Raw genomic sequence first — 230686 nt, forward strand, 5'->3', positions numbered from 1 at the left:
GGGTTGCGCTCGTTGCGGGACTTAACCCAACATCTCACGACACGAGCTGACGACAACCATGCACCACCTGTCACTCTGTCCCCCGAAGGGGAACGTCCTATCTCTAGGAGTGTCAGAGGATGTCAAGACCTGGTAAGGTTCTTCGCGTTGCTTCGAATTAAACCACATGCTCCACCGCTTGTGCGGGCCCCCGTCAATTCCTTTGAGTTTCAGCCTTGCGGCCGTACTCCCCAGGCGGAGTGCTTAATGCGTTAGCTGCAGCACTAAAGGGCGGAAACCCTCTAACACTTAGCACTCATCGTTTACGGCGTGGACTACCAGGGTATCTAATCCTGTTTGCTCCCCACGCTTTCGCGCCTCAGCGTCAGTTACAGACCAGAAAGCCGCCTTCGCCACTGGTGTTCCTCCACATCTCTACGCATTTCACCGCTACACGTGGAATTCCGCTTTCCTCTTCTGTACTCAAGTCCCCCAGTTTCCAATGACCCTCCACGGTTGAGCCGTGGGCTTTCACATCAGACTTAAAGGACCGCCTGCGCGCGCTTTACGCCCAATAATTCCGGACAACGCTTGCCACCTACGTATTACCGCGGCTGCTGGCACGTAGTTAGCCGTGGCTTTCTGGTTAGGTACCGTCAAGGTACCGGCAGTTACTCCGGTACTTGTTCTTCCCTAACAACAGAGCTTTACGACCCGAAGGCCTTCATCGCTCACGCGGCGTTGCTCCGTCAGACTTTCGTCCATTGCGGAAGATTCCCTACTGCTGCCTCCCGTAGGAGTCTGGGCCGTGTCTCAGTCCCAGTGTGGCCGATCACCCTCTCAGGTCGGCTACGCATCGTCGCCTTGGTGAGCCGTTACCTCACCAACTAGCTAATGCGCCGCGGGCCCATCTGTAAGTGTCAGCGTAAACCGACTTTCAACTTTCCCTCATGAGAGGAAAAGGATTATCCGGTATTAGCTCCGGTTTCCCGAAGTTATCCCAGTCTTATAGGCAGGTTGCCCACGTGTTACTCACCCGTCCGCCGCTAACCAAGAGGTGCAAGCACCTCATGGTTCGCTCGACTTGCATGTATTAGGCACGCCGCCAGCGTTCGTCCTGAGCCAGGATCAAACTCTCCAAGAAAGTTGATTAGCTCATTTTGTTACGTTGGCTTAGCTTTTATAAAAAGCTAAAAATTTGTTTGTTGACGTTCTTGTTTGTTTAGTTTTCAAAGAACAATGTTTTTGAAGCAGGTTATCAATATAACATCTCGCTTCAATCGTGTCAATTACTTTTCTAAAATATCTTTTCGAAATCGACAACAGAATTTATATTACTAAATCACATTCATTATGTCAATCTAAATTCTATTGACTGATGAAGAATCAATCTATTTTTGATTTATTCCCTCGTCAGATTTACTATATTACTATTATACTTTTGAAAAATCAATAGAATAATAAATATTATTTAAAAAAAGTTACTGTTCTTCTTACAAATGGATTTAAAAGCTGGCAAGCGTACATATTTGAAACAATATAATTGCAAATAAACGTTTCTATTTACTTCTAGCCGCACTAAAACCTCGTCTTACTATTAACATTGTTCCGCCAGCAATCAACAATAAAAGTCCACCAAGTAACAAATCTCGTTTACCAAGGAAGATTTGCGGATCATTCCAGGAAGTATCATTGAACCACTAATTGCTCTTAGTATCATCTATGTTGAAGTTGAAAACATATGGGCTAAATCAATTAAATGAAGATGGTTTGTTACCTTCTTATTCGGTTTATTGAACAGGCGATTTAGGAGCACACAAAAAATCAAAAAAGCTAAAGGTTTCCTTTCTATTATGATCCCTTTAGCTTTTTTTAAAAGATTTAAATCATTAATATCTCTCGAATATCTTCTTCCGTTAGAGTAGAAGTTCCTTTATCTTTCGAATCAATAATTTCCTCTATTAATTCTCTTTTTTTATCCTGCAGTTCATTCATTTTTTCTTCTATTGTGCCTCGCGCAACCAATTTGATGACTTGTACAATATTTGTTTGCCCCATCCTGTGAGCACGGTCCGCTGCTTGTTCCTCAACCGCTGGATTCCACCAAAGATCATAGAGGATAACAGTGTCCGCACCAGTTAAATTCAGACCTGTTCCGCCTGCTTTCAAGGAAATTAGAAAAAGGTCCCGCTCTCCTTTGTTAAATCGATTTGTGAGCTCTAGCCTATCTTCTGCTGGGGTTTGTCCATCAAGATAGAAGTAAGGCTGCCCTTGAAGCGCCATTTCCCTGCCGATTAACTGAAGCATTTTCGTGAACTGCGAAAATATCAATACTCTTCTTCCAGCCTGCCTAGATTCCTCTAAGATCGTTAGCAGCTGTTCGAATTTAGCAGAACTTCCTTTATATCCATCAACAAACAAAGATGGGTGGCAGCAGATTTGCCTAAGCCTTGTCAAACCTGCGAGGATTTTAATTTTATTTTTTCGAAGTGTGTCTTTATCCAAATGCTTTAGCGTGTCGTGTCTTAGTTTCGCTAAATAAGCTCCATAGAGTTTCTTCTGTTCTGGCAGCAGCTCCACTAAATCAACTGACTCTATCTTCTCAGGAAGCTCTGCTAGCACATCTTCCTTTAACCTTCTCAGTAAAAATGGACGCACTCTTCTCGCAATCTGCTTCCTTGTTAAGTGGCTAAAATCCCTCAGCCCTCGAAAAAGTTCAGGGAATACAACATGGAAGATCGACCAAAGCTCCTCAGATGAATTTTCAACAGGTGTACCAGTTAGAGCAAAACGGTGATCAGCCTTGATTCTCTTTACAGTTCTAGCCGTCTGCGTTATTGGGTTTTTGAACGCCTGCGCTTCATCAAAAAACACGGTATGAAAGGTTTGTTTCTCGTACCAGAGTATATCTTTTCGCAATAAAGGATATGAAGTAATCACAATATCTGAATCAGAGAGTTGTTTTTGTTTAGCTGCACGCTCTGATTTACTTCCATCAAAAATGATCGCCTCCACTCCTGGGGCAAATTTCTTGATTTCACTAAGCCAGTTATAGGTTAATGATGCTGGACAGACAATCAGTATTGGCAGCTTGTTTTTACGAACACCAGGAAGCTCTGAAAGGATATAGGTAATACTTTGAAGTGTTTTCCCCAGCCCCATATCATCTGCAAGAATCCCTCCGAATCCATAACTAGCAAGTGTTTTCAACCATTTGTAGCCCTGAACTTGATAGTCCCTTAAAATTGGCGCAACCAGTTCCGGTACCTCAAACTTCATACTGCTAGGATTTTGGATGGTATCCAAGAACTGACGGAACGAATCCTCAAGTGTAAATGTTGAGTCATCTTCAACAGAGTCAAGCAGCTTTAATCCCTGAAGTATTGGTACATTCAACCCTGCTTCAAGATCCTCCGCCTGGACAGGTGCGGCTTGTAGGAAGCGTTGGATTTCCTCAAATTCTCTTGTTTCTAACGAGAGCAGCGCCCCATTCCGCAGCCGATAGTATTTTCTTTTTTCCTCAAGTGCGGATAAAATCTCTTTTATTTGCCTTTCCGGGATTCCATCCATATCGAATTTAAATTCCAGCCAATTTGTTCGCTCTTTTATTACCTTAACCCTAATCCTTGGAATGGTATTTTCTTTAAAAATCCGGTTCCTGACTGCTGTTGTAGCATATATCTGTACTAGTTTTTGTAGCCTAGGAACAACATGATATAAAAACTCATACTCCAACTCTTCATTATGCAAGAAGTAGCCGCTGTCTGTCGTAGCAAACGAGCTTTCCTCCATTAGTTGAATGATTTGCTTTTCCTTTTCTAGGTCCCTTATTAATACGAGTCCGTTCTGCAATTCTCGAGGGATATCTAACGGGTTAATCACAATATTACCGTATTGAAACTCCAAGCCCGCTAACAGGCGACTTTTCAACCGATCCAGATAAAGTTTGGCGACTAAAGGTGTTTTCCTGTGGGTGCTCGTTAAATTCTGAGGCAGTTCAACCTTTCCGAGTCTTTTTAAACCCGGGACCACGTTTTCTAAAAAATAATCCAACTGTTCAGGCAGAATCTCAATTTGATTGGTTTTTGAAGCTTCCAACATTTCTTTAAGGTTGGCCAATCGCTTGCTGTCCGTTTCTTCAAGCCTAATGAACTTACCCTTATATAGAACAAAGTGGTAAGAATCCAATACAATAAAATGATTCATTCCTTTTATTCTGAGATGGCAGCCTCCATCCTCTCCTGATGTAAAACTAAACTGGAGAGGAAGCATTTTATCCGTGAGATGAAGACCTTCATACGTTTCCCCATCATTTTCAACTTTCACTAGTGGAGCTTTTACAAGTAAAGGTAAGAGTTGATTAAAGGATGATGGTGGTATGAGCAAAAGATTAGGGGAGAATGATTCCTCTAAGCTGTCTGCCATTGCATTCACGTATGACTTTTCATCTTGAACCACTAGGAATAACTGCTGCATTACATCATCTGTCTCTTTATTAAAACAATGAAGACTCGTATTAAAGATAAGCGTATCGGAAAGCGCACTTGGCAGCCCTGCTTTTAGATGAGTGAGAAACTGGCGGATATCTGCCACTTTTTCATGCTCAATCTTCAGTTCTATACCTAGCAGCTTTCTCCCGTTTCCAATATCCACAGGTTTACATAGAAATTCTGCTCGCAGAACCTGTCTATTCTCGAAATGGAGCTGATGTCTACTTGGCCTTTTTGGTTGATTTGTAAAAAGAGTGAGCAATCCTTCTGTCAGCGCCTGACTCGTTGAAGGATCAACCTGTTCCCCACTTCGCACTTTAGGCACTAGTCCGTTCTGTTGATGGTCATGAATAGCAAGCAATACGGCAGCAATATGCTGGCAATCGTTTTTTACAGATAGAAGTGTTGGACAGCTGCATGCCGTATGAAGGTCTCCGTTCTCTTCTTTGTTAATAGTGACAAAGAAGTCCTCGGTCCCTTTAACCGTCGCTTCACAACGATTATTACTTATATAATCAAACGATACCTTTCCCGCTCTATAAAAAGAATCCCCTCGTTTAAAGGAGACAGTTCCGCACATTTCTTTTATCTGTTTTTGACTTAACGTAATATCCAAAAGTCCTGCTCCTCTCCGAGGTTCATTTATATTTAAGGTTCTATTATGATTTATTGTTGATTTCAAGTAGGTTGAGAATTCATAGGCGGAGAATTTCCGGCTAATGTATATAGAGGAACCTTAAGAAGCAGGTATAAGCGGAGAAACTCCGGTTAACTGCTTAAAATAAGACAAAATCAAAGGATTTAGATAAAATAAGCGGAAAAACCCCGCTTATTTTTAAGGAAATATGAGTATTTCCCAATTTAAACGGAAATTCTCCGCTTATTTTCCAAACACAGTGAAATCAACATTCAGTTTTAATAGAGCCATATTTAATAATCACTTGTTCCATCACACTGGTTATCATTATATCAAATCTTTTTAGATTTATTATAGTGATTGACGATGTAAGGCACCTGGTTTATCGTTGTTTATGGATAGGGGATGAGAAAGATGGTTAGGTTATATGGGGCTTTATTTACCTTAAGTTTAATTTGGGGAACGTCCTTTTTATTTATCAAGCTCTTAGTTGAACCACTCGGAGCTTGGGGAGTCGTTTTTGGAAGATGTTTATTTGGGACAGTTATTCTTTTATTGATTGTTGCCTTTCAAAAAGACTGGAAGGGATTTAAAGGGCTGCCGATAGGAAAGATTATTCTTGTTTCACTTCTCAATAATGCGATTCCTTGGTATTTGATTGCGCTAAGTGAGACGAAAATTACTAGCAGCTATGCTTCATTGATAAATGCTACAACACCAATTTGGACACTGATTATAGGTTTTATTATCTTTCAAAATAAATTACGGTTGTTCCAGTGGTTAGGGATTGCACTAGGTTTCTTTGGAATCATCATACTGTCTGGCGTTGATGTTACGAATATTATGGACCAGTCCGTTGTTGGTTTAATCACGATGGTCGGCGCTACTCTCTGTTATGGTTTTTCAACACACCTTACGAAGAAATACTTAGTAAATGTTAGCGTTACGATGATTTCGGTTAGTACACTAACGGTTTCTGCTATTTTTAGTTTCATTATGGTACTCTTTACAGACCAATCTATTTTTACCATGATGCTTGAACCTTCTATTTTTGGGGCATTAGTTGGTCTTGGTGTATTCGGATCTGGCTTTGCCTATCTTTTGTATTACTATTGTATTCAAAAAGGAAGCCCGGAATTTGCCTCTTTAGTCACATATCTTGTGCCGATATCCGCAATGCTCTGGGGTGCGATTATTCTTAAGGAAGAGATTCATTTATCCATGATTACAGGATTTATTCTCATTCTAGGCGGAGTGTATGTTTCATCTAAAAAGCAGAAAGAAAAGAACGTTCCAATTAGTAAAACTGCTTAATAAATAAGCCTAATCCCAATGATAAGGGATTAGGCTTTTGTTTTTCACCCATACAAAAATCATTCCACGTATTCCAGAACAATTTCGTTTGTGGTAGTAAGTTCTAAGTCTTTTGGTATTTTTAGGTAAAGGATACTGGTTCCGTTAATGAAGTGGCTTGAGTCACTGAAGCCGCCCTTACCGTTGAATTGGTTGATGGGGAATGCTTGTTGAAATTGGGAGAATTCCAGTGTTAATTTTTCAGGATTTTCAAGTATTAATGTGTTTTTATCAATATTGATTTTAAGCGGTTGAAGTAAGTCTGATATAGATAAATCATTTATACCTGAACCTGTTTGATACTGGAGAGCTTCAATTTTCCCATCATTGCTTGTTTTTCTCTCAACAAAAATGGAGGTGCTAAGAAAGTCGTCATTTAGGACTGCAATATTTAACTGTTTTTCAGTATAATCAAATTTCCGAGTTTTCACGATGTATTCACTATCCACGGTTTCAATATTCCCTTTAATCGCTGCCTCATATAACTCATTGCTATCTCTTTCCAACTGATTCCCATCAACCTTTTGGTAGGTGATTTCTCCCTTTGGCAGCAATGGACTCACTCCCGTGCAGATGAGCAAAATGCTTAGATAGCCAACAAACATCCACCGTATTCGACTCCCAGAGAATAACACACTCCTGCTGCGCTTAGTCAGATTGACCAATAGAGAAGTAATTGCAATGACCATGATAACTACGATAACGATTGGCACAACTGATATCATCTATCTCACCTCCATTCGATTCGACACTAGTGCCGAACCTGTAAAAAGTAAGGCTGCCAAAAACCCTATTTTAACTATAAATAAAGCCAGAGAGGCCTCCTCAAAAATAAATTCAAAACCCTTTTGAATAATAGTTTCATTCATAGTACCTGCTCCTACAATCAATATCCCCAAAAAGGCGACCGGCAGCAAAACAGCAAATACCTTATGAAGCTGAACGAGTGTACCGAAAAAATAACCTACTGCCGAACAAACTAATATATAAAGGACCGTGGCGATTAAACCAATAATCCACTCAGACACATCCGTGGGTGTATAGAGGTATTCACTTTTCCCTAGTACATACATCAATATTCTTATTACATGACTGGATAGCAGCGCCGTTAATCCGCCAACCAGACTTATGGTCAATAAAAACAAAATATTGGATAAGTTACTCGACAATCTATTCGTAATAAACGCAAAATCATCATTTCGATAGGCTTGGGTTGTAATCAGAATGGAAGTAATGAATCCCCAGAGCATCGTGAAAACAACAACGATATCAGCAGAATAGAAGTGCACACTAATATCGAATGAATTACTGCTGGTGCCCATCATTCCAACTCCATTAAACGAAAACAAAATCCCCAATACTTGGATAAACACAAGCGACATAAACACTTGAATGTAAGACCTAAGCTTATAAGAATATTGCTTTTTTACAACCTCCTGTACACTAATCCTAGATAAAGACATCATCAATTCCCCCTTTATTTTTGCTCGTTAAATACACACAAACATCACTTGAAGAGATAGGAGTAATCGCAAGTCCTGCTGCTTTTGCCCGCTGAATTTCAGACTCAGAGCCATTCTGTTTTACCACCGCATACATTCGATCAAGACCAACGTTTTTTGAATGGATGACCTCTCGATTCTTAGTCCATTCGTTCACAGCTATGGTCGACCCCTGAACTCCAATTGCCCATTCTTTTAACTCTTCCACTGGAATATGAAGAAGTTTTGTTCCGTCCTTTAAAAGCAAAACATCTTCCAATATATCCTCAATCTCATCCAAGTGATGACTTGAGAGTAATATCGTGCGAGGACAATCAATGTAATCTTTTAGCAGCGCCCGGTAAAAATCTTTCCTTACACCTGCGTCCATCCCGGTTGTTGGTTCATCAAACATGGTTAAGGCACAGCGTGCAGATAAACCTACGATCATATTGAAGGTGCTTTTCATACCTTTTGAAAGGTTGTTATATTGCTGTGTCGGAATAAAGGAGAAGTAGTCAAAAAGGCGATCAGCAAGCTCGTGGTTCCAATTCTCATAAAAGGTAGAGGAAACATTTAATATTTCTTTTAAACTCAATGCTGTCGGAAAGTTCATTTGGTCATTTATATACATCACATTGGCTGAGACCAACAAATTGTTAAAAGGCTTTTCTGAAAAAACCTTTATTTCACCTGAAGTCTCTCTATAATAACCGGCAATAACTTTTAATAGCGTCGTTTTGCCCGCTCCATTTCTCCCTATTAAACCTGTAATCTTATTTTCTTGTAATTCAAAAGAAAGATTGTTCAGCGCTTTTACCGCACCATAAACTTTGGTTAAACTTCTGCACTCAATGATGTTCATTCCCCTGCCTCCTCTACATTTACATCTTGGATCATTTGAATTAGTTCCTCTCTGCTTACGTTCAACCGTTCTGCTTCCATCACTATTTCAAGAACTAATTTTTTTAAGGTTTGATTTTTGCGTTTGTTCAAAATAATCTGCTTCGCATGATTCGAAACAAACATACCGAGCCCGCGCTTTTTATAGAGAATATTCTCCTCAACCAGCAGTGTTAACCCCTTCGCCGCGGTTGCTGGATTGATCGTAAACATTTCTGCAAGCTGATACTGAGAATAAATTTTTTGATCACTTTCAAAATTCCCATTCAGAATTTCCCTCTCCAGCCATTCGGAAATTTGCAAATAAATCGGCTTTGTACCGTCCATATTAAGAATCAACCCTGTTCCTCCTTTCCGATATAGTACATTACTGTTGTAATGTACTATATCACCTTATTTTACAAAAAACAATATTTCTTGGATATTTTTCCAGTTTGATACCAACAAAAAAAGCCAGATTCCTCTGGCTTCACAGTTAATAGCTCTATAACACCAACCGAATTTGATTTCCCGATGGATCTCTCGTTACATAATAATCTGCTTCTTTTTCCACACTCGCACCTAGCTGTTTAAGGCGTTCCGTTGCTGATTCTCTCTCAGCAGCATTTGGAAATACAAGTGAATACCAATTAAGCCCTACACTATTCTTCGGTGGTGTTGGGACCCCAACTCCCTGCCACATATTTATGGCAATATGATGGTGATAACCTCCTGTTGATAAAAAGACTGCCTGCGGATAATGGCTGACAACCGTGAATCCCAGTCCTTTTGTGTAAAACTCTTCTGCTTTTTGCAGATCTCCCACATGGAGGTGAATATGCCCCATAATCGTTCCAGGCGGCAGCCCTGTCCATTCCGCCTCACTTTCTGCCAATAACCCGTTACCATCCAGTTCCACTGTTGCCATGTCCACCAAGCCATCTTTCCATGACCACTCGTTTGATGGACGATCTCGGTAAACTTCTATCCCGTTACCATCCGGATCCGTTATATAAAGCGCCTCACTTACATAATGATCTGCAGCACCGAGTTCATATCCTGTGCTAAGAAAATGACGTAAAAAAACAGATAAATCAGCACGGCTAGGAAGCAGTATGGCAAAGTGGTAAAGTCCTGACGTCCGTCCTTCCTTCGCTATCACATTTTCAGGCTGTTCTAACGTGACTAACGGTGTTTTTCCATTAGCAGTTAATACAGCTTTCCTATCTGCTTTCTCTAGTACCTTAAACCCCATAATGTTTTGATAAAAAGTTAGGGCATAGTCTAAATTTTTCACTTTCAAATTGACTTCGCTGCTATAGATATTTGGACTCTGATGAAAACCCTCCATACTCTAATCCCTCCGATTCACATTGCTCCTTATTATTCTTCTACTTAACAAAAGAAATTCCATACCATAAAGCTACGATAAAATTTTTCACTTTTGTTCGTCTTCACAATATTTACAGATTATTAAAAAAGTTTATCCTATCTTAACAAATCTTTACATTCCCTTAATTAACATTAGCAAAACTACTGCCTATAATCAGAATGAAAGTAACTAAATTACCAAAAAAGGGAGAATCATGATATGGATCGCCGTTTATTTTTAACGTACGTTGGAAGTAGTACCGCCGCATTAGTCGCCGCTTCATCAGGAATTGGGGCATTAACAGGGAATGCGATGACTGGAAACCACTTAATGAATGGACAGCCTAATGGTAAAGGCAAATCATTTACCTCACCTTTCAAACCAATTAACCGTACATGGGAAAACGATATGGTTCTGCCTAATGGCTACAACTATTCTATTATTGCTTCTTATGGAGATGTGATTAATTCAAAGGGTGAAAAATTCGGGGATGCAGCAGACCTAACGGTTTATTTTCCAATGGATTGCTTAAAAGGTGGAAACAATTCCGAAGAAGGCTTAATCTGGGTCAATCATGAATTCCCAGAACCCGGTAACTATATGAAGATGTTAGGAATCAATGAATCTACTTTCAAAAAAGAAAATCTAGCAAACTATCCAGAGCTTCTTAAGATGGAAAAAGAAGCAGTCGGCGGGTCGGTCATCCACGTTAAGAAAGAAAAAGATGGATGGAAACTTGTGTTAGATGATACATATAATCGCCGTGTCGATGGCAATACTCCAATTGAATTAACAGGTCCCGCACGTGGAAGCAAGTTTGTTGGCGGAGCAACAAGTGTGGTTGGTTCATTAGGAAATTGCAGCGGCGGACGTACTTTATGGAATACGGTCCTATCTTGCGAAGAAAACACAGAATACGGCGACGACTATGGCTGGCCAAATTTTGATGATAATCACTACGGCTGGGTAGTCGAGGTCGATCCATTTGATCCAAAAAGAGCTGTTCGCAAGCATACGGCCCTAGGTCGCTTTGCCCATGAAAATACAGCAATGGGCTTAACCAATGATGGCAGAGTGGTTGTCTATATGGGGGACGATAAGGGTGATGCTTGCTTCTATAAATTCATCAGCAGTAAGAAATTTAATCCTGCCAATCGGGAAGCCAACTTTAATATTTTAGAAAGCGGAACTTTATATGTGGCCAGCATGAGCCAGCAAAAATGGATTGCGCTTGACCATGCAACAAATCCAAAATTAAGTGGATTTGCGGACCAAGCGGATGTCCTAACGAATGCACGTGCAGCAGGACTTGCTGTTGGCGGTACGAAATTAGATCGTCCAGAGGATGTAGAAATTCACCCTCATGACGGATCTGTCTTTTTAGCATTAACGAACAATACAGGACACGGAAATTTCCACGGACAAATTGTCCGTTTCGTACCTGCTAACGGCGACCACGCTAGTGAAGCGTTCACGTTTGAAGTGTTTATTTCCGGCGGCCAGCAAAGCGGTATTACTTGTCCAGATAACCTTCACTTTGACAGCAAAGGCAACCTATGGGTGGTAGAGGATTACAGTGCAACGGAAACAAATCAATATGCTGCTTATAAAAACTGTGGTGTATTCATGATTCCTACAGATGGTAAGAACTATGGAGAACCACTCCAATTTGCTTCGGGACCTAAAGGCTGTGAAGTAACTGGTCCTTGGTTAACTCCAGATGAAAAAACATTATTCTTAGATGTTCAGCACCCAGATACTTGGAACCCTTACCCTGGTCAATCTTTTGGACGTTCTTGCTTAGTAGCTGTTCAAGGCGGCAGCTTTAAATAAGGTCATGCGGAAGGAGCCTATTCTTATTATGTTCGTATGTTCAAACCACGTAAAGGATGCCCTAAGGCTTATGTATGTTCCTCACATTAAATTAATTACTGAGGATGAATCCTTTCGTTGTCATCTTTGTAAGAGCAAAGCTACGTATAAGCTATTTCAATATTGTTATCAGCGTAAAAAAGCCATCTAAAGGAGGTTAGGATATTATGCTACAGAATATAGGCATTCCCGGTTTAATTCTTGTTTTAGTCATTGCATTAATCATTTTCGGACCTTCAAAATTACCGGAATTAGGACGTGCTGTGGGTTCCACCTTAAAGGAATTTAAAAAATCGACACGTGAATTGGTTTCCGATGAGGACCCTAGTAAAGTACAGCCTAAAAAAGAGGAAAAGACGATTTAACACTTATCTCGGGAAGATGCAGGCAGAATATGGTGCTTGCGTCTTCTTTTTCTAAGGAGGATTTACAATGTCTAATCATGATATGGCTTTGATTGGCCATTTTGAAGAATTACGTAAACGACTGATCATCATACTCGGGGCCTTTATGGTTTTGTTTATTTTAGCCTTTGTCTATGTTCAAGATATTTATCAATGGCTGGTTCAGGACCTTGAGGTACAACTAGCAATTTTAGGCCCAAGCGATATTTTATGGGTATATTTAATGCTAACCTGTGTGGTCGCCATTTCAGGAACGATTCCTATCGCAGCTTATCAAATTTGGCTTTTTGTTCGGCCGGCATTGAAAGATACGGAGCGAAAAGTAACATTGGCCTATATTCCTTCATTATTCCTTTTATTTATTGTTGGTATTAGTTTTGGATATTTTATCATTTTCCCGATCGTTTTTCAGTTCCTTCTCTCCATGTCGGAGGATATGTTTATGACCTTTTTTACCACAGAAAAGTATTTTACGTTTTTACTGCATATGACCTTGCCCTTTGGATTTTTATTCGAACTTCCTGTGGTAATCATGTTCTTGACGAGTCTTGGAGTATTAAATCCGTACCGATTACAAAAGATTCGTAAATACTCCTACTTCGTTCTCATTGTAACGGCAGTGTTAATTACTCCGCCGGATTTCTTATCTGATATTTTGGTAGTCATCCCGTTAATCTTTTTATATGAATGCAGTGTTTTATTATCAAAAGTGGTTTATAAGCGAAAACATAAATTAAACTTAGCAGCATAATAAATGTAAATAAGACTTTGAGGCACAGTCCCCCCAAAGTCTTTTTCCATTATAGATATGCGGCCGCTTACCAGTTCCAAACTTTATCGTAAAAATTAACGTTATCAAAGCCTTTTGAGTTATTCATCTTTTTCCTCCAAGTTTGAATGCTCAACCTTTACAGGTGATAAATAAAACGTTCTCCAGGTGCCATCATATGAAACTTTTGATTTGGATAATGATTAAGCAAGTAATCTACAAAATAAGCAGGATTGTCCCGATTATTGGGAAACAAATCATAATGAATTGGAATAACCAGGTCTGCCCCTACCGTAACTGAAAATTCCACCGCTTCACGAAAGCTCATGTTTCCAACTATTTGTCGTGAATTGCGGAAATAGTCTCCGCCATTAATTGGCAGGAATACAACATGAGGTTTGAATTCTATGATTTGTTCTATTAATTCTGGGGTGACAATCGTATCACCGCTATGAAACAGGCGAACACCATTTACTTCTAGACCATACCCTAAAAATAGATGATCCCCATGCTTATCAACTTGATAATCAGTATGTGCTGCTGGAACAGGTGTAATCTGAAATCCCTTAATACGAAGATATTCATCCGCTTTTGCTGCTACTATGTTCTTGTTGCCTGTTTCCGATTGGACCATTGATACGAGCGGTGCTGGAACAACCACCTTATTTTGTCCGACTTCTCTTAACGTCGTAAAATCTAAATGATCGTCATGTTCGTGAGTAATTAAAATCGCATCGGTGTTTTCCAGCATGCTTGGAGGAAGAACAGGTGGAAATGCCCGTTTAAATTCTGTTTCAGGATTTGCCTGTTCCATGCTATTTGATAGGTAAGGATCAATACAAATTAATCCATCTTCCTCTCTGCCTTTCATCAAGATTCCTGACTGCCCTAAATTCCAAAACGAAATAGCACCATCATGAATTCGCGTTTCATTCATTTCTTTTACTAAAGAATCTCCTTGTTTATAGACCTTTATCAACAACCATCACTTCCTTTCATTAAAAAATTGCTATCTTAACGGCGTAAAGTCTTTTACTTCTTCAAGAATTGAATCTATCGTTTGTAAAACATCCTGCTCCAATTTGATATCCACCGCTTTTACATTTTCTTCAATTTGCTCTGTCTTGCTCGCACCGATAATCGCCGAACTAATGATGTGATGACGGAGAGTCCACGCCAATGCCAACTGACTTAACGTAACCCCTAATTCAGAAGCTAAACCATTTAATTTCTGCACCACCGTTAGAACATCGTCCCGGAAATAGCTATTGATGATAAAGTTAGTTGCATCATTTGCCGCCCTGCTATTCGCTGGTTTTTCTGTATTAGGCTTATATTTACCTGTTAATATACCCTGCGCTAACGGTGAGAAAACAATTTGGCCAATCCCTTTTTCGGCCGATATTGGCAGTACTTCATCTTCAATATATCTTTCAAACATATTGTAAATAGGCTGATTGGAAATAATCGGTCTTAAGCGATACTCCTTACCGATCCCAACAGCTTTCTCAATTTGGGCAGCACTCCATTCGCTTACACCTGCATAAAGGATCTTCCCTTGCCTTATTAAATCATCAAGGGCCAGCAATGTTTCCTCCATCGGTACCTCTGGGTCATAGCGGTGACATTGATAGAGGTCAATATAATCCACGCCTAAACGTTTTAGACTGGCGTCACATTGTTCCACGATATGCTTTCTGGATAATCCACGCTCATTCGGTCCAGAACCCATCGGAAAGAATAGCTTCGTTGCTACAACGTATGAACTTCTTGGGTATTCTTTTAACGCCTCACCCAATACCTCCTCTGCCTTTCCACTTTCATAGGCATTGGCTGTATCAAAGAAGTTAATCCCAAGTTCATAGGCTTTATGAATACAATCATGTGCAGTCAGATTATTGACCGCTTTTCCATAGGTCAGCCAGCTCCCTAATCCAATCTCACTAACCTTTAATCCACTGTTTCCAAGTCTGCGGTATTTCATTTATCGTTCTCCTCCTCAGTTTTTAACTAGTAATGGCTTGCTTTTTATCAACGAGTACTTTCTTTTCCCACGCTCTGCTTTTCCATCTAAAATACATGACGATTCCTCTGAACCATTCATCTGCAATAAAGGCAATCCACACTCCTGCTAACCCTATACCAACCTGTATTCCTAGTAAATACGACACAGGAACAGCAATTCCCCACATCGACAGAATTCCCATTTTCACGGTAAAAACCGCATCACCGGTAGCACGGAGAGAGTTGACCACGATAAGGTTCAATGTTCTTCCAGGCTCCAGAATTAGACATAATAATAAAAGTGTACTTCCGACTTTAATAATTTCCGGATCATCTGTGAAAAGACCTATAAGAGATTCTCTAAAAATAGCAATAAGTATTGCTATAACAATCGTAATAATAAAACTGACTTTAAGGCTCTTTAATAATTGTTTATAGGCCCCTGCAAAATCGCCAGCTCCTACACGATAACCGATTAATATTTGTGTTCCCTGACCAACAGCTAAAGCAAATAACATAATAAAGGACATGATATTCCATGTGTAAACACGGGTAGATAAAGCTACTGCGCCGAGAAGGGCTGTAATTGCCGTCATCGCCATCTGACTCGTATTGTAACTAAGTTGTTCCCCAGCAGCAGGAATGCCTATTTTTAATATTTTTTTAATATGCGTTAATTGGAAATCGATATAATCATTCCATTCCATTCTGATCGGAAGTCGCTTATACATGAACCAAAACGCGGCGACTAATGCTGCTGCACGGCTGAAAGCAGTCGATAGTGCTACCCCTTTAACGCCCATTTCAGGAAATCCAAACCACCCATAAATGACTAAGGCGTTTCCAATTAAATGGATGATGTTCATCATGACTGACACAAACATCGCTTCCCTTGTAAAGCCATTGGACCTCAAAATGGCAGAAACAGTGACAAGCATAGCCTGCAGAAATAGGGTACCGCCGACGATCGAAAAATAATCGTATCCAATACTCGCTATATCCTTATCAAGGTGGAAAATAGATAATAACGGTCCTTTGAAAATGACAAACAATACACTGACAACCAAACCCATACCCAGATTCATCGTTAAGGAGATCGCAGATGCTTTTTTGGCGTCCTTTTTCAAACCTGCACCTAAATACTGCGAGATTAAAACCGCTGTTCCAGTCGCTGTAAAGTTAAATAGGAGAATAGCAAAAAAGACTAGTTGATTCGCTACACCTATTGCTGCGACAACATCATCAGAAATATGGGATAGCATGATGACGTCTGTACTCCCCATAATCATTTGCAGTAACATTTCAATAAATATCGGCCATGTTATGGCACGCAGAGTCATACGTCTTTCCTGTGAATCTTGTAAACTTTCCATCTTGCTGCCCGCCTTTTTTTACAGAAAAGGGTTCATATCAAGAAGCTGATATGAACCTTATCGTTCGTCAATTTTTTATTTTGGGAAACCAAAGTTTGGTGTCCAATCAAGATTCCAAGTAAATTCCTTTGCACAGGTATGGCGGTTCGGATTGTATAACGGATCGCCGACAATCTCTGTGTAGTTCTTTACATGGTAAACCAAAACACCCTTGCTTCCATCATCCGAAAGCAGTATCGTTGGGCCAGAGTCATGAGTTCGGCTTTATAGTTTTCCACTTAAATTCCTCCTGCTCCCTTAAAACAGTATCAGTTTTCTAAATTCCCAAATTTATAGACGGTTACGGAAGAATACTCTCTGTCTTTTTCTAATACCCAGGAAGGAAACTGAGGGTGATGAATCGCATCCGGTAATCCCTGAGTCTCTAAGCAAATCCCCAAGTACTTACGTGCTGGTACCCCGGCAATCTCTCCTTCCGATTTCATCATATTGCCAGAATAGACAACCACCCCTGCTTCATCTGTTTCAATGGTTAAGGTCCGTCCACTTTCGATGTCTTTTAGAATAATTTCTTCATTATGTTGTGTATTTAATAGGAATGGATGGTCATACCCAGCGCCGGCTAATCTATTTTGCGGATGGTCTGAATCCACTCCCGTTTGAATCATTCTCTCTGTTGTAAAGTCAAATGCCGTCCCTTTAACATCGAGCATTTCTCCGCTAGGAAGCAGCTCATCATTTAACTCAAGAAACTTATCGCTTTTTATCTGTAAAGTGTGATTCAATATATCTCGTTTTAAATTCCCACTTAAATTGAAATAAGAGTGATTCGTCATATTTAGCAGTGTGTCCTCATCAGACACGCCAGAATAACGTATCGATAGTTCATTTTCATTATTCAAGGTGTAAGTAACCGAAACATTTAAATTCCCTGGATAACCCTCTTCACCATTCGGACTTAAATAAGTGAATCGAACTCCAATCTCCTGTTCATTTTCGACTACTTCGCTTTTCCAAACCATTTGGTTAAACCCTTTATTTCCACCGTGGAGATGATTAATATTTTCATTTTTCGCTAGTGTGTATGTTTGCCCGTTCAGATCGAAGGAACCGGCCTTAATTCTCCCAGCGACACGGCCAATTGCAGCGCCTAGAAAATAAGGATCATTTTCATATTCCTTCAACGTATCATATCCAATAACAATATTTTCAAAGTTTCCTTCTTTATCAGGAGTAATGATTTTTGTAATAATACAGCCATAATTAATGCAGCCAACTTCTACTCCATGATTATTAACGAGAGTAAACAAAAAAACAGTTTGGTTATCTTTCCTACCAAACTCCTCTTTCAAAATCTTCATAGCGTTCAACCCTTCCTTAAGAGGATAAATAGAAAAAACGATTCCATACCTGTCCGTTAGCAAATGTAACAAAGAGGTATGGAAAAAGCGATATTAGTTACGCTTTGCCAAGCGAATTACATTCCAAGATAACTTAGGTAATACAGCAGAAACTCCGCCATTTTCGGTTCTTGCATTCCCATTAGAATGCGGGGAAACAGGTGTACCTTTCGCAGAGTTCGTTTGTTTTAAATTGCCGTCGTTTTCTAGAACAATATGCTCGACTACTTCATACCCATCAAAGTTACGGATGTCCACAGCCAGTTCTAATCCTTCTTCTAGATGACGGTTTACAGCAAAGATCGTTAATGTTTCATGCTCTTCATTGTAAACAGCTGTCGACTCTAAATATGGCACATCCGTGAAATCTTTACTGTCATACTTAGGACTTGAAATAATCGGGTTTAACGAAACACCGCGTCCATACACAGAAGTATGCATATAAGGATAAAAAATCGTTTGCTTCCACGCAGGACCATTTTCTTCTGTCATAATTGGCGCAATAACATTGACCAACTGAGCCAGACAGGCAATTTTCACACGATCCGCATGCTTTAGAAGAGTAATCAGCATACATCCAACGAGTAAAGCATCTTCAAAGTTATAGATATCTTCTAACTGAGGCGGTGCAATACCCCATGGTTCAATTTGTTTATCTGCCTCATGGCTGTGATACCAAACATTCCATTCATCAAAGCTCAGATTGATATTCTTTTTACCGCGTTTTTTCGCCTTGATATAGTCTGCAATTGATATAACCGATTTAATAAAATCATCCATTTCAAGTGACAATGCTAAATAATTTGAAATATCATTGTCACGGTTTCCGTAATACTGGTGCAGCGAGATAAACTCTACATGATCATATGTATGGTCAAGAACCGTCGCTTCCCAGTCAGCAAAGGTCGGCATTTTGCGGTGCGAGCTTCCACATGCAACAAGCTCAATTGTAGGATCAACCCACTTCATTACTTTCGCAGCTTCTTGAGCAAGGCGCCCATATTCCACTGCTGTTTTGTGACCGATTTGCCACGGACCATCCATTTCGTTACCCAGACACCAGGTTTTAATTTTGTACGGGTCCTTTACGCCATGAGAAATACGAAGATCACTATAGTAAGAACCGCCTGGATGATTGCAATATTCTACTAGATTCCTAGCAGCGTCAATACCACGGGTTCCAAGGTTCACAGCCATATTTACGTCCGCATTGACTAACTGCGCCCACTTCATGAACTCGTTAGTGCCCATTTCGTTCGTTTCTGTTGTACGCCATGCTAAATCTAACCGACGCGGACGACTTTCTACTGGACCTACCCCATCCTCCCAGTTATATCCGGAAACAAAGTTACCACCGGGATAACGTACAAGCGGAACCTGAAGCTCCTTAACCATTTCCATTACATCCTGGCGGAAACCATTCTCATCGGCTTGTGGGTGTCCTGGCTCATAAATGCCGCCATATACTGCACGTCCTAAATGTTCAATAAAAGAACCATAGATTCGGTTATCTATTTCAGAGACTTTAAAGTCTTTTTCTAAAATCATTTTTGCTTTATTATTGGCCATGTTCCCCTGTTCCCTTCTTCAATCTGATAGGTTTGCAAAAGCAACGGCTTTGTATCTAATAAACTATAATTCCTAAACAGCCTTTTCCCATTTTGGCTTCCCTGAAATTGGACAGCTTTTGTTTTTAAATTTGGCCCGATATCGGACAATACATCCGCTATGTGCGCAAGTGGTGCCATATTGAAGAGAAGGGCAGCTATCGCAAATCTTTAATCGTTCTAAGTAAATTTCGTCTGATACAATAACAGATAAATCCACTTCCGCTTCCTTCACGAGCTCCTGGATGACTTCCTCTGTTACGATCACACTTTCAACGCAGCCTTTACATAGATTTTGCTTGCGCACTGCTTACTCCCCCTCACAAATTATTCAACCGCTAATGTAACAACAGACATGGCTGGTAGTTTGATAGATAATTTATTATTTTCAACACTTACACCTGTGAACGCAGCAGGCTTTACAACCTCTGGCTGTTCGAATGTGTTATGAGCATTCATGGAGTCAGCCGTAATGATTGTTCCTGAAACCTTTGGTTCATCTCCAATTACACCACGAAGGTCTAGATCTAAGACTGCTTCTTTCTGATGGTCAATGTTACAAAAGCTAATGTGAACGATACCTTCAGTATTTTTTGAAGCAGATACGGTTACCTGCGGTAACGTATGTCCGTTATATTCATAGCTGCCAAAGTCAGAATCCACAGCAAGCAGTTCTGCATCTTGGTGAACTTTGTACATATCAAACACGTGATAAGTTGGAGTAAGAATCATCTTCTCGCCTTCCGTTAAAATCATTGCTTGCAAAACATTAACCGTTTGAGCAATATTGGTCATTTGAACACGGTCAGCGTGATTGTGGAAAATATTAAAGTGTAAACCTGCTACTAGCGCATCACGGATGGTGTTTTGCTGATATAAGAATCCTGGGTTTGTTCCAGGTTCAACATCAAACCATGTTCCCCACTCGTCGATAATCATACCGACACGCTTATCTGGATCATATTTATCCATAATCGTACTATGTTTCGTGATTAACTCATCCATACGAAAAGCTTTCTTCATCGTAACGAACCATTCGCCTTCAACGAAATCGACCGCTGATCCTTTATGACTCCAGGAATCACCAGGGACCGTGTAATAGTGAAGACTTAAACCATCCATTAACCAGTGAGCGTTCTTCATTAATACCTCTGTCCAATTGTAGTCATCCGTGTTTGCCCCGCCGGCAATTTTATAGATTTTATTGCCGCCATAGTTACGTACATACGTCTGATACTGACGATAAAGATCTGCATAATATTCAGGACGCATGTTACCACCGCATCCCCAGTTTTCGTTCCCTACACCAAAATATTTTACTTTCCACGGCTCATCTCTACCATTTTCCCGGCGCCAGTTTGCCATTGGTGATTCACCTTCAAATGTCATATATTCAACCCATTCAGACATTTCTTGAACTGTACCACTTCCCACGTTTCCGCAAATATACGGCTCACATTCTAGCAACTCACACAGTAGCAGAAATTCATGTGTTCCGAAGTGGTTGTTTTCCACAACACCACCCCAGTGTGTATTCACCATACGCTTACGGCTTTCTCTAGGTCCAACTCCATCCTTCCAGTGATATTCATCAGCAAAACAGCCGCCCGGCCAGCGAAGAACTGGAACGTTAATATTCTTTAAGGCTGCTAATACATCGTTACGGATTCCCTTCGTATTTGGGATGGAAGAATCTTCGCCTACCCAGATTCCTTCATAGATACATCTGCCTAAATGCTCTGCGAAGTGACCGTAAATATTTTTATTAATTTTTCCTTTTGTAATATCAGCATTTACAATGACATTATTTTTCAAAGAGTATTCCTCCAGTCAGTAATAAAGATAAAATTTCTCTGAAATTCAAATGGTTCCCCGGGTGCTAAAGCGCTAACCATAAGGGCTCTCATACTAGTAGCCTTTATGTCGGAATTTAACGATAGATAACGTCATTCCAGCGTAGTTCATTTATGAATGATTCTGTTTTTGTGTCGTTGTTAATGACAACCATTTCAATTCCAGCTAATTCGGCAAAATCTCTCAACTGTTCGGTTGTTACTTTGTAAGAGAAACCAGTATGGTGAGCTCCGCCTGCTTCGATCCAGTTTTCAACTGCTTGATTTAAAGTTGGCTGACACTTCCAAAGCACACGTGCAACGGGTAGATTCGGCATATCCTGTTCTGGCTGAACGGCATCTACTTCATTTACAAGAAGACGGAACCGATGTCCAAGGTCAACAATTGAAGCATTTAATGCAGAACCGCCTCTTCCATCAAATACGATTCTTGCAGGGTCTTCCTTACCGCCAATTCCTAGCGGATGAACCTCAATCTTAGGACGAGTCGCTGAAATGGTCGGACAAATTTCAAGCATATGTGCACCCAGAACCATTTCATTTCCTGGCTCAAAATGATAAGTGTAGTCTTCCATAAAGGATGTACCTTCATTACCAGCAATGATTTTCATCAAACGAACTAAGGCTGCCGTTTTCCAATCACCTTCGCCAGCGAAACCATACCCTTGTTCCATTAAGCGTTGAACAGCAAGACCAGGAAGCTGACGCATATCATGCAAATCTTCAAAAGTAGTTGTAAATGCTGTATAGCCGCCTTCCGTCAAGAATGCTTTCAAGCCAAGTTCAATTTTTGCTTGATAACGGATGCTTTCTCTAACTGGTCCATCTGTAAGACCTTCTGGAGTAATATCATATTGTTTTTCATATTCAGCCATTAACTGATCAAGTTCTTGTTCACTTACATCGTTCATACGTTGAACAAGGTCACCTACACCGTATCCATTAACTGTCCAGCCAAATTTGATTTGAGCTTCGACTTTGTCGCCTTCTGTAACCGCTACTTGGCGCATATTATCACCGAATCTTGCAACCTTTAGATTTTTACTTTCTTCAAAAGCCGCTGCCGTTCTCATCCAGCTTCCAACACGTTCTTTAACTTCTGCATTTTCCCAATGTCCTACAACCACTTTACGCTTAACTTTCAAGCGGCTGGCGATAAACCCGTGTTCACGGTCTCCGTGCGCAGCTTGGTTAAGATTCATGAAATCCATGTCGATTGAATTCCAAGGGATATCACGGTTAAATTGTGTTGCAAGATGGAGATATGGTTTTTGAAGTGATGTAAGTCCCGCAATCCACATTTTCGATGGAGAGAATGTATGCATCCATGTTATAATCCCTGCGCAATTTTCATCCGCATTCGCTTCAAGAATCAAGCGGCGAATGGCATCGGAATCCTTTACAACTGATTTAAAAACTAATTTATATGGAACCGCCGGATCATGGTCTAGACCGCTTACAATTGTTTTTGAATTTTCTTCCACCGCTCTAAGTACATCTTCTCCGTAAAGTAATTGACTTCCGGTTACAAACCAAAATTCATAGGCTTTTGTTGTTAACAAGGTAAAACCCCCCCAAAATAGTTAATAATCTTCGGTAAATCATAATCTATAAAAAAATGCTTAAAGTGTCTGATTCGATGTTTTTGTTTGGCCGTAATACGCGTTCTTCCCATGCTTTCGCAGGTAATGCTTATCTAGCAAGTGTTGTTGAATGGGGTTTATGCCAGCATTTAGCTGGAAGGTATGCAGCGCCATTTTCGCTACTTCTTCTAGCACAACGGCATTGTGCACTGCCTTATTGGCATTTTCCCCCCAACAGAACGGTGCATGGTTAAACACTAGAACTCCTGGCAAAGCAACAGGATCTAATCCTTCTTTTTCAAACGTTTCAACAATGACATTTCCTGTTTCAAGCTCATATGCACGATCAATTTCCTCTTGAGTCATCTCACGTGTACAAGGAATCTCTCCATAGTAGTAGTCTGCATGGGTTGTTCCTAGTGCAGGAATTGGACGTCCTGCCTGCGCCCAGCTTGTTGCCCACGGAGAATGGGTATGAACAACTCCGCCAATGGCTGGAAAAGCACGATAGAGTACTAGATGTGTTGGTGTATCAGATGATGGACGCAGATTTCCTTCTACAATCCGGCCTTCCAAATCTACTACTACCAAATCCTCAATCGTTAGCTCTTCATAAGGAATACCGCTTGGTTTGATGACAACAAGGTTTTGTTCACGATCAATACCGCTAACATTTCCCCAGGTAAACGTCACTAAGTTATGTTTTGGAAGCTGTAAATTCGCTTCCAAAACTTCCTTTTTTAGTCGTTCTAGCATACTGTTTCCCCCACTCTGTCCACGGAGCTAGCGCTTTTAATTTTTTTCAACGTCTTCATCACGTTATTTTCACCGCGTCCAAAATAATCATATAAGCGTGCATATTCCGTATAAAGCTGGTCATAGACAACCTTATTTTCAGATTTTGGCTGATAGACATCATCTTTGACTATGCCCATATCCTTCGCCGCTTCCGTAATGCTGTCATAACCGCCGCGTTCTTTACCTGCTGCAACCGCACCAAACATAGCAGAACCAAGCGCTGGTGTTTGAGAGGAAGCAGATATTTTAATGCTCATATTTAATACATCAGCATAAATCTGCATCATCAACGCGTTTTTCTCAGCAATACCTCCTGCCGCATACACTTCATTAACAGGAACACCATTTTCACGGAACGTTTCAACAATCATCCGGGTACCATAAGCGGTCGCTTCAATAAGCGCACGATATATTTCCTCAGGTTTTGTTAATAACGTTTGTCCTAGAAGCACGCCTGTAAGATTAGCATCTACAAGCGTTGAACGATTACCGTTCCACCAATCCAGGGCAAGGAGACCGCTTTCACCAACGTTTAACTGACTTGCTTTTTCAGTTAATAACTGGTGGATATTTACGCCTTTTTCTTTTGCTTCTTCATAGTAGCTTGCTGGTACACAGTTTTCAGTAAACCATTCAAAATGGTCACCTACACATGATTGCCCCGCTTCATAGCCCAAATATCCAGGAATGACTCCATCTTCAACCACACCGCACATACCCGGTACAATTTTTTCCTCATCACCTAGTAAAACATGACATGTAGAGGTTCCCATAATCATTAATAGTTTCCCAGGTTCCGTAATTCCTACTGCTGGGACGGCAACATGTGCATCCACATTGGCAACGGCTACGGCAGTACCCGGGTTCAATCGAGTTAACTTAGCACCTTCAACTGTGATTTCTCCAGCCTTAGAACCAATTGGAACGATATCAGTAGATAATTTATCTTCAACAACATTTTCTAAACGAGGATCGAGCGCTTTAAAAAATTCTTTAGATGGGTAGCCGTCCTGTTTATGCCACATCGCTTTATAACCTGCCGTACAACTATTGCGTTTTACTTGACCCGTTAATTGAGAGATAACCCAATCTGTTGCTTCCAAAATTTGATCTGCTGCTTTATAAATTTCAGGTGCTTCATCGAGGATTTGCCATACCTTCGGAATCATCCACTCGGAAGAAATTTTTCCGCCGTAGCGTTGTAAGAATTTTTCTCCACGTTTTTCAGCAATTTCATTCAGCCGGTTTGCTTCATCTTGTGCAGCGTGGTGCTTCCAAAGCTTGACATAGCTGTGGGGATTTTTACTATATTCAGATTTCAAGCAAAGAGGAGTCCCAGTCTGATCAACGGGCAGGACCGTACAAGCTGTAAAGTCGATTCCTAATCCGATCACATCATCCGGGGAAACTTGTGCCTTATCTAATACTTCTGGAATGGTAATCTGTAAAACTTCTAAATAGTCTGTGGGATGCTGTAAAGCCCAATCATGGTCTAATTTGGTTGTTCCATCTGGTAAAAACTCATCCATCACTCCATGTGTGTATGGTTTTACAGCTGTTGCAACCTCTTTTCCAGTCCCAACCTCAACTAAAACGGCTCTTCCTGACTGCGTACCATAGTCGACACCAATTGAATATTTAGCCACTTTTTTCCCCTGCCCTTTAGAAAGAATACGTTTACATAATCAATGAAAAATTTTTAAAGTTTAATAGAATACGATTGAGGACGTCATATCTTACTTAGGTTTATGAAATATATTTAATACAGTTATATGTTATCCGTACAACAAGTATGATTAATCTAACTAAACATACAAGTTGGTGGCTTTTTAACAACAAACAGCACTTGTACGTATAACATTTAGCTTGATTTTACCACCTATTCATATTTTTTCAAGGCATTTCACTATATATTTAGAAAATTTATTCATACAAGTTAGAAGAACAGGATCCGTTTTACGTTTTTACCTGTACAACCGTTCTTTATTTTCCCACTTATGTACGTACGTGTCCTTGGTGTATAATAGATATTGTGAGATAATCAAAGTGGTTCCTACTTTTTTATAGTCCAATATTTTATTGTTATTAATATACGCTTTATAACTGTTTATATCGAAAGTGGTGATACAGTGGCCCCAAAAACAAAGTACAATATGGTGAAAGAAAATATTATGGAATGGATCGCCAGCGGTAAGGTAAAGCCTGGTGAAAAAATATATTCAGAAAATGAACTTGTTAAAATGTTTGGTGTGAGCAGACATACGGTCCGCCAGGCAGTCGGAGATCTAGTGCATGAGGGATGGCTTTATAGGGAGCAAGGAGCCGGAACCTTTTGTTCATTTAAAAAGGAAGAAATTGAGCCAACTGTTCTGCCAGCTCAAACGAATGGTAAAAATATCGGAGTAATCACAACTTATATCTCCGACTATATTTTCCCTTCCATCATTAGAGGAATTGAATCCTACTTAACAACAAAAGGGTATTCATTAACACTTGCCTGTACGGATAACGACATTGAGAAAGAAAAACAGTGCCTGCAAACCATGTTAAGCAGGAATATCGATGGACTTATCGTCGAACCGTCAAAAAGTAGTATCTATAACCCTAATATTCATTACTATTTGGAACTTGAACAACACAATATTCCATACTTAATGATTAATCAGTACTATCCACAATTATCTCCTCCACATATCGTTGTAAATGATGAACATGGAGGCTATATTGCTACTGAACATTTAATTAAACTAGGTCATCGGAAGATTATCGGACTATTTAAATCTGATGATCTCCAAGGAGTTAACCGTATGCAGGGCTTCATCCGTGCGATCCGAGAACATGAGATTCCATTCTTCCCAGACATGGTGATCTCCTACACAACCGAGGACATGAACGATATAGTCAGGAATCATTTAAACAAATTTTATTTATCAGACGATAAGCCGACAGCGATTGTCTGTTACAATGACCAGTTAGCTTTAATGGTTGTAGATGTATTAAGAAATTTTCAAATCAGTGTACCAGATGATGTTTCAATTGTTGGTTATGATGACTCGTTCTTAGCTGAGGCTTTCGAAGTAAAGTTAACATCAGTCGCCCATCCAAAAATGAATATGGGGATCGAAGCAGCGAAACGAATTGTCGCAGCCGTGGAGGGAAAAGACAATAATCCTCAGTCCATTACTTATGAGCCTGAGTTAGTCATAAGAAATTCTACTGCTCCGTTAATTAGTGTAAATACGTTAGACATTAAAGAATAAGAGTTAATAGGAGACTTCGTTAAAGCCTTCCGCTTTAAGCAAACAAATGGATACCGCCAGCGGCAGTATCCATTTTTATTTGCACTAACTATTTTAAGCAGCAACTGTCCGCCTGAGGTGGACAGTGTCCACGAGTGGTGACAGGCACCCAAATTGGCACCGAATAATTATCACCTTTTATTCATTTAAGTATGCCCATGCATATTGGGCATAGAGTTCTGCGCCTGTGGAGAGGGCGTCTTCGTCGATGTTGAATTTGCCGTGGTGATGGGCCCATTCTGTGTCTTTTTCTGGGTTTCCACTGCCGACTAGAGCGAAGCTTCCTGGTGCTTGAGCGAGATATTCACTGAAGTCTTCGCCGCCCATGGTAGGTTTTTCGTTATAAACCACATCTTCCCCAAATGCTTCTGCAGCAACTTTTTGTACTAAGTTTGCACTATATTCATCGTTAATGACCGCTTTGGTTCCACGAATATATTCCACCTTTGCCGTTGCACCGTAAATCGCCGCTACCTGATCCGCATAGTGCTGAAGCTGTGTTTCAATATGGTCTCTCGTTTCAGGGTGGAAACAGCGTACCGTTCCTTCGATTACAGCATTTTCTGCGATTACATTAAACCTCGTACCGACGACCATTTTTCCAATCGTAAGAACGGCAGGATGCTGGGCGTCAATGGTTCTGGAAACTACAGTTTGAACATTCATGACAAAGGACGAAGCAACGATCGCAGCATCAATACATGCATGCGGCATGGCTCCATGTCCGCCTCTCCCCTTGAAGGTAACTTTAAATAAATCAGCTGAAGCAAAAGATGGTCCTGGTGTACAGGATACTTTATGAGTAGGCATCTGTGACCAGATATGGATACCAAATACGTTATCCACACCCTCCATGGCTCCTTGTGCCACCAAAGCCTTCGCTCCTTCTGCTACTTCTTCAGCCGGCTGGAACAATAAGCGTACATTACCAGGTAATTCCTCTTTTATATCATTTAGAGCTTTAGCCGCAATTAACAGCATTGATGTATGGGCATCGTGGCCGCATGCATGCATTTTTCCATCTTCCTTTGATGCATACGGTAAATCTTTGTTAAGCTCCTCTACCTGTAAAGCGTCCATGTCGCCTCTTAAAGCAACAGTTTTACCGGGCTTACCCCCTTGAATTTCTGCAACAACACCAGTAGGCATCGTTTTACGATAGGAAATTCCTAATTGGTCAAGGTACTCACAGACAAATTGAGTGGTCTTAAATTCTTCCCAAGATACTTCTGGTTCCTGATGAAGCTTTCGACGTAATTCCGTTAGTTCTTCGCTGTATGATTTAATCGCTTCTTTAATTTTTGCATGGATCATTTTTATTCCGCCTCCGTCAACTTTTTGGCTGCTTCATATAAAACCTGAACAGCATTTGCAATATCCCTTGAGTCGGACCATTCTTCCGGACAATGACTTAATCCATTTTTACTCGGAATAAACAGCATACCTACATTTGTAAAATCAGAAAAGACCATGGCGTCATGACCTGCACCGCTGTTAATCGAACATTTAGGGATACCTAACTCACTCGTCTTTCGCTTCAGTAGCGTGACAATATCCTTGTTCATCTCTTTTGGCTGTATATATAAAAGCTGCTCAACGCTTACTTCAATACCTTGCTTACTATAAAAACCCGCTATGTCTTTCACTTTTTGAATCACATTCAAAACATTTTCTTCCTTGCCTGAACGGATGTCCACCGTAAATACTGTCCTATCAGGAATGACATTCGCGCCATTCGGGAATACATTTAACCGTCCAGTAGTAACGACTGTACCTTCCCCTTCTGCTGCCGCAAGTTCTGGGAATTGAGCAATCATCTTCGCTGCAGTGACTAACGCGTCTGCTCTACGATCCATCGGGGTTGTACCTGCATGTCCCGCCTGCCCCTTGACCGTTACTTCTAATTGAGTCAGACCCACAATCGCTTCCACCACTCCAATGGGGATACCTTTTTCTTCAAGGATTGGTCCTTGTTCAATATGCAGTTCAAGGTATGCCTTCATGGTTTTAGGATCTCTTTTTTTCGGAAGTGAAGGATCAAGTCCAATTTTCTTCATGGCATCCACAGCATAAATTCCATCTTTATCTTTTAAACTATTAAAACCTTCCTCATCTAATAACCCAACCATTCCACGTGACCCCATCAGTCCACCGCCAAATCTTGACCCTTCTTCTTCAACTAGAGCAATCACTTCTAAAGGATATTTTGGTGTTAACTTGTTCTCAGCAAAGAGTGCTGCGACTTCAAGTCCTGCCACAACTCCGGCAGGACCATCATAAGAACCGCCATTTGGAACGGAGTCAAAATGGGAACCAACAAGAACACTCGGTGCATCCTTCAAAGTTCCTTCAAGCTTACCAAAAATATTACCAAATCCATCTTCCCGAACAGTTAAACCATACTCTTCCATTTTCTTCTTTATATATCGGCGTGCCTGCAAATCCTCAGGACTATATGTAAGCCGAGTAGTACCTTTACCCGGTGTAGCGGTAAAGGTACTCAATGTATCAATATGACTTTCAACCCTAGCCTGAACATGTTCTAAATTTGTTTGCAGATTTGTTTCCATTTACTCCAATCCCTTCTTACAAGAATCCTACAAAGATACCTGCTAGTATGACCGACACCATAGTAACAGTTATAAATCCTCCGACAAGCATAGGTGGCAGCATATGCCCGGTCAACATTTCTCTTTCTTTTTCATCTTCTGTTAAGGATTTTATAACCTCGTTTGTAATAATGTAATCAGCTGGAAATCCGTATAAAGCTGTCAGCGATACAGCAAAAGCCATTTCTTTACTCACTTTTAAAATCTTTCCGGCAATGAATGAGAAGATATACATCCCAATTACCCCTAATACAATGGTACCCACAAGCGGATAGAGAATTTCAAGCATCATGCTTGGTGTCGCTTGTTTTAATCCGTCAAAAATAAACAGCATAAGTGCCATAAGGGCAAATCCGAAACCATTCGCTTTTTGTAAAACCTGCTTTTCTAGGAATCCCGCACTAGTGGCAATTACCCCGAACAATAAGCAAAGAACAAATGGGCTAATTGATACTACCGGTGCTACTAGAGTGGAAGTTAGATAAGCTAGGTATGCAACCAATGAAAGTCTCAAAAACTTAAAGAAGTCTGTATTATATTTCTCTGGCATATTCTTAAATAGCTTCAACTCAGGCTTTGCAACCGCAGTAGCAGCAGCCACTTCAGCTGCAGCCTTTCCTTGTGCCTCTATCGCAAGTTTTCCATTGCGGTATTGCTGCAGAAGTCTCTTCCCTTCTTTTTTCAAAACGACGGAAGTAATCGGATACCCTGCAAAGCCCTGCATAACATAAATCACGATGGCAAAAACAGATAGCGAGGCAAGCCCGGCTTCCTTAGCTCCTTCTGACATAATCAAGGCGGATACAACTCCACCTACTAAAGGAGGAATGGCAACAACCACTGTCTGGTAACCAAAAAGCAATGTTCCAATTCCAAATAAAATAGCGATAATTCCTAAAATTCCTGATAGCGCAATGACAATCGTTTTCCATTGATTCTTCAATTCTTGAAGGGAAAGTAAAGTTCCCATATTAGTAATTAATAAGTACATCATCATGGTTGCAACAACTGGCGGTACTCCTGCCAATGCAACGATATCTTGCGGGAAGAATGTCCAATATCCAAAAAGGAACAAAACAGCACAAACGAATATAGAAGGCACCCACGCCTTTGTTCGTACTGCAACTAAATCTCCGATAAATAAAATGGCTAAAAGAATGACTAAAGCTAACATCTGTGACATATATGCCCCTACCTTCTTGGTTGTATTTACCAATCCTTCGTAATACGAAAGAAAAAAGTTATTATTAGAATAATAATATAATTATACTTTTCAGTCAATTAAAATAATTTGAAATATTATTGCAAACGTTTTCAAACTATTTTTCACCAAATAACTGATGGATTTTCTATATTAGAAAAAAATATAATTATTCTCAGAAAACAAATAACACCCCCAATCGAATGATTGAAGGTGTATTGTTGGAGTCAGTTAACGACTGGCACAAAAATTTTCTCGTATTGATAATCTCCATCTACTTCCTTAATTTTAATAACGGAGGCATTTTCTACCGGTCTGAAATTCTTCAAATCTTGTATTGGCCAATTCATCAGGAATGTTAAAAGCATATGGATAAAGGCCCCATGGGTGACAACCACAATATTTTCATAACGTCGCTGCTTTCTCACACGTTCTACTACCGTATGCATAAACATCGTCGCACGCAAATAAACATCCGCAAGTGATTCTCCATTCTGAAAGCGAAAGTAAAATTGACCAGCTGCTTTGAACTCTTTCTTTTTTTCAGAGGGACGATCAGCAAAATCATAAAGATTCCCCAGCTCCCACTCTCTTATTAACGGATTCTCGAAAAACGGAACACCTTCTGGTAAAAGCGAATGAATCGCCTTAGCGGTTTGCATTGTTCTTAAATAAGGGGAACTGTACAGAACAGTCCTTGGATTAACAATTGTTTTAAAAAATTCAGCTGTTACCTGGGCTTGCTTTTGCCCTAGTTCCGTTAAACTATGCTGTGAATCATGGGTATGTGCCATGACTGTTTTATCCACATTATGCTCAGCTTCACCGTGGCGGATGAGATAAATGTTCAACCATTTCCAACCCCTTCTACTTGTCTATTACCTCTATTCTACTTCAGCCAACTGCACCATTACCTAGTAAACGTTCGACAACATTTTACAACAAAAAAACCACAGTTCTAAGAACTGTGGTAGACATCAAACACTTTTATAAGTTATTAAGGAACGTACGTATTACGTCTGCTCCTCCAATTAAGGTTCCAAATGAACCACCAATGTTGGTAAGGATAATGACCAGCAAGACCCTCGTAAATTTATTACGCCAAAAGCCTTTAATCGAAAAAACATCTTCTGATAATGTTTCAAAGTCTGCGACACTCGGGCGTTTGATATATGCTTGTACAATCCCGGAGACCCAGCCTGCCGCCAACAATGGGTGTAAGGTGGTAATTGGTGCGGCCAAAAAGGCTGATAAAATTGCCAGTGGGTGCGCTAAGGCAGCAGCAGCACCAATGGCAGCTGTGATTCCGGTCCAAAGTATCCAGCTAATCGCTTGATCCATACCAGCGGCAGGATTAAGAAAAAAGGTAAACGCAATCAGAGCCACAATGAGCACCGGGATCGCCCAGCCGATAATTTGCGGTGTTTTCGATTTTGGTTTTGTTTTTGTTAAAGCCTGCAAGTCCTGGTCATTATGAATTTCTTTCGTTATCCCTGGAACGTGCGCTGCTCCTAAAACGGCTACTACCTTCTTACCAGGTGCTTCTTTAATCTTCTGTGCTAAGTATTGATCTCGTTCATCAATTAATGGCTTCTTTAATCGTGGAAATGCTTCTGAAATTTCAGCAAGAGACGCATTCAATGTATCTTGTGTTTTCATTTTCTCCAGTTCTTCTTCAGAAATGGACTCTTTATTGAAAATACTATAGAAAATAGAAGTTAACAGCTGCCCTTTGCCCCAAAAGCTAACATTGCTCCAAATTCGCGAAAAAGTAATTTGGATATTTCGGTCGGCTAAAACAAGTTCAGCTCCTATTTCTTTTGCTGATTCAATACCTTGGATCATTTCTTGTCCAGGTTTTGTATCAAACTGCTTAGCTAATCGGTTTTGAAACGAAGATATAGCAAGATTCATTAGAAGAAGTGTTGCCTTCTTTTCTTTAATGACCTTAAAAATATCCATTTCTCTCCATTTGCTGCCTTCCATAATCGACTTGTAGCGTTGGTCATCCAATTCGATACATACAGAATCTGGACGTTCACGATCAATAACCTCTTTCACCTGCTCTACACTTTGCTTGGAAACATGAGCGGTACCAATTAATATAATTTCTTTGCCATCCAAATCAATTCGGGTTATATTTTCTTCCGTCATAATCTACTTCCTTCATAAAAGTATACTTTTACATTTTGTCCTATCCTTATAATGAAGGACAGCCAGCAGAATTTCAACAGAAAGAATAACGACACACACATGCAAAAATAAATTATAATTTACTAGATATGGTAAATACGAGGTGATCCTTATTCAACAGTTACACATGCTGCAGCAGGTAATCGATTATATTGAAGAACATATTAAGGACCAAATAGATTCAGAGAAATTAGCTGCCATGGCAGGTTATTCCCCCTACCATTTTTATCGGATTTTTCACAAGCATACAGGTTATACCTTAATGGACTATGTCGTAAAAAGGAAACTTCAGTATGCCTTACACGAACTCGTCAATGGAAAGAAAGTTATTGAAATTGCTATGGATTATGGATTTGATACCCATGCTGGTTTTACAAAAGCCTTTAAAAAATGCTTTGGGAGTCCTCCCAGCTTATATAAAATTCATTGCCCCAAATCATTACCGCAAAAATTAGATTTGATTGCTATTCATCAAAAGAATACAGGCGGGATTGTGATGCAGCCGATGATTGTAAATCGGGAATCCTTCACAGTTGCGGGTAAAACATTCAAGGTTAATGTGGAGAATGTATCTTATACAAGAGATGCCCCTGCCATTTGGGATCAAGAGGGGTTGGCAGACGGATCCATTGAAAGATTGCTGTATCAATCACTTGCCCCTAAAAAGCATGGGGAGTACTGTATTAACTTAAGTTCTACGGCAGCAGAAGATACGTTTACCTATTTATTTGCTGTAGAATTAGACGCAGATACTTCGCTTCCGGGCGGGCTGACAACCTTGCAGCTGCCAGCAGCTACTTATGCCGTGTTCAGAACCCCTTCGGTGGAAGTGGAGAAGTTTGCTTCAGCCATCAAAGGAACATGGAAGTATATCTTGGAGGACTGGTTCCCTCAGTCCTCTTATGAAGTGGATGATACCGCATATGACTTTGAGTACTATGATGAACATTGTCATCACTGGGATTTCGAAAAAGTCTATATGGAGATTCATATACCCATAAAAGATAGATGTTAGTCCATCCTTTAGATTGTCGAGTAAGGGGATTATTCTCGGCATTTTTTTGAGTCTGACCTAGCTATATTTCATAAAATATTTTACAAGATAATTGGGTATCCTGATTACAAGATTTGTCCTAAACCTAGGTGCTTGAGGAATATCTATCTACAAGGATTTGTTTTCAATCCGGGGGATTGGGGACTACTCTTCCTGTCTATCCACAGGGATTTGTCCTCAACCCGGGGGATTGGAGACTAATCTTACTCCTATCCACAGGGATTTGTCCTCAAACTAGTGGATTGGGGACAAATCTTACCTTCTATCCACAAGGCTTTGTCCTCAATCCAGGCGCTTGAGGACTAATCTTACTTCTATCCACAGGGATTTGTCCTCAATCCGGGGGATTGGGGACGAATCTTACTTCCTATCCACAGGATTAGTCCTCAATCCGGGTTCTTGAGGACTAATCTTACTTTTATCCACAAGGATTTGTCCTCAATCGGGATTCTTAAGGACTAATCTTACTTCCTATCCACAGGGATTGTCCTCAATCTAGGGGATTGGGGACTAACCTTACCTTCTATCCACAAGGCTTTATCCTCAATCCGGGCGCTTTAAGCCATACCCAAATTAGAAAAACACTAGCATTATCAAGGTTATAAAAAAATAATGGCTGTCGAGACTTTCCTCGACAGCCTTGGGTGACATCTCACCCTCTCATACTCGTTTTTCTCATAATATTTTTATATAAAAATAGGACAGGTATTAAGATAATGGCACTAACCATGACAGCAATTTTAATTGTAAAGTTTGAAGCAATCACGCCAATCACAGGACCACCGCCAATTTGACCAATTGCATCTACTTGGCCTTTGACTGAAAAAAAGGTAGCACGTGTAGAAGAATCCGGGATGATTTTATTCAGCCAAACACTTTCTAATGGGTACATAATGCTTCTTGAAATTTGGATGATGATATAGAGAACCAACAAACCAACAGCGGCTGTAGTAAAAGCAAAACCTATTAATGCACCAATGATTAGAACGCTCCCTATAAAGAGGGCAACGTAAATATGCTTAAGCTGCTGGTGGATAGAGCTATTATCAATAAAATGAAGTGCTGCAAATGTTAAGAGAACAACAATAAATTGAACCCCTCCCATCAATAAAACTAACTGACTGTCTGATAGATGGGACAGACCCGACTGCTCAATAAAGTGGGGAAGCCACAAGCGGTCAAAGCCCTCGCTATATAAGCCAAAAAATAATGCAATTAGAAATAGGACTCTCATCAGATAATTAACTCTAGAAAAATAAAGAATTTGACTCATATTTTCCTTAATATTCTTCCAAACCGATACACTCTCCACTTTTTCAGCAGGTTTAAAATTTTCTTCCTTCATAAAGAAAACTAAAAGGATGGATAGCACGACCAGCCCAATACCGCCTAAAACGATCGGCAGGTTAAGCAGATAATACCCTGCCAGCATACTTAATGGTATGGCAAGAACTTTCCCAAGATTACCTGCCTTGGCCCCTTTGACAAATGCTGAAGAAGCGCGTTCTTCCCCTATCTCATCGGCAATCCAGGCTTGATGAGAACCACTTGTAAAGGTATAGCCAATCCCCCAGATGATTTGAGATAGAATGACTGCGGCAAAAACCGGAAACATTCCCTCTATCATAAACCCGATTCCAATTAAGAAAAAGCCAATAACGACAGATAGTTTTCTGCTTTTTAGATCGGAGAGAATTCCAGTAGGGATTTCAAATAGAAAAACAGTCGCCTCCAACACCGTCCCCACTAAAACCAACTGCAATGGATTAAGCTGAACGGTTTCTACGTGATACAACAAGTTGACGGTAAATACAAACGTAAAAAACAATTGCGAAAAGAAACAGGTGTAAATATAAACCTGATACGGATCTTTTTTCTTTAATAAACTCATCTTCTTTCCCCCTCACCTAAATCATAAAACAGGAGCCAGCTCATTTCTTTTCCTAAATTGCGATTCTCTCCTTGAATTTGTTCAACAATTCCAAATTTTATATACTTACTATGTAAAGATTTTATTATCAAGGGGGTAAGTTATTGGAATATCTATTTGAAAACGTAAAAGAAAATATATATGTATTAGCCATTTGGGATTCTAAATGGAATTCTTATAATAACTGTTATTTTATTGTACAAGAAGATGGAATCACCCTGATTGATTCTTGCAAAGAGGAGCATTCTTCTTATTTAGTTCAAGCTCTAAAACTATTGGGTAAAACACCAGAAGACGTTACTCTAGTACTAGCCACACATGGTCATGAAGATCATGTACAAGGTACAGTTCTTTTTAAAAATGCTAAGAAATATATACATCAACAAGAACGCAGCCTTATCGTGTACCCAGAACCTGATGAGTTCCATTTCGAGTTAACAGACCGTGGACTCATTCAGGAGTTTGACTACTTTTGGGTTGGCCACCATACTCCTGGCTCGCTAGCTTTCTACCATAAGCCCTCAAGAGTTCTTTTTACAGGTGATTTTCTCTGCTTTTTTGGCGACCCGCTTTCAAAGGATGGGTTAGTCTCAGTAGGAAACGATCTTAGACATGAATGGCTGGAGTTTTTACGCAAAGGAGGTGTTGCGAAAGTCCAGCTGAATGACTTTCTTCAAGGACTAAAGGCTATGAATACATTTAAAGTGGATGTTATGTGTTCTGGGCACGGCGGAGTTCTGGTTGGGGAGATTGAATCTTTTATCTCTGAATTGCTGCATGCAGGTAAGCAATTACAGGAAATTCATGTAGATAAGTAAGTGAAAGCAGCATAAGACATATCGTTTTATGCTGCTTCTTTTTCTTATTTATTCTCTTCTTCAGCTTTCCTATCCTCTTCACTTATCGGTACGCCGCCAGCTTTTATCCCCATCGATTCTCGTATCTTTATCAAGTCAGCAATTTGCGCGTTATTTAATTCATTTGCCTTTTTTAAAATATAGGAGGAGTGCATAAGGATGTTGGCATAATGTTCAAGAGATTCCATTCGGAAGTAAGCTTCCATCAGGTCTCTTCCCCATGTAAGTGCCCCATGGTTGGCCAAAAGGACAGCATTGTGCGTGTTGCAATATGGAGCAATGGAATCCGGCACTTCTTGTGTTCCAGGTAAGGCGTAAGGCGCTACTGGTACATTACCTAACAACACAATCGCCTCTGGTAAAACTGGTTTATCAAGGGGAATTCCAGCTATTGCAAATGATGTAGCAATCGGAGGATGCGCATGAACGACTGCATTGACTTCTGGGTTTTCATTGTAAACTCTTAGGTGCATTTTGACTTCGGATGAAGGTTTTAAATCTCCGGCAAGGACTTTACCTGAAAGGTCCATTTTCACCATCATGTCAGGAGTCATATAGCCTTTGCTTACTCCAGTTGGTGTTGTCCAAATTTCATTAGGACCCACTTTTACGGAGATATTTCCGTCATTTGCTGCTACATAATTTCGATTATATACCCGTCTTCCGATTTCACAGATCATTTCTTTTGCTTGATGATCAGAATAGTATTTTTTGTTATCCTGCATAAGTTAAGGCTCCTTTTTTGCAACCAGATCTACTTATTTTTTATCCATACCAATAATCTTATTTTATGGATGTTCTGTCAATTTGTTGTTTAACTTTAGGTTATAGGCGTTATGAAGGACTAATCTTAAGATTCCTTATGGAGATTTGTCCTTCATAGCCATGATGAAAGACAAATCAGAAAATTCCTCATGGGGATTAGTCCTTCATAGGCAGGATGAAGGACTAATCATAAGATTTCTCATGGAGTTTTGTCCTTCATAGCCATGATGAAAGACAAATCAGAAGATTCCTCATGGAGATTTGTCCTTCATAGCCATGATGAAAGACAAATCAGAAGATTCCTCATGGAGATTTGTCCTTCATAGCCAGGATGAAGGACTAATCAGAAAATTCCTCATGGAGATTTGTCCTTCATAGGCGTTATGAAAGACGAATCTTTAGATTGCCCATCGAGATTCGTCTTTCATAAGGAATACCGCGCCATCAGGCTATATCCATACCTACATGAACAAAAGAAAAAGCTGAGTCCAAATAAGACTCAGCTGTTCCAGCACTATTTTTTAAACATTTTCGGAAGGCTTTCGGTATATGGCGCATAAGCAATCCCATTTTCCGTAACAATCCCAGTGATTAGCGAATGGTCAGTTACATCAAAGGCTGGATTATAGGTTTGAACCCCATCCGGTGCAATCGGTTTCTCATACCATTTACTTGTAATTTCCTCAGAAGGGCGCAATTCGATGTGAATATCGTCTCCTGTTTGACACTCTAAATCAATCGTAGATAACGGTGCACAAACATAAAATGGAATATTGTAGTGTTTTGCAAGTATCGCAACACCAGATGTGCCAATTTTATTTGCCGCATCACCATTTACAGCTACACGGTCACAGCCAACAAGAACAGCCTGAATTTTGCCTTCCTTCATAACGATCGACGCCATGTTATCACAAATTAACGTCACATCTACTCCAGCTTGCTGCAGCTCCCATGCTGTTAAGCGAGCTCCTTGGAGTAATGGTCTCGTTTCATCTGCGTAGACTTTGAAGTTATAGCCTCTTTCCTGCCCTAAATACATTGGAGCTAATGCTGTACCATATTTGGCTGTTGCGATGGTTCCAGCATTACAATGCGTGAGTAATCCCCAGCCAGGCTCCAACAAGGACAATGCATGCTCTCCAATCGCTTCACAGATTTTTTCATCCTCTGCACGAATGTTTTCAGATTCCTCTTTCAGTGCCGCCTTCACTTCTGCCACACTTTTCCCTGCTTCCTGCTTAAACCGATCTTCCATCCGATTTAATGCCCAGAACAGGTTAACAGCTGTTGGCCGTGAAGTAGCTAAGTAATCCTTCACCTTCGTAAAATCTGAAAAAAGAGCTTCATAGGTTTCTGCTGTCGACTTCATCGCTCCTAAATAGGCTCCATATGCAGCAGCAATTCCGATAGCAGGTGCCCCACGGACCTTTAACTGATAAATCGCATCCCATATATCTTCCATTTCCTTTAATTCTAGGAAGTTCGTTTCGTTTGGTAAAACGGTTTGATCTAATAATACTAATGTATCATTCTCATCATCTAGTCTTACCGATTGTATGACGGTAACTGGATTTTGCATTGATTTAAGCCCCTTTCACAGATGTAAGTTCAGCAGTTTGAATCACATTGATAAAATCTGCCCCAGTTTTAATCGTTTCGCAATTTAATATGAATGTCTTTCCAGCGGTTAAACAAATTTTCTCTGCCCGGATCCTAGCTTCACTATCCTCAATGGAAGTGATATCCTTCACCTTCGCAAGCCCGATAATTCTCCGTAGTAGTTCGAGTCCCGCCACAGCTGCAGTATCTCTTAAAATACTATCCAAATAATATTCCTTAAATCCTTCATAGCTTGCTGCCCGGTCTTTTGCATTTTCGTCCCAAGCTTTGTTGAATTTAACTGTAAATAAATTTACAACATCCTTAATCGTAGTGACAAGATGATTTAAATAATCATCTCTTGTTTCCTCGTCTTCAATCGTAAACTTCCCGTTTGCATAAGCAAAAATAAGATTGGCAACTACATTCCCAATATCATAGCCGGCAGGTCCATAAAACGCGAATTCAGGGTCAATGACCTTGGTAGAATCTTCTTTTATAAAAATAGATCCAGTATGGAGATCACCATGAAGCAGCGATTGAGCATTTGTCATAAACTCAAATTTTAATTTCGCACTTTCCAATACTAATTTTTTATCATTCCAGATGTTCTCTATTACAAAATCCTTTGACCCTTCAAACACTTCATTACGAGGGCAGTCATAAAAAGGTTCAGTGTAAACCAAATCTTCTGTTATTTCACAAAGCTCAGGGTTAATGAATTGCTTTACGAGTTCTTTCTTTTCCTTATGTTCCACCACCACATCCGATGTAAGTAATAAGGTATTAACTAGAAAAGTAGAAATATGGTCAGCAAAAAGCGGGAACCTCTTATGCTTTAATAAAGCTGTTCTCATAATCTCATGATCGGATAAATCATCCATTACCGTGCAGTTCATAATTGGATCATATTTGTATACCTTTGGTACAAAACCTGGTGCTAGTTTGTATTGGAGTCCAAGTATTTCATATTCAATCCGGTTCCGATCTGGTGAAAGTTTGAATTCATCCGAGATTCGTGCCACTGGGCCCGCTTGTTTAATAATGATAGATTGATTGTTTTTACCATCTACTATTTTAAAAACATAGTTTAAGTTACCATCACCAATTTCTTTACAAGTCAATTCCGCTTCTTCTGGAAAAAGATTGATTGCTTTCGCATATTCAATCGCGTCAGCTTCTGTCATCGTGAAATATTCAACAGTAAAATCCTTCATTATGAACCCCTCCAATTATTTCTTTTTATAGTAAGTTAACGCAAGTGCGAGAGCTAGAACCGTTCCCTTAACAATGTCCATGGCATAATAAGGAACAGACATCATCACGAGACCATTTTGAAGAATTCCAATTAACACTGCTCCAACGAAGGTACCAAAGGCATTTGGTTTGCCGGCACCTAATACGGATGACCCAATAAACGCAGCAGCTACTGCGTCCATTAAATAAGGTGCACCGGAATTAATTTCCGCTGTCATAACCCGTGAAGCTAGGACAATTCCACCTATGGCCGCAAATGTCGCCGACATAAGATAGGCAGCTATTTTATATTTATTAACAGGAATCCCAGATAATCTGGCTGCTTCTTTGTTTCCGCCAATCACGTACATATAACGTCCATGTTTCGTATAATTCAGAAAAATATGCACAAGCAGAACCGCCGCAATCATGATGATAATAATCCAAGGGACTTGCCCTATTTTTGAAAAGACTTCCGGAATTGTACCTGTAGAGAATGATCCATCTGGCATAATCATATTTTGGGAAACCGTAGCCCCTTTTGTATAAGTTAAAGCAATCCCTTGTATGATAAACATTGTTGCCAAAGTCATTAGCATATCAGGAATTCTAACTTTCACAATCATAAAGGAGTTAAACGCACCTACAACAAGTGCAGCCCCAATCGCTGCTAATAGTGCCACGAAGATGTTTTGCGAAAACCATACAAACATGGAAATGACGACTGCATTGGTTAATGAAACGGTTGAACCAACGGATAAATCAAAGCCGTCAACCGATAAGGATATGGTAATCCCGATTGCAATGATCGTAACGATCGATATGGACCTAAGAATATTAACAATGTTCCCGCCATCCAAAAAGGCAGGACTCGTAATCGAAAAAATGACAATTAGCGCTAAGATTGTTATTATCGTACCGTATTTGTATAAAAAATCAAATAATTCAAATCCCTTTTTTGAGGGCTTTTTTTGCTGAACTTCTGGGTTCGCAGTGCTCACTCTATTTACCCCCTGTTGAATAAAATAATAATTCTTCTTCATTTGTTGATTTGGTATCCAGCTCTTTAGCCACTTGTCCATCATAAACCACATATACACGGTCAGTAATTCCTAAAATTTCCGAGAACTCACAAGATGCATAAATGATGGATTTTCCCCGTTTCGCTAACTGTGATATGAGCTCAAAAATATCTTTCTTTGCACCAACATCTACACCCTTTGTTGGTTCGTCAAAAATATAGACCTCTGCGTCGGCAATCAGCCATTTACCAATCGCTACTTTTTGTTGATTACCGCCTGATAGATTTTGCAACCTAGTTTCTTGTGAAGGAGTTTTGATTCCTAGACTGCCAATCATCTGACCTGCAACTTCCTTTTCTCTTTTGAAGTCAAGGAAGCTCAAAACTTTTGAAAACTTTCCTAAGCTTGCAGCAGTAAGATTGGCAGCGACGCTCTCCTGAACCAAAATACCTTCCTTTCTTCTCTCCTCTGGTACAAGTGCTAAACCTTGCTTTACTGCTTGGCTTGGGTCCTTTATTTTCACGCTTTTTCCTTTGACTTTTACTTCACCTGCGGTAACTTTTGCTGCACCAAATAATGCTTTACAAAGCTCCGATTTTCCTGCACCTACCAATCCAGCAATTCCAACAATTTCCCCTGCATTCACATGCATAGTAAAATCCTTAATCATCCCTGTATCATAAAGTCCGTTTACCTCTAAGATATGATCTCCGATTTCTCCATGGTATTTTGGGAATTGTTCTTCTAGTTTTTCCCCGAGCATATACTCTACTACTCTATTTTGGGACGTTTCAGCAATCTTCTCTTTACAAACGAATTCACCATTTTTCATTACCGTGATATCGTCGCAAACCTCAAATAACTCTGGAAGACGATGTGAAATAAAAATAATTCCGACATTTCTGCTTTTTAAATCTCTGACAATCCTGAACAGTTCCTTGGTTTCTGAGTGACTTAACGGTGCTGTCGGCTCATCCAAAATGAGAAATTTACATTGCTTAACCAATGATCGTGCGATAATGACCATTTGCTTTTCTGCTAACGTTAGTTCACTTACTAATGTCTTTGATGAAATCTTTACATGAATGCTTTCTAATATGTCCGTTGCCTTTTCGTGTATATGCTTCCAGCTAACGAATTGTTTTTTTCCCATATCATTTACGGTTTCATTTAGCATGATGTTTTCGCCAACCGACAAATACGGGATTAATGCTGTGTCGACTTCTTGATAAACAATCTGAATACCAAGCTCTTGCGCCTCCTTGGGCGAGCGAATCGTAACCTTTTTTCCATCCAAATATATTTCACCAGTATAATGATGATATGCACCTGAGAGAACCTTCATTAACGTTGATTTACCAGCCCCATTCGCACCGATAAGAGCATGAGTACTACCTGTCTCTGTCGAAAAGGATACGTCATTTAACGCTTTTACACCCGGAAATTCAATCGAAATATTTTTCATTTCTAATAATGTTGTCATGCTCAGTCCCCCCCTTTCGTTAAATCTTTTGAAAATTCAGCCTCTCCCTATCATACTATTTCTCGCTAAAGTGGTAAAACACTATGTTTATATTGGAAATTAATACTAGAAACAAAACAAAATCAGCATATTCCCTGGAACTGCTAAGGGATTCTGCTGATTTTTTATTATACTAATTTAATAATTTTTCCTGAATGTATAGATTCATAACATGCCTCAATGACACGCATATTTTGGATGGCATTTTCCCCTGTATAAGAAGGTACACCATCCTCTAAAATCACCTGTGAGATATGCTCAACTTCTTCTCGGTAGATATCGGCAACGATTCTTTCTTCCCTTGTTCCAGTTTCGGTTTGAACGATAATAAGTCCTTCTCCCTCATGATTATCTGGACGAAAAGCTCTCGGAACTTTTATTTGGCCGGCAGTTCCAATCACCTCATACTCTGCCCTAAATGCCATATCAAAGCTGCAATCAAAATGAGAATGAACACCATTTTCCATCTGCATATAGCCGAAAGCGGATGTATCTACTCGGTAATCTGGATCCATATTGGCATGAACGTGGACTTCTACCGGCTCAGCACCTGTGATATTCCGAATGGCATGAATGGCGTAACAGCCAACATCATAAAGACTTCCTCCACCCTTTTCCGGATCCGTTTTGATATTTCCTTCCCATTGGGCAAGTGAAAAGGAAAAGCTGGCCCGCATGAATTTCACTTCACCAATCTCTCCGCTTTTGATGATTTCTCTCACCCGTTCATGCTGGGGATGAAATTGGTACATAAAAGCTTCCATAAATTTAACTTTTTTCTCCCGGCAGTACTCCACCATTTCTTTTGTTTCGTCAGCCGTTAAGGAAGCTGGTTTTTCACATAAAACGTGCTTTCCGTGATTGGCCGCTTCAAGCGTCCACTTTTTATGTAGATGGTTTGGCAGCGGGATATAGACTGCATCTATCTCTGGATCTTGAAGCATATCTTCATAACTGGTGTATGACTTTGCGATATTAAATTGCGCAGCTGTTTCTTCCGCTTTACCACTGCCTGAGGCAATTCCTGCAACCACAGCATTTTGCGCTCGTTCAAACGCCGGGATTAATGATTTTTGCGCTATTTTTGCCGTACTTAAAATTCCCCATCTTACCTTTTTCATCGTTTATTCCACCCTCAACCTTCAGTTTTTAATATAACCAATTTTCTCGATGATCTCTTGACCTTGCGCACCTTGCATCCACTCCAAAAAGGGTTCAATGCCAGGCTTGGTGTTATTCTTTAATGTTATCGCATAAAGGTTTGCAGTGAAAGGATATTTTCCGCTTGCGATATTCTCAGGTGTTGGCTCGACTCCATCTATTGCAAGTAGTTTAATATTTGCATGGTCTCTCATGCCCGTAGCAAAAAAGCGGAAAGAGAATCCGATTGAATTATCGTAATTCCGGTAATCAGCAACCTGTTCGATAATCCCTCCCATTCCTTCTGGAACATCTTCCTTCAAAGGTTCCATGATTAGCGTATCACCCATAATCTTTTCGAGCAGCGTTTGACTTCCAGAATTTTCAGGTCTTTGAAAAGCAATAATCCGCTCGTTCTTTCCACCAAGTTCTAACCAACTTTTTATTTTTCCGGAATAAATGCTTTGGATCTCGGAGACATCTAAACTATCAACTTTATTTTTCGGATTGACAAAAAAGACAAATGCCTCCTTGCCAATGGGCGTCATGACTAATTCCTTCCCTTGCCTTTTAGCCATTTCCTGCTGCTCTTTTGATGGTTCTGCACCAAAGTATATGTCCACCACACCAGACAATAGTCTCTCATAGGCATAAATGGTATTTGTGAAGGAGACAATCTCTGATACGTTAGCGACATTACTGATGTTTTCGTAGACATTGTTAGCAAATGCGGAATAGACAGGAAATGCTGCTTCTGCACCATCTAATACAGGCATATCGCTAGGCTTTTTAATCTTAAAAGTAGATGGAGATTCTAGTTTAGGCAGGATATTTCCTGGATTTGTCACTTCATAAGGAGTTAAATCGGTAGAAGAATAGCCTCTGCCATACTCAAAACCATAGGACGGCAAAACTGTTTTACTCCTTTGCCACTGAACAGCCGACCCCGTACCCATCGCCACGACGAAAACTGTTAATAGAGTCAATGCTTGCTTCTTATTAAAAGCGGGGCGAGCCCTCTTTACCAAAAATGATGTGAAAATAGAAAATACAAATGCTAGTTCATAGGCTAAAGGGGCCCATAGAAATAATCTTCCCTCGCCCATTAGTATTGTCATAAAAAAAATTGGTGCCATAGCTATATGAAAAATACCATAAACTAACCATGAATCTGCTCCATAAAACCCACTGTTAATGAGCATGAAAATGCCCCAGAGTACTGCAGTATAAGCTAGCGGAAACAAGAATAGAAGGCTCCGCCCTTTTTTATCATCTGTTTTGTGCAGTGTTCTACTTGCGATACCGCCAGCAGTAAGTCCACCGATGACCAGTGGTAGAATAGTAGTCAACAAGAAGTTATTTGCTTGAATAAAAATGGTGATAAATGAAAGAACGAGTGGAACTACACCAAAATACAAAATCAGTGGAAGTATATTTTTTTTCATGGAATGCCCCCTCCTAAAAATCTCTTGTATGTATTTAGTGTAATTTTACACTTTGTTCTATTATTTTACAACACTTCCGTTAAATGGAACCCGCGTAGTCAGATTGAACAGGGGCAGAGGGGGTTCCCTTGCGCTTGTCCGAATGAGGACGTACAAAAAAGGGTTCCATTCAACTCTTCGAATGGGTAAAATAAATATTTTATTTTTATCAGAGGGACTGCCATATCCAGCTTTTGTAAAAAGGGAGGATTTATTTAAGAGAGATAGAATACTAAATTTCTAATCCTAAATTTGGAGGAAGAGCTGAGTGGTATCTAATAATCATATATCTACAAAAATTAAGCTTCGTGATCTTCAGTTACCGGAAGACTATAAACATATAGCCCAACTGTTTAACTCCATTCAACCTGGTTCTGCAACCGTTGAAGCTCTTGAGGAAGAGGATCGCCATATTCCTCAAACATCTACACTCACATTAAACGAGAATGGCCTGCTATCAGGTTTTGGGAGAATAAGAGTGTTAGCAGAAAACACAGCTGGTCAGGTCATAGGCTTTGGTTCCTCATGGAGGGCTCCATGGAGTAATCCAGGTGAACTTGCGAGTACTTTTTGCGTTCATCCAGACTATCAAAGACAAGGCGTCGGAGGATTGATTCTTTCTCATCTCGAAGATTGGGCTGCCAGTCATAAAGCTTCCGTCTTCCTTTCTGAAGTAAAGGATTGGATTCCAGGCTCCCTTCCCTTTGCACAAAAGCATGGTTTTTTACTGGATGCTCATATTTTTGAGTTAAGGTTAGACGTGAATACACTAGACGTATCCAAACTTTCAGACACTGTACATAAATTACAAAACTCCGGTATTACCTTTATTACCTTAGCTGATATAGCGGGTGAGGTGTCAGTACAGAAATTGTATGACTTATATGTAGAAACATCAAAAGACAACCCAGGGCAATCCGGAAACCTTCCTGCCTTTCCAGAGTGGCGGAAGGATGCACTCCCAGAAAATTATTCGAAAGAAAAATGGGTATTTATTGCTCTCGACGGTGATCGATTTATTGGCGTTTCCACTCTATTTAGTACGGAAGAAACGGGAGTTATGTATACGGATTATACTGGGGTGAGCCAACACTATCGCGGACGTGGAATTGCCAAAGTGCTTAAACTTCTGTCCATTCAAGAAGCCATAAGTGAAGGAGCTCATACGATGACAACGGAAACGGAAGCGGGAAATGAGGCCACGCAAAAGCTTAATAGAGGTTTAGGCTATGTACCTGGTAAAGGTCATTACCGTATTTGCAAACCATTATTATAGGAGGATATTTATCGCAAAAAAAAACGATTCTCAACATTATTTTTGAGAGTCGTCTCTAAACAAACTTACCATGTACTCTAAATCATTTTTAGTCCATTGTTTTTGAGCAAATGCTGCTACAGCGATGTATTTTCCATAAGTATCCATGAAACTTCCGATTGCTTTTTTCATATTATTACCACCTTTGAAAGATTTATATCTTCATTATCGTACATAAGGGTCATCTAAAACAAAGCGTTAGAAAACGGAAACATTTGCCATAAAAGCGATAACAAATTATATGTAAGCGTGTTTCATGCAGCTTTTTCTTATCTTTTCACTGTTTTTCATTATTAGGCATTCTGGATAATTTCTCCGTGCAGTTGACAGTAATTCAGGTAAGAAGAGCTATCTATTTTTCATTCCATTCAGCTTCTCTGCAGACCAAGTTCCGCTTGCAGGTAACCCGATGCAGCGTCAAGGCCAGCCCTTTGAACTCGCCCCAGCCTATGTTTATCTAGCATCAGATGATTCCCGATTTATGACCGGACAAACGATTCATGTTAACGGCGGACAAATTATGTCATCATAACGCCAAATGCATTAGTTCATGACTGTGGAATCACCATTTCATATAGTCTACGCTTTCGTGGTAGAGTGTTTGAGCTGCTATGCAGCTTTTTTTTATAACCTGGAGGATGGCTGAATCCATTTCGAGAATTTATGAAGTTGGAATTGCTATAACGAGGGATTACAATGTAATGAGTAGGATTTTTATAAAGGAAGTGAAAAAATGGATGTCACTACGGTTATGCAGGAACTAGAAGCGCTCGGTAAAGAACGAATTAAAAAAACGTACATAAGTAATGGTGCACATGATCCGCTTTTTGGTGTGGCTACAGGCGCAATGAAGCCGCTCGCGAAAAAGATTAAGAAAAATCAGCCTTTAGCTGAGGAGCTTTACGCCACTGGGAACTATGACGCCATGTATTTTGCCGGTATTATTGCGGACCCACATGCAATGACTGAGGAGGATTTTGAGCGTTGGATAGATCGGGCGTATTTTTATATGCTTTCAGACTATGTAGTTGCCGTAACGTTGTCTGAGGCCACTATTGCCCAAGCTGTTGCCGATAGATGGATCACAAGCGGTGAAGAACTTAAAATGTCTGCAGGCTGGAGCTGTTACTGCTGGCTTTTGGGTAATCGCCCTGACACTGAATTTAGCTCCAATAAACTAGCAGGTATGCTTGATCAGGTAGAAAAAACGATTCACGATTCTCCTGATCGAACGAAATCCGCTATGAATAATTTTATGTACACCGTTGGAATTTCCTATTTGCCGCTCCATGAAAAGGCGGTTGAAACCGCTAAGGCTGTTGGTCCAGTCGAAATCAAGCGGGACAAGAAAAAAAGCAGCATTCTGCTTGCGTCTGAGAACATTCAAAAGGAATTAGATAGAGGCAGGTTAGGTTTCAAACGCAAATATGTTAGGTGTTAGGAAATTCTAAAAACGAAAAAAAGGATAGATAGAGCATTGCTTATCATGCTCATCTATCCTTTTTGTCTTATTTGGATGAAGCTGCCCAATTAAACAGCTTTGCATATTGAAAAAACAACCCTAACAGACCGCCCACGATACTTGGGAAAAGCCATCCTAATCCATTTGTGTATAGCGGAATGAAGTTAAGAGCTGTCGTAATGGATGCTACTTCAATACCAGCAGTTGTTAAGCCATCATAGATACTAATAATACCTGCTCCAATGATCGCCCCTATATAAACAGCCCTCGACACCGGTATATAGGAATGTAATAAAGATAATAAAATCAGAACAATCGCAATCGGATAAATACTAATGAGGAGTGGGATGGAAAAAGCAATTAATTGACTTAATCCTAAATTCGCCATTGTAAAACTAAATAAACAAAGAATGGTTACAACAACAGGATAGGAAAGTCTAGGAAATCGTTGACTTAGATACTCACCACATGCTGCAACCAGACCTACAGAAGTAGTTAAACAGGCTCCCGTAATAACCAGTGCAAGAATGATGGAACCGAATGGCCCAAATAAAAATGAAGTGACAGATGAGAGAATTTCTCCGCCATTTTCCTGCATTCCAATCCCCTCAACGCTGGTCGCACCAATAAATGATAAGGATATATAGACAAAAGATAACCCAATCCCTGCAATAATCCCAGACTTAATCGTATAAGAACGAATAACAGTTGCTGTTTTTATTCCCATTTCCTGCACGCGGTTAATGACAACAACGCCAAAAACTAGAGCAGCAATGGCGTCCATCGTTAAATACCCTTCGACAAAGCCGCCAAAAAACGCTCCGTCTCTGTATTTTCCTACCGCCTCACCCATGGAACCGATCGGAGAAGCAAATCCTCTGATTGAGATTACTACTATTAATAGCAACAGTACTGGAGTAAGAACCTTTCCTACACGATCTACTAACTTTGCAGGATTAAGTGCAAGCCAATACGTGATAAGGAAAAATACAAATGTTGAAACAAATAACCCCATGCTGCTCTCGTTTGGCAGGAATGGAGCAACACCGATCTCATACGTTACCGTTCCGGTACGCGGTATTCCAAATAATGGTCCAATCGTTAAATAAATAATAACCGGAAAGACCTTAGCGAATGTAGGATGTACTCGATTGGATAAGTCATTTAAATCCCCGCCTGATCTTGCGATGGTGAAGACAGCCAATAGCGGCAGGCCAACACCCGTAACTAAAAAACCAATAATAGCTGATAAAAGAGATTCGCCCGCTTGCTGACCTAGTAATGGCGGGAAAATGATATTTCCAGCACCTAAAAATAAGGCGAACATAAAAAAGCCCAAGGCTATGATTTCTTTTAATGGTAATTTCCTTTCCATGTGAAGCTCCAATCTATCGAATAATTTTATACAGTTGATGTTTTCAGAAAAATAAAGAGTTAATTGAGTTAGGGTGTATCATATTAACTATATTAATATACAAAATATCAGGATAAACTGCAAAGAATTTTTAAAATAGTTGTTCAATTTCTTATTGGAAGTTCTTCCATAAAAAAACCAGTACTCGAATAAAGGGAAATAAAAGCAGACACCTGGTCACTTTACCAGGTGTCTGCTTTTATTTCGATAATAACGCTAAAACGGTATCCAATAGTACATTAACCCCTTTTTCACACTCATCCCATGAGGTCAGTTCTTCTTCACAATGACTTTTCCCATTAAAACTTGGAACAAAAAGCATGGCAGAGGGTACAAGGCTGGCAATAAATTGTGCATCGTGTCCTGCACCGCTGACCATTCTTTTATTACTGTATCCTAGGGACTTTGTTGATTTTTCTAATTGGTTAACGATTTCGGTATCAAACCAAACTGTATCGCGCTCCCATAATTTCGTTGTTTTTACCTCGCAGCCTTCATTTAAGCCTCGTTTTGGGAGTTCTTCAACAAATTCTTTAAACGTCGTGACAATCTTAGGATTTTTGTGCCTTGCTTCTAAGGAAAATATAACCTTATTCGGAATAACGGTATGAATACTCGGGTACACGTTTACCCTCCCGATGGTAAATACTAATTCCTCATCTAATGACCCTAATACACTTCGAATCTCATTAATCAGATTGTTAGCAGCAAAAAAAGCATCTTTTCTCATACTCATCGGCGTAGTTCCGGCGTGGTCAGATTCACCTGTTATTTCAATATCATAGCACGCCATTCCAACCACGCATTCGACAACGCCAATGGACAGTGCTTCTTTTTCAAGAATAGGACCTTGTTCAATATGCAATTCTAAGAATGCAGTCCCCTCTTTTAGCCGATTCTTTACATCCCCTTCATACCCGATCGATTTAAGTGCTTCACCAAACGTGATTCCAGTGGAATCCTTCTTTTTCAACATCATATTCTTATCAAATTTACCGGAAAGCACTCCTGACGCCATCATGGATGGCTCAAATCTTGCACCCTCTTCATTCGTAAAATTAACAAGTGTAATCGGGATTTGCGGTTTGATATTATTTTCTACCAGTGTTCGGACAACTTCTAAACCAGCTAACACTCCTAGCACTCCGTCAAATCTGCCGCCTTTTTTAACCGAATCCAAGTGGGAGCCTATCAGTATGGGCGGCTTATTCTCTGTACCTTCGAGATTGGCATACATACAGCCCATGTCATCAACCTTAACGGTTAAACCTAATTCCTCACAGCATGACCGAAAAAAATCTCTGGCCAACCGATCCTCATCTGATAGTGCCAGCCGGGTTACACCATTATTCTCAGTCTGGCCAAAGCGCGCAAATCGTTCAAGCTCATTCTTTAATCTTTCCCCATTAATTAAAAGCTTTTGCCGCTGCATGCATATCTCTCCTTTTAAATGATGGTTGGGTAGTCAGGGAGCCTTGTATTATATTTATGTGAATATTCCGTTAATATTAATTATCTAATGTCTGTTATGATACAAAATATCGACTAATTTCATTTCGTTTGTTACGTAGGAATTTCCTGCAGATAAATGTTTATATTTTTCGCTTTTGGTATAACCTATGTTCGAATATAGACTAGAAGTAAATATGGGGGTATGGTAATGTCAGAGTTAGAACCTTTAGAGTACCAAACAGGAGCACCTATACTGGATTACGATATTATTGATATTAAGAACACGGCCAATGGGTTTGAGGTCCTGCTCGATATTAATTTAGACAGCGGTTATTCATTATCAGGAACAACTCTGGAAATTACTCATGAGGATTTACAAGGTTATGATACAAATGAGATTGAAGAGGGTATTAAATATGCATTGGGTTTTTTTAATAAAGAAATCCAATAACCTTTTCAATTATGATGGAGTGGTTATATGCCAAAGGCAAAGGCAAAAAGTGGAGTAGGCAGAGGGACAGGAAAAAAGGGCTGGAATCGTTGGCAAGCAGGTGCGAAAAAAGCAAAAAGTGCGAAGCCTTATGTCAGCAAAGGGACTAAACGAGCGGCGTCTGAACAGGAATCAGATAAAACCGACTGATGTCGTTCAAGCATTTAATCAAACGTTTGATTAGTTTACCAACCGATTCAATCAAACGTTTGATTAGTTTTTTTATCCCCGTTCTATTGTGTAATGCTGATCAATTACTTCATGATCAGAAAATACACGCTCTACATAATGAATTTCTTTATCAGACATTAATAAGACCGTTGAACTCCTTGTCCCATAATTTTCACTCTTAATAAACATGGGTGATAGCATTCTCTCCCATTCTAATGTTACGCCAGTTCGAGGAAGGTTTTCATCCGGAGCTCTGTCTGCCTTTTGGAGAAGCGTTAAAAGGTCTTCAACTAAATCCGGCTTTTGATTGTTGATGATTTCCGTTAAACCAGCTTTGCCCCGTTTCACTTTCGGCCATTCAGTATTTAATAAATGGTTGCTGACACCGTATATCCCCGGCGTTATTTTCTTTAATTCCTGACCCACATTAGAATAATAGTAAAAATGATCCCCATTACCAGCAAGCAAATTGTACCCAGGGTACATGTCGTGATTTCTAGCCAGGCTCTTCATATATTCGATTATTTCTCCGTTGTGCTTGAGTGCGCCTGATACAAGCTCCCCCCGTGAACGTTTACCCTCCGTCACTTCAGTTGGATTCCGATAATTTGTTAAGGCAGCAAACTGGCCGTTTTTCGTAACGCCCATCCAAGTACCCATTTTTTCTAAATCTCTTCCAGCAAGGATTTCAGAGTCATCCTCCCAAAAGTGAGCAGGAGCAGTCGGTCTTTGATAAAATTCATCTCGATTCGCAGCAACGATCAGCTTATATTCTGGATGTACTTTATAAGCAAATAAAATTAAACACAAATGCTAATCACAACCTTCCTGAAAATGGATCTACCTGTTTATTCCATTCTATAGTATTCCACGAAAGGAATGAAGCTAAAAAAGCCCTTGACCTGAAACGCGTTTCATAGACTAGGATGTTTTTGGAAGGCTTTGCAACGCTAAGTCGGCGTAACCACAATGGGCGTAACGGCAGCGTTGCATATTACTTGAAGCTATAAAAAAAAGACATCCTTTAAAAGATGTCCTACAATGATTATTTTTTCTTAGCATGTTTCCGCATATCAAAGGCGACGGCTACGATGATGATAGCTCCTTTTACGATGAATTGAATGTATGGACTAACACCTAGGAAGGCTAATCCGTAGTTTATAACTTGGAAAATTAGAACCCCAGTGATGACTCCAGGAACAGTTCCAATCCCGCCTGATAAGGATACCCCACCTACTACACAGGCTGCAATCGCGTCTAACTCGTACATATTACCAGTATTATTGGTTGCACTGCCAACACGGCCAGCTTCTAATGTACCTGAGAATCCATATAATAAACCAGCAATCATGTAAATAATGATAATATTTTTTGCAACGTTAACGCCGGAAACCTTTGCAGCTTCAGCATTTCCACCAATTGCATACATATTTTTACCGAGTTGTGTTTTATTCCAAACAACCCAAATAATGATGGAAAATACAATTGCATATAAAATCAGGTATGGAAATTCATATTGACCTAGTTTGATTCCTTTTTGAGCAAATGTTGTAAAACCTTCACTTAATCCGCCGATTGGCTGTGCTCCATATGGAGGACGGTCAAAGTAGATTGAAGTGATTCCATACACCCCAATCATCATACCTAAGGTTGCAATAAATGGCGGTACGTGAAACTTAGAAACGATAAATCCATTTAATGTTCCGAATAGCCCAGTTACTACCATTGCAATGATAATTGGAACAAATAAAGGTAATTCCGGTAAGTTAGGATACATTTTATAGGCATAATCACCTGCTTGAAGCAAGGAAGCTGAAACTACAGCCGCAAGTCCGACCATTCTTCCAGCAGATAGGTCTGTTCCTCCTAAAATTAAAATACCTGCGATTCCAAGAGCAATAATGATCCTTGAGGATGACTGACTTAAGATATTAATTAAGTTAGTCATAGACAAAAAGTCAGGAGACGCAATCACAATCCCAATAACTAGTAGAATCAAAAATACATAGATAACATTATCGAACAGCCATTTTGTAACCGTTGATCTTTTAGTGGCCTGAGTATTCATTTTACATCTCCTCCTAATACAAAGCTGCTAATCGCATGATCTCTTCTTGAGATGTCGTCTTCGTGTCTACGATTCCAGCTGCTCTTCCATTACTCATAACTAAAATTCTGTCTGTTACCCCCAGAAGTTCAGGCATTTCAGATGAAATCATGATAATTCCTTTGCCTTCGGCAGCTAATTCATTAATTAACTGATAAATTTCAAACTTTGCCCCAACGTCTATTCCCCTTGTTGGTTCATCCAGCAATAATACTTCCGGTTTTGTGAGCAGCCAGCGGCCAATGATTACCTTCTGCTGGTTACCGCCCGAAAGACTTCCAATTGGAGTTTTTTGTGACGGTGTCTTGACCTTCATTGAATCAATCACCCATTTTGTATCATCATGAACTTTACTTTCTGATAGAAACAACCCTTTTCGATACTGAGGCAGGTTAGCAATAATGGAGTTGAAGCTAATGCTGAGTTGTGGATAAATGCCTGTTGTCCTTCTTTCTTCCGTCACTAGGGCAAAGCCATTTTTTATGGCATGCTGCGGCGAATGATTTTGAACAACTTTACCATTTAGTTCAATACTTCCTGATTTTAGTCCTCTGATTCCGAAAAGTGCTTCCATAACCTCTGTACGTTTGGAACCGACCAAACCGGCAATTCCCAATATCTCCCCTTTTCTTAACTCAAAGTTGATAGTAGAAAATGATCCATCTGTTTCGGCAGTTAAATCCTTCACTTTCAGAGTTACTTCTCCTGGTTGATTAATTTTTTCTGGAAAACGCTGTGATAAGTCACGGCCAACCATTAGCTTAATGATTTCATCCGTCGTTAATTCTTTGGCACTTTTCGTTGCAATATACTGACCGTCACGCATGATGGTCACTTCGTCAGAGATTTTTAATATTTCTTCCATCTTGTGTGAAATATAGATAATCGCTACGTTTTCACTTTGCAATTTTTTAATAATCGTAAATAAATGATTCACTTCTTTTTCTGTAAGGGAGGAAGTTGGTTCATCCATTACAATCAGTTTTGAATGATAGGATACAGCTTTCGCAATTTCCACCATCTGCATTTCTGAGACAGATAGACTGCTTACTTTGCTGCGCGGGTCAATATTGATGTCCAAACTCTTAAAAATCGCCGAGGTTTCCTCATACATCTTCTTTTCATCAATAAAGATTCCTTTTTTCGGATACCTTCCCAGCCAAATATTATCCATTACATTTTGCTGGCGAACTTGGTTTAGTTCTTGGTGGACCATTGAAACTCCGTTTTCAAGCGCTTGCTTAGAATTTGCAAACGAAACTTCTTGCCCATCCAACAGGATTTTCCCTTCATCCATTGAATATATACCGAATAAGCACTTCATTAAGGTTGATTTTCCAGCACCATTCTCACCCATTAAGGCATGTACTGACCCTGCCTTCACTTTCAGGGAAACGTTATTAAGCGCGATTACACCTGGAAATCTTTTTGTTAAGTTAATCATTTCAAGTAAATTGGCCGAACTTGCTGCTGACATACTTTACCTCCTTGCCTAACCATTTAACATGCGGTTTTATATAATGATTTTAGTTTTCATCCGTCCTGCTTCATTTGAGTGCTTAGAAACATTGCCCCGAACGAAGGAAAAGAAAATGGATCCTTTTCCTTCGTTCGAGGAGCGCCATAGGATCTATCCCCTAGGAAAAATGCAATTCAATTTTTCCCTGGACTTGGCGCTTCCCCCTCTTATGCCTATTTATAAGCGTCTTTTCCTACTTGGATATTGTTCTTTGTGATTTCTACATAAGGAACACGAACTGCTTTTTTATCGTCTAACTTCCACTCTGTTCCTTCTAATACATCCTTACCATTGGCTGCATTAGCTGCAAGTTGAACGGTTGCTGCACCCTGGTTTTTCGCATCGTTTAGGACTGTTCCAACCATTTTCCCTTTTTCAATCATTTCAAGTGCTTCTGGGATTGCATCTACACCTACAACTGGCATAAACTTATCTCCTGAGAAGTAACCTGCTTTTTCAAGAGAAGCGATGGCACCTAACGCCATTCCGTCGTTATTAGCAATAACAAATTCGATATCTTCGTTGTATTTTGCAATCCAAGCGTCCATTTTTTCAGTTGCTTTCATTGCATCCCACATACCTGTATCTAAAGCTAATTCATCTACTTCAATTCCTTTTTCCTTAACCGTATCAATAACAAACTTTGTACGAGCTTCTGCGTCAGGGTGTCCTGGCTCGCCTTTTAGGAGAACGTATTGAAGCTTGCCATCACCATTTTTATCCCATTTATCTTTATTTGCTTCCCATGCCTTAGCGATTAACTCACCTTGAATTACACCTGATTCAGATGAAGTAGTTCCGACATAATAAGCTTTTTCATAGCCCGCTAATACACTTGCATCCGGCTCTTTGTTAAAGAAGATAACTGGAATATCCTTCACTTTTGCTTTATCAATGATGGTTTGTGCTGCCTTAGGATCCACAAGGTTGATTGCCAGAGATTTTGCTCCTTTGGCAATAAGCGTATCTACTTGTTCAACCTGCTTCGCTTGGTCATTTTGAGAGTCATTCAGCATTAAATTTACTTTTCCATCTGCTGCCGTCTCCATTGCACGACGAACATAGGACATGAAGTTGTCATCGAATTTATAAATCGTTGCACCTACTGCTGGAAGGTCGCCATCCTTGCCTTTTCCAGAATCTGTTGAACTTTTTTCTGTACCGCCGCAGCCAGTTGCTAATAGAATGCTAGACGCAACTGTTAATGATAGAATTAACCCTTTTTTCTTATTAAACATGTCATCCTTCTCCTTTTGCTTTTTTTGTAAAGACTCTGGTAAACTTCGTTTACCTTTACCTTCTTGAAAGCCCTTACACATATGTTATCACCTGGAGTTTTTGTTCAATAGCTGTAACCTATAGCACTAATTTGTGAATATCTAGACTATTTTGTTGCAAGTAAAAAAGACCGATTCAGTACGAACCGGTCCTTCAAACGATAAAACTATTAACTTACTGTTTCCCTTCGAAATTCAGTTGGGGATAACCCTGTATGTTTTTTGAATACGCGGCTGAAATAATTCGGATCTTTGTACCCGACTGAATAGCAAATTTCTTTTAAACTTTTTGAAGCGTCAACCATTTCTATTTTTGCCTGCTTAATCCTTATTTCGGTTAGGTAATCAATAAAAGTCATCCCAAATCGGTCTTTAAATAATTTGCTTAAATAATAGGGACTTAGTTCCACATAGTCTGCAACTTGTTCCAGTGTAATGGAATTCGCATAATGATGTTCAATATATTCCTTTGCCTTATGGAGCATCCCCTTGGCATGACTGCTTCTCCATACTTGAATATGTTGTACGACAGACAATAAATAAGATTTGCCTTTATCAAACATATCCTTAATTTCCTTTGATTCTTTGATCTGAAAGGACCCTTCATACCTTATCCCTAAATCATGAAGCATTCTCGAAATAAGAATAAACAATTCATCAAATGATTTTTTTACCATAGAAGCTTTCATACCTTCATGATCCATAAGGTTTGCCGAAAACGAGTCAAAAATAAACATGGCTTTATTTAGGTCTCCCTGCCGCAGGGCATCCAATAGCTTTTTCTCAACTTGTAGTAAATCCGATGTTGTGGGTAACCCAATGGCCCCTTGTTTACCTCCAAATAAATACTTTCGGTGAGGTGTTTTTAAAAGCTGATTTAGTGCAGCTACGGCTTCATGGTAGGATTTATTCAACTCATGGACATTACTGTATGGAAGACCGATTCCTATTCTTAACTCTGCAAGAAAGTGACTCTTTTGGAATTGGGCGAGTAAATGGTCAGTCACTGCTTGGGCATTTATTTTAAAATGTGTTTTTTCTGTTGTTTGTTTGCATAAAAACAATACCGGTACTTGGCTTTCCGTCATAGGTCCCAATAATACTTCTTGATTTTTATGATATGATTTTAAAAGATCCTTAAGCCATAGATACCAGTTTTGCTTTTCTAGCGGCAGGAGTTCTCCCTTTTCCGACGGCGGCAACAGGGAAAGCAGCATAATATATCCAGAGGTGATCTCTACTCCTAACAGCTGACTCCATTCATCAAACGTAATATCATGAACGGGATTCAAAATGAGTGATGATACCCATTCTTTTTGGGCGATGGACACCGCACGTTCGAGGTTTTGCTTAAGGTACTGCTGTTCTTCCAACTGCTTCCGTTCCCCACTGATTTCAGAAGAAACCCGCTGTAAGCTTTCAAGAATGTCTTGTTTCCTGCTAGGTTTCAGGATATATTCTTTCACACCCTGCTGCATAACTTCCTTTGCATATTCAAACGTATTAAAGGCGGAAACCATGATAAATCGGATGTTTTGCTCGGTACGTTTAATTTCCTTGACAGCTTGCACCCCGTCAATTCCTGGCATTTTAATATCCATAAAGATAATATCAGGCTTATGTTCTCCAGCCATTTCAATTGCTTTTCTCCCGTTAGGGGCTTCGCCGATCACCGTTACGTTCTCAGAAGAGTTGTTTATTATTTTCGTCAATGCCCTCCGCTCTAGTATCTCATCATCCACAATTAGAATTTTCAACAAGCTCTTTTCCCCCTATTACCGTGTCTGGAATAGTCAGTCTAAACGTTGTGCCTTTTTTCAACTCTGATTGTATTTCAATAATGTCTTTCTGACCGTAAAAAAGCTGGAGCCTTCGAATCACATTCTTTACCCCTATACCAGTTGAATGACCTTGTTTTTTATCCGAGTCGTACTCCTCTTCTATTTCATTTCCACTCACATAATTTAGCAATTTATTTTGAGTGTTTTCATCCATACCGTCTCCGTTATCTACAATTTCCACATGAATTCTGTGATTACTTTTGTAGATATGAAGACGGATTTCTCCATTTTCCTCATACGATTCAACACCATGTATAAAAGCGTTTTCAATTATTGGCTGCAGTGTTAAACTTGGAATTTCCCGGTCTAAACAATCCTCTTCAATATCTGTGATGAATTGAATGCGGTCCCCAAACCTTGTTTGCTGTATAAAAAAGTATTCTTTAACAATGGCTACTTCATCTCGAAGGGTGGCAGCTTTATTTAAATCACCGCCTAAGTTGTATCGCAGTAAGGCAGCCACAGATTCAATCAATCTTGAGGTATGCTCCGCTTCCTCGAGGTAAGCCATCTTTGAAATCGTATTCAAAGTATTGAATAGAAAATGTGGATTAATCTGATTTTGAAGACTTCTTAACTCTAATTCTTTTAATAGTTTATCCAGTTCCGATTTCTGCTTAATTTCTTTTACATACTGCCTTAGGTTTGAACGCATTTGATTAAACGTCTCAGTTAATAACTTTAATTCATCCTTGGTGGAAATTTTAATATCCTGACCAGATAAATTACCCTTTGAAATTTGCTTGGCTGCTTGAGATAAAAGTGTAATTGGTTTTGTAATCCCGCCAGATATCCAAAGCGCAATTAAGGTACTGAGAAAAAAGGCGGCAGCAAAAAGGGAAAAGGATAATAGTTTATAATAATGATTTTGTCTTTCCATCTGATCATAAAAATTTTGATAGTCGGTAAGTTTATTATTTAAGAGAGCCAGTGTACTTTCCTGAAGGAAACCTGCTATTTTTAATACTTCATTAAGATGGTTTGAATATTCATTAATATCATCCTTATGGAAGGCTGCCACTGTGGCATCACATTCTTCAAGAAAACTCTCAATCATATGATGATAATTAATAACCGTTACATCATTAGAATTCATCTCTTTTTTAAAGAGGTTCTGGTCTCTAAGTAAACTAGACTTTTCTTTGTTATAGGCTTTTAAATAGGAATTTTCCTTATCTAGAAGATAACCCTGTAGGTTTTCTGTAATTAAATTAGTTCTTTGAGAGATTTCATTTAACAAAAGAAACCGTTCAAAACTATCATCATATTCATTGACAAGGTTTTCACTACTTTTATAAAAAAAGAACCCCACTGAAGTTAACAAAACAACCAGTACAATAAAATAAAGGAGCAGTTTTGACCGAATTCGAAACAACATTAGTATCCAGCCTCCTGCCCGCCTAGATGACTTAGAGGCATATCCGCTGCTCTTAAAATACGAGTATTTGTATGGACGATTGGAGGAACACTCTTACCTTCAATGAGACTAATCATCATTTGTATACCTCGATATCCCATTTCATATGGTTCCTGAGCAACTGTTGCTTCAATAATGCCCTTCGATATGTAATCAAGTGTTTCAGGCAGAGTATCAAATCCAATGATATAAATGGTATCGTTTTTTTTATACTTATCAACTACTTGGGCTATTCCGATCCCATCTAGAGCACTTGTCCCATAGAAAGCATTGACCTCGGGATAATCCTTCAAGATTTGGTAGGCCTTTTCAGCAGCACGAACTCTACTAATTTCTGATTCTTCAACTGTAATAATCTTTATTCCCTGTTCAGACTTCACAGCGTCCTGAAAACCCTGTACGCGCAGCTGCTGGTGATTCGCATAAAAACTTCCTGTAATAATGGCAACGTTCGCTTGCCCCTTTGTATCTTCAATCAATGCTTTACCTGCTAGATACCCAGAATAGTAATTATCTGTTCCAATATACGCAATTCGGTTGCTATTGGCAGCGTCCGTATCGATAGTTATCACAGGAACTCTCTCTACAACCTTATTGATGAGCGGGGTAAATTGCTCGTCACTTAGACCTTGAGTCATAATTCCATCTACCTTAGCGGCCATTGACATTTCAATCGTTTTTAAATGTTCGTCGATATTGGCTTGCTTCGGACCGGCATACTCCAATAAAACACCATAATCCTTTGCAGCCTCCTGAGCCCCTTTTTCAACCAGCCGCCAATAATCATTGTCCAGCTCCTCAGGCACCAACACAAAATGATACTTATAATCCTCAATGTTCCTATCTTCTTCAGGCAAATCATGAGACATAACCTTATAACCATAAAACACAGAAAATGCGCAGCCCACAAGAAAAAACAAAACCCCAAACGTATACGCCACCACCGTTAACCTGCTCATAGACAACCCCATTATCTTCACCAGTCTAGATAACTAAAATTATACGAAACATACCATTATTCGACAATGCCAAATGGTGCCTGTCACCATAAAAAGCATATTTTTACCTTTCTTTAGTATTCCATGAAAGGAATGAAGCTAAAAATCCCCTTGACCCGAAACGTGTTTCATAGAATATGATGTGTGTGCAAGGCTTTGCTACGCTAAGTCAGCGTAACCACAATAGACGTAACGGCAGCGTTGCATTTGCTTTTGGCGATAAAAAAAGATACCCCATAAAGAATAAATGATTCTTTATTGAGGTACCCACAGCTGTATAAACAGATAAAAGCAGAAATAAATAACTTTTTCAATTCACTTTTAGTGTATAGGCTTCTTCAAGAATTGATTTTAGATTTTCTCCTCTTTTTGATATAAAGGAAGTCCAAAATGTTTCTCCTATCTCTGCAAGCTGCGCAGGTGTATAGATATCATTGTCAAATTTACCCCAACAACCATCCTTTGTTAATTTGTCCCAAAAAATATAGTCTGCAAATCTTCTATTCTCTAATGGTACATCCGAACCCATAGGTTCTAGTTTTACTAAATCTGGGCATAGCCACATGGCTGTACAAACAGATAATAATCCGCCATGAATCTCATTTAATCCTTCCAATCCTGCCTCGGTTAGTGCTTCTTCCCAGGCGAAATGACGATATGCAGTGATTAGTATTATATTTTCATACTTATAATTTATATGTTTAACAAAAGCAGATTCCCAATAAGCACCACCATGTCCATTGCATAGTACAAACTTCTTAAAACCTTGTCTATTAAGGTTTGCTATTATTTCTTCTAACATTGCGGTTAAAACATTGGGACTTACAGTAACAGTGCCTTTATAACTTGCATGTTCCTCTGATGTACTAAAGGGTAATGTTGGAAGAACATATGCACCTAAAGCTTCTCCAAATGATTCAGCATACTTTTCTGCTATTAAAGTATCCAGATGCATCGGTAAATAAGGTCCGAACTGTTCTGTTGCACCAACCGAAATGATTGCTGTATCGGTACCGCTTGCTGCTATTTCTTTTGTGCTATTTTTATAGCTTAACATTCTGTCTATTTACCCCCAAAATTGTATTCAGTTTAGTATTCTCCAAGTCTTGGTGATTTCCTTCTTGTGGACTAACTGCCACGATAACACAAAAAGACTGCAGTTTATAGCTTAAATTCTAAAAAACGGGAGGCATTCCTTTCTAAAAAATAGGAATTTATGAGAGTATTCAGTTTTAATAGTAAAAAATATCTTGATTAGCGCTTTGCCTTTTGGAAAAATGGTTTTATATTGGATAAGGGTGGTTGTGTATGAATGGTCAAAAGAGATTAAGAGATTACTTCGTTAACATAGGTCGATTAGAAACTGGAAAATATAATTCAATTACGGATGTTGAAGGTGTTACTGTCGGACATGTAACTCTGAGTAATAAAGAAATGCAGACGGGCGTAACGGCCATATTACCACACCAAGGAAATCTCTTTAAAGAAAAACTTATTGCTTCAAGCCATGTAATAAACGGTTTTGGAAAAACCATGGGAACGATACAAATAAATGAGTTAGGAACGCTGGAAACTCCAATCATTTTAACAAATACCTTAAGCATTGGAACAGCTGCAGATGCATTGATTGAATATATGTTAGAGCTGAATCCTGAGATTGGACTCACAACAGGTACGGTAAATCCAATCATATGTGAGTGCAATGATATGCTCTTAAATGATGTTAGGGCTAGGTTTGTAAAAAAGGAACATATTTTTCAAGCAATCTCAAATGCTTCACCCGTTTTTAAAGAAGGAACTGTGGGAGCAGGTACAGGAATGCTGTGCTATTCATTAAAGGGCGGCATTGGAACTTCCTCACGTATGATGCAAATGGAACATGGTACTTACACAATGGGAGTTCTAGTCCTATCCAACTTTGGAATCCTAAGTGATTTAATGATAAATGGTAAACCCATTGGAAAAGAATTAAGAGATGCTATCCTGACGTCTCGTCAAGAAGAGAAAGATAAGGGTTCGATTATTATTATTGCGGCAACAGATCTCCCTGTTTCTGAAAGGCAGCTAAATCGTATTATTAAACGGTCTGTAACAGGTTTATCACGAACTGGGTCCATCATAACAACAGGAAGTGGCGAGGTCGTAATTGGCTTTTCAACAGCAACGAAAATACCTCATGAAAAAACTTCACATTGCCTTTCATTCTCTATGATTCATGAAGAAGATATGGACTTAGCTTTTAGAGCGATCGGAGAAGCAACGGAAGAGGCAGTTTTAAATTCCTTAGTTACAGCAACACATGTAGTTGGAAGAGATGGAAATGAACGGCCCGCTTTTAAAGATTTAGTAGAAGAGTTTAACATTAGCTTAACCTAACAGGGACATTAGAAAAGCTGGTGACAGCTAACCTTCTCTGTTCACGGAATAACCTTTTCTCGTAAAAATGCTAAACAAGCAGTGTAATTTCGGGCGAGAAATTCACTGCTTGTTAGCTTTTTATTAAACTGTTTTATAAGCTGCTGTCTCTTATAATCAGTTGCGTGGTGATGGTGATTTTTTTGGCTATTTTTCTGCCTTCGATTCTTTCTGCTAAGGCGTTGACGGCTGTTTCACCCATTAGTTCCGTATAGACTTTTACCGTGCTTAAGGAAGGAAAAACATATTTGGATATGCTAATATCATTCACCCCAATAATGTTCACGCGATTTGGAACAGATATCCCTTCCTCCAATAATGCTCTAAGCGCCCCTACTGCAAGAGAATCATTCGCTGCAAAAAAAGCAGTCGGCAAGTTTTCGCCATGTTCTTGAATCGCCTTTTTCATCAGCGCATGACCGTCGGCAACGGTAAATTCCCCTACGTACATATAGGCTTCATTCAACAGCCCTTTTGCTGATAAATAGGATTTGAAGGTCTTCTCTCTCGGGTCTTCAATCGCCGATGTTTTATCTTTGAATACTTCTCTGCCGCCAATAAAACCAATATGCTCATGACCTTGCTCCAAATAATGATCGATGACCTTTTTTGTAGCCTTTTTAAAATCGATCACAATGGAATCAAACTGTTCTTCATCAGGAGAAGTGTCGACAAAAACAATGTGATTAGTTATAGCGACCATGTCTTTTATTTGTTGATCACTAAATTTCCCAATGGCGATAAGACCTTGAATGTCATCCTTTTTTATATCCTCATAATTGTCTTGAAAGTATTTTGATACAGAAAAGCCCATTTGCCTGGATTGATTTTCGACACCCAAACGAATCGACATATAATATAAATCTTCTAGTTCTTCCTTTTCTGTATACCACTGTACAAGTGCAATTTTTCCTGCCTCTAGTTTTTTAGGCGGTTTCTTTTTATAAGAAAGCTGCTCTGCAACCTCAAATATCCTCTTTTTAGTTTCATCACCAACCGATAGGGTACTATCATAATTCAATACTCGGGATACCGTTGCGATTGAAACTCCTGCTAATTCTGCAATATCCTTTATCGTAGCCATAAATCAAACTCCTATTGTATTAGAAAAAAAACGATATTTCGTTACAGCCTGGTATACTTCCTCTGGGTGTAAAACGATGGATGGAAAATCAGGCTTATTTATGGCGTCAGGAAGCCCTTGCGTTTCAAGGCATACACCCAAGTGGTTCCTCGCTCGAACACCAGATATAGAGTAAGGACCTTCTAAATGATTCCCCGTATAAAGAACAACACATGGTTGATCGGTCGTAACGAACAACGTTCTTCCACTTTCTTTTTCACTTAACACCACTGTATTTTCTCCCCTTTTGGAAAAAACAAGCGGATGGTCGTAACCATTGCCAGCAAGCACATTTTGCGGGTGGGAAGATTTCATTCCTGACTGCAGCAAACGGCCATGCTTAAAATCAAAAGGCGTATTCGCAGAATGAATCATTTTTCCGGTAGGGATTAAATCTGAACCTAGCTCTAAGAAGTGCTCACTTTCCAATTGAAGAATATGCTCCGAAACATCTCTTTTTAGATTACCGCTTAAATTGAAATACGAATGGTTGGTTAAGTTAACAATTGTTTTTTGATCGGTGCGAGCCTCATAGCTGATACTCAACTCATTTTGGTTATTTAAAAGATAGGTAGCAGTCGTATCCAAAGTACCTGGATACCCTTCTTCACCATGTACACTACGATAAGAAAATTTCAAACCGACTGCATGATCAGTTTCAAACGGTTCTGTTTTCCAAATGACTGAATTAAAGCCCTTTTTACCGCCATGCAGGTGGTTAGGTTCCTCATTAGGTGTCAACTTGTATACATTTCCATCCAACTCAAACTCTGCATGATTAATTCTCCCAGCAACTCGACCAACAATAGATCCAAAATATGGAGATAAATCCACATAATCTTCAAATTGCTCGAACCCAAGCACTACGTTTTCAATCTTTCCATGGCGATCAGGGACCATTATTTTCGTTATGATACAACCATAATTCAAGCATGAAACGGACATTCCTGCATCATTAACAAGGGTATACTCCATCACGGACTCATCATTATAATGACCGAATAGGTTTTCTATAACTTTCATTTTTACCACTCCATTACTTCATATCAAAAAATATGAGTACTTCCGCTTTTTTTTCATGCTGTACGCTTTTTATGATAGTGCCAAGATAAAGCGGTTGAACCCGGCTTTTCCTTCTTCATTTCTTTTAAACACACCAGCATCTTCTAATACCTTTAAAAACTTTTTCCCTGTCTCTTCTCTCACGAGTGCTTCGACATTTGACGATGTTACAACAGATTGATAGCTCTCTTTTAAGCTTTTTGCCCATTCTAGATGATAATCAGCAACGGATTCTGTTTTTCCAAGAATGAATTTTTCAACTTCCGCAAGTTCAGCCTTTAAGCGTGCAGGTAAAACAGCCAGTCCCATTACTTCAATGAGCCCAATGTTTTCCTTCTTAATATGATGAACGTCTTGATGAGGATGAAAAATTCCAAGCGGATGTTCCTCACTTGTCCGGTTATTTCTAAGAACTAAGTCTAGTTCATAAAGACCTTGGTTTTTACGTGCAATAGGTGTGATAGTATTATGTGGTGTTTCACCAGTTTTTGCATGGATCCCAACTGATTCGTCACTGTAATGTCTCCATGCAGAAAGAATATGGTCTCCTGCTTCCACTAGTGATTCAATTTCAGCAGACCGCAATCGAATAACAGACATTGGCCATTTAACAACGGAACCTTGTACATTTGGGAATCTATCTAATTCGAATGTCCAATCATCCTCTGCCTTCGCCATCGCAAAGTCATAATGTCCGCCTTGATAATGATCATGTGAAAGTATTGAACCGCCAACAATCGGTAAGTCAGCATTGGATCCAACAAAATAGTGAGGAAACTGCTGAACAAAGGTTAATAACCGTCTGAAGGCTGCTGAAGTAATTTTCATATCTCTATGTTCTTCTGACAGCACAATACAATGCTCATTATAGTAGACATAGGGAGAATATTGTAAAAGCCAATTCTCTTCTACCAGATTTAACCGAATCATCCGGTGATTCGAGCGTGCTGGGTGGCCGACTCGCCCCTCATATCCTTCATTTTCAACACATAGTAAACATTTAGGATAATTTGTTTTTACCATTGCGCGTTCAAGCTCTATACTTCTAGGGTCTTTTTCAGGTTTTGATAAATTGATTGTAATATCCAGTTCACCATAATCCGTGCTAACCTTATACTCAATATTATTACGAATACGCTTCATCTGTATATAATTACTATTTTTACTTAACTCATAGAAAAACTCTGTTGCTGCTTTTGGGCTTTGTTTATAGTTCTCGTAGAATATTTGATTAACCGTTGATGGCCGTGCCATAAAACAGTTCATGATTTTACTAGAAAAAATCTCTTTTTCATCAAAAATATCTTCAATAATACCTTGTTCACAGGCATAGTCTACAATCTGTTCGAGTAAATCTGGAATTTCCAGATTAGACTCACCATCGCATTCAGTAAACTCAACTAATTTCAAGAGTGAAAGGATTTGATTACGGACATAGATTTCATCGTCCTGAGAGATTAATTTTACAGCAATAGCCTGATTGATTAATTGTTGAATTCGTTGATTGATCATGTCACTCACCTCTCATATCCATTTGGATGGTGCTGATGCCAGTTCCATGCGTCGCTGATGATTTGGTGGATAGATGTTCTAGTTGGATTCCATCCTAGTACACTTCTTGCTTTTTCCGAAGAGGCGATTAACGTACTTGGATCCCCAGAACGGCGGTCTCCGAATTGAACAGGAATATCAATACCCGTTACCTCTTTCGCTGTCTCAATAATTTCTTTTACTGAAAACCCTTGGCTGCTTCCTAGGTTAAAAATATTACTTTCTCCGCCGTTTTGTAAATATTTCAGAGCAAGTAAATGGGCATTAATCAAGTCCTCAACATGAATATAGTCACGGACACAGGTCCCATCTGCTGTATCATAATCTTGTCCAAAAACCGTCACAGCCGGCCTCTTTCCTAACGCCGCCTCTAGGACAACAGGAATCAAATGTGTTTCAGGATTATGGTCCTCCCCAATCTCACCGCCGTTTCTAGCCGATGCTACGTTAAAGTACCGGAGCGATACATACTTAAGGTCGAATGCTTTTTCACACCAAGCAATCATTTTTTCCATCGTGAGTTTTGTCTCACCATAAGTGTTTGTTGGAATAGTTGCCGCGTTTTCTGTAATCGGCACAACCTTCTGTTCACCATAAACCGCCGCTGTCGACGAAAAGATGATGTGCTTCACATTAAATTCCTTCATCATTTCGAGAACAATTTGTGTTCCAAATACATTGTTATCAAAGTACTTTAAGGGCTCTGTCATGGATTCGCCAACAAGTGAGTTAGCGGCAAAATGCAAGATTGCTTCAATATCTTCTTTTTCAAATACAGAACGCATAAACTCACGGCTTCGGATATCCCCTTCATAGAAGTGTGCTTTTGGGTGTATGGCATCAAGGTGACCAGTTTGCAAGTTATCGATGACCACCACTTGTAACCCTTGATCCATTAACTGATAAACTGCATGCGAACCTACGTAACCCGCACCGCCTAAAACTAGAATACTCATTGAAATTCCCCCATTTGAATTTCTTTTGCCCCATCGCCAATACTTGCTACATAGAAATCAGCAGAATATCCAATTTTGTCGTGATAAGCTGCACCAACATTTGCAATAAAGCTATCTACCTGTTCATTTTCAACGATGGCAATGGCACAGCCCCCGAATCCAGCTCCTGTCATACGGGCACCAATGACACCTGGCTGTTTCCATGCAGCTTCCACTAAACTATCAAGTTCAATCCCTGTCACTTCATAATCGTCTCGCAGCGAAATATGCGATTGATTCATTAACTGTCCAAACGCCTCAAGGTTCCCTGCCTTTAATTCTTCAAGAGCCTTAAGTGTTCTTACGTTCTCATACACAGCATGTTTTGCACGCTTTCGGACCGTTTCGTCCGGTATTAAGGTTTGACTCTCATCAAATTCTGCTTCCGTCAGCTGCCCAAGTGCTTGGATTGAAAGTTTTGACTGCAGCTGTGATAATGCAAGTTCACATTCTCCTCGGCGCTCATTGTATTTGGAATCTGCCAGCTCTCTGCGCTTATTGGTATTCATAATTAAAATCTTATGTTCTTCAAGCTTAATGGGAGCGTACTGAAAGTCCAATGTCTGGCAATCAAGCAATATTCCAGCGTCCTTTTTTCCCATTCCAATCGCAAATTGGTCCATAATTCCACTGTTGACTCCGATGAACTCATTTTCAACTCTTTTACCAAGCATAATCATATCTAGACGCGGAATCTCTAATTTAAATAATCCGTCTAACAGCACTCCAGTCAGCAGCTCAATAGATGCAGAAGAAGAAAGCCCTGCTCCATTTGGGATATTACCTTCAATTACACAATCAAATCCTTGTGGAATATCATAGCCCGCTTCCTTTATATAGCGAATCATCCCTTTCGGATAATTGGCCCAATAATGCTGCTTATCATACTCTAATTGAGTTAAATCAAATTCAATAATCCCTTTGTCCGGGAAGTTTACTGAGTAAAGGCGGACAAGATGGTCATCTCTTTTTTTGGCCACGGCATATGTCCCATAAGTAATCGCACAAGGAAAAACATTACCTCCATTGTAATCGGTATGTTCTCCTATCAAATTAATTCTCCCTGGTGCAAAGAATGCTTGCTCAGGCTGAACTTCAAATAATTCTCTGAATGTAGTCGTTAACTTTGTGATGGTCATTGTCGTCCCTCCAACTATTTTTTGCTATAGGTTTAGTTTAATCCAAACAGTAAAAGAAATCTATTGCTTTTTACTAAAATTTTTACTAAAAACATTAAAAAGCAGTGCATAGCTATATACACTGCTTTTTTAAGATTACTTTATATTTTCATTTGTATTTCAAACCCGTTGGATTAAAAATTCGAATACAATATTTTGATCTGCCTTGATAAGGTGTTCATCATGAACAGGAGCTCCCCAGCTGTCGTCCCCGCCAACACCCATCTGCCTGCCGGCAACAGTAATGACGGTATAATGAACTGGTGGAAGTTCATAAACATGATGAGCATTCTCAAGTTCAAATGCTGTATATGGACTAATGTTGCATTCCAGTGGTTTTGTTACCAAAGAAATTCTTACTCCCTGTCCGTTACGGTTTGTCACATCGACACGACGGACTCCGGTTCGATTACCCGATTCCTGTGGCATAACATAACCGGTTAGATTATCGTTTACTTGGTTTTTAAAGATACCAAGTTTAGCTCCCATAGTCCGGTCAGAGTAGTTTTCTTCTGGTCCCATTGCATACCATTCTAGTTGATTATAATCAGCTGGAACCTTAAAAGACACTGCAAAAATCGGCATCTGAGGCAGATTTTCTACCCCGTTGTAATCAGACTTCACCTTAACACTTCCATCTGGATAAACACTGTAAATAGTCTGAACTTCGAGATGATCATGAATTGAGAATTTATAAGTAAAGCCTACACTTACATAACTGTCTTTTTCTTCTACCTCAATATTTACACACTTTCTCGCCAAGCTCGCTGCATACCAAAGGCCTGAATGGAAACCTTGAGAATACCCTCGATCATTGTCAGTTGTAGCTCTCCAGAACAATGGTGCGGGCGGTAGTGAAATCATTTCTTTGCCTGCATAGTTAAGGGAAACTAAACTGCCTGCACCTTTCGAGAAAATAACCGTGAAGTCACGGCCATGTACGCCAATATTTACATCCCCATAAGCCACCCTTAAATCGCCGCTTACTGGTGTTACTTCCTTTGTACCCACTTGATAGACAAACTGACCGAAGGCAATCTCATAACCCGCTTCTGCCCAAAGTGTGCTTCCCTTCAATACTAGTGATGTTTGAATGCAATATTCACCTGGTTCAGATTTGAAATCTTTAGGAATATCAAACTCAAACCGTCTCTCACTTTGCGGCCCAACCTCTGCAAGCAGAGTATTTCGATACAATTCATTTCCTTCACGGAATAGAACATATTTAAACGTATAGTCATCCGTGCTGGAGAACAAGCTTTCATTTTTGATGGTTACACCTGTTTCATCTGGAACTAGTTTAAAATCTTGATATAAAAATTTCACTTCCTGCATTTTAGGAGAAAGCTCTCGATTCGCGAGGACAATTCCATTTGTACAGAAACCATAATCGGTCGGACGATCGCCAAAATCGCCGCCATATGCAAGGAATTCATTGCCGTAACGGTCCTTCTTATAAATGGATTGATCGATATAATCCCAAATAAATCCGCCTTGATACATTGGATACTTTTGCTCAAGGTCCGTATATTTGTACATGCCGCCAAGTGAATTCCCCATTGCATGCATATACTCGCAGCTAATATAAGGCTTTTCTGGATTCTCTGTTAAATACTTCTCAATATCCACTGGCTTCGCATACATACGACTTTCCATATCACTCGTATCATTATAATCACGGTTGTGGAATACCCCTTCGTAGTGAACAAGTCTGCTTGGATCAACCTTTTTGAAATATTTTGAGACATTCAAAATGACTTCACCAGCGTATGATTCATTACCACAGGACCAAATTAAAATCGATGGGTGATTCTTATCCCGCTCTACCATCGAGATTGCACGATCCATGACAATAGCTTCCCACTCTGGCTTATTCCCAGGAATATTCCATGAAGGCTCGACTTCCCCCATTTTTTGCCATGAACCATGGGTTTCAAGATTCATTTCATCGATGACATAAACACCGTATTCATCACATAGTTCGTACCAGTAGGTTTGGTTCGGATAATGAGAAGTACGAACTGCATTGATGTTATGACGTTTCAGTGTTTTAATATCCCAAAGCATATCTTCTTTTGTAATCGACCGGCCGTGACGTGGATTGAATTCATGGCGGTTCACACCCTTAAATACAATTCGCTTACCATTAAGGTGCATAATTTTATTAACGAGTTCAAATCTTCTAAATCCAATCTTCTGTGGAATAACCTCTACTAAACTTCCATTTTCGTTGTAGATTTGGATAAATAATTTGTACAAATAAGGATTTTCTGCACTCCATAATGCAGGCTCCTCAACAGGCATCGTGATTGACCACTTGCCATCGATGTTTTCAGCTTCAGCAACTTGAACAGGTACTCCTTTTCTATCAACTAGTTCTGCTGTAATTTTCGACGCAGCTGCACCCTGAAGCTTTATATCGACTAATAGTGTCCCTCTTGTAAAAGTCGGGTCCAACTCAGGACGAACATTGAGGTCGGCGGCATGAATCTCCGGAATGGTGTAAAGATAAACATCACGGAATATCCCTGAGAACCGCCAAAAATCCTGATCTTCAAGCCAAGCGCCGGTACTGCGCTGATAAACCTCCACCGCAAGTTTGTTCTCACCCTCAACTAAATAAGGTGTAAGTTCAAATTCAGCTGGAGTAAAGGAATCCTCACTGTAACCGATAAACTCTCCGTTCAGCCAAACATAAAAAGCTGATTCAACACCTTGGAAGGAAATAAAAACCGACTGCCCTTGCATATTTACAGGAACGTCGAAATATTTCACATAACTCCCAACTGGATTTTGGTCGGTCGGAATCTCTGGCGGACGAAGCTCATGGTGCCCATCCCATGGATACATCGTGTTAACATATTGCGGCTTCCCGTAGCCTTGAAGTTGGATATGTCCCGGAACCGTAATATCCCCCCAGCCAGCACAAGGATAATCTTTCTTAAAAAAATCCACTGGCCTATGGTCTGGATTCATACTGTAGTAAAACTTCCAGTCTCCGTTTAATTCATGACACATTTTCATTGGAGAGGCACTTTTTGCCTCCGCCTTTGTTTCATAATAAACATGATCTGAATGGGCAGGAACACGATTCACTGCAAAAACATTCACATCTGTTAGCCAATTTAAACTTGGAGTGGTGGTCATCTCTCTTACACTTCCTATCTACATTACTATTAAATTTGCTATTTTACAGAACCCATCATTCCGTAACAAAATAATTTTGCATGATAAAGAATAATTAGTGCTGCCACGGAAAAAGCCGTTCATAAACAAAAATAGACACCACAATTTGTCTAACAACTATGGTGTCTATGATTGGAGATCGATTAACATTTGGGTCTTTATGTTGTAACTGCTTCTTTTCGAATAATCACTGTTTCTGTTCCTTGCCTGATCATAATCTCATCCTCTGCCAGTTCAACATGTGGCACCCTACCCCAATGGTTTAACACTTCTTCATTACCAGGTTCCCCAAACACGCCGTTTACAATCCAGTGTGTGCCGGGTTTTAGGCTTCCTTTGACTGTTGGAATCACCGTCCTAGCATTTAAGAGATTGGTATTTGCATTTGGGTAGACCAAATCCGGCTGGCCATTGCCATGAATGCTATGGACGCCGCTCGCACCCCAAGGGAATTTCGCAAAACCTTCTAGCTTGTTCAGCATAACCTCCGCTGTTTGACCTTTATATTCCTTGTTTTCAAGCCCCAGCGCAAAACCACCATCTGCATAATCTAAGTTTCTATTAGTCTTAATACAATGAATCCGAATATGCCATGGTGCCCCTGCTACAAGCCATGTTCTAATTTCAACATCACTAAATGGCTTCCATTTCGTATAAACAACATTTTCAGAAACGGTATAATCCACACAGGTCCTTTTACCTCTATAAATATTGTCACCTTCACTTACAGCTAACATGGAATCATACGCACCTTGCGAAAGACCCCATTCTGCTTTTGGGACACTAAATCCAAACAAATTCGAGTAAACAAACTTTTCATATTTTGCGGCTGCGTGAGGATGCTCATTTGTGTGCTTATAACCAGCGTTAAAAGCCAGCGTATGACCGTGCTCTTCTTGTCTGCATAATATAAACCGCGGTGATTTTTGAACTGTTTTTTCTTTTAATGCAGGAAGCGGCTCTTCTTCTGCCTGCCAAAATGGATGTTCCTCAGGGATTGCTAGAACTAAGAAGGTCTTGAGCGACCAATACGGCGAACCTGGTGCATTATAGTTTTCCGCCATCACCAAATTCGGATAAGCATAGCCGATTGTCAGCAATCCATTGGCATCAAAGATTGGCTGTTTGAACCACCAGCGAAGATTCCTAAGAATGAGCCCCTTCATCTCTCCTAGAGAAAACGGCGCAACTTCAGCATATACGAGCGCACTCCAAAAAGCTGATTGTGAAAATCGATAAGCTAAACTTCTCCCATAAGGCAGCGCAGAGCCATCACTACTAAACCAATAAATAAAATCCTTTGCAAACACGGCAGCCCTCTGTTTATACTTCTTGGCTCTTTCAGGATCTTCTTTCTCCATTAACTTCGCATAGAGCAGGCTGTAAAAATGGATAGCAAAGGGCACATAATAGTCACAATGTGCCTCAAGTCCGTCCGCATACCAGCCTTCCTCTAAATAAAACTCATCAATCCGATCAAGATTCTTTCTTACCTTTTCTTGATCGTATGGCAATCCCACTGCTTTAAATCCGAGGTTAACGATTACCGGAAAAAACAGCCAATTACAATCATAAACATTAATTTGGTTGATTTGATTCAGCCATAAAAATAGGTTTTCTTTTTCCTGCTCATTAAGTGGGTCCCAAATTCTCTCCGGAGTTAACGCCAGGGCATAACCAAATGCCGCCATCTCAACGGCACGCTGATCAAAGTCCGAAATATATCCCCAATATTCTTCGTGACTTGGATTGGTGCCGTTCTTTATTCCTTGCATACACGATTCCCAAACTTCTACGCTTTCACCGCCTGCTAGTAAAGGAATCAGTCCCCAAAGTACTCGAGAGAACCCTTCTAGGCCTGCAATCTCATCAGAATAACTAGTTCCTGTACTTCCTAATTCAAGCTTAGCCTTGCCCTTGCTATAATACGGCTGCAAAGGATGAACGATTTGCTTTACTGCTTCTGCCAAATCCGCTCGAGAACGGAGAGGATTTTTCTGAATGGTTAAATCGAGCTTCAGCATACGCGATACCTGCCTTCTACCAAAATAATTCCTGGTAACCTTTTAATCTAGCAAGACCTTCAACAAAATAATAATCGCCATAAACAAGCGGGTTATTCATAAATTTTTGTTCTGGAAAATGGCTCGTTCCTTGTAGAATTAATCCTTCTTCTGGCCCTTCCCAATCACCATAATTCTTGTATAACGATTCGAGGATTTTCTCTCCAGCTCTTTGATAAAGTGGTGACTCTGCTGCACTTACTTTTTCTGCTAGAAATAGGAGTCCGCAGGCAGCAATGGCTCCTGCAGAAGAATCTCTTGGGGAATCTACATCACCAGGAAGAAGAAAATCCCATACAGGTACGTAATCCTCTGGCAAGTGGGAGATAAAGTAATGTGCCACTCTTTTTGCACTCTCCAAGTATCTACTATCTCCTGTATAGTGATAACTCAAAGCTAAACCATAAATAGCCCAAGCATTCCCTCTTGACCATGCCGAATCAGGCGCATATCCCTGGCCTCCCAGTGCTTCAATCCTTTCCCCGCTTTCCGGATCAAAGCGGACAATATGATGGACGGCACCATCACTCCTAACAAATTGGTTTAAGACCATATTGGCATGTTTTACTGCAACACCCTTAAATCTAGGGTCACCCGTTTCTTTTGATGCCCAATAAAGAAGAGGCAGGTTCATCATGCAGTCGATAATGGCCACACCGCTGTTGTCCTCCCCTTCCGTCCATGGGTTCCAAGCACGTATGTAGTTGCCATTTACATTAAAACGGCCCATTAATAGATTAGCAGCCAAAAAAGCACGCCGTTTTGAATTCTCATTACCTAGAAGCTTATAATGAGCAACGCTTGTTAGTGTCCACATAAAGCCCATATCATGGTCAAGCCGGTAATAGTCATGTTGAACAGCGTCCAGCTTTGCTTCACACTCTTCTGCAATTTGCTTCAATTCTTCGTTTTTGTTGTCTCGATACAAGAGCCACAGCAATCCTGGCCAAAAGCCGGCCGTCCACCAATATGGTTCTGCTAGAACATATTGGCCGTTTTCACTTGCATGAGGGAAATTAGCCCCAATTCTTTTGCTTGTTCTATCTATTTTTTCATTCACTTTCTGCCAGGCTTCACTAACCCATTCCAGTTGTTCTGTCATCATCCTCACCCTGCCTATTCAAATTGAAATATTAATTGAACATTACACTTTTTAACGGGGTTTAACACGGTAAAGTCGAGCGCATAGTTTTCTTCCATTACCCCGAAATGGTTGATAAAATTTAATTTCTTTACTTCTAAATAAAGCATTCTGCTATCATATAAGATTCTTAGCCTCTGCTTCCCTGCTAGGATCACTTCATCTTCCTCTTCTATGATTGAGAAAGCAGAAGTTATGAGTCTTTCAGTTATGGATATTGGCTGCTCCGTAAATGAATAGACGTCATCCAAAATTAACTTCGGTAACTCCTTTTTAATCCACGTAAACTTGCGATTTAATGAACGAAGGTTTTCCAATTCGTAAGCATTCGAAATATCTAACTCAAAGATATCTACATCCTCACCTAAATCGACATCTAGAATTCTCGCAAATTTGGAAGACCCTTCTTCCTGAAATTGATGGTTGATGATGGGAACAGAATGCCCGTGTGATCCATTACATAAAAACGTATAACGTTTTTCACTAAAATAATCTTTCGTATATAAACCACTGCCTAAATCCTTTAAAAATACTTCACTGTTTCCTTGCAGAATAAAATGGCCAATATCGTTATGATTATGTGGTTCGTTATTATTTCCGCCCTTTGCAGCGAAAGAGAAATGTCCAGATGTTGTTTGGTGTCTTGAAATTAACCATTGTGACTCATTGAAAAAGTTACTTCCGTTCCCCCATGGCTGATCAGCAAGTGTATCATCAAACCAGAGGAGGTTCCGGATAGCTGGCGCCCATCTTCCACAATGATCGGCTGTAAATTTTGCGCGCAGTTTTCTTTCCGGAATTTCAAAGTCATCATAAACCTTGCTTAAATAATGACTTAAGCCTAAGAATACTGAAGCCGATGGATTTGCGTCAGAAAAGTTAACAACTTTGTTTTCATTCAAAAAACATCTTTGTTGAAACAATGCAATCTGGTGGACCTTTTCACTATTTAATAAATCCAGTTTTCCATTTGTTTTCTTTTTTACTAAATCTGCAAAATAGACGTAATAACCAAAGCCATACTGCCAATATCCATAGCCCTCAAGACAAACACCATCATCGTTAAAGCCGTTTAAATAACACTCCATCGCTGGCAGGACCTTGGTTACAATTGTGTTCAGTTCTTCTTTATCTTGTATTAAGTGCAGCGCTGCCGCTCCGATGGACCCTGCACATACCGAGGCCCAGTTATGCTCCTGTGTTTCCCATTCATATTTCGTCGTTTTAAAAGGGCGGAATACCCGTTTATACACTTCTTCATAAATCCGCTTACAAATCAATGGATCTAAAACATCCTCCGTAAGCTTCAGAATTTCAGCTAAGGAAAATGCCGTTTCGGCTGAAAATAGATCAATCGTATAATTCTCTACACTAGGTCTATCCAGAGAGCAGCTGATCGTCGTGGATGTTTCAATGCTATTTTTTAAATGAGCAGGCAAGCACCAAGAATACTCATTGCAAATGGACCAAATGGTATTTTCTAGTGCGGTTACATACTCCTTATCCTCTGGTTCCAACAAAACCATGATGGCAAATGTAGTAAGACGATGTCTTTTTTTAAAGTATACTTTTTCGAATTCAAGCCTTGATCCACTTTCTGTAAATATTCTGAACAAGGAATAGGTCAACTCTTGTTCTTTTTCCTGTAATAATTTCGTTCCTTCTTCTCTTATTTCGTCAAAAAGCATTTTAAATTCTGGATTATTTTTAGCATTTCTCCACCATTCAACTTTTTCCTCCGTGCTTGAAAACAATAACGGAGTATCAGAAACAAGCATATTCATCAACGAATTCTACCTCCTTACCCTTTCACTCCTCCTAATGCAATCCCTTCAATGACTTGTTTTTGCCCGATAATAAAGACAATAACTAAAGGAAGAATCGCAGATACAGCAGCAGCCATAATTAAGGAGTAGAACTCGCCATTAATCGTCGTGAATTTCTGCATGGCGATTTGAATCGTTAATAAACTATCGGTACGTAAGAAAATAAGTGGGTTTTGATAGTCATTCCACGTCCAGATGAAACGAAGAATCCCATAAGTCGCTATAGCAGGCTTTACAATTGGCAGTGCAATTGACCAGAAGATTCTCCAGTGACCCGCACCATCAATCTTTGCTGCTTCAATATAATCGTTATGGATACTCATAAAAAATTGTCTTAACATAAATGTACCTAAAACGCTAAAGCTTCCAAGCAGGATTAGTCCAAAGTGGCTGTCAAATAAGCCAATTTTACGAAATAAAATAAATTGTGGAACGAGAATTGCTTGTGGTGGAACCATATATGTTGCTAGCACGATCATAAAAAGGAATTTGCCAAATGGAAACTTTACTTTTGAGAACCCATAGGCAGCAAGAGCTGAAACCACAACGGAAACACATGTGGTAATAACCGTTACCTTAATTGTATTCCAGTAATAAACGTAGAACGGATAGTCTCCAAACCACACTTCTTGATAGTTTTTAAAACCATTCCATCTTTCAGGAATCCACTGAATAGGAAATTTAAAAACATCTGCTTCAATTTTAAAAGATGTTGAAAGCATCCATACAAACGGCAGAAGGAACAACACACTGCAGACGAGCATAATAACCGTTATAATACTTTTTCGAATGATTAATGAATTTGCCATTGTTTTCCCTCCTTAATAATTCACCCATTTTTTCTGTCCAATCCATTGGAAAACCGTAATTCCGAAAACGACGATAAATAGGACAACAGCCATGGCAGAAGCATAGCCAATCTTCAAATTCACGAAAGCGGTATCATATAAATTCCAAACAATCATGGAGGTAGAGTTCATTGGTCCACCCTTTGTTAATACAGCAATTAAGTCAAATACTTTAAAGGTAGAAATAATACCAGTGATAAATAGGAAGAAGGACGTCGGTGAAATCATTGGCAGCGTAATATGTCTAAACTTTACCCAAGCATTTGCCCCATCAATATCAGCTGCTTCGTATAAATCTCTTGGAATCGATTGTAGACCTGCTAAATAGATAATCATGTTAAAGCCAATTGAAATCCAAACCTGAATAATCATAATTGAAATCAGTGCGAAGTTAGGATCTGCAATCCAAAGCGGCGGGTTTTCGATTCCTAACGACATTAGCACTTGGTTTATTGGACCTTGTGATGGATGAAACAGGACCTGCCAGACAACTGCAATCGCAACGACACTTGAGATATATGGCATGAAAAAAGCTACTTTAAAGAAACCCTTTAAATATACATTTCTGTCAATTGTTACCGCTATCAATAATGAAATGGCCATACATATTGGTACGGTTAGGACGAAAATGGCGTTATTTCTTAGTGACTTTAAGAAAACAGTATCTTCAAATAATCGTGTGAAGTTATCAAAGCCAACCCACTTCAGTTGTGAAAGGGGAGTGATGAAGCTCCAATCTGCGAAACTTAAAGCAAATGTTGCAAAAATGGGGAGTAATACTAGGACTGATACACCTATGAGCATGGGGGATACAAATAAAATACCGGTTAAATTTTCACTTTTTTCTTTGGCGATTTTTTCTTCTTTTTCTACAACCTTTACGGGTGTGGTGAGTTCTGTTTTCACACTCATTTGATTCACCTCAATTATTAGTATATTTTAATTATAAAATAACGATAGATTTCCCTATTAACGGTATTTTGCTCTATATAACTACAAATTTGACTTTTTAAAAGCGGCTGTGTTAATAAGGTCTGTTGATTGGAGCTCCACTAAGGAAAGCTGCTTTGAATAATCATCGCAGGGACAGGCGGTCTTTGCCTGTCACGAGGCACTTCGCTTTCCGCAGGCGTTGCGGTGAGCCTCCTCGGCGTAAACGCCTGCGGGGTCTCACCTGCTCCGTACTCCTGCAGGAGTCTTCGTGCCTTCCGCTCCAATCAACAGAGTGCAAATATAAAGTTTGGTTTAACACAGCCAAAATATTAAAAAGCCCAGTACCACAATGGTCTGGACTTGTTATAAATCTATTCATTTTCTAGGCTTTACCGCCTCTATATTCTATTGGTGTCACGCCGACGTAGTTTTTAAAGATCTTGATAAAGTAGCTTTGGTTATCGTAGCCTAGCCGTTCGCAAATTTTCCCTACTGAGTCTGTGGTTTGTTCGAGCAATTCTTTTGCTCTATTAATCTTCATTTTTGTTACGTATTCTACAAACGTCTCCCCCACTTCTTTTTTAAACAAGCGGCTGAAATAGCTTGGATTTAAATATAAATAGCTTGAAACCTCATCAAGGGTTATTTTCTTTTCAATATTCATCGTAACATATTTAAATGCATCCAAAATTTCTTTTCGTTTTGTTTGCTCATATACCTCTTTAACAAAAGATAGAATTGAATGAAAATAATTCAGCAGCCACGATTTGAGTTCATCTAGAAACTGGATCTCAAAAATCTCATTATGCATGTAGTCAATTGTTTGCTGAGAACGAAATAATTGTAAGGCATGAAGCTTTACTCTTAAATCTAGTAATAATTTTAACACCCAATCCTTTACTAACTCTGGGGCGAATTGGTTTTCCTCCAGAAAGTTCACCCATTTCGTAACATACTCAGCGATTCTTGCCTCGTCTCTAAGCATAATGAGTTCTCTCATCTCTGCAGCAGCTTCATCGTATCTTGAAAACAGGTCCTCTGTTGGTGCTTCCCGAGCTTCCTTCTGTTCAACGATGGTGCCAGGCTTCAGATAAAAACGCTGATGACAGCCATTTATTAAGTGTACTAATTCCTGCTTAAACTCTGACAAATCCCTGCAGCCATCACCTGTTATAAAAGAAAGTGAGATGTTTAATGAACGTTTTAACGCGTGTTGAATCCTTTTCATGCATTCCATTGCTTCAGTGAAAGCATTCCTTTTTAAAATTAAGGAAGAAGGGAAAAAGACAAAGAGTCCCTTTATTGCATACTGGAAATGAACTGCACCTGGATAGCAGCGTTTGATTTCCTCTGCCACCACATTATTTATCGCAAAATTCAACGTATCCTCAGATACATATAGCTCTTTTACACTGCTGTAATGATGAATCATGCCCAGAGAGCCTATGTATGCACTCTGATCCAGATGGAGACCTAACGATTTAGCCTCAGCCAGCCAATGATCTTCATTCATATCTGGTTGTTCTATCGTTTTCTTAATGAACCTTTCTTTTACACTTTCTTTGTTTTGATTAAGCAGACTCTGAATTTGAAGGTGCTTATTCATTTTAGTATTTTGTTCATCCAATGTTTCCTTAAATTTCTTGATTAACTTACGTAAATCAGCAGGATCAAAGGTATCCTTGATCAAGTAGTCTTGTACTTGCAGTTTTAATGCCTGTTGTGCAAAGGCAAAATCAGCATGGCAGGATAAAATAGCAACATTTAAATTTGGATTTTGTTCTTTTAACTTTTTAGTAAGTTCAATCCCATTCATTTTAGGCATACCGATATCTGTTATTAAAATATCAGGCATTTCACTCATGGCTTTTTCAAAGGCACTGGCACCATTCTCATGTGTACTTTGAAGTGATACTCCCAGCTGTTCCCACTCTATCGTCTCAGATAACAGCTGTATTACTGGATAATCATCGTCAACTAGCATTACTTTGTACATCAGAAATATTGCCCCCTTTTTGTATCGTCAATATCACCTTTGTGCCTTCACCTGGCAGGCTTTTTATATCCATTCTAAAGGAGCCTCCAAAGGTTATAAACATCCGCTCATACACATTGGATAACCCTAAGGAGGAAAATCCTTTGTTATTTGTAGTCAGACTATCCTGCCTGCCAATGGACTGGCCTAGTTTTCCCTTTAATTGGCTTAATGCAGCGTCATCCATCCCCTGACCATTATCTTCAATCATAATGACCAGTTGATTGTCACTTACATCTGTTCTTAATACAATTGTTCCTGCACTTTGATTGAGACCGTGTATAATCGAATTCTCAATAATAGGCTGCAGAATAAAGCGGGGTATTTTCAACGCATACGCTTCGTCATGAACAGATAGTTCAACGTTTACTTGCTCTTTTTGCCTCATATTCATGATGTTAATATAATCCAAGACAATTTGTACTTCTTCACGAAAGCTAATGATTTCTTTATTCTTATCGATGGTCATTCTCAATAATTTCGACAAGGAACTGATCATGTTTGCGCTTTCTTGGTCACCTTTAACCAATACCTTCATGCGAATAGAATTAAGGACATTAAAGAGGAAATGTGGATTGATTTGTGCTTGCAGCATATCAAGTTCTGCTTTTCTTTTTCGTTCCTGTGTATGTGTAATTTCCTTAATCATTTCATTAACACGGTCAAGCATCAGGTCGAACGATTCCGATAATCTCCCCACTTCATCCTTGCTGCTAAGGCGGGAACGAATGGCAAGATTTCCGCGTTTAACTGCCTCTGCTATTTTTCCTAAATGGACAAGTGGTTTCGTAATGGTTCTCAATAGTGAAGCCATTAGAATAAGAAAAATGGTGAATGAAACAATCTGGACGGTAAAGACCTTACTAAATATTGAATTAATTTGATTTACAGCCTGTTTATATGGAACAAGGGATACTAACTTCCATCCTGAAAATGAAATATCATGTTCAGCAATTAAGTAATCCTTATTTGAGATTTCAAAAATATTAGAAGAATTATTCTTTTTTAGCTGCTCACTGTATTGGAATGGTTCACCGATTTTTGCATGGTCATGGTGAGAAAGGATTTTGTTGGATGAATTTAAAATCATCATCTCTTCATGTCCTTTCATATTCTCAAAGATTTGATTAATCTTATTTTCCATAATCGTAACGATTACATATCCGTAGATACCCTGATTCTGATCTCTTAACGTTCTTGCCACGGAGATTTGATATGGATTTTCTTTTTTATCCGACCTAAACATGGTTGGCTTGCTCTCAATCCAGATTGATTCATAACCTTGTAATGTATTTAACTTCTTAAACCAATCTTCACGAACTAATTGGCTTGGGTCAAAATCATAGGTAGAGTAATTTTTATAAGATTTACCATTCTTTAGAAGGATGGTCACATACGACTTTTCTCCAACTAGTGTGATATTTTCAATGGTTTTATTGATTTTACTATCATCCATGTATCCTTCATAATCCGTACTAGTTTCTATTTCACTTTGCGCTTTATCCTTTAAGATGGTGTTCATTTCCGCATCAAGCTGGACGAAGTTGGTAATATAGAGCATATCTTCTAAAAGTTTTTCGACATATTCATTGGCTATCGTAAGCTCTCTATAGGCATTTGTCAGAGCCTGTTCCTTCAGCGTATCTTTTGTTAAATAGTTATAGATCGATAAGGAAATGATAGCAGGAATGATTAAGCAAATAATAGAAATGAAAATCACTTTAAACCGAAAAGAATGGGGCGTGAGCATACGCTGTTTACCCTCTCTCATATGCAGACCACCCTTCAATAGAAAGATGGGGTTGTAATCTCTTACAACCCCTTTTTTTTACATTATTCTATTATTCTTTGACAATGTCTATACTATTTGTTGCTGTCAATAATTTCCTGGAACCTTTTTTGAGAAGCTTTAATGGTTGCATCGATATCCTGCTCACCAAAGATTAGCTTTTCATATTCCTCATTGATTACTTTATAAAGCTCAGACTGATAAGAGACTGGTGAAATGATTTTTGATGATTTAGCATTTGTTAAAACATTTACTAGAGAATCTTTATCAACCTTCTCAGGATTTTTTGTTCCACTTAAAATCTTGTCAATGATACTTGTTAATTCACTATCACTTACTTTATTCCATGAAGGGATATTCTTACCTTGAACAATTTGTCCTTCTGTTGTGTACCAGCGAATGAAGGTATAAGCTGCTTCTTTATTCTCAGAAGTGTTTGCAACGGACATAAAGTCTGTTGTTACTGGTGTATAACCGCCCTCATCGCCACTTTCATTTTTTGGATATGGAGCAACAGCCACATCAAATTCTAATGGGAACTGATCCGTACCGCCAAGTTCAGTATTCATCCAGCTTCCGATTAAAATGGAACTTGCATCTTGGCCAAAGAACTGATTACGGTAATGAAGTTTTTGAGATAAGATGTCTGTGTATGGAACTGAAGACTTGTCTTCCTTTTCCATTTTCACTCTTAATTCAAGCGTTTTCTTGAACAATGGACTATCTAGATTTGATTTACCATCTGCAGTCGTGAATTCAGTATTATCTGCTTCACTAGCAAGTGCAAGCTTCATAAACTCCATCCAGCCGCCGCCTTGTGGTCCGTGGAAGTACGTTCCATAATGATCTTTCGTTGTCATTGCCTTTGCATATTCTGCGAATTCATCCCATGTCCAATCTTTTGGTACCTCAAGACCTGCTTCTGTCAAATGGTTCTTATTAAGAAGAACGTACCATGGGTTAAACTTACCTGGAAGTGCATAATACTTTCCATCAATTTGTGTATCAACTTTATATTCTTCCGTTACTTTATAGCCCTCTTTTTTTATAAGCTCATCAATCGGTGCAACCATTCCCATGCTTACACGCTGTGCATAACTTGCTGGATCACTGAACATAAGAACGTCTAGTTGTTCTCCAGAAGCTGCTGCTAAATCTAACTTTTTAAGTGCTTCCTGTGTATCTCCCTTTTCACTGAGGATGACTAATTCTACTTTGATGTTAGGGTATTTTTCTTCAAATGCTGCGATAGTGCTTTTCCAGTTGTAGGAAGCCTCGTTTCCATGAGTGTGGAATTTGATTGTAACCTTTTCGTCCTTTTTTGGTTCTGACGATGTCTTTTCCTCGCTTCCGCCGCCGGAACAGCCAGCTAGGACTAAACAAAATAACATAGTAAAGATTAATAACGACCAAATCTTTCTTTTCATTCCTTTTCCCCCTCAATGTTTTTACCTATCAATTATCTGAAAACCCTTACACAGAAAGTTTAACAAATTCAAATTTATAACTAATACCAATAAATTTACTCATTATAATACTTTTTTGACTACTACATTAAAATCCTTGGCTATTTTACCAAATAATAAATTAGAAATATACATTAGAACATAACTTAATCCGCTTCCAAAAAAGAGGATCCCGACACCATTGAAAAAAATACTTATCGCAAAAACACAAATGGCTGCAGAAGCCATTACCATGGTATAGAGTGGGTAGGATATTCCGAGTAAAAAGGCTGTTTTAATATACTGCAGGGTCTTGTATTCATATTGTGCATACACAGGAAAGATAAATAACATAAGAGTTAGAAAAAGAAAGGCAACTCCGATTAAACAACCCATCAAAATTGGATACAACGAGTCTTGCACTGAACTGATTAAACGCCAATCTAAGTATAAAACCATTAAAATCCCTAACAAGATAATCCCTAAACGATTTGCCTTCCAAAACTCTTTTCTATATGTTTGCCAATAGAATGAGAAGACTGGTAAATCCATTTCACCCTTTAACCATTTTCGTATGATGGTAAACATCGCCACTGTAGAAGGAGCCGCCCCAAAAACAAACAAACCTGCGACCATAAAAAGCAGCCATAAGAGGTTAATATAAGCTAGCCGTGTAATCCATTGGCAAATACCTAATAATCTTCCCATCCATTCATTTGATTCCATAACTGGTTTTCTCCTCCCGTGAACAATGTTTCACTTTTCCTTTATTTTAATAGAAAAATTTTTAGCTGTTTAAACACTTTTTTGACCACTTTCGCAAAAATCTTTACCTATTAAATAAAATAGCAGCTTCCAATTTGGAGGCTGCCTTCAATTAATGAATATCATATAACTTGCATTTTTCGTACAATTTTGTTTTGCCTATTTCAAGCAGCTTTGCTGCCTCCTGCTTATTCCCATTGCTAACCGACAGTGCATGTAAAATGGCTTGTTTCTCCACTACTGCAAGTGTTTCTTTCAATGACTGTACAGGTGTTTCAGCAACGTTTACTAACTCTTTCTCCACTGGCTTTCCATGAATATTTACTGTGTCCTGATCCCGCAAATATAATGGCAGATGCGCTACTTCGATTGTATTTCCATCTATAACATTGATAGATCTTTCTAGAACATTCTCAAGTTCTCGAATATTCCCTTGCCACTTATGCTGATTGAATCTCTCTACTACTTCAGCAGATAGTTTAATCCCTTTTCGGTAGAATTTTCTTTCTAGTTTTTCCAAGAGATTGTTGGCTATTAACTCGATATCGCCATAGCGCTCTCTAAGCGGGGGGATTTCAATTTTAATCACGTTTAACCGGTAATATAAATCTTGACGAAATGTACCTTCTTCTACCATTTTTTCTAGATTCCGATGAGTTGCTGCAATGATACGAACATCTACAGCAATTGATTTTTGCCCACCCACCGGCAGTATTTCACGCTCCTGTAAAACTCTCAAAAGCTTACTTTGGGCAGCGAGGGGCATATCACCGATTTCATCAAGGAAAATCGTTCCATGATTGGCTAATTGAAAATGGCCTTTCTTTCCGCCCTTTTTAGCACCAGTAAAAGCACCTTCATCGTATCCGAATAATTCCGATTCGAGCAAATGCTCAGGGATAGACGCACAATTGATAGGCACGAAAGGGAAATCTGCCCGCATACTGTTATTGTGAATAGCAGAAGCAAATAATTCTTTACCCGTACCTGATTCTCCTAGTATTAGAACGGCTGACTGACTGCCGGAAATTCTTTCAGCTAATTTTTTAACAGCCGAAAAGGATGGACTATTCCCGATTAGGTCACTAAAATGATATTTGCTTTTACTGTGTTTTTCAGCTTTCGTTTTATAATAATTTACTTCTTCAACGAGGTGCTGAATTTTATTTTTGTATACTAACCAATCCTCGGGATTGCGGAACATGACCGTTCCTACAGCTCCGACTAAATCACCATCAATGATAAGAGGATATCGATTTGCTATCATTTCACTGCCATTAATAGGCTGTATGGAGGCCAGTTCTTTTTGTCCAGTTTTGGCAACAATATGCATCCTTGAGTTCTCAATGACATCTTGTACAGGCTTTCCTATCGCGTTCTCAACAGTGGTTCCCAGAAATTCACAATAAGCAGAATTGATATACAAGATAATACCCTCACGATCAACAACAACGATTCGTTCACCTGCAAGGTTAATAATTTCCTCAATCCAATGATGTGGAATTTTTTCCAATCCTCGTTTCATATCTTTTCACCCTGTTACATTTGTTTATGTTCATTATATCAAAGAGGCTTGACTTCAAGTTAGAATAAAAGAATCCTGTTCGGTAAGCCGAGCAGGATCTCTTTTCTATTGGACAGTATAGCCACCATCAAGAATAACTGCTTGACCGGTAACTCCTCTTGCTTTATCACTAGCCAAGAAGGCCGCATAATCAGCAATTTCAGATACCTCTAGCAGCCTCTTTTGAGGTACAAGCGTAAGCAGGACATCATCGATGACACGCTCAAGACTTACATTCCTTGTGATAGACAAATCTTTAAGCTGGTTCCTAACGAGTGGTGTATCAACATAACCCGGGCATAAAGCATTTACAGTGATTCCATGCTGAGCACCCTCTAAAGCAGCCACCTTTGTTAACCCAATCACTCCATGCTTTGCACTATTGTAGGCAGCCTTACCAGCAAAACCAATCACTCCGTTAATCGATGCCATATTGATGACTCTTCCAAAGCCCTGTTGTTTCATGATTGGGAATACATGTTTAATCCCAATAAAAGGAGCCGTCAACATGACCTTTATTAAAAGCTCAAATTTTTCAGTTGGGAATTCCTCAATCGGTGAAACATATTGAAGTCCAGCATTATTGACTAAAATATCGATTCTGCCAAATCTTCCATGTGCAGATTCTAACGCATTCTTGAATGCTTCCTCATCCGTGACATCACAAGGAGCAGAAAATGCTTCATATCCTTGCTCTCGCAGTTCATTTGCAACACTATCACTTTTTTCTTTATTCAAATCAGAGATAACTACTTTTGCTCCCTCTTGTGCAAAAGTCTTAGCGAGTTCTAAACCTATACCACTTGCAGATCCAGTAATAAACGCTACTTTACCTACTAACATAGTAATCCTCCTAATATACCTATTTACTAATCTAACGTATGTTTCTAAATTTTATACAAGACCTAAGAACGTATATATTGCAATTACGAAGAATACAGCAACTGTTTTAATAATCGTAATCGCAAAAATGTCACGATAGGATTGTTTATGCGTTAATCCTGTAACGGCTAAAAGGGTTATGACTGCACCATTGTGCGGTAGTGTATCCATACCGCCTGAGGCCATCGCAACCACACGATGCATAACTTCAGGCGGAATATTGGCCGCTGCAATTGCCTGATTGTATTTATCTGCCATTGCTCCTAGCGCAATCCCCATACCCCCAGAAGCAGACCCTGTAACACCTGCAAGAGTACTCGTTGTTACCGCACCGTTTACCAGCGGGTTTGTGAAGGTAGTGGAGATACCATCACTAATTTTTGCAAAGCCAGGAAGTGCAGCAATAACACCGCCAAATCCATATTCAGCACCTGTATTCATGGTAGCAAGTAATGAGCCGCCAATACTTTGGTTGATACCTTCCTTAAATTTATTAGATACTCGTTTCCAATCATATAAAAGTGAAGAAAGAATACCTACTACTAAAGCCATCTCAATTGCCCAGATTGCAGCACTAGCTGTAACGTCGATGGTATATGGTAAACCTATCGCTTTAAAATCAAACCCATTTGGGTACCATTTCGGTATAAAAGTAATAAATAGCTTATTAGTAACACCTACTAGAATAAGTGGAATAAATGCCAAAATTTGTCTTAAAACAGATTGATTTGAAGTTAAATCTGGAACAGGTTCTTCTTTTTCTGAAATAACCACTTTTTCTAAAGCAGCTGCATTTTCAGCATTGAATCCATAATAACCTTCACCAGCTTTTTCTGCCTTCTTCCTTCTCATTTCCAAGTACAATAGGCCAAGTGTTAAAACAAAGATGGCTCCTATAATACCAAGGATAGGTGCCGCATAAATATCTGTTTTAAAGAAAGCAATCGGAATAACATTTTGAATTTGCGGGGTACCTGGTAATGCATCCATGGTGAATGTGAAAGCACCAAGTGCAATTGTACCGGGAATCAGTCGTTTAGGGATATTTGCTTCTCTAAACATTTGAGCGGCAAACGGATAAATAGCAAATACGGCAACGAATAAGCTTACACCGCTATATGTTAAGATTGCACCTAGCAAAACAATGGTAAGCATGGCACGTTTTGCACCTAAAATACGAACGATGGTCTTCGCAATAGATTCCGCAATCCCTGACATTTCAACTACCTTCCCGAAAATAGCTCCTAATAAGAAAACTGGGAAGTAGGATTTGATGAATCCAACCATTTTTTCCATAAATATTCCTGAGAAAAATGGCAGAACTTGACTCGGATCAATAAATAAAACAGCTAAAATGGCACATAATGGAGCGAATAAAATAACAGAAAAACCACGGTAGGCGGCGAACATCAGCAGTCCGAGCGCCAGAAGAATAACAATTAAATCCATTTAAATCCCCCTATACCTTTTATTTTGTAGGTTTTAAACATCATACCCCTTTGGTAAGCGTTTTCAATTAAAGCTTACGACTGTATTAATGCAAGTTCTATGCCAATACTTACTCATTTTCTAAATAGTAGTAATATTCTTTCTTATTCCAAGGGTTATTTCTATTTTATAGTTGGTAATGATTATATATCTTCACTTGTTTTTTTCCGAAAATACGGAAAAACGGGAACCGGATATTCCGTAATCCCGGAATATTCCGCGTTTCCGGAAATATTTTTTTATTTCTTGCACAAATATAGCTGCAAAGCCCGGAAGCTAGAACATAAAAAAAAGAGGACCACCTTCCCCCTCGGGAAAACACTCCTCTTTAAACGGCCAAAGGTAATTTAATTTCGACTAGAGTTCCCTGCTGCGTTTTACTCTGATAGGTAATACTTCCATGGTGCTGTTTAATAATTTTATTACAGATCATCAATCCAAGTCCGGTCCCTTTTTCTTTTAAGGTATAGAAAGGTTCACCTAGCCGAGGCAAAAGTTCTTCAGGTATTCCACAGCCTTCATCCTTAACGGAAAGAACACATTCACCCTCTTCACCTTTACGCAGGTTAATGTGAATATTGCCGCCATCAGGCATTGACTCGATCGCGTTCTTGAGAACATTCAGGAAAACCTGCTTTAATTGATTTTTCTCACCGGTTATAAAAAACTCCCCTTCTTCCACACAAGTATAGAATTGGATATTTTCTAAATGCGCTTGCGGTGACAGAAGTTCAAGAGTATTCTCAACTAGTTCTTTTAAATTCGTCCGATGAAGCTGTACAGCCTGTGGCTTTCCTAAAGAAAGCATTTCACTCGTAATCGTTTCTATTCGTCCAAGCTCGCTCAGAAGCAGGTCATTTATTTCGTCAGCACCATTTTCCCATTTATAAAGCTGCATGAAGCCTTTAATTGTCGTAAGAGGATTCCGAATTTCATGGGCAACTCCAGCGGCTAACTCCCCGACAATCGATAGTTTTTCAGACTGTAAGAGAATTTCTTCTGCCTTTTTACGTTCAGAGATATCACGACTGATGATCACAATCTTTTCAATCTCATCCTTCTCTCCTTTTACTGGCACACCCCGAGATTCAAATTCAATCCAATAGCCGCTGCTGTGGTTCAGACGAAATTCTATTAATTTTGATTCTTTCTTCTCAAACATTTCGTCTATTGCATTTTTGAAGAATTCAATATCATCAGGATGTAAGAACCTGCAAATTTTTACATCCTCTAGTTCAGGACATTGATAGCCTAAAACCATTTCATGTGAAGGAGAAAAGTATGTAAGCGTATGCTCTTTATCCATCACCATAATAAGGTCAGATGTATTTTCAGCTATAAGTCTATACTTGGATTCACTCGCTTCTACCATCCTATACATATCTGAAAGTCTATCATTTAATCTGTAAAGCTTTAGATAGGATTCAATCAGTAAGCAGCCTAGAATAACCCCTAACATCACGAACAGGATATATTGAATATGAAAAAATGGCTGGTCTCTAAATGCATTGAAAATAATCGGTACCGTTACAACATAAATGATTATATAAGAAGCAAATAAAATAATCGCTCTTATTACTGGTGTAAATCTTTTCGTATAGTAATAAATGATGGTAAATCCAACCATCATAATTACCCAGCCTATAATAGCCGTTTCCCAATGGCCACTCGAATACAATCTTGCAAGTAGACCAATACCTCCAGTAATGATACCTGCGAATGGTCCCAAATAGGCAAAAGTTAGAATAACGGGGGCATAGCGGATATCGTAAGTATAACCCTGTTCATGTATGGCGAGTAAAACGAGAATACATGCAACAATTCCTCCGTAAATGCCAACCCAAACGCGGAAATGTCTTATCGGCTTATGATTAATGAAAGAACGTATAACTAACGGAGTACTAACAAAAAGCGAAAAAATAGATAAATTTACAACATAATCTATTAAAAACAATGCACTCCCACCCAAAAATTCATACTTTTCACTCTATAATAAACTAGAATTTTCTCCATTACCATAAGTTTTCAATTATTTTAACGGGGTACTACAACCAGAAAAAAGAAGTACCAAAGCGCAGAGCCTTCAATACTTCTTCTTTGTAAACTACTTTGTTAAACTTCTTTTTCTACAGCAGGTTTTTCTTTTTCAAATAATATAATTAATGCAGGTAATAAGATTCCTCGAATAAGGAACGTATCTAATAAAATCCCTACTGCGACAATGAAGCCAAATACAAACAATAATTGAATTGGCTGGGTCATCAACACAGCAAAAGTTGCTGCTAGAATAATTCCCGCAGATGAGATTACACCGCCAGTATTGGCAACAGCAATCTCTACTGCCTTTTTCACAGGATACTTTTTCTTTTCTTCGATAAATCTTGAGATTAGAATAATGTTGTAATCAATACCAAGTGCGACTAAAAAGACAAATGAATAGAGCGGAACACGATTACTGATTGTGTCAATATCAAAGAATAAACTGCTTAGGAACATTCCCAGTCCAACTGCTGCGAGGAAGGAAATGAGAATGGTCCCCATCATATAGATTGGCATTTTAAATGACTTAGTCATAATAATTAACATGACAAATATCAACAGTGATTCAAGCAGAACAATAACAATTAAGTCCCTATCATTCGTTGCACGGTCATCGACTTTTTTTGCCGTTTCTCCAGCAAAATAAAGCTCTCCATCCAGATTGCTAGCTTTCACTAATTTATCTGAACTATCTCTCATCTTTTCCAAAGCGTCCATTGTCTCCACTGCGTATGGACTTTCCTCAAATGTCAGACTATATTGAATTACCTTGTTATCTGATGTGGTGCCATTCGGACGAACATTACTGACTAGCTTTTGGTCTGCAAGCGTTTCGAGTAATGCTGTTTGCTGTTCAGGAGTAATTGCTTCTTTCGCTTCAAACAATACAGTCGTTGCAGCAAGGTCGCCTTTTTCAAACTTCTCTTCCAATATTTCATAGCCCTGTCTTGAAGGCATATCCTTTGGAAAAGACTTCATCGTATCGAATTCATATTTCAGATTCAGCATGTTAAGGGCTGATGCCAGAAGGACGATACCGATAACGGCAGCTGAAACTACTGGTTTGTTCACGACAAATTTGGCAATTCTACTCCATAAAGAATTCGATTTAACTGTTTCCTCTCCCACTCTTGGAATCTTAGGCCAGAAGGCTTTCCGTCCAAACAAAGTAAACAAGGCTGGTACAAGTGTAATAGATGCAAGCATGATAATAAGCATGGCTGCAGCAAACACCGGTGCAAAGTTACGATAGTCTCCAAATTCGGCAAAAAACAGGACCAGCATGGCCGCTAAAACGGTCCCCCCTGAGAAAAAGACTGGCAAACCTGTTTCTCTCATCGCATGGTGCATCGCGTCAAATTTGCTATCAAACCTCTTCAATTCTTCACGGTAACGTGAGAAGACAAATAAGGAATAATCAATGACTGCTGCAAACAAAAGAATCGTCATAATCGAAAATGTTTGATTACTAATCACCAATCCAGCCATTCCCATCAAACCAAGTACCTGATTCACTACCTCATAAACAAATGCGGCAGCAAATAAAGGGATTAAAGCCAGTAGCGGTGAACGGTATATCACGATTAATAAAATCAAGATTAATCCTACAGTTGAAAATAATAAGACTAAATCGGCACGGGAGAAGAGATTAAGAGAATCTACCGCTATTCCTGCAGGACCGGTAATATATAATGTGAGGTCTGTATCATTCTTAACCATTGCTTCAATTTTCTCCTGAGAGGTTCTGATTTCCTTTGACTCCATTGAAGATTCAAAAGTAATCGGCAGGATCATTGTACTTTGATCTTTAGAGAAGAAGTTTGCAGTCGCTTGTGGCGGCATGTTTAATAATGGAACATACTCTTTTATCCCTTCCACCTGATCTATTTTTTCAAATAATGGTTTCAAATCTGTTACTTCAACCTTATTACCTTCATTTTGAAAAACCAGTATGGCTGGTATACCTTCATTGTTTTTAAAGTACTCATCGACCTTATTCTCGGCGATGACTGATTTTGCATCTGCAGGAATAGAATCAATACTTGAAACCTCGTATTCCTTAGCGCTTGGGGCAAAAAAAGCCAGCAGCATGGTTACTAAAAGCCAGATTCCAAGTGTAATCCACATTCCTTTTTTTGAGGTAACTCGGTCTGTTACCGATTGTAAAAATGAATTCATTTTTCATTCTCCTTCACCCGAATATAAGTGACACATCTGTAACTTTTACAAAAAAAATAATTGACACAATAACACTTTTATTATCTTTCAAAGTTACACTTGTGTCAATTACTTATTGATGAACATTCCATGGCTAATAATTTCCTTTATTGAATAAATCCAATCAGCCTTTGGAATTCCAAAATGATTGGGAATTGCTACTGTTTGAAGGATAAATCCAATTATTAATCCATCCGGTATATGTTTTTTTAATTTTTCTTCTTTCTTACCAACCAGGATGAATTTTTGTAAAAATTTGTACATATCTAACGGCAGCTTCTCCAGTTTTTCTTTATTGGGAAAGGCTGTATCCATCCGTGTCATTACCTGTTGGGCTGCTCTAATTAATTCGTGTACTTCTGTCTTTTTAAAAATAAGATCGATGAGAAAGTCGAATTGCCGTTCAAAACCTTCAAGAGTTTCGATTTCTCTTAGTTCATGAAGAAATTCTTCCATTTCGTATATCATAAAGTCTGTAATTAACTCTTCTTTATTGTCGTAGTATTTATATAAAGCTGCTCGGGAAACTTCCATCCGGTCCGCCAAAAGACTGAAAGTAAATCCGTCATATCCATGCTGAAGGAGCAGCTGCTTTGCCTCTTGAAATAACTCTACTGTATTAAACTTCCGTTCACGCGCCATCGATTCACCCCCGAGTTACTATGTGAGAATAGTATAACATATTGATTAAAATTTTAGGCGTGGTCCACCCAAGAAGCCTATTGACCTTAGATGTGTGCTTGTTATAATTGGAGTGAGTAATCACTCATTTTTAGAGAGGATTGATTTACATGTCATCTGCAATAGTCATAAATGAAGTGAGTAAACGTTTTGGGAAAAAGTACGTGCTAAATCAAATTAACTTAACAGTGGAATCAGGACAAATTTATGGGCTGATTGGTCCTTCCGGTTCAGGAAAAACAACTCTGGTAAAGATTATTGTAGGCATGGATTCTGCGAGCCATGGTAATGTTCAGGTACTGAACACATCTGTTCCTAATTTACAACTATTGCAAAGAATCGGCTACATGGCCCAAGCAGATGCCTTATACAATGATTTAACCGGAGAAGAAAATCTCGCTTTCTTTGCTTCCCTATTTAAACTGAAAAAAGTTGTTCAGAAAGAACGCATTGCGTATGCAGCAGAATTAGTCCATTTAACGGCAGATTTGAAAAAGAAGGTTGAAAACTATTCTGGCGGTATGAAGCGGCGGTTGTCTCTGGCAGCAGCATTAATACAAAATCCTGATGTCCTTATTTTAGATGAGCCGACTGTAGGCATTGACCCTGAGCTAAGAAAGTCCATCTGGTCGGAATTATATCGTTTAAAAAATGAAGGGAAGACGATTTTAGTAACTACCCATGTTATGGATGAAGCAGAAAAATGTGATTGTCTAGCCATGGTACGTAATGGTGAGATCATCACCAGCGGCTCACCTTCGGCATTGAAAAATCAATACGGGATTACAAGCTTAGAAGAAGTATTTTTACAAGCAGGGGGTAAACAGCAATGAGAATATTGGCCATGGTGAAACGGATATTTTTCCAAATGTTACGTGATAAACGTGCATTAGCATTGATGATGGTCGCTCCACTACTCGTTTTAACCCTGCTGAATTATCTGCTAGCTGGAAATACGGTTGACCCCAGGCTTGGTGTGATCAATGCAGCTGACAACCTAATAGAGAGATTAGAGGATAGCGAAATTACGGTTATTCAAGTGGACGCGAATACAAAAGACCTTCTACTCGATAAAGATTTAGACGGGATTCTTGATATTAACGGTGAAGACATTTCTCTGACGCTCACAAACGATCAGCCAAATGCAGCAAAGGCTCTACAAATGAAGGTACAACAGGCAATAGCTGCTGAAAGAGCGAAAGAGCAGGCAGCGAATCTGTCTTCATTTATGGAAAATATTCAGAGTAAGCTGCCAGGAATGACAGATAAGATGGAGCAAGTGAAATCCCTTAAAATCAATACCTCTTATATATATGGAAATGAAGATACCATATTTTTTGACCAGTTAAACCCGATACTAGTTGGATTCTTTGTGTTCTTCTTTGTGTTCTTAATTTCTGGGATTGCTTTACTGAGGGAACGTACTACTGGTACTCTTGAACGATTACTGGCCACACCTATCCAAAGAAGAGATATTGTTTTCGGTTATTTGTTCGGTTATGGTTTATTTGCAGTAATCCAAACCATTATTGTTGTTACGTATGCCGTAAAAGTATTAGATATAACACTGGCAGGTTCATTTTGGAATGTTGTCATAATCAATTTAACATTAGCTCTAGTGGCGCTCACACTGGGACTTCTGTTGTCATCGTTTGCCAATTCCGAGTTTCAGATGATGCAATTTATTCCGATTGCTATTATCCCACAAGTCTTTTTTGCAGGAATTTTTCCGTTTGAGTCAATGGCTGGTTGGATGCAGGTTCTTGCTAAGTGTATGCCGATGTATTACGGCGGAAACGCCTTAGTCGAGGTCATGTATAAAGGTTCAGGTTTAGGTGAAATCACGAACGACCTTTTGGTGTTAGTAGGCTTTGCACTTGTCTTCATTGTTTTAAATGTAGTTGCATTGAAGAAATATAGGAAGATTTGATAGTGATGATAAGGAGGCAGTAATGACAGAAGAAGAATTAATGCTGCAGCAGTTATTTGATGAAGATAAATTGACTGATAAGCAAAAGAAAATTATTGTAGCGGCTATTGAAACCTTTTCCGAAAAAGGGTATGCTGCTTCGTCAACAAGTGAGATTGCCAAAAAGGCAGGAGTAGCCGAAGGAACAATCTTTCGACATTATAAAACGAAGAAGGAATTGTTGATTTCAATTGTTGCCCCGCTGATGACAAAGTTCATTGCTCCCATAGTGGTAAAGGATTTTAATAAAGTACTCGATCGAGAATTTGAAACAGTAGAGGAGTTCTTGCGGGCAACGATTGAAAATAGAAGAGACCTTCTCATCCGAATGCTGCCAGTCGTAAAAATCATGTTTCAAGAAATTCCTTTTCAACCGGAATTACGCGAGCAATTTTTTGATCTTGTCGTAAAAAATATCTTTATTCGCGTTGAAAAGGTTATTAAAGGCTACCAGGATAAAGGTCTATTAATTGATATGCCTCCAGAAAGTATCGCAAGGTTAACAATTACCAATATACTTGGCTTCTTATTTTCCCGTTATATTCTTTTTCCGCATTTAGAATGGGATGATGAACTGGAAATTGAACGGACCATTCAGTTTATCATGCATGGCGTTGGTAAGAAGGGTTGATTCCTAAATTCAAAAGTTGTACTGGGCTTGTAAACCTTTAATCAAACGTTTGATTAGTTTAGCTTCCGTTTTAATCAAACGTTTGATTAGTTTTTATAGAGGGATTCAATTTACTAATAAACCCAGTATTTCCAAGGCTTCATGACGATTTAATCAAGCGTTTGATTAGTTTACCTTCCGATCTAATCAAACGATTAATTAGTTTTCATAGAAGGACACTATATATAATAAAACCAATATTTCCAAGGCTTCATGACGATTTAATCAAGCGTTTGATTAGTTTACCTTCCAATCTAATCAAACGATTAATTAATTTATACACTCAAAAAAACTGGATAGCCATAAAGACTATCCAGTAATTCCCAAAATGTCCATACCACACGGACTGTGTCCACGAGTGGTGCCTGTCACCAATGTTGTCACCAATGTGATCCCTTTTTAAGCTTCAACAATATTTGGTTGTTGATATACTTCTTTATCGAATTCTCCCGTTGCTTTGCTTGTTAGGACTCCGGATGTGATGGCTCCGCTTACGTTTAGTGCTGTACGTCCCATGTCAATTAGTGGCTCGACTGAGATTAGGAGACCCACAATCGCAATTGGAAGGTTCATAACAGATAGTACGATTAGCGCTGCGAATGTTGCACCGCCGCCCACTCCTGCTACACCGAATGAACTAATCGCAACCACAATAATTAATGAAATAATAAATCCTGGGCTTAATGGATCGATTCCTGCTGCTGGTGCAACCATAACGGCTAACATTGCAGGATATACCCCAGCACACCCATTTTGACCGATTGAAAGTCCAAATGAACCTGCAAAGTTTGCAATCCCTTCAGAGACACCAAGGTCTTTCGTTTGCGTTTTAATCGTCAAAGGCAGGGTACCTGCACTTGACCTTGAAGTGAAAGCAAATGTTAAAGTTGGTAATGCTTTTTTTACATAGTTAACTGGGTTAATTTTTGCAATTGCTAATAACAATAAATGAACAATAAATACGAGAATAAGTGCTACATAGGAAGCAATAACAAACTTACCTAATTTTACAATCGCTTCATAGTTACTTGTTGCTGCAACCTTTGTAATAATCGCAAGAATACCGTATGGTGTTAAACGAAGGATAAGTGTTACTACCCTCATCGTTACTGAATATAAAGTATCGATAATTTTTGCAAATAAATCTGCATGCTCCGGTTCTTTTCGTTTAACGCCTAGGTAGGCAATTCCGATGAAAGCGGCAAAGATTACTACTGCAATCGTAGAAGTTGCACGTGCACCTGTTAAGTCTAAGAATGGATTACTAGGGAACATTTCAAGAATTTGCTGTGGTGCAGTCATCGTTTCAACCGTCGCTGCTCTTTCTGCCAATGCCTCATTTCGGGCATTTTCCGCCTCCCCTGCTGTCAGCTCAATGCCATCAAGGCCAAAGCCTAATGAAGTTCCAATACCTATCGCAGCAGAAATAGCAGTTGTTCCAAGAAGAATACCAATTACAAGGACACTGATTTTTCCAATGTTTTTCGTTAATTTTAATTTCGTAAAAGCTCCTACAATTGAAATAAATACAAGCGGCATAACAATCATTTGTAATAGCTTTACATAACCAGTTCCCACAATGCTAAACCAGTCAATTGTACTCGTTGTTACCTCGGAATCTGTACCGTAAATTAAATGAATAATAAAACCAAAGATAAGACCTAAACCTAAACCAGTGAATACACGTTTTGAGAATGATACATGTTTCTTTGCCATCATGCGTAAAACAACCATGAGCAAGAGCAATACAGCAACATTCACAATAATAAGAAATGCATCCATCTTGTTTCCCCCCTTATGTTATATATATTTTTTGTTGCGTAAAATAGTCTATGAGAATACTAATATATTTATTCCTATAGGTCAAGTCGGATTAATGTGTTTTTTTATTTTGTATAAAATAAACACTTTGATGGATACTACCTGCTAACGATTAAAACAGAAGGAGATATAATTATGGAGTTTAATTCCTATTGGTATGTGGGATTAGGTATCTTAAGTACTCTTCTGTTGATTTATGTGTATCAAAAAACTAAAGATCCTCGAAGTTTACTGCTTTTTCTTACTATGGTGGGTCTGGGGTATATTATAGAAACTGTGATATATAACTTCGGACATAGCTACCAGTATTATCCTAAACTTATTAAACACGATTCCTTCTATGATAGTAATATGGGAGCCATTGCCTCGAATGCACTGGCATTACCTGCTGCTGCTACATTTATAGCGACCTTTCGAAAAAATTGGCTCTGGATTCTATATTTTGTCAGTTTTTTTGCAGGTATTGAATGGTTATTCCTTAAGCTTGAAATCTATAAACATAATTGGTGGAAAATTGGATATACGACACTTGGTCTTCTTCTTGTATATTTTCCTTTAGCAAAAGTGTGCTATCGATTGTTCTTCCAGCCGTTACAAGGGAAACTCCACTCCATTTTTCTATACTTAATAATCAGTCCAGTATCAGCAACTTTGCAATTCATACCTGTTATGTTTTTTTCATCTCGCTATTATGAACTGGGCTTGTTTGATACCCATTCAAAGGATACTACTGCTTTTGGTGCTATCTATTACTTATCAGTCTGTCTTTTCTATGTTTGGATAGTCAAACAACAGTGGAAACTAAAATGGTTTAAGTATGTGGTAACTGTATGTTTAACTTATGTGATAAACCTTATTCTTAAAAAGGCAGAAGTCCTCCACAGCCAAGTATGGTGGGACCTAGCGTATTACGTCTTACTGTCCGTTTTTGTATTAAAATTCAGTTTAATCATTAGCAAACACTTAACAAGTGGGCAAAAAAAAATGCCTGACCCTGGGGATTAGATTGAGCATACGATTTGATAAAAATAGGCGGAGAAATTCCGCTTATTTAAAAATCATTATCAAAACAAGATCAAATAGACGGAGAAATTCCGCCTAATGACCCGAAAAATTCAAAAATAGTGTATTTTCCTTGCATAAGCGGAAAACCTCCCCTTATTCTCCCCAAAACGAGCTCCCTTTTGCATTTAACCGGAAAAAGTCCGCTTATTCTACTTTTGCTGGTTACTTGCTTAAGAACAAGACAGCCAATACAACTGGCATTTCCGCAGGTATTATAAAAATAGCACCTCAAAACGGAACCATTTGCTTCATAAAGGGCCATGGTGCCCCCTCCCCTCAGGTCGAAACCCATTTTGGAACACTACATTGGTTTGGCGCCCTCCTAATAGGTGCAGGAAGAAATTAATTACAACCAGTGCAGAAGTAATCATCACGCCCCAGATAATGGCTAGTTTAACTTTCGTATTCATCGCTATCTTTCCTCCTTTCGTTCTTGATAGTTTGAAGTTTAAAGGACAATGGTGAAAACTTGGTGAAAGGAGAACGGATACAAAAAACTTTTAAAAAAATTGGTTCATTTACCATATGCGAAAGAATTTATTTTATATTATTACCTATTAGATTATGATAGTGTTTGGATAAATCAAATTAATAGACTAAGAGAGGCTTATACATGTGGAAAAATAGAAATGTCTGGATTATTTTAACAGGGGAATTCATTGCTGGACTCGGTTTATGGCTTGGGATTATTGGAAATTTAGAGTTCATGCAGGAAAAGATACCTTCTGATTTCTTAAAATCACTGCTTATGGCCACCGGCCTTGTCGCAGGAATTGCTGTTGGCCCTTACGCAGGAAGAATTACTGACCAAAAAAGCAAGAAAACTGTTATGCTTTGGTCTGGATTACTACGAACAGTGAGTGTCATCTTCATGCTGATTGCTATTGCTACTGGTTCGGTTTGGTGGATGCTCGTATTTTTCGTTTCTATTCAAATTTCCGCTGCCTTCTACTTTCCAGCACTGCAAGCAGCGATCCCGCTTATTGTTAAAGATCAAGATTTACTCCAATTAAATGGAGTTCATATGAATGTGTCTACCCTTTCGCGGATCATAGGGACGGCCGTCGGAGGGATTTTATTGGTACTCCTTCCCTTATCCATGCTTTATATTGGTTCTCTCGTTGCCTATCTTGGATTGCTGATTCTAACCTGGTTCTTAAACTTTGAAGAGAATAATGAAACACCTTCAGCAAGAAAAAGTACTAACGGAAAAAACAGCTTTAAAGATGTTTTACCAGTTATAAAGGGGCTGCCAATTGTTTTGATGACCTTATTGATGACGCTTGTACCACTATTGTTTCTTGGCGGTTTCAACCTTTTAGTCATTAATATTAGTGAGTTGCAAGACAGCTCTGCGATAAAAGGATATATTTATGCCGCAGAAGGGGTTTCCTTTATGATTGGTGCCTTTTTCATAAAAAAAATCAACGACAAATTCTCACCTTACAAAATTTTATTTGGCAGCTCGCTCCTGGTCGGGGTCTCCCAGATTATGCTTTATTTTGCAGATGTTTTTGTTTTAACGATTGCGGCATTCATCGTTTTCGGTTTTTCAGTCGGCTGCTTTTTCCCAACGGCATCGACGATTTTCCAAACAAAAGTGCCAAAGGATTTTCACGGAAGATTTTTCTCGTTCCGCAACATGCTTGACCGGGTTGGGTTCCAAGTCGTTCTGCTCTTGACTGGATTCCTCCTGGATTTTATTGGCCTGCAGCTGATGTGTGTTCTTTATGGCGGGCTAACCGTGATCATTACCATTATTTTTTATTTCAAAAATAAACAGTTTCGTACAGCTAAACTGAAGAATTGACGCAGGCATCATCCATTTTTCCTTGCAGCAGTGCAAGGAATATTTTTTATTCTCGCGAATATAAACAGTATTGAATGTCCATTTGGGGAGCGTGGTTATTATTAGTGCAGAGGTTATGGAAAATCTAACGGCAACAAGGAATAAGTTGTTAAATGAGATTTCTGGTTTAAGCTATGAACAGCTGAATCAAAAGCCCGACGAGTCTACATGGAGTGTAGCTCAGGTGTGTCATCATTTGTATTTAACCGAAAGTGTCTTCACACAAGCCATTATTTATGGTCTTACTAAAAGCAACGGAAAAAAAGCAGAGCCAAAGCCTGTTCAGCTTGCAGTGGATCGGACTCAGAAGGCAAAGGCACCTGATATGGTAGTCCCTGGCGATGATCCGTTGGAGTTAGAGAAGATTACAGAGTTGTTGAACCAATCAAGAAATCTATTTTTGGAGTTTTATAATCAACTTGAAGACAAGTCCATCCTAAAAGAAAAATCCACTAAGCACCCACTCTTTGGTTACACGCCTTTAGACCAATGGGTTGATTTAATTTATCTTCATGAAGAGCGGCATATCCAGCAAATCGAAGAAATTAAGTCTTTGTTATAAAAAAGGTGGCTGTCACCACAATAAATGGTAACAGCCACCTAGCAGTTTTATTGCTGTTTACAAGGTACGAGAATAAGATACTACCCAACGGGTTCCTTCTGCTTTTTCCATTTGTATTCCCCGCCAGCCTTGTGCGAGCAATTGCTGTTGGGTTTCAATGTCACCCATAGTAATTGTGATACTTTCCCGATAAGGTATTGTCTGTTCCTCGGCTTCTTTGAGATTTTTGACAAAGATATAACGCAGGTTGCCGCCGTACTTCTCTTTGAGGGCGGCGATTTGCATTCCTTGTGCAAACTTATCTTTTAGACTAGGAATATTAAACGGCGCAACCGTGCAGCAAATATAGCGGAATGGTTGAACTTCGCTTCCTAACTCATCCATAATTACTGTTGCTAAAGTCTTTTGCAGATGGTTTCCGCGGAAGTTAGGAAGTACGTTCGAGATCTCCTGATAGAGGACCTTCGGCAGTTCATGATCGGGCAGTCCAATATCCCTTCCTAAATGGTCCTCATCAATTGGCGGAATAAGCAGTGCTCGAAAGGCGATCAGCTTATTCCCTGCAAAAGCACCAATCATCAACCCCTTCCCCTCTAAGATATACTGATACTCATCCTCCGTCAGAGGCTGAAGTATTCCTGGACTTTCCATCGCTTGAACAACTTGCTTCTGCACCTCCAAAATCTCGATTAAGTCTTCAGCAACTAACCTTCGAACTTTAAAAGGCATATTCCGATTTCTAAGTACTCCTTCATACAGCCAATTCAAGAGCCACCCCTCCTTTATTGAATACTGCCTTGAAACACAGTTAACTCTCTCAGTGTTTCTTCGTTAACTTCTATGCCCAATCCAGGCTTTTCTTTCAACCGGATATATGGCACTTCAAATGCTAAATCTCCAACATCCTTAGAAAATTTCAAAGGTCCCGTCAACTCGACACTTGTAATGACCTTCTTTGAAAAAGCAACATGATAACCTGCCGCTGAACCGATTGAGGATTCGACCATGGAACCAATCTGACATTCGATTCCAGCTAACTCTGCTTGGTGTGCAAGCTTCACAGCGGGATAGATTCCTCCGCATTTCATAAGTTTTATGTTTACTTTATCTGCAGCACGCTTTTGTATAATTTCCCGCATTTCACGTGTACCCTTTAAACCCTCATCAATCATGAGAGGGATTGTGGTCTTCGACTTTACCTCAACCATTCCATCGATGTCGTCTGCAGCAACAGGCTGTTCCAGCCAATCAAGACCAAGATTACGCAGCTGTTCTACTGCAGTTATCGTTGTGCCGCTATTAACCCAGCCTTGATTCACATCGACACGGATGGCAATGTCCTCACCTACTTGAGTCCGAACAGCTTTAATCCGTTCAACATCTTTGCTTACCTTCGTCCCGACTTTCATTTTAAAAGAACGATAGCCCACCTCACTCATAACAGCTGCCTCTGCAGCCATTTCCTCAGGCTCTGCGATACTAAGCACATGGGTAATCGGAAATTCTTTATGATAACGCCCGCCTATAAGCTGGTAAACCGGCTGCTGCATTTTTTTTCCCATTATATCGAAACAAGCAATATCGATCGCTGCTTTTGCTGTCGGTGCACCATATATTGCTTTGTTCATCACTTCGTGAATTCGTTCAATTTCCATCGGATTTTGCCCGATCACAACAGGTCCTAAGGTATTCTTAATAATTTCGAATGTACCTTCCCACGTTTCTCCTGTTACATGTTCGTCTGGCACCCCTTCACCATAACCGACAATGCCCTCGTCTGTTGTCACTTTCACAATAATAGACGGCATATGGTTATAGGTGTGGTAGCTGATGATAAATGGTTCTTTTAAGGGCAAGTGGATAGCAAAAAGTTGAATTGACATAATCTTCATAATAATCATTCCTCTCCAAACAATAATATGTTATATTTGTCGTTAAATAGGCGTTTTAGGGATGTGTTTAACTTGGCCACAAAGATAGCTGTCATAAGCTCGAAGGAATTTTTCAAAAATATCCTTACCGTTGCTGCACAAGTTCCGGATATTACAATTGAACCTTATATTTATCAGCAGCCACAGGAAGCTTGTGAACTTGTTAGAAAATTAAAGCCCTGTGATGTGGTCTTTTTCTCAGGAGCCCTGCCTTACTATTTTTCAAAAAAGCACCTTGAGAACCTGACAATTCCAACGCTAATTCTCACCCAAGACGAAATAGCGGTTGCAGCCTCTTTACTTGCTATCACGCATAAAAGCAAAATACCATTTGAACGGATTTCTATTGATTTGTTTGATGTTTCAAACATCAAACATGTTCTTTCGGAAAGTGAAATCAGGATTGAACACTTAAAAATAATGGATTTAAAAAAACAAATGCTTGAAGACTGTTTCAATTTAGAAAGTATTGTCCAATTTCACTTTACACTCTGGGAACAAGGTGTAACTGAAACTGCTTTAACCAGTGTCCATGCGGTTTATCACCAGCTTCAAGCTCTTGGTGTTCCTGCCATTAGGATGGCCGATCCGCAAATATCTTTGCTCCGTGGTTTGCAAACAGCAAAAGATCAAGCAGAGCTTTTTAAAAGTAAAGCCGCTCAAGTGGCTGTTGGTTACCTTTCACTTCAAGAACCGCAGCAAGAACAAATTAATTACCTCGCTCATTCGCTGAACGCATATATTCAGCCAATAAACCAAACCCTATTTGTTCTTTATAGTACCAGGGGCGAAATGGATAAGCATCGCCTGAATGACTTTTTGGAAAAATGGTCTGGAACTATTTTAGTTGGCTTTGGCTATGGATCAACGATGAAAGAGGCAGACCAACACGCCAAGATTGCACTGCAGTTTGCCGAGAAAGACTTGTCCTCAAAATGCGGGTATATTCTAACAGGAGACAAGGAAATGATTGGTCCCTTCCCATACGAGCATAAACAGTACAGTTTAAAGAATGACCATCCTGAACTTTTACAAGTGGCAAAGGAAACAAAACTAAGCCCTTCTAATCTTTCTAAGATCATTGAGTTCAGCAGATCAAGGCAGTCACTTCAATTTACGTCTGTAGATCTCACAGACTATCTCCAGGTTACCCGCCGCTCCACAGAACGGATTATTAAAAAACTTGTAGATCACGGTTACATAAAGGTTGTCGGTGAAGAGATGGTATATCAACAAGGACGTCCAAGAGCAATATATGAACTTCACCTATCACTTCCGCAATAAAGTAAAAGGAAAGTTCCCGTAGTGGTGAACTTTCCTTATTTTTTTAAACTGAAATCGTTGCTTCCTCTTCTTTTTTCAAAAGCAGCATTTCTTCTGGTGGCAATTTGGCAATTGTAATCCCTGTTAGCGCATAAAAGACTGAAATGATCGGCACGATGAAGTTCAATATTGCATACGGACCATAATCGATTGCATGTACTCCAAGAGTACCAAAGATAAATACACCGCAGGTATTCCAAGGAATAAATACGGAAGTAAGTGTACCTCCATCTTCAAGTGCCCTCGATAAATTTTTTGAATGAAGGCCTTTATCACGATATGCCTTCGCATACATCCGTGATGGAATAACGATTGAAATATATTGCTCCGAACAAGTTGCGTTGGTGGCGAAACATGAAACCACCGTTGAAGCCACAACACCCCTTGCTGATTTAGCAAATTTAAGTATTTGATTAACAATTGCTTGAAGCATTCCGGAATTTTCTAAAATCCCTCCAAATGTCATTGCCACAATGGTCATCGATACGGTATACATCATGGAGTCAAGACCACCGCGGTTAAACAGATTGTCCACCATTTCATTGCCAGTATCAATCACAAACCCGCTTTGCAGCGCAGCAACTGCTGAAGACATCGTCCCGCCCTGAATCAAAACTTGCGAGAGGAATCCAAGCGTAATACCAATAATTAATGCTGGTATTGCTGGTACTTTTTTTGCTACCAAAACAATAACCAATAATGGAACAATTAGTAAAAATGGCGAGATGACAAAGCTATCCTGGAGAACCCCTAAGGTTTTATCGATACTAGCAGTATCCATTCCTTTATCTCCAAACTTCCTGCCCATAAAACCATAGACTGCCAGGGTGATTATGATACCTGGGATGGTGGTATAAAGCATATGGCGGATATGTACAAACAAATCAGTTCCTGTTAACCCAGATGCTAGATTTGTAGTGTCCGATAGTGGTGACATCTTATCACCAAAATATGAGCCTGAAATAATAGCACCCGCAATCATTGGTGCCGGTATTCCCATACTTAAGCCAATACCCATACCAGCTACGCCAATGGTTCCCATTGTGGACCATGAGCTTCCAATTGCCAGTGACACAATCATACAAATAACTGTAATCGACACAAGGAAGAGAGATGGGGTAATAATTTTCAATCCATAATAAATCATGGTTGCAACAATACCGCCGCCAATCCAGGCACCGATCGTTAATCCAACGAGAATGATGATAACAATAGCGGGTAAAGCCAAGCGAATTCCTTTATACATCATTTCTTCAATTTCTGACCATTTGTAGCCAGAGCGCCAAGCAACGATTGCTGCTATCGATGTTCCAAAAATCAGTGGAATATGCGGACCTTGTTCGAAAACAATGATCGTAATCCCCATTACCCCGATCATGACTAGAAGTGGTATTATTGCCATCTTAAAAGTCATCTCTTTTTTCATAATGTTCCCCCATCCAAATTATTCGGCAAACACTGTTAGCGCTTACTTTTTAGAAAATTATTAATTGTCGCTAAATAGTCGGTAACTATATTTTATACACTTGATAATTTCACGTCAACGCAAATTTTCCACAATTCAGAAAAAAATGCGATGCATGATTTGCATCGCATTTTTTTCTATGCTCTCTGTAGTGTTTCAGCAAGGATTCGTGCCCCAACGTCAAGGGCAGATTGATTAAATGCCATTTTAGGATGATGTAACCCTGGTTGAAGGTCTGCCCCAACCCCAATCATGGCTGCTTTTAACTTTGGATTCTTAATGGTATAAAAATGGAAATCATCACTACCAGACGTGATAACAGGTGGTGCTAGCGCCTCTCGACCAGCAATGTTTAGAATCGCTTCTTCAGCAATCGCCTCTGCTTCAGCAGAAACCTCAGCACCCGGAGTAAAATCACTCCATTTCCATTCGATATCGACCCCATATAGGTTCTTTAAGTTGTTAATTCCGTGGTCAATTCGGTTCTTAAGTTCTTCTAGAACTTCATTTTTTTGTGCCCGGACATCAATGGCAAATTCTGCAGAACCCGGGATTATGTTTAAGCTCTCGCCGCCAGCAATCACTTTTGTAAGTTTTGCAGAATAGGCTTCAAAAGGTGATTGATAAATAGACTTAACGAACTGGTGCAGTCCAACAATCACATCTAGCGCATTTTTGCCTTGGTGCGGCCTTGCACCGTGCGCGTCTTCGCCAAGTACCTTCCCTTCTAGAAAGATAGCGGCTCCATGATGGATGGATGCCGAAACTTGTCCCATTGGAAGCTCTTCAATTGGTCGAAGGTGAATACCGAATAAGTGGCTAACGTTTTCGATTGCCCCTTTTTCAATCATTGCAATCGAACCATTCCCTTTTTCTTCAGCCGGCTGAAAAATAAAACGCAGCTTTTTATTGAGAGGCTGATCCTTCAAGTAAAGAAGGGCTCCAAGCACCATAGAGATAATAGCGTCGTGTCCACAGGAGTGATTCCCCTGCCAAACTCCGTCCACCTCCTGCCATAGAGCGTCAATTTCAGCACGAACCGCTATCACTTCTTCTCCCTTGCCGATTTCTGCTATAAGTCCGGTTACATCAGAAAAACGGCGATATTCTACGCCAAGATTATCTAAAATATCAGCAATCGCTTGAGTTGTCTTAACCTCTTTCCAGCTAACCTCAGGGTGGGCATGGAAATGTTCAAACCAAGCCAAAATCTGTTCTTCAAAATTTTTTTCCACCATTACACACTCCTATTCAAAAAAACTAATAAAGTCATAGTACATCAAATGAACTTGTTCCTACAATATTTTTTAATACTGGTAATCATGGTGACAGGCACCACAGAAAGACACTGTCCACCCCAGGTGGACAGTGTGGATTTTTATGGGACAACTTTGTTTGCAGCATGTCCCATTATGTCTGCACAAGAATAATTTTTATTCCATAAAATAATATTAAGAAGACTAAGAGTAATTATATTAACGAAAGGAAAGATGTGGTGTTTTAAATGAAAAATTATCAGGTTTTTGATTATTCGTTTCAGAATCTGCGTGAAAAGAGTATGTCGTTTGAACAGGTTTTTGAACACATTGTCAAATTCATGAATTTAGCACCCAGCGGTAATTTTCGCTTAATGGTTGGAACGGATTCACAGGTTCATAAAAGGCATACCATTTTTATTACCGGTATTGTCATCCAAAATGAGGGTAAAGGCGCATGGGCTTGTATTAGGAAGATTGTGATCCCAAGAAAAATGACACATCTGCATGAGCGAATTTCCTTTGAGCTTTCATTAACAGAGGATATTGTTGCTTTATTTACTGAGGAAAGAAAGAATCGGTTAATCAATATTGTCCTTCCCTTTGTCTATCAAGGGGCAACGTTCACCATGGAAGGCCATATTGATATCGGAGCAGGAAAACGCAATAAAACGAGAGAATTTGTGAAGGAAATGGTAGCAAGAATGGAATCTATGGGAGTGGAGCCAAAGATAAAGCCAAATGCTTTTGTTGCTTCAAGCTATGCCAACCGTTACACAAAATAGGGACCTGAGCCATGTTGCGTTCACAAAACACGCACCAGGGCTCAGGTCTTTACTTTATTTTGGCTCTGAAAAGCGCTAGTTCCCTGCCAACTATACAAAGTCTTTACACTCTTTTAACACTAGGTTAAGAAAAAACTCTAAATTTTCAGATAAGATTAAATAAACGCCATTCTTTGGAGGGATAAAATGAAGATTACAGTCGCAGGGGCAGGAAATGTCGGGCTAGTTACAGCTGTTTGTTTCGCAGAAGCAGGACATCAAGTAACCTGTTTAGATACTCAAAAAGAGAAAATCGAAATGCTCGAAAAAGGACACACACCATTCTTTGAGCCTGGGCTGGAACCTTTATTAGAAAAGAACCTCGCAAGCGGACAACTCCGCTTTTCGACGAATCCAAAACAAGCATATCGTGGTGCAGAAATCATTTTCATTGCAGTTGGAACTCCTGAAAAAAAAGATGGGTCTGTTGATTTATCCTATATTTATGTTGCTTCTTACCACATTGCTGAAAATATCGAGAATGACGTCATTGTCTGTACGAAAAGCACCGTCCCAGTTGGAACAAACGATATCATCAAGCAAATATTACAGCATCGTAAACCCCGCCACCTTAACGTGGATATTGTATCAAACCCTGAATTTCTTCGCGAAGGTTCAGCTATCAGGGACTTCTATTTGGGGGATCGAATTATCATTGGCGCTGAAAACCCTAAAGCAGCCACCATTATGGAGCAGCTCTATCTTCCATTTCAAATACCTATAGTTATCACTGATACCAGAAGTGCTGAGATGATTAAATATGCCTCCAATGCCTTTCTTGCCACGAAGATTAGCTTTATCAATGAAATAGCCAATCTTTGTGAAAAAGTTGGCGCAAATATTGACGAGGTTTCATTTGGTATGGGAATGGATAAACGGATTGGACTTAACTATCTACAGCCCGGAATTGGTTATGGAGGTTCCTGCTTTCCTAAGGACACGAAAGCACTCGTTCAACTGGCTGGCAATGTTCTACATCCGTTCGAATTGCTTGAATCCGTTATTAAGGTAAATCAGCAGCAGCATTCCCTTCTAGTGAGAAAGGCAAAAGAAAGGTTCGGTTCATTAAAAGGAAAAAAAGCCGCAGTATTGGGGCTCGCTTTTAAACCTGAAACAGATGATATCCGAGAAGCTGTCTCCCTAACCATTATTAAAGAATTACTTAAGGAAGGTTCATTTGTCTCTGCTTACGACCCGATTGCGATTCCTAATGCACATAAGCTGCTAGGAAATTCAATTGAGTATTCAACAACGATTCGTGAAGCGCTTAAAGAAGCTGACTTTGCTGTCATTGCTACAGAGTGGGACCAAATCAAGCATCTTCCATTGGATACCTATACTGTCTATATGAGAGAACCGATTATTTTTGATGGAAGGAATTGCTATTCTCTTAAAGATATTCAACGATATCCGATCACATATGTATCCATTGGAAGACCGGCTATTACAAATGTGGCGCATACCCCACAACATTAATGAAAGGGAGACACTAACATGATGAGAAAAATTCAAACCTTATATCAATTCGAATGCAAAGTCTTTCAACAAATTAATAGCCATTTTGATAAAAGGATTATGAATCTCTATTTCCGTACGATTACTCACATTGGCGGTGCTCTCTTTATTAGTGTAACAATGTTATTACTCATCATCTTTGCAACGAATCAAACTAGGCTTACAGCCATCTCAAGTGCTGCTGCCTTAGCTCTAAGTCATATACCTGTGCAATTAGTAAAAAAGTTTTTCCCGCGAAAAAGGCCCTATCTACAAATTGAAACAACAAAAATCCTGCCTAATCCTTTGAAAGATCATTCTTTTCCATCAGGTCATACAACAGCCGTTTTCTCGGTTATCGTTCCCTTTTTGGTTCAAATACCTTCATTAATTGCTATTCTCCTCCCTTTAGGGCTATCTGTAGGAGTTTCGAGAATCTATTTAGGGCTTCATTATCCTTCCGACGTTATTGCAGGAGGGTTTCTTGGAGCGTTCTTCGGCAGTCTCTGCTATTATTTCATCGTCTAGAAATAGATTTGAAACTTAGGAGGGTTAATATGAGAATTGCTATTTTCACAGATACCTTTTATCCGGAAGTAAACGGGGTTGCTAATACGCTTGAAAAATTTACAAACTATCTTGAAACTCAAGATATATCCTACAAAGTTTTTGCGCCTATTTCCGTTTCAAATGGATATGTTTCAGACCATATTCACCGATTAAAGAGCCTATCGTTTTTCCTTTATCCTGAATGTAGATTAGCTTTTCCTAACATCATTCAGCTTAAGACGGAAATAGAGCAATTTTCTCCAGATATCATTCATGTTGCAACACCTTTCACGGTTGGTCTTTCAGGTGTTTATTTTGCAAAGAAATTAAATATTCCCCTTGTTGGCTCTTATCACACCGATTTCAGTGACTATTTACATTTTTATGACCTTCAATTCCTAACTAAACCTCTTTGGAAATATATGAAATGGTTTCATCATTCTTTTAAAAAGCTTTTTGTCCCTTCAATGGATACACTTGAAAAACTAAATAACCGCGGTTTCTGTAACCTAGAAATCTGGCCAAGAGGTGTGGATTGCCAAACCTACCATCCTTATTACAAAAAAGAAATGATTCGCAATCGATATGCAATTTCTGAGAAATACATTCTTTCTTTTGTTGGCAGATTGGCACCAGAAAAGGATTTAAAAACGCTCATGACGGTCGCTGGTTCTTTACCCCCTGAAATAAGCGAACAAGTACATTGGCTCATTGCAGGCGACGGGCCGCTGCATGACGAACTCAAAATGACTGCACTTCCTAATATGACCTTTACCGGCTATTTAAAAGGTGTGGAATTAGCTGAAGCCTATTCAGCTACAGATTTATTTGTTTTTCCATCACCCACTGAAACCTTTGGAAATGTTGTTCTTGAAGCCCTTGCTAGTGGGACACCTGTGATTGGGGCCAATTCAGGCGGGGTGAAAAATATTATTTCGAATAGAGTTAACGGATATTTGTGTGAACCCGGGGAGGCAGAGGATTTTATTAAAAGAATACTTCATTTGTTAGACAATGATTCTTTACGTGTTCAAATGGGGATAAATGCTAGAAAGTATGCCCTTACACAAAAATGGGATCAGATCTTTGAAGACGTCATCCAGCAATATTCTAATGTTATCAATGAACCTGCCACAAAGCTATATGCTTGAAGCTAAGGAGGAAAGGTAATGGATACATTTTCTCATATTATTTTTGGCTTCGGCCTTGGCGCTCTTGCTCAAATGGACCCTGTGGTTTCAAACGATAGTGTCTTATCGACAGCTGTCCTGATCGGAACAGTAGCGGGTTCAAACGCACCTGATTTTGATTTTATTTATCGATTAAAAGGCAAAAGCAGTTATTACAGATATCATCGAGGTTTGTCACACTCACTTCCTGCAATCCCTTTATGGAGCATACTTACTACAGTAGCCATTATACCATTCTTCGAGGTCGGCTCTATTTCCCACTTGTTTTTATGGATCTTGTCCGCCGTTACATTACATGTTGTTTTTGATTTGTTTAATGTTAATGGGACGCAGGTTTTACGCCCATTTTCTACAAAATGGCTGTCTTTAGATTTCCTCCCCTTAATCGACCCATATTTCATTATGCTCCATGTTCTTGGATTTAGCCTGCTTCCATTTTTTGATGCTGGGAGAATCTTTACCTACATTTACCTATCGATGTTTTTTTACCTGGCGATTCGGTTGATTTTAACACATTTTACGAAATGGAAGCTTACACAGCATTTTCAAAATGCACTCCGGGTAAAAGTGATCCCTAAAACTTCACTCTTCCATTGGAATATTATCATCGAGACCGATCAGGACTTTTTATTTGGTTCTTATACAAAGGGAGAGTTATGGATAGAGCATACTTTTTCCAAAAAGGTTGATTACCCTGGCTTAGTAATTGATAGCAGTATGAATCCGCAGGTTGATAGTTTTTTAAGAAGTACCCATTTCGCCTACCCTTTTGTCAAAAAGAGAAAAAGTGGCTATTTCATTTATTGGAAGGACCTTCGGTTCCGATCAAAAAAATTTTTTCCGAAACTTGCTATTATGTTCATTTCTTTAGATCATCAAAACCAAGTATCCTATACTGGCAAATTCACCTCTATTAAACAATATAGAAAAGTAATTAAAAAATTGGAAACCTCAATAAAATAAAGTCCTGAGCCCCTTTGTGATGATTTAAGGGGCTCAAGACAATTCTATGCCTTACGGAAGTTCTGGATTTGTGAAAATTGGCGGTTCTCCGCCCAAGGTCTTTAGAAAGGATAGTAAATCTGCTTTTTCTTGTTCTGTTAAACCAATCGGACTCATAAATTTTTGGATAAAAAAGCTCTTATTGGGATGGTTATCACCGCCGCGGTCATAGTAGTCGATTACATCCTCAAGCGTTGCGAGACTTCCATCCCGCATGTATGGTGCTGTATGGGTAATTCCATATAGTCCAGGTGTACGAATCCTGCCTAAATCCCCTTCTTGCCCAGTTACCGCTTGGCGGCCTTTATCCTCTGTATTGAGGCCGATATTATAAAACTTGTTATCTGAAAGATTGGGGCCATTGTGGCAGGTTACACAAAATGCTTTTCCGGTGAACAACCTTAACCCGCTGATTTCTTGTTTCGTTAATGCCTCTGTATCCCCTTCAAGAAACCTATCGTATGGAGTATCCTTTACAACAATTTGCCTTTGGAAGGCTGCTAGGGCTTTAGCAATATTTTGTTCGGTGATTCCATCAGGAAATGCAGCCTGAAAACGGTCCTGGTATCCTTTGATAGCCGATAGTTCTATTATAAGTTCATCAAGCGACTGATTCATCTCATCTGGATTTTGAATCGGGCCAAGTGCTTGCTCCTCTAAGGAAGCAGCACGTCCATCCCAAAAGTTTGAAGTGTAATAACCTGAATTGATTACAGTTGGGCTGTTTCTTGCTCCACTGCCGCCAGTATACTTATCAAAAGTAGGCTGATTATCTCCATAACCCAAATCGGGGTCATGACAAGTCTGGCAGCTTACCTCATTATTCCCTGACAAACGCGGGTCAAAAAACAACATTTGCCCAAGCTCTAACACTTCAGGCTTCATCGGATTATCCTCGGGGATTGGTACATCACCAATCGGTACAAGTGTTGTATGATTTCGAAGACTGGTCAGCAGCTCCTCTGAATTTATTTCATCCCCTTCTGCACTACTCTGTTCTTCTATTGGCAACTTCGTTGGGGCCTTCACCATTTCCTTCTCTCCACAAGCAGACAAACCTAAACACAATAAAATAGTCAAAACTATGCCCTTCACTAACTTATTCATAAATTGAGTACTCCCCTGATTTTTATTATCTTATCACCATTATAAAATTGGTTTTATTAAAAATGGTCACCACATTGTGAAGAAATTAGCAAACGTTACAACTAGCACCATCAACTGTCCGCCTGGGGTGGAAAGTGTCCACGGGCGGTGCCTGTCACCGAGTAGAAACCTCTCGGTGACAGGCACCAACGAATAATAGTTACTATGTTTATATGATACTAATATTATCCATTTACAAATTCGAGATTTTCTCTTAACCTAGTAAAGCAACAAAAGTTAACTATTTATAAAAAATTATTTGACATTTCGAAAAATAATAGATATATTAATATAACAAATTAATTATCCGAATATTATTAAAAAATAGAAAATATAGAAATCATCAAGGAGGAACATATTATGGAAAAGCGTCAGCAATGGGGATCACGATACGGTTTTATTATGGCAGCCGTTGGCTCCGCAGTAGGTTTAGGAAACATCTGGAGATTCCCTGCAGTTGCCTATGAAAATGGCGGGGGTGCCTTTTTCCTCCCCTATCTTTTTGCGATTTTAACAGCAGGTATTCCTATTTTAATTATGGAATTCACGATTGGACATAAATATAGAGGCTCGGCACCACTTTCACTCTTTCGCATTAATAAAAAAGCAGAATGGCTTGGCTGGTGGCAGTTATTAATATCATTCGTCATCTGTACGTATTATGCAGTGATTATCGCTTGGGCTGTTAAATACACGATTTATTCCTTTGGCACTCAGTGGGGAAGCGACCCTAGCAGCTTTTTATTCGGAGATGTTTTGAAGCTTGCTGAAAAACCTGGAACAATCGGGGGATTAGTTCCTGGTATTGTGGTTCCACTCCTTTTTGTCTGGGCAGTTACTCTTTTTGTCCTTTATCGCGGTGTATCAAAAGGGATCGAAAAACTAAATAAAATTTTCCTTCCAACTCTAGTCGTTATGTTTTTAATCATTGTGGTACGTGCCTTAACACTTGATGGAGCTGCACAAGGATTGGACGCCTTCTTTAAGCCGAATTGGGAAATGATTTTTGACGGTAAGGTTTGGATAGCTGCTTACGGTCAAATCTTCTTCTCGTTATCGATTGGATTTGCAATCATGCTAACGTATTCTAGCTATCTTCCAAAGAAGTCTGATATCAATAACAATGCATTCATTACAGCTTTTGCTAATTCAGGTTTCGAATTACTTGCTGGTATTGGTGTTTTCGCAGCACTTGGCTTTATGGCAAACCAACAGGGTGTTGCTGTAGACGAAGTAGTAAGCAGTGGAATTGGTTTAGCATTTGTTGTCTTTCCTAGCATTATTAACGAATTCCCAGGGATGAATGGATTCTTTGGAGTATTGTTCTTCTTATCTCTTGTGTTCGCTGGTATGACATCATTAATATCTATTGTGGAAACATTTGTGGCAGGTATTCAGGAAAAATTCAATGTTTCTCGTACAAAAGCAGTTTTAACAAGCGGATTAACAGCAACTGTCATTTCCTTGCTTTTTGCTACAAGAGGCGGCTTATACTTCCTTGATGTTGTCGATTATTTCATCAATAACTTTGGGGTTGTTACCGCAGGATTAGTAGAGGTACTTTTAATTGCTTGGTTCTTCAAAGGGCTTGGCGGCTTGCAGACTCACGCAAATGCCATTTCTGACTTACGTATTGGCGCTTGGTGGAAAATCTGCTTAAGCTTCGTAACACCAATTATTCTTGGGTATATGATGTTTGACAACATCCGTCAAAACCTAAAAGAAAACTATGAGGGTTATCCTACAGACCTCATCATGTACGGAGGGCTATTGGTAGTTGCCGCAAGTATCGTCGGAGGCATCCTCCTCTCACTCAAAGGCTGGAAGGCTACTAAAAATATAGAACAAAAAAAGGAGGCTGCTTAACATGTCAGCAAGTGCAGTCACAATGATGATCGTCGGAATGATCATACTCTGGGGCGGATTAGCAGCCAGCGTTTACAACGCAATTAGAGTATCAAAAAAATCATCCTAAACAAAAAAAGGATTGAGCAAATAACCTTGCTCAATCCTTTTTTCATTTGAGTGTCCACCTGGGGTGGAAAGTGTCCACGAGCGGTGCCTGTCACCGCATCCTTTATCATTACACCTGTGAACCCATCTTACATTTGTCTGCAATAACCCTCGATATCACCAGGAGATGTGATCGGTTTTTCTTGTGTTCCCTGCTTGGAGAATCTGCAGGTATAGGTCATTTCTTGCCAATGTTTATTTTCAAATTCGTTTAAGTCTGGGTAGGTTTTAATTTTTTTCTTAAGTCTTTTTGGATAATAATCGATCTTAATAGTATTGTCTTTAAATTCTCTATCCTTAACGTTTTCCCATAACTGATAAATACGCTGTAATTCTTTCTCCTTATCAAAGGGATCGTCGAAATTTACTATATGGATACGTTCGTTGCTTTGCAGAGGATTCTCATTATAAATTTTTTGATAGCTGTCTTCGAATCGGTACCGCTCCTCTATCTCCTCGGGAAAAGAACTATAGGCATAGAGTTCCGCTGTTCCTTGATATATTGGTTCAATAATCGGAAGCATCTCTTTCCTAAATTGATCCGACCAATTGTTTTCTTTATAAGAATCCCTTATCACCTGATACTTCTCAGAAGCATCCATCCCGAACGTAATATCCGGATTTGCCACTGGATGTACAGAAAGAGAGTAGGCTCCCTCATCATCACCTAAAGCTTTATTGTATTCCACATCATCTATCTTAAAATGCTCCCCATACTTATCTTCCAAATATTTCAAAGCTGCCTTTTCTACTTTATCGTCATTAGCGTCATAATAGACAAAATCTAAAGCATAAACTCCTAACAGTAAAAAAGGTGATAAAACTACTAAGCCAACTAGTATCCCTATAACCAACAAAATTTTTTTCATATCGTTTCCCCGCATTTTGTATTTTTTTGGATACAATCCTGTACTATCATATCTAAATCTTTAAAAAAATCAAAATAAAATATCTACTAACTAGGAAAAAATTGTTATATGATTGTTTTGTTCTCTTTTCACTACTTTTGGAGGAGGTTTTTTATGAACAGAGACACAATACTAGAACTTTTTAACCAGCATTTAAGGATTGAGATAAATGAGCCGAATTCTCGAAGAGAAAAGACAGATTCTGTCGTAAGAAAGGTTTCATTATCGAATGAACCTGGGTTTATTTCCTACTCGGAAATGAACGAATCTAATGCAGACAAAGTCATAGAAGAACAAATTAACTTCTATAAAAATCTAAAACAGCAATTTGAATGGAAGGTTTTTGACTATGACCAGCCTACAGATTTAAAAGAGAGATTACAAAAAAAAGGCTTCACACTTGAGGAATCAGAGGCACTTATGATTTCCGACTTAACAGAGGCCAATCAACTGCTCGATACTCAGATTCTTCCGGAAGTAAGAAGACTTACGACTGAACAGGAAATCTGGGACATTATTAAACTAGAAGAAGACATTTGGAATGAGAATTATCAAGACTTAGGTCAGCGTCTTGTTCGGGATTTTAATGACAGTTCTGCTCATCTATCCCTATACGGAGCTTATATACACGGAAAAATTGTCAGCGCTGCCTGGATGTACCTTCATGAGGGCACACCCTTCGCCAGCCTTTGGGGAGGATCTACCCTGGCTGAATACCGCAAGCGAGGTTATTACAGTTCACTTCTCGCAATCCGGGCACGTGCGGCTTCAGAGAAAGGTTATCCTTTATTGATTGTCGATGCCAGTTCGATGAGCAAGCCCATCCTTGAAAAGCACGGATTCATCTGCTATGGTTATTCAACACCATGTATGTCACCGAAGTTTACTTAGAAGATCCCTTGGACTTGATTCCTAGGGATTTTTTTCTCATTAAAAATAAAAGGATTATCCTTAAGCCCTGAATCATTTGCCTTCACTTATCACTACTATCTTCTGTGTTGTACAATTAAAGGGGAGGGATTTAATATGAATATCCGCTGGGATGAGATAACTCAGGATAACTTAAGCCACATGGATGGGGTGCTAAATTTATATGATTTAGTTTTTCCACTTGTTGTGAGAGAACCACATACTACTTTTTTTAATGGCTTGCATTATGCACAGCTTCAAAAGCCTAACAATTTTCGTTTCCTGATAGGTTTTGAAGGGAAGCAACTTATTTCTTTTGCAACTGGCCACTATTTAGAGGAAGTTAATACCGGTTTTATTGTCTATATTGCAACAAATCCACATACTAGAAGTAAAGGAATAGGTTCGAAAACGTTAGCAAAAATGGAAGAATTATTTATCGATGATGCTATTGCAGCAGGTCACTCTTCATTAAACGCAATCATTCTAGAAACAGAAACAGAGGGTCTGGTCCATACGAAGGAAGAGAAAGATCAGTGTAAGAAGAGAAATGAATTTTTTAAAAGGAATGGTTTTAAAAAGTCACAAGGAATAAGCTATCTCCAACCACCACTACATAATGAAGATGAGCCGGTTCAACTAAATCTTTTTATAAAGGATCTACAAAATCACGAACAAGATATTAAAAAAATTATTTTTGCGGTTTATAAAGAAAAATATTATTTAGTAAATAAGATTGATGAAGAGGTACTTAATAACTGTCTTAAAAAAATGGAATTAGGTCAAAAATTAATGTAAAGTATCAAAAAGCAAGCCTGGTCCATAGCAGAACCAGGCCTTACTCATCATTATTTTTCAAATATTGCATTGGAAAGGAGTCGGAATAAATAGTCGGTATGGTCACGGAACCCTGCCTCTAAACCTATAAGAGTGACGTCCTTATTATCTTCTTTTACGATGACAGCCTGACCCTTGGCTGGAAGTTTATTTATTCTCCAATGGCCTGCTACAAAGAAGTCATCCGAATCTGCAAGAGTAGCGGCTACTTCATCATTTCCTACAACACTGTACCAAGCTGGACGGTAAACAAATCCTAGGTCGTCCTGGTCATAGCCTGCAGTTAGTCCAGTACCTTCATATTTAACCTTCACAATACCGTTACTATTTGATCCAGCACTGTTAATCTCGTTGTCAGTCAAGCCAAGTGTTTTGGTTGCTTTCGATGCACCGGCACCTACTGCAATGTACTTTCCTCCATTGTCTAGAAAACTGTTAACATTGCTTTGAAATGCTGTTAACTGTTGCGGTTTTTGGAATCCAAATTCTTTGTTTGCCGCAGACAAGTTCGTAGAAATAAGACTTTCTGTCCCACTATATACAAACACATCGAAGCCCGCTAAACCTTGCTCTGCTACTTCCACAGGTGTCACTTCTGTCACTTCAAAACCCAGTCTCTTCAAGGCAAGTTTTGTCCCACTATGAGACTGAACCTTCCCCATTCCGCCATCCTTCAAAATGGCTACCTGCAAACTAGATACCTCGGCAGCATCCCCCGGTACACTTTCAACCGATCCTATTTGCAGACCAGATTCTTTCACTGCAGCTGAAATTTTATTAGCTGGGGCAGCTGTATAAAAATCGCCCGATTCACTGCGTGATACAACTACTCCCTGTTTAAGCAAGTTATTTACTAATTCAACCGCCTTTATAGAACTATTAGCTATCATGTAAGGACCTTTACCTGATACTGTCCCTTGCACCGTTACTTGGTTAACCTGTTTAGCTGTAACGTCTACAGCACTGTATGTTTCAACTGCCTCAAAGCCCCAAAGCTCCGGCAGGCTCCATGCAGAAATATCATACATAGCAGTTGTATCGTTTGAAATATCCTCACCATCCCATAGCATTGTATTGGCTAAACCCCCTTTCGCTTGATCCATTTGAACAAGATACGTTCCCTTAGGATAGGTTTTTCCTTCAACCGTAAATGCTTTTGTTGCTTCTTTAACCTCAATATCGTTACTGAGTAAATGGTTCACAGCCTTCGTCGTTACCGTTGGATCCTTTTCATCAACTGGCAAAATGTAAGCATTAGGGAAGAATCCTGTTTCATGGAAAGGATGGTCGAAATTAATGCCGCGTTTGAACATTTCAATTTGGTCTGTGATCATGGATTGCTTGTTTTCCGTGGCAAAATTCAAGGCACCCATGATGGCATTATACATCCAGCGTACTCCGTCCAAATCATTTGTCGGTGCTTCTAACGTATGTCCATAAGCACCATGGTACATCGCATACATCGGTGTGAAAATTGGCGGGTAATCATCCCAGCCAGCGGCATCGTCACGCTGAGGTACGTAAACTCCCTCCATACTTTGATACAGGTTCCCTTTAAAACTTTCCTTGTCTCCCAAAATCTCTGCTTCCATTGCTTTTGCCTGATCCATTGCCCATTTACTATAAAGGTCATACTCATAGTTAGGATTATGAGGCGGTGTACATGGTTCAATTAATCCCTGCTTATTAGGTGCGTAATTCTTCACATAGCCATGGGTGTCAAGGAACACCATTGGATTCCACTCTTTAATTAATTCCACCGTTTCTTGAGTTTCAGGCTGAGACTGGGTAATAAAGTCACGGTTCAAATCAATACCTTCCCCGTTAAAACGAGTTGCATCGACACGGCCATCAGGATTTTGCACGACGTTAAAAATAAGAATATTATTCTCTAAGATATTTTTCGTTTCTGCATCATTTTGAGTTGCAAATCGCTCGATTAATTGAATAACCGCGTCACTTCCTACAAACTCAGTACCATGAATCGATCCATTAATCATGATGGGTACTTTGAAATCCGGATTATTCGCAATCCAATCCTGTGCCTTTCCAGGATTCTTGAACATTTGTTTTCTAAGAGACTGGAATTTCCCAAACTTTCCTTGTGTAGTTGGATCCGCAACGGTTACCACGTAAAGAGGATGACCATCAGCAGATGTTCCGCGGACTTCTACTTTTATACGATTCGATTGTTTTTCAATCGCTGTCAATTTAGCCCCAATTTGGGAGAATTTCATAAAGTCATAGTTTTCACTATTAAACTTGCTAGCATCCTGCTCTTCATATGCATTCACATTCGTCCATTTCGGTCCCTCAGCAAATCCTGTCGAAAAAGGAACTGCCGTAAGTAAACTCACCGCTAATAGACCTGCAATTTTTTTCTTCTTCATCAATAAGCCCCCACAACCATTTTGTATTTTTATTAATAATTATGTATTTTTATAACGTAAAATTATTTTAATATCATTAGAAACAAAATACTATCCTACCTTTTTCCTGAAAAAGGCAATTAAACTTTATTCTTTATAGTCATTACGCCCTAATAAAAAGTTCCTAAGGAAACATCCCTAGGAACTTTGTTTAGTATTTTTTTAACCGGCAGTTTTTGCACACTTTGATGGTTTGGTTGTTTTCTGTTTTAAACGGGTATAACAGCTTTATTCTTGTCCTTCCACACAAGGGACATGTCCCGCGCCCTTTTGATGGCAGGTAGTTTATGGTTTTCCCTCTGTTCCTCTTCGCCATTTTCAATCATCCTTATCCATGATTAGTCTCGTCTCTTTATCTAATGATGGACTGGCATAAAGTTTGATAGGCATTTAACTGTTTTTTGTAAAAACTTACAAACATTCTAATTCAATTTTCACGGTTGTCCCTTTTCCCTGATGACTATCTATTTTCATCTTACCGTTGTGTTCTTGGATTATTTTGTTACTTACTGTTAAGCCTAGACCAATTCCCTTATCTTTCGTTGTATAAAACGGAGTGCCCAAATATTGCAAGAGATCATTATCTATACCTGGACCTTCATCCTTAAAGCTGATGACAACTCTTTTATTTTTCAACTTCCGAAGGCTGATTGAAACATTTCCGCCATTGGGCATGGATTCTATTGCATTTTTTAATATATTGACAAAGACTTGTTTGAGTTGATTTGGAGAACATAGAAGCTCAAGATTGTCTTCTTTCGGATATTTAATGGTTACTTGTACATTATCCAGCATGGCTTGTGGACGGAGTACATTAATGGTACTTTCTAGGATTGAAATTAAATTCCCTTGCTCAAAATGAATCGCTTGGGGTTTTGCCAAAGACATAAATTCATTGACAATTATATCGATTCTATCTAGCTCATCCGTGATAATTGATAAGTATTCAGCCTGTTTGTCAGAAGGATTCGATGTTTTCAATAACTTCGTAAACCCTTTCAAAGCTGTCAACGGATTTCTTATTTCGTGTCCAACTCCGGCAGCCAATTGACCAATTATTGAGAGACGGTCTAAATTTCGGAGTGCTGCATCATTTTCAACTCGCTCGGTAATATTTCTGCCAACCGTAACATAAGAGTCAATCTCCATTTTGTCATTGTAGACAGGAGAAACCGTTGTCTCTGAATAAAAAACCTTATTATCCTTTGTTTTCATTTTTAGTTGAATTAGCTGAGGTTCTCCAGATTCGTGAAGGTTCTTTGACATTCTATTTAATGACTCTTGTTCCCCTTCATGGATAACATCTAGTACATGCATGCCCTGTAATTCTTCTGGTGAAAACCCCAATGCTTTTTCATGAGAAGGAGAAGCATATAAAATGGTTTTATCCCTTGAATAAACCTTAATAAAATCCGATGTATTTTCCGAAATTAATTTATATAATTCACGTGTTCTTTTTAACTCTCTCTCCATATTTAATTCTTTCGTAATATCTCGATAGATGGCTAGAACGGCTATTATCTCACCTGTTGCATTTAGAAACGGAGAGTAAGATACGGCAATGTCTAAGAGGCGACCATCTTTATGTTGACGCTGTGTGATCAAATTAGTAAAGGCTTTACCACTTTTCACTTCTGTTAGGATTCCATTTATACAAAACGGAGCAGGAAGGTCATATATTTTTCTGCCAATCACATCCTCCTCGGTATAGCCAAAAATCACCGAAAACAAATGGTTGATTCGAATAAACCGATCCTCCATATTGATGATACTAACACCATCTGGGGTACAACTAAGAAATAAATCAATCCACTCATCAGGATTACATAAATCTGCAGCAGCCTTACTTCCAAAAATCGGATAACACTTCGCCATAACAATCTCTCCAGACACAACATTATTCTTCTATTTTCATTTTACAGAATTGCGGGAATAATAAAAGATTTTTTTGAATTGGGTGACAGGCACCACTCGTGGACACTTTCCACCTCAGGCGGACAGTTACTTTCCGGTTGATTTCCACTTTTTTCAACTTTGTTCATACATAGTGGACTTCCGGTGGTTCATATAATGGTCGAGGGAGGTGGGGTTGTGGTGAAGCGTGTGTTGGCGGTGGTTGTCTTTGGTTTTTTGTTTGTTTTGTCCGGCTGCGGGGGGCCGGTTCAGGATGATATTGTGAATTATATAAATGAGGAATTGAAGACGGCACAAACCCTGGAGGATAAGGCTGTTGCTGCTTATGAGGGTGTTGCGGGGGTCAATTATACAGATGATCAAACAATGTATGATGCCATGGTAAACGAGGTCATTCCCAATTATGAGGAATTACTGACTGAACTTGAAAATGTATCAATTGAAACAGATGAATTGAAAGAAATACATGACATTTATCTTTCTGGAGCAAAGCTCCAATTTAGCGCGTTTGAAAAGATTGTTGAAGCCCTAGAAAAACAAGATTCTAGTTTGGTAGATGAAGCAAATAAGCTTCTCGAAGAAGGGCGTCTTCAAATTGAAGACTATAACAAAAAACTCGATGAGTTAGCAAAGGAAAATAACGTGGAAATCGAAAAAGAGTAAACAATAAGGCTGACACGATTGGACCACTAAGTGACCTTTCGCGTCAGCCTCTCTCTGGTTAGACTTACCCTTTTACATAGTAAAGATCATGAGTGGATTCAATGATATATTCAGGCTTCTCTGCCTTGGGCTTCGCCTTATGGCCGGCAATATGCTCAGGGCTCTTCTCCCAGTTTTTCCAATCCTCTTCAGATTCCCATTGAACCATTACCATAACTTCCTCTTCGCCTCGGCGAACTTTCTTAACCAAAATCTGTCTGCCAATGTATCCAGGACGAGTTGCTAACAAACCGCCTCGATTTGAAAAATTCTCGACCACCTGATCGCTAAATCCCTCTTTCACTACAATTCTTCTAATTTGATAGAACATAAACTTCCCTCCCTATTAAGAAAGCCAGGTAAGCACCTGGCCCAAATTTTTATAATGAAGCTTCAATCTCTTCCGTCATAAGTTTTACAGATTGTAAACCGCCGCCGCTTAAGTACCAAGCGTCTGGATCGAGGTAAATGATTTTATCTTCTTTGAAGGCAGTGGTCTTTTTAACAAGCTCATTTTCGATTACTTTTTCAGCACCAGCCTCGCCGCCTACTGCTGTGTTACGGTCAATCACAAACAATACGTCTGGGTTTGTCTCCATAATGTATTCCATGGTAATGCTTTGTCCATGTGTGGAAACTTCAATTTTCTCATCAGCTGCTCCGAAACCAAACACATCATGAATCACACCAAAACGGGAGCTCGGTCCATAAGCACTTACTTTTCCTTCATTTGCTAAAACAATTAACCCTTTTTGGTCAAGCTCAGAAGCCTTTTTGTTTAATTCATCAGCACTTGCTTTGATTTCTTTAACGCTACTTGACACTTCTTCTTTCTTATCAAAAATGTCGCCGACAAGATTCATATTTTTCTCAAAAGACTCCATGTACTTGGAATAATCTAATTCCACATACACCGTTGGAGCAATTTCTGCAAACTGTTCATATAATTCAGCTTGGCGGGTAGAAATAAAAATAACATCAGGCTGCATCGCATGAATCGCCTCAAAATCAGGCTCTTTTAAACTTCCAACGTTCGTATATTTCTCACCTGCATATTTTTCTAAGTAGGAAGGAATGGTTGCCTGTGGAACTCCCGTAACTTCTATACCCAATTCATCCAAGGTATCAAGAATACCAAAGTCAAAAACAACTACTTTTTCTGGTTTTTTATCGATTTCTACTTTTCCATACTTATGTTCAATGGTTATTTTTTCAGAAGGTGCCGTTTTTCCATCTGCTGGTTCTGCCTTACTCTCTTCTTTTGACCCGCATGCTGCTAAGAATAACATCATCGATACCATTACCAATAAAAAACTCCATTTTTTCACAATATATCTCTCCTTTTATTAAGAGCTAAAATATACACAAATTCTGCAGCCATCCATTTTCTGAATGGGAATATCCATATCGTAAATCTCTTTTAATGCGGCTGATTCAATAATTTCTTCTGTCGGTCCATCTTTCACGACCTTACCGTCCTTCATCGCTACGATTCGATCGGAATAAACCGATGCAAAGTTGATATCATGCAGCACGATGACAACTGTTTTTCCAAGCTCATCAACAAGCCTGCGCAGTATTTTCATAATTTGAACGGAATGCTTCATATCTAAATTGTTCAATGGTTCATCAAGTAAAATGTATTCTGTATCCTGCGCAATAACCATCGCAATAAACGCGCGTTGCCTTTGGCCGCCAGATAATTCATCTAAAAAACTGTCCTGCATATCGGTTAGGTGCATATATTCAAGCGATTGGTCAACAATCCGTACGTCTTCCTCCGTTAATCTCCCCTTCGAATAGGGAAAGCGTCCGAAGGATACAAGTTCGCGGATCGTCAGGCGAACATTCATGTAATTGGACTGCTTTAGAATGGAAACCTTCTTAGCAAAATCATTGGACTTCATCTTTTTTACATCAGATTTATCAATCAGCACTTCACCTGTATCTGAATCAAGAAGACGGCTCACCATTGATAATAATGTCGATTTACCTGCCCCATTCGGACCGATAAAGCTCGTGATTTTCCGCGGCTGAATATCAACGGTCACGTCCTCAACAACGGACTTTTTACCATATAACTTTGACAAAGCTCGGACTTGTATCATGCAGCTTTCCTCTCCTTTAACAGTAAATAGATGAAGTACACTCCACCGATAAAGTTAATAATGACACTTAACGTGGTTGAAAAAGTAAACACCCGTTCAACGACCCATTGCCCGCCAACAAGAGCGATGATACTCATAAGGATTGCTCCAGTAATCAGGATATTGTGTTTGTACGTTTTGAAAAATTGATATGATAGATTGGCAACGATTAAGCCAAAAAAGGTAATCGGTCCTACTAAAGCAGTCGAAATTGAGATAAAGACTGCTACGACTATCAGCATTTTTTTGACGATAGAATCATATGGAACCCCTAAATTGATTGCTGTATCGCGCCCTAAGGAAAGGACGTCTAAATACTTTAAAAAACGCCATGCATAAATCATCACAAGCGCAACGATGCCAATCGCCAGCCAAACTAAGTCTGAATTAATATTATTAAAACTCGCAAACATCCGGTCTTGGACGATTTGGAATTCATTCGGGTCAATCAGTACCTGAAAAAACGTTGAGATACTTGAGAAAAATGTTCCAACAATGATTCCGACAAGCAATAAAAAGTAGATCGGCTGATTGCCCTTTTTAAATAAAAACTTGTATAAAAATAGGGCAAAAACAATCATGACAACCACTGAGAGTAAAAAATTCACCTGTTTATTGACGATAATGATATGACCTGAGCCTAAAAAGAAAATAATTAAGGTTTGTAAAAGCAGGTAAAGTGAATCCAACCCCATGATACTCGGTGTTAGGATTTTATTATGAGTGATCGTCTGAAAAACAACGGTTGCATACGCAATGGTGACTCCGGTTAAAATCATTGCCAGCACTTTTATCGTTCGTTTTGGAAGGGCATATCCAAAGCTCCCGTTTAATTCATGAAATAAATAGATGGCACACACTCCGGCAGCAATTAAAGCAAAAACTAGTAGTTTGATTGAGTTACGCATATGCCTTCCTCCGGAACAGTAAGTATAAGAAAATTCCGCTTCCTATTACTCCGACCATAAGACTGATTGAAATTTCGTACGGATAAATGAGCACTCTGCCCAAAATATCGCAAACCAGAAGGAAGATGGCCCCAAGGAGTGCTGTATGCGGCAATGTTTTTTGTAAGTGATCGCCTTTAAAAATCGAGATGATATTTGGAATAATTAAGCCTAAAAACGGGATAATTCCGACGGTCAGAACCACAGTTGTGGTTACGAGTGCAACAAGGATAAGCCCGATATTTACCACACGGCGATAGGCAAGACCAAGATTTTTGGAAAAATCCTCACCCATTCCAGCTACTGTAAAGCGGTTTGCATAGAAATACGCAATAATTAATATTGGAATACTTATGTAGAGCAATTCGTATCTGCCCTTCATAATCATTGAAAAATCCCCCTGCAGCCAAGCAGACATGTTTTGAATGACGTCGGCACGATACGCAAAAAAAGTCGTCACGGAGGACAATATATTTCCAAACATCAACCCTACAAGCGGTATGAAAATAGCATCCTTAAACTTAATTCGATCTAGGATTTGCATGAAAACAAACGTACCAGCGAGTGCAAACACAAAGGCAACGGCCATTTTTTCAAGCATAGTTGCATTTGCAAACAACAACATCGAGACAAGGATACCAAGCCGGGTTGCGTCTAATGTTCCTGCGGTCGTCGGTGAAACAAATTTGTTCCTGCTGAGCTGCTGCATAATCAATCCAGCAATACTCATCCCAGCACCTGCAAGTAAAATCGCAACAAGCCTTGGAAATCTGCTGATAAGGAAAATTTGCGTCTCCTCTGATTGGAAATCTAACAAGTCCAATGGAGAGATACTGCTAACCCCAACAAATAAGGAAGCAGCAGATAAAACTATTAATGCTAGCAGTAAATATCTTTTCTTCATGGCAGTCTCCAACATTTCTATTTTTCTATCATTATCAATCCAATTGAGAATAATTATCACAAAATGATAAAAATAAATGGCATTGAAAATCATTATCAATGCCCTACATATTTGATTATAAGCATTGAAAAATTTCAAGTCAACCGGTTAGTGAGAACTATTTTCACTAATTTCTGACTAATTTGTGACATAAACACGGTGTCTCCCTTGTAAACCTAACGTGTGATTTCCGATGTTCTCCCTTTTATGAAGAATAGTAAAAAAGGATAAGTGATTATAGAACGTTAGAAGGCCGGAGCCAATTTGGAAGTCAAATCACCGTTTTTCGTGTATTTTTTTTACAAGATGGAAATCCTAGCAAAGAATATTATTACGAGAGGAGGAGTTATCTTGGAAGAAACCTTAAAGGTTGGGGATACCGCCCCTGATTTTTCATTACCAGCAACAACAAAGGACCCCCTTTCTCTTTCGGATTATCGCGGAAAGACAAACGTGGTTGTCGCCTTTTATGGAATGGATTTTACCCCTGGCTGAATTAAAGAAATCGCCTCTTGGAAAGAGGACTACAAAAGGTTTGAACAGTTAGGCGCAGAGGTTATTGCAATCAGTGCAGATCATATTCACTCGCACCGTGTCTTTGCTGCAAGTATGAGTACATTGCCTTATCCATTAGCTTCCGATTGGCAAAGGCAGACGATTAAGGACTATAAGGTGTATAACGAAAAAGGCGGCGTTGCCAACCGCTCCGTATTTGTTGTCAATCGAGATGGAGTGATTACGTATATGAACACTTCCTTTAAAGCCGATAAAAAGGAAGATTACGAAGCAGTATTTTCAGAACTCGAAAAGCTTGCTTAAGCAGAAAAGAAAACATCTCCCGACAGTTTGAGAGATGTTTTTTGTTTATTTAATGAACGAGCTTTAAGCCTACTACTGAAAAAATAATTCCTAAAATACATGCAATCCGCAGCCTGCTCTTAGATTCCTTAAAGAATACCATCCCCACTACTGCTGCCCCAACAGTTCCAATCCCTGTCCATACAGCATAGGCGGTTGATAATGGAATCGTCTCCATTGCCCCCATGAGCAGCTGAAAACTCATAATAAATCCTCCAATTAGGATGAGATAATTAACAAAGTTACCTTTATCGGCCGTTCTTTTTAAACCGATAACCCCAACAACTTCAAAACATCCTCCTAAAATTAACATCAGCCAATCCATTAAAGCTCACTCTCCTTATTTGTTAATTTCAAGCCAATAATACAAACCAAAAGTAATAAAATAAGGGCCACTCTTAATGGACTAACGGAGCCGTTTTCAAAAACCATTTCGACTATCACCGTCCCAATGGTGCCGATTCCGGCGAATACAGCATATACCGTTCCAACAGGAATCACTTTTGTCGCTCTTATAATTAAATCAAAACTTAACAAGATCGCTAGAAGCACAACAAGTGACGGAACTTCTTCATATTTAAAACCGCTTGCCCAAACAATCTCAAGAAGTCCAGCTAAAATCACGTATAACCATGCTTTTGATTCATTCTTTGCGCTTGATGCAGCTAACACTTTTGAATCATTCATTTTTGTTATTCCTCTCTTTCCTTTGCTTGCTTTATTTTACCAAATTATCATTTGCATAACATTCATGATGAACGTATGATTGCTTATGAAAATCATTCTTTTAATAAAAGATTGGAGCCGTACAAATGAACCAAAACAAAGATGGCCTAAAGCCATTTATCTCCCTAATATTATCTACTAATTTCCCGAAAACTGCGTTGGTTATTGGATTATCTGCAAGTCTTATTACGACACTTGCGGGACTTCTTGTTCCCGTATTAATGAAGAATTTAGTCGATGGATTTTCAGTTGCATCGTTAAGTATCCCGCTCATGATAGGGATAGGTGCTGCATTCATTTTCCAAGCCATCATCAACGGGGTATCGATTTACCTGTTAAGTTTTGTCGGGCAGAAAATTGTTGCCCGTCTGCGTGAAAAGATGTGGGTAAAATTAATACGGCTGCCTGTCAGTTATTTTGATAAACAATCCAGCGGTGAAACTGTCAGCCGGATTGTAAATGATACAAGTGTTGTACGGGATTTGATCTCAAATCACTTTCCACAATTCATCTCAGGGATTATTTCAATTGTCGGTGCAATCGTCATTTTATTGATCATGGATTGGAAAATGACACTGATGATGTTAATATCTGTACCACTTACGTTTGCTATCATGATGCCACTCGGCAGAAAGATGGCTAAAATCTCCCGCGGCCTTCAGGATGAAACGGCAGCCTTTACAGGGTATATCCAACAAACATTAAGTGAAATCAGATTAATGAAAGCTTCAACAGCAGAACAACATGAAGAGACCAAAGGAAGTTCAGGGATTAGCAATTTGCTTGGTTTTGGGTTAAAAGAAGCACGTATCACTGCACTCATTGCCCCCTTCATGTACCTGGTTGTCATGATTGTTATCGTAATGATTATTGGATACGGCGGCATGCGGGTGGCAAACGGAACGATGTCCACTGGTTCACTGGTAGCATTCTTACTTTACCTGTTTCAAATCATTTTTCCGATTACGAGTTTTGCCATGTTCTTTACCCAGTTACAAAAGGCAAAAGGGGCTACCGAGCGGATTATCGATATTTTACAACTCCCTTTAGAAGAAGGGCAGGAAGGTTTAGAACTAGATATCACCAATAAACCTATTCTCGTCAGCAATGTTTCATTTGCCTATAGTGATGATGAACCGGTCCTTGAAGATGTATCCTTTGAGGCAATGCCAGGTGAAATGATTGCATTTGCCGGTCCTAGCGGCGGCGGTAAAACCACCATGTTTGGCTTACTCGAACGCTTTTACGAGCCAACCTCTGGAAAAATTATGGTGGGGGATATACCGATAACCGACTTATCGGTGGAAGCATGGCGCTCTCAGATTGGTTATGTATCGCAAGAAAGTGCCATGATGGCGGGGAACATCCGCGAAAATTTATGTTATGGACTGCCAAATGGTAAATTGATTTCGGATGAAAATCTTTGGAAGGTCGCAGAGATGGCGTATGCGAGTGAGTTTATTAAATCCTTTTCTGATGGATTGGACACGCAGGTTGGCGAGCGCGGCGTGAAACTTTCCGGCGGTCAACGCCAGCGAATCGCAATCGCACGTGCTTTTTTACGTGACCCTAAGATATTAATGATGGATGAAGCAACGGCAAGTCTTGACAGTCAATCAGAGGGAATCGTTCAGCAAGCATTATCCCGGCTAATGGAAGGCCGTACTACTTTTGTTATTGCTCATCGTTTATCGACGATTGTGGACGCTGATAAAATCATTTTCATCGAGAAAGGGCGCGTCACTGGGATTGGGACGCATCAAGAATTAACACAATCCCATGAATTATATCGTGAATTCGCGGAACAGCAATTAACAAGCAATGATCAAGAAAATGATAAAAAAGGTGCGTTAAGCTGAGCTTAATGCACCTTTTTATCTACTAAGCCTGCGGCTGCTTCTCCGCCATTGAAATGCTTGCCACTTCCTCTTTTACTTTGAAAAGCGGAACAACCAGTAAGGACCCAATCAGAAATAACACACCAGAAATCGTATAAACACCGGATAATGTCAGCGGTATTTTCACAACACCTGCAACTGACATTCCAATCACCATCATCCCCATAAATAACGGACTTAGGACACCATTCACTCGACCAATAAATGCCTCTTCTGAATATTTGAGAATGATGGTGTTAATCCCTATATGAATACACGGGAAGAATATACCGTTCAATATCTGCAATACCAATGTTACCGTAAAGCTTGTTGACCAGCCAACGCCGACTGTGAATACCATACTTGCAAAAATTCCGATTGCAAGAAGCTTTTGTGGTGAGATCTTTTTTGAGAATGCCATAACGATACCACCGCCAGCCAGCATTCCAATACCGTTTGCCATTAACAGCCACTGCAGGGATTCCTTTGGCATTCCCAGTTTTTCTATGGTAATAAAAATCATTAACGGTGAAATTAATCCAACCGCCAAACCACAAACAGCAAAAATACCACCCATTGATTTCAATACCCTTTTTGACATCACATAACGAAAACCATCTGCAAGCTCTTTTTTAAAATTATTTTGTATTTCCGATTTTTCTTTCTCCAAATCACGCGGCAGGAACATAAGCACTAGTCCTGACAGTAAGAACATCGCACCCATGACACCAATTGAAATGTAAATTCCATAGTTCTGATAGACAAGTGTTCCAATTACTGGACCGATGACCATGAAAATGGCCATCAATGATTGGAAGATAGCCATAACCGATTGCAGCTGTTCACCTGGTACATGTTGCTTTAATAGTTTCATTGCCGATGGCATGGAAAATTGAGATAAAATTGCCGAAATAAGCGTTGCAAAGAATATGGCCTGCCACGATCCAAAAAGTAGTGCCAGCAGTACCAAACCGATTGATAATGCTGACAACATATCGCACCAAACCATAGTCAGCTTAGGCTTCCATCTGTCAGCAAATGTTCCTCCGATAAATGAAAATATAAATATAGGGGTAAACTCAACCACTGAAATCAATGAAACATAAACCGGATCATTGTTGGTTATATCGGTAACGTATAGTAAAATTGCAAAATTTCTTATCCAAATTCCTAACTGGAGTAAAAAGTTTGAAGACATAATGGCTAATACAATTCGATTTGAAAATATATTCCCAGTTGAAATGGATGACGCGCCCTGATTGTTACCCTCCATCGTATTCCTCCCTTAAAATCTTTATAAAGTTATTTTTGCCAAAATTCTGCATAATCATATCATATTGAAAAATTTATTTCAGCAGATACCCAAGGTTTCAGAAAATTAATATTTATTTCCAAATTAGTTGATAGTATTGTAGAAGTTTTGATAAGTTAAGGGAGAAGAGTATCTTAGTAGAGGTGTTTTTTATGAATAAGGTTTTGAGCCGTGGTTTTCTTCAACCAATTGTATTACTATTGGTTGTTTTGTTTATAAAAATTTATGCCTTTCAGATTGTCGTTTTTGAAAACACATCGTTTTTTCATGTGTTACTTATTGAGTTTCCTATGTGGGCTCTAGTTTTAACTGCTCTCATGATATTTTTTAAAAAACGGACCTGGTTAGCCATTTGGCTTTATAACTTAATCTTGTCAGTGCTGTTCATTGTCGTTGTTTATTATACTCGGTATTTTTCAACCATACCATCTTATTATGATGTCAAACAAATTTATCAATCCAACTCTGTCGGAGGCACAGTTGCCTTACTTGGAAGCCCGTATGATTTTCTGTTTTTCCTAGATATAGTGATAATCCTCCCGCTTATTTGGTTTTTCAAGAGAAATTCTACTACCTTTACCTCAGCAAAGAGATGGACAGCTGGATTTGGCTGTATCGGACTCATCATGACTGTTATCGCATTTCGCTATCCTTTAATTGATGTTTCCTACTTTGCAAAGAAGCACGGCTATATCCAATCACAATTCGTTCAAGCTTATGAAAATAGCCTAGGGACAGCCTTTGCAAGTCAGGAGTATATGTCTGAAAAAGAACTTGAAAAGCTTAAGGGAAACACCTATGTCCAAGCTGCTGAACAAAGCACGTTTGGACTCGCAAAAAACCGCCATGTTTTTGTTATTCAAGTGGAGTCTTTGCAGGAATTCACGATTAATCAAAAGATAAACGGGCAGGAAATCACACCAAATTTAAATGCACTCTTAAAAGAAAGTGCCTATTTCGATCATGTCTATCAACAAATTGGGGCAGGTAACACATCGGATGCTGAATGGCTCATGCATACCTCCTTATACCCTGAAGGCATGGACCCAACCGTTAATACCCTTGACGGTGAAGAGATACCTTCACTGGTTCGGACTTTAAAAAAGAATGGCTACGGCACTGCCACTTATCACGCCGATGATATTACCTATTGGAGTCGTGATAAGTTATATCCAGCACTTGGATTTGATTATATCTACACTAGTAGTGAGATTCCAAACGAAAAAGAAATCGGCTTTGGTCCGGCAGATGAAGTGCTGTTTAACTTTGTGGACGAACAGCTAGAAAAGCAGTTAAAGACGCACGAAAAGATGTATTCGAATATTATTACGCTTACAAGCCATACACCATTTGAAATGCCCGAAGAATACGAACTTCTAGACTTACCGGAAAACTATAAAGAAACGTATGTCGGGAACTACTTTCAATCTGTTCGTTATACGGATGAACAGATTGGGTTATTCATTAACCATCTAAAGAAGTTAGGTATCTATGATGAATCTGTTATTTTGATTTATGGCGATCACTCTGGTCTTCACGGTGCACCTGTTACCGATCACGATAAGACCTTGTTAAAAAAAGTATTAGGTCACGAATACACCATGCAAGACCGCTTCATTGTACCAGTATTATTTACGGCACCAGGTCTATTTACAGGTGATACTTATTCACACCTTGGAGGTCAAATTGACCTAATGCCGACTCTATTAAACTTACTTGGTATCGAGCATGAAACGCAAATGATGGGGCACAATCTCTTTCATTACAAAAAGAACGTGCTTGGAATGCGCTATTATCTGCCTGGTGGATCGTTTATTAGTGATAAGACTATTTATACTGCACCAAGTGCCAAGCTCCCTGCTTCCATCTATAATCGAAAAACCATGAAGAAAACAAAGAATACGAATGGACTTCAAAAAAGTATTGATAATTCCTTAACACTCATGGAGTACTCGGATTATATCCGCAAAGAACAAACAGAGGATTAGGTAAAGGACCTGCATGAATCGCATGCAGGTCCTTTCTTTTTAGTTTACAGCTTTAACATGTTTCCTCATTGGCGGCACCTCTAAATACGTAACAACACGCCATACCCACTCCAGTGGTCCAAATTGAAAAAGTCGAAGCCAGACTACACTATAGATAAGCTGGATTACGTAAATCGTTAGACAAACTAGTAAAGATTGGAGATAGGTTAATGAATCAAACAAGTTGAATAGATATCCAGCTAAATAGATAAAGACAGTTTGAAAAATATAGTTTGTCAGCGCCATCCGCCCATAGCTCTTCAAAGGGGACAACAGCTTTTGAACAAACTGAAATTGCAGAAGCAGAATTAGCACCCCAACATATAAAGCGGAAACAAGTGGTCCAATCATAATTCCTATACTTAAAAATTGATAGGTAACCTCGTCAACTCCGGTATAAAAACCAAATGGTGCAGCTGGCACATGTTGATATTGAAAAATAAGTCCCGCTGCACTTACTACTAGCAGAAGAGCAGTAAAGATCACAGCTCTTTTTATCTTCCCCGCCACACCTTCAAAGAGATGATATTGACCAGCAGTAATCCCCAGCAGCATCAGCGGCACAACCATAAACAGCTTGAAGGCCATGACACTTATCGCGATTAGCAGGATTAATCCAATGGCAAGGTTAATTTCCTTTTTCACTTTGTAAAATGGAAGTAAAAGCAGTCCTGTCACGGCATAAACAGTTAATGCCTCTCCAGGATGGAATTTAACATGGAACCAGCCTAATATAAATAATGCCGTCACCCTTCGCAAAAACAAAACGTAGCCGTTTTTCCCCTTCGCATTCGCTCTTGAGATAAATAGATAAAAGCCTACACCGAACAAAAAAGAAAAAAGCGTATAAAACCTTCCCTCTACAAATAAAAAGAGAAACCTTTGATAGTAGGCATCCGCTGTGCCTTGCTCAGGCACTTTCACAGCCAACAGCGGCAGAATGTTAACTAGAATAATTCCCAGCAACGCAAATCCTCGTAAATAATCGAGGCTTTCTATTCGTTTAGCACTTTCCGTTGGCTTCAACCAACTCACCTCCATTAGATTGGAATGAACATATGTACAAGAAAGAGTAGAAAAAAGATCATGGCTGTTGTGAGATGAAATTTCCGTCTAAATCCGGAAGACTTTTTATGACGTAAATACCCTGCAGCCAAAGTAAGGAACAGAAAGGATATAGCCAGATAGCCGCTGATGATTTTTATGTTATCAAAACCAACAACCGGAGCAATTTTATATAAATTGATAACGGCATGACCAACAATAATGGTTGTAGCTGTTACTGCAATTGAAATATGCCACTTCATCATAACTCTTGAGAATTTTGCAAGACGGATCTTAACCTGTCTTATAGAGGTTTTGCGAATAACTAGAAATATAAAATACATATTAATATTAATCAAAAAGAGGACCATCGCTATTTGTGCCAGCAGCCGAGCCAAAATGACTAAACTGCTGTCAGGCGGAAGGAAAAACCAGATATAAATAAACGAAACGACAATCAAAATACTATTTACCGCAATCCAAAGTTTATGGGGCAAGCTTTTCCCTCCTTTGTTACAAGATATTAAATCGAGTTTATGCTCTGTATCAGGGATATCAGCGTTGGTTTAAAAATATTGGCGAATATTGAAATTTATCAGTGTTCCGCCGCACAAGCTAATATTTTACTAAACTCATACCCTCATTGGCTTTTGGAAAGTATGTATCAATTAATTGTAAATCTTCATCCGATAATGTCAGTTCTAATGCTTTAAGATTGCTCTTGATATGTGTAATGTTTTTGGCTTTCGGAATTGTAATGAGGTTCTCATGCCTAAGAATCCAATTCAATGCCACTTGGTAAGCTGTTGCGCCATATTTTTCGCCAATCTTATCCAATATCTGACGTTCCTTTGTATCCTGTTCTGGGAATCCAATTCCGCCAAAAAATTGTGGGGCATAACCAAATGGTGAGTAGCCCATAACCGTCACCTCATGCTTCTGACAATATGGTATTACATCATTCTCGACCCTGCGGTCATTCAAATGATATCCCACCTGATTACACATAATAACATGACTGCCTAAGACAGCCTGTGCTTCATCCATCAACTGCGGTGTGAAATTACTTACTCCTATATATTTGACTAAACCTTTATCAAGTAAATACGCCATCGCTCGCATCGTTTCTTCTATGGGGTGTTCCTTACTCGGCCAATGTTGCAAATAGAGATCGATATACGTGGTGTTTAACCTCTCCAAACTTCTCTCTGCCGCTTCAATCACACCTTTATAGGAACAGTTTTTTGCTGAGACTTTTGTCGTTAAAAAAATTTCTTTACGGCAATCATTGATTGCCTCTGCTACAACTCGCTCAGCACCGCCTTTGCTATATTCCTCCGCAGTATCAATTAAAGTTAGTCCATTTTCAATTCCAAATCTTAACGCCCTAACCTCTTCTACTGCCAAATTTTTATCTTCTCCATATGTCCATGTTCCTTGGCCTATTACAGGCACTTTTACACTTGTCTTTCCCAGGTTCCGGTACATCATAACAAATCCCCCCAAAATCCCTTTTACTTCTACTATACACAAAAAAAGAAAGCACCCATAGCGGATACCTTCCTTATAAACTAGAATTTATGAGTGTAAGAGCTCTCCTTAATTCGGTGACAGGCACCTGACCAGGAGCGGAAGCCTTTTTGGCCGCACCAAATGTTAATGCAGACCCAAATATTTCACCCGCTAAACGGCTGACCACTCCCTTACCCGCCATAGACATCGTAATAATCGGTCTGTCCGCATATTGCTCATGCATTGTGTTCGTTGCATCCAATAAGGTCAACACATCTGCAGCGTTACGCGGCATAACTGCGATCTTCGGTAAATCTCCGCCTAACTCCTGAGCCTTGCGTAAACGGGAAACAATCTCTTCCTTTGCCGGCGTTTTGTCAAAATCATGATTCGAAATGATAACATACATATTGCTAGCATGGGCTTCAGAAATAAGCTTTACGATTTCCTCTTCCTCATTAAATAGTTCAACATCAATGATATCTATCTGACCACTCTTGACAATCGCCTTATTTAATTCAAAATAGTATGCGGCGCTGACTTCCTTTTCTCCGCCTTCTTTTGCACTGCGGAATGTAAAGATAAGCGGAGTATTATGTAAGATGGATCGTATTGAATTTAATGCCTCTTTTACTTTCTCTAAATCCTCCACATGCTCAAAAAAATCAACACGCCACTCCACAACATCTAAGTCAACTGTTTTAAGAAACGAGGCCTCTTCTACTAATTCCGATACAGTCTCCCCAACCATCGGGACGCAGATTTTCGGTGCCCCTTCCCCAATCGTTATCCCCTTTACGGTGACACTTCTTTTCATCTTCTCCACTCCCCTTGACCTTTTACTTAGTTTCGTGTAATTCCCAAGATAATTTCAGGGTTTTTACAATGCTCTCAGCTAATTCATCTACATTTTGGTCGCTTATTTCAATGATTGAGTGATAATTATTTTTATAAATCTCTTTTCTTTTATAAAATAACTCTTCTATTTCTTCCATTGTTTTACCCTGCAGGACAGGACGGCTGTCAATAATCGAACTTAAACGATTTTTCCATGCATCCCAAGTGATATCTAAATAAAATACAATACTCGAAGAGAGGCATACCTGTCTGATTTCTTCCTGAAGGAATGCTCCGCCTCCAACAGAAATAATCTTAAGCTTGTACTCACATAGATTCTGAATTACTTCTTTTTCCTTTTCTCTAAAGGCTTTCTCTCCAATTTCGGCAAAAATCTTCGGAATGGGCATATTGTATTCTTTTTCAATTTCTTCATCGATATCAATAAAATCTCGATACAGCTTTTGTGCTACCAGCTTCCCAATGGTTGTTTTTCCCGCACCCATGAAACCAATAAATACAATGTTTTTTTCTCTTAGTGAATTTGACAACGTCTTCCATCTCCCAAGGACAAATAATATTGATACCATTATAAGCTTTCTAAACCATAAAACCAATCATGGTTATTTTCTATCCCTTTTTGGGAATATAAGTATAAACAGTGATTGGAAAGCTAGGAGATACTATGGGAATGCCCTTTAAAAAATTGTTATACTATCTAACCAAACTGCGAAACAGAATCTTTTTTCCTCTGATCACTTTATATGTATTATTTGCTGCCTATATCGCCTTATATATTGAGCCAGATACGTTTGACACCTATCTTACCGCTATTTACTGGGTTCTAACTACACTTGCTACAGTTGGATTTGGTGACTATGCTCCCGTCACCCAGCTAGGTCAAGCATTCACGATTGTTCTGTATATAACAGGAATCGGGTTAGTCAGTGTGTTTATTGGAAAAATGTTAAAAGTGGTCTATCTGTTCGATAAACTTAAAGTTGGTGGAAAGATGAAATATACTGGTAAAAATCATATCATTCTCATTGGATGGAGCGATAAATCACAGTTAGCCATCAAAGAAATTCTAAAATCAGATAAATCCATTGATATTGTCATCATTGACGAACTCGAAAATGCACCAATGGTGGAGAAACAGTTGTATTATGTTCGCGGCGATGCAACTGATGAAGAAACACTTTACCAAGCAAACTTACCGGAAGCTAAAGGTGTTATCATTTTTGCTGATCAAATTACGCAAGATAACTTCGCGACAAGGGATCCGCTACTTGTTGATGGGAAAACATTACTCATTGCTACAGCCATTACCTCAATAGAGGAGAAATTAAATACACCCATCCATGTAACGGCCGAAGTAATCTTTCAAAAACATATTCGTTTATTCCAACGGGTGAAGGTAGATGAATTTATACCGACACAGGAAATGATTTCTCACGCAGCCGTTCGCTCGCTGTTTTCTCACGGCGTGACCAATATGTATTCTGAGTTAATGAGCAGTCAATACGAGGAAGCTATGTATGAAATATCGAAACAGGACGAGTGGAAAACCTATCGGGACGCCTTTAAGGATTTGCTCAATAAAGGCGCAACACTCGTTGCAGACCGCGGAGATCTTCATATTAATCGAAAACTCGACGAGCCCATTCCCGAGGATGCCCAGCTATTTGTCATATGTGACAAGGAGACACTAACGAAGATCAATCCAGATTACAAACCCGCCAAATAAAAAATAGGTCCTATCTATTGGATAGAACCTATTTTTTATTGGTAGTTAACCTAATTTTATTTTATCTTGCGGCTCATCGAGTTTCATACGTTCTAGCTCGAGTCTCATTCTTTCCGTTTCAATCAAATAATTTTCATGTTTAAGTTTCTCTAATTCAAGTTCCCCTTGAATCATTTTGTATTTAATTTTATTCTGTTTTTGAAAATGTGTTGTTAAAATAGCAATGATCGGAATCGAGAATACCATAATAACTGCAATTGTTCCTGTCATATTACTTCCTCCTTTTCATAAAGAAGCTATATACACTCTGCTCAGTTAAATAATACCAAATCCTAGCAATAGTTTGTACAGAATTATCAAAAAATAAAACCTGGAAATCAACAGTTCCACTTTACACAGCCCTATTTTTAAATAAACTTTCTCTTTGACAAAAGCATGTACGGCTATATAAGATAGTAAGCAGTGAAAAAGTTTACACTATAAAAATAGGTGTAATTCTTTGCATAAAGGGGGCTTCTTGATGACGGGGGATCAACGAAAGAAAATCACCATGTTGATGATCAACATGTTTATAGCAATTGGGAGTTTTGGTATCATTATTCCCATTTTACCAGCCTATCTGGAATCCATTAATCAAGGCGGAACAGCTGCTGGCCTGTTCATTGCCATATTTGCCGGAGCACAGTTTATCTTTTCTCCAATTGCAGGTAAATGGACAGATCAATACGGCCGGAGAAAAATGATTATTTACGGTCTGGCAGGTTTAACCCTGTCGATGTTTATTTTTTACGCGTCCAACTCCATCTGGGTACTTTATGCCTCTCGTGCAGTTGGTGGAATCGGCTGTGCTATGCTTGTTCCAGCCATTTTTGCTTATATTGCAGACATTACCACGATGGAGCAACGGGCAAAAGGGAATAGCTTAGTTTCCGCTGCCATGTCTCTTGGAATTGTTGTCGGCCCTGGAATCGGTGGATTCTTGGCAGGATTCGGATTAAAATTTCCTATTTTAATATCAGCGCTTGTTTCTCTAGTCTCTGTATTGTTTTCAGTTCTCCTTTTAAAAGAGAGTCAAACTACTCCTATCGGAGAATCAGCAGAAATGCTCCCTGATGAGTCCATGCCTCGTAAAATAGCTCGCTCAGTGAACATGCCTTATTTCATTCCACTCATTATTACACTTGTCATGAGTTTCGGATTAATTGCCTACGAATCGGTTATAGGTTTATATCTTGATAATCAATTTCAATCATCCGCGAAGGATATCGCCGTAATGGTTACGGCAACTGGGGTTGTCAGTGTTATTGTTCAGCTCTTTGTAGTTGATCGAATTGTAAATCGATATGGTGAAAAATCAGTATTGAATGTTTTTATTGCTGTGGCTGCAGCTGGATTTTTATTTTCACTGTTCGCTTCCAGTTACTCTCTATTCTTTATCATTTCACTTTTTATTTTCCTCTCCACCTCTATACTACGCCCAGTGTTGAATACATTGATTTCTAAGCTGGCAGGAAATGAACAGGGCTTTGCAATGGGGATGAATAACGCTTATATGAGTATTGGTAACGTACTTGGGCCAACTCTTGCAGGTTTACTATATGACGTCAAAATTACCTATCCATTCATACTAGGTTTTGTATTATTGATCATAACACTGTTCATTACCTTTACATGGCAAAAACGATCACTAAAAACAAAAGCGGCTTTATAGACAAAAAAACTGATGCAGAATGCCTGCATCAGTTTTTTTATGATTTAATTGCTTTTCTATATTTAAACATCTTCCATTGATAATGAATAAAACAGCCGATGCAAAATCCGAGGATAGCCACAAATGCCGCAGTCGCAACCATAATTGTAAACACATATCCCACTGTATTCCATCCAGCCAGAAAACTAATGAATCCGCCGGCCAAACAAATTACAGCTATTTTCTGATTAAATTGCTGCTGTTCCCAGTCCTCAGGAATATATTCATGAGGCTTTTTCTTTAGAAAATACTTTGCAATGTTCATGACGGGATTATATTTAAAAACAATTCCGGATATACCTGCAAGTAATGGGATAATCAAAAACCATCCCTGACCGAAAGCCAGTGTTAACAGGGCACTAATGACAATCACCCATTGGTTTGTTTTTACAAGTGGTCTTGGGATAGAACGTACTTTATCTGACAAGTAAAACCCACCTTTCTTATCGGTATTATTGGTGATTATCTTTTAGTTTACCTCCTTTATGCAGTTTTGTATAGCCTAAAGGTAGATTCATTCTGTTTTAAAATGTAAGATGGATGTAATAGCGTAACAAGGAGCTGTCGTTTCGTGAAAATAAAAAAAATCCTCAATAACAATGCTGTTGTCGTTTTAGACAATAATGAAGAAAAGATAGCAATTGGTGCGGGAATTGCCTATGAAAAAAGGAAGAATGACATCATCAATCCGAGTAAAATTGAAAAGCTATTTGTTATGAAGGAAAATGAGAAGTTCCAACAGCTTCTGCAGCAAATTCCGGAAAAACACTTTTCGATTTCTGAAGAGATTATCTCTTATGCAGAAGATAATTTGGGATTGAAATTAAATGAGCATATTCATATCGGTTTAACAGATCACTTGTCTTTTGCTATTGAAAGGGCAACAGAGGGAATTCACCTCAAGAATAAACTTTTTGATGAAATAAAAATCCTCTATAAAAAAGAATTTGATATTGGCATGTGGGCGATTAGACATATTGAAAAAATGACAAGTGTAAAAATGCCAGTGGATGAAGCAGCCTATATCGCCCTGCACATTCATACTTCAAAGCCCCAAAGCAGTGATATGAAGCAAACACTTCGGCAGACCGCTATCATTGGAGAAATGATACAGACAATTAAGGATACACTTAGTATAGCAATAGAAGAAGATGACCTTTCCTATCAGCGTTTAATGACTCATTTAAGATTTGCTCTAACCAGAATAAATGATGAATCCCAGCCAATAATGGATGATGAAATGCTGGCCATGTTAAAGAAAAAGTTCGCACTATCCTACAATGTTTCAATGAAAGTAGCCAAGCTTCTGGCCAAAAATCATGGTATCACCCTGCCTGAACAAGAACTCGGATATATCACCATTCATATAGAAAGAATTAGAAATAGATAGATATAAAAGCCGGATTGCGGTGCCCAGGGAAAATGCAGTTCAATTTTCCCTAGGGGAGACAGCAACTCCAAAAAGCGTACAGTTTCTAAAAAACCTCACCCCCTAGTCTCGGAAGCTAAACAGAAAAAACCGCTTGAACCAAATGGTCCAAGCGGTTTTTTTATTCAATCTTATTTTCCCTTACGGATTTTTGCAATTTCATCAGCGACGAATTGAACATTTGTACCGACGATAACTTGAATACTGTTTTTCCCAACAATATTTATTCCTGGTACTCCAGTAGATTTAATCTTCTTCTGATCTACTGCATCCATATCCTTAACCTCTAAGCGCAAGCGTGTTACACAATTATCTACAGATGTAACGTTTGCGTCTCCGCCTAAGCCTTCATAGATCTTAGCAGCCATTGCAGAGAACTTATTACCACCTGCATTTTCGGCATCCTCTGATACTTCATCCGTATCATCTTCACGGCCAGGTGTCATCAAGTTGAATTTTGTAATGATAAAACGGAATAAGAAATAGTAAATGACTGCAAACACTAGACCTTGGACTAGTAACATATATGGTTGGTTTGCAATTGGAATTTTCAAGCTTAACACAAAGTCAACCAATCCTGCACTAAAGCCAAATCCTGCTGTCCATTGGAACGCAGCTGCAACGGCTAATGAAAGACCTGTTAGTAAAGCATGTGTTACATAAAGTGCAGGAGCAGCGAACATAAACGCAAATTCAAGAGGTTCTGTAACCCCAGTGAAGAAAGAAGCGACACCAGCGGCCATCATTAAAGCAGCCACTTGTTTTTTCTTGGATGATTTAGCAGTATGGTACATTGCTAATGCGGCCGCTGGTAAACCAAACATCATAACTGGGAAGAAACCAGCCTGATATCTACCAGTAATACCTGTTTCCCCCTTACTAGACCAGAAGTTTCCAATATCATTAATACCAGCAACATCAAACCAGAATACGGAGTTTAAGGCATGGTGTAATCCGATTGGAATTAATAACCGGTTAAAGAAACCATAAATACCTGCACCAATTGCACCTAAATCACTAATCCCTTTACCAAAAGAAACGAGTCCAGAGAAGACGACTGGCCAAACAAAGAACATGACTAATGATACAGCTAACATCGCTACGGATGTCATAATAGGAACTAGGCGTTTTCCGCTAAAGAAAGATAACGCATCGGGTAATTTCACATGACTGAAACGATTGTACATAATTGCCGCGATAATACCAGAAAGAATCCCTGTAAATTGTGTTCCAATTTTTCCAAATGCTGCGTTAACGGATTCTGGATCAATCCCTTGAAGCAAAGCTACTGAGTTTGTTGATAACACAGTAGTAATAACCAAATAAGCGACCAATCCGCTCAGTGCTGCTGAACCATCTTTGTCTTTGGACATACCTAACGCTACCCCAACTGCAAAAAGGATAGCCATGTTATCGATAATGGATCCACCTGCTTTAATTAAGAAAGCTGCAACTGGACTATCTGCTCCCCAGCCCGTAGGGTCAATCCAGTACCCAATACCCATCAATATTGCGGCAGCAGGCAAAACGGCTACTGGCAGCATTAAAGAACGGCCTAATCTTTGAAGATATTTCATCATTGTTTATTCCCCCTATCTTTTTATAAAACCAATCACATATAGCCCTCTTGTGCAATTAATCCTCGAAACTCGTTTACCAGATTGAATTGGTTTCCTCCTGCTTGAGTAACCTGTATAAATAAAGAATAATTGCCTGCAGAATGGATTCGCAAAATTCAATCTTTATTAGCAGTATGCAGCAATTGTACAAGATTCTTACATATTATTTTTTACCTCGACCACCTCCTTTAATAGAAGATTAGCTTAGGAACCTGAAATGATTACCGTTTTTCCTTGAACGGCAATTTTCTCCTCTGTGAGAGTATAATGCCTGTTTCTATCTTCACTATTTGTAATAACAATCGGTGTTATCGTGCTTTTTGCATTTTTACTAATATATTCCCAATCAACCTCCATTATCATCTGGCCAACTGAAATCTTATCCCCTTCATTAACGGCTACTCTAAACCCCTTTCCATTTAATGACACTGTTTCCAACCCTACATGGATTAGAATTTCTGTCCCATCACTGGCACGAATTCCAATAGCATGCTTTGTGGCAGCGATGAGAATAACTGTGCCGTCTACAGGAGAATATACCTTTCCCTCCTTTGGGAGTATGGCTATCCCTTCACCCATCATTTTTTGGCTGAATACTGGATCTGGAACCTCTTCTAATGATCTAATGTCTCCATTAACCGGTGCATATATTTGTAGTTTTGACTTTTTAAAAATACTAAATACCATACCCATACCTCTTTCCTTTCAAAAAAATAAAAAAAGGCATGGAGGTACAATAAAAGGGCAGAAAGCCGGCTTTTATTTTACCACCATGCCTGATCGTGTCAGTAACATGTGATCACTATTTACAATTAATGCAATTATATCATGGAACAGATAAAAAACAAGTGAAAGCGGTATCAATTTTTAAAAAACTGTTCTCTATTTCTTCTAAACTGTTTTTGCAATAATTCCTCTTATCAAAATAGAATTATTATTTCAAAAAAACTTTCTTTTTACCCGAGAAACTTCAACATTCCTGATATAACAATGTTTCTAATTATTATAATCCTATTTACCAAAAATAGTTTTTGACAATTGAAAACAATCGAAAGTATTATAATATAATATAAAGGGAGGTAGAATTATGTCGAATTATAATAGGCAGAAAATTGTGGATAGTGTACCCCAAACAGGATTCTTCGGACATCCAAAAGGATTATTCACACTTTTCTTTACAGAATTCTGGGAGCGTTTCTCTTACTACGGAATGAGAGCCATCCTAGTCTACTATATGTACTATGAGGTCTCAAAAGGCGGATTAGGGCTCGATGAAAACTTAGCTCTTTCCATTATGTCTATTTATGGGTCACTCGTTTATATGTCTGGAATTATCGGAGGATGGTTAGCTGACAGAATATTCGGTACTTCTAAAGCGGTATTCTACGGTGGAATACTGATTATGTTTGGTCATATTATTCTTGCTATACCTGGCAGTGTTGCCATGTTCTTTGTATCCATGGTGTTAATCGTACTTGGAACAGGACTGCTGAAGCCAAATGTCTCAACTGCAGTTGGTGAAATGTACAGTGAAACAGACGACCGCCGTGATGCCGGTTTTACCATCTTCTATATGGGAATCAACATGGGTGGATTCTTGGCACCGATAATTGTAGGAAGTGTGATGGGTTATAGCTTCCACTTAGGTTTTGGTATTGCTGCTGTTGGTATGTTCCTTGGTCTTGTCATGTTTGTTCTTACAAAAAAGAAAAACCTCGGACTTGCAGGTACCACTGTTCCGAACCCACTTTCAAAAGCGGAAAAGACGAAAACATTCACATTCATTGGATTGGGTGTTGTCATAATCGCTGTCATTTGTGCATTGTTAATCCCAATGGGAGTTCTTACATTCTCTAGCTTTATCAATATTGTTACATTCTTAGGCATTATCATTCCAACTATCTATTTTGTTGTTATGTATCGCAGTCCAAAAACTACTTCTGTAGAACGTTCTCGTATTATTGCTTATATTCCACTTTTCATTGCAGCTGTAATGTTCTGGTCCATTCAAGAGCAAGGCTCAACGATCCTTGCAAGCTATGCGGACAAGCGTACGCAATTAGATTGGATGGGCATGCACATATCACCAGCATGGTTCCAATCATTAAACCCGCTATTTATTATCATATTTGCACCTATATTTGCGGGATTATGGGTTAAATTAGGAAATCGCCAGCCAACAATACCGCAAAAATTCTCTTTATCCTTGTTATTTGCTGGTTTATCATTCCTAGTGATTTTGTTACCGGCTTACCTTGGTGGTACTGATTCATTGGTTAGTCCAATGTGGCTTGTTCTAAGCTATTTAATTGTTGTATTTGGTGAATTATGTATTTCACCTGTAGGTTTATCCGCAACAACAAAATTAGCACCTGCAGCCTTCTCAGCCCAAACCATGAGTTTATGGTTCCTAGCAAGTGCTGCAGCGCAAGCACTAAATGCACAAATCGTTAAGTTTTATACACCTGAAAACGAAATGGCTTACTTCGGTGTAATCGGTGGAGCAGCTATTGTTTTAAGTTTGATCCTTTTTGCATTGGCTCCGAAAATTCAGGGCTTAATGAAAGGAATCCGCTAAGTTGTTCAAAAAATTCAAAGCAGTATCTCATGATTTATGGGGTACTGCTTTTTTGCGTTATATAATCTTGTTATTCTCAATTGAATCGTGTATGATTTAATCGTAGACGATTTAATTAATAAGAGGCACTAACCAGGAGGAATATAAATGAAGACAGTCTATGATTTTTCTGTAAAAATGACTAACGGTGTGGAAAAGTCACTCAAAGAATATGAAGGTAAACCTTTAATTATTGTCAATACTGCCAGCAAATGCGGGCTAACTCCTCAATTTCAAGGCTTACAGGAACTATATGACTCCTACAAGGATCGTGGATTAGAAATTTTAGGATTCCCTTGTGATCAATTCAATAACCAAGAATTCGATAATATTGAAGAAACTACACAGTTTTGCCAGTTAAATTACGGGGTAACTTTCCCTATCTTTGCGAAAATCGATGTGAATGGCGATAAGGCAGATCCTTTATTCACTTACCTGAAGGAAGAAAAGAAAGGATTACTTTCTAAAAACATTAAATGGAATTTCACAAAATTTCTTGTTGACCAAAATGGCCAGGTTGTTGAGCGTTATGCACCTACAACAGAACCTGCTAAAATGAAGAATGATCTAGAAAAACTATTATCCTAACAGGTGATTGCCTTTGAAAGACTTCATAACATTAAAAAGCCAGCTTTGCTTTGCCGTATATGAAACAGCTAGTGAATTTAACAAATTATACTCCGGCGTACTTCAGCCTTTCGGTTTAACCTATCCTCAATATTTAGTCTTATTGGCTTTATGGGAACAGGATGGGGTGACATTAAAGGAATTAGGGGAAAAGTTAAATTTGGGCACTGGGACATTGACCCCGATGGTTTCGCGCATGGAAGCAAATAATTGGGTGAGAAAACAACGCTCTAAAGAGGACGAAAGGAAAGTGTATATCTATCTGCACGAGAAGGCTCTAGAAGAAAAACATTCTATTACCAGTAAAATCGCAGATGCAATTCTATCCTGTCAAATAGAGCTTGAAGAATATGAGCAATTAATGCATCAGCTGCATACTTTGCAGAAAAAAATGAGAGAAAGAAAAGTCTAATTTAAATCCCCTGAGGGGGAATCTCTCGGCGTATAGAGTAAAAAGGGAGGCTTTCTTAATGAAAGTCTCTCTTTTTATTGTTATCATTAAGAATACTATCCTAAGGAGAGTTCGGTTCTATGTTAATAAGTAAGAGAACAATTCCGGGTAAAAATTCAACATTACTAATAACAGCAATTGCATTAGGTGTTATCTTAAATCCATTAAACACCACCATGATAACAGTTGCATTGCCTGATATAAAAGATCAATTTCAACTTACCTCAAAAGATATTTCTTGGTTAATTGCTTCCTATTTTATGGTGAGTGCAATCTTTCTGCCATTAATCGGTAAATTAAGTGATTATTATGGTCGAAAAAAAATCTTTATCATTGGACTGCTATTAGTAGCCATCTCTTCGTTTACCGCTCCATTGTCTACAAATATGGAGTTTTTACTTATGATGAGAACCATACAGGCAATAGGAACATCCGCTCTTTACCCTGCGGGAATTGGTATTGTCCGTACATATATAGAAAAAAATCAAAACAGAGTCATTGGTACATTATCTGTATTTGCTACAACCTCGGCTGCCTTTGGACCCACTATCAGTGGATTGTTAGTTCAACAGGGCGGCTGGCCAATTATCTTTTACGTTAACTTTCCAATTATCGTGATTTCTGCCATTTTGGCTATCCTGTCCATTCCAAAAGATATAAAAAACACTCAGAAAACCTTCAAATGGGATGTGATAGGAATAATTTTATTTGGTTTATCCATTTTTCTTTGGATGTTCCTGCTTCAGTCCTTAGAGAATGGAGTTAGCTATTGGTTATTATTTTCTCCTTTAGTTGTGACTTTCTTATTTTATAAATACGAAAATAAGAAAGATGAACCTTTTATAAATATTAATTTTTTCAAGAAGAACATTAACATTACCTTAATTTATTGTCTATATTCTCTAACAACAATAGTCTTTTTCTCAATGCTGTTATCCATGCCTATTTATTTACAACTTGTGCTGTCGCTAACTTCCAAAATAACTGGAATCATGATGCTTTCCATTTCAGTATTTGCCATGATTATTACACCGATTGCGGTACGTTGGATGGAAAAGTCAGGGTACAGGTACCCATTACTTTCCGGCGGAATAGCAGGTCTAATTGGAGTTGTATTATTACTAACCATAAACCACAACTCCCCCCTATTATGGATATTTAGTGTGCTTTCACTCTTGGGTTTAAGTAATGGCATATTAAATATTGGTTTACAAAATATACTTTATTCACTTGTATCTAAATCTGAAAGTGGGATTGCTTCAGGCTTATTTATGACATCAAGATTTATTGGTAATATCCTGGCCTCTAGTATTTTCGGTGTCATGTTTGCAACAGGAATTAATGATGGTAACCACAATTCGATGTCTATCATCTTACTAATTGTGTCTCTTGTATTAATTCCGGGAATGCTATATATTACAAGATCCAATGCTTCTCAAATATCTGGCAGGGGTATTTCTTAGGGACTTAAGACAAAAGCGATGAATGATTTATCTTCTTTAAAGTTCCAGTCAATAAAAATATCCCTGACAGACTTATTAAAAATATCCTCAAATCGGCCATTGCGATGAAAATAAGTCTTTTCAAGTTCATCCTTTGTGAATTTTAGTTCATTCTCAAATCCTTTTTCAATTAGTGCCTTTTCTATTTGTATAAGGATTCCTTTTCTCTCAATTAAGTAAATAGATGGCGAAATGGGATAGGTATTAATTTTATCTGGAACTTTTTCAACCATGAAGCTAATTCGCCCAACTTCTAATTCTACCCTTTGGATATCGACATCGGTTTTATATTCCTGCCCTGCTTCCTTATCTAATATAAATATGAGCACACCAGAGTTATTTGGAAAATTCCAATCATGATACTCTTCTATCACTTCAACACCAAAAGTTACTTGTATGACTCCTTTAATTTCGTCGAGAAGGTGGGTAATAATAACAGTTCTCGCTTGATCAACGTACTTGTCCTGACCATGTTCTAGCAATATATCCTCCATCGGAGATAAAAATCCACGTATATAGGTAACGAGATGATTTTTAGAAACTGTGGTCTGACAGCTATGGGGCCCTCTTCCAAACTTCTTCCGTAATAACTTGCTAATATAACTACTGATGTACTCTTCCTTTTTTTGCTCCATCGCATTTTACCCCTTAATGAAAAAAATCTTTTATATCCACTTAGTATGTACGAGACTACTCCATATTAAAAAAGCAAAAAAACATATTGTATTTTAGGATTTCCCTCTTTACAACATGTTTTTTTAGGTTATTCGATAGTATATAGTTTGTTAAAAATAAATACAAGATAATTTCTATTATTCTTATAGTCCCACATAATAAAGATATCCTCGATTAAACGATTAAAAAGTTCTTCAAATTGATCCTTGTTCTTCCAATATCCATCTTTTATATCCCATGCTTGGTGGAGCAGCAAATCTACATTCCCTTTTTCATAAACTAATTTTTCAAGTGGCAAAAGTACTTCTTTAGATTCTATTGCACAAATATTTTGTGTAAACTTTACAATTTTCAAACTGACAGGCTTTTTATGGTAGTGTGACGCTACATTTTCGATTAAGTTAAATAGGCTGTTTTGAAGACTGTTCTCTATCTTCTCCTCATGATTAGATTGCGCTTGGTCTAACAGGAGGATTCCTGTGCTTTTATCATAGTTCCAATCATGAAAGAAATAATCAAAGGATATTCCTAAAACCACTGATACCTCTTCTATAAACTCTTGAGCAACTGAATGAATCACGGCTGAACGGAAATTGTGTGCAAGCTCTAACTGGCCTTGACTTATCAACACTTCCTCTGCAGGTGTAATAAAATTTCTCATATAGACATAAAATCTATTGCCTTTTAAGATAACATGACAGGATTCCGGCCCCTTTCCAAAACTGCGTTTAAGCAATTTGCTAAACGTGCTGCTGAGATATACTAAATTCTCTTGAGTAGATATAATATGTATCTCTCCTTTCACAAAAATAAAAAAGGCCTAACTTCAAAAAAGAAGTTAGGCCACGGTTAAGACGACTATATAAATAGTTTCTTCCATTTACCATACAGGATACAAATATTGTTTTTTATGTAAGTATAAAAGACTTCTAAAACTAATGACAGCAAGACATTAGACATATCTATTTTAACACTGTTTTCACTATACTGCAATTGTTTTGACAGTTGGTAAAATCACTTCAATACAAGTTCCTTCCGGGCTGCTAAAAATATTACTTTTTCCTTTATGTTCCTCGATGATCTCATTGCAAACAAGGATCCCTAGCCCAGTGCCATGTTCCTTAGTTGTAAAAAACGGCTCACTTATACGCTCTAATATTTCAGGTGGAATACCACTGCCTTGATCAATGATTCGGATATGGACGCTATCAAGTAAGGTTATACCTTCAATGATAATTTTCCCGCCAGCTGACATTGCCTCAATTGCATTTTTTATAAAGTTAATAAATACTTGCTTCAATTGGTTTTCGTCTCCCAAAACAGCCGCCTCAAGTGCATGGAAATTCTTAATTACCTCAATATTATTTAATAATGTCTGTGACTCCATCAAGGTTACAACTTTATCCAACAAACTGCGGATCTTCAACTCTTGGTAGTTAATCTTAGTTGGTGTAGCTAGAACCATTAACTCCTTTAAAATCATTTCAACCCGATTAATCTCTGATTCAACAATATTATAATAAGTCAAATCCCCTTTATGTTCCCCCATCATTAATTGCAAAAAGCCTTTTATGGCCGTAATGGGATTGCGGATTTCATGGGCAATTCCTGCCGCCAGCTGACCCGCCGCAGCTTGTTTTTCAGACAGCAATTGCCTCTCTCTCTTTATCATCGTGATATCTTTTAACACAACGTAGCTCCCAACTACTTCATCACTAAAAAGAATTGGGAAAGCGGTTACGTTTACGTCCATTGAATATCCAGGTCTCATACTAATTTTAGAATCAAAATTGGTTAGGTTTTCACGCTGCTTTTTAATAAAAAACGTTTGAGTGTCATTTAAAACAGACGGGATGAAAATATTACTTAGCTTCATTCCTATTAGGTCATTTCTTGAACATTGCAATAATTCTTCACAGACTTCATTTACATAAACCAAATGACCAGACATGTTCAATATGAAAAATGGGTCTGTTTTTTTTGAAAGCACAGAGAAGTCTTTATCCACATTGACATCTACATATATTTCAAGTAAGAAGTTTAATCGCTTCATTTCATCCTTATCCATCTGAAACATCCCTCCCGTTTTAAGCATTAAAAAAAGCCAAAATAAGCGCAGGGATTCCTACGTCTTATTTTGGCTTAAATTCTAGCATCTATATCTAGAAACCCATTACCGATTAGTAACCTATCAAAAACTCAACAAAAAGAGTTATTTTAGTAGTATAGAGCATTTATCTCTATTTCCACCTTTAATATTAAACTTTTATTTAAGAATATTCAATCAATAAATACTAAATATTGTTAATTTAGAAATTAAACGATTCCAGTTAACAGATAAACAGCGATGATGAAGAACGCAGCAATGGTTTTAATAATGGTAATAGCAAAAATATCACGATATGATTGCTTATGTGTCAATCCTGTTATAGCCAATAACGTAATAACCGCTCCGTTATGCGGCAGTGTATCCATTCCTCCAGAAGCCATGGAAATAACCCTGTGCATAACTTCTAATGGAATATCAAATTGATTTGCTAGTTCAATATATTTATCAGACATCATTCCAAGAGTGATTGCAATACCAGCAGAGGCTGAACCAGAGATCGCTGAAAGGATGTTGGTGGTAACAGCTCCGTTTAGTAATGGATGACCAAATACTTTAGCAATTCCATCTCTTGCAATAGAGAAACCAGGCAGATTTGAAATAACAGCTCCAAATCCATATTCTGTTGCTGAGTTCATAATAGCTAAAAGCGCACCTGCTACTCCGATTTTCATTCCATCTTTGAAATTCAGCATTACAGGTTTACGATTATAAAGAATCGTTGCGATAATACCGACTAGAAGTGCAATTTCAACTGACCAAATTCCGATCACTTTTGACGTTGCAATGCTTGGAAAGCTCATTCCAATTGCTTCGAAGTCAAAACCATTTGGATACCATTTTGGAATGACCGTTGTTAGTACTTTATTTAAAACTGCAACTAATACAACAGGGACAAAAGCAAAAATCTTACGTCCGATACTTTCTTGTTCCCCTAAATCCATCGTTACTTCATTGTCTTCCTTAATGGTACCGAAGCTGTCATAACCTTCCCCAGCTTTTTCTGCTTTAATACGACGAGAGTTTAAATACCACATTCCAAGTATGAAGATAAAGATAGCTCCGATAATCCCAAGCGTAGGCGCAGCATATAGATCTGTTCCAAAGAAGCTTGTTGGAATTACGTTTTGGACTTGCGGTGAACCAGGCAGTGCGTCCATTGTAAAGGTGAATGAACCAAGTGCAATGGTACCAGGAATTAAACGCTTTGGTATATTTGCTTGTCTGAACAGATGTGCAGCAAAAGGATAGACTGCGAATGCTACTACTACTAAGCTAATTCCACTATAGGTTAAAATAGCAGCCAGTAACACGATCGCTAACATTCCTCTTTTTTGACCAACAGCTTGGACAATAGTAGAAGCAATCGTTTTAGCTAGTCCCGACATTTCTACTACTTTACCAAAAATAGCTCCTAATAAGAAAATCGGAAAGTATAGCTGAATGTATTCAACCATTTTCCCCATAAAAACATTCGAGTAAAAAGGCAGAATCCATCCAGGTTCTGTTAAAAGCACTGCAAATAACGCACAAATCGGTGCAAAAATGATAACAGTGAATCCTCGATATGCGATAAACATCAACATTCCGAGTGCTAATAGTATAATGACTAATTCCATTGTTTTTCTCCTCTACCTCTGGGATGTTTAACTCTAAGAAGGAACTTTTTGAATAACTGTTAAAACGTTTTCAAATAATACAAATGGTAAGTGAAGCAAGAAAGAAAGTTCTCACTTCACTTCACATTTCATTGTGTTTGTTCCTCGGCTAACCTGCTAATCTATCTTTATTTATTAGCGATTCTTGTTTTTGGCGATTTCAGCAGCCACTTCAACGATCATATCCTCTTGACCGCCAACCACTTTTCGCTTTCCTAATTCTATTAAAATATCACGTGAATCTACACCGTATCTTTCTGCAGCACGTTTTGAGTGCAAGGCAAAGCTTGAGTAAACACCAGCATAACCAAGGGTTAAACTATCTTTTGTTATTTCTTGTGGTACTGGTAAAAGTGGAGCAATGATGTCTTCAGCTAAATCCATCATTTTATATAAATCTACACCAGTTTTAATTCCCATTCGTTCACAAACTGCAATAAGTACTTCTGTTTGTGTATTTCCGGCACCTGCTCCTAAGCAGCGAACACTGCCATCGATACGAGTAGCACCTTCTTCAATCGCTACAAGCGTATTTGCCATGGCTAATGATAAATTGTTATGACCGTGGAAACCAATGTTAATACCTACTGATTGTTTAAGTGCAGAAATTCGTTCCCGCACTTGACCTGGCAGCAGGTAACCCGCAGAATCAACCACATAAACAGTATCTGCTCCATAGCTTTCCATTAACTTTGCTTGTTCTACTAATTTATCGACAGGAGCCATATGGTTCATCATTAAGAATCCAACGGTTTCCATACCTAATTCTTTTGCATAAGCAATATGCTGTGGAGCCACATCTGCTTCCGTAACATGTGTTGCAATACGCGCCATTTTTGCACCTAAATTGGCTGCTTCTTTCAATTCATGCAACGTACCGATACCTGGTAATAAAAGGACTGCAATTTTAGACTTATCTGCAACGGAAACGGCTGCTTCGATTAATTCCAGTTCATTTGTACGTGAAAGGCCATATTGTAAGGATGATCCTGCTAAACCATCTCCATGTGATACTTCGATATACGGAACATTTGCATCATTCAATGCTTTCGCAACTTTTAATACTTGCTCTACTGTAAATTGGTGAGAAACTGCATGACTTCCATCTCGTAATGCAACCTCAGTGATCAGAATATCTCTTTCGTTTGTCATTTTAATTTCTCCTTTCTACCGCTTAAACGGTTTCTTTCTTTAATAGATTTTTAGCAAACTCTTCCGCGATTTTCACACCCGCAGCTGTCATAATATCAAGATTTCCTGAATATTTTGGCAGGTAATCCCCAGCACCTTCTACTTGAATAAAGATGGTTACTTTATTACCCTCGAAAATAGGCTCCGTACGAAGCTGATAGCCTGGCACATAAGATTGAACGACTTCTGTCATTTCAGCAATCGACTTTCTAATACCTTCCTCGTCCATTTTCCCCTCTTCTACAAGGGTATAAACCGTATCACGCATCATGATTGGAGGTTCAGCAGGGTTTAAAATCATAATTGCCTTCCCTTTTTTCGCTCCGCCAACTACTTCAATTGCACGAGAAGTGGTTTCAGTGAATTCATCGATATTCGCACGAGTTCCAGGACCAGCACTTTTACTGGAAATGGTAGCAACGATTTCAGCATATTCTACAGGGCTTACACGATTTACAGCGTGAACCATCGGAATAGTCGCCTGTCCGCCACACGTAATTAAATTGATATTATCCTTCTCTAAATGCTCGTCAATATTAACCGCAGCACATACATATGGTCCTACCGCTGCAGGAGTCATATCGATTACTTTAATACCTGCTTCTTTTAACACTTTCGCATTATAAAGATGTGCCTTTGCAGAAGTCGCATCAAATACGATATCTGCTTTCAATTCAGGATTTGCAAGAAAACCATCAATTCCAGTGTCTACCCCTGCATAACCCATTTCTCTTGCACGGCGTAATCCGTCTGATTGCGGGTCAATCCCAATTACAGCTGTTAATTCTAGTAATTCAGAACGACCAAGTTTGATCATTAAATCTGTACCAATGTTCCCTGAGCCAAGAACGGCAACTTTTACTTTTGACAAAATAATTCTCCTCCTTGAATATTACTTTTTTATATTTTCCTTACTCTAGCTGCTTTTTAATAAGGCGCCATCTTAAACTTCGATGTTTTTTGGAACAAACTTTAATAAACATTACCTCTATAACCTAATGATCTTGATATTTCCTTTGCCGCTTCCTTTATCCCCGTTATTACTCTCGGAAGCTTCTCCTCATCAAGTCTCATTTTGGGTGCAGCACAACTAATTGAAGCGATTACATTTCCTTTATGATTAAATATCGGTGCGGCAATACATTTAAGTCCCAACTCGATTTCTTCATCATCGACCGCATACCCAGTCTCGCGAACAGTAACTAAATGTTTTTTAATTTGATTAACATCTGTCATCGTATACTCTGTAAATGCTTCTAAACTTGATGCAGATAATAATCGATCCGCTTCTTCCTCACTTAAATGAGCAAGTATTGCCTTCCCCACGCCAGTACAATGAACGGGCGCTCTTTTTCCTGTATGAGAATAGATTGTTAGAGCTCTTGGGCCTTCTACCTTTTCAATATAAATGACTTCATCACGCTGTAAGGTAACTAAGTGAACGGTTTCATTTACTTCATCGGCTAACTCTCTAATAATCGGTCTTGCAATATTCCCAATGTCTAGATGTTTTCCAACAAAGTTACCTAATATGAAGAGTTTCATCCCCAGCTTATACTTCAAATCCTCTGAATTCTGCTCGAGATACCCTCTATGTTCCAAGGTTTTAATAATTCCATGAACCGTGCTTTTGGATAATTGAAGCTTCTCACTTATCTCTTTAACACTTAGCTCTGGACTTGTGGTCAAAAACACTTCAAGGACATCAGCAGCCCTTTCAATCGATTGAATTAAACGTTCAGACATCATCAACCTTCTCTCGTTCGTCATTGTCGAATGGCGTTCGTAAATTTACTAATCGATAAATTTATACTAAACCGCAATTAATAGTATGTCAATAACTTTAAATCCATTATTCTAAAATATTGAATTACATTGATAAATAAAAAAGAGCTCATCCTGTAGAATGAACTCTTTCTGTTTATAATGATTAAATAATCTCAAATTGTTTAAACCCAGTTTGATCTGGTATAAAATCCAGTTTCTTATTACGAAAATAATGACATTCCCCTTTATCAATAATGAAATGCAGGTCATCCAATACTATTTCACTATCATTAGCTTCCATCGTTCCTTCTAAAGTTAATTTTACCTTCATAAAACAGCTTTTTCGCATTTGTAATCGAATAAACTTAGCAGATTCTGATAATTCCAACCGTTTTTGTATTTCTGTTTTTGCTGCATCTGTTAAAATCAACACCGTTAGCCCACCTTTTACTTACATATTAAAATAACTACCCAGTAAATAAGAAATCCACTTGGTTTGAGGATGGTTTCGAATATTTTCTAGTAATCCCTTAATAATCGCCCGTCCAAATGTTTGTTCATGCAGCTGCTGTTTTAACAGCATTAACGATTCCTTTTCTACTGACTCTTCCATATCTTCCATTTCTTGATTGATTAGCGAGATAATCTGTTCCTTCGTTAAATCCTCTATTGGCGGCTCTTCAAGAATCTTGATAAGTCCTTTTGAAATAAAGGGAACGGTTGAGTTTCTGGCAAGCAGATTTGTTTTTTCCACCAATGACGTTGACAACAAGTCCAAATCTAATGGTACGTTATAAAACAAAAATAGATGAGAATACATACTTATAAATCCTTTGGTACAAAATACTAAATCATATTTTATCTCTTCGACTTCCTGACCTCCATATAAACGCTCTACCATCGAAAGAATCGTTTTATCCATTAATCTATCGTAGTAACGCATTTTTACAATGAAGTCCTCATTAAAAGAACGTGATTGTTCCTTAATTAATATTTTCCCAAAATCAGAATGCTTTTGAAATGAGTTGAATATTGCGTAATAAAATTTATATAGAAGATTTTCCTTATCTTTTGCACTTCTGACTATATAGTCAATTTCAGAGGTGAATTGAATCATAAAGTGATCGATTATCTCGATAATCAATTCATCTTTTGACTTAAAAGATAGATAAAAAGCACCTTTGGAGATGCCGCAATGTTCTGTGATTTGCTGGACAGACGTTGCCTCAAAACCCTGTTTAGCAAAGAGTTCTATTGCCTTTTCCATTATCAATTGTTTTTTCATCGTTTAGTCTTCACTCCTAGGTTCAATCATTGACAGATGACCGGTTAGTCAGTATTATAAGTAAATGGGTTAGATAAGTCAATTAAGGGTAGGTGTAAGTGTGAAAGGGTTAGTCAACTTTGTACTAGGAAATAAACTAGCAGTATGGTTACTTACCATTATTATTACGGTATCTGGTATTTATTCAGGTACAAAAATGAATATGGAGACAATCCCTGATATTTCAATTCCATACTTAATGGTAATGGATGTATATCCTGGGGCAACTCCAGAGCAAGTCATGGAAGATGTATCAAAGCCTTTAGAGAAAGTGATAGAAAACCTTAAGGGTGTAAAATCTGTCTATTCCAATTCAAATGCTAATATGGCAAGTATTCAAGTGGAATATGAATATGGTGAAGATATGGACGAGGCAAATCGTGCATTAAAATCTGCGTTAGAGTCCGTGAAGCTGCCAGAAAATGCACAAGAGCCTATTATTACAGCAATTAGTATGAACATGATGCCTGTTATGGCACTTAGTGTAAGCAGCACAACAGAGAATATCGTTGAATTAACGTCGACCGTTGAGGATATTATACTTCCAAAAATCGAGAAAATCGATGGTGTTGCCTCTGCCACCATTACAGGTCAACATATAGAAGAAGTTCAGCTTACGTATAACGATGCAAAAATGGCTGAATATGGTTTAAAAGAAGATACTGTTAAACAAATGATTCAAGCGAGTGACTTAGCGGTCTCATTGGGTCTTTATGAATTTGAAGAAGGCGAACAGGCTGTAGCTATTGATGGCAAGTTCATGACCGCGGATGAATTAAAAGAAATGCTAATTCCTGTAACACCATCAGCGACGCAGCCTTCTCCATTTGTAAAGCTTAGCGACATCGCTGAAATTGAAGTAGTTGGTAAAGTACAATCGATATCACGTACAAATGGTGAAAATGCCATTGCCATCCAAATTGTTAAAGGTCAAGAAGCAAACACTGTAGATGTCGTAAACAGTGTGAAGGATCTAGTTAAGGAAGAAAAGGCGAAAATTGAGGGTCTGGTCATTGATGTATCACTAGACCAAGGTGCACCAATTGAAAAGTCGGTTTCAACGATGGTTGAAAAGGCATTGTTTGGTGGTTTAATTGCGGTATTAATTATCCTTTTATTCCTGCGTGATTTTAAATCAACGATTATTTCAATTGTTTCTATTCCGGTTTCCATTTTCATGGCATTCCTTTTGCTCAACTGGATGGAAATAACCCTAAATATCATGACACTTGGTGCCGTTACGGTAGCAATCGGTCGTGTCATCGATGACTCGATCGTCGTTGTTGAAAATATTTATCGACGTCTTCATTTGAAAGAAGAAAAATTATCAGGTCGTGCACTTGTACGCGAAGCGACGATTGAAATGTTCAAACCAATCCTGTCCTCAACATTAGTAACTGTTGCAGTCTTTGCACCACTTATTTTTGTTGGCGGTATGGTCGGTGAATTATTCACGCCATTCGCACTTACTATGACATTTGCCCTTGGCGCTTCGTTAGTTGTTGCGATTACCATCGTTCCTGCGTTGTCTCACTTCTTATTCAAGAAAAAATTATATGGTGAGAAAACAGAAAGCAGCCATAAAGAAGTTGGTAAATTGGCGAACTGGTACAAAGGAATCCTTGGATGGACACTTAACCATAAAGTGATTACCTCCATTATCGCTGTTGTGTTATTAGCAGGAAGTTTGGCGTTAACTCCATTAATCGGATTCAGCTTTATGGGCAGTGAAGAAGAAAAGGTTATGTACCTAACATACACACCAAAAGCGGGCGAGTTAGAGGATGAAACATTAGCAAACGTGGCAGCCGTAGAAGAAGAAATGTTAAAACGTGATGATATCGATATTGTTCAGATTTCCGTAACAGAAAGCGGCGATCCGATGGCTGCCATGATGGGCGGCGGCGGAGATGGTGCGTTAATGTACCTAATTTTTGACCCAGATATGGAAAACTTCCCTGAAGTTCGTGAAGAAATTGAAGATTATGTGTTTAACATTGGACAATCGGGAGAATGGAAGAGCCAAAACTTCACTTCTATGTCGATGGCAACCAATGAAGTCAGCTACACGTTCTATAGTGAAGATTTAGATAAACTAAATGAAGCTGTAAAAATGGTAGAAGACGTTCTGAGCAAAAATGATCGATTAGAAGATGTTTCTTCAAGTGCTGAGGAAGCATACGTTGAATATACATTTAAAGTGGAACAAGATGAATTACTGCAGTATGGTTTAACAACAGGTCAAATTGTAATGATGTTAAATCCAAATAAGGCGCAAGATGTATTAACAACGGTTGAAAAGGACGGTAACGAATTAGACGTAATCGTTCAGCAGGAACAAGCTGCACAGCCAAAATCAATTGATGATATCTTAGCTACACAAGTCCCAACAGCACTTGGTACAACAATGCCTCTTTCTGAACTGGTAACAGTTGAAAAAGGTACAACATTAAATACACTTGCACGCAGCAAAGGCGAATACTATGCAACTGTTTCCGGAACCATCCTCGATGAGGATATTTCAAAAGCTACAGCTGCAGTTGATAAAGAAATTGACAAATTAGATTTACCTAAAGGTGTTACAATCGGTGTCGCCGGTGTCCAGGCAGATATGACAGAGACATTTACACAGCTTGGCATGGCTATGCTTGCAGCAATTGCGATTGTGTACTTTATCTTAGTTGTAACCTTCCGTGAAGGTGTCGCACCGTTTGCCATCCTATTCTCATTACCATTTGCCGTAATTGGCTCTTTTGTTGGTCTATTAATCGCAGATGAAACCATATCAGTCTCTGTTATGATGGGATTATTAATGTTAATTGGTATCGTTGTTACGAATGCCATTGTACTGGTTGACCGGATTATTCATATGGAACGTGATGGAATGACGATGCGTGAAGCAGTACTCGAAGCTGGCGCAACTCGTCTGCGTCCAATCCTAATGACTGCTATTGCCACAATCGGTGCGCTAATTCCATTAGCAATCGGCCAAGGCGGTGGCGGTTTAATCTCAAAAGGTCTTGGTATTACTGTAATCGGCGGTTTAGCGAGTTCAACGTTACTAACACTGATTGTTGTCCCAATCGTTTATGAGGTATTATCTAAGATGTTTAAGAAGAATCGCAAAGAAATTCAAGAAAATTAATTCACGAAGCCCTACAAGATATCCTATCTTGTAGGGCTTTTTATAAGTTTAAGGTCTTAATAATATTTTACCTGTACTTTTTCGGCTCTCCAGTAACGTATGTGCTTTAGATCCATCGTTTAAAGAAAAAACAGCTGGTTCCTGAACGTTAATTTTCCCTTCCCCAATCCAATCAAATAACTGTTTTGACCGTGATTTTCTTTCTTCTAAAGTTGTAAGAACATTCCAAAGATCCCCGCCAGTTAGTGTTTTTGAGGTATCCATGAGCATCCTAGGATCAACAGGTGCGGGGTCTCCCCCTGCCATGCCATAAAAAACAACAGTACCTCCAACTTTAGTAACTTCAAAGCTTTCTTCTAATGTAGAGCCGACCGATTCATATACTACGTCTACTCCATTTGTCTCTTTCTTTACTTCCTCAACCCAATCATCTTTGTATAAAAAAACCTGGTCAGCTCCAGCTGAGTAAGCAGCTTTAGTCTTTTCAAATGAAGAAGTAAGCCCGATTACTTGTGCTCCTACTAATTTTGCAATTTGAATAAGAATTTGACCAACCCCGCCAGCCGCTGCATGAATAAGGACTGAGTCTCCAGGCTTAATTTTATAACTATCTTTTGTTAAGTAATGTGCAGTTAAACCCTGAAGTAAGACAGTTGCGGCTGTATCGAAGGAAATATTATCTGGTAACGGAATTGCCTTTTCAAAGGGAACTGCAACCAACTCAGCATTAGCTAATGGTACATCTGCAAAAGCAATTCGATCTCCAACTTTTATATCTGTAATGCTGTTTCCGACTTCTTCCACAATCCCTGCACCCTCATACCCCAATATATAAGGGGGTGTACCGACTAGATGATAGTTCCCTTTCCGTCGGTATATATCTGCGTAATTTAACCCTATCGCTCTCATCCGAACCAATATTTCATTTTCTTTAATAACAGGGTTTGAAATATCTTTATATTGCAATACCTCGGGCCCACCGAATTTTTCAAAGATAAGTGCTTTCATTTTCCTGCTCCTCGCTTTTAAAAATATATTTGACATTGTAAAGTTTTTTTAGTGCAAATACAAAAAAGTCACTTACCAATTATGGTTAAGACGACAACTACTGACAATATTTCTAGTAATCAAACGATTGATTAAAATGGTACAAACCCCTTTTTAAAAACGAATATCGAGTTATTTTCAGGGAAATTTTTTGTCGAGGGTAAGGTTTAATTTTCGCTAAACATCTACAATGGCACCCAAAATAAGTAAGGTACTACAATCAATGACAGACTTAGACACTAAAAGTGTTATTCAAACGATTGATTAGTGTGGGTTAAAACCCTTTCAAATAATGCTTTTAGATACTAAAAAAGTTAAAATGAATGTCGAAATAAATTGCCAAAAAAAGCGCTATGATATATAGCGCCCTTCTAATCATGGTCTTATCCTCTATATTTAAGTGCTAATCCTTTTAAAAAATTCCTAGCGTATTTATCAAGGCACTGCTTATAATTCTTATGACCTTCTTTTCTAAGCATGGCGCTTAATTCACCTTTTGTTACGGTTATGCCCGCTTTATCAAATATATCAAGCATATCTTCAGACGTTAACGACAGTGCTATCTTTACCTTCTTTAACAGCTGGTTATTAATGCTTTCCTTGCTCTTTGGGGGTAATGGTGTATCAGATTGTCCAGGCTTTGGTTCTTGCTTACCTCGTTTAAACGTAATAAAGCCATTTAAGAATGACTCTAACATACTATTTGTGCATTTAATATGATCCTCATCTTCGACAATATCATCATAATAATCTTCTTCGCCGTAACTGTCCTTTGGTTTTGTAAGGATCTTTAGCACTTCTTCTTTTGTTACTTCAACCCCGCCAAATTTAAAAATTTCTGCCATATCTGTATCTTTTATATCTAGCGCATAACGTAAACGAATTAATATATCATTATTCTCCATTTATAAACCTCCAATAAGATGGCTATTTCCATAGCACAAGTATATCCGTTCCAATTGTTAAACAGTCATTCTCCAACTGGATAACGCTAACCAGTTCTCTTGCTGTTCATAATCGGGTATTATTTTCCCAACAAGCCTCCAAAAGGACCGATCATGATTCAGGTGAACCATATGGCACATTTCGTGGACGACTACATAGTCAATCACACTCTGCGGCGCCATCGCAAGCCGCCAATTAAACGTCAACTGATGCTTTGAATCACACGTTCCCCAGTTGGTCTTATTATCTGTAATCTTGATTGACCGCGGCTTTGATTTAAAGTTGCTTTGATAGCATTTTATACTCTTTTCGACTAACATCTTACACTGCTGATAGTAAAACCGCTTTAATGCTTGTCTAACTTTTTCATCCTCAAGTTGTTTCACAAATATATGTAGCTCTTCTTCTTTAAACACAACATAGTCTTGCTGGATATCGATATCATGTGAAATCCGAATGGGATATTCTTTTCCTAAATAAAGAAAGCTCTCACCATGGTCATAGGTTTTTACCGTTGGTCCGTTGGTTCTATCCTTCATTTCTTTTCGTTTCTGCTGGATCCATTCCCATTTTTCTTCTAAAGCCTGTATCAGGTGTTCATCAGAAATTCCTTTAGGAGCCTGTACTTCAACATTTCCATACAGATCTATTGAAATGCTAATTGAAGTACGCTTTTTATACCTTATCTTAAAACGAATTGTTTGCCCTAAATAAGTATGAATCATTTTAATCCCCTTATAACACTTCAAATTACTACTAAACTTAAACATATTTCGACAAATGAAGCAAGTTAATGAACAGAAATTAGTCATTAAATGTAAATATATGTTTTTTAATCATTAGATTAATAGTATTATAGAATAGACCTATTAATAGCTAAGAAAGGAGTAGAAATGAAATTTAATAAAGTATTTGCAGTAGTTTTCATGGCTTTCATAGTAATGTTTTTGAGTCTAAAAGTTCCACTATTTGCCTCAGCGGAAACACCTGCCATTGGATTCATGGATAAGCCGATAACGGGTACGTCACTAAGAGGGACGGAAAACGTTTATGGATGGTTTCTCGATGAAAACCGAGTTGCAAAAATAGAAGTATTAGTGGACGGCGCTGTTGTTGGTCAAGCTGTCTATGGTGATGCGAGACCTGATGTTCAAAAAGCTTTTCCTCAATATAACTATGGAGAAGCCGGCTTTCATTTTAACCTCGACACCACCCAATTTGCGGATGGTCAACATGCCATTACAATCAGAGAAACTAGTATGAACGGACAAGTCACGACATTGCCGTCTAGTACCATACAGATCGATAACGCCTTTGGTTTTTTAGATAGACCAGCAGCTGGCTCTACTGTTAATGGAACAGAAAGCGTGTATGGGTGGTTCCTAGATAACAGTGGCGTTGCAGCAATAGAAATATTAGTTGACGGAGCTGTTGTTGGCCAAGCAGCATATGGTGATGCGCGGCCGGATGTCCTTAAGTTTTATCCTCAATACAAGAATGGGAATTCGGGATATCATTACGCTCTAGACACAACTAAATTTACGGATGGACAGCATACCGTTGCCGTCAGAGAAACTGGTATGAACGGGCAAGTTACGATATTGCCGGCTAGTACCATCACGATCGATAATGCTTTTGGTTTCTTAGATAGGCCGTCTGCTGGCTCTACTATTAATGGAACGCAAAACGTTTATGGTTGGTTCTTGGATGCTAGCCGCATCGAAAAAATAGAAGTCTTAGTTGATGGTGCTGTAGTTGGTCAGGCAGTCTATGGTGATTCTAGACCTGATGTCCAAAAATTCTATCCGGAATTCAATAATGACAAATCTGGCTATCATTTTGCTCTGGATACGACTAAATATCCAGATGGCCAGCATACCATAACAATCAAGGAAACTGGTATGAACGGAAATTACACAATTTTGACCGACCGTACAGTAACGATTGAAAATGCATTAGGATTTCTGGATAAGCCAGTTTCTGGGGCAACACTTTATGGGACTCAAAGCGTGTATGGCTGGTTCTTGGATGAATCTGGAGTCGAAGCGATAGAAATATTGATGGATGGTGTAGTTGTTGGTCAAGCATCCTATGGTGACGCACGACCAGATGTTGAAAGATTTTACCCTCAATACCACAACGGAAGAGCAGGTTTTCATTTTGCTCTGGATACAACCAAATTTGCAGATGGCCAGCACACCCTTACAGTCAGAGAAATCGGGAAGAACGGTACAGTTACTCCCCTGTCTGATCGAACCATAACCCTTCAAAATGCTTTGGGGGTTCTGGATAGTCCACCGCCGGGTACAACACTTAGAGGAAATCACAATGTATATGGCTGGTTTTTGGATAACAGCGGTGTCGCCAAGATAGAAGTATTAGTGGACGGGGCAGTTATTGGCCAAGCTAATTATGGGGATGCACGCGCTGATGTCCAAAGAGTTTATCCTCAATTCAACAATGGAAAAGCTGGCTTTCATTTTACTCTTGACACCGCCAAATTCCCTGATGGCCAGCATACGATTACCATCAGAGAAACAGGTTATAATGGTTTCGTCACAACACTGCCTGCCAATACTGTTACGTTCAATCAAAGTGCTTATAAGATCTTCTTAGATCCGGGACATGGCGGCTCTGACCCTGGCGCAGTAGCTGGAGGATATAACGAAGCAAACTTGAATTTAGCGGTAGCGAAAAAAGTTCAAACGCTTTTACTAAACCAAGGCTATACTGTTTATATGTCTCGTAATGACAGTACCTATGTATCATTGCTAGACCGTTCAAAAATGGCAAATGATCTAAAGGCTGATGTTTTCATAAGTATTCATACTAATTCTACAGCAGGTGAAAGCACTTCTGCGAATGGTATTGAGTCATACTTCTATGAATATGACCCAAATTACCCTTCGAAAATTAATGATCAATGGCATAATAATCCTGATCGAATTGCTAAGAGTATGACTCTTACAAGCTTTATTCAACAGAATTTGATTGAATATACAGGTGCAAACAATCGTGGCACAGATGGAGATACCTTCTCCGTTCTCCGCGAATCCGCTATGCCTGCAACGTTAACAGAGATTGGTTTTATTAATAACGCTAGTGAAAGACAAAAGTTATTGACAGATTCCTATCAAAACAAATTAGCCCAGGCTATTGCCGACGGGGTTGTCGAGTACTTTAGAGTTTATTAATATTTTTATAAAAAAGATAGGCCAGAAATCTCATAGATTTCTCGGCCTATCTTTTTTATTTATAATCATGCTCCTAAGCTTTAAATCTAAACAGAATCTTCGCAACTATATTACTCACAAGCACTTCTTCATTTATCTTTTCTTATTAGATTGTTCCCAGAAACACAATTAGAAAGCAATAACAGTCAACTATAAGTTATAATCAAGCAGTTTTAGAGAATGTTTTTTATTATTGGGGAGCTTAGAATAGAATGTAATCTATGTTAACGCTTACTTTGAAAATGGTGAGTGTATTGGATGCCAATCCAAAAAGAATGATTCATCTAATTATGTAATGTTGAGAGTCTTTTATACACTAAGGGAGAGATACCATGAATAAATCGCTAAAAAAGACTCATCGTCCACCGTATGGGATTCTTGCTGTACTTATGATCGGCACATTTATTACATTTTTAAATAATACATTATTAAATATCGCACTGCCATCGATAATGGTTGATTTAGATATTGATACAGCAACCGTTCAATGGTTAACGACAGTCTTTATGCTAGTAAACGGAATTTTAATTCCAACCACTGCATTCTTATTTCAAAAATTTTCAGTCCGTCAATTATTCTTGGCAGCAATGGGACTATTTGCAATAGGGACGATCATTGCCGGTAGTACTGATTTCTTTTCCATATTATTAATTGGCCGGATTCTTCAAGCTTCCGGAGCAGCCATCATGATGCCGGTACTAATGAATGTCATGCTAGTAAGCTTTCCGATTGAAAAGCGCGGAGCCGCTATGGGTGTCTTTGGTTTAATTATCATGTTCGCTCCAGCAATAGGTCCTACTTTATCAGGGTGGATTATTGAACACTATCACTGGAGAATGCTTTTCCACTTTATCACGCCTATCGCTATTATCGTTATTTTGATTGGCTTTTTTACACTTAAGGACAAAAAGGATAAAACCGATATTAAACTTGATTTATTTTCGCTTTTGATATCAAGCATGGGTTTTGGAGGGCTCCTATTCGGTTTTAGTTCCGCCGGCAGTAAAGGCTGGACAAGTGCGCTAGTGTATATGCCGCTGCTAATTGGCGTTATCTCCCTTATATGGTTTATCTTACGCCAAACAAAACAAGCTTTTCCCATGCTTAATTTTAGGGTATTTAAATACCCTATGTTTTCGCTATCTGCAACGATTACGATTGTACTTAATATGGCAATGTTTTCAGGCTTTTTACTTCTCCCTATATATGTTCAAACCATACGAGGTATATCGCCGTTGGACACCGGATTATTGCTGCTTCCAGGAGCGCTGTTGATGGCCATTATGTCACCCATTATAGGAAGATTATTTGATAAGTTTGGGGGGCGGATGTTAGCAATCATCGGCCTAATTATTACAACAATTACAACCTATTACTTCAGCAAGTTAACTTTCACAACACCCTACAATTACTTGGTGATTTTACATGCTGTAAGGATGTTAGGCATATCAATGGTGATGATGCCTGTTTCAACAAATGGTTTAAATCAGCTTCCTGTAAGTCTCTATCCACACGGTACAGCCATGAACAACACAATAAATCAGGTATCCGGTGCTATCGGTACGGCCCTTTTGGTCACAGCTATGTCTAATTATTCGAAATCATACGCAGCCCAATTATCCAAAGAAGCTTTAAAAACTGTACCAGAAAAAGGGATAGCTGAAATCCAGGCGGAAATTGCCATGAAAGCCATGCTTGAAGGAATCAATTATACCTTCTTTTTATCAACCTTAATTGCTAGTTTTGCCCTGCTTCTATCCTTCTTTATCAAACGGGCAGTACAAGCAGAAGCTCAAATAGAAGGAACACCATCTAAAAAAAGGTTTAGACGTAAATTGGCATAAAATAAGAATTCCCCGTGGGGTGGAAAAAAGTCCTAAGTGAAGAGAATTCACTTGGGCTTTTTTCGTTAAAAAAATGGCCCCTTTTGTAACACTGCCGAGTATAGAGATTACTCCATTTTTCACACCCTATTTACATCCACCTTTGCCTTTAAATAATAGATAGTTGATTGATAATCTCCTCTACGTTTTGCTTTGTGGTGATTTGAACCATTAAATTCAGTTGGCAGTGTTACACCGTGATACATGAGTTCATCGCCATAAAATTCTTTACCAGTGTTTTCTATTTCATATAAGAGGTTTGGATCTAATCCTTTCAGTCCAAGTACTTGTTGTTTTGTTGGATTAGGAGTTGCCAGTACTTTATACCAGCCAACTAAGGCTTCTGATTTGTCCTTTGAAACAATCATCCACGCTGTTTCATTGTTTTCAAAAGGGCTTAATAGGCGATAAAAATCCCCATCACGTACAAGCCTTCGTTGCGTTTTATAGAACTGGACCTGCTCCTTAATAACCCTTCTTTCTTCCACACTCAATTCAAGCGGATTAAGTTCGTACCCGAACGTACCAAAGTATGCAGTATTCGCTCTTGTATCAATCGAAGTAGAACGCATTGTTTGATGGTTTGGTGCAGCAGACACATGTGAACCCATACTATATATTGGATACACAAGTGAAGTCCCATACTGAATTTTTAGCCGTTCGACTGGATCTGTGTCATCACTTGTCCACGCTTGTGGAGCATAATAAAACATACCTGGGTCAAACCTGCCGCCCCCGCCTGCACAGGATTCAAATAATACGTCAGGAAACTCATTTGTTAATTTTTCATATAGAGAATACACACCTAAGATATACCGATGATAGAATTCTCCTTGCTGATCATGTCCTAAGGCGGCCGAATAAGCATCCGTGATATTACGGTTCATATCCCACTTAATATAGGTCAGATGGGTATTTCTAATAATTCCTGCCATTTTCTCATAAATATACTTCACTACATCATTTCTGGAGAAATCCAACACAAGCTGATTCCGTCCAAATGTTAGATGCTCTCCCTGCCTGCCTACAACCCATTCAGGATGACCACGAAATAAATGACTGTTCGGATTGATCATTTCTGGTTCAAACCATAGCCCAAATTTCATCCCCATGTTATTTACCTTTTGTGCCAATGAAGTTAAACCATTCGGTAATTTTTCTTCATTTTCAAACCAATCTCCAAGTGAAGAAGTATCATCATTCCGTTTCCCAAACCAGCCATCATCTAACACAAACAACTCAATCCCAAGTCCCTTCGCACTTTCAGCTATATTTACTAGTTTTTCTTCGTTAAAATCAAAATAGGTTGCTTCCCAATTGTTGATCAAAATCGGTCTCTCATCTGTTTTCCAAGGATCGCGAATTAGCTGATTTCGGTATAAATCATGAAAGGTTTGACTCATTCCATTTAATCCTTCATCAGAATATACCATGACGACCTCTGGAGCTTGAAAACTTTCTTCAGGTGCTAACTTCCACTTAAACTGGTGTGGGTGAATTCCCATCATCACTCTTGTAACTTGATAATGGTCGACTTCAACCTGAGCTATGAAATTACTACTATAGATAAAATTAAACCCGTATACCTCATTCACATGCTCTGTTGTATCGTTTCTTTTCAACGCAATAAATGGATTATGATGATGCGAACTTGCACCGCGTATACTTGAAATAGAGTGAATTCCTTCTACTAATTTACGTTCTTTTATATGTCTTTCTCTAGACCATGTTCCAGATAAGTGCACCATTGAAAAATCACTATCTGGAAAGTCGATTGAAGAGCTCATGATCTTTTTTAAATACACATTATCTGAACCGGCATTTTTTACCGTTACACTTCTCGTGATAACAGGAAAATGATGAAAGATGGAATAAGTTAAAAGCAGTTCCGTATCCGTTGTATCATCCAATAACCTAATGTTTAAGGTTGTGGACTCATCTCCATCAGCATAGGTAGCAGGCAATCCATCTAGCTTTGGTTTTCCTTTTAAAATTTCATAATCTTTGTAGGTAAATTGATTTCCTATTCTACCTTCACTTGTTTCAAGTTCAATTGCAGCATCACGGAAGTCACCTTTCCCGTAGACAGGGTATTCTTGGCGAGTTGTTTCTAATGAGAAAGCAGGATCATCCTGAAAAAAATGACAACTTGCAGGTGTAGGAACATCATTTTTCTGAAGATGAGAGAAATCATGACGATGTCTGATCGCTTTTCCAAAGTATAAATGACCAAGACCTCCGTTTTTAAGGACATTAACTATATAACTAATTTTTCCATTTGTTAAATGAAACTGGTTGGATGGTTCGTTAACAAAGATATACATACATATACTCCTTCCAAGGCTGGATTCTCTTCAAAAATACAAGTAAAGAGCCTGAGATTCATTCAAGCTCTTTACTTGTACATTATTTAATTGGTTGAATCGTGAATTCAAATTCCATGTCTTCATTTGCGTTCACTAGATGTTCTGGGTAAACTGGCGCTCCCCAGCTATCATCACCGCCAACACCCATTTGTTTTCCCGCTACAGTAACAACTGTATAGTGGACGTTAGGAAGTTCGTAATGATGTGCCGCATTTTCTAATTCAAATGCTGTATACGGTGAAAAATTACATTCTACTGGACGAGAAGCAGAAGAAATCTTCATTCCATGTCCATCACTGTTTGTTAGGTTTACCCAGCGTACTCCAGTACGGTTGCCAGACTCTTGAGGTTTTACATATCCGGATAAATTGTCAGTAACCTTATTGGTAAACACGCCAAGTCTTGCCCCGGCTGCACGATCTGAATAATTCTCTTCAGGTCCCATTGCGTACCATTCTAATTGGTCGTAATCCGCAGAAACCTTGAATGAAAGTGCAAAAATCGGCATTTGCGGGAGGTTTTCAGCACCATGGTAAACGGATTTAACATGTACACTACCATCTGCTAATACTGCAAAAGTATTTTTCACTTCAATTTCTGAATGAATCGAAAACTTATAGGTAAACGTAACCTCTACTTTGTCTTTTTGCTCTTTTACATCCAACCCAACAGATTGCCGTGCCAGACTGGCTGCATACCAGCATCCTGAGGTAAACCCTTGAGAAAAACCTCTATCATTATCAGTCGTCGCCCGCCAAAATAATGGAAGTATCGGGGCTTCAATCATTTCTCTGTCGCCATATTTCATTGAAATCAGACTTTTGGCCTTTCTACAAAACATGATTGAAAAATCTGAACCATGAACACCAATGTTTTGCGTTCCATAGGCAACTCTTAGATTTCCACTAGGAAGCTGTGCAATTTTTTGGACATCCTCAAACACATATTGACCAAAGGCAATTTCATAACCAGCGTCAGCCCAAAGCTGTTCCTCTTTTAGTTTCATTGATGTGTGGATGACATATTCTCCAGCTTCATTTACTAATTCAGCCGGCCATTTAAATTCAACGCGACCTTCACTTTGCGGTAAAATCATCACTTGTTCCTGATTCCGATATAATTCTTTGCCCTCAAGGAATAGAATGTATTCCAAATCATAGGCAGATGTATCTTCAAATAAACTTTCATTACAAATGGTAACCCCATATTTATCAACGTTTAGCTTCATATTCTGATATAAATATTTTACTTCCTGCATTTTTGGTGACAACTCACGATTGGAATAGACAATCCCATTCGTACAGAATCCATAGTCTGAAGGACGGTCTCCAAAATCTCCACCATATGCAAAAAACTCTTGACCATAGCGGTCCTTCTTTACGAGCGATTGATCAATATAATCCCAAATAAATCCACCTTGATACATCGGATATTTAGTTTCAAATGCTGTGTATTTGTCCATGCCTCCAAGAGAATTCCCCATCGCATGCATATACTCACAGCTTATATAAGGCTTTTGTGGGTTATCATTCAAATATTCCTCAATATCTGCCGGCTTCGCATACATCCGGCTTTCCATATCACTAGTGTCGTTATAGTCACGATTATGGAATACACCCTCATAATGCACAAGACGGCTTGGGTCAACAGATTTGAAGTAACGGGAAACATTTAGGATTACCTCACCAGCATATGACTCATTACCACATGACCAAATTAATATAGATGGATGGTTCTTGTCTCTTTGGACCATAGAAACGGCCCGGTCTAAGACAATATTCTGCCATTCTGGTTTGTTTCCGGGAATATTCCGTGAAGGTTCAACCACTCCCATCCATTGCCATGTACCATGTGTTTCTAAATTCATTTCATCAATCACATAGATACCATATTCATCACATAACTCGTACCAATAACTTTGATTTGGATAATGAGAAGTACGAACTGCGTTGATATTGTTTTGTTTCAATGTTTTAATATCCCAAAGCATATCTTCTTTTGTAATCACACGGCCACTACGGCAATTGAATTCATGACGGTTTACACCTTTGAACACAATTCTTTCGCCATTTAGACGCATGATTTTATCAACAAGCTCAAACTTTCGGAACCCAACCTTTTGGGGAATGACCTCTACAAGCTCACCTGTAGCGTTAAAGATTTGGATATAGAGTTTATACAAATAAGGGTTTTCCGCACTCCAAAGTTTCGGAGCTTCCACTTTCATCGATACTGAACTATTTTCACCCGTAAGCTCGCTGGTTATTTTAGCTACAGTGTTCCCTTTACGATCATAAAGCTCTGCTGCTATTTTAGACCCTGCGGGAACGGTGGGCAGCAGCCTTAAATCTACTTTAAGCTCTCCATTCTCATAGGAAGAGTCAAGATCGGTATGGATGTGGATATCTTGTGCATGAATTTCAGGTACTGTATAGAGATAAACATCCCTAAAAATACCAGAAAATCTCCAAAAGTCTTGATCTTCAAGCCAACTGCCAGTACTTCGCTGGAATACCTCAACAGCGAGTTTATTCTCTCCTTCTGTTAAGAAAGGAGTTAAATCGAATTCAGCAGGTGTGAAGCTGTCTTCACTGTAACCAACGAATTCTCCATTTAACCAAACAAAGAAAGCGGACTCGACACCTTGAAAAGAAATATAAACAGGCTTGTTGTCCATATTCTCAGGTACATTAAAGACCTTCACATAGCTGCCAACTGGGTTAAAATCCGTTGGGATTTCCGGTGGCTGGACATCTCTATGCCCATCCCATGGATAGATGGTATTCACATATTGTGGAGTTCCATATCCTTGTAACTGAATATGTCCTGGGACTACAATATTCCCCCAAGCCGAGCAGTCAAAGTCACGCTCGTAAAAGCGCTCTGGTCTTGAGTCAGGGTTAATCGAATAATGAAATTTCCAATTTCCATTCAAATCATGACGCATTTTCATTGTAGAAGCTTTTTTTGCTTCCTCCATTGTTTCATAGTACACATGATCGGAATGTGCCGGAACCCTGTTAACGGCAAACATATTTAAATCTGTAAGCCAATCTATGGTAGGAGTTCGCACTTGTGTATTTTCATTGATTTGAGTATTTATCATGTTCCTACTCTTCCTTTCTATTCATCGTTCAAACGCTATAAATTATTTTACGGACCCCATCATCCCTGCTACGAAATGTCTTTGGAGCAAGAAGAAGATTAGTGCTGTTGGCAAAGTTGCGATCACAATGGTTGTCATAATAATCCCAAAGTCAGGTGAACTACTAGACCCAAGATTCGATATGAGCAATGGAATCGTATGGTTTTCAGGAGACTGCAGCACAACGAGTGGCCATAAATAGTTATTCCAGCTTGCCATAAATGTAATAATGGCAGCTGCTGCATAGGTTGTTTTCATTGTAGGTACAAATATACGGAAGAAAACACCAAGTTCTGTTAAGCCATCGATTCTTCCAGCTTCAAGCAGCTCTCTAGGAAACATCTTTGTATTTTGTCTGAAGAAAAAGATCAGAAAAGCCGTCGTAATGCTTGGTAACATTGCCGATGTTAATGTATCAATCCCAATCCCAGGTGCAATTTGCGAGATAGTTCCAAACATTCGGAATAACGGTATCATTAGCGCAGCAAAAGGAATCATCATCGAAACTAGCAAAATCGTAAATACAACATCTTTTGCTTTACTTCTATATATTTCAAAGCCGTAACCTGCAAGAGATGCGATAATTAGAGATAAAACAGTTGTTGCCATAGTAATGATTGCTGAATTTACTAAAGCAGGAACAAGGTCAACTGTATTCAAAAGATTTTGGAAATTTTCCGCCAAATGGGTTCCTGGTAATAATCTCCCTTTGGTAACATCAACGGATTTATTTGTTGCACTGACGATCATCCAGATAAATGGAAAGATAGAAATGATCGCGAAGATTGATAGAATACTATAAATGAATGTTCGTTTAATTTTATGCATTTTTATCACCTGCTACTTTAAACTGAATGATAGAAAAGATGACAATCATGATAACAATTGCATAGGAAACTGTCGCAGCATAACCAAAATCAGGAGTGTATTTGAATGATAGATTATAGATATATTGGGAAATGGTTAATGTTGCATTTCCTGGTCCACCCTTTGTTATATTCATAACTTCATCAAACAATTGAAGCGTACCGATGGTTGATGTAATCGATGTAAATAGGATGATTGGCTTCAGCATTGGAATTGTAATTTTAAAGAATTGTTGAAATGCATTTGCACCATCAATTTTAGCTGCTTCATAAATAGAGTTATCCACGTTTTGAAGAGCAGATAGATAGAAAATCATATTGTAGCCTGTCCAACGCCATGTGATCGCAATAATAATGGTTACTTTTGCCCAAAAAGGATCCGTTAACCATTGTATCGGCTCTGATATGAGTGAAAAATTTATGAGCATTTGGTTAATGATACCGTCGGAACCAAATAAATATTTGAATACGACGGAATACGCTACAAGTGATGTAATACATGGTAAAAATATCGCTGTTCGGAAAAATCCTTTCAGTTTCAATTTTTTATCATTTAACAAAACCGATATAAGCAATGCCAGAATAATCATGATTGGCACCTGGATGATGAGATAGGTGACTGTGTTTTTCACTGCAGCTATAAATGTCGGATCTGTAAATAACCGAATGTAATTATCGAAACCGACAAATTGTAGATTGGAACCTGCACCTGATTGAAAAGAAAGTATAAGTGCCTGTGCCATCGGATAGAAATAAAATAAACCAATCATTAACGTTGCGATTGTTATAAAAGACCAGCCGATCAGTCCATTTTTTAAACGAAGTTTGTTATTAGATTTTCTTGGTTTCTGCTGTATGGTTTGCTTCGTAGCTGCTTGCAGCAATTTTTTCAACTCCCTACTTAAATCTATATAAGAATAGCCTCGGAAGAGCGAGGCTAATTCTAGGTAAATTATTTAATTTGCGTTTCCGCTTGTTGTTGAGCTTCTTTTAAGACTTTATCAAGGTCTTGACCAGCAAGGTAATTCTGCATAGCAACAACTAATATATCCTCTATCGCATAGGTGTGCATACCGTAGTTTACTTGTGGAATTTCTTCAGCCCACTTTGAAAAATCTGATACAATTGACTGACCACCAAAGAATTCATCTTTTGTCTTATATGCTTCTCCCTCAGCCGCTGGGATATAAGTACCGATAGCACCGATATCAGTAACGAACTTTTGATATAAATCTACATTTGAACCAAAAGTCTTTGTTAAGAAATCGACTGCATTCTCTTTACCTGGAACATCTAGAACGTACCATGACGCACCGCCTAAGTTAGAGGCATTTACGGATTCCATCCCCGGAAGACTAGGATGTGGCACAACTGCCCATTTGCCTGATTGTGAAGCCTCCGCTTTTATGGAAGGAGTAATCCAGTTACCAGTCGTTACTGTTGCTACTTCGCCGCCATTAAATGTAGCTAAGAACTCATTCCAGTCAGAATGGAAGTTCATTAAATCATTATCAACTAGTTCCTTATAAATTTTAAAAGATAGTTTAAGAGCCTCATTATTTGCTAAATCTATCGTAGTACCATCTTCCTTCACATACCATTTACCTGCAGACTGAATCATTGTTCTGAGTATTCCTAAATCATTCGGGTCATAAGTTAGCAGTCGTTTACCAGTTGCTTCTTTTACTTTCTTTCCTATTTCAATGTATTCTTTCCAGTCGATGTTTTGTAAATCTTCAACTGTATAACCTGCTTCTGCTAAATAATCTGTTCTAACGTATAATCCAGTTGCCCCAGTATCAAATGGAAGTCCGTAGTTTTCGCCATCTACACTTGTTGCTTCCACCTTATATTGAACAAAATCTTTTGTTTCAAAAGATCCAGTTAATGGATGGAACATATCTGGATATGCTTGAAGGAAACTTTTGGCACGATAATCTTCAATTAACACAATATTAGGTAATCCCTTGGTAGTACCGGAACTTAATGACGTATTAAGTTTTTGAACAATGTCATCTTGTGCGTTTTCAATAATATTCACTTTAAGATCTGGATTCTCAGATGCATAAGCTTCTTTCGCTAATTCTAATGCCTTAATGTTAAAGTTTGGATCCCACGCCCAAACAGTAATTTCATTTGCATCCGCTGAGCCTTTCTCTGATTCAGTACCATTTGAAGACCCAGAAGAACACGCAGCCAACAAAAGCATACATACCATTATTAATGCTAATAGTTTCTTCACCTTTTAACCCCCTAAGATTATAAGTTATTATCTTGTAAGCGTTATCCATCTTACAATTACAATGTTATCATCACTTAGAGAGCACGAGTTAGGACGATATTTTTGTAAATTTGTGATATTTTTGTTTATTGAATGCGTTTCCATTAATTTACTTGTATTATTTTTTGTTTCTATGACTATTTTTCGTTTTGACCGAATGGAAGTGAAATTCGGACCTTCGTCCCTTCACCTATTTTACTTGAGATTGTAACACCATAAGCTTCACCATAAATCAACCGAATACGCTCATCGACGTTGCGAACACCTATCCCGCTAAATCTCTCCCTTTTGCGATTCGTATGCGGAAGTTTGTTATCTGCAGATACTTCCATTCCGTCACCATTATCCAATACCTCACATATAAGGGTTTCCCCTTCCTTCCATACGAGGACATTAATCGTCCCTCCCCTCTTTTGATTGAAACCATGAAAGAAGGAATTCTCAATAAAGGGTTGTAAAATTAGTTTAGGAATTTGAATACTGTTACACTCTGGCTCTATGAAATAATTTACTCTAATCCGTTCACCATAGCGTTTCTGATTTATTAAAGCATAGCTCTTTAAATTGTCTATTTCTTGCTTAACGGTAATCGTCTCACTAATATTACCGATTGTATTTTGTAATAAAGATATCAAGGCATTAACCATTTCAACGGCTTCTTCTTTTCCACCTTGCTGTACCATGAATTTGATTGAAGTTAACGTATTGTATAAGAAATGTGGATTGATTTGCTGCTGCAATACTGCTAATTCTGCGTTTCTTTTTTGTTTTTGGGTCAGTACAAGGGTATTCACATACTCATGAAGCTCATCAAGCATAGAGTTGAAGGCTTGACCAATTTGTCTTGTTTCGTACGTGCCTGTTTCTGGTATATATCGATCAAATTCATTCTTTGGGGTATTTTCAATTTGTTTCACTAGATTGGACAAAGAATTTGTAACCTTTCTTGAAGCAAAAAACACAATGATAATTGCTAGAAAGATGAATAGTAAACAGATAAGTACAATCGACTTTTTATCAATAATATTTTCAAAAGCAGCTTTCTTATCAATTAAATTTACTAAGTACAAATCGAAGGTAGGCAGATACTCTATCATGATCAGATGGTCTGTACCCTTAAAATCAGCATTCATATACTTCTTTTCTTGCTTCTCTAGCTGGACTGCATAATCCAAGAGTTCCACTTCTTTATTTCCAATCAACTCAGTACGATTACTCGATAAAATGGTACCAGACTGATTCATGACTAATACATCATTACCTAAGCTTGTATAGCTGTTATAAAATTTTCTAAAATCCCTTTCTTGAATCGTAAAGTACATCGTTCCATAAATATATTTTGAAGTTGGCTCCATAAAAGCCTTAGAAGCAACAATCATGCCACCCTGTGTTTGATCTTTTGTTTGTTCTAAATGAAATAACAGTTTTTTTGGATGTTTGAGTGTGTTTTTGGTAATGAAGTGATTCTGCAGCACTTTATCAGATTTTGCCCATGAAGGCCTTTCTGGTACTGCAAAACTAACCCCATTCATACCATAAATCACAATCTCAACATCATAAGCTTCTACACTTGTTTTAATATTGTCCATTTGTTTTTTTACATTATAATAATAGGTTCCCAGCATTCGGTTTGAGTGCGTACCGGAGAGGAAACCCTTAATTGTTCCGTTGTTCATCAAGTTATTTGAAGCAATCACAATCGAGTAATGAAATGTACCTAAACTTTCCTTGATCTGCTCCATAACCTTACTATTGTTAAAACTAAAACGATCAATAAAAAACTGCTCTGACATCCGGAATGTCGTCCAAGTGATAAGTGAGGAAATGGTAACAATAATTAGTACGGTGATAAGAAACATTTTACTAAATAGGCTGTTATGTCTAAATCGTTCAGGTTTTATTCTCATATGCATCCCATCTTTAACTTTCAAGTATGTTTTCTTCTAAATTTGCTAGGTGACATGCCATTCATCTTTTTAAATACTTTACAGAAATAGCTGTGATCTGAATAACCTACCATGCCGCTAATCTCTGAAATCGGTGCTGAGTCCTTAAGCAGGAGCTGTGAAGCCTTTTCAATTCGGACCTTATTCAAATACTCACTAAACCCCTCTTTATTATGTGTAGAAAAATAGTTAGACAAATAGGATGGATTAAAATGAAAATGTTCTGCTACATCGGCAAGGCTGAGTTGATCTGCATAATGGTCGTCGATATATTGCAAGAGTTTCTTCATATTCAAATTACTAGGGTGATTTCTCTCGGAATGTACGTATTTGTTCACTTCATCAATGAATTTATTTAAATGTTCTACTGTCTCCTTAGCTGAATTAGCCTCGTTAATTGCCCTAAAATACTCATACTTAGAACTCACTATTTCAGATACATCGTATTCCATGTTATTTAGAATGACAGTAATGGTAAAGATGATATTTTCAAAGAATGATTTAAATTCAAATACATCCGTTGTGTAACATTTTGAAAATATAGATACATATTCTTGCAAATAGCTGAAAGCTTCTTGGAAACGACTATGCTTACATTCTTTTGTGAACCATTCCATGTTAAAAGTTTCAATATCTGGTATTTCTCGTTGTAAATCGTATTCCTCTAGAAGAGGGATGTTTGAAAAGTAAAATCTATATTGCAGCAATTTTGTTACCTTTTCATTATAGATATATCCTATTTGTGATAGATCAGAGAATGGTTCTGTCAAGACAAAGCACGTGTCTGTATGGGTTTCCACAGCCCTTTTTGCGAAATCAAGGACCTCCTGGGACTTGTCTTTGTTTACATTTAGAATGATTACAGTTTCATTTTTATCAAAGGTAATGGCATGATAGTTTGCTTGACCTAGAGAAGTTTGATACTGCTGGGTGATACTTTCTTGTATTTTAGTGTGACCTTCTCTAGGGATATTTTCACTAAAAACTACACCTAATAAATGAAAGCTGTTATAGGGGAATACCCTCGCTAATAGCTCTGCTTCATAATCCGCCGCTTCAAACCCAGACATTAACTTTTCAATGACATGATTTACAGACATTCGCTCCTGCTGTTTTGTTTGATATATATCAGTAGTTGGTATTCTACTCACTGCTTTATTTAGCACTTCTAAAAGCGTACTTGCATCAAGCTTAGGCTTTAATATATAATCAACCACTCCACTTTGAAAGGTAGAACGAACGTAGTCAAATTCCCCAAAACTGCTGAGTATAATGATTTCAATTTCTGGATATTTTGATTTAATAATTCTTGTCAATTCTTCTCCATCCATAATAGGCATTACAATATCCGTTAAAACAATGTTTGGATGAGTTCGTTCAATTATTTCAAGTGCTTCCTTACCATTAGAGGCTTCACCTACTATCTGAAAGCCTTCTTGCTCCCAATTAAGGTAATGTTTTATGCCCTGTCTTATTAAAATTTCATCATCTACAATAACAATTTTACATAGTTCTTTCGTTGACATATGCTCACCTCTGAAGCTAATCATATTTACAAATATTCACACATTTATTATACACATCAAAACTTGGATTTCGCATATGTTCTACAAAGATGGCAGCGAATACCAAATATAGGTTATTATTTTCAAGTGAATTTCTTGTAAATAACCTATACAATTTTGTAAGAGATTTCTAAAAATGCCTTACCCTTTTGTCCTCGATATTTAAATATAGGGGGAGCGAGGCTAATGAAATTTTACTAATATAAAATTGGGAGATATTAAAGGTTTCTTCGAAATTCACAGTAGTTGTCTATACAAAATTGTTTAGCAGTAAAGAAGGAAATTTTTCGAAAGGGGAATTAGTGCTTTGAGGCATGGTTCTTTTTTAGCAAAAATTTTAAAGTTTAATAATTTTATCTATTAAAAAGGTTGGACTAGAAATCAAGAGGATTTCTAGTCCAATAAATAACTTACAAAGAGTTGGTTACATTTTAAGATCCTAGAGTGCCTTATTTATCTTTGGATACTAATTTTAGTGGGGCTCCTATCATCTTCTTTACCTTTTTCCCCTGCAAAATGTCGCTTGCCGCTTCAATCGCAAGCTTACCGATTAACTCTGGCTGTTGAGCCACTGTCGCTTCCATATTTCCTGATTCTATCGCATTTAAGGCATCGTCATTCCCATCAAATCCAATGACGATAATTTCCTTACCAGAGCTATTAATTGCCTCAATAGCGCCCAATGCCATTTCATCATTATGAGCAAATACCGCTTTAATATCAGGATTGGCCTGCAGAAGGTTTTCCATAACGGTTAGTCCTTTTGTACGATCAAAATCAGCTGCTTGTTTAGCTGTTACATTCAACTTTTGATCTGCTACGTTATGGAATCCCTGACCTCTTTCACGTGTGGCGGATGCCCCGGGAACTCCCTCTAATTCTATCACTTGTGTATTTTCACCAAGCTTTTCAATAATATAATTTGCAGCCATTTCTCCGCCCTTGATATTATCGGAAGCTACTAATGCTTCTACTTTTCCTTTATCTGCTGAACGGTCCAACGTAACTACTGGTATGCCAATATTATTTGCTGATTGAACAGCCGTTGAAATGGCAGCGGAATCAGTCGGATTAATAAGCAGAGCATCCACACCTTGCTGAATGAGATCCTCTACGTCATTTACTTGTTTTGCCGAGTCATTTTGTGCATCTACGATAATAACTTGCATACCCATTGCTTTTGCTTCTTTCACCACTCCATCCTTTAAAGAAACAAAAAACGGGTTATTTAATGTAGATACTGATAAACCAATTTTAATATCTTCTAAACTTTCTTTTTTATCCGGTTTTGCCCATTCAGGCGGCTGCATAGAACAAGCACTTAGGAGCAAAAGTGTTAGTGTTAGACATAAAGCTAATAATTTTTTCATCAAGATCTCTCCTTATGCTACTTTTTACGGTCAAGCAATACTGCAATTAGTATAACGATCCCCTTGACCACCATTTGATAGAAAGATGATACTCCAAGAAGATTCAGGCCGTTATTTAAGGTACCGATGATTAAAGCACCGATTAATGTTCCAAAAATTCTTCCTTTCCCTCCTGATAAGCTTGTCCCTCCTAATACAACTGCTGCAATCGCATCAAGTTCATATGAAGTACCTGCTGTAGGCTGTGCAGAATTTAAACGAGATGTTAGGATTGCTCCTGCCAGAGCTGCAAGCATTCCGGAAAGACTATAAATCATGACTTTTACTTTTGGTACTTTAATCCCTGAAATTAATGCAGCTTTTTCATTTCCACCAATCGCATATGTTTTGCGGCCGAATGGAGTTTTATGAAGAATAATGAATAAGACAACAAATGTAAGAATCATCGTAACTGCTGGAACAGGTATTCCTAGAAAATAACCACGGCCAAATAATTGAAATAAGTAATTATCACCAAGACCCGTAATCGGGTTTCCACCAGTATAAACAAGTGTTAATCCTCTAAAGATTGTCATGGTTGCTAGAGTTGCGATAAACGGAGCCATTTTTCCCTTGGTAATGAACAATCCGTTTACCATTCCCATCAAGCCGCCTAGAATACATCCAATTAGTATTGCAAGAATCGGGTCTATACCAGATACCATCATTCCTGCTGTTAACGCGCTTGATAATGCAAGAATAGCCCCAACAGATAAATCGATTCCACCCGTTAAAATAACAAATGTCATACCAAATGCAATAAGTGCATTAATCGCAACCTGTCTTAATAAATTTAATATATTCAAGGGTTCGAGAAAACTAGGATTTAATATCGATACAATAACAATCAATATAATCAAACCAAGTAAGGGTCCTAACTTTTGAGTGATGGCATTCATCATATTTGTCTTAGGTTTTGTCACTGCATTAATGGAATTCATCTCACTGACCTCCTGTTGCCAATGTCATAATTTTTTCTTGGGTAGCAGCCTCTTTCGATAACTCACCATTTATTTTTCCTTCATGAACGACGAGGATTCGATCACTCATACCAAGGACCTCAGGCAATTCTGAAGATACCATGATGATGGCTACACCCCGATCTGTTAATTCATTCATTAGATCATAAATTTCTCTCTTCGCTCCAACATCTACTCCTCTAGTCGGCTCATCTAAAATAAGTAATTTCGGCCCGATTCCGACCCACTTGGCAATGACCACTTTCTGCTGATTTCCCCCCGATAGCTTTCCAACCGCAATATCTGGGGATTCCGTTTTTACTGTCAAGCGTTTGATTAACATAGTCACAAAGTCTGTCTCACTTTTTTCATTGATGATCCCTTTGGGAGCGAAGCTATAGAGTGTTGGCAGTACCATATTATCTCTTATAGAAAAATCTAGAATTAACCCTTCATCTTTGCGATCCTCTGTAATGAATCCGATTCCTGCTTTGACAGCCTGGTCCGGTGTTTTGATTGTCACTTTTTTTCCTTCCAACCAAATTTCACCGTGATCAAACCCATCTAGACCAAAAATCGCCCTCATGATTTCTGTCCTTCCGGCTCCCATCAAACCTGAAACCCCGACTATTTCGCCAGCACGTACAGAAAAATTGACATCTTCAAATTGTCCTTTTTTTGTCAGCCCCTTAACCTGAAGAACGGTTTCACCAAGGTTAGGATTTCGGTTAGGAAAGCGGTCAGTTAATTCCCTGCCAACCATTTTCCTGACGACTTCATCAAAATTTGTTTCCGGAATCGCCTTCGTGTCAACGGTTTTCCCATCACGCATGACGGTAATCCTGTCACAGATGGCAAAAATCTCCTCCATCCGATGTGAAATATAGACAATTGATACTCCTGCCTTTTTTAAAGAAGAAATAACATCAAAGAGTTGGCTGATTTCCCTTTCTGTTAATGCAGCAGTAGGTTCATCCATAATAATTACTTTTGCTTCTGTCATTAAAGCTTTTGCAATCTCAATCATTTGCTGCTCCCCGACAGAGCAATACCCCGCCTCTTTATCTAACGGTATCGATACTGCTAATCTATCAAACTGTTTTTTTGCCAGCGCTTTCATTTCAGATATTTTTAAAAGCCCAAAAAAATTCTTTAGTTCCTTGCCAATAAATAAGTTCTCTAAAACAGTCATATCAGGCCATATATTTAATTCTTGGTGTATAAAGGTTATTCCACATTGCTCCGCTTCTTTTGGGTTCTTAAAATAAGTTTCCTTTCCATCAATTGTGATGGTCCCCTTATCTCGAGCATGAAGACCAGTAAGTACGTTCATCATCGTTGATTTCCCCGCACCATTCTCCCCCATTAGGGCATGCACTTCGCCATCTAATAACTCAAAATCAACACCTGTTAAAACTTGATTGGCTCCAAATGCTTTATAGATGTTTTCCATCGTAATACGCATATTTATCACCTCATCTTTTAGAAAAATACTCCAGATTGTAAAATACAGTTTGCATATGGTGTAATTTCACCTGTACGAATTACTGCTTTAGCCTGTTTTGTTAATTGTTTAAACTCCTCATGGGATACGTGTTCAATTTCCTTATCAGCGAATTTACCTTTTAAATAGGCTGCATGTTTAGGATTTCCTTCTTCTATTTCAGTGGCCATCGTGACTTTTTCAATCACCATATCCTCTTCAATGGCATTGACTACATCTATAAATAAAGGCATGCCTGGTTTAATTGCTAAATCAATCTTTTTAATCCCTTCTGGAATGGGCAAACCTGCATCTGCTATCACAATATAATCAGTATGACCAAGGTCAGATAATACCTTCGATATATCGCTGTTTAATATTCCATAACGTTTCACTTCTATAAACTCCCTTCTACTTCTTCTCTTGTTGGCATACCACCCTGTGCGCCGAATTTTGTTACAGATAATGATGCAGCGCGATTTGCAAAACGAATGCTATCTTTTATGCTTTTACCCTCCGCTACGGCAACTGCGAATGCCGCATTAAATGTGTCGCCTGCACCAGTTGTATCAACTGCTTCAACCACATAAGCAGGGACAAGCACCTCATTCTCACCATCATAATAGCGGACTCCATTTTTACCTTCTGTAATCAATAGTTTATTTGGATACTCTTTTAAAGCTTCATGGATGTCCTTGTTCTCGAAAAGAACCGAAGCTTCCCATTCATTTGGTGAAATATATGTTGCCTTTTCAATCACAGTTTTACTAATAGGTCTTGCGGGTGCTGGATTTAGCAGTAAAGGTACATCATTTGCAAAGCAAATTTCTGCTACATATTCAACTGTTTCCTCAGGAATCTCCTGTTGAATTAATACGATATCTGATTCAAGTATTACCACTGATGCTTTTTCAACAAAGTCAGGGGTGACATCATTATTAGCACCTTTAACCACAATAATGCTGTTATCGCCCTCTGCAAGAGTAATATGTGCTGTTCCGGTCTCAGTATGTGTAACCGGTTTCACATAGGTGGTAACAACCCCATTAGAAATGAAATTGTTAACGATTTCTTCACCAAACCCATCACTTCCTACACATCCCACCATGTACACTTCAGCACCTAGCCTGGCAGCTGCGACAGCCTGGTTAGCACCTTTGCCGCCAGGAACTGTCTTAAAGCTCTCCCCAATTATCGTTTCTCCTTTATTTGGCCGTTTTGAAGCGGTTACAACCAAATCCATTGAAGAGCTGCCAATTATCGTCATTTTAACCATTTTCCTCAACCTTTCTTGTCGTCTGCCTCTCAATAAATGTAACAGGCAATCGGATATTCTTTTGTTCTAACGGTTGTTTTTCAATAATTTTAATTAATAATTTTGCTGCTTCCCTTCCCATATCATAGGCTGGCTGCCTAATGGTTGAAAGCGGCGGAAATAGAAGTTTGCTAAGTGGTATATCATCATACCCGATTATTTGTAAATCATCTGGAATGGATCTTCCTATTCGTAGCGCCTCATGTAATATCGCGGCTGCACTAAGATCGTTGCTGGCAATGACCCCATCTGTATCTGGAAAATTCTCAAATAATGTTTTTGCCACTTTTTCTGCATCATGAAAACTAAATGACGACCTAATAACTTGAAAATCCACGTTAGCATTACACAGCTCTTCTACAGCACCTTTGAATCTGTCTTGCGCTGTCCTTACTTCAATAGGTCCTCGGAGTAACGCAATTCGCTTACTTCCCCTTTTGATTATTTCACGTGCTGCTTTTCTTCCCCCATCCAATCCATCTGCATAAACAGAAGGATGATTATTTGTGATCCGGTCTAGAAATACGACAGGAATAGATAGGTTGTCATAAAGTTCTGTTTCAGCTTGATTTCTTGTCGAAATAATCCCTATTACATTATTTTGTTTAAACGTCTGAATATAATCTATTTCTTTTTGAGGTTTCTCATCAGCATTTCCAATAATTAAATGGAGTCCTTGTTCCTGTATTTCATCCTCTACTCCACGAGCAAGCTCAGGAAAGAAGGGATTTCGGATATCGGGCAGCAATAATCCAATTAATCTAGACTTTTTCTTAAAAAGAGATCTCGCCACTTCATTTGGTTTATAGTTTAATTCTTTAATGGCATCGTTCACTAGCTTCTTTGTATCTTCATGTGAATAACCTTTATTGTTTAATACTCTCGAAACGGTCGCCACAGATACTCCAGCTTTTTTGGCAACATCGCGTATGGTAACCATTGATTCACCTCTTATGTGTAACCGGTTACACATATAGTAACATACTCCTTTTTTTGACGCAACATTTGATTTAAGAATATATTTTGTTAAGTAAGGAATGAACTAGCTCTCTCCCATACGACATGGTCTTAATGTAACTTAACGATAAAGAATAAAAAAAATTCACGCAATCTTTCTGAACAACTGCCTATACTGTGCCATATTATATAATCTCATAATGCACAGTTAGGAGTATTAGTATGCCAAAAGAAACGAATAAACAGCCTATTGAAGTGGTAAATATAACCAGCCCAACCTTAAACTCAAGGCTTGGCAGATATTTTATAGGCAAAACAGAATTACTGAATTTCGGCGGTGGATATTATGCCTGGGGCGGAATAGTAAACCCTATTAATTCCGGAGTCAATCTATATATCGATATTTTTACTATAACAAACTTTTCAACTCAAAATTTTATCAGTGAAGTATGGTTAAATGCCAATCCGCCTAAAAAAGCAGTTGCCTCCTTCAATGTAACTCCAACAAATCAGTCTATCTCACCACCTCCGATACCTAGAGCGATAATGACATATGCTGATTATTCCACTGAGCCCATGACTAAAGGTGTGAATATTTTTGATAGAATTGTTACTCCAAATTCAACTCTTGTAAGCGATTCACACAATGGCTCGATCATTATTGGTCCAGGAGGCTCTTTCTCAATAATTCTAAGGCCTCCTGGATATCAATACATCAAAGGGACAATCGTTGTGACCTGGTGGGAGGAAAAAAATGAATTATCAGTTCAAGCATGATTATGATCATGTAAAACACCCTAATGAGGTTACCGTTTTGCCTGAAAATGTATATCATTCCTATCTTGGTGAGTACTTTCTTGGTCAAACTGAAATCATATCCTTAGGAGGCGGTTACAATGGATGGGGCGGGTTAATCAACCCAGCTGACTCCAAAGTGAATATATTTTTGAATGCCTATACCATTAGCAACTATTCCAATGAGCCATTAACCGCTGAAGCTTGGTTAAGCAGCATACCTCCCGGAATAGGAAAAACATCTCCTTATTTTGCTGCCGGGAACCAAGCCATGATTCCGCCGCCAAACCCCAAGGGTGAAATTAAAAATGCCAGCTTCGTAACAGGAAAACCCAGAGGTGGTACCTATGCCTTTGTAAGAAGGGTTGAACCGCTTGTAACCCTTACAAAACATGATTTTCAAGGTATGTTTATCATCCCTCCAGGAAGTTCCTTTTCCTTATATTTTTTGTCCCCGGGAAAGAGTCAGGTAAATGCAAGAATCGCCTTTGGCTGGTGGGAGGAAAAAGTGTAAAGGATTGTTAGGTTGCAGGTAAATTTATCGTAAAGCCAAAAATACCAAGTTTTTTTAAAACTGGTATTTTTGGTTCTTACTATTCTTTTATTCATTTCATTAAGCTTCAATTATCACTGTCGAGCTTAAGCTTTGTTATTTTAGCATGGTTGCTTGGAGGAATTCTTGTGTACGCTGCTCTTTTGGATGATCAAAGAATTCATTTGGCCGATTTCTTTCAATAATTCGACCATCGTCCATGAAGACAATCCAATCAGCCACCTCACGAGCGAAGCCCATTTCATGGGTTACCACTACCATGGTCATTCCTTCATCGGCTAACTCCTTCATGGTTGCTAATACCTCACCTACAAGCTGTGGATCAAGGGCAGATGTCGGTTCATCAAAAAGCATGATATCCGGCTTCATGGCCAGCGACCTGGCAATTGCCACACGCTGCTTTTGACCGCCTGACAATTTGCTAGGATAAACATTCGCCTTATCAAGAAGACCCACCTTTTGGAGCAGCTCCTTGGCTTCGGCAATGGCCTGGTCTTTAGGAATTTTCTTTACCATGGTGGGTGCTTCAATGACATTTTCAAGGACGGTTTTATGGGGGAATAGATTAAAGTGCTGAAAAACCATCCCCACCGTTTGGCGGACATTGTTAATATTGTGGGTTTCTGGGCTAATTTCTTTCCCGCGGATTGAAATTCTCCCACCCTGTCTTTTTTCTAAAAAGTTAAGGCAGCGCAGCAGAGTACTTTTACCAGAACCAGATGCTCCCACCAAGCAGACAACTTCACTTTCATACACGGACATATTTATATCTTTTAATACATGTAAACTGCCATAAGATTTATGTAAGTTTTCAATTTTTATCATTTCTCGTTCATTCACTTTGTCTTCCTCCTATCGATCACTAACTGCCAATCTCTTTTCGAACCAACTCACCAGCATTGTTAATACTGCAACAAGTACTAGATAATAAACGGCTACTATTAACAAGTAGGTCATTTCATCGAAATTATTGGAACCCAGTGTTGTTGAAACATTGAACAGCTCATTCATGGAAATAAAGGCTGCCAGAGATGAATCCTTAAGTCCAATAATAAATTGGTTTCCAAGGGGAGGCAGTGCCCTCTTGAAAGCCTGCGGTAGAATAATACGGCGCATCGCTAGTATTCTGGTCATACCGAGAGAGCGTGCCGCTTCCATTTGTCCTTTATCAATGGACTGAATCGTTCCGCGAAAAATTTCCGCAATATACGCACCGTTATGGAAGGCGAGCGCAAGAGCGGCTGCCCAAAAATCAGGAATGAGGAAAATTCCACTGAAGCCAAAATACAGAATGAAAATCTGGACAATAAGTGGTGTTCCCCTTACAAGGAATACATACGCATTTGAAATATACTCCAATACTTTGATCCTTGAAATTTTTAAAAGAGCAAAAAATAATCCGAATAAGATCCCAATTAAAATAGAGACAACCGTAAGTTTTAACGTTAACAACGCTGCATCTATGAATAGGTCTTTACTGCTGATAAACGTATGTAAAAAATGCGAAAAACTAGGCAAAATAACGACATCCTTTCTTTCTAACTATTAATCTATTATTCAGGCTTTTTCGTAATATCCTCCCCGAAATACTTTTGACTGATTCGGGATAGTGTTCCATCGTTATGGAGTTTTTCAAGCGCTTCATTAACCCGCTTGAGCAGGTGTGGATTATCCTTCGGAATAACAATAGCTTGTTCACTCCGCTCGATTAACTGCTGCCCCTGAATTTTGAACCCTTCCTTTTTTGCACTTTTACCAGTGACAAAATCGGTTATAACCGCGTCATGCCGGCCAATACTTAGCGCTTTTAATGCGGTAATATCACTGTCATACATTTTAATATTGCTGGTATACTTTTTGGCTGTCTCCGCATAGGTGGAGCCCTTTGCCACGGCAACTTCTTTTCCTTTTAAGTCATCTACTGTTTTAATCTCGCTGTCAGGTCTTGTGAAGATCTGTGGACCTGAGTAATAGTAGGGTGTAGAAAAATCAACTTGTTTGGCGCGCTCAGGGTTAATGGTGTGGCTGGCAACGGCTGCGTCAGCCCGTCCCGTTTTAATACCCTCGATGAGTCCTTTGAATTTCATCCTCTTCTGGACTGGTTCAAGACCCAGTTCTTTTCCGACTGCGTTCCCTACCTCAATATCGAAACCAGTCATCGATAAATCATCATTGCTAACGTAGCTAAAGGGCTTAAATTCTCCTGAGGCTGCATAAATAAATTTCTGTTTATCTATCAGCTTTGTTCCATCAGCCAGCTGGTCCTTTTGGATACAGCCAGTCAGCATCCCCATCAGAAACAAGCACGATAGAATCATTATGTATCGTTTTTCCATGCTTGATTTTCTCCTCTCTCATTCAAGCTATACCGTTACTTTTCCAGCATTTTGAAAAGGACTGCCCTTCTGCTTCAGAAGCAGAAGGGCAGTCCCCATGTTTCATTCACGAAGCTCAAAAGTTTTGCAAGCTGTTTCTTCCACAGTATCAGCCTCTCTGCTGCCGTGTGGACCTATAACATAAATGGAGTCCGCTACACATTGGTCGCCATCAGCCCAATATTTGCAGTTTTCAACATTACATTTCACTTCCAGTTTCATAATGTGCCACCCCCTCTAATAGGTTTTCTCTTTTAATACCCCCTTCAAAGTTGGTTGAAACAAGATTTTTCTACTAATCTTTGCCCCTGCCCAAGTAGCCTATCTATTTAGAATCCTTTATTCTTTAAAAAAATTGGAATTCCCCATAGGGATTTCTGAAATAATTTTTAATAAAAAGGCTCTGTTAAAAATTGAATATTGATTTCACTGTGTTTGGAAAATAAGCGGAGTATTTCCGTTTAAATAGGGAAATACCCATATTTCCTTTAAAACAGGCGGAGTTTTTCCGCTTAATGTATCCAAATCCTCGGATTTTGTCTTATTTAAAGCAGTTAATCGGAATATCTCCGCTTATAACTGCTCCAAAGGTCCCTCTATAGATAATAGCCGGAAATTCTCCGCCTATGGATTCTCACCCCTGGTACGAAAATCAACAATGAAAAATAACAGAGCCAATAAAAAAATGTAATTTAGGAATTCCTCCATTCTTGATGTTGCCGCTATTTCAAGCGATTTTTAAAATGTACACCATTAAATTATGTTTTAGATTACCGTATTCAACAGAGCTTATATCTACTGCAGCAAGGTGATTCTACTATTACCGAAGTTGCTTATCATGTTGGTTTTAATAGTACAAGCTATTTTATTAATAAATCAGAGATTGTATAAACATGACTCCTTTGGCGTACAAAAAAATAAAATGAATAATGGCGAAGTTAGTGTTCTTAATGAGGTGAATTACTAGGTGATACGAAGAAGGTTTACAAAAGTTGATATTTTAAGCTCTTTATTATAAAAAAAACGACTGTGTTAAACAGTCGCTTTTTTCGATGATTTAGTTTTTCAATAGCTTCTTTCACCAATTAAGTCTTTGTTGCTTGATTGTTCTACCATATTTCTTAAATCAGCCCCAGATGGATTCTGGAATACTCTTAGTCCAAACTCTGGTGCAACGGCAAATAGATGGTCAAAAATATCGGATTGCACAGATTCATAAACTGCCCACTGTACATCATTGGTAAATGCATAAATTTCTAGAGGCAATCCGAATTCATTATGTGCTAGCTGTCTCACTATTATGGTCATATTCTGATTGATTCCAGGATGATTTTTGAGGTAATTGCTGATATATGCCCTAAATACACCGATATTGGTTAGGGCTCTTCCATTCACGCGAATGTTCCTGTCTATTTCATTTTTGGCATTGTATTCAGCAATTTCCCTTTCCTTATGAATAATGTAGTCTGATAGGTACTGGACCTTTATAAATTTGTCAATCATATCCTCTGTGCAAAACATAATACTGCTTGTATCTATATACAATCCGCGTTTGATACGTCTTCCACCTGAGCCTTGCATCCCCCTCCAGTTCTTAAAGGAATCGGAAATAAGGGCATAGCTGGGTATCATCGTAATCGTTTTGTCCCCATTTTGAACCTTTACGGTATTTAAAGAAATATCAATAACATCTCCATCTGCCCCATACTTTGGCATTTCAATCCAGTCACCAACCCGGACCATATCATTGGCCGTCAACTGAATTCCTGCCACTAGTCCTAATAACGAATCTTTAAATACTAACATCAAGACGGCCGAGAGAGCCCCAATTCCACTTAATAAAAGTAGAGGACTCTTGCCTATTAAATTCGAGATCAATAAGATAAATCCGATAGTCATGAAAATAATGTTAATCACCTGAATATATCCTTTTATAGGCTTAACCTTGGATATTTCAAAGGTTTGATAAATATCATTAAATGCATTTAGTAAGCTTTGAAGAAACACTAAACCGACAATAATGATATAGGCAATCGCCAATTTTTCAATAATTGATTGATAGGCCGGAAAGGTTGAAGAAAACGAATAAATAATGATCGCAGGAACAATATGGGATAACTTTCGAAAAACCTGTCTATCCAAAATGATTTTACCCCACTTGACTTTGGAGTTTATCACGATATGAGTAATGACCCTGATCACGATTTTCTTTGAAATAAAATTTGCTGCGATACAGATAAGCCCTATTAGTAGAATTTTGATGATAATTGAAAGATATTCTACTAACCTAGGATCTAGTTCCATATCCAGAAGTAGATTATTAATGAATTGCATTTTTGTATTCCTCCGTATTCATTTGCATCATAAGCAACTTTACGGGTAAAGCATCTAAACTGTCAATTCCTTCTTCATCAATAATGAAAAAATGGTACCTTAGCCCCTGAGTTACCCGGCTTCTAAACCATGAACTCGATTTTTTAGATACCAACGAGATATTATATTTTGGGGCAGACTACAATTTAGTACATAATCGAATTACATTTTTTACAAAAAATTCAAGATAGAAAAAGCGGCCAAAATCTAGTATGATATCCACATGTGACAATAGATAAGGGGTTAAAAAAATGAGCGTATTAAACGTAAAAAATTTAAGCCACGGTTTCGGTGATCGTGCAATTTTTAATAATGTGTCTTTTCGACTTTTAAAAGGTGAGCACGTTGGACTAGTTGGGGCAAATGGTGAGGGTAAGTCTACTTTCATGAATATTGTTACTGGGAAGCTGCAGCCAGACGAGGGGAAGGTTGAGTGGTCACGAAAAGTTCGTGTTGGTTATTTAGATCAGCATGCTGTCCTTCAAAAAGGTACAACGATGCGTGACGCTTTGAGTACTGCTTTTCAATATCTTTTTGATGCTGAAGCAGAGATTAATGAACTTTATGCAAAAATGGGTGATGAAGGTGCTGATATCGATGCCTTACTTGCAGAAGTTGGAGAGCTGCAAGAAACGTTAGATAGTAATGATTTCTATCAAATTAATTCAAAAGTTGAGGAAGTTGCCCGCGGTCTAGGATTAGACGATGTTGGACTCGATCGGGATGTAGATGATCTTAGCGGCGGGCAGCGTACGAAGGTTTTGCTGGCTAAGCTTTTGTTAGAAAAGCCTGAAATCCTTTTACTAGACGAGCCAACGAACTATTTGGATGAACAGCATATCGAATGGTTGAAACGCTATTTACAGGAATATGAGAATGCATTTATTTTGATTTCACATGATATTCCATTCTTGAACAATGTTGTTAACTTGATTTATCATATGGAAAACCAAGAGTTGAATCGCTATGTTGGTGACTATGATAACTTCTTAAATATATATGAAATGAAGAAGCAGCAGCTAGAGTCTGCTTACAAGCGCCAACAACAAGAAATTGCTGATTTGAAAGATTTCGTTGCGCGTAACAAGGCAAGTGTTGCGACTCGTAATATGGCGATGTCTCGTCAGAAGAAGCTCGACAAAATGGAAGTTATTGAATTGGGCAAAGAAAAGCCGAAACCAGAGTTTAACTTCAAAGAAGCTCGTGCAGCTAGTCGTTATATCTTCACGGCTGAAGATCTTGTTATTGGTTACAACGAACCACTTTCTCGCCCGCTGAATTTGAAAATGGAACGCGGACAAAAAATCGCATTCGTGGGTGCAAACGGTATTGGTAAGTCTACTCTTTTAAAAAGTATTCTTGGGTTGATTGATCCGCTGGATGGTAAAGTGGAACGTGGTGAGTATCAACACATCGGTTACTTCGAGCAGGAAGTGAAACAGTCCAACTACAACACTTGTATTGAAGAGATTTGGAGCGAGTTCCCAAGTATGAATCAGGCTGAAGTCCGTGCTGCTCTTGCAAAATGTGGATTAACGACCAAACATATTGAAAGTAAAGTCGAAGTCCTTTCCGGTGGCGAAAAGGCAAAAGTTCGCTTGTGTAAAATTATTAACACACCAACAAACTTATTAATTCTAGACGAGCCTACCAATCACTTGGATGTGGACGCAAAAGAAGAATTGAAGCGAGCTTTAAAGGCATATCGCGGAAGTATCTTAATGGTATCCCACGAACCTGATTTCTATCGCGAAATTGCGACCGATATTTGGAATTGTGAGGATTGGACGACGAAAGTGTTTTAAATAAAGATTAAGGGGTACCCAATTCAATTTGGGTACCCCTTTTATTAATGGCTAACGATTAAATACGCAATAATGCACCATTAGGCTTTGGTAACTCTTGTTCTGTTATCTGATTCATTTTACAAAAGTGTTCAAAAAATTGTTGTGCCTGCTCTCGTTCCTTTGGTTCACTTTTCAACGAAACGATATCATGCAAAATTTGAGCCATCCACAGATTTTCAAAATAACGGTATTTCCCTGTATTCCATGTCATTTTATGGGGGAATTTTTCATTCACATAATATTTCCAGAAGAGCACCTGATCCGATTCTTGTTCTGTAAGTTGGAGTCTGTATTCTGAATGGGCAGGAATAAATCCATCTTCACAAAGCTTACCAATAAAATCTTCATTCACCATATAAACACCTAAGATACGCCTGTCTTTTTCAGGCTTATCGGAATCTATTGCTGTTAACAGGACAGCGCTATTTTGGTGCAAGCGGATGGGTTTGTTTGGCTTTCCCTGATTATTACCACTTTTTATTACACCTGAAAAAACTTTCCACTCTGAAAAAGAACGATTCTGTTCTTCTGTGTCACACCAAAAAACCATTTGTGATTCGGGATGAAGTTTATGATTTTTCATCAGTTTTTCATGTTCCAAGCGAAGTTCCTGTTTTTTTTGTTGAAGTTCTTTTTCCGCTTCCTTCTTCCACTCTTCCTCTTTTCGTTCCATTTCCTTCTTTTCTATAATTTTTTCGAGTGAATTCGCAACAATTTTATTATGTAATTTTAGGTGTTTTCCAAATACATCGGGGAAAACAAACTTTTTATTTTCCGAAGCGAAATTTATTTCAATACTAGAATCATTATGTTTAACTATACTACCCATGCCAAAACGCTCGTGTGTAACTTTCTCATTGATAAGATTCATTATTCTAGTCCTCCTTAGAATAAAAACTCGGTTAATTTTCGGTAATTAATAATTTCATTCAACTAACTTCCTTTAAAGCTCATACGAATGTCTGAATTTTCCTTAGATTTAAAATGGATATTAAAAAAACGTATCCATAATTCTATCTGCAAAAAATACAGCGGAATTTGGAATACGATTAAAAATGTTATTATAAAAATATAATAACATTTTTTTGATAATATTGCAAATTTCTTATTGACAATATATTTTATACTGAGGTAAAATAAAATTTTATTCTTTTCACTACCTTTTAATACATAAAATAAAGACCCTCAAATAGCAACTAAACTTCTCAATTTTTCAAGTCCGAGGCAAATGTTTGCACTAAGCGAGCAGGGCTGCACTGGCTATCAAGCTTGGCTGGCTCTGTTAACAGCATGTCCATTCCCGCTTCCAAGCTACCATCCCCTTTGAAGGAAATCTCCCCAAAAACTGAATAGTTCGAAAATTAATTGACTTACTTTTGTAAACGCTTTATAATCTTGTTAAATATGAGGTTTCATGTGACTGGTTCATACTGGGCATGGAAAGCAAAGCAAGGTCCCTCTTAGGGATTCTTGTATTTGTTTTCCATGCCCTTTTGCTGTTATGAAGTTTTTATTTAAGGAGGTGATCATTTTTCTAATCGCTTGGTTGTAATTAGTCTTGAGACTCAATACAAGAACGATTCATTTTTTTAGAAGGTAGGGGGAGTAATTGAAAAAAAGTATTTTGTTAAATTTAACGATTATATTTGCTGTGCTATTTAGTACCCTATGTGGATTTATGATGCCGGCATACGCTGCTACAGAAACAATGAAATATCAAATCTATCCAAATCCTCACGATATACACTATCATGGTGGGCAATTCCAATTAAGCAATTCTATCAATCTCGTATATGAGTCGAAAGTGGATTCCTATACGAAAAAACGAGTAGAAGAAGTATTGGCGGTTAAGGACATTCCATTTACCGTTTCAGAGGCAATGGTTGAAAATAAAACAAACTTTTTGGTTGGTATTTATCAGTCAAATGAATATGTCGATCAATACTTTGCAGAAAAACAATTAAGCGATGAAACAACTCTAGCAAAGCTTGATGCAAACATTGTTTCTATCCAGGATAATGTCATTGCTGTCCTCGGTAAAGATGTAGATTCTGCTTTTTATGGTGTGACCACTGTCAAACATATCTTCAAACAGATGTCGGATCGAACCATTCAAGAATTAACCATTAAAGATTATGCAGATGTTAAAGGACGGGGGTTCATTGAAGGATATTATGGGGAACCATGGTCCAATGAAGATCGTGCTGAATTAATGACCTTTGGCGGCGAGTTCAAAATGAATTCTTATATCTATGCGCCTAAGGATGACCCAAAACACAATGCCAAATGGAGAGAATTATATACAGAAGATGAACTAGTGAAAATTAGCAAACTTGCTGAAGCGGGCAATGCCAGTAAAACTAGATTTGTTTATACACTGCATACTTTTATGAATAATCCAATCCGCTTCAATACAGAGGAAAATTATCAAGCAGACTTAAATATTATTAAATCGAAATTTACGCAATTGATGGACGCGGGTGTTCGAAAGTTTGGTATTTTGGCGGATGACGCTGGAGTACCTGCACAAGGGCCCAAAACATATGTGAAACTGATGACAGATTTGACTAATTGGTTAATTGAGCAACAGGCAAATTATGAAGGTTTAGTGATTGACATGATCTTCGTTCCAAATGATTATATGGGATGGGGAACGAGTGCACAAATCCAGACATTAAGAGATTTGCCAAAGTCTGTTAGTAATGTCCAAACCGGTGGCAAGGTATGGGGAGAGGTTTCAAATAACTTCACTCAAACATTTACAAACAACGCCGGGAGAGCCCCATACTTATGGATTAACTGGCCTTGCACCGATAATTCGAAGCAGCACCTCATCATGGGCGGAAATGAAACATTCCTGCAGCCTGGTGTGAACCCTGCCAATATCGAGGGGATTGTGCTAAATCCAATGCAGCAATCAGAAGCTAGTAAATCAGCCATTTTTGCCAATGCCGATTATGCATGGAATATTTGGGATAATGTCGATCAGGCCAAGAAAAACTGGAATGATTCATTTGCTTACATGGACCATCTCAATATTAATGAAACTCCTGCTTCCATTGCACTCAGAGAACTGTCCAAGCATATGATCAATCAAAATATGGACTCTCGAGTTTCCAAATTGGAAGAATCAGTTGAATTAGCTCCTAAGTTAAATGAGTTTAAAGCTGCCCTAGGAAAAGAAAACATTACAAATAAAGCCCAAGCGTTAATCAAAGAATTCGAAGTGATTCGGGATGCCGCCCAAACCTATAAAGCCAACCCTGGTAATTCAAGAACAAGAGACCAGATTGTTTATTGGTTAGATAGTGCGATTGATACGGCCAATGCCGCTATTTCCTTACTACAGGCAGAGATTGCCCATGAACAAGGCGATAAGGCTGCTGTATGGGAAAACTACAGTCAAGGTCAAGCTTCCTATGATGCCTCAAAGAATCATCCGTTCCGCTACATTGATCATTATGAGTATGCCGAAGTAGGCGTACAGCACATCGTGCCATTTATCAAAACTCTATTAAATGATATATCCATTAAAGTCCAATCGATTGTAAATCCTGATAGTAACACAGCTAGAGTTATTACAAATCGGACAGATTCTCCTACTGGCAGCCTGGAAAATCTGTTGGATAACAATTTGGGTACTGAAGTGGTGTTTAAAAATCCTAACTCCATCTCTACCGGCACATATATTGGAGTTCTATATGAAAAAGCACTCACTATTCATACAGCAAGGTTTGAATTAGGTGCAATTGCAAATAGTAATGATACTTTTACTGCCAGTAAGGCACAATATACCGTTGACGGAGAAAATTGGATTGATATCGAAGGGGCTCAATATGGCCATGTCAGTAAAGTAGTGCTAGAGAATTTAAATCTTAAAGCTAGAGGGATCCGATTAATTGCAACGACAGATCGTCCTAATACATGGTTAGGTATTAAGGATATCGTTATCAACGAGACCTTAGCAGGAGACGAAACACCACAATACCAACTCATGGTTCCTTCCCACTTTAAAGTCTATCAAGGAAGCGCAGCTAATTTATTTGATGGCAATGACGTGACTCATATCTGGTACGACCCTTCAGGTACGATTAAGGATACCTCAGTTGCTGGTGATTATATTGGTGTTGATTTACAAAAGGTCTATGATTTAGGCAAAGTTTACTTTGCTGTTGGCCGGGATAATGGTGATAAGTGGACAGAGTACCAGTTGGAATACTCCACTGATAATGTGAATTATACCTTATACAAAAAATATACAGGCAAGCCCTCAGGGATGGATAAGGTAGAGGAAGACTTAACCGGCATTAAAGCAAGATACGTCCGCCTGAAAAACCTAAAAAATGTCCCTGTTTGGATCAAGTTTAGCGAAATTCGGGTCAATGTAGCAAAGTCGTCTTCTGAATATACGTATACGAATAACACTGATTATAAAAAGATTATTTCCCCGCATACACTAGAAAAAACAAGTTTAGCAGCGACAACAAATATCACACTGAAACCAAACGAGTATGTAGGTGTGAAATTGGAACGTATTAAAGAATTAGATAGCGTGACGGTACAGGCAACGAGTGAGAAATTAACCTTACAGGCCTCTATGAATGAGGTAGAATGGACCAGTCCAGTTGAAGGAACGATTGCCCGTTATGTACGATTACTCAACAACACCAATGAAGAGATTACTTTCGACCTGAATGAATTTAGCGTTTCATCCAAGGAAATCTATGGACCAAGTTTCGTCGGAACGGATATGGGCATCTCCTCTGCCTATGCAGCTAGTGATTCAAGAAATGCGGGCACCCTGTTAGCTCCTTTCGATAATAAGTTTGGTACGAAAGCTATTTTTACTGATTATCAGATAAAAGGAAAAGCGATCACTTACTCCATTGGTGAGCCTAGAATTTTCAACAGTTTACGCGTTTATAACGAAGAAAATAATATTAACTATATCCGCGACGCCAAAGTCCAGTTATCGATGGACAATGAAAATTGGACAGATGTGATTACGTTAGGTGATGGTGTGGATAATCTGGCAGGCGGTAAGGCTGATTACGCCGACATGATTGCAGATGGATACACCCATGATTCTGCCAATCCAGGAAACTATTATTATGGTAATGACCATATTGGCGGGATTCAGGCCAAATATATTAGAATTCTTTTTACAGCCAATTATCCATACAGATTTGCCCATATTAATGAATTCGTCATTAACGGCGGCGAATACGTTAGAACCGAAAACAATCCAACCTTTGTCGTAGATCCAATTGAAGAAGATGGGTTTGGTCCTTTGCGTCTATTGGATGGTCATTTGACAACAGCCTTTAAGCCAAATATGACGGGTAAAAGCAATGGATCACTTAACTACCGTCTCTCTGAAAAAACAGATGTATCAATCATTACCATTGTTCAAGGCTCAAATGCAATTTCAAACGCAGTCGTAAGTGCCAGGGTTGGTAAGGACGAATGGATTGAACTGGGTGTCCTGAATAAAAGTTTAAATACATTCTATAATCCACTCTATGATCGTATATTTGAAATCAAGTTGACTTGGGGAAATGTTCAACCAGTTATTTATGAGTTGAATACGTCTACCAATAAAGAATTGTTGCCAGACCGCTCCGGTTTAAAAGGATTATTATCCGAACAACTGGATGAATCTCTTTTTACAGAAGAGTCTTTTAGTATCTATAAAACAGCCTATGAAAAAGCAAAAGTAGTGTACAACAACAGCCAAGCCACTCAATCTGAAATAGATGCTGCAAGCAAGGATCTCGGTGCAGCCAAAGCACAACTAATCCTTTTTGTTGACCTTGGCAAAGAGCATTCTGCGAAAGTGTCAGTCACAAAAGAACAAGCCCAGCTTTCGAAGGATCTTGGAATTCCTCTAAAGGTAATGAATGATGAGGTTACTCTCTTGATCCCTTCGTCTATTATCTCTGAGAAAAGTTTTGAGCTGACTTTGGACCGTTTAAGAGATATCAACAAAGCGAAAAGCCCTGCCTATAACTTTACAATCCTGATTGATGGTAAGGAAATTCGCCAATTTGAGAAACCAATAACGTTAACCTTTACTCTTGATGGCAGGAAAGTGAAAGAGCCTAATAATTTGAAAGTATTTTATTTCAATGAGCAAGCAAAACAATGGGAACTGATACCAGGAGCAGTTAACAACGATGGCAAAGTCTCAGTGGAAACCAACCACTTTAGTACCTTTACAGTCTTAGAAACCGACGGGGAACAAGCCGAACCAGGCACACAAGTACCTAAGATGAATAAAGAGCAGGAGTAATGGCAGAAACATAAGTAAACATGTTAAAAGCAGTGTGAAGAGAAGTCATTTTCCTTCACACTGCTTTTCGTTTCTCCTTATCCATGGATAGGCTTCGCGTAGCGACTCGCACTTTTTTAACTTTTTTAAATACTAACTGACCACTTCATTTTGGTCAGAGATTTAGATTTCAATTAAGCTAAAGATTTTTTGTAGTTTTGTACGTACGTCTTCCTCTATATCCGTTTCTTTTGCTTTTTCAAAATGTTTGATCGCATCCTGTAAATGTTTTAAAGCTTGTTCTTGTCTGCCCATATCTCGATGATGAATCGCTGAACTTATAGATGTAGAAAGCTGCTTGCTTAATGAAGTTGTAATATTCCCCTCATTTGTGTGCTTTTCGATAAATTTCAGTGCTGATTCTAATTCTACTGCTGATGGTTTTTTAACTAGCTGTTGAATGGCTTCAGTCAATTCATGGAGGGCTGCGTCCACCTCTGTTTGCGTCGCAGCTTCATTCTCTATTACCTCTTTTGCCTTTGCTAGGGACACTTTTAACACCGACCAGCTTTCTTCCGTATAGGTAGTTTCGTCTTTCTGCTCTGTCTCCTCTACCACTTGTTTTAGAGAGGATTTATCAACCACTTCATCATATTGGAAGGCGATTTCGCGCATTGCCATTTTGTTGATCCATTTTAAACCAACATCCGTGAGGATAATTTTCACCTTTGTTGTCTCAATTGGAATAATATCAATTGTTTTTGTTTCACCAAGCTCGGTATTACCAGCAGAAGTCCATGGGATACTGTATTCCGTGCTGTTTAAATCCCAGCTATTCGTTTCTGCGTTCCAAGCTGCTACTTTGAATTTTCTTATCCCTTGGTCTTGACCATAGTTTGTTGAGAATGCAATGGATTGTAATTCCACATTCTTGTTAAAATCATACTGAATATTTACTTCTTTGTCCGTCGGCAAATAATTATGTTCAAAGATAAACTCACCACTATTGCTTTTAAGGTTCCCATCAAATAATTTTGCTAATTCCGTTTGGCTGTTTGCCTTACCTAAATTTTCACTTGCGTATGGTGGTGGAGGTGGTGCTGGGGTTACATCAATAACCAATGTCGGATTTTCAGCCCCATTTAAATCACTACTATTCGGAAGCACACCATTTTTCGTGATGGATTTCCCGCTATTTAATATTTGTAAATCCTCCACGGTAATTGGATCCCATTTTACAAATTCCTGTGTAACGACACCATCATTCCAATTCACATTTACATAGGATGGTGTATTTGGTAGATTAGGCTCTGTATATACCTCGCCCTCATGTCCCTCAACAGCTGATGTATACTTCTTTAGAGAAGCCTTTCCTTCTTGTACGGTTATCTTTGCATCCTCAATTTGCACTATTTCCAGCTCACTTGCAGATAATGCAGGCTGATTTTCAGGAAGCTTTTTATAAACCCTAACATAATCAATTTCAAATGAGTTTGGATATGGCATCCACTCCCAAGGCCCTGTCCATCCACCAGCACGCTTCTCATAGAGTGAGAATAATTGAATCATTGGATAATCAATGTTTACATTTTTACTGCCTACTTCTATTCCGTCCACATAGAATACTAGTCGATCTGGAAAAGCCCCTGAGCCAGTTCCCTCTTGCCAATCCATTCCATAAGTATGCCACTCATCATGGAAATTAGCTGTACTATTTCGATATGTCTGTCCCTCATCTTTAACGTTAAACGCATCTGGGTCATTCCAACCGTGATAAGCTCTTGGAACAGAAGTTGCGTCTCTTCCTAAAACTTCAAAAATATCAATTTCCGCAGAGTGATCCACGCTATCTTCGAATCCTGTTAACCACCAAGCTGCATGTCTGGATGATCCAGCCTGCCCCTTAGCTCGAATTTCATAAAACCCATATTGATTAATATGCGTTACCTCTGTATCAACTGGATTCCGTACCACGTTGTTACCATTCCAATTATGAAGAGCATTCCGGTTACCAGTAGTAAAACCGCTTACAACTGTTTGACCATCAAATTCCGGTGCCCATGGACGGGTATCTTCATGAATTTGCAACACCATCGCTCCATCTTTTATTTCATAAGTAGGCGATGCCAACTCAGGAATTCTTGTCCATGATGACAAATATTTATCCACCCAACGTTCCGGGTCTAATACGCCAGTCTCTTGGTTAAATTCATCATTAAAAATTAAACGATATCCTTCTTTTTCGATTGGACTTGGTGCTGTATGTTTTCCCCATTTTGCTGTAAGTACCATGTTTCCTTCAGGTTGAAATGGAAAGATTACCTCGTATTTAAGATTCGTTCCATAAAACCAGCCAAGGAAGTCATATCCCTCTTTTTCAAGTTTTGAAAATGGTACATTGCCTTCTACTAGTGGTTCTCCACCTGTAACTATTTTCGCTTCTTCCCCATTATTCGGATTAAATGTTACCTCATATTGTGTGGAAGCACCCTCCGCATAAGCATTTTTTGTAAAATTGCCAAAATTAAAAGTGGCAAAAAAAACAATTGTAATCAATACGATAATCTGCATTTTCTTCACTATCATCATCTCCTTTTTTTGTTGGACAGTTCACACTGTCCTTACATCTTTACTTGTGACAAGGGGCTAGCCTTCCTTGTCACACAAAGATTTACAACATGTTTGGCGGGCTAGCCTTCAGTGACACAAGGTACAATTATGATGAGAATCTGACAAAACCTGCCCCGTTGAACATATGGAGAATGAGACATAAGTCCTGTCTCATCCCTTTTATCCTTTAACGGAGCCGGCTACTACACCTTCAATGACTCGTTTTTGCATGAAGATGTAGAATACAACTAAAGGAAGTGTTGACATAACAAGCATTGGGAAGAAGGATGTCCAATTTGTGGAGAACGGACCAACATTCTTGTAAACTTCCTGTAGTAATACGGCCTTGTCCGGTGATTGTAAGAATAACAGCGGGGTTAAGAAATCATTCCAAATCGCCAGTGTATTCAAAATTACAACAGTTGCAATGATTGGTTTTAATAATGGGAAAATAATCAACCAAAAGCACCGGAAGGTCCCACAGCCATCCATATAGGCTGCCTCCTCCAATTCGATTGGAACGGTATGAATGAACCCACGCAATAAGAAAATCGTTAATGGTAGGTTAATACAAAATACACTGACCAAAATAACTCCAAGATGGGTATTCATTAAGTTCATTCCAGAAATAATCTGGTACAGTGGTACAATGGCAATTTGAAATGGAATAATCAACCCTATCAAAAAGATAGCGAACATAATGTGATAGATCTTCTTCGTACTCCTTGCGATTACATAAGCAGCCATCGAAGCAAAAAAGACGAGTAAAATAACAGATACACTTGTAATTATTATGTTATTTTTCATGGCCTGAAGATAATTCATCGCATCTAAGGCTTTCATATAATTAGAAAAATCAAGTGATGCAGGCAGACCTAATGGGCTCGCTGCTGCCTCATCCGGTGATTTGAACGTTGTGATTACCAAATAATAGATTGGCAGAAACATCACAAAACTAATTAAAACAAGGCCAACGATATAAGATATCTTTCCTAATAATCCTTTTTTACTCATGATAGCTTCCTTTCCCATTTGTTTAGGAATGTAATCACAATTCGTGATAAGATGAAGACCGCAATAAAGAATACGACGGCAAGCGCAGAAGCGTAAGCGTTCCTTCCACTATTGAAGCCTTCCCGAATAAGGGTCGTCATAATAGTCTCAGTCGCATATCCCGGGCCACCTTTTGTCATTGAGAATATGACATCGAACACCTTCATTCCACCAATCAGACTCATTAGTAAATTGAAGGAAACTGCTGGATACAATAAAGGCAATGTTACGGAGAAAAACGTTCGAATTTTACCTGCGCCATCAATTTCTGCAGCTTCGTATAAAGCAGTATCAATACTTTTTAAGTTTGCAATATAAATAACCATCGACCAACCTGCCCATTGCCATACCTGAGTTACTAGGACAGAATAGATCGCAATCTTTGAGTCACCCAGCCAGTTCACTGGATCTCCCCCAAAGAATTGAATAATATTATTTAAAAGTCCATAATCTGCAGAAGTCATAATGTATTGAAAGAGGAATCCAACGACTAAGATACTCAACACAGCAGGTAAGAACACTAAAGATTTTACAAAGTTAACTGCCGCCATTTTCTTATTCAAGTACACAGCCAATAGGATTGCAATGATGTTCTGGAAAATGGTGATAAGTACTGCATATTTTAAAGTAGTCTTAATCGCTGAAACGGTTTTGACATCTTCAAATAACATTTTATAGTTATCCAAACCCACAAATTTAATATCAGGATTATAGACTGACCAATTTGTAAGACTATAGAAAAAACTCATCGCAGTTGGGGCGATAAATAAAACAATAAATCCAATAAACGCCGGAAGAATCATTAACATAAAGACCCGTTCACGCTGCTTGTTATACATGATAGTCCTCCTATCCCTATTAACTCTCCCATTCGATAAAAATAAAATGGATAGAATCAAAGGAAAAGTGAACTCCTTTTCCTTTGATAATAAATTTGATTAGTTAAGGGTCTTTCTTAAATTATCATTTACCGAGTCTGCTTCTTTAAGTGCATTTTCAATTGTCTTAACGCCCGCAAGTACTTCTTGTAGAGACTTACCATACGCTTCTACGATTGGATTTCCGGAGGTCCATACTGCAGTCCAAGGAGCATATACATTACCTGCTTTGAATGCTGCCTCACTATCTGTATAAATCTCACCTAAGTCTACTTCAACACCTTCTAAGAAAGAGCTTCCTGCGTTATCCGCAACGAGTGCTTTTTGTGCTTCTTCTGTTGCTGTTAATTCAAGTACTTTTAATGCTTCTTCAATATGCTGTGATTTTGCGTTGATCGCTAATGCAGAACCAGGACCACCGATTAACCAACCGTCTCCTTCTGTTTTACCAGGGATTGGGAACATTCCTAATTCTATATCAGGATTTTTCTCTAAAATGGTTTCAACTGCCCATGGGCCACTTTCCCACATTGCTGCTTTACCTGTTGCAAATTGATCAAGCGCCTGGTCATAGCTTAGTCCTAGCATGTCTTCTGTAATAATTCCTTCGTCGATCACTCGTGCCCATTCTTCTACGTATGGAAGCCACTCTTCTGCAAGCTTTGCTTCTCCTGCGTTAAACTTCTCATCAAAATTCCTGTTAGCTTCATCTGAATAAAATTCATTATTAACGAGTCCAATACTTTGCTTCATCATTGGCTCCCATGATTGAGCTCCCATGATTTGTGGCTTCACACCATTTTTAGTTAATTGCTTACTAATTTCAATAAACTCATCCCATGTTTTAGGAACTTCAACATTATTTTCTTTAAAAATGGCTTTATTATAGAAAATACCTTCAAACCATGATTGTAATGGGCTTGCATAAACCTTACCATCTACCATATATGGTTTTAATCCTGATTCTACATACTTACTTGTAAACTCTTCATCTGTTAAATCCAATAGATAGTTCGCTTTTGCAAGTAGCTTTGCTTCGCCGCCAACCTCAATTAAATCTGGACCTTCACCAGCTTGCAGCTGTGAGTTTAGAACATTATTAAAATTATCAAGTGCTACAAATTCAAATTCAATTTCAACATTTGGCAGCTTCTCATCTAGATATTTTAAATAAGTTGCTCTTGTTGATTCTGGATTATATCCCATCATACGTAGTGTAACGACATCATTGCCATTTTCTTTTTCTTTATCAGCCCCATTACTTGTATCGCTTCCACAGCCAGCAAGAATAGTAGCCAATAGAATAAGAACAGATAAAAATAGAGTAACCGTTTTCTTTTTCATAAAATGAATCTTCCTTTCTATTTAATATAAGCCAATTGTATATGAATGCGTTTTCCCGCTAAATAAACAATATTACCATCTTTATATAACAAAAATACGATTTTAAGAAAGCAACACATTTTCACTATTATTTAATAACTGAACTATCCCTCCTGGCATTGGCCTCAATAAAAAAGGATTCAGAATCTAGTAGATTCCGAATCCTTTTTATATCATATTATACTGTTTTTATAGTAATTTTTTATTGCTTAATTAGGACGATGGGTTGTCCTGGTTGGCTAGTGAAAAACTTATTTCCCCCGGTACTTTCGATAATATCGTTTTCATAGTGCCAAATTCCCTTTGGAAGGTATACACCTCTTCCTGTTTTCCCCTTTTCAGTAACAGGAGCTACTAAAATAGTCGATCCTAGCATAAACTGGTCAGTAATCCGCTCCACAGGCTCATTTGGAAATTCATAGATCATATAACGAATGATTGGCTCTCCTGTTCGTTGGGCATTCTGAACCAAATACTCTATAACTTGTATGAACTTTCCCCTGATTTGAATACTGTTAAGAATCGATTGAAAATTAGTAGTATCCAGTACTCGAAAAGGAGCAGCAGAAAATTGCATTGCAGGCATGAGACACGCAATTTCACTGTGTCGAACAAATAGCTCCTGATCAAGTGAGCCATCTTCAATCTCTTGGAAATTAAGATACTCGCCTCCACCAATCATATCAGGGCTGCAGAATGGATGACCGGTTATCCCTTGTAATAGACTATTCGGTACAAGTGCATTAATACCGGTATTCCCCCAAGCGTGTTCTTTATCACATAGACGTTGAAGTAAAGCCATACCACCGGCTTTAGATGTTACACGGAATTCGTTAAAGGCATATTGTTCTCCGAATTTCGCCCATAGCATGGACTGCTCATCTGGTGAGACATTTCCAAAGGTCACAAGATCCTCACTGTAATGAGTGCTGTCTCCCCCATCAAACTTAAATCCCGCTACACCTAACTCGCACAATTGATCCAACTTCTCCCTTAACCACACGTTTGTTGCTGGGTTGGACATATCCAGCACAGCAGAGAATCCATTCCACCATTCTGTGATATAAGGCTTACCATCTTTTGTTTTAATTAACAAACCCTTATCCCGCAGTTCCCGGTACTGAACCGTATCGGGAGTAACATATGGAGCGACCCAAAGCATTACATGGAAGCCTTTGTCATATAGCTGTCGAATCATTTCTTTCGGATTTGGAAATTTTCCTTTACTAAAAACCCAATGGCCGTAATAATCGGACCAACCATCATCAATCATCAAGACTCCAGGCGGCATACCATTGTTTAAAATTTGGTTTGCATACGCCATGATATCCCTTTCATTTTGATAAAAGGTCAGTTCAATCCAGCTATTATAAATCGGTTGACGGAAAAGTTCCATACTGAGCTTTCTCTCCTGAAAAGGAAAGTATTTTTTCATCGCATGAAGGTAAGCGCCTTTAAGATCCTGATATCCTGCACCCACGACAACTTCCTCCGGCACTTCAATGATTCCGTTTTCAAATCGAATCACAAAACCATGATTACTCCAAAGATAGCGCCCTTTTGATGACAGAAATAATGGCATTGCTTGATTTGGAGTCTGATTGACTCGTAAATCAAGTGTACACATAGCCTCCTTGCCAATTGGCTGATTGACACCCTCATGAACATAACCGCCAAACCAAAATTCCTGCTCCAGCATTTCAATCCTCATTTCCTTCACTCCTTATATCTAGTTTTTTAAAGAATAAAGAAAACAGTGCCATAAGGAAAGCAAAGAAATTATGCATTTCTAAAACTTTATTACTTTTTCACTCTCCGATATTCATTAGGTGTCATAGATTCAGATTTTTTAAAGAGCATTGAAAAGTAACTAGGATTCTCATATCCTACCTGGAAGGAAATTTCATAACTCTTCATATCTGTCTCGATTAGAAGCTGCTTCGCCTTCTCTAATCTAAGCTCCGTCAGATAGTTCCATAACGTAATCCCTACTTCCCGTTTAAATAAATAACTAAAATAATTTTTACTAACGGCAATTTGATTACAAATCTCTTCAAGTGTAATATTTCGATTATAATTTTTTCGGATGATTTCAATCGCCTCTGTCACAAGATGACTATATGTCTTCTTCTCGTCTTGCCCATGTTTTAGCGTTTCTATCAGTGCATTCAACATAAATTCCTTAAGTCTTCTCACATTAGTGAGTTCTAGAAGACTTTCATACGAAACGTTTAATAGATCGTTCATCGTTTCATTTTTATCATGACTTTGAAGAATCAAACTCTTGAGCTTCATGATAATTTGAAAACAAATCTCATAGATTTGGTGTAATTCCAGTGGATTGATATTTTTAGATAAATAGAAGATTTCATTAATGATTTTCTCTGCCCTTCCCAAATCCTTCTCTACCAGGGTCTCTTCTATTTCCTTAACCAAATCGATACCTTTAATTTGTGTGAAGTCTTCTTCCTTGCAATTATAGCCAAATCCTAAAATGTCCTCTGCATCTACATAAAAATTATAGCGACAAAGGAGTTTCGTTCGTTTGTATTCAAAAGGTAACGGATTGATCCCATGAATGACGTCACTAAAACAGGCCATTACATTCAGATTAAAATGGGTGTGCAAAGCTTGTATCATTTCCTGTGAAAGAGCAATCCGTGTGTCTGGAGCAATGTTTGAAAGCAAGATCACCCAGGAATCCTCTACATATTCAAATAAAACATGCTCATATTCCTTCAAAATTACTTCCAGAATGTGATTGATATAGCTCATTTGTAAAAACTCAATTTGATGCATGTTCACATATTCATCAATAGTACGATGATTTAATTGAAGGATTAGTAGATAATAATTGTCAAAATGAAACGAAAAGTGCTCTTGCACCTTTTGAATCCTTTGGATATCCTTCCCCGTTCTCATAAAGCTGTGGAGCTCCATTTTCTTTATTTGAAACTCACTTTTCTCCAGCATATGTTCTTTTTCCTTTTCACCCCGGATTTTATCAGTAGCTTTCTTCAGTGCATCATCAAGCTCCAGTTCATCAATTGGCTTTAAAATATAGTCTGTACACCCTAACTTCATCGCTTTTTGGATATAAGAAAAGTCACTATAGGCACTAACTAAAATGAATTCAGTCTGACGGTTTAAAGTCTTTGCCTTTTTTATAAATTCAATACCCGTCATATTAGGCATATTTATATCTGTAATAACAATATGGGGCTCATATTTCAGTAGTGCTTCATAAGCCTCCACCCCATCCTGCGCGTAGCCCACCAGTTCCAGATTAAACTTTTCCCAATCTATTAAACTCTGCAGCATGCGAATTGTCAGCATTTCATCATCTACTAATAGTACTTTTAGCATGAATCCCCCTCGATTCTCATTGGAATTGTGATAATTACACTTGTACCACCGTGTTTTTTGGAGAAAATACGCAATCCATATTCCTCTCCATACTCACTTTTAATCCGTTTATCTACGTTTAATAGTCCAATGCTTTTTTCAGCTATATATGAATCTCTGTATTTTAAATCCTCATGTAGTTGTTGGACCTGTTCTGCCTCCATGCCATCCCCGTTGTCAGTAATCATAATCGCAAGGTCTACTTCCTCCCTTTCAACGGTAATGTGCAGCAGTCCACTCGCTTTGTTTCTGAATCCGTGTTCAATTGCATTTTCTACTATTGGCTGGATAATCAGCTTAGGCACCATTACACACTCTAATGCTGGATTGCACATAATAGAATAAAAGATTTTATCATCAAAACGGATGTTTTGTATTGAAATATATTGTTCAATATAGCTTAACTCCGTCTTAATTTCTACTTTCTCATAAGGCTGGTAAACCGAATAGGTCAGCATTCTTCCTAATAATGTACTTAGTCTTGAAATTTTCTCCAAATTCCCATCTACTGTGTAAGCCTTAATCGATTGTAAAACATTATTTAAAAAGTGGGGATTAATTTGATGTTGAAGAACCCGCATTTGCTCTTTTGCAAGCTTTTTCTGCTCTAGTAACACCTCATCTGACAGCGCTAACATATTGTGAATCATATATTCTGCTGTTTTCGAAAGCTTTTGGATTTCTTCACTGCTGTTTTCTTCAAATGTAACTGAATAGTCACCATCCGCAATCCGATTAAACTTTCCGATTAACAGATTTACAGGGTTCAGGATGGTTTTTGAAATTAATCCAGATACGATAGCGATTATAATCCCCGATAAAAAAAGAAGGGTAACAAGAAAGAGTAGTGCTGTAACTTTAAAGTCATATATGCTTTTCAGACTTTTGATGCCCACCACGTTCCAACCTGTAATGCTAGAGGTCTTCATAACGACTAATTGGTCATAGTCGTTCCAATTCTCCCCCTCTATAAAAAAATATTCTTCACCATCTTCGATTTTCTCCTTGATGAGAGCAATCTGCCTATCTGAAATATCCACCAATTCCGGTAAATACAGCCACTCCGTCTGGTTATAGACTGCCAATTCGACATCATTGTCCCCCATATTTTTGAGCAAAATTGAGGACAGATCCACATCACTGATCAGGTATGAACTCTCAGCCGGTTTATAAGAAGCCGTATTTTGTATCGGCGTCACCATTGATATCGTTTTTTCACTCTTACTACTTAAGAGATAGTCCGTATTGTGAAAATCCGTAAAATAACTATTACTAAAAGCAATGTTTTTTTGAAAATGACGATACCATTCCTGATCTCCAAAATCATACTTTTCCTTCATATTTCCTTTATATGAATAAATCCCCTCATCATTACTTCCAACGATGACAGCGTTTCGGATATAGGGCATTAATTTTAACTGCTGTAATGTATCATGCACATTTCGCTGGTTGTGCAGTTCAATCGAATAGTCTATCTCATCTGTTTGATTTCGATAGTCTACCGCCGCACGGACATCCGGGTCACTCGCAATCACATGTGCTAAGCTTTGCAATCTCGCAAAATTACTATCCAACAATTCAAGATTAGACTCTACCATACTCTTCAGATTCTGGTAGCTATGCTCCTGAAAGTTTTGATTCACAAACTGCATCATTGTAAAACCAACAAGTAAAATAACCGTAAAAAAAATCAACGAGAAAAAAACAATCATCTTATTCTGCAATGTATTTTTTATTTGTAATTTCATTTTCACTAAATCTCCACTTCCGAAACATCCTCAAACTTTATTCTAACACAGGATCATGAGCTCTCCTCGACACCACCTTATGTTAGGTGGTAAAATTAAACAATTAGAGATGAATGATCAAAATTGAGCAATGCAAACTGTTTAGTACTTATAAATATAATTAGTAGGTGATTGAATTTGCGTTTTTCAAAAAGTATCCCAAATATGCTAACCTTAGGTAATTTGTATTGTGGTTTTCTTTCAATCGGATTTGCAGCAAATAGTCATTTTAAAAACGCAGCGATTTTGATCATCATTGGGATGATGCTGGACAGTATGGACGGCAGGTTAGCTAGAATTTTAAAAGCTGACAGTTCTTTAGGAAAGGAGTTAGATTCATTAGCAGACATTGTTACTTTCGGTGTCGCTCCATCTTTTCTAATATATTACACTTATTTTTATCAATTTGGATTACTCGGATTAGCTGTTGCTGGATTGTTCCCGTTGTTCGGTGCTTTTCGATTAGCAAGATTTAATATAAGCACCAATAAATCATCTCAACATTATTTTATTGGAGTTCCAATCACTGCAGCTGGGGGTATTTTAGCATTACTAACTTTGTTTGGTAATCTTATTCCGAATATTGTTACAACCGTTATCTTTACAGCGCTTTGTTTTTTAATGGTTAGTAAGATTAGAATACCAAGTTTAAAGGATGTACCATTACCCAAGTATGGCACCATTGTTACTATTTTTTTAGGATGTTTATTATTTCTAATCTATAAAGGAACATACGGAAGGTTTCCTTATCTGATATATATTGCAGCACCTACTTATATCATTTATTTATTTTATCAATTAGTAAAAAGGATGAAAAATAGTTAATCATTAACTCTTTTAAGGGATCGTGTTTTGGTACCGAGAAGGGATGTAAACAGATGAAAGTAACACGAAGAATTAAGTATAATATCATCCGTCTATTTCGCCTAAAATCAAGTCCTCATCAAGTAGCACTGGGTTTTACTGTCGGTTTTATGCCAAACTGGATTCCTACGTTCGCGCTAGGTCCAGTCCTATCGGTTGCTTTAGCAAAACTTGTTAGAGCGAATACCGTTTCTGCCATTGTGGGGGGTGTCATAGGAACTCCTATTTGGCCGCTACTTTTCCTATTAAATTATAAGGTTGGAAGCTTACTATTGGATCAGAAAACTAAGGTTGATGAACTGGGAAAAGTTGATTATATTGATGCCATTCAACATACATTTGAAGGAATAGATGGATCCCCTTCCGTTGGAATCTCATTTCTAACAGGCGCAGCAATTAATATCCTACTCTCATCAATCCTCATTTACTTTATTGTGTATTTCCTATTTAAGATGTACCGGGTGAGGATCCTAAATAAAATTAGATAAAATTAATAATTAGGGTAAGGTTGGAACTCCCATAGGTGCCAGCCAGTAAATAACAATAAAAATAGCATGTGAAATCTAATACGATTCACATGCTATTTTTTATTATATAATATTTTGTATATTTTCTAATTAGAGTAGCAGGAATCGTATCCGCTATTCCTGCTATTCAAGTTAAGCAATCGCTACCACAGTAATCTGTATCTAAAATGGTTGTAGAACAGCCAGTATCAAGCAGTACGTTAGTAGAATAACTTATTCTTTTTAATATTGATCTTTGAAAAAGGAAGTTGTTATGGAGAGTTTAGTTATGGTGTATTAGGAGGCTTATGGGGAATTCATGAAATTGCTAAGAGAGAAAAAAATATAGTAGTCATCGGGATAAGCTTTGACGTGGTATTATTCTGTGTAGTGTCATACAACTCATTAGCCAAAATACACTTTTACACTGTTTTCTTTTTGTGCTGTTGCTAAGCAGTTAAGTATAAATTTTAGGATTTGTTTTTGATCGATCCCTAATAGATCAATATTTGCCAGGGGATCACGAGTGCGAAAAAACTCCTTGTAAGCTTTCAATGCCTTTTCAATTTGTTCTTTTGAGAAGGTAGTGCTCCTGCCTGACCCACTAACTCCTGAGTAAAAATCAAAAGCATCTAATAACCTGTACAGGATGGTTGCATTATGATTCCCCATGCTAAAACGCGCATAAGCAATTTCTTTTCCTGCTTGATTGTATCCTGAAATATCGTGACCCATTTTAATAATCCTCCTTAAAATTTAGATTTTTGCACAAACCAATATCGGTACCTCTAGCAGGTGCAATAAATAATACGGTTCCTTTTTTAAAACTTAGATGTTACTGGCAACATCCCCAATGATTCAATTATTAAATTTTCTTCAGTATTTTAGCAGGAAGTTATTATTAGACTAGTATTGGATTTAAAATGATGAGAATTGGATGGGGAAAATCGCGGATTTCGTAGAAAGGAATCTTACCATAAAAATGATTATATTTATAGCACCTTGGTATATTTTTTACCTCCCTTCCGGTAAAATTATAACACACTATATTTTCATATTAATTTTTCTTTAGTAAGCGTTTTCTACAATTATGTGAACACACCGTGACTGGTTAAACATTCGGTTAGTTGGAGTTGAATGGTATTTTATAAAAAAGGCAGATATTATAGATGTTTTCTATATCATCTGCTTTTCTATTAGACCAACGCCAACCACGAGACAGTTTCTCATGTGTCGTGTGAATGTGGCAACACATGGGAGGCTGGTGAAGTTTACAAGCTTAATGGTTCTACTGCCAACCAATGAAATTTAATGGCCCTCACCCTTTATTACTAATCATCTTCTTGACAATTTTCACTCTACCAATCAGGAACAAATACTATATTAATAGGCTGTACAACTTTTTTAATTAAACGTTTAGTTAATACCGAATCCACTAATCAAACGTTTGATTAGTGGGATGATATTCCCTTTGGTTATAGGGGTTTTTGCTTATTTTCAGGAGAGTAAATTGTCACCTACAAGTTATGACTTGTGGTAATAATCTTTAAAAATCGACAATAGAAACTAGCAAAATACACGTCCTGACAAACGTCTACAGCAAGTACCACCAATTAAACGTTTAATAAAAAGTACTGTGAGCCCCTTTGAAAAGCGAACTTTTACCTGTTTTTTTACCATTTATAAAAAGGAAATAATCGGTATTTATTTAGTTATTCTTGAACCTTTTTAATTCACTAGTGTTGCATTAAACTTCAAAAAGGGATTGACCTTGATTCTATCAGTAATTCTCAGCTGTCACGGCGATTAAACCGAATGAATCCAGATTTATTCCAAGCGCTCTTCCTTGATTTAGTCGCACAAATTCATGCCAAAACACACTATACAAAACTTGTCATGCCGTTAAAAATTATTGATTCTAGCACCTTGCAACCGTTGTTTATTTAATAAAAATCAATACGATTAATAACCAATTAGTAACTAAGAAACCCACTCCAATAATTGCAATAGCAGTTCTAATCCAAACTAAAACTTTCATTTGCTAAATGAAGCTGAATATACCTCGAATCGAGTGTTGGTATGTTGTCTCTCACTTTTCCATTTCTTTTCCGATACTCATTGCTTCCTCCTCCTTAATTTTGGCTTTCCTTCTTAATTTATATCGTGATATTCTCCTTATATCTGAAAAATATTTTCCATGTCCTTCCAATCACAAACATAATACCTTGGATAGTATTTGTTCACGAAACGCTCAATATTAATTAACCGAATCTTAACATTCATTCTTAATAATGGGTGTATAAAATATTTCGGTTAAAGCTTCTCATAGAGAAGCTTCCCCGATATGTGAGGTGCTTAAGATGAACAGGCTTTTTATTTCTTCTGTTCTAGCAATTACAATGACGATTGTACTCGGATTCAGTGTATTCTTTTTATTTATTCACAATCCAAATGAGCAGCCGGCATCAAATTCTTTAAGTGACAAGACTGCTTCAACTCATGCTGAAAAATCGGATTATCCCTATCTACCTCCAAGCATGGACAAAGTTCCCACAGGTGATGAAGGGGAACTAATCAAACTTGGAGAGAAGCTCCATAATCAAACAAGTACCATTCTTGATGGCTATGTAGGTAATACACTAAGCTGTGCAAGCTGCCATGCAAATGGTGGTGTTGATTCTTCGTTAGACCTTGTGGGAATTTCAAAGACATATCCACAATATAATCCTAGGGCTGGAAGAGAAGTTACTTTACAAGAGAGAATAAATGGATGCTTTAAAAGAAGTATGAATGGAAAACCCCTTCCACCAGACAGTAAAGAAATGAAAGCAATGGTTGCCTATTATTCTTATATTTCAACAAATGTTCCAGATGGGACACTCGAAAGACCATGGGCTAAATTATCAAAGGCTGAAGGAGATTTAGCTGCCGTAAACATTGATGAAGGAAGAAAACTTTATAATAAAGCATGTATAACGTGTCATGGAGAAGATGGCTCTGGTAGTGGAACAGGACTTGCTCTTTGGGGTGACAATTCATACAACATTGGTGCAGGTATGGCGCGTATTAGAACAGCTGGAGGATTCATTAAAGAATATATGCCAAAGGTAGCTACTGGCGGTTATGAGCCTGGTTCTTTTTCAGACCAGGAGGCGATGAACATTGCTGCTTTTATTAACTCAATGGCTAGACCTGATTTCCCTGATAAAATTAATGACTGGCCAAAAGGAGATGCGCCAGATGACGCAGCCTACGAAACATTGGCTGAGAAAAAATAGATAAACTGTATTGAGATGGCCGCTGTTAAAGCGGTCATTTTTTTCGATTAATTTACATATCCTTTGTGAAACTCTCACTTTTTAATCGATATAATAGGAGAAGGGGGGGTAATTTAGATGGAAGATAGAAAATTAAGAGGCAAAACCATTTTAATCATAGACAATAATAATGAAAGTAGAGCCGTCATTCGGTTTCACCTAACCCGGCAAGGTTTTGAAATATTGGAAGCAAAAAATGGGAAGGAAGCTCGTGAATCGTACTTGAAATATGATCCTTGTTTTATTTTGTTGGAGACGGAGCTCCCTGATACGTTTGGTCTAGATATTTGTTGGTGGATGCGTTATGAATTGGACAGCAATGTCCCAATCATACTATTATCAACAAAAAATACAGAACAGGACCGTATTGAGGGTTTAAGAAAAGGAGCAGATGACTATATAGGTAAACCCTTTAATATAGAAGAGCTATCTATTAGGATTGAAACAGTTTTACGAAGAACGGCTAACCGTTGTAGCAAGCTAAGTTATAAGGGATTAACTATTAAACCATTAAAAGGCATAGTGAGGTTCCATGATGATATATTAGACTTAACCCATTTCGAATATAGGTTGCTCTATTTATTTTTTACACACCCAGACCAAATTTTTTCAAGAGAACAAATAATCAATACCATCTATAATAAAAGTGAAAAGGTCATTAATGAAAGAACAATAGATGTACATATCAAACATCTACGAGAAAAAATCGCGGAATATACAGACTATCCATTTATCGTGACACTAAGAGGGATTGGATATAAATTTAGTACGGAGAATTAAGCCGGATTCTTCGTATTTATGATGCAAAATAAACTTGGAGGTACTCAATTTTATGTTAGCCTTCTGAAAAAAAAACACGCTTTAGCGCGTGCTCCTTTCCTTCTTATTAGTTTTGGTTTTTGTTTTTTATTCAATTAAGGTGGAAATAATAAATTGTCTAGTATATTATTTGTTCCAAAACGCTTTTGCTTCTTCCTCAAGAACTTTTAACCTTTTATAATAATCAGGAAATTCGTTGAGGTGAGCCAATGCAATTTTTCCAGTAGTGATAGGTTCATCCGCAGTAACATTTGTCAGATTGTATTTTCTTCCATGTTCAAGTTCTGTATTTACTCCCAACCAAAACTCATTTAAATCAAATTTACTCTTGGTAAAATCAATGCCTAAAAGTAAAGCTATTGCTGCTGCTTCCTCTTTAGAAAAGCTAGTTTTAGAGATGTTTGAATTAGTTGTATTAATATTTTCTGGTCTAAATGTATTTAAATTTTTTGGAGTTATATTTTTTTCATTGCGATGACCGTAGGCTTTTTCCGCAGCTACTGCATCTGATTTGGTAACATGGACAGTACCAAATGGATGGTTAGGAGGAGCGTAAATCGAGTAAAGTTTTAGCGGAATATTACCTGTGTTGGTTAGATTATGCCATGTTCCAGCAGGTATCATTATTGCAAAATCATCATAGACATTTCTTTCAAAGTCAAAATTATCTTTACTCTTGCCCATTTGAACAATCCCCTGTCCTTGTTCAATACGTAAAAATTGATCAACGTCGGGATGCATTTCTAAACCGATATCTTCGCCAACATTAAGACTCATTAAAGTAACTTGCAAACGATTCCCTGTCCATAAAGCGGTACGATAGGTTTTGTTTCGCTTCGTAGCCTCATTGATATTAACTACAAATGGTTCTGGTCCATAATCTTTAAAACTATATTGGTTAGTACCATTAGGAATATTCCTGTAAACTGACTGATTTTCATAGTTATGCATTGGTGCATTAACATAATAATGATATTGATTTTGATATGGATACGTACTAGGGACATTGTACATTTTTTTCATTCCCTTCACAGATATACAAAAACATCATATGCCTATGCTTAGGGAATGTTCTTCTATTTATTTAAACTACCTTATCACCTGATTCTCCACTTTTCCCACCACTTAGTGATGAACACCGCTAAAACTACAAATTTCATTATTAACGACATAAGAAAACTTCATCTTTCTAAAGATTATGTAAATTGATAGAGAATGTTTGGACAAAGATGTTAAACTCAAAAAAGTTTTTTTGTCCCCGCACATCATGACAATTAATTAAGAGCCTCCCAATTCAGGAAAGGCTCTCTACTCACTAGTGCATCTTTAATTATCTTTTCTTACAAGTATTGAACAACACTCCACATGTGTGGTCTGCGGAAACATATCCACAGGTTGAACTTCAATGGTTTTATAACCACCATCTTCTAAAATCCGTAAATCACGGGCCAATGTGGCTGGGTTACAAGAAACGTAGACAACCTTTTTAGGTTTCATCTCAATAATCGTTTGCAAAAATGTCTCATCACAGCCCTTGCGCGGTGGGTCCACTACGAGCACATCAGCAGAATTCCCCTCTTTATACCACTTAGGGATCACAACCTCTGCTTCCCCAGCCTCAAACTCAACATTAGTCATCCCATTTAATTCCGCATTTCGCTTGGCGTCTTCAATTGCTTCTGGAACAACTTCTACTCCAAAGACTTTCTTTGCCTTTTGGGCCAGAAACAAGGATATTGTTCCGATCCCGCAGTACGCGTCAATCACAGACTCTTCTCCATTTAGCCCAGCATATTCCAATGCCTTATCGTATAGAACCTTCGTTTGAACAGGATTCACCTGATAAAAAGAAAGAGCTGATATCGCAAATTTAACGTCTCCAATTAGGTCATAAATCACTTCATTGCCCCAAATGACCGTTGTATTTTCGCCAAGGATTACATTTGTACGCTTTGAATTTACATTGTGTACAATCGATTTGACTTTAGGTAGACGTGCGATTATCTCCTCCACCAATTTGTCTTTGTTTGGAATGTCATTCGTCCTGGTAATCAGCACAACCATCAGTTCACCTGTTTGTTGTCCATAACGGGCCATAATGTGGCGTAGGACACCTTTATGTGACTCTTCTTGGTAAGGTGTTATCCCCAGCTCGCTGCATATTTCCTTAACAGCTTGAATAGCTTCATTAATTTCTGGGAGCTGGATCAAGCTCTCATTGGTATCTACGATCTCATGACTCCTAGGCTTAAAAAATCCAGCAATCAGCTTACCATCTTTTTCACCGACTGGAACCTGTGCTTTGTTTCGATAATGCCATGGGTTATCCATGCCTAGAATTGGGTGCACGGTCACATCCTCTAGTTTACCAATACGTGTCAGCACTTGGCGCACTTGATTCTCCTTATATTTCAATTGCCCTTCATAGCTGATGTGCTCCAGCTGGCAGCCGCCATATTTATGAATCTCACTGTTAGGGACCTCGACTCGATATGGGCTTTTTTCATAAATTTCAATCAAACGCCCGAAGCCGTAGCCCTTGTTCACTTTTATTACTTTAACCTGTGCCTTTTCGCCAGGCAGGCCGTTTGGTATGAACAACGGAAAGCCTTGCACCTTTGCCACACCTGCACCATCGTGAGTTAGATCTTCAAATACCACATCTATATAATCATTTTTTTTAACCGGTATTGTCTTCTTCATTATTTACTTCCTTTACTCCGATTTGACTAGCAAGATTGTACCATAAACCCAGTCTAATTGCGAAATCAGCCATATTATGAATGTATATCACTTTCTTATGCGTAAATTGTCGGAGCATTTTAATTTAACAATACGATAATAGTGTTTATAATGATAACTATCCTATGGAAGGAGGTGGTTACGATAAAGAAGGTAAATTTTCTTCCGATCGCATTTCTGCTCGCCTTCATTTCATTTTCCGTTTTTCATACTTCCAACCTATTCATTCAATCACATCATTCAAATAAAGCAGTGCTCATGATGGATGATTGGAGTATTAATTCACAAACGGATGATGAGGAAAAACATTTATTTCATCTTGATTTTGTCAAAGTACTATCCCTAATTTCATTAGTCGTAGTCACCCTTCACAGAATCTTTTCTTATAACCACACAAGAAACTTCATCTTTCTCGTTCCGGTTTTTCATCAATCGAATTATGTAATCTCTTCTCCCAATTGTAAATATTGAACTTACAAAAAGGGAGGAAAAAACTATGTGGATTCGCTTTGTAATGATTGGTGTCTTTTCATTAACTGCTGCGGGTATGCTCACCTTTCAAGGTATAGAAATTTACCATGCATTCGTGGATTTCTTTAAGAATAAATAAGATGTATAACCGAATATTCGAATAGGATTACAAATAGATGACCTCTGCGTTTGGTCATCTATTTTTATGGATAATTAATTATTGTCAATGGAAAAAAGGCATGATGACTGAATCTAATTGTTAAAGTTATAATTATGACACCTCATGATGACCATATTCCTCAAAAATTAATGAAAGTGGTAACTATGACGCCTTCATAATGACCATATTCCTCAAAAATTGATAAAAGTGGTAACCATGACGCCTTCATAATGACCATATCCCTCAAAAATTAATAAAAGTGGTAACCATGACGCCTTCATGATGACCATATTCCTCAAAAATTAATGAAAGTGGTAACCATGACACCTTCATAATGACCATAATCTTCAAAAATTAATAAAAGTGGTCACCATGACGCCTTCATGATGACCATATTCCTCAAAAATGGACTAAAGCGGTCACCATCAACAGTTCTTGTAATGAGATTACTACATAAAAGACACCCATTAAAGGGTGCCTTTACATTTATCTATTCTGCCTTCATCTCAGCAACTTTTTCTTTTACTTCTTCAATATTCCTCATTTTGTTATCCCAGCATTTTTGGCTAAGATCTACTGGATATTCCTCAGGGTTCATTGTACGTTTATACTCGTCCCAGAGGGCGTCTAGGTTTTGCTTTAAATAGTCACGCGACTCCTCGAGACATGGCATTTCATAGACAAGCTCACCTTTTTCAAAAATCACTTCATGGAGCTCTTTTGCAGTAAAATTTGTCACGATTTTATTCATATAAGTATGCGTCGGGTGGAACATTCTCAGGCGCTTCTCTGGCAATTTTTCATCCTCTAGCGCAATGTAGTCTCCTTCAGCATGGTTATTCTTATTATTGATGATTCGATAAATTTTCTTAATCCCAGGGGTCGTGACTTTTACTGGATTGGAAGAGATCTTAATCGTATCCTCCATTTTGCCGTTATCGTCTTCTATAGAAACAATCTTGTAGACGGCCCCTAGTGCCGCCTGCTCGTAAGCGGTAATAAGCTTAGTTCCAATTCCCCAGCTGTCTATTTTTGCACCCTGTGCTTTCAAGTTAAGAATGGTATACTCGTCGAGATCACTGGAAGCAAAGATTTTTGCGTCCTTAAAGCCTGCCTCATCGAGCAGTTTTCGTGCTTCCTTCGAAAGATAGGCAAGGTCACCGCTGTCTAAACGGATTCCTATGAAATTAATAGAATCGCCCATCTCCCTTGCGACTTTAATTGCATTCGGAACACCTAAACGCAGGGTATCATATGTATCAACCAAAAAGACACAGTCTTTATGAGATTCAGCATATTTTTTGAATGCGATATATTCGTCCTTGTAGGCTTGGACCATCGAATGGGCATGCGTGCCAGAAACAGGAATTTGAAATAATTTTCCCGCTCGAACATTACTCGTTCCATCAAAACCCGCTAAGTAAGCAGCTCGCGTCCCCCAAATGGCAGCGTCCATCTCCTGAGCGCGGCGAGTACCAAACTCCATTGCAATTTCACTTCCAAGAACCTGTTTAATTCTAGAAGCCTTCGTCGCAATTAATGTTTGATAATTAATGATGTTCAATAGTGCCGTTTCAATCAACTGAGCTTCACAAAGTGGAGCGTCTACGCTTAAAATCGGCTCATTTCCAAAAACAAGCTCGCCTTCTTTCATACAGCGAATGGTGCCCGTAAAGCGTAAGTCTTTTAAATAAGCTAAAAAGTCATCCTGATAGCCTACTTCATTTTTTAAATACTCCAAATCATCTTCAGAAAAGCGGAAGCCCTGGATAAACTGAATGACCTTTTCCAAGCCAGCGAATACCGCATATCCATTTCCAAACGGAAGTTTACGGAAAAACAATTCGAACACTGCTCGTTTATTATATCTGCCGTCTCTCCAATAGGTTTCTACCATATTGATCTGGTATAGATCAGTATGTAAAGCTAAGCTATCATCCTGATAAATGTTTTTCATCATAACCCTCCGAACAACTACTTTTTCAACATATTAAATAATTTTACCATTATAAAAACTATTTAACCAGCGCTCCAAGGGATTGTTCAAAGTGCCCTAATGCCCATTCATGTCCTTTTTGATTAAACGAAGCAACTGCGTCTTTATAAACAACGATGTTAAACCCCTTATTATAGGCATCTACCGCTGTGTGAAGAACACAAATATCCGTGCAAACCCCAACGAGGTGCAGCTCCGAAATCCCTCGTTCCCGAAGCTTAATTTCAAGGTCTGTACCAGCAAATGCGGAGTATCGTGTTTTATCCATGAAATGCACATTGTCGCACTCTTTATTCTCCTCAAAAAGTGCTTGCAGTCTGCCAAACAGATGTCTTCCGGAAGTACCGCGAATATTATGTGGTGGGAATAATCTAGTCTCTGGATGATAAGAGTCTCCTTTATCATGTACATCAATAGCAAAAACCACGTAATGATCATTTTCAATAAACTCACGAGTTATTTGCACGATTTTCTCTTCAATAAGCCGCCCCGGCTCCCCGCAGGTTAATGCCCCTGCATCTGCAACAAAGTCGTATGTATAATCAATATTAATGAGTGCCTTTTTTCCCATTTCACTGCCTCCTGTTTCATACTTTATTTATTATATTCTGTACCGAAATCTTTTTTCCTCTAAATAAAAAAGTTCGCTCCACAGCGGAACGAACCTTTATCAGCTATATCTCTGCCCCGGTACCCAATCGGTTGGTTTATCAAGGGGACGGATGTCATCGATTGGTACAAATACTTCTAAATGCCTGTACAAGTTTGCAAATTCAGCGGGCAGCAATCCACCGAATTCTCCATCAAGATTCAATTGAACCTTTTCATTAGAATGTACTTTAATCCGGCTCGCTTTGGCGTAGATAACATTGGGATCATTCACATGCTCTCCGCGAATGGCCAGCGTTGCCACTCGAATAAACTCCGCCAAATTAATTTTTTTCAAGATCAATAATGAAAATAACCCATCATTAATCGATGAATCTGGAGCTATTTTTTCGAAGCCGCCGATTGAATTCGTCAGCCCTACAAGGAATAACATTGCCTCTCCTTCGAAAAGCTTGCCATCGTACTCAATACTGATATCTGACGCCTTGATGGAAGGCAGCATTTCCATACCTTTTAGATAGTAGGCTAACTGGCCAAGCATCGTCTTTAGTTTACTTGGAACTTCGTATGTAAGCTCCGTGATTCTCCCGCCGCCGGCGATATTAATAAAATAACGGTCATTAATCCGGCCAATATCCACCGGGATTCGATCACCCTTTGTGATAATATCTACCGCTGCGCCAATATCTCTTGGTATATGCAGCGCTCTCGCAAAATCATTTGTAGTACCTGCTGGAATAATCCCTAGTTTTGGCCGGAAATCCTGCTCAGCAAGCCCGTTAACCACTTCATTAATGGTACCGTCACCTCCAGCAGCTATGACAACATCATATTGCCGTTCAACCGCGATCCTAGCAGCAGCCGTTGCATCACCTGCACCCGTTGTTGCATGGCAAGAGGCTTCATACCCGGCAATCTCAAGTTTTTCTAATATTTCTGCTAGATGACGCTTAAGGATTTCCCGCCCTGAAGTAGGATTATATATTAATCGTGCTCGTTTCATTATTCATCATCCTATTTTTATGAAATCAAATAAATAAATGGTATCTGATGGATATGTTCAATATTCTACCAATTAACTCCTAGGCTTACAATTATTAACCCTAGACACAAATATTATTATATCCATATCACTGCCGTCTTCTATCATACCTTTTTTTTATTTTTTTGCAAAAAAATTAGATGTGAATTTAATTAGTCGTTAAATTTACATAATGGGTATTCGAAATTGTAATATTATACTTACCCTCACCAGACTGGTGAACAGCGTCAACACGATCCCCTGTATTTGGATCACCTTCCTCTGTTACATTCCATGCACCATTAATGGAGTCTACACCAACAGCTTCAATTTTCAAATTGCTGCTTTGATCAACTTTTACATCTAGTGACGATGCACCTTTAATACTCCAATTATTCTCGAGTGCCCTCGGATTTAACGTAAGATCTGCTCCGGTACTAATTACCTCAAGTTCAACACCCTTTGGAATGAGAATGGTAGAAGCAACTTCCTGATGACTATAAAAAGGTCCTAATTCGTTCGGAAGTGTCTTCACATTTACATAAAGAGTATCTCCCTTTTTATTTGCATATACATAATCATCTGCACTCGCTAAGAGCTTCTCCTTTTTCGCGGTCTGGGTCCGGTACGTCCCAAACATGGATACCTCTTTTTCATCGGTTGCTTCAATTGTCGTTTGATAGGCTGTCGTTTTTAAGACCACTCGTTTAATCGTATCGTCTATTTGATAGGAGAAGTCCGGCAGCTCAAACGATCGTTCTTCCCTAGCTACCACTTCCTCCACTTTTCCCATAATACCGGTTGCACTTAGTGTCGCAAACAATATTCCAACCATTCCGAGCAAACCAACAAAGAGGATACTGACAAAATCATATTTCAATATTGGCTTCTCCTGTCTTGAGAAGAATAGGTAAAGTAGAATTTCAATCCCTAAAACAATCAATAGAACCGGCCACCATGCCGACATCACATGGACAAGATCCAGCCCCATGAACCTTGAGAGAAAGAGGAAGAGACCTAGGAAAAGAAGTGAGGCCCCCATTGAAAACGTACCAACACGCCATGTTCTCATGCCTGTTCCACCTTTCTTTTTCTAAAAAGAAAACCCATTCCAGCCCCAATTAAGAGCACCCCTGTCAGTGCGTTTTGCCACCTTTTCATGATTTTTTCTCCTCCCTCTTATGCTTGCTGCCTGCTAAAAGCTTAATACCGCCGCCAATTAACAGCACACAAACAATACCCGTTTGAAAATAGCTTTGTACCCAATACATTAAATCGACTTGGATTATATTTGATAGCATTGGGGCAAAGACAGGAATAATTACATTCATGAATAGGTAATAGAGCCCCATCACCACTAGACCAATTCCAACCCATTTTTGATGATTAATGAGGTAAGAAATAATCGGAACATCCTCCATTTCTTCCTCACCATACTTAGAAACCTTTTGCATAGCATCAAAGAAGCTGTAAAACCAGATAATCGGGATTAGGAACAAAAAGATTCCAAGGCGTAAGATATCCAAAATATAGATGGAAAACAGGAAAGCTGCCATTAACTGAATCCCGCGTTTTTGTAAACCTAGATAAAGGTGTCCTGCACCAGGAAAAATCGCAAGGAATGTGGCAATAGATTTGCTCTTCTTCCCATCCTCTCTTCGTGTTTCAAAGTCTTCAAAAATAGTGCGGTCAACAAGTTCCTCGCCACGCTGTTTCTTGTTTAATTGCTGGACAGAATCAAAAAAACCATACACCCAGATAATTGGCAAGCCTGCTAAGAAAACGAGAAACTCCGAACGACTGCTAAGAGCCGTTATGAAAATTACCATAACACCAAGGCCTAAAAAAGCTGCCAACAAGGTGAGTCCTCGGTTCATCAGTCCAAGCTGAAAATGGCCTAAACCCGGGACAAATGATAGGACAATCGTATAAAACCGCTCTGATTCCTGTGTAGCCTGTGCAGGTGGTACATCAGGATTTGCTGCTGTCAATGCCCTCTTTTGTTTTGAGATTTTTAACCCCAAATCGATAAAACTAACTAAATAGATAAAGATTCCTACCATAAAGCATAGGACAGCCACTTCACCACTGTTGGAAAAAACCGCTATGACCGTAATGAATGCTAAACCCACCACAGACATTAAATACAGTACACCACGAATCATGTTACCAAAATAAATATGACCGAGGCCTGGAAAGAGTGATAGTGTTAACGCCTTCGTTGAACTTTTCATTTTTTATTTGCCTCCTTTTTCTCCAAAGAATCCATCCATGCAAATGTTTTATCAATAACGCCCTCTGTGACTGTTGGCTTTTTTTCCTTGATATGCTGTGGTGCCTCAATAGCACTTGCATACGTGGCAAGTGATTGAAACACTCCTGAAAAAGTAAGTAATAGTGTTGCAGCAGCTGCGATTAAATAGTGGAAAGCCGACTGTTGATAGTATGGCTTTTTCTTTTTTACAGGTTGTTTCAATACTGTCGGTTTTTGACTGAACTCTTTTTGTTTAGAGACTTCCGCCATTACCAGGTCTGTGAAGCTATCCTCATTTGAAAGAACTGGAAGTGATGATTCATGTTCTGAGACAGCTAATAAATAATTCTCTAGACATTGGTCGCAAGTATACAAATGACTTTCAAGTTCCTCTCGATTTTTGCCGTTTACTTCGTCTTTAACATAACTCAACCACTCATCATAACTGAAATGCTTCATGAAAAATCGTCCTCCTTCCAATTCTTTTTCATCCAAACACGTGCCCGATATAGCTTTGTTTCGATTGTTTTCACCTGTACATTTTGTTCTTCAGCCATCTGCTGATAGCTTTTTTCCGCTATATAGAAACCATAAATGACATCCCGATAATTCTCAGGAAGCTGATCCAGTCTCTTTCTTACGAGCCTTCGTCTTTCACTTACGATTAGTTCTCTTTCCACGCCATCCTTTGGAGTGCCAAGCGCCTCCTGCTCCAAAGCCTCCATCACTTCTTCTTTTCTTCGTGCTTGCTTTCTCTTTATATCAATTGCATGATTAACAGCGATCCTGGTCATCCACGTCTTAAAGCCTTGATTTTCATATTGGGAGAGAGAGGAATATATTTTCATAAATACTTCCTGAGCGGCGTCCTCTGCTTCCTTTTGATCACGAAGAACAGCAAAGACGGTCCGGAACACATCATTACGGTACTTCTCAACCAAAAGGCGAAAGGCATGGTCACTGCCATCGATCACTTTTTGTATTAAAGCTGAATCACTAATCGCACTCTCCCCCTTTCTCTCTGACCTTCACCTTAATAGACGATATACAATTTAGAAACCCCTACACTATTTTAAAAAATATTTTTGATTTCAATTAAAATAGTAGCATAAAAGAGTCTGGTCATGGATTTATGTGCTAATGATAGACTACGTGTCAAGATCATGGATTGAGGACATATCCATCTGACGGCAGCATGCGCTTTGTCCTCAATACCCTCCATTGAGACATATCCATCTGACAACTGCTGCATTTTGTCCCCAAGACCCTCCATTTAGGACATATCCTTCTGGTGTTCCTGCGTTTTGTCCCCAAGACCATCGATTTAGGACAAATCCCTCTGATGACTTCATGCGCTTTGTCCGCAATACCCTCCATTGAGGACATATCCATCTGACAACTGCTGCGTTTTGTCCTCAAGACCATCGATTTAGGACAAATCCCTCTGACAACTGCTGCGTTTTGTCCCCAAGACCCTCCATTGAGGACAGATCCTTTGACCACTGCATGCGTTTTGTCCCCAAGACCCTCCATTGAGGACAAATCCATTGACCACTGCATGCGTTTTGTCCCCAAGACCCTCCATTGAGGACAAATCCTTTGACTACTGCATGCGTTTTGTCCCCAAGACCCTCCATTGAGGACAGATCCTTTGACCACTGCATGCGTTTTGTCCCCAAGACCCTACTTAAGACTATTCTTCCTGCCGTATTCAAACTAGCCTAAGAAAACGAACGCAACTGATTCAATCAGCTGCTGATATTTTAAAATTCTTAAAATAAACTGAGATTAATTCAAGAGAACAAACACTACGAAAACCACATAAAAAAACGTACGGAAGAACCGCACGTCTTAAGGATAACTATGCTTGAAGCCTTAATATACAAACATTACATTCGTGTGGAATGACGAACGTTTCATGGCCATGTAAGGATTCGGTTAAAGCCTTCAGCGCCTCATTCCTCACATCTATTTCTAACCCTGCTAACCATGAGATGGATTCCACTCTTTCTATCCATGCCTCTTTTGTAAAGGACACATTATAGTTAAGTTTATAAAAATCTCTTAAATCGAAACCATTCCTTTGCCATTCATCGAACCACTCTGCCGGAAATCCATTAATTCTCTGTTTAGATTGTGCTTTTGCCCCTGCTGGTTTCAGTCCTCCACTAACATATCTAGATAGAACTTCAAACGTCTTCTCAACCACTGAGGATCCGGCAAGAAAACCAGAATCTATGACAATTAGTGTCCCATTTTCTTTTAAGATTCGCTTCATTTCAGCGATTGCCTTTTCACGGTCAAACCAGTGCCAGGCGCGCATAACCGTTACGATATCAAACTGGGAATCATCTAAACCTGTATTCTCCGAAGTACCTTCGAGATACGGAATCGTATAATTTTTCGTCCTATTTAACGCAACTGCCTGATGAAGTAATTCTTTTGATGGGTCTACTCCAGTGACCTCTGCCTTCCTCATAGCGATTTTCCTTGTTAATGCTCCTGTCCCACAGCCAATATCTACGACTTTTCTCCCATCGAAAAAAATACCTCGGACATAAAGGCTATCCATTAAACTTACAGGAATATCTTCTCTTGCTTTCGCATAACTTGTAGCAACTTGACCAAAATCGATCTGTTTCATGCTGGTCGCCCCTTTAATATTTCCTATTTTAGGAATTATAAAAATGATACCATTTAAGTATAGTAAAATGCTATTGTTATAGAAAAGAATCTGACAAAGGAATGATGATATGCTTTGGTTGCTGCTCCTTTCCTCCTATTTGATTGGAAGCATTCCGACTGCACTAATTGTGGGCAAGCTGTTATTTGGTGTTGATATTCGCGACCATGGGAGTAAAAACCCTGGTGCCACCAATACGTTAAGGGTTCTTGGCAAAGGATCCGCCGTTATCGTGGTACTTGTGGATATTGGTAAAGGGGCACTCGCTGCTTACCTTCCTCTACACTTCAACCTTAGTGTGGAACCGCTTTATTTTGGTCTTCTGGCTGTGATTGGCCATTGCTATCCCATTTTTGCTGGATTTCGCGGAGGGAAAGCCATTGCTACCA

Annotated in this window: 191 protein-coding genes, 1 rRNA gene and 4 pseudogenes (2 of these 196 running past the window's edge); 54 read left to right on the forward strand and 142 right to left on the reverse strand. The window is 38.7% G+C overall.

Translation table 11 applies throughout. The annotated features are described in order from the left end of the window. A 16S ribosomal RNA gene (locus tag ACN6MT_RS00860) occupies positions 1–1123 on the reverse strand; it reaches 427 nt to the left of the window's first position. Between the two features lie 737 nt (positions 1124–1860). Further along, entirely contained in the window at positions 1861–5085 is a 3225-nt protein-coding gene (locus tag ACN6MT_RS00865) for an SNF2 helicase associated domain-containing protein (RefSeq protein WP_419954424.1), read from the reverse strand. Between the two features lie 435 nt (positions 5086–5520). Here ACN6MT_RS00865 and ACN6MT_RS00870 point away from each other — a divergent pair, with 435 nt between their 5' ends. Then, on the forward strand, positions 5521–6420 hold the full coding sequence (locus tag ACN6MT_RS00870) for a DMT family transporter (RefSeq protein ID WP_419954425.1): 900 nt from the start codon (positions 5521–5523) through the stop codon (positions 6418–6420). A 59-nt stretch (positions 6421–6479) separates the two neighbouring features. Here the strand turns inward: ACN6MT_RS00870 and ACN6MT_RS00875 are convergent, their stop codons facing one another. From ACN6MT_RS00875 to ACN6MT_RS00895, 5 genes are all read right to left on the reverse strand, one after another. Next, positions 6480–7184: a hypothetical protein gene (locus ACN6MT_RS00875; protein ID WP_419954426.1), complete on the reverse strand. Its 705-nt coding sequence runs from the start codon at positions 7182–7184 to the stop codon at positions 6480–6482. Beyond that, on the reverse strand, positions 7185–7925 hold the full coding sequence (locus ACN6MT_RS00880; protein ID WP_419954427.1) for a hypothetical protein: 741 nt from the start codon (positions 7923–7925) through the stop codon (positions 7185–7187). It abuts the gene before it with no gap. Continuing rightward, a complete protein-coding gene (locus ACN6MT_RS00885; protein ID WP_419954428.1) occupies positions 7909–8805 on the reverse strand; it encodes an ABC transporter ATP-binding protein in 897 nt (298 codons plus the stop codon). Before ACN6MT_RS00885 ends, ACN6MT_RS00880 begins: the two co-directional genes overlap by 17 nt. Next, positions 8802–9182: a GntR family transcriptional regulator gene (locus ACN6MT_RS00890; RefSeq protein ID WP_419954429.1), complete on the reverse strand. Its 381-nt coding sequence runs from the start codon at positions 9180–9182 to the stop codon at positions 8802–8804. Before ACN6MT_RS00890 ends, ACN6MT_RS00885 begins: the two co-directional genes overlap by 4 nt. 145 nt (positions 9183–9327) lie before the next feature. Continuing rightward, on the reverse strand, positions 9328–10173 hold the full coding sequence (locus tag ACN6MT_RS00895; RefSeq protein ID WP_419954430.1) for a VOC family protein: 846 nt from the start codon (positions 10171–10173) through the stop codon (positions 9328–9330). Between the two features lie 240 nt (positions 10174–10413). Here ACN6MT_RS00895 and ACN6MT_RS00900 point away from each other — a divergent pair, with 240 nt between their 5' ends. From ACN6MT_RS00900 to tatC, 3 genes are all read left to right on the forward strand, one after another. Further along, positions 10414–12027, forward strand: a complete 1614-nt coding sequence (locus ACN6MT_RS00900) for a PhoX family protein (protein WP_419954431.1) — start codon at positions 10414–10416, stop codon at positions 12025–12027. 206 nt (positions 12028–12233) lie between these two features. Further along, positions 12234–12431 carry a twin-arginine translocase TatA/TatE family subunit gene (locus tag ACN6MT_RS00905; RefSeq protein WP_179603340.1) on the forward strand — a complete coding sequence of 66 codons (198 nt, stop codon included), beginning with the start codon at positions 12234–12236 and terminating at the stop codon, positions 12429–12431. Positions 12432–12498: 67 nt separating this feature from the next. Then, positions 12499–13221, forward strand: coding sequence for a twin-arginine translocase subunit TatC (tatC, locus tag ACN6MT_RS00910; protein WP_419954432.1), 723 nt, complete (start codon positions 12499–12501; stop codon positions 13219–13221). A gap of 157 nt (positions 13222–13378) precedes the next feature. On the opposite strand, the gene ACN6MT_RS00915 is transcribed toward tatC, so the two are convergent. The 10 genes from ACN6MT_RS00915 to araB all read right to left on the reverse strand — a co-directional run bounded on the left by ACN6MT_RS00915 (position 13379) and on the right by araB (position 25503). Next, positions 13379–14218, reverse strand: coding sequence for an MBL fold metallo-hydrolase (locus ACN6MT_RS00915; protein ID WP_419954433.1), 840 nt, complete (start codon positions 14216–14218; stop codon positions 13379–13381). A gap of 30 nt (positions 14219–14248) precedes the next feature. Next, positions 14249–15223, reverse strand: a complete 975-nt coding sequence (locus ACN6MT_RS00920) for an aldo/keto reductase family protein (RefSeq protein WP_419954434.1) — start codon at positions 15221–15223, stop codon at positions 14249–14251. 22 nt (positions 15224–15245) lie between these two features. Continuing rightward, positions 15246–16616, reverse strand: a complete 1371-nt coding sequence (locus ACN6MT_RS00925) for an MATE family efflux transporter (protein ID WP_419954435.1) — start codon at positions 16614–16616, stop codon at positions 15246–15248. A 308-nt stretch (positions 16617–16924) separates the two neighbouring features. Then, positions 16925–17977, reverse strand: a complete 1053-nt coding sequence (locus tag ACN6MT_RS00930) for an aldose epimerase family protein (RefSeq protein ID WP_419954436.1) — start codon at positions 17975–17977, stop codon at positions 16925–16927. Between the two features lie 93 nt (positions 17978–18070). After that, positions 18071–19585 carry an alpha-N-arabinofuranosidase gene (locus ACN6MT_RS00935; protein ID WP_419954437.1) on the reverse strand — a complete coding sequence of 505 codons (1515 nt, stop codon included), beginning with the start codon at positions 19583–19585 and terminating at the stop codon, positions 18071–18073. Positions 19586–19657: 72 nt separating this feature from the next. Next, positions 19658–19930 (reverse strand): DUF6171 family protein, encoded by a 273-nt coding sequence (locus ACN6MT_RS00940; protein ID WP_419954438.1) that lies wholly within the window; start codon positions 19928–19930, stop codon positions 19658–19660. A 20-nt stretch (positions 19931–19950) separates the two neighbouring features. After that, positions 19951–21438 carry an alpha-N-arabinofuranosidase gene (locus ACN6MT_RS00945; protein ID WP_419954439.1) on the reverse strand — a complete coding sequence of 496 codons (1488 nt, stop codon included), beginning with the start codon at positions 21436–21438 and terminating at the stop codon, positions 19951–19953. Positions 21439–21553: 115 nt separating this feature from the next. Continuing rightward, positions 21554–23038 carry an L-arabinose isomerase gene (gene araA, locus ACN6MT_RS00950; protein WP_419954440.1) on the reverse strand — a complete coding sequence of 495 codons (1485 nt, stop codon included), beginning with the start codon at positions 23036–23038 and terminating at the stop codon, positions 21554–21556. Between the two features lie 60 nt (positions 23039–23098). Beyond that, positions 23099–23815 carry an L-ribulose-5-phosphate 4-epimerase gene (gene araD / locus ACN6MT_RS00955; protein ID WP_419954441.1) on the reverse strand — a complete coding sequence of 239 codons (717 nt, stop codon included), beginning with the start codon at positions 23813–23815 and terminating at the stop codon, positions 23099–23101. Further along, a complete protein-coding gene (araB, locus tag ACN6MT_RS00960) occupies positions 23809–25503 on the reverse strand; it encodes a ribulokinase (protein ID WP_419954442.1) in 1695 nt (564 codons plus the stop codon). Before araB ends, araD begins: the two co-directional genes overlap by 7 nt. Before the next feature lie 483 nt (positions 25504–25986). Here araB and ACN6MT_RS00965 point away from each other — a divergent pair, with 483 nt between their 5' ends. Next, a complete protein-coding gene (locus tag ACN6MT_RS00965; protein WP_419954443.1) occupies positions 25987–27117 on the forward strand; it encodes a GntR family transcriptional regulator in 1131 nt (376 codons plus the stop codon). 177 nt (positions 27118–27294) lie between these two features. On the opposite strand, the gene ACN6MT_RS00970 is transcribed toward ACN6MT_RS00965, so the two are convergent. The 5 genes from ACN6MT_RS00970 to ACN6MT_RS00990 all read right to left on the reverse strand — a co-directional run bounded on the left by ACN6MT_RS00970 (position 27295) and on the right by ACN6MT_RS00990 (position 33120). Continuing rightward, a complete protein-coding gene (locus ACN6MT_RS00970) occupies positions 27295–28470 on the reverse strand; it encodes an amidohydrolase (RefSeq protein WP_419954444.1) in 1176 nt (391 codons plus the stop codon). Positions 28471–28472: 2 nt separating this feature from the next. Continuing rightward, positions 28473–29714, reverse strand: a complete 1242-nt coding sequence (locus tag ACN6MT_RS00975) for a Zn-dependent hydrolase (RefSeq protein WP_419956359.1) — start codon at positions 29712–29714, stop codon at positions 28473–28475. 28 nt (positions 29715–29742) lie between these two features. Beyond that, entirely contained in the window at positions 29743–30948 is a 1206-nt protein-coding gene (locus ACN6MT_RS00980; RefSeq protein ID WP_419954445.1) for a hypothetical protein, read from the reverse strand. A 245-nt stretch (positions 30949–31193) separates the two neighbouring features. After that, positions 31194–31817, reverse strand: coding sequence for a histidine phosphatase family protein (locus ACN6MT_RS00985; protein WP_419954446.1), 624 nt, complete (start codon positions 31815–31817; stop codon positions 31194–31196). A 136-nt stretch (positions 31818–31953) separates the two neighbouring features. Beyond that, on the reverse strand, positions 31954–33120 hold the full coding sequence (locus ACN6MT_RS00990; RefSeq protein ID WP_419954447.1) for a TraB/GumN family protein: 1167 nt from the start codon (positions 33118–33120) through the stop codon (positions 31954–31956). Positions 33121–33262: 142 nt separating this feature from the next. On the opposite strand from ACN6MT_RS00990, the gene ACN6MT_RS00995 reads away from it, so the two are divergent. Next, positions 33263–34174: an AraC family transcriptional regulator gene (locus ACN6MT_RS00995; protein ID WP_419954448.1), complete on the forward strand. Its 912-nt coding sequence runs from the start codon at positions 33263–33265 to the stop codon at positions 34172–34174. 691 nt (positions 34175–34865) lie between these two features. Here ACN6MT_RS00995 and ACN6MT_RS01000 read toward each other — a convergent pair. Further along, positions 34866–36104, reverse strand: coding sequence for an MFS transporter (locus tag ACN6MT_RS01000; RefSeq protein ID WP_419954449.1), 1239 nt, complete (start codon positions 36102–36104; stop codon positions 34866–34868). Positions 36105–36247: 143 nt separating this feature from the next. Here ACN6MT_RS01000 and ACN6MT_RS01005 point away from each other — a divergent pair, with 143 nt between their 5' ends. Beyond that, positions 36248–36961, forward strand: a complete 714-nt coding sequence (locus ACN6MT_RS01005; protein ID WP_419954450.1) for an MBL fold metallo-hydrolase — start codon at positions 36248–36250, stop codon at positions 36959–36961. A gap of 44 nt (positions 36962–37005) precedes the next feature. On the opposite strand, the gene ACN6MT_RS01010 is transcribed toward ACN6MT_RS01005, so the two are convergent. The 7 genes from ACN6MT_RS01010 to ACN6MT_RS01040 form a co-directional block, all read right to left on the reverse strand. Continuing rightward, positions 37006–37725, reverse strand: coding sequence for a class II aldolase/adducin family protein (locus ACN6MT_RS01010; RefSeq protein ID WP_419954451.1), 720 nt, complete (start codon positions 37723–37725; stop codon positions 37006–37008). Positions 37726–38279: 554 nt separating this feature from the next. Next, positions 38280–39344: an S-methyl-5-thioribose-1-phosphate isomerase gene (gene mtnA, locus ACN6MT_RS01015; protein ID WP_419954452.1), complete on the reverse strand. Its 1065-nt coding sequence runs from the start codon at positions 39342–39344 to the stop codon at positions 38280–38282. 4 nt (positions 39345–39348) lie between these two features. Continuing rightward, the gene (gene mtnK / locus ACN6MT_RS01020; RefSeq protein WP_419954453.1) at positions 39349–40581 is read right to left on the reverse strand and encodes an S-methyl-5-thioribose kinase; all 1233 of its coding nucleotides are present in this window, start codon (positions 40579–40581) and stop codon (positions 39349–39351) included. Between the two features lie 15 nt (positions 40582–40596). Further along, complete coding sequence (locus ACN6MT_RS01025; RefSeq protein ID WP_235847153.1) at positions 40597–41601, reverse strand: ABC transporter permease; 1005 nt, start codon at positions 41599–41601, stop codon at positions 40597–40599. 1 nt (position 41602) lies between these two features. Then, positions 41603–43105: a sugar ABC transporter ATP-binding protein gene (locus ACN6MT_RS01030; protein ID WP_419954454.1), complete on the reverse strand. Its 1503-nt coding sequence runs from the start codon at positions 43103–43105 to the stop codon at positions 41603–41605. A gap of 167 nt (positions 43106–43272) precedes the next feature. Beyond that, complete coding sequence (locus ACN6MT_RS01035; protein ID WP_419954455.1) at positions 43273–44265, reverse strand: Gfo/Idh/MocA family protein; 993 nt, start codon at positions 44263–44265, stop codon at positions 43273–43275. A gap of 21 nt (positions 44266–44286) precedes the next feature. After that, positions 44287–45729 carry a PstS family phosphate ABC transporter substrate-binding protein gene (locus ACN6MT_RS01040; protein WP_419954456.1) on the reverse strand — a complete coding sequence of 481 codons (1443 nt, stop codon included), beginning with the start codon at positions 45727–45729 and terminating at the stop codon, positions 44287–44289. 307 nt (positions 45730–46036) lie between these two features. Between ACN6MT_RS01040 and ACN6MT_RS01045 the strand changes: the two genes are divergently transcribed. After that, positions 46037–47044, forward strand: coding sequence for an N-acetyltransferase family protein (locus ACN6MT_RS01045; RefSeq protein WP_419954457.1), 1008 nt, complete (start codon positions 46037–46039; stop codon positions 47042–47044). Positions 47045–47080: 36 nt separating this feature from the next. Here the strand turns inward: ACN6MT_RS01045 and ACN6MT_RS01050 are convergent, their stop codons facing one another. Further along, complete coding sequence (locus tag ACN6MT_RS01050; protein WP_419954458.1) at positions 47081–47215, reverse strand: hypothetical protein; 135 nt, start codon at positions 47213–47215, stop codon at positions 47081–47083. 229 nt (positions 47216–47444) lie between these two features. Here ACN6MT_RS01050 and ACN6MT_RS01055 point away from each other — a divergent pair. Continuing rightward, positions 47445–47615, forward strand: a pseudogene (locus ACN6MT_RS01055) (SDR family oxidoreductase); the annotation flags it as partial. A 201-nt stretch (positions 47616–47816) separates the two neighbouring features. Further along, positions 47817–48524, forward strand: coding sequence for a DNA alkylation repair protein (locus ACN6MT_RS01060; RefSeq protein ID WP_419954459.1), 708 nt, complete (start codon positions 47817–47819; stop codon positions 48522–48524). 67 nt (positions 48525–48591) lie between these two features. Here ACN6MT_RS01060 and brnQ read toward each other — a convergent pair whose 3' ends face one another. Together brnQ and ACN6MT_RS01070 are read right to left on the reverse strand one after the other, a co-directional pair. Then, positions 48592–49920, reverse strand: a complete 1329-nt coding sequence (gene brnQ / locus ACN6MT_RS01065; RefSeq protein WP_419954460.1) for a branched-chain amino acid transport system II carrier protein — start codon at positions 49918–49920, stop codon at positions 48592–48594. 238 nt (positions 49921–50158) lie between these two features. Beyond that, on the reverse strand, positions 50159–51391 hold the full coding sequence (locus tag ACN6MT_RS01070; RefSeq protein WP_419954461.1) for a Zn-dependent hydrolase: 1233 nt from the start codon (positions 51389–51391) through the stop codon (positions 50159–50161). 228 nt (positions 51392–51619) lie between these two features. On the opposite strand from ACN6MT_RS01070, the gene ACN6MT_RS01075 reads away from it, so the two are divergent. Beyond that, positions 51620–51862: a hypothetical protein gene (locus tag ACN6MT_RS01075; protein WP_419954462.1), complete on the forward strand. Its 243-nt coding sequence runs from the start codon at positions 51620–51622 to the stop codon at positions 51860–51862. 27 nt (positions 51863–51889) lie between these two features. Then, positions 51890–52051, forward strand: coding sequence for a DUF3934 domain-containing protein (locus ACN6MT_RS01080; protein ID WP_082799537.1), 162 nt, complete (start codon positions 51890–51892; stop codon positions 52049–52051). 72 nt (positions 52052–52123) lie between these two features. On the opposite strand, the gene ACN6MT_RS01085 is transcribed toward ACN6MT_RS01080, so the two are convergent. The 8 genes from ACN6MT_RS01085 to ACN6MT_RS01120 form a co-directional block, all read right to left on the reverse strand. Next, on the reverse strand, positions 52124–52882 hold the full coding sequence (locus ACN6MT_RS01085; RefSeq protein ID WP_419954463.1) for an NRDE family protein: 759 nt from the start codon (positions 52880–52882) through the stop codon (positions 52124–52126). A 235-nt stretch (positions 52883–53117) separates the two neighbouring features. After that, positions 53118–54140 carry a galactose/methyl galactoside ABC transporter permease MglC gene (gene mglC, locus ACN6MT_RS01090; RefSeq protein WP_034674797.1) on the reverse strand — a complete coding sequence of 341 codons (1023 nt, stop codon included), beginning with the start codon at positions 54138–54140 and terminating at the stop codon, positions 53118–53120. Positions 54141–54153: 13 nt separating this feature from the next. Further along, the gene (gene mglA / locus ACN6MT_RS01095; RefSeq protein WP_419954464.1) at positions 54154–55656 is read right to left on the reverse strand and encodes a galactose/methyl galactoside ABC transporter ATP-binding protein MglA; all 1503 of its coding nucleotides are present in this window, start codon (positions 55654–55656) and stop codon (positions 54154–54156) included. A 215-nt stretch (positions 55657–55871) separates the two neighbouring features. Beyond that, entirely contained in the window at positions 55872–56936 is a 1065-nt protein-coding gene (gene mglB / locus ACN6MT_RS01100) for a galactose/glucose ABC transporter substrate-binding protein MglB (protein WP_034674792.1), read from the reverse strand. Between the two features lie 209 nt (positions 56937–57145). Beyond that, a complete protein-coding gene (locus tag ACN6MT_RS01105) occupies positions 57146–58735 on the reverse strand; it encodes a response regulator (protein WP_419954465.1) in 1590 nt (529 codons plus the stop codon). Then, positions 58710–60194, reverse strand: a complete 1485-nt coding sequence (locus ACN6MT_RS01110) for a sensor histidine kinase (RefSeq protein WP_419954466.1) — start codon at positions 60192–60194, stop codon at positions 58710–58712. The genes ACN6MT_RS01105 and ACN6MT_RS01110 overlap by 26 nt, the downstream gene beginning before the upstream one ends. Beyond that, entirely contained in the window at positions 60194–61192 is a 999-nt protein-coding gene (locus ACN6MT_RS01115; RefSeq protein ID WP_419954467.1) for a sugar-binding protein, read from the reverse strand. Before ACN6MT_RS01115 ends, ACN6MT_RS01110 begins: the two co-directional genes overlap by 1 nt. 349 nt (positions 61193–61541) lie before the next feature. Continuing rightward, positions 61542–62288 (reverse strand): creatininase family protein, encoded by a 747-nt coding sequence (locus ACN6MT_RS01120; RefSeq protein WP_419954468.1) that lies wholly within the window; start codon positions 62286–62288, stop codon positions 61542–61544. A 251-nt stretch (positions 62289–62539) separates the two neighbouring features. Here ACN6MT_RS01120 and ACN6MT_RS01125 point away from each other — a divergent pair, with 251 nt between their 5' ends. Then, on the forward strand, positions 62540–63607 hold the full coding sequence (locus tag ACN6MT_RS01125) for a P1 family peptidase (RefSeq protein WP_419954469.1): 1068 nt from the start codon (positions 62540–62542) through the stop codon (positions 63605–63607). 133 nt (positions 63608–63740) lie between these two features. On the opposite strand, the gene ACN6MT_RS01130 is transcribed toward ACN6MT_RS01125, so the two are convergent. From ACN6MT_RS01130 to ACN6MT_RS01230, 21 genes are all read right to left on the reverse strand, one after another. After that, complete coding sequence (locus ACN6MT_RS01130; RefSeq protein WP_419954470.1) at positions 63741–64730, reverse strand: LacI family DNA-binding transcriptional regulator; 990 nt, start codon at positions 64728–64730, stop codon at positions 63741–63743. 3 nt (positions 64731–64733) lie between these two features. Then, positions 64734–65792, reverse strand: a complete 1059-nt coding sequence (locus ACN6MT_RS01135) for an aldose epimerase family protein (RefSeq protein ID WP_419954471.1) — start codon at positions 65790–65792, stop codon at positions 64734–64736. A 69-nt stretch (positions 65793–65861) separates the two neighbouring features. Next, complete coding sequence (galT, locus tag ACN6MT_RS01140) at positions 65862–67343, reverse strand: UDP-glucose--hexose-1-phosphate uridylyltransferase (RefSeq protein WP_419954472.1); 1482 nt, start codon at positions 67341–67343, stop codon at positions 65862–65864. 5 nt (positions 67344–67348) lie between these two features. Further along, a complete protein-coding gene (galE, locus tag ACN6MT_RS01145; RefSeq protein ID WP_419954473.1) occupies positions 67349–68338 on the reverse strand; it encodes a UDP-glucose 4-epimerase GalE in 990 nt (329 codons plus the stop codon). Further along, a complete protein-coding gene (locus ACN6MT_RS01150) occupies positions 68335–69516 on the reverse strand; it encodes a galactokinase (RefSeq protein ID WP_419954474.1) in 1182 nt (393 codons plus the stop codon). The genes galE and ACN6MT_RS01150 overlap by 4 nt, the downstream gene beginning before the upstream one ends. Before the next feature lie 159 nt (positions 69517–69675). Beyond that, a complete protein-coding gene (locus ACN6MT_RS01155; protein WP_419954475.1) occupies positions 69676–72702 on the reverse strand; it encodes a glycoside hydrolase family 2 TIM barrel-domain containing protein in 3027 nt (1008 codons plus the stop codon). 197 nt (positions 72703–72899) lie between these two features. Continuing rightward, the gene (locus ACN6MT_RS01160; protein WP_419954476.1) at positions 72900–74765 is read right to left on the reverse strand and encodes a DUF2264 domain-containing protein; all 1866 of its coding nucleotides are present in this window, start codon (positions 74763–74765) and stop codon (positions 72900–72902) included. A 16-nt stretch (positions 74766–74781) separates the two neighbouring features. After that, positions 74782–75909: a glycoside hydrolase family 88 protein gene (locus ACN6MT_RS01165; RefSeq protein WP_419954477.1), complete on the reverse strand. Its 1128-nt coding sequence runs from the start codon at positions 75907–75909 to the stop codon at positions 74782–74784. 11 nt (positions 75910–75920) lie between these two features. Then, the gene (locus tag ACN6MT_RS01170; protein WP_419954478.1) at positions 75921–77732 is read right to left on the reverse strand and encodes a hypothetical protein; all 1812 of its coding nucleotides are present in this window, start codon (positions 77730–77732) and stop codon (positions 75921–75923) included. Positions 77733–77746: 14 nt separating this feature from the next. Continuing rightward, positions 77747–78580 carry a carbohydrate ABC transporter permease gene (locus tag ACN6MT_RS01175; protein WP_034673489.1) on the reverse strand — a complete coding sequence of 278 codons (834 nt, stop codon included), beginning with the start codon at positions 78578–78580 and terminating at the stop codon, positions 77747–77749. A 12-nt stretch (positions 78581–78592) separates the two neighbouring features. Then, positions 78593–79531 carry a carbohydrate ABC transporter permease gene (locus tag ACN6MT_RS01180; protein ID WP_034673486.1) on the reverse strand — a complete coding sequence of 313 codons (939 nt, stop codon included), beginning with the start codon at positions 79529–79531 and terminating at the stop codon, positions 78593–78595. Between the two features lie 403 nt (positions 79532–79934). Next, on the reverse strand, positions 79935–81548 hold the full coding sequence (locus ACN6MT_RS01185) for a response regulator transcription factor (RefSeq protein ID WP_419954479.1): 1614 nt from the start codon (positions 81546–81548) through the stop codon (positions 79935–79937). Next, positions 81526–83358 carry a sensor histidine kinase gene (locus ACN6MT_RS01190; protein ID WP_419954480.1) on the reverse strand — a complete coding sequence of 611 codons (1833 nt, stop codon included), beginning with the start codon at positions 83356–83358 and terminating at the stop codon, positions 81526–81528. The genes ACN6MT_RS01185 and ACN6MT_RS01190 overlap by 23 nt, the downstream gene beginning before the upstream one ends. Positions 83359–83450: 92 nt before the next feature. Beyond that, entirely contained in the window at positions 83451–84803 is a 1353-nt protein-coding gene (locus ACN6MT_RS01195; protein ID WP_419954481.1) for an ABC transporter substrate-binding protein, read from the reverse strand. Between the two features lie 102 nt (positions 84804–84905). Further along, positions 84906–85547, reverse strand: coding sequence for a YesL family protein (locus tag ACN6MT_RS01200; protein ID WP_419954482.1), 642 nt, complete (start codon positions 85545–85547; stop codon positions 84906–84908). Between the two features lie 151 nt (positions 85548–85698). Beyond that, on the reverse strand, positions 85699–87111 hold the full coding sequence (locus tag ACN6MT_RS01205; protein ID WP_419954483.1) for a sigma-54 interaction domain-containing protein: 1413 nt from the start codon (positions 87109–87111) through the stop codon (positions 85699–85701). 105 nt (positions 87112–87216) lie between these two features. Then, on the reverse strand, positions 87217–87993 hold the full coding sequence (locus ACN6MT_RS01210) for a 3-hydroxybutyrate dehydrogenase (protein ID WP_063253621.1): 777 nt from the start codon (positions 87991–87993) through the stop codon (positions 87217–87219). Between the two features lie 51 nt (positions 87994–88044). Continuing rightward, positions 88045–89481 carry a GntP family permease gene (locus ACN6MT_RS01215; RefSeq protein ID WP_419954484.1) on the reverse strand — a complete coding sequence of 479 codons (1437 nt, stop codon included), beginning with the start codon at positions 89479–89481 and terminating at the stop codon, positions 88045–88047. 367 nt (positions 89482–89848) lie between these two features. After that, entirely contained in the window at positions 89849–91474 is a 1626-nt protein-coding gene (locus ACN6MT_RS01220; protein WP_419954485.1) for an ATP-binding protein, read from the reverse strand. 158 nt (positions 91475–91632) lie between these two features. Further along, a complete protein-coding gene (locus tag ACN6MT_RS01225; RefSeq protein ID WP_419954486.1) occupies positions 91633–93738 on the reverse strand; it encodes an MMPL family transporter in 2106 nt (701 codons plus the stop codon). 108 nt (positions 93739–93846) lie between these two features. Continuing rightward, positions 93847–94419, reverse strand: coding sequence for a TetR/AcrR family transcriptional regulator (locus ACN6MT_RS01230; protein WP_419954487.1), 573 nt, complete (start codon positions 94417–94419; stop codon positions 93847–93849). Positions 94420–94568: 149 nt separating this feature from the next. On the opposite strand from ACN6MT_RS01230, the gene ACN6MT_RS01235 reads away from it, so the two are divergent. From ACN6MT_RS01235 to ACN6MT_RS01245, 3 genes are read left to right on the forward strand one after another with little or no spacing between them, the layout of a single operon-like run. Next, positions 94569–95291 (forward strand): ABC transporter ATP-binding protein, encoded by a 723-nt coding sequence (locus ACN6MT_RS01235; RefSeq protein WP_419954488.1) that lies wholly within the window; start codon positions 94569–94571, stop codon positions 95289–95291. After that, on the forward strand, positions 95288–96388 hold the full coding sequence (locus ACN6MT_RS01240) for an ABC transporter permease (RefSeq protein ID WP_419954489.1): 1101 nt from the start codon (positions 95288–95290) through the stop codon (positions 96386–96388). The genes ACN6MT_RS01235 and ACN6MT_RS01240 overlap by 4 nt, the downstream gene beginning before the upstream one ends. A 22-nt stretch (positions 96389–96410) precedes the next feature. Beyond that, entirely contained in the window at positions 96411–97058 is a 648-nt protein-coding gene (locus ACN6MT_RS01245) for a TetR/AcrR family transcriptional regulator (protein WP_419954490.1), read from the forward strand. 438 nt (positions 97059–97496) lie between these two features. Here the strand turns inward: ACN6MT_RS01245 and ACN6MT_RS01250 are convergent, their stop codons facing one another. Beyond that, positions 97497–98879 carry an L-cystine transporter gene (locus ACN6MT_RS01250; protein ID WP_419954491.1) on the reverse strand — a complete coding sequence of 461 codons (1383 nt, stop codon included), beginning with the start codon at positions 98877–98879 and terminating at the stop codon, positions 97497–97499. A gap of 174 nt (positions 98880–99053) precedes the next feature. Here ACN6MT_RS01250 and ACN6MT_RS01255 point away from each other — a divergent pair, with 174 nt between their 5' ends. Next, positions 99054–99923 carry a hypothetical protein gene (locus ACN6MT_RS01255; RefSeq protein ID WP_419954492.1) on the forward strand — a complete coding sequence of 290 codons (870 nt, stop codon included), beginning with the start codon at positions 99054–99056 and terminating at the stop codon, positions 99921–99923. Positions 99924–100231: 308 nt separating this feature from the next. Here the strand turns inward: ACN6MT_RS01255 and ACN6MT_RS01260 are convergent, their stop codons facing one another. Further along, complete coding sequence (locus tag ACN6MT_RS01260) at positions 100232–100393, reverse strand: hypothetical protein (protein ID WP_419954493.1); 162 nt, start codon at positions 100391–100393, stop codon at positions 100232–100234. A 203-nt stretch (positions 100394–100596) separates the two neighbouring features. Between ACN6MT_RS01260 and ACN6MT_RS01265 the strand changes: the two genes are divergently transcribed. After that, a complete protein-coding gene (locus ACN6MT_RS01265; protein ID WP_419954494.1) occupies positions 100597–101793 on the forward strand; it encodes an MFS transporter in 1197 nt (398 codons plus the stop codon). Positions 101794–101884: 91 nt separating this feature from the next. Then, complete coding sequence (locus ACN6MT_RS01270) at positions 101885–102394, forward strand: DinB family protein (protein ID WP_419954495.1); 510 nt, start codon at positions 101885–101887, stop codon at positions 102392–102394. A gap of 57 nt (positions 102395–102451) precedes the next feature. Here the strand turns inward: ACN6MT_RS01270 and ACN6MT_RS01275 are convergent, their stop codons facing one another. Beyond that, the gene (locus ACN6MT_RS01275; RefSeq protein WP_419954496.1) at positions 102452–103162 is read right to left on the reverse strand and encodes a GNAT family N-acetyltransferase; all 711 of its coding nucleotides are present in this window, start codon (positions 103160–103162) and stop codon (positions 102452–102454) included. A gap of 14 nt (positions 103163–103176) precedes the next feature. Beyond that, positions 103177–104286 carry a mandelate racemase/muconate lactonizing enzyme family protein gene (locus ACN6MT_RS01280; protein ID WP_419954497.1) on the reverse strand — a complete coding sequence of 370 codons (1110 nt, stop codon included), beginning with the start codon at positions 104284–104286 and terminating at the stop codon, positions 103177–103179. 63 nt (positions 104287–104349) lie between these two features. Here ACN6MT_RS01280 and ACN6MT_RS01285 point away from each other — a divergent pair, with 63 nt between their 5' ends. Further along, on the forward strand, positions 104350–105609 hold the full coding sequence (locus ACN6MT_RS01285; RefSeq protein WP_419954498.1) for a transcriptional regulator: 1260 nt from the start codon (positions 104350–104352) through the stop codon (positions 105607–105609). A gap of 43 nt (positions 105610–105652) precedes the next feature. On the opposite strand, the gene nhaC is transcribed toward ACN6MT_RS01285, so the two are convergent. Continuing rightward, complete coding sequence (nhaC, locus tag ACN6MT_RS01290) at positions 105653–107074, reverse strand: Na+/H+ antiporter NhaC (RefSeq protein ID WP_419954499.1); 1422 nt, start codon at positions 107072–107074, stop codon at positions 105653–105655. 176 nt (positions 107075–107250) lie between these two features. Then, positions 107251–108351, reverse strand: a complete 1101-nt coding sequence (locus ACN6MT_RS01295) for an amidohydrolase (protein ID WP_419954500.1) — start codon at positions 108349–108351, stop codon at positions 107251–107253. A gap of 266 nt (positions 108352–108617) precedes the next feature. Here ACN6MT_RS01295 and ACN6MT_RS01300 point away from each other — a divergent pair, with 266 nt between their 5' ends. From ACN6MT_RS01300 to ACN6MT_RS01320, 5 genes are all read left to right on the forward strand, one after another. Then, positions 108618–109154 carry a ribonuclease H-like YkuK family protein gene (locus ACN6MT_RS01300; RefSeq protein WP_034672742.1) on the forward strand — a complete coding sequence of 179 codons (537 nt, stop codon included), beginning with the start codon at positions 108618–108620 and terminating at the stop codon, positions 109152–109154. Between the two features lie 186 nt (positions 109155–109340). Further along, entirely contained in the window at positions 109341–110669 is a 1329-nt protein-coding gene (locus ACN6MT_RS01305; RefSeq protein WP_419954501.1) for a UDP-glucose dehydrogenase family protein, read from the forward strand. A gap of 18 nt (positions 110670–110687) precedes the next feature. Then, complete coding sequence (locus ACN6MT_RS01310; protein ID WP_419954502.1) at positions 110688–111215, forward strand: phosphatase PAP2 family protein; 528 nt, start codon at positions 110688–110690, stop codon at positions 111213–111215. Positions 111216–111244: 29 nt separating this feature from the next. Then, positions 111245–112387 carry a glycosyltransferase family 4 protein gene (locus ACN6MT_RS01315; RefSeq protein WP_419954503.1) on the forward strand — a complete coding sequence of 381 codons (1143 nt, stop codon included), beginning with the start codon at positions 111245–111247 and terminating at the stop codon, positions 112385–112387. Between the two features lie 18 nt (positions 112388–112405). Further along, on the forward strand, positions 112406–113389 hold the full coding sequence (locus ACN6MT_RS01320) for a metal-dependent hydrolase (protein ID WP_419954504.1): 984 nt from the start codon (positions 112406–112408) through the stop codon (positions 113387–113389). 51 nt (positions 113390–113440) lie between these two features. Here the strand turns inward: ACN6MT_RS01320 and ACN6MT_RS01325 are convergent, their stop codons facing one another. After that, positions 113441–114535, reverse strand: a complete 1095-nt coding sequence (locus ACN6MT_RS01325) for a cytochrome-c peroxidase (RefSeq protein ID WP_419954505.1) — start codon at positions 114533–114535, stop codon at positions 113441–113443. Between the two features lie 399 nt (positions 114536–114934). On the opposite strand from ACN6MT_RS01325, the gene ACN6MT_RS01330 reads away from it, so the two are divergent. Next, complete coding sequence (locus ACN6MT_RS01330) at positions 114935–116440, forward strand: sodium-dependent transporter (RefSeq protein WP_034672729.1); 1506 nt, start codon at positions 114935–114937, stop codon at positions 116438–116440. A 1-nt stretch (position 116441) separates the two neighbouring features. Next, positions 116442–116549, forward strand: a complete 108-nt coding sequence (locus ACN6MT_RS01335) for a methionine/alanine import family NSS transporter small subunit (protein WP_157411797.1) — start codon at positions 116442–116444, stop codon at positions 116547–116549. A gap of 127 nt (positions 116550–116676) precedes the next feature. Here the strand turns inward: ACN6MT_RS01335 and ACN6MT_RS01340 are convergent, their stop codons facing one another. Next, positions 116677–117456, reverse strand: coding sequence for a hypothetical protein (locus tag ACN6MT_RS01340; protein WP_419954506.1), 780 nt, complete (start codon positions 117454–117456; stop codon positions 116677–116679). A gap of 153 nt (positions 117457–117609) precedes the next feature. Between ACN6MT_RS01340 and ACN6MT_RS01345 the strand changes: the two genes are divergently transcribed. After that, complete coding sequence (locus ACN6MT_RS01345; RefSeq protein WP_419954507.1) at positions 117610–118386, forward strand: GNAT family N-acetyltransferase; 777 nt, start codon at positions 117610–117612, stop codon at positions 118384–118386. A gap of 135 nt (positions 118387–118521) precedes the next feature. Further along, positions 118522–119202: a GNAT family N-acetyltransferase gene (locus ACN6MT_RS01350; protein ID WP_419954508.1), complete on the forward strand. Its 681-nt coding sequence runs from the start codon at positions 118522–118524 to the stop codon at positions 119200–119202. A gap of 50 nt (positions 119203–119252) precedes the next feature. On the opposite strand, the gene ACN6MT_RS01355 is transcribed toward ACN6MT_RS01350, so the two are convergent. Both ACN6MT_RS01355 and ACN6MT_RS01360 read right to left on the reverse strand, forming a co-directional pair. Next, positions 119253–121631 (reverse strand): M14 family zinc carboxypeptidase, encoded by a 2379-nt coding sequence (locus tag ACN6MT_RS01355; protein WP_419954509.1) that lies wholly within the window; start codon positions 121629–121631, stop codon positions 119253–119255. A gap of 450 nt (positions 121632–122081) precedes the next feature. After that, entirely contained in the window at positions 122082–123545 is a 1464-nt protein-coding gene (locus ACN6MT_RS01360) for a PAS domain-containing sensor histidine kinase (RefSeq protein WP_419954510.1), read from the reverse strand. Positions 123546–123761: 216 nt separating this feature from the next. Between ACN6MT_RS01360 and ACN6MT_RS01365 the strand changes: the two genes are divergently transcribed. Beyond that, positions 123762–124247: a hypothetical protein gene (locus tag ACN6MT_RS01365; protein WP_419954511.1), complete on the forward strand. Its 486-nt coding sequence runs from the start codon at positions 123762–123764 to the stop codon at positions 124245–124247. A gap of 64 nt (positions 124248–124311) precedes the next feature. Here the strand turns inward: ACN6MT_RS01365 and ACN6MT_RS01370 are convergent, their stop codons facing one another. Genes ACN6MT_RS01370 through ACN6MT_RS01390 form a run of 5 tightly spaced genes read right to left on the reverse strand, consistent with a single transcriptional unit; the run spans position 124312 to position 128284 of the window. Further along, positions 124312–124617, reverse strand: coding sequence for an antibiotic biosynthesis monooxygenase family protein (locus ACN6MT_RS01370; protein WP_034672718.1), 306 nt, complete (start codon positions 124615–124617; stop codon positions 124312–124314). A 49-nt stretch (positions 124618–124666) separates the two neighbouring features. After that, positions 124667–125614 carry a siderophore ABC transporter substrate-binding protein gene (locus ACN6MT_RS01375; RefSeq protein ID WP_419954512.1) on the reverse strand — a complete coding sequence of 316 codons (948 nt, stop codon included), beginning with the start codon at positions 125612–125614 and terminating at the stop codon, positions 124667–124669. 18 nt (positions 125615–125632) lie between these two features. Next, positions 125633–126394, reverse strand: a complete 762-nt coding sequence (locus ACN6MT_RS01380; RefSeq protein WP_419954513.1) for an ABC transporter ATP-binding protein — start codon at positions 126392–126394, stop codon at positions 125633–125635. Then, on the reverse strand, positions 126391–127341 hold the full coding sequence (locus ACN6MT_RS01385; protein WP_419954514.1) for an iron chelate uptake ABC transporter family permease subunit: 951 nt from the start codon (positions 127339–127341) through the stop codon (positions 126391–126393). Before ACN6MT_RS01385 ends, ACN6MT_RS01380 begins: the two co-directional genes overlap by 4 nt. After that, positions 127334–128284 carry an ABC transporter permease gene (locus ACN6MT_RS01390; RefSeq protein ID WP_419954515.1) on the reverse strand — a complete coding sequence of 317 codons (951 nt, stop codon included), beginning with the start codon at positions 128282–128284 and terminating at the stop codon, positions 127334–127336. The genes ACN6MT_RS01385 and ACN6MT_RS01390 overlap by 8 nt, the downstream gene beginning before the upstream one ends. 345 nt (positions 128285–128629) lie before the next feature. Here ACN6MT_RS01390 and ACN6MT_RS01395 point away from each other — a divergent pair, with 345 nt between their 5' ends. Then, entirely contained in the window at positions 128630–129142 is a 513-nt protein-coding gene (locus ACN6MT_RS01395) for a redoxin domain-containing protein (RefSeq protein WP_419956360.1), read from the forward strand. 49 nt (positions 129143–129191) lie between these two features. Here ACN6MT_RS01395 and ACN6MT_RS01400 read toward each other — a convergent pair whose 3' ends face one another. Both ACN6MT_RS01400 and ACN6MT_RS01405 read right to left on the reverse strand, forming a co-directional pair. Then, the gene (locus tag ACN6MT_RS01400) at positions 129192–129506 is read right to left on the reverse strand and encodes a DMT family transporter (protein WP_034672699.1); all 315 of its coding nucleotides are present in this window, start codon (positions 129504–129506) and stop codon (positions 129192–129194) included. Continuing rightward, positions 129506–129868 carry a DMT family transporter gene (locus ACN6MT_RS01405; protein WP_419954516.1) on the reverse strand — a complete coding sequence of 121 codons (363 nt, stop codon included), beginning with the start codon at positions 129866–129868 and terminating at the stop codon, positions 129506–129508. Before ACN6MT_RS01405 ends, ACN6MT_RS01400 begins: the two co-directional genes overlap by 1 nt. Before the next feature lie 125 nt (positions 129869–129993). Here ACN6MT_RS01405 and ACN6MT_RS01410 point away from each other — a divergent pair, with 125 nt between their 5' ends. After that, positions 129994–131766 (forward strand): ABC transporter ATP-binding protein, encoded by a 1773-nt coding sequence (locus ACN6MT_RS01410; protein ID WP_419954517.1) that lies wholly within the window; start codon positions 129994–129996, stop codon positions 131764–131766. A 22-nt stretch (positions 131767–131788) separates the two neighbouring features. On the opposite strand, the gene ACN6MT_RS01415 is transcribed toward ACN6MT_RS01410, so the two are convergent. Then, on the reverse strand, positions 131789–133057 hold the full coding sequence (locus tag ACN6MT_RS01415; protein ID WP_419954518.1) for an MFS transporter: 1269 nt from the start codon (positions 133055–133057) through the stop codon (positions 131789–131791). Positions 133058–133248: 191 nt separating this feature from the next. On the opposite strand from ACN6MT_RS01415, the gene ACN6MT_RS01420 reads away from it, so the two are divergent. Next, a complete protein-coding gene (locus tag ACN6MT_RS01420; protein ID WP_419954519.1) occupies positions 133249–135084 on the forward strand; it encodes an LTA synthase family protein in 1836 nt (611 codons plus the stop codon). A 39-nt stretch (positions 135085–135123) separates the two neighbouring features. Here ACN6MT_RS01420 and ACN6MT_RS01425 read toward each other — a convergent pair whose 3' ends face one another. From ACN6MT_RS01425 to ACN6MT_RS01445, 5 genes are all read right to left on the reverse strand, one after another. Continuing rightward, positions 135124–136149, reverse strand: coding sequence for a DUF418 domain-containing protein (locus ACN6MT_RS01425; RefSeq protein ID WP_419954520.1), 1026 nt, complete (start codon positions 136147–136149; stop codon positions 135124–135126). A gap of 14 nt (positions 136150–136163) precedes the next feature. Then, positions 136164–136664, reverse strand: a complete 501-nt coding sequence (locus ACN6MT_RS01430) for a hypothetical protein (protein ID WP_419954521.1) — start codon at positions 136662–136664, stop codon at positions 136164–136166. A gap of 118 nt (positions 136665–136782) precedes the next feature. Next, positions 136783–137658 (reverse strand): aldo/keto reductase, encoded by an 876-nt coding sequence (locus ACN6MT_RS01435; protein ID WP_419954522.1) that lies wholly within the window; start codon positions 137656–137658, stop codon positions 136783–136785. Between the two features lie 73 nt (positions 137659–137731). Further along, complete coding sequence (gene aroD / locus ACN6MT_RS01440) at positions 137732–138496, reverse strand: type I 3-dehydroquinate dehydratase (RefSeq protein WP_419954523.1); 765 nt, start codon at positions 138494–138496, stop codon at positions 137732–137734. Positions 138497–138518: 22 nt separating this feature from the next. Beyond that, positions 138519–139022, reverse strand: a complete 504-nt coding sequence (locus ACN6MT_RS01445) for a shikimate kinase (RefSeq protein WP_235847151.1) — start codon at positions 139020–139022, stop codon at positions 138519–138521. A 185-nt stretch (positions 139023–139207) separates the two neighbouring features. On the opposite strand from ACN6MT_RS01445, the gene ACN6MT_RS01450 reads away from it, so the two are divergent. Further along, positions 139208–140263 carry a potassium channel family protein gene (locus tag ACN6MT_RS01450; RefSeq protein WP_419954524.1) on the forward strand — a complete coding sequence of 352 codons (1056 nt, stop codon included), beginning with the start codon at positions 139208–139210 and terminating at the stop codon, positions 140261–140263. A 45-nt stretch (positions 140264–140308) separates the two neighbouring features. Here the strand turns inward: ACN6MT_RS01450 and ACN6MT_RS01455 are convergent, their stop codons facing one another. Beyond that, on the reverse strand, positions 140309–140533 hold the full coding sequence (locus ACN6MT_RS01455) for a hypothetical protein (protein WP_402623371.1): 225 nt from the start codon (positions 140531–140533) through the stop codon (positions 140309–140311). A gap of 250 nt (positions 140534–140783) precedes the next feature. On the opposite strand from ACN6MT_RS01455, the gene ACN6MT_RS01460 reads away from it, so the two are divergent. Beyond that, the gene (locus ACN6MT_RS01460; RefSeq protein WP_419954525.1) at positions 140784–141974 is read left to right on the forward strand and encodes an MFS transporter; all 1191 of its coding nucleotides are present in this window, start codon (positions 140784–140786) and stop codon (positions 141972–141974) included. A gap of 37 nt (positions 141975–142011) precedes the next feature. On the opposite strand, the gene ACN6MT_RS01465 is transcribed toward ACN6MT_RS01460, so the two are convergent. Beyond that, positions 142012–142440: a DUF4395 domain-containing protein gene (locus tag ACN6MT_RS01465; RefSeq protein ID WP_419954526.1), complete on the reverse strand. Its 429-nt coding sequence runs from the start codon at positions 142438–142440 to the stop codon at positions 142012–142014. Between the two features lie 144 nt (positions 142441–142584). Here ACN6MT_RS01465 and ACN6MT_RS01470 point away from each other — a divergent pair, with 144 nt between their 5' ends. Continuing rightward, complete coding sequence (locus ACN6MT_RS01470) at positions 142585–143403, forward strand: PRD domain-containing protein (RefSeq protein ID WP_419954527.1); 819 nt, start codon at positions 142585–142587, stop codon at positions 143401–143403. Positions 143404–143573: 170 nt separating this feature from the next. On the opposite strand, the gene nagE is transcribed toward ACN6MT_RS01470, so the two are convergent. Together nagE and ACN6MT_RS01480 are read right to left on the reverse strand one after the other, a co-directional pair. Further along, entirely contained in the window at positions 143574–145022 is a 1449-nt protein-coding gene (nagE, locus tag ACN6MT_RS01475; protein ID WP_419954528.1) for an N-acetylglucosamine-specific PTS transporter subunit IIBC, read from the reverse strand. A gap of 243 nt (positions 145023–145265) precedes the next feature. Next, positions 145266–145748, reverse strand: coding sequence for a PTS sugar transporter subunit IIA (locus ACN6MT_RS01480; protein WP_419954529.1), 483 nt, complete (start codon positions 145746–145748; stop codon positions 145266–145268). A 400-nt stretch (positions 145749–146148) separates the two neighbouring features. Here ACN6MT_RS01480 and ACN6MT_RS01485 point away from each other — a divergent pair, with 400 nt between their 5' ends. The 4 genes from ACN6MT_RS01485 to ACN6MT_RS01500 all read left to right on the forward strand — a co-directional run bounded on the left by ACN6MT_RS01485 (position 146149) and on the right by ACN6MT_RS01500 (position 150219). Next, positions 146149–147639 carry a peptide MFS transporter gene (locus ACN6MT_RS01485; RefSeq protein ID WP_419954530.1) on the forward strand — a complete coding sequence of 497 codons (1491 nt, stop codon included), beginning with the start codon at positions 146149–146151 and terminating at the stop codon, positions 147637–147639. 147 nt (positions 147640–147786) lie between these two features. Next, on the forward strand, positions 147787–148266 hold the full coding sequence (locus ACN6MT_RS01490; RefSeq protein WP_419954531.1) for a glutathione peroxidase: 480 nt from the start codon (positions 147787–147789) through the stop codon (positions 148264–148266). Positions 148267–148279: 13 nt separating this feature from the next. Next, positions 148280–148717 (forward strand): MarR family winged helix-turn-helix transcriptional regulator, encoded by a 438-nt coding sequence (locus ACN6MT_RS01495; protein ID WP_419954532.1) that lies wholly within the window; start codon positions 148280–148282, stop codon positions 148715–148717. Between the two features lie 119 nt (positions 148718–148836). Next, entirely contained in the window at positions 148837–150219 is a 1383-nt protein-coding gene (locus tag ACN6MT_RS01500) for an MFS transporter (protein ID WP_419954533.1), read from the forward strand. On the opposite strand, the gene ACN6MT_RS01505 is transcribed toward ACN6MT_RS01500, so the two are convergent. The 9 genes from ACN6MT_RS01505 to ACN6MT_RS01545 all read right to left on the reverse strand — a co-directional run bounded on the left by ACN6MT_RS01505 (position 150216) and on the right by ACN6MT_RS01545 (position 158941). Then, a complete protein-coding gene (locus tag ACN6MT_RS01505) occupies positions 150216–150893 on the reverse strand; it encodes a DUF2294 domain-containing protein (RefSeq protein WP_034672642.1) in 678 nt (225 codons plus the stop codon). The genes ACN6MT_RS01500 and ACN6MT_RS01505 overlap by 4 nt on opposite strands. 128 nt (positions 150894–151021) lie before the next feature. Then, positions 151022–151738: a Na-translocating system protein MpsC family protein gene (locus ACN6MT_RS01510; protein ID WP_419954534.1), complete on the reverse strand. Its 717-nt coding sequence runs from the start codon at positions 151736–151738 to the stop codon at positions 151022–151024. Positions 151739–151915: 177 nt separating this feature from the next. After that, positions 151916–153001, reverse strand: a complete 1086-nt coding sequence (locus ACN6MT_RS01515; protein WP_419954535.1) for an ATP-binding protein — start codon at positions 152999–153001, stop codon at positions 151916–151918. A gap of 248 nt (positions 153002–153249) precedes the next feature. Beyond that, positions 153250–154659, reverse strand: coding sequence for a GntP family permease (locus ACN6MT_RS01520; RefSeq protein ID WP_419954536.1), 1410 nt, complete (start codon positions 154657–154659; stop codon positions 153250–153252). A 174-nt stretch (positions 154660–154833) separates the two neighbouring features. Further along, a complete protein-coding gene (dmpG, locus tag ACN6MT_RS01525; protein ID WP_063253605.1) occupies positions 154834–155850 on the reverse strand; it encodes a 4-hydroxy-2-oxovalerate aldolase in 1017 nt (338 codons plus the stop codon). Between the two features lie 22 nt (positions 155851–155872). Beyond that, positions 155873–156760 (reverse strand): acetaldehyde dehydrogenase (acetylating), encoded by an 888-nt coding sequence (locus ACN6MT_RS01530; RefSeq protein WP_419954537.1) that lies wholly within the window; start codon positions 156758–156760, stop codon positions 155873–155875. 101 nt (positions 156761–156861) lie between these two features. Further along, positions 156862–157638, reverse strand: coding sequence for an IclR family transcriptional regulator (locus ACN6MT_RS01535; RefSeq protein ID WP_419954538.1), 777 nt, complete (start codon positions 157636–157638; stop codon positions 156862–156864). A gap of 181 nt (positions 157639–157819) precedes the next feature. Then, positions 157820–158089 (reverse strand): iron-sulfur cluster biosynthesis, encoded by a 270-nt coding sequence (locus tag ACN6MT_RS01540; protein WP_419954539.1) that lies wholly within the window; start codon positions 158087–158089, stop codon positions 157820–157822. Between the two features lie 18 nt (positions 158090–158107). Continuing rightward, complete coding sequence (locus ACN6MT_RS01545) at positions 158108–158941, reverse strand: TetR/AcrR family transcriptional regulator (RefSeq protein ID WP_419954540.1); 834 nt, start codon at positions 158939–158941, stop codon at positions 158108–158110. Positions 158942–159041: 100 nt separating this feature from the next. Here ACN6MT_RS01545 and ACN6MT_RS01550 point away from each other — a divergent pair, with 100 nt between their 5' ends. After that, positions 159042–162125 (forward strand): efflux RND transporter permease subunit, encoded by a 3084-nt coding sequence (locus ACN6MT_RS01550; protein ID WP_419954541.1) that lies wholly within the window; start codon positions 159042–159044, stop codon positions 162123–162125. Between the two features lie 48 nt (positions 162126–162173). On the opposite strand, the gene ACN6MT_RS01555 is transcribed toward ACN6MT_RS01550, so the two are convergent. The 3 genes from ACN6MT_RS01555 to ACN6MT_RS01565 all read right to left on the reverse strand — a co-directional run bounded on the left by ACN6MT_RS01555 (position 162174) and on the right by ACN6MT_RS01565 (position 164842). Continuing rightward, positions 162174–163133: a quinone oxidoreductase family protein gene (locus ACN6MT_RS01555; RefSeq protein WP_419954542.1), complete on the reverse strand. Its 960-nt coding sequence runs from the start codon at positions 163131–163133 to the stop codon at positions 162174–162176. 422 nt (positions 163134–163555) lie between these two features. Then, positions 163556–164077, reverse strand: a complete 522-nt coding sequence (locus ACN6MT_RS01560; RefSeq protein ID WP_419954543.1) for a DUF1456 family protein — start codon at positions 164075–164077, stop codon at positions 163556–163558. 57 nt (positions 164078–164134) lie between these two features. Next, on the reverse strand, positions 164135–164842 hold the full coding sequence (locus ACN6MT_RS01565) for a M48 family metallopeptidase (RefSeq protein ID WP_419954544.1): 708 nt from the start codon (positions 164840–164842) through the stop codon (positions 164135–164137). Between the two features lie 168 nt (positions 164843–165010). Between ACN6MT_RS01565 and ACN6MT_RS01570 the strand changes: the two genes are divergently transcribed. Next, complete coding sequence (locus ACN6MT_RS01570) at positions 165011–167311, forward strand: N-acetylmuramoyl-L-alanine amidase (protein ID WP_419954545.1); 2301 nt, start codon at positions 165011–165013, stop codon at positions 167309–167311. Positions 167312–167682: 371 nt separating this feature from the next. Then, positions 167683–169194 (forward strand): DHA2 family efflux MFS transporter permease subunit, encoded by a 1512-nt coding sequence (locus ACN6MT_RS01575; protein ID WP_419954546.1) that lies wholly within the window; start codon positions 167683–167685, stop codon positions 169192–169194. Positions 169195–169313: 119 nt separating this feature from the next. On the opposite strand, the gene ACN6MT_RS01580 is transcribed toward ACN6MT_RS01575, so the two are convergent. From ACN6MT_RS01580 to ACN6MT_RS01640, 13 genes are all read right to left on the reverse strand, one after another. Then, complete coding sequence (locus ACN6MT_RS01580) at positions 169314–171557, reverse strand: alpha-galactosidase (protein WP_419954547.1); 2244 nt, start codon at positions 171555–171557, stop codon at positions 169314–169316. Positions 171558–171639: 82 nt separating this feature from the next. Continuing rightward, positions 171640–174705 (reverse strand): glycoside hydrolase family 2 TIM barrel-domain containing protein, encoded by a 3066-nt coding sequence (locus tag ACN6MT_RS01585; protein ID WP_419954548.1) that lies wholly within the window; start codon positions 174703–174705, stop codon positions 171640–171642. Positions 174706–174747: 42 nt separating this feature from the next. Then, positions 174748–175572: a carbohydrate ABC transporter permease gene (locus ACN6MT_RS01590; RefSeq protein ID WP_419954549.1), complete on the reverse strand. Its 825-nt coding sequence runs from the start codon at positions 175570–175572 to the stop codon at positions 174748–174750. Then, positions 175565–176494, reverse strand: a complete 930-nt coding sequence (locus tag ACN6MT_RS01595) for a carbohydrate ABC transporter permease (RefSeq protein WP_419954550.1) — start codon at positions 176492–176494, stop codon at positions 175565–175567. The genes ACN6MT_RS01590 and ACN6MT_RS01595 overlap by 8 nt, the downstream gene beginning before the upstream one ends. A gap of 68 nt (positions 176495–176562) precedes the next feature. Continuing rightward, entirely contained in the window at positions 176563–177852 is a 1290-nt protein-coding gene (locus ACN6MT_RS01600) for an ABC transporter substrate-binding protein (protein ID WP_419954551.1), read from the reverse strand. Between the two features lie 176 nt (positions 177853–178028). Beyond that, positions 178029–179822, reverse strand: a complete 1794-nt coding sequence (locus ACN6MT_RS01605) for a cache domain-containing sensor histidine kinase (protein ID WP_419954552.1) — start codon at positions 179820–179822, stop codon at positions 178029–178031. Next, positions 179819–181363, reverse strand: a complete 1545-nt coding sequence (locus ACN6MT_RS01610; RefSeq protein WP_419954553.1) for a response regulator — start codon at positions 181361–181363, stop codon at positions 179819–179821. Before ACN6MT_RS01610 ends, ACN6MT_RS01605 begins: the two co-directional genes overlap by 4 nt. Before the next feature lie 488 nt (positions 181364–181851). Then, the gene (gene rbsB / locus ACN6MT_RS01615; RefSeq protein WP_419954554.1) at positions 181852–182772 is read right to left on the reverse strand and encodes a ribose ABC transporter substrate-binding protein RbsB; all 921 of its coding nucleotides are present in this window, start codon (positions 182770–182772) and stop codon (positions 181852–181854) included. Positions 182773–182789: 17 nt separating this feature from the next. Beyond that, a complete protein-coding gene (gene rbsC, locus ACN6MT_RS01620; protein WP_419954555.1) occupies positions 182790–183752 on the reverse strand; it encodes a ribose ABC transporter permease RbsC in 963 nt (320 codons plus the stop codon). A 1-nt stretch (position 183753) separates the two neighbouring features. Further along, positions 183754–185235: a sugar ABC transporter ATP-binding protein gene (locus ACN6MT_RS01625; protein WP_419954556.1), complete on the reverse strand. Its 1482-nt coding sequence runs from the start codon at positions 185233–185235 to the stop codon at positions 183754–183756. A gap of 17 nt (positions 185236–185252) precedes the next feature. After that, positions 185253–185648, reverse strand: coding sequence for a D-ribose pyranase (gene rbsD / locus ACN6MT_RS01630; protein WP_419954557.1), 396 nt, complete (start codon positions 185646–185648; stop codon positions 185253–185255). 2 nt (positions 185649–185650) lie between these two features. Then, complete coding sequence (gene rbsK / locus ACN6MT_RS01635) at positions 185651–186529, reverse strand: ribokinase (RefSeq protein ID WP_419954558.1); 879 nt, start codon at positions 186527–186529, stop codon at positions 185651–185653. Further along, positions 186522–187508 carry a LacI family DNA-binding transcriptional regulator gene (locus ACN6MT_RS01640; protein WP_419954559.1) on the reverse strand — a complete coding sequence of 329 codons (987 nt, stop codon included), beginning with the start codon at positions 187506–187508 and terminating at the stop codon, positions 186522–186524. Before ACN6MT_RS01640 ends, rbsK begins: the two co-directional genes overlap by 8 nt. A 239-nt stretch (positions 187509–187747) precedes the next feature. Here ACN6MT_RS01640 and ACN6MT_RS01645 point away from each other — a divergent pair, with 239 nt between their 5' ends. Both ACN6MT_RS01645 and ACN6MT_RS01650 read left to right on the forward strand, forming a co-directional pair. Next, complete coding sequence (locus ACN6MT_RS01645; RefSeq protein ID WP_419954560.1) at positions 187748–188302, forward strand: DUF6143 family protein; 555 nt, start codon at positions 187748–187750, stop codon at positions 188300–188302. Beyond that, positions 188280–188834, forward strand: coding sequence for a DUF6143 family protein (locus ACN6MT_RS01650; RefSeq protein WP_419954561.1), 555 nt, complete (start codon positions 188280–188282; stop codon positions 188832–188834). The genes ACN6MT_RS01645 and ACN6MT_RS01650 overlap by 23 nt, the downstream gene beginning before the upstream one ends. Positions 188835–188969: 135 nt before the next feature. On the opposite strand, the gene ACN6MT_RS01655 is transcribed toward ACN6MT_RS01650, so the two are convergent. From ACN6MT_RS01655 to ACN6MT_RS01670, 4 genes are all read right to left on the reverse strand, one after another. Beyond that, positions 188970–189713, reverse strand: coding sequence for an amino acid ABC transporter ATP-binding protein (locus tag ACN6MT_RS01655; protein WP_419954562.1), 744 nt, complete (start codon positions 189711–189713; stop codon positions 188970–188972). Between the two features lie 12 nt (positions 189714–189725). Beyond that, positions 189726–190391 carry an amino acid ABC transporter permease gene (locus ACN6MT_RS01660; RefSeq protein ID WP_419954563.1) on the reverse strand — a complete coding sequence of 222 codons (666 nt, stop codon included), beginning with the start codon at positions 190389–190391 and terminating at the stop codon, positions 189726–189728. Between the two features lie 35 nt (positions 190392–190426). After that, the gene (locus tag ACN6MT_RS01665) at positions 190427–191209 is read right to left on the reverse strand and encodes a transporter substrate-binding domain-containing protein (RefSeq protein ID WP_419954564.1); all 783 of its coding nucleotides are present in this window, start codon (positions 191207–191209) and stop codon (positions 190427–190429) included. Positions 191210–191311: 102 nt separating this feature from the next. Beyond that, a complete protein-coding gene (locus tag ACN6MT_RS01670) occupies positions 191312–191470 on the reverse strand; it encodes a DUF1540 domain-containing protein (RefSeq protein ID WP_082799528.1) in 159 nt (52 codons plus the stop codon). Positions 191471–191962: 492 nt separating this feature from the next. Here ACN6MT_RS01670 and ACN6MT_RS01675 point away from each other — a divergent pair. Further along, positions 191963–192174, forward strand: a pseudogene (locus ACN6MT_RS01675) (helix-turn-helix transcriptional regulator); the annotation flags it as partial. A 139-nt stretch (positions 192175–192313) separates the two neighbouring features. Here ACN6MT_RS01675 and ACN6MT_RS01680 read toward each other — a convergent pair. Beyond that, complete coding sequence (locus ACN6MT_RS01680; protein WP_419954565.1) at positions 192314–193582, reverse strand: mechanosensitive ion channel family protein; 1269 nt, start codon at positions 193580–193582, stop codon at positions 192314–192316. A gap of 290 nt (positions 193583–193872) precedes the next feature. Here ACN6MT_RS01680 and ACN6MT_RS01685 point away from each other — a divergent pair, with 290 nt between their 5' ends. Continuing rightward, positions 193873–195426, forward strand: a complete 1554-nt coding sequence (locus tag ACN6MT_RS01685; RefSeq protein ID WP_419954566.1) for an ABC-F family ATP-binding cassette domain-containing protein — start codon at positions 193873–193875, stop codon at positions 195424–195426. Positions 195427–195484: 58 nt separating this feature from the next. Here the strand turns inward: ACN6MT_RS01685 and ACN6MT_RS01690 are convergent, their stop codons facing one another. Then, entirely contained in the window at positions 195485–196339 is an 855-nt protein-coding gene (locus ACN6MT_RS01690; RefSeq protein WP_419954567.1) for a malate synthase, read from the reverse strand. Positions 196340–197077: 738 nt separating this feature from the next. Here ACN6MT_RS01690 and ACN6MT_RS01695 point away from each other — a divergent pair. Further along, a complete protein-coding gene (locus tag ACN6MT_RS01695; protein ID WP_419954568.1) occupies positions 197078–201760 on the forward strand; it encodes a beta-N-acetylglucosaminidase domain-containing protein in 4683 nt (1560 codons plus the stop codon). A gap of 162 nt (positions 201761–201922) precedes the next feature. Here ACN6MT_RS01695 and ACN6MT_RS01700 read toward each other — a convergent pair whose 3' ends face one another. From ACN6MT_RS01700 to ACN6MT_RS01730, 7 genes are all read right to left on the reverse strand, one after another. Continuing rightward, positions 201923–204310: an FIMAH domain-containing protein gene (locus tag ACN6MT_RS01700; RefSeq protein WP_419956361.1), complete on the reverse strand. Its 2388-nt coding sequence runs from the start codon at positions 204308–204310 to the stop codon at positions 201923–201925. Between the two features lie 219 nt (positions 204311–204529). After that, positions 204530–205363, reverse strand: a complete 834-nt coding sequence (locus tag ACN6MT_RS01705; RefSeq protein WP_419954569.1) for a carbohydrate ABC transporter permease — start codon at positions 205361–205363, stop codon at positions 204530–204532. After that, positions 205360–206241 (reverse strand): carbohydrate ABC transporter permease, encoded by an 882-nt coding sequence (locus ACN6MT_RS01710; protein WP_419954570.1) that lies wholly within the window; start codon positions 206239–206241, stop codon positions 205360–205362. Before ACN6MT_RS01710 ends, ACN6MT_RS01705 begins: the two co-directional genes overlap by 4 nt. A gap of 99 nt (positions 206242–206340) precedes the next feature. Then, positions 206341–207624 carry an ABC transporter substrate-binding protein gene (locus tag ACN6MT_RS01715; RefSeq protein WP_419954571.1) on the reverse strand — a complete coding sequence of 428 codons (1284 nt, stop codon included), beginning with the start codon at positions 207622–207624 and terminating at the stop codon, positions 206341–206343. A gap of 241 nt (positions 207625–207865) precedes the next feature. After that, positions 207866–209374, reverse strand: a complete 1509-nt coding sequence (locus ACN6MT_RS01720; protein ID WP_419954572.1) for a glycoside hydrolase family 31 protein — start codon at positions 209372–209374, stop codon at positions 207866–207868. An 89-nt stretch (positions 209375–209463) separates the two neighbouring features. Continuing rightward, a complete protein-coding gene (locus ACN6MT_RS01725) occupies positions 209464–211029 on the reverse strand; it encodes a response regulator transcription factor (RefSeq protein WP_419954573.1) in 1566 nt (521 codons plus the stop codon). After that, positions 211023–212816 (reverse strand): sensor histidine kinase, encoded by a 1794-nt coding sequence (locus ACN6MT_RS01730; protein ID WP_419954574.1) that lies wholly within the window; start codon positions 212814–212816, stop codon positions 211023–211025. Before ACN6MT_RS01730 ends, ACN6MT_RS01725 begins: the two co-directional genes overlap by 7 nt. 177 nt (positions 212817–212993) lie before the next feature. Between ACN6MT_RS01730 and pssA the strand changes: the two genes are divergently transcribed. Both pssA and ACN6MT_RS01740 read left to right on the forward strand, forming a co-directional pair. Beyond that, positions 212994–213680, forward strand: coding sequence for a CDP-diacylglycerol--serine O-phosphatidyltransferase (gene pssA / locus ACN6MT_RS01735; protein ID WP_419954575.1), 687 nt, complete (start codon positions 212994–212996; stop codon positions 213678–213680). Positions 213681–213733: 53 nt separating this feature from the next. Beyond that, positions 213734–214207: a DUF2062 domain-containing protein gene (locus ACN6MT_RS01740; RefSeq protein ID WP_419954576.1), complete on the forward strand. Its 474-nt coding sequence runs from the start codon at positions 213734–213736 to the stop codon at positions 214205–214207. Positions 214208–214630: 423 nt separating this feature from the next. On the opposite strand, the gene ACN6MT_RS01745 is transcribed toward ACN6MT_RS01740, so the two are convergent. Then, positions 214631–214960, reverse strand: coding sequence for a hypothetical protein (locus ACN6MT_RS01745; RefSeq protein WP_419954577.1), 330 nt, complete (start codon positions 214958–214960; stop codon positions 214631–214633). Positions 214961–215974: 1014 nt separating this feature from the next. Between ACN6MT_RS01745 and ACN6MT_RS01750 the strand changes: the two are divergent. The 3 genes and pseudogenes from ACN6MT_RS01750 to ACN6MT_RS01760 form a co-directional block, all read left to right on the forward strand. Next, positions 215975–216154: pseudogene (locus ACN6MT_RS01750) on the forward strand (IS4 family transposase); the annotation flags it as partial. A gap of 431 nt (positions 216155–216585) precedes the next feature. Next, on the forward strand, positions 216586–217503 hold the full coding sequence (locus ACN6MT_RS01755) for a c-type cytochrome (RefSeq protein WP_419954578.1): 918 nt from the start codon (positions 216586–216588) through the stop codon (positions 217501–217503). Between the two features lie 117 nt (positions 217504–217620). Then, positions 217621–218322 carry a response regulator transcription factor gene (locus ACN6MT_RS01760; protein ID WP_419954579.1) on the forward strand — a complete coding sequence of 234 codons (702 nt, stop codon included), beginning with the start codon at positions 217621–217623 and terminating at the stop codon, positions 218320–218322. Positions 218323–218487: 165 nt separating this feature from the next. Here the strand turns inward: ACN6MT_RS01760 and ACN6MT_RS01765 are convergent, their stop codons facing one another. From ACN6MT_RS01765 to ACN6MT_RS01830, 14 genes and pseudogenes are all read right to left on the reverse strand, one after another. Then, positions 218488–218820, reverse strand: coding sequence for a DUF5661 family protein (locus tag ACN6MT_RS01765; RefSeq protein WP_419956362.1), 333 nt, complete (start codon positions 218818–218820; stop codon positions 218488–218490). Continuing rightward, positions 218818–219375, reverse strand: a pseudogene (locus ACN6MT_RS01770) (cupin domain-containing protein); the annotation flags it as partial. The pseudogene ACN6MT_RS01770 and the gene ACN6MT_RS01765, both read right to left, overlap by 3 nt. Before the next feature lie 312 nt (positions 219376–219687). Beyond that, entirely contained in the window at positions 219688–221064 is a 1377-nt protein-coding gene (gene rlmD, locus ACN6MT_RS01775) for a 23S rRNA (uracil(1939)-C(5))-methyltransferase RlmD (RefSeq protein WP_419954580.1), read from the reverse strand. Positions 221065–222224: 1160 nt separating this feature from the next. Further along, complete coding sequence (locus ACN6MT_RS01780) at positions 222225–223691, reverse strand: nicotinate phosphoribosyltransferase (protein ID WP_419956363.1); 1467 nt, start codon at positions 223689–223691, stop codon at positions 222225–222227. Between the two features lie 58 nt (positions 223692–223749). Next, positions 223750–224301 (reverse strand): cysteine hydrolase family protein, encoded by a 552-nt coding sequence (locus ACN6MT_RS01785; protein ID WP_419954581.1) that lies wholly within the window; start codon positions 224299–224301, stop codon positions 223750–223752. 99 nt (positions 224302–224400) lie between these two features. Next, positions 224401–225342, reverse strand: coding sequence for a diacylglycerol kinase (locus ACN6MT_RS01790; RefSeq protein WP_419954582.1), 942 nt, complete (start codon positions 225340–225342; stop codon positions 224401–224403). Positions 225343–225529: 187 nt separating this feature from the next. After that, a complete protein-coding gene (locus ACN6MT_RS01795; protein WP_419954583.1) occupies positions 225530–226432 on the reverse strand; it encodes a hypothetical protein in 903 nt (300 codons plus the stop codon). Beyond that, positions 226429–226521 (reverse strand): LPXTG cell wall anchor domain-containing protein, encoded by a 93-nt coding sequence (locus ACN6MT_RS01800; protein ID WP_419954584.1) that lies wholly within the window; start codon positions 226519–226521, stop codon positions 226429–226431. The genes ACN6MT_RS01795 and ACN6MT_RS01800 overlap by 4 nt, the downstream gene beginning before the upstream one ends. Beyond that, complete coding sequence (locus ACN6MT_RS01805; protein WP_419954585.1) at positions 226518–227594, reverse strand: hypothetical protein; 1077 nt, start codon at positions 227592–227594, stop codon at positions 226518–226520. The genes ACN6MT_RS01800 and ACN6MT_RS01805 overlap by 4 nt, the downstream gene beginning before the upstream one ends. Continuing rightward, positions 227591–228073, reverse strand: coding sequence for a hypothetical protein (locus tag ACN6MT_RS01810; RefSeq protein ID WP_419954586.1), 483 nt, complete (start codon positions 228071–228073; stop codon positions 227591–227593). The genes ACN6MT_RS01805 and ACN6MT_RS01810 overlap by 4 nt, the downstream gene beginning before the upstream one ends. Beyond that, complete coding sequence (locus ACN6MT_RS01815; protein ID WP_419954587.1) at positions 228070–228588, reverse strand: sigma-70 family RNA polymerase sigma factor; 519 nt, start codon at positions 228586–228588, stop codon at positions 228070–228072. Before ACN6MT_RS01815 ends, ACN6MT_RS01810 begins: the two co-directional genes overlap by 4 nt. 98 nt (positions 228589–228686) lie before the next feature. Then, positions 228687–228887: a hypothetical protein gene (locus ACN6MT_RS01820; RefSeq protein WP_419954588.1), complete on the reverse strand. Its 201-nt coding sequence runs from the start codon at positions 228885–228887 to the stop codon at positions 228687–228689. Between the two features lie 142 nt (positions 228888–229029). Beyond that, complete coding sequence (locus tag ACN6MT_RS01825) at positions 229030–229278, reverse strand: hypothetical protein (RefSeq protein ID WP_419954589.1); 249 nt, start codon at positions 229276–229278, stop codon at positions 229030–229032. 197 nt (positions 229279–229475) lie between these two features. After that, positions 229476–230258 (reverse strand): class I SAM-dependent methyltransferase, encoded by a 783-nt coding sequence (locus ACN6MT_RS01830; RefSeq protein WP_419954590.1) that lies wholly within the window; start codon positions 230256–230258, stop codon positions 229476–229478. Between the two features lie 109 nt (positions 230259–230367). On the opposite strand from ACN6MT_RS01830, the gene plsY reads away from it, so the two are divergent. Beyond that, positions 230368–230686, forward strand: partial view of a glycerol-3-phosphate 1-O-acyltransferase PlsY gene (gene plsY / locus ACN6MT_RS01835; RefSeq protein WP_419954591.1) — the 5' portion only. It continues 308 nt past the right edge of the window; 319 of the gene's 627 nt are visible here — the first part of the coding sequence; the start codon lies at positions 230368–230370; the stop codon falls past the right edge of the window.

It is taken from the genome of Neobacillus niacini, assembly GCF_048572935.1.
GTDB classification, from domain to species: domain Bacteria; phylum Bacillota; class Bacilli; order Bacillales; family Cytobacillaceae; genus Neobacillus; species Neobacillus niacini.

Coding starts and splice junctions, on each gene's coding strand:
- ACN6MT_RS00870 (WP_419954425.1), top strand. CDS start 5,521: ATGGTTAGGTTATATGGGGCTTTATTTACCTTAAGTTTAATTTGGGGA.
- ACN6MT_RS00875 (WP_419954426.1), bottom strand. CDS start 7,184: ATGATATCAGTTGTGCCAATCGTTATCGTAGTTATCATGGTCATTGCA.
- ACN6MT_RS00880 (WP_419954427.1), bottom strand. CDS start 7,925: ATGATGTCTTTATCTAGGATTAGTGTACAGGAGGTTGTAAAAAAGCAA.
- ACN6MT_RS00885 (WP_419954428.1), bottom strand. CDS start 8,805: ATGAACATCATTGAGTGCAGAAGTTTAACCAAAGTTTATGGTGCGGTA.
- ACN6MT_RS00895 (WP_419954430.1), bottom strand. CDS start 10,173: ATGGAGGGTTTTCATCAGAGTCCAAATATCTATAGCAGCGAAGTCAAT.
- ACN6MT_RS00900 (WP_419954431.1), top strand. CDS start 10,414: ATGGATCGCCGTTTATTTTTAACGTACGTTGGAAGTAGTACCGCCGCA.
- ACN6MT_RS00905 (WP_179603340.1), top strand. CDS start 12,234: ATGCTACAGAATATAGGCATTCCCGGTTTAATTCTTGTTTTAGTCATT.
- tatC (WP_419954432.1), top strand. CDS start 12,499: ATGTCTAATCATGATATGGCTTTGATTGGCCATTTTGAAGAATTACGT.
- ACN6MT_RS00920 (WP_419954434.1), bottom strand. CDS start 15,223: ATGAAATACCGCAGACTTGGAAACAGTGGATTAAAGGTTAGTGAGATT.
- ACN6MT_RS00925 (WP_419954435.1), bottom strand. CDS start 16,616: ATGGAAAGTTTACAAGATTCACAGGAAAGACGTATGACTCTGCGTGCC.
- ACN6MT_RS00930 (WP_419954436.1), bottom strand. CDS start 17,977: ATGAAGATTTTGAAAGAGGAGTTTGGTAGGAAAGATAACCAAACTGTT.
- ACN6MT_RS00935 (WP_419954437.1), bottom strand. CDS start 19,585: ATGGCCAATAATAAAGCAAAAATGATTTTAGAAAAAGACTTTAAAGTC.
- araD (WP_419954441.1), bottom strand. CDS start 23,815: ATGCTAGAACGACTAAAAAAGGAAGTTTTGGAAGCGAATTTACAGCTT.
- ACN6MT_RS00970 (WP_419954444.1), bottom strand. CDS start 28,470: ATGATCCATGCAAAAATTAAAGAAGCGATTAAATCATACAGCGAAGAA.
- ACN6MT_RS00980 (WP_419954445.1), bottom strand. CDS start 30,948: ATGTCACAGATGTTAGCTTTAGTCATTCTTTTAGCCATTTTATTTATC.
- ACN6MT_RS00990 (WP_419954447.1), bottom strand. CDS start 33,120: ATGACGGAAGAAAATATAACCCGAATTGATTTGGATGGCAAAGAAATT.
- ACN6MT_RS01000 (WP_419954449.1), bottom strand. CDS start 36,104: ATGAGTTTATTAAAGAAAAAAGATCCGTATCAGGTTTATATTTACACC.
- ACN6MT_RS01010 (WP_419954451.1), bottom strand. CDS start 37,725: ATGCAGGATAACAAAAAATACTATTCTGATCATCAAGCAAAAGAAATG.
- mtnA (WP_419954452.1), bottom strand. CDS start 39,344: ATGCAAAATCCAGTTACCGTCATACAATCGGTAAGACTAGATGATGAG.
- mtnK (WP_419954453.1), bottom strand. CDS start 40,581: ATGAAGGATTTTACTGTTGAATATTTCACGATGACAGAAGCTGACGCG.
- ACN6MT_RS01030 (WP_419954454.1), bottom strand. CDS start 43,105: ATGACAACATTATTAGAAATGAAAAATATTTCGATTGAATTTCCGGGT.
- ACN6MT_RS01035 (WP_419954455.1), bottom strand. CDS start 44,265: ATGAAAAAGGTAAGATGGGGAATTTTAAGTACGGCAAAAATAGCGCAA.
- ACN6MT_RS01040 (WP_419954456.1), bottom strand. CDS start 45,729: ATGAAAAAAAATATACTTCCACTGATTTTGTATTTTGGTGTAGTTCCA.
- ACN6MT_RS01050 (WP_419954458.1), bottom strand. CDS start 47,215: ATGAAAAAAGCAATCGGAAGTTTCATGGATACTTATGGAAAATACATC.
- ACN6MT_RS01060 (WP_419954459.1), top strand. CDS start 47,817: ATGGATGTCACTACGGTTATGCAGGAACTAGAAGCGCTCGGTAAAGAA.
- brnQ (WP_419954460.1), bottom strand. CDS start 49,920: ATGGAAAGGAAATTACCATTAAAAGAAATCATAGCCTTGGGCTTTTTT.
- ACN6MT_RS01070 (WP_419954461.1), bottom strand. CDS start 51,391: ATGCAGCGGCAAAAGCTTTTAATTAATGGGGAAAGATTAAAGAATGAG.
- ACN6MT_RS01075 (WP_419954462.1), top strand. CDS start 51,620: ATGTCAGAGTTAGAACCTTTAGAGTACCAAACAGGAGCACCTATACTG.
- ACN6MT_RS01080 (WP_082799537.1), top strand. CDS start 51,890: ATGCCAAAGGCAAAGGCAAAAAGTGGAGTAGGCAGAGGGACAGGAAAA.
- mglC (WP_034674797.1), bottom strand. CDS start 54,140: ATGAATACTCAGGCCACTAAAAGATCAACGGTTACAAAATGGCTGTTC.
- mglA (WP_419954464.1), bottom strand. CDS start 55,656: ATGTCAGCAGCAAGTTCGGCCAATTTACTTGAAATGATTAACTTAACA.
- mglB (WP_034674792.1), bottom strand. CDS start 56,936: ATGTTTAATAAGAAAAAAGGGTTAATTCTATCATTAACAGTTGCGTCT.
- ACN6MT_RS01110 (WP_419954466.1), bottom strand. CDS start 60,194: ATGTTGTTTCGAATTCGGTCAAAACTGCTCCTTTATTTTATTGTACTG.
- ACN6MT_RS01115 (WP_419954467.1), bottom strand. CDS start 61,192: ATGAGCAGGTTAACGGTGGTGGCGTATACGTTTGGGGTTTTGTTTTTT.
- ACN6MT_RS01120 (WP_419954468.1), bottom strand. CDS start 62,288: ATGTTAAGCTATAAAAATAGCACAAAAGAAATAGCAGCAAGCGGTACC.
- ACN6MT_RS01125 (WP_419954469.1), top strand. CDS start 62,540: ATGAATGGTCAAAAGAGATTAAGAGATTACTTCGTTAACATAGGTCGA.
- ACN6MT_RS01130 (WP_419954470.1), bottom strand. CDS start 64,730: ATGGCTACGATAAAGGATATTGCAGAATTAGCAGGAGTTTCAATCGCA.
- ACN6MT_RS01135 (WP_419954471.1), bottom strand. CDS start 65,792: ATGAAAGTTATAGAAAACCTATTCGGTCATTATAATGATGAGTCCGTG.
- galT (WP_419954472.1), bottom strand. CDS start 67,343: ATGATCAATCAACGAATTCAACAATTAATCAATCAGGCTATTGCTGTA.
- galE (WP_419954473.1), bottom strand. CDS start 68,338: ATGAGTATTCTAGTTTTAGGCGGTGCGGGTTACGTAGGTTCGCATGCA.
- ACN6MT_RS01150 (WP_419954474.1), bottom strand. CDS start 69,516: ATGACCATCACAAAGTTAACGACTACATTCAGAGAATTATTTGAAGTT.
- ACN6MT_RS01155 (WP_419954475.1), bottom strand. CDS start 72,702: ATGACCACCACTCCAAGTTTAAATTGGCTAACAGATGTGAATGTTTTT.
- ACN6MT_RS01160 (WP_419954476.1), bottom strand. CDS start 74,765: ATGCTGAAGCTCGATTTAACCATTCAGAAAAATCCTCTCCGTTCTCGA.
- ACN6MT_RS01165 (WP_419954477.1), bottom strand. CDS start 75,909: ATGATGACAGAACAACTGGAATGGGTTAGTGAAGCCTGGCAGAAAGTG.
- ACN6MT_RS01175 (WP_034673489.1), bottom strand. CDS start 78,580: ATGGCAAATTCATTAATCATTCGAAAAAGTATTATAACGGTTATTATG.
- ACN6MT_RS01180 (WP_034673486.1), bottom strand. CDS start 79,531: ATGAGTGTGAAAACAGAACTCACCACACCCGTAAAGGTTGTAGAAAAA.
- ACN6MT_RS01185 (WP_419954479.1), bottom strand. CDS start 81,548: ATGTACAAAGTAATGCTAGTTGACGATGATTATCCAGTAATACAGCTG.
- ACN6MT_RS01190 (WP_419954480.1), bottom strand. CDS start 83,358: ATGAGAGAGGGTAAACAGCGTATGCTCACGCCCCATTCTTTTCGGTTT.
- ACN6MT_RS01195 (WP_419954481.1), bottom strand. CDS start 84,803: ATGAAAAGAAAGATTTGGTCGTTATTAATCTTTACTATGTTATTTTGT.
- ACN6MT_RS01200 (WP_419954482.1), bottom strand. CDS start 85,547: ATGGAATCAAATGAATGGATGGGAAGATTATTAGGTATTTGCCAATGG.
- ACN6MT_RS01205 (WP_419954483.1), bottom strand. CDS start 87,111: ATGAAACGAGGATTGGAAAAAATTCCACATCATTGGATTGAGGAAATT.
- ACN6MT_RS01210 (WP_063253621.1), bottom strand. CDS start 87,993: ATGTTAGTAGGTAAAGTAGCGTTTATTACTGGATCTGCAAGTGGTATA.
- ACN6MT_RS01215 (WP_419954484.1), bottom strand. CDS start 89,481: ATGGATTTAATTGTTATTCTTCTGGCGCTCGGACTGCTGATGTTCGCC.
- ACN6MT_RS01225 (WP_419954486.1), bottom strand. CDS start 93,738: ATGAATTCATTTTTACAATCGGTAACAGACCGAGTTACCTCAAAAAAA.
- ACN6MT_RS01230 (WP_419954487.1), bottom strand. CDS start 94,419: ATGGCGCGTGAACGGAAGTTTAATACAGTAGAGTTATTTCAAGAGGCA.
- ACN6MT_RS01235 (WP_419954488.1), top strand. CDS start 94,569: ATGTCATCTGCAATAGTCATAAATGAAGTGAGTAAACGTTTTGGGAAA.
- ACN6MT_RS01240 (WP_419954489.1), top strand. CDS start 95,288: ATGAGAATATTGGCCATGGTGAAACGGATATTTTTCCAAATGTTACGT.
- ACN6MT_RS01245 (WP_419954490.1), top strand. CDS start 96,411: ATGACAGAAGAAGAATTAATGCTGCAGCAGTTATTTGATGAAGATAAA.
- ACN6MT_RS01250 (WP_419954491.1), bottom strand. CDS start 98,879: ATGGATGCATTTCTTATTATTGTGAATGTTGCTGTATTGCTCTTGCTC.
- ACN6MT_RS01255 (WP_419954492.1), top strand. CDS start 99,054: ATGGAGTTTAATTCCTATTGGTATGTGGGATTAGGTATCTTAAGTACT.
- ACN6MT_RS01260 (WP_419954493.1), bottom strand. CDS start 100,393: ATGAATACGAAAGTTAAACTAGCCATTATCTGGGGCGTGATGATTACT.
- ACN6MT_RS01265 (WP_419954494.1), top strand. CDS start 100,597: ATGTGGAAAAATAGAAATGTCTGGATTATTTTAACAGGGGAATTCATT.
- ACN6MT_RS01280 (WP_419954497.1), bottom strand. CDS start 104,286: ATGAAGATTATGTCAATTCAACTTTTTGCTATCCACTTGCCCTTAAAA.
- nhaC (WP_419954499.1), bottom strand. CDS start 107,074: ATGAAAAAAGAGATGACTTTTAAGATGGCAATAATACCACTTCTAGTC.
- ACN6MT_RS01295 (WP_419954500.1), bottom strand. CDS start 108,351: ATGGTGGAAAAAAATTTTGAAGAACAGATTTTGGCTTGGTTTGAACAT.
- ACN6MT_RS01300 (WP_034672742.1), top strand. CDS start 108,618: ATGAAAAATTATCAGGTTTTTGATTATTCGTTTCAGAATCTGCGTGAA.
- ACN6MT_RS01305 (WP_419954501.1), top strand. CDS start 109,341: ATGAAGATTACAGTCGCAGGGGCAGGAAATGTCGGGCTAGTTACAGCT.
- ACN6MT_RS01310 (WP_419954502.1), top strand. CDS start 110,688: ATGATGAGAAAAATTCAAACCTTATATCAATTCGAATGCAAAGTCTTT.
- ACN6MT_RS01315 (WP_419954503.1), top strand. CDS start 111,245: ATGAGAATTGCTATTTTCACAGATACCTTTTATCCGGAAGTAAACGGG.
- ACN6MT_RS01320 (WP_419954504.1), top strand. CDS start 112,406: ATGGATACATTTTCTCATATTATTTTTGGCTTCGGCCTTGGCGCTCTT.
- ACN6MT_RS01325 (WP_419954505.1), bottom strand. CDS start 114,535: ATGAATAAGTTAGTGAAGGGCATAGTTTTGACTATTTTATTGTGTTTA.
- ACN6MT_RS01330 (WP_034672729.1), top strand. CDS start 114,935: ATGGAAAAGCGTCAGCAATGGGGATCACGATACGGTTTTATTATGGCA.
- ACN6MT_RS01335 (WP_157411797.1), top strand. CDS start 116,442: ATGTCAGCAAGTGCAGTCACAATGATGATCGTCGGAATGATCATACTC.
- ACN6MT_RS01340 (WP_419954506.1), bottom strand. CDS start 117,456: ATGAAAAAAATTTTGTTGGTTATAGGGATACTAGTTGGCTTAGTAGTT.
- ACN6MT_RS01345 (WP_419954507.1), top strand. CDS start 117,610: ATGAACAGAGACACAATACTAGAACTTTTTAACCAGCATTTAAGGATT.
- ACN6MT_RS01350 (WP_419954508.1), top strand. CDS start 118,522: ATGAATATCCGCTGGGATGAGATAACTCAGGATAACTTAAGCCACATG.
- ACN6MT_RS01355 (WP_419954509.1), bottom strand. CDS start 121,631: ATGAAGAAGAAAAAAATTGCAGGTCTATTAGCGGTGAGTTTACTTACG.
- ACN6MT_RS01360 (WP_419954510.1), bottom strand. CDS start 123,545: ATGGCGAAGTGTTATCCGATTTTTGGAAGTAAGGCTGCTGCAGATTTA.
- ACN6MT_RS01370 (WP_034672718.1), bottom strand. CDS start 124,617: ATGTTCTATCAAATTAGAAGAATTGTAGTGAAAGAGGGATTTAGCGAT.
- ACN6MT_RS01380 (WP_419954513.1), bottom strand. CDS start 126,394: ATGATACAAGTCCGAGCTTTGTCAAAGTTATATGGTAAAAAGTCCGTT.
- ACN6MT_RS01385 (WP_419954514.1), bottom strand. CDS start 127,341: ATGCGTAACTCAATCAAACTACTAGTTTTTGCTTTAATTGCTGCCGGA.
- ACN6MT_RS01390 (WP_419954515.1), bottom strand. CDS start 128,284: ATGAAGAAAAGATATTTACTGCTAGCATTAATAGTTTTATCTGCTGCT.
- ACN6MT_RS01400 (WP_034672699.1), bottom strand. CDS start 129,506: ATGGATTGGCTGATGTTAATTTTAGGAGGATGTTTTGAAGTTGTTGGG.
- ACN6MT_RS01405 (WP_419954516.1), bottom strand. CDS start 129,868: ATGAATGATTCAAAAGTGTTAGCTGCATCAAGCGCAAAGAATGAATCA.
- ACN6MT_RS01410 (WP_419954517.1), top strand. CDS start 129,994: ATGAACCAAAACAAAGATGGCCTAAAGCCATTTATCTCCCTAATATTA.
- ACN6MT_RS01415 (WP_419954518.1), bottom strand. CDS start 133,057: ATGGAGGGTAACAATCAGGGCGCGTCATCCATTTCAACTGGGAATATA.
- ACN6MT_RS01420 (WP_419954519.1), top strand. CDS start 133,249: ATGAATAAGGTTTTGAGCCGTGGTTTTCTTCAACCAATTGTATTACTA.
- ACN6MT_RS01435 (WP_419954522.1), bottom strand. CDS start 137,658: ATGATGTACCGGAACCTGGGAAAGACAAGTGTAAAAGTGCCTGTAATA.
- aroD (WP_419954523.1), bottom strand. CDS start 138,496: ATGAAAAGAAGTGTCACCGTAAAGGGGATAACGATTGGGGAAGGGGCA.
- ACN6MT_RS01445 (WP_235847151.1), bottom strand. CDS start 139,022: ATGGGTGCGGGAAAAACAACCATTGGGAAGCTGGTAGCACAAAAGCTG.
- ACN6MT_RS01450 (WP_419954524.1), top strand. CDS start 139,208: ATGCCCTTTAAAAAATTGTTATACTATCTAACCAAACTGCGAAACAGA.
- ACN6MT_RS01455 (WP_402623371.1), bottom strand. CDS start 140,533: ATGACAGGAACAATTGCAGTTATTATGGTATTCTCGATTCCGATCATT.
- ACN6MT_RS01460 (WP_419954525.1), top strand. CDS start 140,784: ATGACGGGGGATCAACGAAAGAAAATCACCATGTTGATGATCAACATG.
- nagE (WP_419954528.1), bottom strand. CDS start 145,022: ATGATGAAATATCTTCAAAGATTAGGCCGTTCTTTAATGCTGCCAGTA.
- ACN6MT_RS01480 (WP_419954529.1), bottom strand. CDS start 145,748: ATGGTATTTAGTATTTTTAAAAAGTCAAAACTACAAATATATGCACCG.
- ACN6MT_RS01485 (WP_419954530.1), top strand. CDS start 146,149: ATGTCGAATTATAATAGGCAGAAAATTGTGGATAGTGTACCCCAAACA.
- ACN6MT_RS01490 (WP_419954531.1), top strand. CDS start 147,787: ATGAAGACAGTCTATGATTTTTCTGTAAAAATGACTAACGGTGTGGAA.
- ACN6MT_RS01500 (WP_419954533.1), top strand. CDS start 148,837: ATGTTAATAAGTAAGAGAACAATTCCGGGTAAAAATTCAACATTACTA.
- ACN6MT_RS01505 (WP_034672642.1), bottom strand. CDS start 150,893: ATGGAGCAAAAAAAGGAAGAGTACATCAGTAGTTATATTAGCAAGTTA.
- ACN6MT_RS01515 (WP_419954535.1), bottom strand. CDS start 153,001: ATGGATAAGGATGAAATGAAGCGATTAAACTTCTTACTTGAAATATAT.
- ACN6MT_RS01520 (WP_419954536.1), bottom strand. CDS start 154,659: ATGGAATTAGTCATTATACTATTAGCACTCGGAATGTTGATGTTTATC.
- dmpG (WP_063253605.1), bottom strand. CDS start 155,850: ATGACAAACGAAAGAGATATTCTGATCACTGAGGTTGCATTACGAGAT.
- ACN6MT_RS01535 (WP_419954538.1), bottom strand. CDS start 157,638: ATGATGTCTGAACGTTTAATTCAATCGATTGAAAGGGCTGCTGATGTC.
- ACN6MT_RS01545 (WP_419954540.1), bottom strand. CDS start 158,941: ATGAAAAAACAATTGATAATGGAAAAGGCAATAGAACTCTTTGCTAAA.
- ACN6MT_RS01555 (WP_419954542.1), bottom strand. CDS start 163,133: ATGAAAGCACTTATCTTTGAAAAATTCGGTGGGCCCGAGGTATTGCAA.
- ACN6MT_RS01560 (WP_419954543.1), bottom strand. CDS start 164,077: ATGGAGAATAATGATATATTAATTCGTTTACGTTATGCGCTAGATATA.
- ACN6MT_RS01565 (WP_419954544.1), bottom strand. CDS start 164,842: ATGATTCATACTTATTTAGGGCAAACAATTCGTTTTAAGATAAGGTAT.
- ACN6MT_RS01570 (WP_419954545.1), top strand. CDS start 165,011: ATGAAATTTAATAAAGTATTTGCAGTAGTTTTCATGGCTTTCATAGTA.
- ACN6MT_RS01575 (WP_419954546.1), top strand. CDS start 167,683: ATGAATAAATCGCTAAAAAAGACTCATCGTCCACCGTATGGGATTCTT.
- ACN6MT_RS01580 (WP_419954547.1), bottom strand. CDS start 171,557: ATGTATATCTTTGTTAACGAACCATCCAACCAGTTTCATTTAACAAAT.
- ACN6MT_RS01585 (WP_419954548.1), bottom strand. CDS start 174,705: ATGATAAATACTCAAATCAATGAAAATACACAAGTGCGAACTCCTACC.
- ACN6MT_RS01590 (WP_419954549.1), bottom strand. CDS start 175,572: ATGCATAAAATTAAACGAACATTCATTTATAGTATTCTATCAATCTTC.
- ACN6MT_RS01610 (WP_419954553.1), bottom strand. CDS start 181,363: ATGTCAACGAAAGAACTATGTAAAATTGTTATTGTAGATGATGAAATT.
- rbsB (WP_419954554.1), bottom strand. CDS start 182,772: ATGAAAAAATTATTAGCTTTATGTCTAACACTAACACTTTTGCTCCTA.
- rbsC (WP_419954555.1), bottom strand. CDS start 183,752: ATGAATTCCATTAATGCAGTGACAAAACCTAAGACAAATATGATGAAT.
- ACN6MT_RS01625 (WP_419954556.1), bottom strand. CDS start 185,235: ATGCGTATTACGATGGAAAACATCTATAAAGCATTTGGAGCCAATCAA.
- rbsK (WP_419954558.1), bottom strand. CDS start 186,529: ATGGTTAAAATGACGATAATTGGCAGCTCTTCAATGGATTTGGTTGTA.
- ACN6MT_RS01640 (WP_419954559.1), bottom strand. CDS start 187,508: ATGGTTACCATACGCGATGTTGCCAAAAAAGCTGGAGTATCTGTGGCG.
- ACN6MT_RS01645 (WP_419954560.1), top strand. CDS start 187,748: ATGCCAAAAGAAACGAATAAACAGCCTATTGAAGTGGTAAATATAACC.
- ACN6MT_RS01650 (WP_419954561.1), top strand. CDS start 188,280: ATGAATTATCAGTTCAAGCATGATTATGATCATGTAAAACACCCTAAT.
- ACN6MT_RS01665 (WP_419954564.1), bottom strand. CDS start 191,209: ATGGAAAAACGATACATAATGATTCTATCGTGCTTGTTTCTGATGGGG.
- ACN6MT_RS01670 (WP_082799528.1), bottom strand. CDS start 191,470: ATGAAACTGGAAGTGAAATGTAATGTTGAAAACTGCAAATATTGGGCT.
- ACN6MT_RS01680 (WP_419954565.1), bottom strand. CDS start 193,582: ATGCAATTCATTAATAATCTACTTCTGGATATGGAACTAGATCCTAGG.
- ACN6MT_RS01685 (WP_419954566.1), top strand. CDS start 193,873: ATGAGCGTATTAAACGTAAAAAATTTAAGCCACGGTTTCGGTGATCGT.
- ACN6MT_RS01690 (WP_419954567.1), bottom strand. CDS start 196,339: ATGAATCTTATCAATGAGAAAGTTACACACGAGCGTTTTGGCATGGGT.
- ACN6MT_RS01700 (WP_419956361.1), bottom strand. CDS start 204,310: ATGCAGATTATCGTATTGATTACAATTGTTTTTTTTGCCACTTTTAAT.
- ACN6MT_RS01705 (WP_419954569.1), bottom strand. CDS start 205,363: ATGAGTAAAAAAGGATTATTAGGAAAGATATCTTATATCGTTGGCCTT.
- ACN6MT_RS01710 (WP_419954570.1), bottom strand. CDS start 206,241: ATGTATAACAAGCAGCGTGAACGGGTCTTTATGTTAATGATTCTTCCG.
- ACN6MT_RS01715 (WP_419954571.1), bottom strand. CDS start 207,624: ATGAAAAAGAAAACGGTTACTCTATTTTTATCTGTTCTTATTCTATTG.
- ACN6MT_RS01720 (WP_419954572.1), bottom strand. CDS start 209,374: ATGAGGATTGAAATGCTGGAGCAGGAATTTTGGTTTGGCGGTTATGTT.
- ACN6MT_RS01725 (WP_419954573.1), bottom strand. CDS start 211,029: ATGCTAAAAGTACTATTAGTAGATGATGAAATGCTGACAATTCGCATG.
- ACN6MT_RS01730 (WP_419954574.1), bottom strand. CDS start 212,816: ATGAAATTACAAATAAAAAATACATTGCAGAATAAGATGATTGTTTTT.
- ACN6MT_RS01740 (WP_419954576.1), top strand. CDS start 213,734: ATGAAAGTAACACGAAGAATTAAGTATAATATCATCCGTCTATTTCGC.
- ACN6MT_RS01745 (WP_419954577.1), bottom strand. CDS start 214,960: ATGGGTCACGATATTTCAGGATACAATCAAGCAGGAAAAGAAATTGCT.
- ACN6MT_RS01755 (WP_419954578.1), top strand. CDS start 216,586: ATGAACAGGCTTTTTATTTCTTCTGTTCTAGCAATTACAATGACGATT.
- ACN6MT_RS01760 (WP_419954579.1), top strand. CDS start 217,621: ATGGAAGATAGAAAATTAAGAGGCAAAACCATTTTAATCATAGACAAT.
- rlmD (WP_419954580.1), bottom strand. CDS start 221,064: ATGAAGAAGACAATACCGGTTAAAAAAAATGATTATATAGATGTGGTA.
- ACN6MT_RS01780 (WP_419956363.1), bottom strand. CDS start 223,691: ATGAAAAACATTTATCAGGATGATAGCTTAGCTTTACATACTGATCTA.
- ACN6MT_RS01785 (WP_419954581.1), bottom strand. CDS start 224,301: ATGGGAAAAAAGGCACTCATTAATATTGATTATACATACGACTTTGTT.
- ACN6MT_RS01790 (WP_419954582.1), bottom strand. CDS start 225,342: ATGAAACGAGCACGATTAATATATAATCCTACTTCAGGGCGGGAAATC.
- ACN6MT_RS01795 (WP_419954583.1), bottom strand. CDS start 226,432: ATGAGAACATGGCGTGTTGGTACGTTTTCAATGGGGGCCTCACTTCTT.
- ACN6MT_RS01800 (WP_419954584.1), bottom strand. CDS start 226,521: ATGAAAAGGTGGCAAAACGCACTGACAGGGGTGCTCTTAATTGGGGCT.
- ACN6MT_RS01805 (WP_419954585.1), bottom strand. CDS start 227,594: ATGAAAAGTTCAACGAAGGCGTTAACACTATCACTCTTTCCAGGCCTC.
- ACN6MT_RS01810 (WP_419954586.1), bottom strand. CDS start 228,073: ATGAAGCATTTCAGTTATGATGAGTGGTTGAGTTATGTTAAAGACGAA.
- ACN6MT_RS01820 (WP_419954588.1), bottom strand. CDS start 228,887: ATGGAGGGTCTTGGGGACAAAATGCAGCAGTTGTCAGATGGATATGTC.
- ACN6MT_RS01825 (WP_419954589.1), bottom strand. CDS start 229,278: ATGCAGTGGTCAAAGGATCTGTCCTCAATGGAGGGTCTTGGGGACAAA.
- ACN6MT_RS01830 (WP_419954590.1), bottom strand. CDS start 230,258: ATGAAACAGATCGATTTTGGTCAAGTTGCTACAAGTTATGCGAAAGCA.